Here is a 230,686-nt window from a genome sequence, read left to right as displayed (position 1 = left end):
TTCCTCGAAAATGACCTTATTTCCGAAGTTATTTTTATAGAGATTTCGCGTTTTCTTAAAAATGCCGGCATTGCGAATGGAAAAAGGTTCCCAGGTTTTCTTACCGTCTTCAGTGTCTACGATGAATACAGATTTACTACCCGTAACTTCAACAGATTCTGTGATCTTATCATCTGTATAATATGGAAAAAAGGCATACTCGCTATTTTTTCGACCGGCAGAGATACCGCCATTACTTGCAACAAATAACCAATGATTGGCATCACTCACAATGCTCATAAAAAATGGTCGTAATTGATCGCTATTAGTAATCTTGAAAAAGGATTCGTTATCAATGGTAACGCTTTTTAAATCTATTGACTTCTCACTTTGCATTGTCTAAATTGTTGTATTAATTGACCTTTCTTGTGTCTTTTTACAAAAAAAAATTTTGAAAAAAGGCCGAGCTATCTCGACCTTTTGAATAAATGAACTTGTAATATGTTAGTCTAATCTTAAATCATCTATATAATACACGCGCTCCTCGGTTGTAACATCGCCATCGGTACCATCTGGATTATCTGGCTTAATAACAAGTTGGTTATACACCGTAGGAGATCCAGATGGCGGCAGGTTTATAAAAGTAAACTCTAGTTCAACCCACTCATTAGCGCCTCCAGTTACTTGACGAAACTGTGGTGCTGGATTTCCTGTTACAGGAGTAGTCTGTGGATCTAATGCTATTTCAAACCTGTAAGTCACATCTGGAATGCTAGAATACACCTTAACCTTAAAGGTTTGCGTTGTAAAATCTATTGTACCTGCTGGAAAAGAGTTTTGGATACCTCCCCAACGATTGATACCGCTAGGCTTGATAATTTGCATTACGTAATCTGAAGTATTGATACCCGATTGTGAAGGGTTATCTACTAAGCTCGTAGTCACCGGTGTTGCATCACTACTAGAAAACGTACTTATAAACGACTCGCAGCCTTCAAAAGTAACTGGAAGTGATGTTGCAGCAACGGCATCACCGTCACATCCGCCGCCACCTCCACCAGTGCCACCACCTCCGCCGTCACCAAACAATGCGAGGTCATCGATGTAGTAGGTTTCTTGAGTACTAGTGCCTAATTCAAAGAACAATACAATCTTGTCATATTTATTAGAATCTTCTGGAACAAAATTAAAGGTTAATTCTTCCCACTGCATTCCACTTCCTGCCGATGTTGTAGCAAATACTTCCTTAAACGTTCCTGCTGCATTTTGATCTTCTAATTTTAGTAAAACTTCTGTTTCTCCTTGAGGAGCCCAAACCTTCATTTTAAAGCCAGAATTTGCATTAAAATCCAATTTAGCATCTAGTGTAATTTGATTATTTGCAAACATCGCGGCGCTAGTTCTATCGATCTGTCCTACTTTACAAGAGCTGTTTACTGAGTTGTCCACATCGGGATTATCGATCCAGGCAAATCCTGCACCATCAGATTCGATGCTTGCGGTTGGATCATTCTGGAACGTAAGGTTAAAATCTGCTGCGTTAAGTGATTGTGTGGTTTCTGGCACACAATTAGGGCCAACTACAACAAAAGCTTGTTCAATATCATCTAAGTAAAATGTTCCTGCTGTGGCTCCCGGACCGTCAACAAACAATGTTAATCTTGAATAACTAGATGAAGAAGTATAGGTAAAAATTAATTCTTCCCAACCTGTACCACCATGACTGGCTGTCGTTTCTGCGTCGGAACCCGTTCCTTCTTCAAGTTTTAAAAGCACATCTATTGGCGACTGAGACCAAAATTTCATTTTTACTGAGTTATCATCACTCAAATTAAGTGAGGTATCTAAATCAAAAAACAATCCTTCAAAGGCTGCGCCACTGTTAACAATCTCACCTACGTTTGATGCCACATCATTAACTCCAGAAAGATCTGGATTTTCAACTACACTAAATGAAACACCTCCAAAAGTCGTGGCATTGTAAGATACCTGCGGATTATCAAAAGTGATAGGCAACGTTATTGGCTCAGGAATTTGAATGGAGATCGTATCTTCATAACTATCTGAAGCTCCTGCAGCATTTTCTGCTGTCAATACTATGGTATAAGTCCCTGTTGAATACATTTTGACGGGATTGATTTGAGAAGACGTTGTACCATCTCCAAAATCCCAAGAATACGTATCGGCATTACTGGATGCATTGATAAATGTTACCACACCACTCTCTTGATCTATAGTGTGCGTAAATACCGCTTCTATTTGAGGAAGCAAGGCGTCATCATCCTCACACCCACAAAAAGCCAATGCAAAGATTAGCAAACCTATTATTCTAATTCCTTTAATCATTTTTTTATATTTTAATTTATAACTTATTAATTCCATCCTCTCTAATGTTCAAATATCTAAGGATTCCCTTTTAAGGGGTGTTTTTTTGATCTTGCTATTTTTGATAAACACGCACATAATCAATGAGCATGGTTTGTGGAAACTCTGTATCATCGGTTGGGTTTCCAACAAAATCACCGCCTATAGCCAAATTGAGGAGCATATAGAAAGGGCGATCGTTAAAGACCCATTCTCCAGAAACATCTTCTGGAGTAATTTGATTGTAAAGCACATCATCAACATAGTAGTTGATGTAATCTGGTCCCCACTCTATACCAAAAACATGAAAGCCCGTATCAAACCTGTCGCCATTAAGCGTGTATGATTTTGATTCTGCATTACCTGCCGAGTAGCCTGGACCATGAACACTTCCCGTGATCAAGGTTGGTTCTTGCCCACGATTTTCCATGATATCGATTTCTCCAATTTGCGGCCATTCTGCACCATCGCTATCATCACCCAACATCCAAAACGCTGGCCACATGCCTTGCCCATAAGGCAATCGAATTCGTGCTTCAAAACGCCCATATTTTTGCTGAAATTTACCCTTAGTCTTCAAACGTGCTGATGTGTAAGATGAATTCTCAAAAGCTTCTTGTCTAGCTGTAATTAATAAAAATCCGTTTTCAACTTTTACATTTTCAGTTCTGTCGGTGTAGTATTGCAGTTCATTATTGCCCCATCTGTCCAAACCTTGATCTTCTCCTGTTCCAATATCAAAGGCCCATAGATTAGAATCTGGAGCGCCATCAATATCAAAATTATCCTCAAGGACCAGATTATCAAAAGTGGTCACCGTCTGTGTGTCATCTGTATTGCAACTCACGATAATTAAGGACATTGAAAACATCCAAAAAAGAACAAAAGGATTAATTTTATCGTTATATCTAACTTTCATAAATTATCAATTTTTATAGCTTAAAATCAGTTATTATTCCCTGTAATAATAAATATTATCAACGAAAATATTTTGTAATGTTCCACCCGATTCAAAAAAGAGAAGTCCTATTTGAGAAGTATCAGAAAGATTGAAATCTTCGATTGGAATATCAAAACTTTGCCATACATCTTGTTCAAAATTACCTGAGTTAAATTGAACGAAGCCTGAAGTTTCATTATTAGTTTGAACGCCATTCAATAATCTTATCAAAATGAAGTCTCCACCTTGTACTGCTTCGTTTGGTTTAATATCTATATGCAAATGTGTCATTTCAGAAATATCAATTGGAGACACGTTGAGAAAAGTGCCTATACCAACAAAGTTCAAAGATGTATAATTGATGATATTATCTTCCGAAATATCTAAAGGCGGTTCTCCTCCTTCTGTAGTTTGACCGTCTCCATTAAAAAACCCATTATAATAATCCACAGGCACGTTATTATAGGCGTCGCTAAAGACGGATACAACATCTTCTGGATTTCTACTTGGAGGAATAGGAGCGAAATCAAAACCGCCTTCCACATTTAGCTGAATCGAACCTTCAGCTTCCACTCCATTAATCATTGCCGTTATTGTTGCTGAACCTATACCAATAATTGATATTACACCAGATTCATCAACTATTGCAACATCAGTATTTGAAGACTGAAAATTAAAAAAAACGGGTTGAGTGCTCACAGTGATATTTTCTCCACTAGCTGAATTATAAGTTTGGCTGAGCCCAGTAACTGAAGTAGAAATACCCAAAAATCCTGGCTGCTCTAAATCAATACCGCCAAATATTCTCGGTTGTGGCTGAGCTAAAGTCCCTAATCTCTCAAACTTTACTTCATCTAGCCAAAATACATATCCGCCCTCATCATCCGCGTTTGTTGCTCCCTCTGCAATCCAAAGTAAGCCAGAGACATTAATAAGCTTAGAGGGATCAGGTATTGGTATAATATATTTTTTCCAACTTGTACTTATTGCCACATTATTTAAAGTAGTTTGATATCTATCACTATTCTCACCATCAATACCAAATCCTATCTCGTTTATGGTTGCAGCCTGTGATGCTTTTGCATAAAAAGTAAGTGCATCAAAGCCCGAAAGGTTTCTTTTGACGGTTGTATTGAAAGTTGCACCAACAAATCCGTTACCAAACGAAGGCACATCAAAACGCATTGCGGCATCACCTTCGTAAACCTCATCGGTAACAACAGTAAAAGCCTCTGGATCGGCACCTTCCCCAACAAATGGGAAATAATCTAATCCTGCTGAAAATGAATCTGTAAACACATCTCCATTATTTGGAAATTCAGCAAAGACGGCTTCATCGGTTAAGTCTCTTTCGCAGCCAGTAATGATCAAAAACAGAAATAAGATTGACCAGTTATTTTTTGAGAATATATTTTTTATTTTATTCATGATATTTTTATTATTTGCCAATATTGATATGCACGTACGTTCTTATTTCCCACTCATCTCCGTTAGGAAAACCAACAGGACTAACAATTGGTACATTATCAAACCCGTTGGGGTCTAAAGCATTTGGTGCGTATCGTGGAGAAAATTGATTTAATGAACGCCAAGTTCCTCTAATACCAATCGTGGTACTCGGTAAAACGAACCAATCTGGCTTTCCTAAAGATGTTGAAAAATCTAACATGAGCTGAAGCGGAAACGTTAAGTTGAAATCACGATGGTAATCAAAAGGTCCCCAATCGTTTACTTTCACATGAGTTTCTACTTTCATTTTCTTATAGATCGCTCTAACGTTTCCTCCAAAGCGTTTTATTAATCGTTGACTATCTCCATTAGCCTGACCATTTCCGTAGTAGAAATTACCTATTAATCCTAAATCTGGAGTGAGCTTAGAGACCATTCTAGAATGAATTTCCCAAAGGTCTTCTGCCGGTGCAGAATTAGGAAAAGCAAAAAACGTACGATCTGCCTGAAAACCGATAGCACCATCTTGCGTGGTTGGCAGATGACGGAAAACAAAACCTAAATTCATGGCGAACTCTGCATCTTCTGATCGGTCATTATCCCATTGATACATCCATGTCCCAGGAGTAGGATCATATGTAAAAAGAATCTCTCCTGCAGTGGTTTCTCTATTACCACCTCTAACGGCGAATGGATCATCAATAACATTTCTCAATCTGCCCGGAGCATTGACCCCATTTGGCATTGGATCAACCAATGGTTTTTGCCACATAAAGTTTGGAGCAATTTGAAAGTTTGAAAACGAATACGTAAATCCTGCTAAGACATTATTGAGGTTTCCACTTCCAGAGTCCTTTAACTTCCAACCGGTGAAAGTTTGGGTGGCATCTGCTCCTCCATTTGCCACTAAACCCATAACAGCACCTTGGGCATAGGCATTAAATCGACCACCTTCATAGGTAACTTTAGCTTTTGCTCCCCAGTTATCATTACTTTCTACTTTATCTACATAAACGACCCCATCTTTAACATCTTGAAAAGAACTTCCGTTTAATGGGCTTCCACTCCAAATACCGCCAAGAGTTATTCCAAAATCACCAAGTTCACGCTCTACAGCAATGGTTGCTCTCTCTGTTGGATACGCTGGAATGATACCACTTCGCAGCTGGTTTTGATCTAGAACACGACGACCACTTTCGTCAAATCGCAGCTCCGTCTCAACGTCCCTATGATAAATCCCTGTAATATCATAATTACCAAGACTTTTTTGATATTTAAATAACATGGTTGGATTTGCACCCCACCATAATTGCGGACCAAAGGCCGCCTTTAAACCATCAAAAGCACCTTTCCCATCCATCTCTATACCTAGAATTTCTCCTCCGTATATGTCTAGATTAGGACCATAATTAGCCTCTGGATAAAGACCGAAAAAATCCCCTTCATATTGCCAATGGTAATGACTTGTTCTATAAAATCCACGAAGGTCAAAATCCTTTGCATTCCATTCAAATTCCGCTTGATAGAGGTTTACCTTATTGACATCTCCCAAAACAACGTCACCGTCATCTGAATTAACAGTTAATGGTCTTGATCTATTTTCGTAGAAAATTTCATCTATTGGGTTTTGAGCTACATTTCCAACTACGTTAAAATTAACTTCTGCCCTTACATTGGGAGCGGGGTTTCCTTCTACACCAATAAAGTAAGATTGCATATGATCAAAACCCAACTGGTTAGGAAATACATTACCATCGGGTTCTGGAGTTTCTGGGGTTGTAATGAGGCTTCCTCCCGTATTGAACGTTGTGAATTTTGCTGTCAATTGACTTAATCTTATTTTTTGGTCATTACCGCCTAAGGCCGCTTTATCTCCTCTAGCTCTCAAAACCGCATCGACCAATTGAATATTATTGAAATAATTAGTAACAAAATCCCCTGTCATATCCGTATCGTAAGGATTAAGCTGATGGGCTTCTTTTAAAGCATAATAAGCAGCACGTGGATAGAGCTCATAAAGACCACGCTCGTTCGTTGGGCCTTTGGCACAAATCCCAAACCACTCCTCATTCATGTTGTTACGTCCTGGGACATAGTCTTTAAGATAACCTCCGTTTGCCCAGGATGCATTATTATCATGAATATCTGCATTTTCCCTGTCGTCAAAACCATATTTCCACCAGCCATCGCTAAATTGAAATGTAAAGCCACCGATGGATACTCCTGTTTTTCCTAATCCTGAAGCATTTTGGTAAATTTCTTTCCAGTTTTCTACCATGTAATACGCTTGTGCTTTCTGATCTTCTCTATTTTCCTTAGCATTAAAAGCATCTGCACCAAACTCTGTAAACAAGACCGGCATATCTAATTTTTCTTTTACCACATCAAACATGTCTGTAAATGAGACACCTCGATACGTATTGGTTCCGTAGATATCTACGTCTTTACACTCTTCTGCTACAATATCTATAAAAAGAACATCGCCGTTACAAATGGCTACAGGATGCGAACCGTCTATAGCTTTCATTGCTTTTGCTGCATCATTCATTAAACGATACATGGGACGCCCGCGCTTTTCACCAATAAATTTCTTTTCTTCCTCATCATCTGGGAAATCTTCGGTTTCTGCCCCTTGCCAAAAAAGTCCGTAGTTATTTTCATTTCCCAATAAATACAACAACAATCCTGGCGTATCTTTATATTCATTAACCAAATTGTTGACTTCATCCATTAAATGTTCTTGGGTTGCGGCATCATCATAAATGGTAACAGGCGTCCAAACACCGTCTAGAGTAAGTCCGTATCTTCCAAACGGATGATTTAACATGGTGTAGATGCCATAATTTTTGTAGATGTACTCAATCCATCTTGCAGGCACACCCGTGTACTGTCTAATGACATTAACCCCCATATTCTTAAGCAAAGACATTTCAGAATCTAGGCCCGCCTTAATAATATCATCAGATTTTTTCCAAAAATTGGCGTCCACTGTATTGGTACCAATTGGAATATAATCCCAGTTCATACCATTGACCATAAACGCTTCTCCATTGACCATTAAAGTCATTCCATCTTGGTCATTTCTCACATAAACCTTTTCGTTTTGGGAAAAAGACATTGCAGAAAACAACAAGAACATGAAAAGGAAGCCTTGCTTTTTTATTATTCTATTCATTCAAATAAAAATTTAACATTAATTGAAAACTGATTGCTAACTCGATTGATATGCTTCTCTTTATCAAAATCTATGGTGAATCTGATTAAAAGGATCAAGCTGTAACTTGTAGGTATAATTTGGGAATGATAAATCTAGGCGAAATCTATTTCAATATAATAAATTTCACCCCAACAAATAGCATACATCTCAATAAAACCGTTTAAAAATTAGGAAATCGATAATTATTATCAGGTTTTACGGCGCTGTTAGCAATTAAAAATTATTGAACGAAAACGTTGTAATAGAGGATTTAAGCTATTTTGTATGGGTAATGTATAGGACTAAAAAGGAATTGTATGGTATTTACATCTCTAAAATATAGTTGGTAAGACTCGCTTCATGCGGTAAATTCATTTTTTTACGCAATCGATACCGTTTCACCTCTACACTTCTAGGAGAGATATTGAGAAGTGGGGCAATTTCTTTTGAAGTAAGGTTTAAGCGTAAATAGGCACATAACTTCAGATCGTTAGGCGTCAATTTAGGATGTATAGATTTCACCTTTTTCAGAAAGTCCTTATCGGCGTTATTGAAGGCCTCTTGAAAGAATTTCCAATCATCGGTATTGTTGATATTCTTATCAATAATTTTGACAACAGACTTTAAGCCTTTTTCTGTTTCCGAAGATTTCAGCTCATCTTTGATACTATTCAAAAATTCGTTTTTCTTAATTAAGCTCATTGTAGAGATCGCTAATTCCCTATTTTTATTCTCGATATCTTGTTGCAGACTCTCATTTTTTAACTGCATCAATTGTTGCTCTGTCTCAAGTTCCTTTAACTCTAGGTCTCGTTTATTCGCTAAAATTAATTTTTCTTTCTGTTTTTTATAATAGCTTTTATAGACATTATGCATAAAAACTGAAAACAACACCACAATAAGCAAGTACATTGCTATGGCAAGATTGGTGGCATACCAAGGTTTCTGGATATTAAATGTAAAGGATGCGATGTTCTTGGACTCTGTATTTCCAACTTTAGAACGTACTTGAAAATCGTACGCACCAGAAGGTAAATTTTCAAATAAAGTATTGGACTGTGTTGACCAATTGCTCCATTCATTGTAGATACCATCAAGTTTATATTTATACTTTGTTTGAACAAACTTTTTATACTCAGGCACACTGTATGAAAACTTTATATTATTATAGCCGTTCTCTAATTCAACAGATTCATTCTTACTGATAGTTCGCCGATTAGAATGAAGCGAATAATTTTCTATGGTATTTATGGAAACTTCATAATCATTAGTCTGTACCTTATTAAGGTCCATGATAATATACCCGGTAGAGGTTCCTAGCAAATAGCGCTCCCCTCCAAGGTTCAAGATGTTTTCATAACCGATCATCATCTTTCTTACTGAATTGGGAAACGGAATATGAGTCACTTTTGGCGTAATGGTCATTTGACCTTGTGACACATAAGACACATCATTCTCGGTAAATCCCCAGAGCCAATGCTTTAATGAATCTTTAATTAATTTCCCTGACAGATAGCTCTTACTATCATAAAATTGACTCAGAATGGAATCTTTCTTAAATCGATCTTCGGAAACATCATACTTAAAAACACCTTGTTTATAGGCATAAATGATATCTGCTCCATATTTTAAAAGCGATGAGTTCAAGCCCTTACCTAGTGAGGTATCCCTTTCAACTTCCAATACCTTTGTAAGCGCCTGATTTAATTGCAGTTTATAAACCCCCTTATATTCATGATTTACAAAAACACGGGCTTCTTTTGAAATGCCAAAATACTTAGATGAAATATTAAAACCGTCTACCTTGTTACGTAAAGTCCATTTATTATTATTTCTTTCCAAAACACTTAAACCATAGTAGTTCCCTTGCAACAAAAGATTTGGCTGACCTTCAATTTCTTGAATGTCCCAAGTACCTTGATCAAAACTGATTTGCTCTAGTTCCTTATTCTTCAGTACAAAAGTCCCAAGATTGTGACCTATAAATAATTGATTATCATAAGTTTTCAAAGTCCAAACCTGACCTCGGGTTCCGTCTACCAAAGCAAAGTCATCATTTGATTCAAAAGTTCTATAGAACAACCCTTGATTGGTACCAAGATATAACAGCCCGTCATGAACAATGGCAGCGTAAACCGTACCGAGGGATCCGTTATCATCTTGAAAAATTCTAAATGGCGAGTTTGTATTTAAACAATTAATACCATTGTCTAATCCCAACCAAATATTCTGTTCAACGTCTTCAAAAAGGGACAACACAGTATTATTACTCAATCCAGTAGATTGGTTTATGGTATAATCTATGCTGCCTGTTTCAGTTAAAACAATCACGCCATTAGATATGGTACCAAGTGCTAAGCGTTGATCTTGCAGTTTTATACTATTATATACACTTACCGTATTTAATTTTTTATTAGCGGGAATATCCCATTTTGAAGTTTCACCTTCTACATATGTGAAGAACCCTTGATCTTGAGTTTCAATCAAAAGGCCTTGATCCTTCTTAAAAATATTAACTAGTGTATTACGGCTTAAAACAGGATCATCGGTTAACAATCGTTCTTTACCATTGACAATTTGATAGATCCCATCATTTAGCTTCTGAAAATAAACAACGCCATCCACCTCTATCATTTTGGTCAACATTGTTTTAGAATCAATTGTTGAGAACTGTTGATCTCTTGAATTGTAGATGTAAATTCTATTGAAAGACTGAAATAACACCCACTCATTAAAGGATATGATATTCCAAAACTGCTCATCGGTAATCAAGCTTTCTGTAATATCCTTAGATAAGGAAGTGTAATGTAGTTTGTTGTAGTTATCATGTTGCCAGTAACCAAACTCCATGTAACACCCTGTGTAAATCTTATCACCCACCACGTGAACCGATCTAAGAATGGTTTCGTTTGGAGAGGGGTACAATTGCCAATTAGCGCCATTAAATTCAAGTAGGCCTTTATTATTAGCAACATAAATAAATTTATTGGGCGCTTGTGAAATCGCCCAATTTTGATTTTCTCCTCTATAATCCTCAGTAGAATATGAAGCAATAGGAGGGAGCTCCTGTGCCCAGATGAGACAGGAAATAAGTAAACATATGCTGGATAAAATCCTAAGTTTTAATTTCAATTAGCGAAATAAATATAAATTGCTATTACAATAATACAAATAATCAATCCAACAACCTTGGTGTGTTTCCATGGTGTAATATCCACTTGCTTTGTAAACTCGAGTACAAAAGGTTCTTTTCTAGGATAAAACTTACCAATAATCAACATGATAATAATATTTGCCACAAATAGTATGGCCATGATATGTAAAAAGTGCGGATAAGCATCTGCCTCAATAATTCTTAAGGCCTGCGGGTCTGTGATCCCTGCTGCCTTAGCTTCTTCAAGTGCTGCTGCAACTCGACTTGGACCAATCCAAAATTGACTTATAATGTATAAGATAGAACCTGAGATAATCCCTATTTTTGCAGCAATAGCAGGGACTCTCTTAGTGGTATAGCCCACAACAATAATGGTGAAAATAGGAATACTGTAAATACCATTGATCTGCTGTAAATAGTTAAATAAACTTCCCGCATTTGCTATCAGTGGCGCAATAAACATGGCTGCAATGGCCAAACAAACTCCAAATATTTTACCATACTTAACGATGACCTTTTCTGGTGCTTCTTTATTGATGTGTTGTTTGTAGATGTCAATCCCAAATAAGGTCACGGAACTGTTCAAAACACTATTGAATGAACTAAGAATCGCCCCGAATAGCACGGCTGCAAAGAAACCAACGAGCGGCTTAGGCAAAACGGCACGCACCAACTCAGGATAAGCCAAATCACTAGAAACCAATTCATTATTAAAATAATGGTAAGCAATTATACCTGGCAAAACTAAAATTACCGGTCCTAATATTTTTAAAAATGACGCCAACAACAATCCTTTTTGTCCTTCGGCCAAACTTTTAGCACCCAAAGCGCGCTGTATGATCTGTTGGTTGGTTCCCCAATAAAATAACTGCACCAACATCATACCCGTAAAAATAGTCGCGAAAGGCACTTCTTGCCAGCTTTCTCCTGTAGAATCAAAGCGTTCTGGATTGGCCTCATACAAGATACTTAGTCCGTCAAGCGCATTACCATCACCAATAGCCATTAAACCAAATACTGGGATCAATACCCCTCCAATTAATAATCCTATAGCATTTATAGAATCTGATACTGCAACTGCTTTTAATCCGCCAAAAACGGCATAGATAGATCCAATAATACCAATTCCCCAAATACAAATCACCAAGGCTGTGGTATTAGAGACCCCTAATAGAGTAGGCACATCAAACATTCCGCTTATGGCAACAGATCCTGAGTACAGAATAACAGGAAGCAAAACCACCACGTAGCCCGTTAAGAACAAACCTGAGGTTATGGTTTTTGTAGTGGTATCAAATCGTTTTGCCAAGAATTGCGGCACTGTTGTTAATCCTCCCTTTAGATATCTCGGCAACAGAAATACGGCGGTAACCACAATGGCAATTGCGGCCAATGTTTCCCATGCCATAACTGATAATCCGTCCCTGTAAGCACTTCCGTTAAGACCAACAATTTGTTCTGTAGACAAATTGGTAAGCAAGAGCGAACCGGCAATTACTCCTGCCGTTAGGCTTCTTCCGCCCAAAAAATAGCCGTCTGAGGACGTTTCATCGGTGGTTCGTGTAGCAAAATAAGATATGATTGCTACTAGAAGTGTAAAGCCTACAAAGGAAATAATACCTATCATAATTTATGAGATTTTTAAAATCTACGCCTAAAATAAAGTAAATCAATAAGAATTTTAGCGTTTTTTTCTAGTTAATAAATGTGTTGGGAATAAACTCCTATCTTTTAATTGTTTATTTTAAACTCAACATATACTGGCAAGTGGTCTGAAGGATATTTTAAATCCCAAGAGTCACTTAAAACCGCATATTTTTCTACGGAAATTTTCGACTTTGACACAAAGACATAATCAATCCGTCTGGTAACGGACTGATCAAAATTGAAGCCATTCCAAGTGCCTTCTGGTCCAAAACTTAAATCAGAAACCGCTTTGGAGTCGTCCAGTTCTTCTGTTATAAGGGCAATATTTTTGGTATTTGGCTCGAGATTGAAATCTCCTGTTAGCACTACCGGAAGGTTCTCGACATTCAACTCTTTAATTTTCCGAAGTATCAAATGAACGCTCTCCATTCTAGCAACTTCTCCAACATGATCAAAATGCGTATTGAATACCCAAAATTTCTGATTGGTCACATTGTTTTTAAAAAGACCGTAAGTACATACTCTATTGCAAACGGCATCCCAACCCATTCCAACCGTACTTGGTGTTTCAGACAACCAAAAAGTACCATTTTCAAGAACTTCAGAGGTTTCCGTATTATAAAAAATCGCGGAATATTCGCCTTCATCATCACCATCATCTCGACCAACACCAATAAAACTGTATTTTGGAAGCAAACGATCTATGTCTTTCATTTGATTTGGCAGGGCTTCTTGCACGCCCATGATATCAGGAGCATGAAATTTGATCTGGTTCATCATAAAATCCTGACGGTTATTCCAGCTGTTTTTACCCTCCTTAGGATAATCTAATTTAATGTTGTAAGTCATCACAGAAATGTTTTGACCGGATACCAAAGACACAAACATTAAGGCAACTATTGCTAATTTATTCATAGTAATTAATTTATTCTGTAAATAGAATCTCGCTCTTTTCTGAAATTCCATTTTCGTTAAACGCTTCAACTTGATAATAATAGCCTTGATCTGTATTTAAAGCTCTTAATGCATAGTTAGGCTTATCGTACATAAGGGCTGATAAGTTGAGCTTATCTTTAGAAATCCCCCAATAAATCACATAACCTGTAGCGCCTTCTACTTTATCCCAAGTTAAATCGGTATTTCTTCTATCTGCATATCTCGCCACCTTAAAATTAGCTGGTGTTTTTGGTTTGGCCTCTTGCCCTTTACCAAACACTCTAAACTCAGAAATGGATAGATAGTTATTTGTACAATACACGTGATTATACCTCACATATCTCGCCTCAATGGGTTTTTTAAATTCTATATAGCCGTGAGGCATGTCTCTTTTATTTTCTGAATAGTCGGCAATCACGTCCCATGATGTTCCATCCATAGAGCTCTCTATTACAAATTGCTGTCTTAAATCATCTGGTCTTCCGTAGATATCGCTATTAAAATCCTGAAAATTAATTTGAATCGCATTAAGGTTCATTGGTTTTTCCAAATCCATCTGCACGTAAATACTATCATTATTAGCTTCAGAAACCCAATACGAACGGATTTCCTCATCATTAATTTTCGCAATGTCAAACTCCCTAATTTGCCCTAACATATACCCGCTATTGCTTTCATCAACAACATTGATTTCTTTAGTGACTAACGGCGAATTGGTGGTTACAGGTTTATTATAAGATAGTAACATCCACCCTGTAAAGCGTTTTTTATGCGCGTCTACCTCTGTATCTGGCAGATAATGCGGATAATCACCATAGGCCGTATTCACGTACATTTGTCCATTATCTTCAAATCCTGCAGGGTACATGCCCAAGCGTCTTTCAAACTTATAATTTACAGAAATGGCCATGGTAGAAAAATGCCAATAGTTGCCATTATTATCTTTAACTGTACTGCCGTGACCAGACCCTTTGAGGAATCCGCCAGGTTTATATGAAATTGGATTGTACGGTGCATACTCAAATGGCCCTAACGGACTTTTACTCGTGTAAACGCCGTCTGCGTAGACATTCCACTGGGTTCCTGGAGCACCATATTCTAAGTAATAGGTATCACCATGTTTTACCATCCAAGGTCCCTCGATGTAAGGATCGATATCTGAATTATGATCTTGACCAAAACGTTCCCAACCATGCTTTTCAGGCTCTAAATTGAATAGGTCTTTTTCTTCACCAAGCGGCACATAATAGTTTTCTGGATCTAACTCTACAACCCGAATTGGCCATTTATTGGACGATTCTTCATAGAGGTAAACTTTTCCGTCGTCATCTACAAAAAGGTCAGGATCTTGAATACCATTTGGCATATTTAACACGGCGAAATTCGTGGTCCAATCCCCTAACTCGGGATTATCTGTTTCAATAATTGGTCCGCTCCCAGAAGGATCGCCATACACAATCACCTTGCCATCTCTTACTGCCGCTGCGGGAGCATTACTCCCTGTAAAGTACCAACTTTGCGGCCTTATAAAGGTCCAATTGCTCATATCATCACTCATCCAATACCCGTGGGAACGGGTGACAAACATGAAGTACTTACCCTTAAAATTAATGACGGCAGGATCTGCCCCAGAACGATAAGACACCTTGTTCTTAGCCCTGTAGTGGGACATATAAGAATAATCGATATCAATGGGGTTACAATAGGTTTGATAGTCTCTTTTTTTGACTTCGGAATTGTCCTTTTTTTCTGAAACTTCTGAAGTATCCTCCATTACTTTGGTTTCTTGGTCCTTACAAGACTGTAGCAGTGCTAAAGCTGCCAGTGCAATAATGGATCGTTTGATTTTGGACGTCATATATATTCTTAAGTTTAGTGTTCGTAAGATTTAATGGGTTTTCCCCTTAATTTGCTAAAGGTTTTATATGCTCTTTTTATAGATTCTGGATTGGCTTGCTGAAACTCCTGTTCTGTGACATTGTATGTACCTTGTAGTTCCGCCAAACGCGATCTCAAACCTGCTTCAATATTATCATAACTTTCATTATCTATAAGATTGTAAATCTCTTTGGGATCTTCTTTTAAATCGTAAAGTTCCCATTCGTCAATATCATCATAAACATGAACCAGCTTATAACGATCGGTGCGAACGCCATACATCTTTTTGACCATATGAAAAGCTGGAAAATCATAATAGTGATAATAAATGGCATCTCTAAAGTCTTCACTATCTACCTCATCAGTGACTAAGGGTTTTAAAGACTTTCCCTGCATATCTTTCGGAATCTCCACACCTGCAAAATCTAAAAAGGTCTCTGCAAAATCCAAGTTTTGGGTCAAGGCGTTAATTTCGGTACCTGGCTCTATAACCTTGGGGTACTTCATAAGCATGGGCATCGCCAAAGATTGCTCGTACATAAAACGTTTGTCAAACCATCCCTTTTCACCTAAATAAAAACCTTGATCTGTGGTGTAAATCACAATAGTATTATCAACCAAGTTGTGTTGCTCAAGATAATCTAATATGGCTCCTACACCCTCATCAACAGCAGCGATAGTGGCCATATAATCTTGCAAATAGCGTTGCAATTTCCATAAGGCCAAGGCCTCCCCTTTTAAATTCATCTCGTGAAAAGCATCATTTTTGGGTTGATAGGCTTGATCCCACGCGGCTCTTTGCTGAGGTGTCATACGCTCAAAGTCTGTTTTCCATGGATTATGCGCTAATTCTGAACTTCCTTTAGATGTTGTCATTTTTAGGTCATGTCCCTCATACATATCCACATAAATGGTTTGGGACTGCTCTTTAGATGCGGTTGAGCCTTCATGGTCCGTAAAATAAGTATCTGGTACGGGAAATTGAACCGAATCATACTTGTTTAAATGCCGTAAAGCCGGCATCCAGTTGCGATGAGGTGCTTTTTGCTGCACCATCAACATAAAAGGTTGCTCACTATCTTTTACGGAATTCAGGTAGCTTAATGCGTCTTTGGTAATGATGTCGGTAGCATACCCCTCAACTCTTGTAGTATCTGCAACCGTATTCCCTTCTTTAATGCTTATAAAGTCTGGATTATAGTAATTGCCTTGATCTGTTAAAATGTTCCAATAATCAAAGCCTTGAGGCAGACCATCTAAATGCCATTTTCCTAAAACAGCAGTACTGTAACCTGCTTCTTGTAACAACTTAGGAAAGGTTTGTTGGCTCCCGTCAAAACGATTGCCATTCATTCTAAAACCATTGACATGGCTGTGCTTACCTGTTAAGATTACCGCACGACTGGGACCACAAATAGAGTTGGTACAAAAGTTGTTTTTGAAAATGGCACCTTCGTCTGCAATACGATCAATATTAGGCGTTGGCGCCAACTTGCTTATGGGATGACCATAAGCGCTAATGGCCTGTGTCGCGTGATCATCTGCCATTATAAAGATAATGTTCGGGCGTTTTACAGGAGCTTCAACCATAGCCACTTTCTTTTCGTCTTTACAGGAAAAAAAAGCGATTAAAATATAAAGTATAATGATGTGTTTTTTCATGATAACGGGACTATGGTTTGGTCTTAAAAACCGTTTTCTTAGTTTGAATGATTTCGGAGTTCAGCATCGTTTTATCTATAAATGTGAAGATCACCTCCAACTGATCGAAGGGAATGGACGATAACTCATGGCGTCCACCAACCACTTTGTGAAAATAAAAAGCAGTCTCCAGCTTACTTAATTGATTGGCTATGGCCTCTGAGCCATGCAGTATAAGGTATCCGGGTTTTTCGGGACTACACAAATGATGCGGAGACACACTAAAAGGTACGAGATTATCATCAGTACCATGGAATAACACGGTAGGGATAGCGTTTAAATTATTGATATAATTGGCATCCACTACAGCGCCAGCGAGAGCGACTGTACCTGCAAATTTGACATTTTTATAACGACTAACATCTTCTATAAAGTATTCTTTCATATAAACTGCATTTAGCATGCCCTCTGCTCCCGCACTGCTCCCGCCTGCAATAATTTTTGTAGTATCTGCCTGAATTAAATTACTGTTTTCAAACACAAATTTGGCAGCATCTAAATAATCAATGGCTGCGTTTGCAAAGGTGTACAACTTGTCTTTTTTAGGACAGTCACAGCCAAAACCAGTTGCTGTGCCTTTCCTTAATAATCGGTAAGATATGGAAATGCCTATATAGCCTTTTTCTGATGCGTACTTCATTAGTTTCACCTCGTCTCCATTGGCTCTACTTCCTCCAGCAAAACCACCGCCATGCATCCATAAAATTACAGGTAAACTGTCGTTCTTTTTTATTTTTTTTGGAGTATACACATCCATCTTTAAGGTGTCTAATCCTTTGATGGCGTAGGTGTATGTTTTCATATCTTGAGCATACAAGATTGAAGACATGAGACTCAGAGCAATAATTATTTTTAATGTCATTGGTTTCTATTTTCTATGAGAATGCCACTTATTACGGGTTTCCCTTCAATGGGATTGAGAGAAATGGTAAGGCCTTCGTTGTTGTTTATTTCCACTTCGGTTGTTTGGGTGACACCGTACTTGTCTGGATATTCTTTTGCAAGATTGACATGTGATCGTATAAGATTGCCATTCACTAATATATCAAAAACACGCTTTTGAACTGAATCTTCAAGTGTAGCGCTTGTTGATTTTAAATTATAAATCAGATCAACATCACTTTTCAATTTCGGCTCTACGAAATAAAGCGTGACTTTATAATTTCCGTTAGGCAAATCCACCTTGTAACGCTCACAGCCGATGAGCATGTTTTGATAAACTGGCTCTAAGTCACTGTTTTTTATATTATTTGGAATCCACTTCTTCTCAATATCCCCCTCATCAGTCCCAAGGTTACCAACATAACCATAGAGGCCTTTGGAATATGCTCGATCTCTAAGAAACTGGGTATTGGTTTTTGTGTCTTGAAAATGAATTGTTGCTCCAATATTGATTGCCAGTTTTGAAATCTCACGATCTGTTAAATTGTTAATCTTTATGACACTAAGTCGCTTTTCTACTGAGGCCCCATTAGTTTTAAGCTCAAGTGTATTGTTTCCGTCCACAAAAGGAACATCCAAAGCGGCAACTCCCGTGTTGAACTCTAAGTCTTTTAACTTTTTCCCGTTTAAATAAGCAGTGCCTGTTTTTTGATTTGAAAAGAAATTGACCTTGTAGGTGTTGATGTCTATTAAGGTTAATTGGTCTTGATACGTTAATGCAATATGCGCTAAAGCTTCCTTTTGATTTAACATGACCTGGTACCAATAGTAAATATCCTTTGGCTCACGATTATATAGCACCAATCCTTTTTGGTTTACATGAGGAATGGCCTCTCCACGAAACTCAGAGCCAAAATCGGCAAAATTCCAAGCCGTCATACCTGCAACAAAATCGCGTTCCATCACTTGCTCATAATAGCGTTTATGAAGCTTTAATTGATACGCTTGCGAATAATCATACTTTATCGGCGGATCTGCCGAAATGCGAACATCTGCGCCAGGACCATATTCTGAAATCATGATGGGCCTATTTGGGTAACGCTGATGCTGCTCGTCTAAAAACTTACCTAAGTCGTCAATTTCTCCATTATACCAACCGAAATATAAATTCCACCCTACGAGCATCGCTAGATCGGCGATTTCGGTTTCGTTATAAAGTTCATTGAAATGCAAAGCCATTACAGTAACCCGATTAGGAGCCTCTTGTCTAGTTAAGTCCTCCAATTGCTTGGCTAAATCGTAGGTGAAGGTTTTTCGCAGCTCACGCTCTTGTTCTGTTTCTTTTTTATCAAATGCTAAACGTAAAAAGATCTCATTCATGTAGCCGAACATTATTACCGACGGATGATTATAGTATTGTTTGATGTGCTCTTCCTGCATTTTTAAAGCCGTTTCAAAAAATGCTATCGTATTGGTCACTTTATTAACAATGGGAATTTCGGTCCACACCAAAATACCAAGCTCATCGCAGAGTTTGTAAAGTTCTCTAGAATGGGGATAGTGCGCAAAACGAATGACGTTAGCGCCCATTTCCTTGATTAAGTAAATGTCTTTTTCTTGTAAAGCCATCGGCACGGCATTGCCGTATCCCTCAAAATCTTGATGTCTATTAACACCAATCATTTTGTAAGGTTTTCCGTTAAGGAGAAGTCCGTGATCAGCATTAACGCTCACCCACCTAAAACCAACTGAGTGGTGTTTTTTGTCTAGAAGACGCCCTTCATTATCCAAAAGCTTCAGTTCTAAATGATATAAATATGGCCGCTCTGGAGACCAAAGTTTGGGGTTTTTTAGGTCTGAAAATTGAATACTGATTTCCTTAGGCCGCAGATTGTCAAATTTTAGCGTTTTATTTTTAGTTGCAATCAACTGACCTTCTGCATCGGTCAAGGTTAAAACCAAGTTGTTTTTAATTTCGTTTTCAGAAAAATTATCCACTAAGATTTTGATGTCTAAACTCGCTTTTTTTTCGGAAACCTGCGGATAGTTGATGTAGAATCCTTCCGAAGCAACATCGGAAAGTGAAAAGTGTTGCTGCGCTTTTGAAATGAGTTGAACGTCTCGATAAATACCGCCCCAAAATGTGAAATCGGCATCCAAGGGTGGAATATCCTCGTTATGGGAGTTATCTACCATAACCTCTATAAGATTATAGTCATCATACTTTAAAAATGATGTGATATTAAAATTAAAGGCCGTATAACCACCGCGGTGGCTCCCTACCTTTTTACCATTCACAAAAACGTCGGTTTCTTGATTTACACCATTGAAATGGAGGTAATGTATTTGATCTTGTTGCTCTGTCGAAATAAAGATCTGTTTCTTATAAGTGCCTTTGCCCCGGAAATATCCTTTCTCGTCATCAAAAGCATCTTCTGCATTCCAAGTATGTGGGATATTTACAGTGTCCCAATCTGTGTTTTTATCTAGCCTAAATTGCCAGCCAGTGTTTAAATCTATGTTTTGTCCAAAAACAGGTATAATAAAAAGCACAGACAACACCCATAAAAACCAAAGCCTTTGAAGATGTGCTATCTGTGCCATTGTAATTGTAATCTATGGTTTACTTAACTAATAATTTTGATGTAGATACTTGGTCATTAGCCTTAATTTTCAAAATGTACAGTCCTGCTGCCAAATCATTTTCGGCTGATATGTCCCACGATAGGTTAACATCGCCAGCTGAAGCTTCTTCATTCATTAAAGTAGAAACCAAACGACCATTAATATCATAAACACTAACATTCAATGAGGCTTTCTTTTGCAGATTGAATTTAATATTACAGACATCTTTAACTGGATTTGGAGATACACTAAGACTGTTATTAAAATTAAAATTGAAATTATTTATAGACAAAGCGGTATCTGAAGTAATCATCTCTATTGCCCCCAAATAGTAAAAACCAGAGCCGTTGTCATTATTTGGTCCAGGCTCTGCCACAAAAGTAATTTCTCCCGATGCATTTGGTTGAATATTAAGAATATCAGCTGTATCTGCGACATTATTTGAGGTATTTAGAGCTTGGGCTGATGTCGTAGATCCAGTCACTGTGTAAAGTGTCTCACGATTATCAGATACATTATTTCTAGATGCAAAAACAATAAAAGAGTAAAATTTTGTTGGATCTAAATCTGTCAAAATAAAACCTCCTGATGGTTCTGTCAAACCCTGAAATAATGTAGTTGACCCAAAAAAGCTATCTCTTGTTGAAGTGTCAGGAAAAGGTAAAGCAGCGTCTGGAGTTTGCGTGCCGGCAGTATTAACTGTATTAAATTGATCATTGATTGTAAAAGTTACTCCTGTGCTAGTTCCTTCAGAATTAATGAGAACTGTAGTTAATCCAGCCGTACTAGCCGCGTTTTCAATTGAAACATTATTCCAGTTCCCTGCTGTTTCTTGATCATTTACACCGAAATCTATGTAAGTAGTCTCCTGTGAAAATCCGCTAAATGCAATAGCAGTTAAAAATAATAGTTGTGTAATTTTTTTCATGATTATAAAGTTTAATGGATTAATATTCTATGTGTACTTGATTGGTTCTGGTTGGTTACTGTCATTAAATAGACACCTGTTTCTAAAGTATCCCTTGACCATATAATTTCATTATTTTGAATTTGGTAAGTCCCCTTAGAGACCACCTTACCCATCATGTCTGTTACATTGATACTAACCGATTGCGAAACATTTTGGATGAATTTAATAGTCAAAACCGTTTTTACTGGATTAGGATATAGAGAAATATCTTGATACGCATAATCACCAACGCTTAAAGCATCTACAGCATCTTTAACACTGGTTTCTATAGCTTCTCCTATAACACGTTCATAAAGAATTTGATGAGCTGCGGCATTCATGTGAATACCATCTCCAGAATCATATTGTGGTAAAATGTCATTATTGTCTGCTACCGGAAAACCTGTCCAGAAATCTATCGCTTTCTCTCCGAACACATTATAGGTCTCTGTAATCATATCCAACTGAATATTGACTTTGGTCGTGTTTGAACCAAAATCCCTAGGCTGTGGTGTTGTTACCCATAGTAATACATCATCGGCAGCTGCAGCTGCACTTATCAAACTGTAATTATTCAATTGGTCTACAACGGGATAACCACTATTAGCATCATTTGAAGGCATGTTAATAATGATACCTGTGGGATCTAATTCTAAGGCCTTTGTAATATTTCGCTGTGTATCAATGGTTCTATTGACACCAGCAGGAATTGTAGTACCAGTTGGTAAAATATTATAAGTAGCAAAGCCACCTAAGGCTAAATTGATCAATTCGTAACGTGTATCCATTTCGGTGAGATACTTATTGTACTTAGGTACCCAAGCATCATTCTGATCTGAAGGCCCAGTACCAGCAGCTGTAGATGATCCTAAGACCACAATTCGGTAAACAACGCCCTCATTTAGGATGGTCTCAAAAGTAGCCTCACTCGTGTCACTTAGACCTTCTCCAGATATTCTTACCAAACAATTGGTAGAGACTACATCAGGAACCGTCATATCATAATATTGAACCGATGCTGGTGCGGTTGCAATAGTTGACCAAGTTGATCCGTTGTTTGAAGAAAATTCTATCAACATATCGTCAATAGCGATGCTCTGCCACTTCACACGCACCGTTTTATTAACTTCCCAAATATGTCCTCCATTTGGATAATTTAGGGTCAATTCTGGATCTGGTGCTGTTGTAGAAATTGGATCATCACTTATGATCAATTGAACAGCACCTAAATAGTAAAATCCAAATCCATTATTATTGTTTGGTCCAGGTTCTGCTTGAAACGAAATGCTACCACTACCATTAGGCTGGATGTTTAACAAATCCGCTGTATTTGAGGTATTGTTTGATACCGCCAAAGCCTCCGAATCAGTTGTTGACCCTGTCACTGTAAACAATGTTTCTCTATTATCATTTACGCCGCTTCTAGAGCTAAATACAGAAAAAGAATAATACTTTGTTACATCTAAACCTGTAAGTGTAAAACCTCCTGTAGCATTGATATTGCCATTAAAACCATCATCTGTAGCTCCAAAGAAACTATCTTGTGTTGCAGAGGCAACAAAAGGTAAGGCCGGATTTGGACTTGAAGTTCCATTGGAGTTAACAAAATCAAAAGAATCAGTAATTGTGAGCACAACTCCTGTATCATTGCCTTCAAAATTGACAAGATTTGTGGCAAGACCTGTTTCATTTTGAACAGATGGGATCACATTGTTCCAATTGCCTTCTGAAGCATTACCTGAGCCTCCAAAATCAATAAAAACGTTTTGTTGAGCATAACCGATGGAGGTTATCAATATTGCGAATGCAAGTAAAGTTTTTTTCATAAGTCTATCTGATTTAGTGATTACTATTTATTTTTTCAATTCAAACATATGTTCAAACTCAAAATCTGAACTTGGTGCTATAGCTATTTCAAATTCTCCAGGTTCAACACCGTAGAGCATTTCAGCATTATAAAATTTTAAGTCTTCCGTAGAAATCTCGAATGTCACGACTTTACGCTCTCCTTTTTTTAGAAAGATCTTTTCAAAACCTTTGAGTTCTTTTACAGGTCTTGTGACACTTCCTACTTTATCATGAAGGTAAAGCTGCACGATTTCTTGACCATCATAATTTCCAGTATTAGAAATTGTTGCAGACACTTTGAGTGTTTCATTAAAACCAATTGTTTTTGCAGAAATTTTAAAATCTGAATAGGTAAACGTGGTGTAACTCAACCCAAAACCAAAGGGATACAATGGCGTATTAGGGCTATCTATATAATTGGATTTATAGTCTTCTTTAGGGTTGTTTTTTGGAATGGGGCGTCCTGTGTTTTTCATGTTGTAATAGATAGGAACTTGCCCCACATTTCTAGGAAAGGTCGCAGTAAGCTTTGCGGACGGGTTTTCTTTCCCAAACAGTAAATCTGCCACTGCCAAACCGCCCATTGTCCCAGGATACCAAGCTTCTAAAATGGCATTAACTTCCTCTTTTTCTTCGGAAATGTTAAGCGGACGGCCATTCATCAATACCAAAATGATTTTTTTGTTTGGGATCGCTTCTCTAATAGCCTGAATTAATTCTGGCTGAACACCAGGAATTTTCAAATTGGTTCTAGATGCAGCTTCTCCACTCATATGGTAACTTTCGCCCATTACTAGCAGGACAACATCTGCCTTCTTTGCCGTTTCTATAGCAGCCTTAAAACCGCTTTGGTCCTCAGATTCAATGTCACAGCCTTTAGAGTAAAAAATAGCCTTATCACTTACGTACTCTAAAAGTCCCTCATAAATACTCACTGACTTGCCATCTCTATCTCCGGCTCCGCCCCAATTTCCATTAATGTGATATTCATCTTTTGCTAATGGTCCAATCAAAGCAAATGTTTGATCCTTAGATAAGGGCAAGGCCTCATTATCATTTTTAAGTAATACTGAAGATGCTGCGGCAATATGTCTTGCCGTTTCTAAAAATTCAGGTTTGTAAATGGTCTCTTTTTGGCGTGTCTCATCAGAATAACGGTAAGGATCATCAAAAAGTCCGAGTTTAAATTTAGTTAAAAGAATGCGGCGGCAAGCATCGTTAACCGCTGCTTCATCTACCTTACCTTCAGTAATGAGTTGCTTGAGATACTTTCGGTAAACCTCACCCATCATATCCATATCTACTCCAGCATTCATCCCAATTTTTGCAGATTCTAACGAATCTTTGGCGAAACCGTGCATGATCATTTCATTGATGGATGTATAATCAGATACGACAAAGCCCTTAAATTTCCACTCGTCTTTAAGAATATCACGAAGGGTAAATTTATTCCCCGAGGTTGGCACACCATTAAGTTCATTAAAAGCAGACATAAACGTTTGTACATTAGCGTCTATAGTTGCTTTAAATGGCGGCAAATAGACATTACGCAATTCGTTCTCACTCATGTTCACCGTGTGATAATCGCGCCCAGCTTGCGCAGCGCCATAAGCAACATAATGCTTCGCGCAGGCTAAAATTGTATTATTGGCAGACAAATCGTTACCTTGAAATCCTTTTACATAAGCTTTAGCAATTGCACTCCCCAAAAAAACATCTTCTCCCGCACCTTCAGAAATTCGTCCCCATCTCGGGTCTCTTGCCACGTCGACCATTGGGGCAAAGGTCCAATGAAGTCCTTCGGCACTCGCTTCTTCTGCAGCAATTCTCGAGCTTTGCTCAACCATGCCTAAGTCCCAACTGCAGGACAGCGCCAGATTGATAGGAAAAATGGTACGATGCCCGTGAATAACATCATAACCAAATAATAATGGAATGCCCAATCGCGTTTGTTCAACCGCTATCTTTTGTAAGGCTCTAGTGCCTTTTGCAGTATAGACGTTAAGCATTGCCCCAGTATTTCCATCGGCAATATGCTTCTCAAATTCAGTATTGATGGTTGGCCCCGTTTTATCCCAGCCACCGCCATACATCACGGTTTGACCAATACGCTCCTCTAAAGTCATGCGCTGCATGAGCGCATCAACTTGTGCTTCGTAATTTTGACCATGAACATGAGTAATGACCATGATTAGGGCTGCACATAAAGAGGGAATTTTAAACGTCATTTTTAGATCTATTTTTTTAGTTGAAAGGAAGTCATTAACTCAGCATCAGCATCGGTACCAACAAACACTTGAAATTCGCCAGGTTCTGCTACAAAATCCAAATCACTATTATAAAATTTAAGGTCGTTAACCGTCATGTCAAAGTTGACTGTTTTTGTTTCTCCTTTTTTTATTTCTATTTTTTGAAATCCTTTTAGTTCTCTAACAGGTCGCGTCACAGACCCCACGACATCTCTAACATAAAGTTGCACCACTTCTTTACCATCATAATCTCCAGTATTAGATACTTCTACCGAAACTTTAAAAGCGCTATCCATACTTATGGTATCTGTACTGACGGTAAGGTTCTTGTAATCAAATTTAGTATAGCTTAAGCCATAGCCAAATGGATACAATGGCTCGTTGCGAACATCTAAATAATTAGATTTAAATTTTTGAAACTTTCCTTCTTTGTTACCTAGAGGTCGCCCCGTATTTTTATGATTGTAAAATATTGGAACTTGACCTACATTTCTTGGAAAAGTAGCTGTCAATTTCCCTGAGGGGTTAACGTCTCCAAAAAGCACATCTGAAATGGCAAGGCCTGCCTCGCTTCCAGGAAACCAGACGTTAAGAATGGCCTGTACATTTTCGTTTTCAGCAGTAATAGCTAACGGTCGTCCTGTAAAAAGTACTAACACAACAGGCTTTCCTGTTTTCAGTAAAGCATTCAATAACTCTTGTTGTAATTTTGGGATTTGAAGATTGGTCACACTACTACTTTCACCGCTCATTTCCGCAGTTTCACCAATAGCAGCAATAATCACATCTGATTTTGCTGCAATTGATAAAGCTTCATCAAGCAATTGTTGATCACTTCTATCATCTCGAGGAATACTTTTACCAAACATGGTCACTCGATTCTCGTATTCTAGATCGTAATCCACGTTGCTGCCCTTAGCATACAATACGTTCACTTGGTCTCCTGCTACTGTTTTTAACCCCTCTAATAATGGAATGGATTTTTCCTGTTTGGTCGCTACACTCCAAGTACCAGCCATGTTCACTGCTGTGTTTGCCATAGGTCCCACCAAAGCAATGGTTCCCGATTTCTTTAATGGTAGTAAACTATCTGCATTTTTAAGTAAGACCAAGGACTCTGCACTCACTTGTCTTGCAAATGCGCGGTTCTCTTCTGTAAATACTTCATTTTTTGGGCGCTCAAGATCACAGTACTTGTAAGGATCATCAAAGAGCCCTATTTGATATTTTGCGGTCAGAATTCTTGATACGGCTTTATCAATATCTTCTATGGATACTAAACCGTCCTCAACAGACTGTTTTAAAGTCCCTAGAAACCCTTCGGCAACCATGTCCATATCTGAACCCGCTTTTAAGGCCTGAGCAGAAACCTGTTGTAAATTACCGACGCCATGATACATCATTTCTTCAATACCTGTGTAATCTGTAACTACAAAACCATTAAAGCCCCAATCCTCACGAAGTAAGTCGGTTAATAACCACTTGTTTCCTGTAGCAGGAACGCCATCAATTTCATTAAAAGATGCCATTACTGACCCAACACCTGCATCTATAGCCGCTTGGTAAGGTGGTAGATACTCGTTATACATCCTAATGCGGCTCATATCTACCGTATTATAATCTCTTCCGGCCTCTGGTGCGCCGTATAGGGCGAAATGTTTGACGCAGGCCAGCATGGTATTATTTTTTGTAAGGTCATCCCCTTGATACCCGTTGACCATGGCCTTTGCAATTTGGCTACCCAAAAACACATCCTCTCCAGAACCTTCTGAAACACGTCCCCAACGTGGGTCTCTTGAAATATCAACCATAGGCGAGAAGGTCCAGTTTATCCCATCTGCAGTAGCTTCTTGTGCGGCCATACGTGCTGTTTTTTCAATCATATCCATATTCCAGGTACAGGATAATCCCAGAGGAATAGGAAATGTAGTTTCGTAACCATGAATCACGTCCATACCAAAGATCAGTGGAATTTTCATTCGGCTCTTTTCCATCGCAATTTTCTGAACTTCACGAATTTTTTCAACCGTTTTAATATTAAACAGGCCTCCAACTTTGCCCTCTTCAATCTTTTTAGCGATATCAGAACTTTGCGATGCTCCTGTTGTGATATCCCCCGAAGATGGCAAATTGAGTTGTCCTAACTTTTCGTCTAAAGTCATTAACCCCAAAATGGAGTCGACTTGATATTGAAAAGGATTATCGTTGCTTGACGCAGTGCGCTTTTCTTTAGAATCACAAGCGACTAAGCTTAAACTGATAAAAATTAAAAGAAATGTGATTGGTCTCGTCATGTTTTATTGTTTTGAGTTTTTTGTGTTTGAAAACAACCAAGTTAATAATCCTGGTTCAGCAAATGCAGAGTCCCAGCTGTTATGATTGTCTTTAGCAAACAGTGTAAAATTAGGTTTCCCTCCGTTCTTTAAAATACCGCTAACCATATCTACCGAACCGAGCGGATTTACCACATCATCATTAGCGCCATGAAAAACCCAAAGCGGAGTTGTTTTTGCGTATGATGCGGTTGCTTCTGGATTTCCTGCACCACAAATGGTAATCGCTGCAGCAAATGTATTTGGTCTACGATATAAAATTTCAAACGTTCCCATACCGCCCATAGAGAGTCCTCCTACATAAATTCTAGTTGTATCTACATAAGCCTTATCTGATACTTCCTCTAGAAGCTCCATCACCAAACTCAAGGATTTGGTAGGTTCTATATTTAGTGGAAAATTTAAACTTATAGGTTTTGTGCTTCTATCAACCGTTGCGCTAGACCAATAATCTTCTTTAGGGCACTGCGGAAATATAACGATTGCCGGAAATGCTTCCCTATTGTCTTCGGAAGCAAAAAGAGCACTACCATGGGTCAATTGACTTTGATTATCGCTACCTCGCTCTCCTGCGCCATGAAGAAAAAGTACCAACGGATAGACTTTAGAGGCATCAAAATCTTTAGGGAGCATGATGCGATAGTTGAGCGTATCTGAATTGGTTATAAACTGCTCTTTAGCAAATACTTCGTTTTGGCCTAATGAAGCATACGCTGTTACTAAAGTTAAGAAACAGGTCAGCAGTAATTGAGGATTAAAAATAGTCTTCATAATAGAAAAGTTAAAAATCAATATTTTGAAAAGTAAAATGATGCTCAGGTGCATTTTGAAATTGGTGCAACCATGGTGAATATGTTTTTACCGCAATAGTATTTGTCGCTTTGTTGACTTCTATAATACGCAAGTAGCCTGAATTACCTTGCTCAACACCTTTGACGTTCTTTTGAAAATTTGCTAGCATTTGATATACTTTATTTCCAAAATCGTTTTTAGAAACTAAAGTACCTACACCCGAACCCAAGATATGCCCTGAGAAAACGAACATAGTGTTCTTATGAATTTTTATAAGCTTTTCCCATAGCAGCCCACCATCGTTAACTTTACCATCATCAGTATCTTTTCCTATTCCATATTTTTGAGGCAAATACCAATCGTCTCCATCATGTAATGTGTTGTCAGTGTAGAGATAAGCGTGTGTATTAAGAATGATTTTATGGTTTGGATGTTGCCTAATAATTTCATTTACCCATTCAATCGTTTTATTCTGAGGACCAAACTCTAATGAAAAGACTAACCATTTTTGACCGATTAGATGATACTCGGCACAAGAATTGTCAATGCTGTTTTCAGGAAATACAGCTATTGTATTTGAATTTTTTTTATAACTCTCAGATGGGAAATACATATTTGCTAAACTTGTATTCCTAATATCGGCGAATTTCCCCGGTGCACTTCCCATATCATGATTTCCCAAGGCAATGTTATATGGTAGTTTTCCATTTAATAATGAAAATCCATTTTTAGCAATTTGCCATTCAGCTTCAGAATTGTTCTGAGTGACATCTCCAACGTGAAGCACAAAAGAAAATCTTTCATTGTTTTCGGCTAACCATTTCATTTGACTCATATAGACTTCAGGAAATTCCTCCATATAAGTTTGAGTATCTGGAAGCACTACAAACTCGAAGCTGTCTTGCGCGATGCCATTCCATGAAAAAATGCTACTTAAAAAAAGTAGTAAATATAAAGCATGTATGTTATTACCGCTCTTTTCCATTTAGTATGAGAATCCTAATGAAGTTAAGCCGTTTTGCACATCAGTATTTTGCATGAATAAATCCCAAAGCAGCCCTGATCTATAATTTTCTATCATAATAATTTGTGGCCCTTGATCGATAGCTAAATAGGCCTCTGCAACCCAATACCCAAACTCTGGACTAAAAGCGTCATAAAATCCTGCTGGACCCAATAGTTCTTCGTTGTTTTGATAAAAATAATGCATAGCATCTAAAGATTCCATTGGCGTATAAGGTATAGAACTTATGGCTGCAGTTGGAGAAATCACCCCTTTATCATTATTGGGAGCGTGTGCTGAATACGTTAAAGATCCATCCTCAGGATCTCTCGAATAACTTGCCGTTAATCCCCAACAATCTGGGCCATAATCTTCAAAATTTAAAGGATTGGCGATGCAATATTGTCTATTGATCTTAGTATGATTTACGGCAACATCCCAGTAATTGCCATATTGATCTGATAGTGACGTTGGGTTCAACCCTAAGAAGGAATAATGGCTAAAAAATAGCGGACCACCTGATTGCTGTGCACCTGAATGATTTAAGATAAGCGGAAAACCATATTGCGAATTAGAAGACACAATAGCGCCATTACTAGCCCAACCTGCAGTATATGCTACCTGATCAATTGGATATTCTGGAGAAGCAGCTGCCAATACATAAGAGATCATGGTTTCATTATAACCCGTTAATTTAAGGTTGATTGCAAAATCGTTATTGGGGCTCCAATGCCAGTACAAGGCATTCTCCCCTTTTGTATACCAATCCCATTCTACCCCTTTCCAAAGTACATCTGCTTTATCAGCCAATGCTATTTCCTCTAAAGAACCTTCTTTAAAATATTCTTTAACACAAATTAATCCTTGGACTAAAAATGCGGTTTCAACTAAATCACCTCCATCATCAAGATCAGAAAAAGGAATCACATTTCCGTTAGTGCCATTGATCCAATGTGGCCAAGCGCCATGAAAACGATCTGCAGTTTCAAAAAACGTTAGAATCGTATTTAAACGTGCTACGGCTTCAGATCTACTTACATAACCACGCTCTATACCAACGAGAATAGCCATAAGTCCAAAACCAGAACCTCCTGTGGTCACCACATTTTGGTCTTGAGTAGGATTACTGGGAATATACCGTTCTTTTGCTGCTCCAGATTCGGATTGTGCAAAATCCCAAAAATATTTAAAAGTTTCTTCTTGAACGAGGTCCATCATTTCAATATCGGTAAGAGGTATTACTCCCGAAGGTCCATCATCTACAGTATCATCTACGGCATCATCCACAGTATCATCTACAACCACAGGATCTTCATTATTATCTGACGAAGAACATGCAGAAAACATGGATACAACGAGACAAAACATCATTAACTTTTTCATATTTCAATATTTTTATTCTTTATAATTTTCAAAGCCTAGTTTATCTAACCCATTTCTAACATCGGTATTTTTCATAAAAAGATTCCAAAGCAATCCAGTACGATAATTTTCAATCATTACAGGAATAGGTCCTTGATCTATGGCCAAGTAACGTGGGGTATACCAATCATATTCAAAACTAAATGCATCATAGGGACCATATTTACCAATTAACGAATCATGATCTTTATACAAATACTTTAGCATTTGCATACTTTCTTTGGGCGTATATGGAAATGAGCTCAACGCTGCAGTTGGAGAAATCACACCGAGATCCCTTCCCGGCCTGTGGCCAGCATAACCTTTTATGGAATAACTTGAGGTCATACCCCATATGCTATCTCCATACCCCTTAAAGTTTTTTGGATTATCAACAGCGTAATCATAATGTATTTTAGCATGATTCTGCACCAACTTCCAATAATCTGCATACTGGTCTTTTAATCCTTTTGGGTTTAAACCTAGATAAGAGTAATGTGCCCAAAACAAAGGTCCAATTGCTGCCTCATCATGTTCAAAATAATTAAGCACCAAATCATGACCATACATTTTTTCAGATGACTTAATACTGTCGTTACGTGCCCAGCCTTCAGTATAAACAGCCTTATCAATTGGATATGTAGGCGAGGACGCGGCCAAAACATACATGATTAAACACTCATTATAACCCCCTACAGGAAAATTCATCTCCCAATTATCGGTAGGTGACCAATGCCAGTATAATACATTTTCGCCTTTAGTATACCAATCCCACTCTACCTCTTGCCAAAGCTTATTTATTTTATTAGAAAGATTTTTCTCTGTCTCATTACCATCTTTAAAATATTCAGCAACGGTGAGCATTCCTTCTACCAAGAAAGCGGTTTCCACCAAATCTCCGCCAGTATCTTTTTTACTAAATGGTACAATTTTACCGGTTTCGCCATTGAGCCAATGAGGCCAAGCGCCATGAAAACGATCTGCTTTTTCTAAAAAATCAACCATTTTAAGATAGTGTTCCACTGCTTCTTGTCTTGTTATAAAACCTCTTTCGATGCCAACCAATAACGCCATGAAACCGAATCCCGAGCCACCAATTGTTACTGTGTTTTTAGGAGTAGTAGGATAATTATCGTCCATATGAAGTCGCTCTCTTGCTAAACCACTATTAGGTTCTGCACCATCCCAGAAATAATTAAACGTTTCTTTTTGAACACGATCCAAAAGATGCTCATCTTCACTGGAAGACTCAAATGCCGCAGTTTTTAATGCTATATGCTCGTCTGTATTTTTTAAATCAGACTTAGAATCTTTACAGCTGAGATTGCAGCATAACAATGTTATCACCATTAGTTTAATGATGTTGCTTATTGTGTTCATAATCATTTGAATGTTTTTTGATGTTGGCGATGAAAATAAGCATCTACCTCTCAAAATTAATTGTAAGGACCTCTATCAATAATTGTTTAGAGTAAAAAAATAGCTGCACTGCAAAGGTGCAATGCAGCTATTAATATAAAAGGACTAACTCAAAATTATTACCATCCCGGATTTTGTTCCATTTCTGGTGTATCAATCAATTGATCATTTGGTATCGGAAACAATTCATGCTTTCCTGTTTCAAAAGTCTTACCGTCTGCAGCTAGTGCGGAAGCAGCTTGACCTGTTCTTAGAAGATCAAACCAACGATCGTGCTCCATGGCAAGTTCCAAACGGCGTTCGTTCCAAATCTGTTGCACTGTAGGGTTTGCAATAGGAGCCAATCCTACTCTTGCTCTTACCAAGTTTAAAGGACCAGCAGCATCCTGACCTATATAAGTTGCCGCTTCTGCCTTAATCAATAGAACTTCTGCGTAACGAAATACACGTACATTTTTGTCACCATCAGCCGCTCCAGCATTCTGGCTTGAATAGGCTTTCTCATTATATCTTGGGTTTTCAGTCGCCGGACTAACCACTCGGCCGTCCCATAACGTTTCTCCTGCAAAGATGATGGTTGCATTTTTACGAACCTCATCTCCAGCTTGATCAAAAGCATCTACTAAGTTTTGACTAGGCGTATTAAAGCCCCAGCCCCAGCCACTAGTCCCTCTAGCACCTTGAGTAGATGAATATTGTTGTATCCCGTGATTAATGGTTTCTCCTCTTCCTTGCATTTCAAAAATAGATTCAATTCCATTTTCTGTTGAGGCTCTCCATAATTCTTCGTAGTTAGGATGTAATCCGTATTCACCAGAAGCAATCACCTCATTTGCCATATCATAAGCATTTTGATAGTCTTCTTGATATAAATACACTTTAGCTAATAGCGCTTGAGCGGCACCTCTGGTCGCACGGCCTAAATCGTTTGCTGCATATTCACTCTTTAAAGGCAAAGCTTCAATAGCATCTTGCAAGTCATTTATCATATAGGCATACACTTCACTTTTAGGAGCTCTATTTACCAAATCAATTTCTTGTATAGGAACATCTCCAAAAGACCTTACCAACCAGAAATAATTTAATGCTCTTAAATATTTAGCTTCTCCAATAAGTCGTGCCTTTAAACTTTCACTATACTCAAGTTCGTAGTTATTAGTAAACTCTATTGCAATTGAAGCTCTACCTATAGATTTGTACCAATGGGTCCACATGGCTCTAGACGAACCTGAAGATGGCGTGTGTGTCAATTCATCTAACAGGTTTTTATCAGAACCCGTATCGCCAGGAGAACTTCCTTTATCTGCATTATCTGAAATAATTTCTGTAATACCTAGATAGGAGAAGGCATAAGAAAAACTAGTGAATTTACCATAAATACCTGTTACCATATCCTCGGGAGTGACCTCTACACCAGAATCTGAGAACTCAATATCGGCTCTAGCATCTACATCTAAAAACTCTTCGTCACAAGCCGCAAAAAGTAGCATTGTACAACAAAGCACACTTATTTGTTTTATATTAATTTTCATAATTATTTTTTTTAAAATTATAGTTCAATGTTAATACCGAATAAAAAGGTTTTTGTGTTTGGATATGCTGACAGCTCTATACCAGACGTTTGGTTTGGATTACCATTCCCTAATAATTCTGGAGTAAATCCTGTATAATCCGTAAATAAAAACGGATTTTGAGCTGTAGCGTATATTCTAATTGAAGAAATTTCATCCACCACATTTTTTAGGGTATAACCAAGCGTAATATTATTGATTCTCAAATAATCACCATCTTCTAAATAGTAACTAGATGCTCTAGAATCTCTATTGGCACCAGGATTTACATTTGTAGAGCCTGGCCCCGTCCAACGCTCATTAAACACATCTGCGGTAATGTTCTCTCCAGCATCAACTCTTACTCCCTTCAAAGCATTATATACTTTATTGCCTCCAGCACCAAATGCTTCTACAACAAAATCAAACGCTTTATAGTTCAAACCTAGGTTGAGACCCAAGTTATAGGTTGGTAAATAAGAACCAAAAAATTTCTTATCGCGATCATCGATTATTCCATCTCCATTTTGATCTTTATATCTCAAATGACCAGGATTTGGACTACCGAACGCCGGATTGTTATCAATTTCTTCTTGGGTTTGCCATACACCATCTGCTTCAAACATCCACCATGCGTATAGTGGCTGACCTTCTTGTAATCTTTTGGTGATTTCTCCGTTATTTAAGCTACCTCCTGTTTGGCCATCATAAGCAGGCTTAACATTTTCAACATTATTTTTATTGTAAGAATATACAACCCCTATGTTATAAGATAAGTCTGAAGTAATATTATCTCTCCAAGTCAATTCTACCTCAACCCCTTTATTGGTAACATCTGCGCCGGTATCAAAGAAATTTTGATCGTTTGGAGAGTTAAGCAAGGGTTGAATATTTAAAATCGCATCATCTGTTGAACGATCATATACATCAATTGCACCAGAAAGTTTAGAGTTAAACATTCTAAAATCTAAACCAAAATTGATTTCTTTAGTAACCTCCCAAGAGATCGGTCTTACAGGAGCACCAAGGCCAGCTCCTAAAATCAAGTCTTGATTGGGACCAAAAACATAATTTACATCAGAGCTGCCTCCGCTTGTGTTAAATTGAAACACATTAAACGGCACTTGAGAATTCCCTACTTCTCCATAACCACCTCTTAATTTAAGAAAGTTTAAGAAATTGACATTTGATAAAAAATCTTCTTCTGTCAAGGTCCATCCTAAACTCACCGATGGAAAATTCCCGAAATATTTTTGATCAGTAAACACTCCTTCTTCTTCACTATTTCTAAATGTACTCACACCATCTCTTCTAAAATTCGCCTGAATAAAATATTTGCTATCGTAATTATACTGAATACGACCAAAATAAGATAATTGAGTTGTTGGGGTACTATAAAACTGATTTGATACATTTTCATAAGTTCCGCTTTCTGCAAATTCAATGCTCCAATATTGTTCCAGTTCTGGTACCTCATATCCAGTTATACTGCTTTCGAAAAAATCACCTCTTTTTCCTTTGGTAATACCTGCAACGGCACTAAAGTTGTGCTTTTCATTCCAAACCTTATCAAAAGTTAAAAAGGTATCCCAGTTATATCTAAAGTTTTCATTTTGAGTAAAATTCAAACTATTATTTGCATATTGCTCATTTTCTGGATTTTGTAATTTTAAATCCAAAAAGTCTTGCTCTACTCGTGTAGGGTCACCTGCATTTAAAAACCTGTCTTTAATGGCATTAAAACCACGTCCTCTAAAATAGCTTTTGGTTAGACCAACTCTACTAGTCACCTTTAGAAAATTAGTAACTTGTAATTCGGCCTCAATAACACCTTGCAGATCCGTTGATCTATTGACTTGATTAGTATAAAACACGTCGGCCAATGCATTTCCCGCTGTATTCAAATTACCAATGGTCTCTCCAGGGCCAGCCATAAAACCCTGAACACCTGTAGTTTGATTAACATCAGCTGTACCAAAGTGACCGTCTGGGTAAAACGTTGGCACAATAGGAGCTTGACGATAGGCACGGTTAAATGCACCTGAAGGTTTTGGAGTGGATTTTGTAAAGGCCGCACTTAACGATGATGTCACCCTTAATTTGTTATCAAAAAACTTAAACGTATTGTTAGAACGAAGCGTATTTCTGGCTAAATCTTGATCTTGGAGAATACCATCTTCTTGAAAATTATTATAACTGAAAAAATAATTGACATTTTCACTTCCTCCAGATAATGCTACATTATTAACACTCATAAAACCAATATCAGTCAACGCATCATACCAATCGGTGTCATAAGGTTGGTTTTGAGATAAGGTATAAGACGTATCTTCTGGCAAAAATGCCTGATTCTCATTAAAATAAGTAACAAACTGCTGCGCATTGGCCATTTCTACTTGATTCAGTATCGACTGAAACCCATATTGAGAACTTATAGACACTTTTGCCTGCCCTTGTTTGCCTTTTTTAGTTGTTATAATGACAACACCATTAGCTGCATCCATACCATAAATAGCAGATGATGCCGCATCTTTTAGTACGTCTATAGACTCAATATCTGCTGGATTAATGTTATTAATACCTGTAACTTGTATCCCATCTACTATATAAAGCACATCTTCACCTGCAGCAGCAGTACCGATACCCCTAATGATTACCTTAGGCGTTGCTCCAGGAGCATCACTATTAATAATATTAACACCAGGAAGCTTACCTTGTATGGATTGAGTCGCGTTAATAGCAGGTTGTCTTAAGATTTCCTCTGACTGTACACTTGTAACAGCTCCAGTAACATCTGATCGTTTTTGAGTACCATAACCAATAACGACAACCTCATCAAGAGATTCGGTATCTTCTTGCATAGCTACGTTTACAGATGTTTGATCGCCAATGGTAATGGTCTGAGTCTTCAGGCCTATGGAACTAAACTCCAAGACTTCTCCAGTATTAACCACTATACTATATTTTCCATCAAAATCTGTACTGGCTCCTCGAGAGGTTCCTTTCACAATAACATTAACACCCGGCAATGGTAAATCGTCCTGTGCTGAAGTCACGGTTCCTGTTACCGTCATTTCCTGTGCCGAAACAAAAGAAACTACCGATAATAGAAGTAATAATAAAAGAATTTTTGTTTTCATAAAAAATTTGTTTTTACCATGATTAGTTCCTAGCAAGATAAAAGGAATATGACATCCTATTAACAGTACGTTCACATAAAAAATACGTCAACGTTATAAAAACCTTAAAATTTCAGTAATGACGTAGCTTGAAGATACCAAAAAAGTAACGAAAACGATAGCGCAAAGAGTGATTGACGTAGTTTTGACGTAATAAAGAATGTTAAATATTGAATTTCCCGTATGTGTTATTTGAAATTTCGCACATAATCCACCACTGATTTATCAGATTCTAAATCTAACTTCTGTTTTAAGCGATATCGTTGGGTTTCTACACCTCTTACCGAGATGTTCATAAGTGGAGCAATTTCCTTAGTGCTTAAATCCATCTTAATATAAGCACATATCTTAAGATCTTTAGGTGTTAAGTTGGGATGTTTATCTTGAATCTGATTGAAGAATTCTTGGTGAACCTGATTGAAGTTATATTCAAAAATGGACCACTCATCATCATGCCCTATCGACCCATCAATTTTCTTTATCAATTTTTTATAGGCATAGTAATTTTCAAAAGCACTTTTATGAACCACAAGCTCATTTTTTAATTCTAGTAAGGTCTCGTTCTTCTTCACAAGTGCCATTGCTGTATTTGCCAATTGCTTACTTTTTAATTCCACTTCGCTTTCTAAAGACTCATTCTTTAACTCAACAATTCTTTTTTCGTTTTCAATAGTTTTTTCTTTCAGCATCTTCTTTTGTTCGTCCTCATACTTGCGCGTGATCAACGCTTGTTCTTTATTGATCTTCCTTTTGTGCAAATAATAAAATAAAACAATAATGAACGCACTTAATATAAAGTAAACCAAAAATCCAATTTTAGATTTATACCATGGCGGTAGAACGTTTAAGTTTAATGCTATACTTTTTGAAACATCATTGGCACCTTTCTTGGTTCTAATGTTTAGGTAATATTCTCCATAACCGAGGTTGGACAATTGTATTTCTCCATCCTCTACCTTGTACCAATGTGTGGAGTCAATGTTAACAATGGCATACTCAAAATGGTAATTTGTAGATTTTGGGGAGGACAGCTCTAAAGTGAGACTTTTGTATCGATTGGGAACTTCAAGGTCATTACCTTCTGCCAATTCTACAGAGTGGCCATCAATCTTTATCTCATCTAATTTGGGTTCAAATATTTTATATTCTGATTGGGGACCATTTTTGTCAATGATCATAAAACCATCATTTAGATTCAATGCCAACTGATTACTGCCAATACCAGATACATTTTCATAACCTAATATAATACGGTCTTTGATGTGTTTGCTCTCTAATGAAACATCACTACTGTTTCCATCTAAAGACTTGATACTGATAACATCTTGCCTTTTTAAGACTAAGGCATCAGTATCATCATCTGATATGATATACGAGTCCTCCCCAAATGTGTCATTTAAAACCTTATGGGGTACAATACTATCTAAGATGGCCTCATACTTTTGCCATCCATCATTTGTTTTGATACAGATGTCATTCTTAACCTTATGAACCCTGACATTGTATACAGAAGATAAGCCTTTATGTTCATAATTTTGAACACTAATTATAGTATTTAAATTTTCATTAAAACGTATTCTGTAGAGCCCTTTATAGGCGTGAGCAGCCCAAGCTGTATGTTCGTCATCAAAAACCAAAAAGCGTATCGGTATGGTGGTCTTTCCTAAATGTTTGGATTCCCAGTTTCCATTAATTTTTTTCAAGCTTACTAAACCAGCATAAGTACCCTGAATGTAGGTGCTTTCTTTCCCTGGAGCACGTGCAATAACCCAGCCACCTGTTTGAGCCGAAATCAACTCCAAACCTGCTTCCTTGACTAAAAACGTTCCGTTGTTATGTCCACAAACCAAATCTCCCTCGATAATTTTCAAATCCCAAACTTGACCCTGAGAACCTGGAATAAATTGAAGATCATTATTGTTATCTAAAAAATAAAGTCCCGTATTGCTGCCAATATAAATCCTCCCTTTATAATTGACCACATCGTAAACCGCTCCCAGCTTACCTGATACGTCATTGTAGAATGTTGATGCGCTCTTTAAATCTATAGAGGATATCCCATTATCCAATCCTACCCAAAGTTGCCCGTCATCGCTTAAATATTGAGACAAAATGGTATTGTTTATCAATCCGTTTGCTCTATTGATATGATATTTCACATCACCCGTACTATTGGTTACATATAATCCATTTTGAATCGTCCCGAAAATCATATCTCCAGAGGGCAGTGTAGAAAAAGAATTGGCTTGATACTTTTTGAGCTCTGTGGCGATCTCTTCATTCCAAGAATCAAGACGTTTTCCGTCGAATAGAAAAGCACCTTGTAAAGCTGTCGTAATTAAAAGATTTTGACCATTTTTTGATAAGGAGACCACCTTAGAGCCTACCAATTTTTCATCAAAAAGATAAGCTTGTAGTTGACCATTAACTAACTTAAATATCCCCTCATTTAATGTAGACACATAGAGCTCATCGTCAATAACAGTGCAAGACATTACTGTAGAGTTTGGTGTTATTTTTTTAATGGTTCCTTTCTCGTAGATATAAATATTCAAAAATGAACGAAAGACAATAGCCTCTTTTAAAGGTAAAATTTGCCAAAATTCTTGATTCAAAAAGTCATCGGTATGCAACCCTTTCGTGAGCGAATTGTATAACAATTTACCCGTTTTGTTTTTTTCAAAAAAACCGAACTCCTCATAAGACCCAATAAAAATCTTTTGGTCATGAGCTAGTACCGATCTTAGCGTGGTTTTATTCGGGATGGTATAGAGTTCCCAATTTAAGCCATCATATTCTAAAAGTCCGTTATTATTGGCAACGTAAAGTCGGCCGTCCTTAGCTTTAGAAATATCCCAATTTTGATTACCTGCATTATACTGGGATAAATCATAATTTTGAAAGTAGGGCGTGTATTGCGCCCAACACCAAGTGGATCCTACAACGAAGATACATAGGAACAGCGTCCAGCTTTTTAATGATATCTGCATTTTTCTAAACGTCTTGTTTTCTAAACCTAACATGCAAGCAATATAACCAATTCCTTTCCAAATTAAAACGTGATATCCGCTTACAAAAAAGAGGCCATTGTATATTAACAATGGCCTCTTTTGAATTTGGATTGTGAAAAATTAGGAAATTTTCTAAAATTACAATCTCAACTATTAGTTATTGATAGACTCTGACATAATCAACTTCCATCACATCTTCTGTAAATCCTGGATCTACAACGCCACCCAATGTGCCTCCCATAGCAACATTCATGATCATAAAGAAATCACTATCAAAAGGAAGATCTGGAGAATTGGGTACCGATCTAAATAACTCACCATCTATTAAAAATGTAATTTGCTCTGGCGTCCAGTCTACCGAATAATTATGAAACTCGGTTGTTGATGTAGGTAAAGCCATTGATCCAGTATCTCCAGAACCAGGAGAAACTGCTGGATGATGTACGGTTGCCAAGACCTCATTTTTATCTTGCCCTGTTTGCTCCATGATGTCTATTTCACCACATCCTGGCCAAGTATTGGTTTCGTAGTCTGCACCAAGCATCCATAATGCAGGCCAAGTCCCTGTAGCAGCCGGTAATTTTGCTCTTATCTCCACTCTGCCATAGGTGAATTCATAAAGATTTTCAGACTTCAAACGTGCTGAGGTATATGAGCTCCCATCTGCCTTAGCCATAATTTTTAGTAATCCATTTTCAACAATAACGTTTTCAGCATTGTTCGTGTAGGTCTGCAACTCCTGATTGCCCCAGCCACCTGCGCCAAGATCATAAGTCCATTTTGTAGCATCTGGTGCGCCATCAACATCAAACTCGTCACTCCACACTAAATCTTCATAGGTTGAGTTGAACTCATTATCTGCAGGAGTTGTCGTAAATTTATGATACCAGTATAAGGCAGGATTTAATGCATCAATCGTTCTTACATAAAGCGAACTATTGGTAAGGCTAATAATTTCATAAGTGGAAGACCCCACATAGTATCCCATAAAATTATCTCCGGAAAAACTCATGGTGGTACCTCTAGCCTCAAAATCGGGATCAGGTACTGTAGACCAATCAAAGGTTGTTGGTGATAAAGACACGATGCTTGTACCAGCAGTATCAAAATCAAGACAAACATCATCCCCAGATCCTGGGCCACCGCCTACTGCAGAATGTGCGCCATTAAAAAATGTCTGACCTTGATTATCTAACGTATAAGTTAGTTGCTCATTTGCAGCTAATGAAAATATTAGCTCGTCATTACAAAGACAACTTGAGATTGGATCTCCGCATTTCTCAAATGGTGCTGCTGCATAAAATCCAGGAAACCAAAAACCATCTGCAGCGCTTGCAGGAGTTCCACCAACACCTAAATGTGCTGGCTCAGAGGCATCGAGATACCAAGTCTTAGAATTTCCAATACCTCCACTCAATAACTGTTTAGCTTCTAAATCATCAAAAGAACTAAATACTTCAACCTCAGTAGATATTGTAGTAGATAAACCGCCTGTACCTAAAGCATTCACTACTATGGTATAGGTGTTTACTCCAACAACACTATACCGATGCGTGACTTCTCCTGAAGGCACCACACCATCTGTTCCATCGCCATAGCTAAAGGTATAGCCCGTTGCATTATCTGCTGAAGCTTTGAATACAACAAAACCGCTTCCATCTCCATTTGGATTATTGGCATCAGCACCAACTATCTCAGCTGTTATCATGACATTTGTTGGCGCTTGTATGGCTCCAAATTCTGCTTCATCGTCTTGACAACTCGCTATAAAGCCAAGCATTATCAATAGACTATAAATTTTAATATACTTTTTCATCTCGCTTTATTTTAAATTCTTATCAATTTATACTGCCAAAACACACCTCCACCAACATCTACATTAACGTTGATCGTATTTTCATTTACAAATGAGATATTATAGATAATTGAACTTGGTACTTCAACATTTGGCAACTCGCCTTGGTTATTTGCTTTTGCTAAACCAATATATGCTCCCGTTCCATTTAAGGTCACTGTTCCAGCTGTCTCGTCATAAGTATAAGTTGCAGGGTTTGAGCCATCGTGAGGTGCAACTGGTGTTCCACAGGCATCACCGCCACCTTGCCATCCTTCAATCCAGCTCTCTGCCCCTAAATTATTGGTGAAACTACCATCTGCTCCAAAAATATACTGATCATCGTAGTAACAATCTCTTAGAACAACGCAATCTGCATCGCACGAAAAATAACTAACATCACCAATTGCTGGACCAACACCTAAAGCTCCAGCTTCTGGAGCCATTTGCCAAGTCCCTGTAAGTGGGTTTGTTGGTGCAGCTTCTCTTATCAATTTATACTGCCAAAAAACACCGCCACCCACATCAACATTGACATTAATAGTATTAGCATCTACAAAACTCACGTTATAAGTAATTGAACTAGGGACGTCAACATTAGGAAGTTCTCCCTGATTATTAGCTTTCGCTAAACCTATATAGGCGCCTATTCCGTTTAAAGTAACAGTTCCTGCACCTTCATCAAACGTATAAGTAGCAGGATTTGAACCATCATGAGGTGCCACTGGAGTACCACAGGCATCTCCACCACCTTGCCATCCTTCAATCCAACTCTCTGCTCCTAAATCATTGGTAAAACTGCCGTCTGCACCAAACACATAAAGATCGTCGTAATAACAAGCTCTTAATGCCACACAATCGGCATCACAAGAGAAATAGCTGATATCTCCAACCGCAGGGCCAACACCGAGTGCACCAGCCTCTGGAGCCATTCTCCAGGTTCCCGCTATACTAGGCGCTGTAGAAGGCGCACGATAGAAATAAACATTATCAATGAAAAAATCAAAAGTCCCTGTTGGCAAACCTGAAAATATAAGCTGTTGGATCGAGTTTGTAGAAGTCATTCCACTATCTATAAAATCTGACATTGGTATCTCGAGAGAAACCCATTCATTTTGGGGTAAATCTTCAAATACAATCTCAGCCTCGGTAGCTTCTTCTCCTCCTAAGTCTACAAGTTTCACTCTAAAAGTCGTTGCATTGACAGACCAAAAATCTAAATGAAATATTTCCATTTGAGAGGCGTCTACGGCATCTTCGCCATAAAACTCAACGCCAACGAAATCTGCATCTGCGTAAAATTTCGTGTCATTCCCTGCAATTTGAAGATCTGTCAATGTACTTGTGCTCCAATCTGAACGCCAAGAACTCACATTTACATCAAGCTCATAGGTGTTACTGAACATAGAGATCACATCAGAACCTTCTCTAAAAGGAGGTGTTGGTGCTGCAGCCAAAGGCTGAAGAATCTCTGTTACTAAAAAGTCTTCACTATAAGTTGCCGTTTCAATTGCCGCACTAAAAGCGGTAACTGTAATGGTATAAGTTCCTGCTGTATCATAAATAAAGCTTATGGGCTCATCGCCATTACCTTCAACGGGTTCACTTCCTGCTTGACCAAAATCAACTTCGTAACTTAAAGCAAAATCCGCTTCTGCTGTCACATTTACTTTTCTAGAAACCGCAGCATCATTTTCGATAGTCACAACCAAGTTTTCAGGAGCTTGGAATGATACTATAACTTCTTTTGTAATACTTGTAGATTGGCTATTTAAACCAAAAGCTTCAATCGTGGCTTGATACGTACCCTCTTCATAAACATGTTCTGCTGAACCACCTTGGTTCACAGCTGTTGCAACGGTTGTACCGTCTCCAAAATCAATATTGAAAGAGGTTGCCCCTTCAGCTAATGGCGTAATGGTTACTAATCCCGTATTATCTTGAGTCACGGTAACTAAAGCAGACACATTAGTTGGTGCCTCGATAGCATCAACAAAATCGGTATTATCGTCGTCTTTTTCGCAGCTGACTACAGAAAACACTAGCAGAAAAACACAGAGTATAAATTTTAAAATTTTCATAGCGTTCATATTTTTTTAATATCCATCATTTTGTGTCCAGTTACCATTTGAAAACTGGATCTCTTCAAAAGGAATTGGAAATAATTCATTTTTATTTGGTGTAAAACCATCGATCTCAGTTCCTCGGCCAGTCCTTACAAGATCAAAAAAGTGATGTCCCTCTCCTACCAATTCAACGCGTCTTTCATGATATACGGCATCAATAAGTTCATTTCCTGATGTAGTAACATCTGGCAAACCTGCTCTCGTTCTAACTCTATTCAGAAATAGTTTTGCAGTATCGTCACTTAAATTTCCACGACTATAAGCCTCCGCAGCCATCAATAGCACATCGGCAAAACGGATTGCTCGATAATTATTAGGGTTGGTTAAGTTTAAATCCCCTTGTGCATTTTCACTTCTCTTTCTTGGAAGATATTTTCTATTGAAATAACCAGTATGCTCATATCCTACCCCAAAAGAAGCTTCTGTTTGCTCTGCCCAAGCATCGATATCTAGGATAGCCACTTCTAATCTATCATCTCCATCCTCAAACTCGTCTACAACATCTTGAACGGGTAAATTAAAACTAAATCCCGGTGAAAATAATGGTCCCGAATAATTACGCACACCACTAAAACCAACAGCTACATTACCCTCGCTACATTGAAGACAACCAAAACCAGCGCCCTCTACATCTGTATATTGTACCTCAAAAACAGATTCTATATTATTTTCTCCAGAATTCTCAAAAATGCTGTCATAATCCTCTACAAGATCGTAAGGACCGTTTGAAATTAAATTATTAAGAATATTTGCAGCTTCTGTAAACTTTTCTTGATACAAGTACGCCTTGCCCAGCAGTGCTTGAGCAGAACCCTTTGTAGCTCGGCCCGTTTGTGGCGCTGTATAAGACAAGGTATTTGAAGCAAAGAGAAGATCTTCTTCAATGAGCGCATAAACATCCTCTACAGGACTTCTGGGGATAGATGTTTCATCTCCTAATTGAAATCTCGTTTCTTTTAAGGGGACAGGTCCAAACCATTTTACCAATTCAAAATAATAATAGGCTCTTAAAAATCGTGCTTCAGCAATGATAATTTCCTTGCCCTCAAAATCTGTTTTATCTTGAAATTCTAAAATATAATTAGAGCGATTGACGCCGGCATACATCCAATTCCATACATTTCTCAAATCTGCGTTTACTGGAGTATGAATCATGTCATCCACTTGCTGCCAACCGATAACATCTGTTGCGCTCTCGCCCCCGCAAACGGTATTGTTTGACGCGATTTCACCCAAAATAACATTTAAATAAGTGGATTGGAGCAAGTCATATGACCCAATTAGAGCATTATAATAATCATCTTCAGAGTTGAAGAAATTTTCTGAGTCTATAGAATAAACTGGATCACGATCAACAAAATCGTCCGTACAAGCGTAGACTACGAATGCAAGAGAACCTATGACCAATATTTTATTAAGTATTCTTTTCATATTCAATAGTTATTAAAAATTTAAATTCAAACCAAAAAGATATGTTCTTGGTATTGGATAAAATCCAAAATCAATGCCTCCCCCAATAGGAGCACCACTAGAAGCTCCCGGATCGTAACCTTTATATTCTGTGAACGTATAAAGATTGTTTACCTGACCGTATAATCTGAATTTAGAAATTCCCAATTTTTCAGTGAATTTTACAGGAAGCGTATAACCTAATTGAACATTCTGAATTCTTATATAAGAGGCATCTTCTACAAAAAAGTCTGAAAACACATTATTTGAAGTTGCTGCAGTGGTTACTCTTGGCACAGAATTACTAGTTCCTGGACCTGTCCATCTATCCAATCGATAATTTAATCTATTAACATCAGTAAGCGTTCTTTCGTAATTACGAACCATATCATTACCAATTGAAGCAAAAGTATAAGCACTGAAGTCAAATCCTTTATAATCGAATTTGAAATTTAGCCCCATAGTAAAATCTGGGATTGGATCACCAATATTTGTTCTATCATTTGCATCTATATTACCATCACCATTGACGTCAACATATCTTATATCTCCAGGAGCTGCATTAGCGCCTAAATCTACTTGACTTGGATGTGCTTCAACTTCTGCTTGAGTTTGGAAAATACCGTTTGTTTGATATCCGTAGAAATAACCAATAGGTTGTCCTACTTCCATTCTAGATGGTGCCAATTGTCCTACTCCAAACGAACCTCCTTCTATAAAACCAGTGCTATTATTTACCTCAAGCACTTCATTTTTAAGGCCAGTAATGTTATAGCCAAGAGAAAAACTCAAGTTCTCAGAAAAATTTTCTTTATAATTAATTGCAAATTCAAAACCTTTGTTTTCTACTTTCCCAGCATTAACCGTTGGAGAGGAACCTCCTGGCGCTGCGAAACCTGTTATGCCTGAAACAGGAATATTTGCAATTAAGAGTTTATCTCTAGTGTTTATAAAATAATCTGCTGTGATATCAACCTTATTTCTTAACAATCTCAAATCTATACCAACATCAAACTTTTTAGACTCTTCCCACTGCAATTCTGAATTGGGAATAATACCTGTTGCCTGACCGTTAACCAAAGTATTGTTGAGAACATAAGTAGCCTCACCTCCTAAAAGACTCACATAAGCATTATTAGGAATTTGATCATTCCCTAAAACCCCATAACTTCCTCTAAGTTTAAAAAAATCAATAATATCCACGTCTTCAAAAAAGCCCTCATCGGAAACAACCCAACCAGTAGTAAACGATGGAAATAACCCGTTTCTTTTGTCTGGACCAAAACGTGTTGAAGAGTCTCTCCTGAGCATTGCAGAAAATAAATACTTCCCATTAAAATCATATTGAGCTCTAGCAAAAAACGACAAACGTCTTTCATCATAAGCATAAGAACTAACATCTGGTGCTTCACTAGTTCCTGTTGTTAATGAAATGTCGGCAAATTGCCATGAGTTATTAGGTACATCGTAACCAGTAGCAAATAATCCATTACCAAATTCTTGATAAACGGTAGTTCCTAAAGTAAAGGTAACTTTGTGCGCATCTAAAAATGTGTTTTCATAGTTTCCGAAGATATCTAAAGAGTAATTGTTATCATTTATAGCATTTTGATCTACTCTACTTCTTTGTATATCAAATACTTTTCCACCATAATCAATTTCCTTTAAAAACGTCTTCCCTTCACTATTACCCGTGTTAAAACCCAAACGTGCCGTTAATGATATATTCTTTACAACATCGTATTCTAACCCCACGGTACCATTTAATTTTCTTAAATCATAATCGTTATAAGTGTTTTCAATCTGAGCCAATGGATTGATAATTTCAATACCTAGACCAGGTGTGCTTGGAATTAAAGAATAGCTACCGTCATTGTTTCTAGGGGAGATTGTAGAAGGTGCATTTAAAGCATTAAATAAAACCGATCCTAATCCAAAATCATTAACAGCATCTCGATCTATGTAGGTGTAAATGATATTGGCATTTACTTTCATTTTATCTGATAACTCAGCTGTAAGGCCAAGTCTTGCCGTATTTCTTCTAAAATCTGTTTTTTTAGGCGCAATGATTCCCTGCTGATACAAATGTGAACCACTGATGGCGTAAGTAATTTTTTCTGAACCTCCTGTGACGCTAAAATCATGACTAATAATTGGCACATTTTCATTTAGTACCTCATCCTGCCAATCTGTTCCTTCTCCTAACTGAGTCACATTATTATATGGAATTTGTTGACCACCTGCAGCGTAACTTTCATTCAAGAGCAGCGCATATTCCGTAGCATTTAGTAAAGGTAATTTTCTCGAAGACTCTTGAAATCCGGTATACGTATTATAAGAAATTTTAGTTTTTTGATTTTTTCTACCACTTTTAGTCGTAATTAAAACCACTCCATTAGCTCCAATAGTTCCATAAATTGCCGCTTGAGCATCTTTTAATACAGTAATGGTTTCTATATCATTTGGATTCAATACACTCAAATCACCAACGTAACCGTCAATAATGACGGTAGGTCCATTTACCCCATTGCCTCCAATACCACGAATTCTAATATCCAAACCAGCTCCTGGAGATCCTGATTGACTAGTAACATTTACACCAGATACAGTTCCTTGAAGCGCTTGCTCCACTTTAACGGGCTTAAACTCTTCTAAAGTTTCAGAGCTCACTATAGAGACAGAACCTGTAATGTCTCGTTTCTTTTGAGTTCCATATCCAATTACCACAACCTCATCAAGAGCCTCAGCATCTTCTTTCATGGATACGTTGATGGCTGACTCATCAGAGACATAGGCTTCAAAATTTTGATATCCAATATAACTAAATACCAAAGTAGAACCTACGGGCACTTTAGACAACGTATAGATGCCATCAAAATTTGTAGATGCACCAATTGTAGTATTTTTTACTAATACATTTACGCCGGGAATCGGTTGTCCGGTCGCTTCATCTGTAACCACTCCTGTAATAGCAACTTCTTGTGAGAATACTAAAGTAGAAGTGAAAATGAATAAAATAAAAAAGAGTTTTTTTCCCATGTGCTTCATATTATGTTTCAAAACTATAACATAATCTTAACACAATGATAAAATAGACCACAACAAAAAACATACATCACAAAATAAGCTGCCAATATTTGCGATATTAGTAAATTTACCTAATTATAGTGCGAGATTGCTAATATTACAATTTCACATCTACAACGTTATAGTAAGCCTTTTAGTTGTGTCTGTATGGGTAATGTATAGGTAATTTAAAAAGTTGTATAGCTGTTTTTTTTAGGATGTATTTAAAAAGTTTAAGAAAATTTAAGAACTCAATCTTCTATTTTTTATTCAAGATCTTTCTGTTTTTAACACTTATAGTGATATGAAAGTTAATCCAAAAAGGCTTAGATACAAGTCTTATTTATGATATAAAATAGTGTAAATAAGTTTCGCCAAGCATGAGATCCTTGCGAAAACCATGCTTGGCGAATACCTTATAAACTTCATTATATAAAATTATGTATGTATCTAAAGTGTTTTAGCGCTATTTCAATTAACAGTTATTACCTGTATAATGTAAAGTTCCCCACGAACTCCCTGTCCGATGTGGTGCTGTTGGGGCTCACCACGTACCAATAGTCGCCCGTGGGCAGTTCATTGCCGTTGTACCTGCCGTCCCAGAGCTCTCCCTGTCTCAGCGAGGCCACCTTGCGACCGTACCTGTCAAAGATGTCGAACTCAAGGTTCGGGTAACCGTTCGAGCAGCCCGGTGCCCAGCCATCCTGGATACCGTCGCCGTTGGGCGTGAAATAGTTCGGGATACAGATGTCAACGAACTCATACTCCATCGCAGCGCTACGCTCACAGCTCGAGCCATCGGTAACCGTGATGTTATAGGTGCCCGTCTCGTAGATCGTGAACACGTTGTTATCGCCCTGGGACTCGCCGTTGAGCCAGAACTCATAATCGCCGGTGCCACCTGTGGCAACCGCCACGATCTCGTTGAGCTCCCCTTCCTCTAGCACGAGCGCCAATGGCTCGAACTCCGGGATCTCGAAGAACTTCGTCGTCACGATACATCCGTTGGTGTGCCTTACGTCAACATAGTGGTCCGTTCCCGTTGGAACGTCCGTGAAGACGTTGCTCATCTGGTAGGGACCGCCGTCCAATGAATAGTCCAGCTCCGCCGTATCGGTGAGCGTACCGTCCACCATTACCGTCACCGCGTTGACCGCATTGTTGTTGTCGCAGCTGAAGGACACCTCTACCTCCGCCTCGATGCGTACCGACTCGGGGAAGCTGATGTTCCACTCAGACTCGCAGCCGTTACTGTCACGTACAAAGACCACATGGTCACCGCCCACCAGATCGGTAAAGTCAAACTGTGCCTGTGTGGCACTCCCCTGGGTGTACACACCGTTGTAATCGTCAAGGCTCACGCTGTAGGGCTTCACACCGCCCGAGATCTCCACGCTGAACTCCCCGTTGGCCTCGCCGAAGCAGACCTCTGGGAAGAAAGAGTCCGCAACGATCCCAAGGATCACCGGTGCCGGCTCGGTAACCGTGAAATCGAAGGTCACATAGCAGCCCAGTTGGTCCTGCACGATCACATCGTAGGTGCCCGGTGAAAGGTCCACGAACGTGTTGGTCGAGAAGAACTGGTTGAGCTGGGGCGAGATCGCATATTGGACCGTGCCCGTGCCACCGGTGGCCGTGATCTCCACAGCACCGTTGTTGGTACCGGGACAGGAGATGTTCGACACCTCGAAGCTCACCTCCAGAGGCGCATCGGGCTCCGTGATGCTCACCGGTAGGGACCCATCGCTACAGTCACCGCTCTCCACCAATACGATGTAGTCACCGGCAACAAGCCCGGTAAACACCCCTGGGCTATTTTGAACTGCATCGGTGATCTCAACACCGGAACCGTCCTGGAGGATGTAGACATAGTCCCCAAGTCCTCCAGTGGCCGTGGCGATGATCGCTCCGGTATTGTCGCCGGCGCAGTTGATCGTCGCGTTGACCAGTTCAAGCTCGAGCTCCAGTGCAGGGATCTGCTCTATCGTGATCTCATTGGAGACCGTGGCCACACAGCCGTTGGCATCCCTTACGTAATAGGAATAGGTCCCCGGTGCAACGTCGAACGTCGCAGAGGCCGTGAAGGTCCCTAGTACCGTGGCAAAACCGCTGTCATCGCTGTATTGGTAGGCACCCGTACCCCCGCTAGCGCTAAGCGTAAGCTCGGCATCGATCAGACAGGTCTGGGCCGTTGCCGTAACAAGGCTCGCGGTGATCGGCGTCGGCGCACCGATGACGATATCCGCAGAGGTCCTGCTACAGCCGTAGCCATCGTTGATCACAACGCTATAGGTCCCCGCAGCTAGGTCCGTGAACACATTAAGGGTCTGTGGACCGGAGGTGCTCGCCGTTGGCAGCACCGTGTTCAATGTATAGGTGTAGTTGCTGCCCTGTCCGCCACTAACGTTGCTCACCGTGATGCTCGCATCCTGGTCGCCAAAGCAAAGGAGCGTACCCGTGCTCGCCGTGAAGGTCGCGTCAATGGGCAACGGCACCTCTAGGGTGATCGTCCCGGAGGCGATACAGCCACCCGAGTCCATCGCGTTGACCGTATAGGTCCCCGCGGAAAGGCCCGTGAAGGTCCCGTTGGAAGAATAGCCGACAGTACTTGCACCGGTAAGCTCGTACTCAACGCCCCCCCAGCCACCTGTGGCAACCGCGGTGATCGTGCCCTGGTCATCCGAACAGGTCACGTTTGAACTCTCCGTCAAGTCTAGAGCTAAGGTTTCCGAAGGGGAACCCACTGTAACCACATTAGTGGTCGTGGAACAAAATGGTGTATCCGTCTCGGTAAGTACAATTGTATAATTACCGGCAGACAACCCTGCAATAATCTGTGGATTAGTAGCTGTATTAGCTGCAACACTTCCTGTTACAGACGTACCGGCAGTATTGAATACTTCATAGTTATAATTTCCTGTAAATTCACTCACAGTCCATTCTAATTCTCCATTACTTTCACCAAAACAGGTGACTGATGCTGTGGCAATCAAAACAGCCTCAATGGTATTATATGGAGCGATTGTAATAGCAGCTGTTGAAATGTTACAACCCGTATCTGTATCATTAACTTGGAAATAATAATCTCCTGGGCCTGTAATATTAAATACATTAGAAGACTGAGGTGCTCCACTTGGCAGCATCTGATAGGTAAAATTACCCGATCCACCCGTTACAGATATAGATACTGAACCAGTATCATTACAGTCAATAGGAGTCGCAATAGTTGCAGTCGCTAATGATAAAGATGGCAATGGATTAATTATAAGGGTATCTGAATCTAGACATCCGTTGGCATCCTTAACATAAATCGTGATACTCTGAATGGATCCATCATCAATGACATCAAACGTATTTGTAGTAAAATAATTGGTTCCGTCAATACTATAAGTATATGGTGCAATACCTCCTATTTCTGTAATTGTAATTGTTGAAGTATTTACTGAATTATCTAAAGCACATGCAAAATCTGTTGCTGTTCCCGATACTTCCAATACTTGTGGCTCTCCAATAACAACAGCTTCCGTAGCGACACATCCTCTTCCTGAAGTTACCCGAACCGTATATGTTTCTGCAGACAAGCCTGTAAATACATTAGAATTTTGAGCAGGTAAAACTATTGGAGCAATAATCTCATAAGTATACACCGGATTATCATTGCTTGAAGGTAAATCTACTGTGATTGTACCGTTATTTCCACCATTACATGTAACGTCAGTGCTTGCAGCTGTAAAATCTACTGGAGTTGCAGCATCTAATGTTACTGAAACTGTTTCGGCACATGAGGTCACGGTATCTGTCATTGTCACGGTATAAACTCCCGAAGGTACCCCAGAAAACACATTGCCAGAAACTGATACTGAAGCTGGATTTGGACTTATGCTATAGGCATACGTGCCAGAACCACCTACACCAGTTACCGTAATAGTACCATCGTCATCAGAGCACGATGGCAAGGCCGTTATTGACGGAGTTAATCCTATTGGTGTCTCAATAATAACAGTCACTAAATTACCGCAACCATTGGCATCTTGTACTTCAACTGTATGACTTCCTGACGATACATTTGATATTGTAAATGGCGCTGTTTGCATTTGAAATGCCCCACCGTCGATACTATAACTATGAGGTGAGATTCCCGTTGTGGTTAACGTGACGTAGATTTCAAAATTACCTTCAACAGTATCACATTGATTATCTACATCTGCAGCTACTACTGGAATCGCATCCATTGGCAATAGTACTACTGGAGATGAGACAACACAGCCGTAAGCATCTACAACATGCACATAATAATTCCCTGCATCCAAATTAAATGTACTAGCAGAAGCCCATTGCGCATCGTTTGCAGAAGGTGCTGTTGCAGTGGTTGTTATTTGATATTGATATGGCGATGTGCCATCATGACCAATTGCACTAATAACGCCTGAATTAGAATTACAGTTGGCATTTTGATCAACTGAAACCGTTAAGCTTAATGGAATAGCAGATTCTGTAATATTGAACGGTACTGTTACCACACTACAGCCCGAATTAGATCCAGAGGTCTCGCTTATAAGCACATAATAATTACCATATGGTAACGCTCCTAAATCACTAACGGTTAATGATCCATTAGCGGGCACAACTCCCGTACCACTCACTCCTGAACTCATCATTGATAACGAATCAAAAACTTCATAACTAATCGTCGTCGCTGTCCCGTAAACACTGTTTACAGTAAAAGATACCGTACCATCTGCATTTCCTGTACAAGTAATATTATTTGCAGAAACTGCAGTTGCCGTCAATGATGAATTTGTTGGAACTGGAGCCGTTGCAGGCTCATAATAACTACAATTAGTTGAGGCATCATAAACAATAAAGGTATAAAGTACACCAGGTGTTAAACCTGTAAATGTAGCCGATTGACTTCCCGCTGCGTCTTCTGGAATCCAAGATCCGGCTGGATTTGGATACACAGAGATTGGTCCTTGATAAATACTGAAAAAGAATGGTCCAGCACTCGTTAGTGTAGATCCAATGCTCACCACAGCTTCCCCTCCTGAAAGACAGTCTACCGTTGTTGCTATATTAATATCTAAATCTGTTGGAGGTGATGCCACCAATACATCCTGAAATAATACCGAGCAGCCGCTGGCATCTACCACGTTAATTTGATAGAGTCCAAAATCAACAACATCAAAAGTTACAGATGTTGAACCTGAAGAGTTCAATTCAGAATTAGAATAGCCGTTAGTTCCTGTTACAAAATAATTATAGGGAGCCGTTCCGCCAGTAACACCATCAATAATGATAGAGCCCTGTGAAATACCGCTGCTGGTACAACTAATATCAACAGTGTGAAAATCCACAATTATGGGATCTGGCTGATCTATTGTTACCGTATCAGTTGCTGTACAAAGGTTGGCGTCTGTTAAAGTTACCGTGTACGTTCCCGCTGGTAGTCCTGAGGTTTGCGTTCCAAAATCTGTACCCGTTGTATCGTTATTCACATTGATCACAAATGGCGCTGTACCAACTGTATTATCAATAGTGATCTCAATAGCACCATTAGTATCCCCATTACATAAGATGGGCTGTGTTTGAGCGACCAAACTTAATGCTGGCGGCGAAATTGGGTTGATGGTGATAATTCCTGATTCCGCAGTACAACCTTGCGCTCCAGAGATCTGTAACTGGTAGGTTCCTGGAGTTGCTGTGGTATAAGTAAACGGAGAACCCGTTGCTCCTAAAGCCGAATAAGCGCCTCCATTAATAGAAACTTCATATGTAAAAGGAGCAGTTCCTCCTGTTACGGTTCCTGTGATGATGGCATCTGGAGCAACAGAACAGTCTAAATCTTTGGTCAATACGGTGTTTAGTGTTATTTGTTCAGAGATAGTCTGTGCAGATAAGGTAACGGTACATCCATTGGCATCTCTAACCGTAACCGTGTAAGTTGCCGGTACTAAATTTGAAAAAGTACTATTAGACTGATATGCGCCACCATTAACACTATATTCAAATGGGGCTTGACCAGAAGTAACCGTAACCTCAATTGTTGCGCCATTTATCCCATCATAACATAAATCTGAGGTAGTATCAACTACAGCAACTGGTAAATCTGATGTGTTTAATATAAATGTCTCTGTTACCGTACAGTTATTGGCATCAACAGCCGTTACCGTATATGTTCCTTCCTGAGTCAAATTCACAAAAGTATTTGAAGATTGAGCAGGGAGTACAGATCCATCAGGTAAAGTCAAGCTATATGTATTTCCTCCCCAACCCCCAGTGGCATTGACAATAACACTTCCGTTTTGCTCACAGGTAATTTGAGTGACATCAACAGTCATAGCCAATACCGATGCTGGTCCATTAACCGTTAATGATGCCGTAGCTTCACAGTTGGTATTCGCATCTGTAACGGTGATGGTGTAAGTTACTTCAGATAATCCTGTCAACACTATTGGAGATGATCCTGAAGTTGAAGCCCCACCATTGATTGTATAATTAAAATCAGTAGTACCAGAAACCGTAAATTGGACCGATCCATCTCCAGCTCCAAAACAGGTGACATCATTGATATTTTGACCCACTACCGTTATTGGTGCTAAAGGTGAAATTGTATAAGATTCACTATATGTACAATTGTTAGCATCTTTTACCTGAAACGTATAGGTTCCTGATTCCAATCCTGAAAACTCAGGTGAAGCTTGGTAGCCAGTAGATACTGAACTAGGTGCTATGATTTGATATTCTAATGGATCAGTACCCCCAATAGTCCCAGTAATTGTAATTGTTGATACATTAGTTGGACATGTTAGCGCAGAGCTACTAAATGTTAAGTCGGTTGGGGGATCTAATGGTAGTATGGTAATTTCATCTACCATCGAAGTACATCCATTAGAGTCCTGTACTATTACAGAATAGGTTCCATTTGTTAAGTCGGTAAAATTGTTACCTGACTGAAAGGTAGTACCATCAATACTATAAGTATAAGGTTCAGTTCCTCCAGAAACATCTGTAACGGTTATTTCACCATTAGCACTACAAGTATATGGTGCCGTAAGTGATACCGTGCCTTCAATAGCGACAGCCGCAGAAATGGTCACTGTTTGGGGTTCAGTTAAACATACCACACCTCCAACTGAATATTGAACTACGATAGAGTAGTCTCCGGCAGAGAGCCCTGTGAATACTGGTGAATTAGTAAATGTGACACCACCATCTATACTATAAAGTAACGTTGTTCCACTGGCATCGGGAATATCGACTATGATAGCTCCAGAATTAAGATTTCCATTACATTCTATATTTGTTGAAATGATATTATAGTTAGGTGCAGGAACATCAATTACAGTTACCGCAGCTGTAGCCGTACAGTTATTAGAATCAACAACCGTGATGTTATAAACTCCAGACTCTGTAATCACAATTTCCGGAACCGTTTGAAAATCAGTCCCACTGTTTACAAAATAAAAGTAAGGTGGCGTCCCTCCTGTTGGATACACTGTAATTTCACCATCATTACAGCTCAAAGGAACTGTTAAAGCTGCTGTTGCCAGTAGCAGCGGGGGATCAACAATCGTAAAGTCTTCAGTATGTGTACACCCATCTTCTGTTTCCACCGTGGCGGTATAAGTGCCAGGGTTTAAGTTTTCAAATGTATAACTATTTTGAGTGTTTGGACCAACACTATTTACTAAAGTGCCGCCATTATAAAGCTCAAAGAAATATTGGGGATCTGCATCATTTGCAGCCAAATGAACACTTCCTTTATCTCCATGGCAAAGTGGCTGATTGATAATTGCAGATACTGTAAAATCCCTTGAACGAACTTGTACATCAGGAACAGTAAAAACACATGGATTCGTCTCAACACCTTCCTGTTGTATATAAACCGTATAGTTTCCTGGAGTATCAACTGTGAATGAATTGCTTGATTGATAATTTACGCCATCTATACTATATTGATAACCTGATGGTACGCCACCAACGGTAATGTTTCCTGGTGTTGTACATATAATATCTGATGCAGACACTGTAGGACTTAACAGATTTTGATACACATTAAAATAAAATTGTAAGAAACAACCTCCTGAATAATTTATTGTAAGTCGATATTGACCAGCAGTATTAGCCAGATAATTTGGTCCTGTGCCAACCTCATTCCATGTACATCCAGTATCTTCATTTGCACAATCTTGATTTGGGACCGCAGAACAGCTTGACTCATCAAGAACTTCCCATATAATTGAAGAAGCACTTGAAATATTTGTTTCAATATTGACTGAATCATTTGCACCACACAAAAACAATAGAGGTAGCTCCTTACCGTCATTGGGACAAATCACAACTTCATCAGCATAAGGAATTACAGGATTTGATGTATTTGAGCCAAACAAGGTTACATCGTAACTTTGTACTATAGATTGACAGGGTGCAATAGCGGTATTATAAACGTAATAATTACCTGTTTCGGTTACTGTTATAGATTGGCCAGTGCCTATAACAGGAGTTCCAGTAATACTCGTAGACCAAGAATAAGAATCGTAACCATTGGCAGCTGTAAGTTCAACAGTATCTCCACATAAGGTTATGGTTTCTTCAAATGTACAGTCATCTAAATCAGCCAAAAAATTTGTTGCTTGAGGCGAAATCAAACACCCTGTATTGCTACTAAAACTAGGGTCATCAGTAATTTCAAAATTTGGATTTAATGACCCATTGTATCTCGCATAGGCCTGATTATTTATAATATTGGAACAGGCATCTGCCAACTGGCTACAGGTTTCTACGGTCATGACCTCAATACGAATTTCATAGGCAGGATCATTTTCTTCAACTAAATAATCCTCAATATCAAAAATAAGTTCTCGTGTAGCAGGATTATAACTAGAAACAGTAACACCAGCCGGCAGTATCAAATCGCTGGGATAATCAAACACAATGTTAATTGGAAGTATATCCCTTATCTGAAAATTTGTGGCATTATCATTACCCGTATTTTGAAAACCAATGACATAATTTAGTGATTGCGCTAGACCGATGGTCTGACCACCAATATTGTTTCCTAGATCATCTTCTACAATCTTTGTAAGTACAATATTGGGTTCTATAATTTCTACAGCAAAAGCGAAGAAATATTGAAAATAGACGTCTTGATTACTTTCTAACCTTACGGTAGCCGAGGTAGCATCATTCGCAATAACATTGTTACTAGGGTTTGGAACCACCATAACTCCAGTATCAAATCCTAAAGTATTTGTACTGTTTGGATTACGGTTATCTACAGGCAGAGCACTAAGCTGAGTAACAGAACTATTAAAGAAGTTATTTGCCGGTCTATCTGCAGCAGAAAGAGGCACACCATTAAGAACCAAGCGGTCATTTTCAATAGGCTTATCTCCCTCTAAAGCGGCAAATGCAAAATTAGCTCTTACTGGAGCTGGAGCTGGCACCGTTCTAAACCCTGAAATAGGAACATCAACATTTACTGAGCTGCTTATAGCACTAAAACCATCAAAACTCGTAATTGATTTTCCTGGTAATGTAGGATCTTCGTATACAACAAATAGAGACCATCCCGCAGAATAACCTGTACCGTTATATGGAGTCATAAAAGCTGTTGCACCCTCAGCACTTGATATGTTCCCTACAGTGTAGGTTCCCAAATCATTGGAGAGGCCTGTGACGATATCTGTAACATCAGCATAACAAGAATAAGGAAAACTGTCTCCTGTAGGTGTCCCATCAGCATTGTAAACAATAGTTCCTACGATGTCATTGTAACCCCCTGTGGGGCCTTTGAACTTAATATCTGTAATGGGCTGCTCTCCTTTTGTAACAGCTCCCCAGTAAAGACCAGCATATTTGATCTGATAACAATTAGGATTTGGGATATTTAAATCGGCGCTTGATGAACTAAAGGTAGAGGCATCTCCGTCAATATCAATATACCTCATATCAACCGTATGGTTATAAGAGGTATTGTTATTAAACGCGTCGTTGCTTGGTCCTAAAATATTATTACCAATCAATACAATGTCACCTTTTAAGTCTTGATTAAATCGGGGGGTAAATGGGACGTGATTTTGAGCGATTGATTGTAGTGCAAATAGTAGAAATGAACCAATGATGGCTATTCTAGAAAAAGTAGGTTTTTCCATAAATATCTATTTAATCTCATTTCAATTTTTCTACATTGGGGCTGGCAGAAAAAAAGAATTATGTGATGTTTTAATGTTCTAATTTAGCTATTCTCTTTTAATAAAGGCATTATTTCTTCATTTATTTAATGTCCTAGACTGGTTGTGCAAGGACAATCGCTAATACCTTGCAGAAAATCAAGACCAATAGTGATCATGTGCGTTCCCGAGTTAAAACTCATTAAATCATTAGTAGTAAGTTGATAAGAATAGGCGAAATAAAATTTCGATTTCATAAAACCTGCCATTGGTCCAATGTTTAAAGGTTGTAGCAATTGATCATTTAAGAAACGGTAGGAAATACCTGCCCAATAATAATCGCCATCTCTATTATACTGACGGAATTTAAAGTTTAAATCTGTTGTAGATCGACCATCACTTGCAAATAACTGATAGAAGATTGATGGTTCAAATTCCACTTTATTGTTCTCTCTAGCTTTAAATCTAATACCTGTATAGGCCTGAAGATTTAAAAGTAAGTTAGGTTCTATTCCGGTGAAATTATCAATATCCTTTGGTAAGAGGTTATTGGCATTCAAACTTAAAAAGTAGCCTTTATTTCTATAAAGTACACCAAAATCAAAGTTATTATTAGAGCGACCTCTATCATCAGTCACCGAAGGATCCAAAACAGGAGTTTCAAAAGTGGTATCAAAATTTTCGATATCTATTTTAAAGTTGTTGATATTATAAGACACCCCAAAACTCAAATATTGTTTTGACTTGTAATCTAGAATCAAGTGATGTGCAAATGAAAATTTAATACCCTTTTGACGTGTGTTACCATTTTTATCATTGTAAAGTGATAACCCAACTCCAGATCTGTTTGATATTCTGAAATCTGCGTACAACGATTGATTATCAGGAGCATTTTTAATTCCAACCCATTGGGTCAAACCGTTGGCTCTAATTCGGAAATTATCACCAATACCAGCATAAGTTGGAGAAACCACAAAGTCGTTATCGGCTAAATACTGTGTAAATACAGGTAAATTCAACTCTTGACCGTACCCGCTTGCTACAAGCAAAAAACAGATATATACTATTAATTTTTTCATTTGATTCATTTTTTATTTAACAACTTTTGTCAATTACCTGTATAATGTAAAGTTCCCCACGAACTCCCTGTCCGATGTGGTGCTGTTGGGGCTCACCACGTACCAATAGTCGCCCGTGGGCAGTTCATTGCCGTTGTACCTGCCGTCCCAGAGCTCTCCCTGTCTCAGCGAGGCCACCTTGCGACCGTACCTGTCAAAGATGTCGAACTCAAGGTTCGGGTAGCCGTTCGAGCAGCCCGGTGCCCAGCCATCCTGGATACCATCGCCGTTGGGCGTGAAATAGTTCGGGATACAGATGTCAACGAACTCATACTCCATCGACTCGCTCCTATCACAGCCCGAGCCATCGGTAACCGTGATGTTGTAGGTGCCCGTCTCGTAGATCGTGAACACGTTGTTATCGCCCTGGGACTCGCCGTTGAGCCAGAACTCGTAATCGCCGGTGCCGCCTGTGGCAACCGCAACGATCTCGTTGAGCTCCCCTTCCTCCAGCACGAGCGCCAATGGCTCGAACTCCGGGATCTCGAAGAACTTCGTCGTCACGATACATCCGTTGGTGTGCCTTACGTCAACATAGTGGTCCCCTCCCGTTGGAACGTCCGTGAAGACGTTGCTCATCTGGTAGGGACCGCCGTCCAATGAATAGTCCAGCTCCGCCGTATCGGTGAGCGTACCGTCCACCATTACCGTCACCGCGTTGACCGCATTGTTGTTGTCGCAGCTGAAGGACACCTCTACCTCCGCCTCGATGCGCACCGACCCGGGGAAGCTGATGTTCCACTCAGACTCGCAGCCGTTACTGTCACGTACAAAGACCACATGGTCACCGCCCACCAGATCGGTAAAGTCAAACTGTGCCTGCGTGGCACTCCCCTGGGTGTACACACCGTTGTAATCGTCAAGGCTCACGCTGTAGGGCTTCACACCGCCCGAGATCTCCACGCTGAACTCCCCGTTGGCCTCGCCGAAGCAGATCTCCGGGAAGAAAGAGTCCGCAACGATCCCAAGGATCACCGGTGCTGGCTCGGTAACCGTGAAATCGAAGGTCACGTAGCAGCCCAGTTGGTCCTGAACGATCACATCGTAGGTGCCCGGTGAAAGGTCCACGAACGTGTTGGTCGAGAAGAACTGGTTGAGCTGGGGCGAGATCGCATATTGGACCGTGCCCGTGCCACCGGTGGCCGTGATCTCCACAGCACCGTTGTTGGTACCGGGACAGGAGATGTTCGACACCTCGAAGCTCACCTCCAGAGGCGCATCGGGCTCCGTGATGCTCACCGGTAGGGACCCATCGCTACAGTCACCGCTCTCCACCAATACGATGTAGTCACCGGCAACAAGCCCGGTAAACACCCCTGGGCTATTTTGAACTGCATCGGTGATCTCAACACCGGAACCGTCCTGGAGGATGTAGACATAGTCCCCAAGTCCTCCAGTGGCCGTGGCGATGATCGCTCCGGTATTGTCGCCGGCGCAGTTGATCGTCGCGTTGACCAGTTCAAGCTCGAGCTCCAGTGCAGGGATCTGCTCTATCGTGATCTCATTGGAGACCGTGGCCACACAGCCGTTGGCATCCCTTACGTAATAGGAATAGGTCCCCGGTGCAACGTCGAACGTCGCAGAGGCCGTGAAGGTCCCTAGTACCGTGGCAAAACCGCTGTCATCGCTGTATTGGTAGGCACCCGTACCCCCGCTAGCGCTAAGCGTAAGCTCGGCATCGATCAGACAGGTCTGGGCCGTTGCCGTAACAAGGCTCGCGGTGATCGGCGTCGGCGCACCGATGACGATATCCGCAGAGGTCCTGCTACAGCCGTAGCCATCGTTGATCACAACGCTATAGGTCCCCGCAGCTAGGTCCGTGAACACATTAAGGGTCTGTGGACCGGAGGTGCTCGCCGTTGGCAGCACCGTGTTCAATGTATAGGTGTAGTTGCTGCCCTGTCCGCCACTAACGTTGCTCACCGTGATGCTCGCATCCTGGTCGCCAAAGCAAAGGAGCGTACCCGTGCTCGCCGTGAAGGTCGCGTCAATGGGCAACGGCACCTCTAGGGTGATCGTCCCGGAGGCGATACAGCCACCCGAGTCCATCGCGTTGACCGTATAGGTCCCCGCGGAAAGGCCCGTGAAGGTCCCGTTGGAAGAATAGCCGACAGTACTTGCACCGGTAAGCTCGTACTCAACATCACCCCAGCCACCTGTGGCAACCGCGGTGATCGTACCCTGGTCATCCGAACAGGTCACATTGGAGCTCTCCGTCAAGTCTAGAGCTAATGTTTCCGAAGGGGAATTGATGATCAAACTTGCAGTCGCCGAGCAAAATGGGGCATCGGTCTCAGTTAATTCTACTGTATACGTTCCTGCTGGTACTCCTGAAACGGTTAACGGATTGGTAGTTGTATTCGCAATAACGCTTCCTGTTACAGATGTACCGGCAGTATTGAATACTTCATAAGTATAAGCGCCTGTATACCCACTAACATTGATTTCAAAAGGTGCATCTTCACCAAAACAAATCACCGTAGTCGGCGTAAGCGTAAATGTTAATGGATTGGCACTTGGTATTGTTATGCTCACATCTTCAGTACAAGCCGTAAGATCATCTGTCATTGTCACCACATAATCTCCAGAAGGAACTCCTGTAAATGAGCTTCCAGAAAACGAAATTGATGTGGCACTAGGATTAATACTATACGTATATGATCCTGACCCGCCTGATCCTATTAGTGTGATTTCACCATCATTATCGTTACATGAAGGAAAAGCAGTTACTGCAGGAACCATATCTAATGGTGCGACAACATCTATAGAAACCAAATTACCACAACCGTTGGCATCTTGAACTTCGACCGTATGCGTACCAGAAACGAGATTTGAAATTGTGAATGGCGCGGTTTGCGTTTGAAATGCACCACCGTCTATACTATAACTGTATGGGGCAATCCCAGCAACATCTAAAGTAACATCAATAGCATATGCACCATCTTCTACCGTACATTGGTTATTAGTAACTGCGGAAATACTAGGTGCAGGATCCATAGGCAATACTTGAACAGGACTCGTTACGATACAACCATAAGCATCGATCACGTGAACGTAATAATTACCTGCGTTTAAGTTAAATGTACTTGCGTTGGCCCAGTTCGTATCTGAAGCCAAAGGCGCCGTTGCACTTGTAGTCACTTGATATTGATAAGGGGCTGTACCAAACTGTGCAACAGCACTAATAAGTCCTGAATTGTCAACACAATTTGCATTGTTATCCACAGAAGCTGTAAGCTCTAAAGGAAGTGCAGATTCGGTAATGTTAAAAGGAACACTTACCACACTACAGCCCGTATTTGGGCCTACGGTTTCAGTGATGAGTACATAGTAGTTTCCAAAAGGTAATGCTCCTAAATTGGTAACATTTAAAGCACCGTTTGAAGGTACCACGCCTGTACCGCTAATTCCTGTTGTTTCTAAAGAAAGCGATTCAAATATCTCATAAGATACCGTAGCAGGTGCAGCATAAACACTATTAACCGTGAACGATACATTACCGTCATCACTACCATTACATGTAATATTATTTGCGCTAACAGCAGTAGCCGTTAAGGTAGAATTGGTTGGTATTGGTGCTGTTGAAGGCTCATAATAACTACAATCTGTAGCTGCATCATAAACGATGAAGGTATATTGAACCCCAGGCGTTAAACCTGTAAAGGTAGCCGATTGACTCCCTGGTGCATCTTCTGCAATCCATGACCCTGCAGGATTTGGATACACAGAAACTGGTCCTTGATAGATACTGAAAAAGAATGGTCCAGCACTCGCTAAAGATGAGCCTACGCTAACTACTGCTTCCCCTCCAGTAAGACAGTCTACAGTAGTATCTATATTAATATCTAAATCTGTTGGAGGTGATGCCACCAATACATCCTGAAATAATACAGAACAACCATTGGCATCTACGACATTTATTTGATAAAGTCCGAAATCAACAACATCAAAACTCACAGATGTTGAACCCGTGGTATTAAGTTCTGAATTTTCATATCCATTAGTCCCTGTCACAAAATAGTTATAAGGCGATGTTCCCCCTGTAACCCCATCAATAATAATGGAGCCTTGAGAAATCCCTCCAGAAGCACATGAAATATCCACGGTAGAATAGTTGACCATGATTGGCTCTGGCTGATCGATTATTATGTTCTCCGTTGCGCTACATGATTTAGCATCGGTAACCGTAACCGTATAATTACCCGCAGCTAAACCAGAAGTCTGAGTTCCATAATCTACGCCTGTAGTATCATTGGTAACATTGATTGTAAATGGTGCAGTTCCTACTGTGTTATCAATAGTCACTGATATAGACCCATTACTATCTCCATTACATAAGATCGGTTGTGTTTGTGTTACAACACTTAAGTCTGGTAATGATATTTCTTGAACTGTTTGAACTCCAGAAGTCACGGTACATCCATTACTGTCTGTAATTTCAAATTGATAGGTGCCTTCATTTGGCGTAGAATAGCTAAATGTTGTACCTGTTGATCCAACAGAAGTATATGTTCCACCATCTACAGACACAGCATAGGTAAATGGTGCTGTACCACCAGAAATGGTTCCGTTAATTGTAGCATCTGGAGATGACGTACAGTCTAAATCTTTAGTCAATACGGTACTCACAGTCAATACTGGCAAAGGTGCTATGGTAAGTGTTTTACTGTAAGTACATCCGTTTTCATCTTGAATTCTGAACGTGTATGTGTTTGGAGCTAATCCTGCAAACACATTAGAGCTTTGATAAGCCGTTTGAGCAGACGCAGGTGCAGTAATTTGATAGTCAAAAGTGCCTGATCCACCAACAACATTAATGATTGAAACATCTGAAGTAAGCTCAGGACACGATAAAGCAGTGGCATCAAAATCCATATCTGTGATTGGATTTAAAGGATCAATGACCACTTGATTGCTTAACGAGGTACAGTCATTAGCATCTTTTATAGTGATGGTGTATGTTCCTGAAGTTAATCCAGTAAAATCTGGACTATTCTGAAAGTTAATACCATCAATGCTATACGTATAAGGTGCATCACCCCCAGTCACTGTGCTCACCGTGATGGTAGCCTCTGTGGCACAGGTAAAGGCTTGAGTTAATTCTGCAGTCCCTCCAATAGCTGTTGTTGACGTAATTGTAACGGTTTGGGCATCTGTTAAACATACCGAACCTCCTATGCTATATTGCACTACAACGTCATGATCACCTTCACCAAGACCCGTAAATACTGGGGAGTTGATGAACGTTGCGCCACCGTCTACACTATATTGTAAGCTACTGCCATTGGCATTGGTAACATTAATAGTAATTGTACCACCATTGCCAGCGTTTGCACACGTAATATCTGATGTGCTTACCGTAAATTCTGGAGCTAAAATTCGATCTACTAAAATCGTGGTGCTTGCCGTACAGTTGTTGGCATCAACAACCATAATTTCATAAGTACTAGGATCGGTCACGATCACAATGGGATCGGTCTGGAAATCCGTAGTACTGTTTACAAAATAAAAATAAGGTGGTGTTCCTCCTTGAGGATAAATAGTGATCTCACCATCCTCACAAGCCAAAGGCGCTGTTAAAGCAGCAGTAACTGTTAAAAGTGGCGGCTCAATAATCGTAATCTCTTCTGAATAAGTACAGCCATCTTCGGTTTCTAAAGTCGCTGTATAAGTTCCTGGATTTAAATTTTCGAATGTATAATTGTTATCTACAATTGGTCCAACACTATTCACTAACGTAGCACCATTGTAAAGTTCAAAGAAATATTGCGGAATGGCGTCATTTGCTGCAATTTGGATGCTACCCTTATCCCCATTACAAAATGGCTGAATCACCAAAGTAGAACCGGTAAAATTTCGGTCTCTTACCTGAACATCTTCAACAGTAAAAATACAAGGGTTGGTTTCAATACCTACTTGTCTAATATATACGGTATAAATACCTGCAGAAGTAATAGAGAATGTACTGTTGGATTGAAAATTTGTGCCATCCAAACTATATTCATAGCCACTTGGCACACCACCAACAGTTATTGATCCTGGCGTATCACAAACAATATCTGTAGTTGTTACTGAAGGATCTAGTAAGTTTTGATATACATTGAAGTAAAACTGAACAAAGCAACCTCCTTCAAAATTAACGGTCAATCGGTATTGTCCTGCTTCTTCTGCAGTAAAATCGGATCCTGTCTCTACTGAATTCCAAACACAGCTATCATTTTCATTGGCACAATCCGGATTAGATACGGAGGTGCAACTAGACTCATCCAACTTATCCCATATAATTGAAGCGGCACTAGCGATATTGGTTTCAATATCCCTAAAATCATTGGCACCACATAAATAGATATTCGGTAATGGCTTACCATCATTAGGACAGATAATTACCTCATCTGCATAAGGAATTACTGGGTTTTGAATATTTCCGCCGAAAAGTTCTACATTAAATATCTGATCAATAGATTGACATGGCGCAACAGCAGTATTTCTCACGTAGTATACACCAGGATCGTTTACGGTAATGGTTTGGGTAGTACCGATAACAGGTGTCCCAGAAGGGCTAGTTGACCAAGAATAAGAATCATAGCCATTGGCTGCAGTGATGTCTAAAGTAGAGCCACAAAGTGTTTCGTTTTGAGTAAAAATACAATCATTAAGATCTGCTAAAAAGTTAGTGGCTTGCGGTGATAATAAACAACCTGTATTTGCGCTATAACTTGGATCATCTGTAATTAAAAAATCTGGATTTAATACACTTCTATAAGTGGCATAAGCCTGATTGTTGATTAAATCTGAACACACATCTACCAAAAGACTACAAGACTCCACTACGGTTACCTTGAATCGAATTTCTGAAACTGGATCATTCTCTTCTACAACATAATCTTCTATTCTGAAGATAATTTCTCTGGTAGCCGCATCATAACTTTCTACACTAACTCCTGGAGGCAGAGAGATCACATCGTTTGGGTAATCAAAAACGATATTGATTGGAAGGATATCACGAATTATAAAATCTGTGGCATCATCATTTCCTAAATTCTGAAAGCCAATCACATAATTGAGCTCATCACCAAGATCAACCACTTGACCACCAATATTGTTTCCAAATTCATCTTCAACAATTTTAGTCAAGACAATATCTGGCTCAATGATTTCTACAGAAAATGACGTCACGAATGCTCCAAAACCATCACCGCTTGTGGTTAATTTTAAATCTCCCGCAGTTTCATCATTTGGGATCACCAAATTGGATGGATTAGGGATTTTTAAATTATTGATATCTAAACCTAGCGTATTTGTACTTGCTGGATTTCGATTGAGGTTGTGAACCCCGTTCATGGTAATGGTTGAATTGAAAAAGTTATTGGGTTGATTTATAGCATCACTTAAGGTTGTAAAATTGGTGGAACCACTTGCCTTGAACCGGAAAGAATCTCCATAAATACCAAAATCCCCTTCTAAAGCGCCTACGCCAATATTCGCATTTACAGGGTATGGTGCGGGTAATGTTTGAAATCCTGAAACAGGAATATCTAAATCTGTATTACCTTGAACGCCAGCGTAACCATCAAAAACGGCAATGTATTTGCTAGGTAAAATTGGGCTCTCATAAATAACGACCATCGTCCAACCTGCTGAACAACCTCCATTTCTTCTACCTCTGGTAGCTCGCAGGTTTGCTACTGTATATTTCCCGTCAGATTCAGTCAGATTCTGAACAAGATTAGTGACATTTTTATAACAAATAATTGGAGAATCTTTAAAGGAGTTTTGCACACCTGCGCCGTAATATTCATACCCATCAAAAATAATATCATCTTCCTCCCCTATTGGATCAGAATCATTATCTGCCACCAAATCAATGAAATCACCTGTTGGCAGCTTAAACTTGATCTGGTTCCAATCTTCAAATCTTGGTGTTCCTTGGAAATTGGCACTTTGATTATTCGCAACTTCTACAGGATAGACAGATGCCCAATAGAGACCGGCGTAAAGAATCTTTTTACAATCCGTATCAATTGTTAGATCGGCACTACTAGAACTAAAGATATCAGGATCGCCACCACTTTCTACGTTAACGTAAATACCCTCATTGGAGTTATTTTGCTGATTTCCATTATAGGGCAAACCTAATCCTGCTGCGGTTACAATATTGTTACCAATAAACACAACATCACCTTTAACCTTTATGCTCCCGCCATCCAGTCTAGGCGTAAATGGCACAGCCAGTTGGGCGAAAGCGCTCGTGCTTAAAAAAATGGTAAATAGGACTACCAATTTTTTTATGGTATTTCCTTTACCAATAACGAGGTTCTCGGAATAATATGTCAATGCGCTTACAATTGAGCCAATTGACTTAGGGTTAGTAGGTGTTTTCATGTTGTTGCGATTTGGGTATTCATTAATCAGCAATGGGCTTTGTTAACTAATGAATTGGTACTTTAAAAATGTTCTATATAATCTGCTTTGTTTTTAATTTTCTATTTTAACAATTGACATTTTTTCGTTGTATGGCAGACTACCTTTTGCTTCTAAAGCTTTATTGGCCTGATCTACCGAATTGAATTTTTGATAATAAATGTAATATTTACTGGTGTTGACATCGTAGAAGAAATCAACATCTGATTCTCCTGAAGCTACCATGTTTTTAATAAATTCATCTCTCTTGTTCACATCATTGTGCACGGCAACGGTCACATAGTAACCAGCTTCTACATTTTGTACATTCTTCAAGATTTGAATATTTCCACTTTGTTCTTCACCAAAGTCAAAATCTTCAGATGTAAGCGGCTCATTACTCAAAGCAGTAGTTTGCTTAATAACCTTCAACTTCGTTCTATCTTGGGCATATCTATCGGCATCACTGTCATACACTGCGCGCTTAATTCTTCTTTTACGCTCTATCTCGGTAGCTATTTTAATATCAGCCAAAGATGTCGTTAAGTTAGTTTGTGCTTCAATAGCCTTAGCCTGCTCTGCTTTGAGTCTTTCTATTTTATTTTTATAAAACAAGCTCACTTCATCATTTTTCAAACTTTTAATCTTAATACGCTCATTATAGATTTCTTCTAATTCTTCTATGGTTTTACTGCGCTCAGCTATGGTTTGATCAAGCTCAGACTTTAAGGCTTCAATAGCATTATTTTCAGCCGTAACGCTCTTAAATTCTTTAGGTGGCGTAACCACTCCCTGCTCGCTCAAATCATTTTCTTTCTTAAGATCCTTAAGATCTTGATCTTTAACAGCCACAGCATCACTTAATCGTTTTAATAGATCTTGTTGCTCTGCTTTTGCATTATCCGTTTGCTCCACCAATTCTACCATAGATTGACCTAAAGCATCTGATGGGTTCGGGTTTTGATCAGTTTGTTTTTGTGCTGCTGCAATAGCCTCAGCTTCTTCTCTCAACGCTCTATCAATTTCGTTCTGAATCTCGATTTCCGCCTGTCTTTGAGCTTCTAATTTTGCCTGTTCTTCAGCCTCTGCAATAGCTTGAGCTTTCTCTGCTTCCGCTCTTAATGCTTCTTCTGCTTTAAGCGCTCTATCGATTTCATTTTGAATTTCGATTTCAGCCTGTCTTTGAGCTTCTAATTTTGCCTGTTCTTCGGCAGCTGCAATCGCTTTGGCTTTTTCTGCTTCCGCTCTTAATGCTTCCTCTGCTTTAAGGGCTTTATCTATTTCGTTCTGAATTTCGATTTCCGCCTGTCTTTGAGCTTCTAGTTTCGCTTGTTCTTCAGCCGCTGCTTTGGCTTTAGCTTTTTCTGCTTCCGCTCTTAATGCTTCTTCTGCTTTAAGCGCTTTATCAATTTCGTTCTGAATTTCGATTTCCGCCTGTCTTTGAGCTTCTAATTTTGCTTGTTCTTCAGCTGCTGCCTTGGCTTTAGCTTTTTCTGCTTCCGCTCTTAATGCTTCTTCTGCTTTAAGCGCTTTATCTATTTCGTTTTGAATTTCGATTTCCGCCTGTTTTTGAGCTTCTAATTTTGCCTGTGCTTCTTCTGCTTCTAATTGCGCTGTATTTTCTGCTTGTGCCTCCGCCTCGGCATTTGTTATAGCTTTTGCTTCTGCATCTTTTTTAGCTTCAGCTCGACGTTCTTGCGCTGCCTGGCGATTAGCTTCTGCCTGCGCTTTGTCTATTTTGGATGTAGGTCTCTTCACTTTCTTTTTATTTGAAGAAAGTAGTCCTGCAACTTCTTCATCGCCATTATAGCGATAGCGTTCTTTAGATTGAAATCTAAAGGCCAAAGAGATCTCGTGAGAAGAACCAAAATCCATCAAATCTCCAATAGCTTGCTCATAATTATACTCTACAGCAATGCTCTGAGTGATATTAAGACCAACTCCTGCCGAAGCACCATATAACGTATTGTAACCCACTTGTGCCCAAATACCTTTTGGTACAGTTAACATTGCCAAACCTGAAATTATGGTTTGATCTTTACCGAATTCTGTTTTTGCTAATGCTGAAAATTTACTTTCGTCAAAAAAACCACTTGCATTGATCAATCCTGTATGCATGACATGAGCTTGAATGCTTTGTTGTGGATCATCTTGAATAAGTTCAGAAGTATTGACATTATACAATACAAGATTATTGATAGATACTCCAAAATCTAAAAAAGATAATCCATAATTGATCCCAGGATTTACCGTTAATACTAAATTAGAAGGCACATTTTCTAGAGAAGGATCCTGAAAATTAGTAACGACACGACCAGTATTAACGCCGCTATTGTAAACCCCTAAATTTAACCCGAAGGTTAAATTGTTATCTCTCTGAATTCTTGCGTTATAGGCAAAATTTAAGATACCACCAAACGTCGTAAGTACGCCATAGTTTTCTTGAAAGAGTCCAAGACCTACACCTATATTTTCTTTTAAACGCCCAGAGTAACTGCCCATGTAGGTCGTTGGAGCGTCTTCAAATTGGGTGTACTCCCTTTTATTGGTGATACTGATATATCTGTTTTGTTCTCTAACAAAGCTAAATGTCGGGTTGATTAAATAGCGATTAAATGTCAAGGAATTTCTTACCGGTAGGTCAAGGGAAACTACCCCATCATCTTCTTGGGAGAACATCTGTATAGAACAGAAAATTAGTGCTATGGTAAGTAAATAAATTTTCATATTATTTAATAACCGTTATTGACCCCTTTTTGATGTCACTGTCTGAGGTCTTGATGATGTAATAGAATACCTTATTGATACTCGTTAGGTCTAATTGGTCAATTGGCCAGTTGTTTTGATAGTCTGTTGTGTTAAATATCATTTCTCCTTGTCTAGAGAAAATCGTCACCTCAGTATTGGTCCCACTCACATATGGTGTTGGGATGATCCAAGTATCATTAATACCATCTCCATTAGGACTGATAATATTTGGAATGTTTTCCACATCTGGAAACAGATCCAATGCTTCGTTGATTTCAACTATAAATTCATTTGAAACCACACATCCATTTGTCTGTGTAATTACCAATGTATAGGTACCAAACTCAGTTGCGATGTAGGATTCTGTTTGTTCTCCAGAAATAAGTACATCGTTAAAATACCATTCAAAAATCGGATCTACTGCCGTGGTACTGGCAATGATTTCTATACTTTCTCCTGCCTCAATCTCATTGGTATCAGGAACGTTAAGTGTTGTGATGAAATTCTCGCTCACTAAATCAATCGACCCTAACGCTTGGCAATTTCCAAGATCAATTTGAACCGAAAATGTGCCAGACTCATCTGTTTGATACATTTGCTCTGTAGCTTCTGGTATCAATACACCATCCTGAAACCATTGGTAACCATTACCTGCAATAGTGCTTAGTGTGGTCATGCCCTCATCTGGACAAAATGGACTCCCAAGGCTAGAGCTGATGGTTGCATTAGCTTCTCCAGAGATAGCTTCTGAAATCGTGACTCGGTTTGAAAATGAGTTGGAAGTACAGGTTCCATAATTGGTTTTAACAAAATACGTACCTTCTTCTGTAACTTCTAAAGTGTTTCCTTGAGATATAAAGACCGAGGTCGTTGGACCGGTTTCTCTGAACCAATTAAAGGTAAGTGACGGATAATTTAAAGGAGAATCATTATCACCCGTACCTGGGTTATCAATGGTCAACAAATAACTCCCGCCTTGGCAAAAAGCGCCAGTTGGCACTAAGTTGTTTATGGTAAACGGACTGTCCTGTAATTTATAATATGCAGCAAACGTTGCAGAACCAGAGCTTGTAGCTGCTGGAGCCGTACTCTTTACACGAACTCTATAGCCCTCTCCAGAAGTTGTATTGGGCAATGAAAAATTTAAAGTTGCAGGTGATGTTGTGAACTCACCAACCTGAGATGTAAAAACAACAGTGGCACTAGAAAAGTCTCCACTGGCATCAGACATTTCTAGAATAAATTGATTAGAACTGGCTAATGCCGATTCTGGGGAAAATATAAAAGTAACGTTATAAGAATTAAAAGTTGAGCTTGCACATGCTTGACTAAATCCTAAACTTGGAGAGCCTATCACAATTTGAGCACATGCAACTTTACCGAAGGAGAAAAGTAGCAAGCACCAAATAAAACAACAATTTCTAATGATAATAGTGTTACCCATTTTGCTATTATTGACTTGGTCTATTACTTTTTAATGATTTGATTGAAAACATGAAAATACCTTGACCTTATTTAAAAGGACCACATTGTCACTGTAAATTGAATTGAAAGGCGATTTCTTTTTAATCTTCCACTTCTACGTCGTTAGAAGCCAAGATCTTATTAATCCTTAATCTGAAATCGGGTTTTTTGGGATTTTTAAGATCTATAAACGTTTCAGAATCAGACCCTTTCGAGTACACATTATAGAAAGCTCTGTTCCCATACCAGTTTTCTAGATCTTCATTATTACTAGAGTTTTCTGTAAAAAGATTACCGTCACAGTTGTTGAAATACATTTCACTAAATTTTAGCTTCTCTAGGTTTTCATTGTTGATTTTAGTAGCACTATCAAAGACAACTGCCGGCTTAAATCCAGAAATTACGCTTTTACTGATATCTATCGCAGCATCTTGATCTACAAAAATGCCTTCTTTTACCAAACCTACACTTATATCTGCATCAAGATCCTCACTCACATTTACCAACGTGAGATTTTCAGCGGTAACACTAGTCCCTTTTTTAGTGAAGTCTACCTCTTCTTTCTGGTTGTAAGAGGACACATACATGCATTTTGATCCATCAGCACCTGAGACATAAGGAGAACGAATAGCTAGAGAATTTGAAATGTTACACTGTGTGCCGTAGTTGAACTTATAGTCATTACTACTAGATCTGTAAGAAACCATTTTGCTCATATTGACAATGCCACCAAGAATGGTAAAAGAATTTCCTTGACTAAAACTTACCATTACATTTTCAATCACTGTTTTACTTCCCACCCCTGCTAAAGTAAGTGCGTTAAAGTAACCATGTTGGCGAGTTCTTTTACCGGCATATTCTATCCTAACATAACGTAAAATACCAGAATTACTGGCCGTATCATTTCCGCCGTAGCTAATATTCTCGTAAGCCGATGGTTTTAAGCCATAATCTACCGAGGAGGCATTACCATATTTATTAATGGGTGCATCCCCCAATATAAACAAGCCACCCCAATCTCCTTCTTTCTTAACACCTCTATTTGAGGTAAAGACAATGGGATCTGTTTCTGTTCCGTTGGCAATGATCTTACAACCTTTAGAAATAGTTAAAGAACCATTGGTTTTAAAATCACCAATGATTACAGTGCCTGGTTCTATGGTTAAGGTTGTACTATCTGTTACAAATACACTACCTAGCAAAAGGTAAGTATCTCTTTTGCTCAACTTGGTGTCTTTAGAAATATTACCCGTAAGGATTTGGGTAGGCTCTCCATAGTCTTTGGTGTTCGGCTTAAACTCTGTCCAAGCATTCAACCAGTTGTTGGTACCTATGATTCCTTTTTCTTGCTGGGCATCTACATGACCATATATTAAAAGAAATAAACATATGATTTGAGTAAAATTTTTCATAGTAGATTAATTAAGATTAAAATTTGACTTTTAAATGATAGATCAAACATACTAACAAATTCCATGAAATACAAATAATATCGATAAAATACTCACTTTAACACTAATTGTAGTTTTAATACTACATATTTAACATTTTTATCGGCTTAAAAAGTAATAATTTACAACACCCACCCAAATGATAGGACCTCATCCCAGAACTTTAGCCTTCTTTCATCATCAGTTTTTCAAGAAATCACAGAGCATAAAAAAACCCAATACTTAAATATTGGGTTTAAAAAAAACATTGAAAATATGAAAAAAAGATTGGTTGGTTTCTTTAGTTTAGAACTTGTTATACTCGTTATAGGTGTGCAATGATTTGAGTGTTTCTTCGTAAAACAAAATTGCCGAGATCAAGTTCGTTTTATCTGAGTATGGTAAAATTTTCTTTTGAAATTCTATAGTACTATCAAAATAGTCATTAGAAGCTTCAATATTGTCTTCTAAAGCTTTCCTGTGATCCTTAGTGTCTGGAATTCCCAATGACGTCATCGTCACCCCTGGCTTAGTTGCAAAAGCAATGTTTGGCAAAATTTTTACAATCACTTCGATACGTTCAACATACAACTCTAAGAGTCTTCCTTTTTGTAATTGATTAAGCTCATCGCGGTCATGATATTTTGATATGGACACTTTTCCACTGATGATGTCTTGAGGGTCTTTTTGAGCAAAGATGCTACTAGATGAGAGTGTTAAAGCGGCAATGAAGATTATAATTTTAGTTTTCATCGTTAAGGGATTTAGGGTTCAATAAGGCAAATTTATGTAATTAAACGAAAAAAACAAGCGTTTTGTCGATTTTTTTGACCGCTCACCCTAAAAAAATGAATAATCGCAATATACAATGTTGAGATTGGTATTGAGTAATCAACTCGCAATCCAATAAAACCGTACAAATAACTGCATGTAGCCTACTAAATTTGCACCAAACAAAAAGCCTCTTCAATAACTGAAGAGGCTTTAATTATAAATTCAAAATGTTTATTATCTCACTAATTGATGAGCTTTTTAGTGACTTTTACATCATTATCTAAAGTAATTACTGTAAGATAAACACCTTTAGAAAACTGGAATCCAGCTTTAAAATCGGTTGTATTCGTATCAGGAGTGTAGCTTGTTACATTTTTACCTGAAATATCATAAACCTGAATATCCTTAATACTCACATTCGATCTTACATGAAGTTCGTCTTTATTGAGGAACGCAAAAGTATCTGCTGCGGTATTATCATTTACAGAAAGATCTGGATCTACGTAGAACAGAATAAAACGATCTGCAGTAGTCCCTTCTTCCGCAGTAAAAGAATACGGTGCATTTCTTAAATCGTAATCAAGACCTAATAATGTATCTTCAAGATAAATACCTTGATTTTGACCTACAAATATATCGCCTTGTAACATATCAATACCAATAGTATAGATACCGTCTTCAGGAATATTGAAACCTAATGGCACAGTATCTTCGTTTGAAAATGGTAATGAACGCCCTTGGATATTCATCTTAGAAGTTCCTATTAAAGAAAACAAACTAAATTCTGAATTTTCTGAATACGTATCATATAATCTGTCTTTGTCATCAGTAGCATTAGGAACATAACCCACCAATGCACTAGAAGACACATTGTTTGCATCAACTAAACTTAACCACACCAATTCTTTATCTTCTTCATCCAAAGTATTGGCAACGTCTGCGTTTCTGTAGAAACTAGAGTTGTCATAAGCTTCTTCTTCGTCATCATAACGTAAGCTATTAGAAAATGTTACCGCTGATGTTTCTGGAGCAGTATCTAAAACTTGCACATAAAATCCTTGACCAGAAGCAATGTTACCTTCAAATGTATTTGGAGGTGTTGCACCTGTACCATTATATGTCACAAAATCATTACTGTAATTATGAACGACTCCTGTGTAGAATGGGTTATCAGCATTTGAAATATCTGTATCATGTGCCCATACTCTTACGTGACCTTCTATTTGTGTGTTTTCAGCAAACAACTCATCGGCACTAATTGCAGATGGATAAGGGTTACCCAATAAGTTCCAGTGACTATTTTCAACAGCCGGTTGGTTGTCACCTACAGACTTGAACACATCGACACCTATAGTTCCGTTTCTTGGCACACCTATAAAAGTAGCTGTAAATCCAGGAGCTACAAATTCAGTAGGCACTTGTACAACATAGCCTTCTCCAGCTGTCATAGTTCCAGAAGCAGCAATCCAATCGCCAGCAACGCCTTCGTCATTAGCAGCGTTAACATCCCATTGAAAGGTGTCTGTGGTATACGGATTAGTGATACCATTTACGTTAAATCCATTTACTGGAGAGGACCAGAATATAAAATCATCTTCATGCAAATCTGAAGCATCGCGCTTCACACGAACATTACCACTATTATTATTGCTAGTAACGTCTTTTGTTTGAATCAAGTTCGCATTATCTGCAATGGTTAACGTACCACCAGACTCCACTGTAACTGAGTTGTATAATTTTAAAGTAGATCCTGAAGGTATGGTCACTTGATTCCCTGCAGGAATAGTACAATCACATCCTTCTAAATCACCAGATTGGTTGTAATTTGATGAGAACACCAAACCTCTTTCTTCATCAGGTACAGATAAAATACCAGCTTCGGTATATACTGGTGGTAACTCCCATTCGGTTCCATTCCAAAATACAGGAGTTCCGCCTTGAGTTACTGTTGCAGGAACTATAACAGCTCCAAACTCATTGGTCACTTTTAATCTGTAAAGCGCTAAATCTTCTTGAGTAATACCACCTGTAAGCGTATAGCTGTTAGAAGTTGCACCTGGAATGAGCGTATTATATTTGTACCATTGATACTCTAATTCTTCATCAGGATCATCTGTTGGTCCTCCAGAAACATCTGCCGTAGCTACCAAGGTAATATCATTTGAGCTTGGTACTTGACATACATTTCTAGATACTGGAAATTGAGTAACTACTGGTGTTTTAATATCAAAAGAACCTCTATTGTAAGCTAAGAAGGCCAAATCTGCCGTTCCACCAGCTACCATATTTATGTTATTGATAGCATCTATATTATCTGGGCTAATTTCAAAATCTTCAAACTTGAAAGCTGCCATACGTAATGGACGTTCTTCACTATTTGAAAACGCTAAACTCTGAGGTGTAGCAACACCATAACTAGCACCTGATGACAAGTTATATAAATCCAATCTCCATTCTGCTAACAAAGCATCGCCATCGCTAGCGCCTTCTTGTAAAATAGTTAGTTTTAAAGGTCTTCCAACAACGTTTTCTTCAGAATCTGCATAATAGTAAATATCTGTACTTCCTGCATTTGCTATTTGTGATATCAAAAAATCTGGAATATCATCATCAATAGCTCCTAATTGTCCACCACTACTGTAGAACTGAACATCTGAAGTTTGGTTAAAGTTGGTGACACCTGTTCCTAAGTCTAAACCGTTAACACCATCAATTAATACATCATATATTGTAGCACCTGCTATTTCTGGAGATGTTACTGCAGTACCTTCGCCTACTTCTCCATCAATTAAATCGGCCATAGCGATATAATTTGCGCCTTGTGTAATACCATCAACACCATTGGTTGTATAAGCATAAAACAACTGCGTACTAAACTCAACTTCATTAGAAGTCAATAAAGCATCATCAACTCCAGTAGAATACGTAACCCCGTTATAAGTAAAGGCCAACAAATCATGTCTTGTGTTTGGCTTTAAACTTTGATTAGTAGGATCTGCCTTCCATTGTGACGATCTCCAAAAACCATTATAGGTTGTAAATATTTCGGTAATTTTAGTAACGTTACTTGTCTCACCATTCTTTAAAATCTTTGCGGTTGGAGCGATATACTCGATATCAATATCTGTATCTACGCCCGATACTAAAAGATTTGCAGTAATATCATCATTACCCGTAGTGCTAATATCAAATGACATTTCATTTGCACTTACAAACGTAAAGTTGTTCGTAGAAATACCACTAATACTCACTGAGGTCGAAGGCGTAAAGCCAGACCCTGTAACCGTTACAGTTGACTTTGTAGTGACCCTAGTTGGAAAAACGTTAGAGACTGTTTGTGCCATTAAGCTCGTTGTGGATAGCAACAGCATTACCGCAGACAACCTTTTAAGCATTAATAACTTTTGATAAGTAGTTTTTGCATTCATAATCATAAAATTTGTTCAATTAATTTCTCAGAATATCTAGTTTAATACAAGAATTTGCGCTAGTTTCAATGGGAGGGAGCACAATATTGCTAACTAAAACTTACTAAACGAAAAATTTTAGGTGTTCTGCTAGAAATTAATGTTGAAATGCATTTTTAGGACAGATCGGTCATCACGAATCCACTGAAACCTCTTCATCAAGAAGTGATTCCCAACAAAATAACTTCTCATTTTAAAAATGAAGCGACTCATGTTTCAAGTCGGAAAATCAACCGAAATACATGTCGCAGGTCTCTAATAAGAAATTGAAATGATCTCAAAAACCCTGTCCTCTTTGGCGAGTTTAAGCACAGGTTTATCCCCTACTCTTTTTCCTATAAGCAACTTTGCTATTGGCGAAATAAAGGAGAGTTTTTGCTTAGCAATATCCGCTTCATCTACTCCTACAATTTGATAATGCTGCACAGCTGAACTTTTGCCTATTTTTAGTGCCACCGTTGCGCCAAATCTAACCTCATCTTTGGGCTGATGGCTTAGCTCAATAATCTGAGCTGTAGCTATTCTATTGTTGAGGAGCTGTAATTTAGCAGTAATAAAATTAAAGCTAATGCGTTTATCCTTATCACCATCTTGAGCAATGTGTTCACGCTCGGCCATCAACTCTTCCCTTTCTAAAAGGAGTGCTTCTTTACCTTTTGCTGTTACATAATTGATCACGCCTTCAGGTAAATCTGCTCTTGGTGGCACCAATGGAATTTCCTCTTGATCATCTTCTTTTACAAATCCTCTGCTCATGTGTCTTAAATTTAAAGTTCGTTCGTTTTTCTCCCGTCATCACCATAGAACTCTATACCTTAACTGTAAACAATTTGTTAGATCAGCGCCATGACCTACATCTTAAATACGTTTGGCAATACCCGTGAAGGCATGACATGCTCTAAAGACTATTGCTTTTTGCGAAACACAAGATGCACTAGCATAATGACAATTGAAAGTAAAAGTCCAAGGGCTGATACTCCAGTCCAATCAAACCGTTCCCAAGCATATGCTCCAAGGGTTGTACCAATAGCGCCTCCTATAAAAAAGGATACCATGTAAATCGTATTCACACGGTTTCTGGCCTCAGGATTCTTAGAAAAGATCATATTTTGATTTGTGATGTGCAATGCTTGCAGACCCAAATCTACCAAAATCACGCCTATGGCTAGCCCTATTATGGAATGTCCGGAAAAAAGGAAAATTAACCAAGACACAATCAATATCATGACTGAAACGATGATAATCTTGTTCTTATCAAAACGATTGTTCAATTTACCCACAACAGTTGCTCCAATAGCTCCAAAGATTCCAAATAAACCAAAAGCTCCAGAGACACTACTGCCGTACCCAAAATTATCTTCCATCAAAAACACCAAAGTCGTCCAAAAGGCACTCAAACCGGCAAAGGCCAAAGCCCCTCGTAAGGCCGCCAATCTTAGTGATGCATCGGCTTTAAAATAATACCAAATGGACGTCATCAACTTCCCATAACTATCCTTATAATCGGGTACCAATCTTGGCAATTTCAGATGCAAAAAAACATATAAGACAAGCATCATCAACGCTGCGCCTTGATACATGATGCGCCATCCAAAATAATCGCCAACAAATCCGCTTATAATCCTACTACCAAGAATACCTATAAGCAAACCGCTCATAACAATACCTATTGCCCGACCTCTTCCTTTATCGGTGCTCAATTGGGCAGCCATAGGAACAAATAGTTGAGGAATAGCAGAGGTAAAACCAATAAAGAAACTACTAATAATCATAAGCAACAATGAACTGGAAAACGCTGTTGCGAGTAACGCCATGATCATCACTACAAAATCATATTTTAAAATCTTATGGTTAGAAATCTTATCTCCTAGCGGAATAATGAACAACAGACCAAAAGCATAGCCCAATTGCGTAGATAGGGCCACATTACTTACTGCAGCCTCTGTAACATCAAATGTTTCTGAAATGAGATGCAATAAGGGCTGATTATAGTAAAGGTTGGCGACCACCAAGCCTGCAGAAATACTCATCAGGTACAAGACCGAGTTTGATAATTGTTGTTTCAATTGTAATAGGTATGGGTTAACTATGTCTCTTCGCGTATTATTAGCCAAAGTTTATTTAAGGCCTTTGACCAACCGCAACATGTCAATTTTGCAAAATTAGTACATCCTTACTCTTTTCTATGCCCAACTTCGTTTAAATTATTGGATCCAACTTCATATGCGCTTTTATACCGAAGAATCATCTGCAGTTATTTAATTACTTTGAACTTAAATTGTTTAAATGTCAGAATTTCAAACGAATAGATCACACCTCTCGAATAGCCTTATTTGACAATAAAATCAATAAATTTACAGCAGGTTTACAATGTTACTTTTTAATTGAAATTAAAAGAACTTTTATCCCTTGCCTTTATAAAAACAATACCTGCTTCATTTAAAAATGAAGTATTAAACAGCAATCCATGTCAAAATTATTCACGCCCATCACCATAAAAGAGATCACTTTTAAAAATAGAATTGTACAATCCCCCATGTGTATGTATTCTGCAGAAGATGGTGTTGCCTCAGACTGGCATTTTGTACATTATGGCACCCGTGCCGTTGGTGGCGCAGGCACCATTATGACTGAAGCCGCAGCCGTGAGTCCAGAAGGCAGAATTAGTTTGGGTGATTTGGGCATTTGGGATAATAAGCACATTGCTGGCTTAACGCGTATCACAAAGTTCTTAAAAGATAATGACTGTGTTGCAGGCATTCAATTAGCACATTCGGGACGTAAAGGAAGTTACGAAGTACATGGCGCAGATAGCACCTTATTACCCACCAAAGCTGAAGGCGGCTGGGAGGTTATAGCACCGTCGGCAATTCCTTTTTCCGAAGATGCTTTGGTACCCAAAGCCATGACCCTAGAAGATATCAAAATGGTTAAAGAGCAGTTTGCTTCTGCCACGAAAAGAACTGTAGAAGCTGGCTTTCAATTGTTAGAGCTTCATAGTGCCCACGGCTATTTATTTCATTCATTTCTCTCACCAATTTCTAACAAAAGAACAGATGATTACGGTGGTTCCATCGAAAACAGATCGCGTTTATTATTTGAGGTCATTGAGACGGTACAAGAGATATGGCCTTCAAATTTACCATTGGCCGTTAGAATTTCAGCAACCGATTGGGATGCCCATGGATGGACTTCAAAATCCTCACAATGGTTGGCACAACAACTCGAAAAAGCAGGTGTAGATATTATTGACGTGTCTAGCGGAGGCAGCTTGCCGAATGCAGACATCCCTGTGGGGCCAGCCTATCAACTACCATTAGCAAAAGATATAAAAGCAGTCGTACAACAGATGAAGGTGGGAACCGTTGGCATGATTACCAATGCAGCACAAGCCGAAACCATTTTAGTCAATGACGATGCCGATTTTATCTACATAGGTCGAGAACTGTTAAGAAACCCCTACCTTCCAATCCAGGCAGCACAAGAGTTACGGGCCGAAAGCAACTTTCCTAAACAATATGAGCGGGCCTTTCCAAAAAGCAAATCATAAACAACAATTTCCTTGAGATCATGTCTCCATATTGAAGTGCAATTGGACTAAATATTTAAAGGTTTTAGGTCGCTTTGATGGATATCTCTGATTTCTGAACTCATGTGTTTTTCATAATCAACCCAACAAACCGATAGCGCTGCTTTAACACGATTATTAAGTTAATCTTAAAAAAAACAGCATTCACCCCCTGTTACTTTAAATATTTTACCTCCTAATGATCAATACTATGGTTTTAAGAGAAGTCTATTTTTAAAAAGAAAGTTCAATAAAATGAGATAAAAGTTTATTTTTAGCTTCATCAAGGTCTTAAAATCGCTAAACAGAACCCTAAGACATTAGCACTATAATTTCATCTGAAATGAGACCTTTGATGAGGATAAAATCTTAAGAATGCATAATGAAAATGTTGATTTATTCAAGGAAGTTTTTGAAACTTACAAAGAATACTCAGGGACTGTTGTAGAGACACATATCCAAAAACTAAGGGAGCTAGATAGATTTTTACCTCCAATGCAATCTTTCTTTATCGTTACCAATACCAGTAAACAGACCTACGAGTTTGTAAGTAAAAACTTTGAATACACCTTAGGTTTAAGTGCAGAACGCATGCTTAATGAAGGAGTAACGTATTGGTTTCAAAATTTCCATCCTGATGATCTGCCAATTTGGATGCAAGTTTTAGAAGATTTTATGAAATTCACCATGCTTGAAGTTCCATTTGAAGAACGGGATCGCTTGAGCTATACTTGGAACTTCAGGGTGCGTAAGTCAGACGGCATGTACCTCAACCTCATTGAGCACTTAAACCCTACTTATTTTGATGAATCAGGCAAACCTATTATTGGTATCGCACACATTAACGTTGTTGGAGGCTCAGAGCAACGGCCCATTATTGGAACCATTAAAAAATTAAATAGTCAAAACGAATACGAGACCTTATATCACAAAAACTACTCCCAAAAACTACTTTCCGATAGTTTGACCAACAGAGAACAGGACGTCACCAGACTCATAGCGCTTAACAATACGAGCAAACAAATAGGAGAAAAATTGTTTATCAGTCCGCGCACGGTGGACGTTCATCGCAGAAAAATATTAAAAAAATTAGATATGGATTCTACGCAAGAATTGGTTCAGTATTGCCTTATCAATCAGTTTTTTTAGTGACTTCTCTACAAAAAATCTTTGAATTTCGGGTTTTTTATAATTGAAGAACTAACCAAACTGCTCCTCTCATTTTCTTATAGCACGTATATGTCCCTATTCAAGTGCATTTATATCTTTTGACAAAGTCTTTTGAATGTTACTAAATTCTTGAGTGTTAACTTTGCCTTTAAATAAAACTACTTGAAACATATGTCAAATAAAAAACGCCCTCAAATACTTATAACTGGAGCCACTGGTCAAGTTGGAGGAAAAACTATAGAAAATCTAATTTCCAATACATCCATAGAAATAATAGCTGCCGTCCGTACTCAGGAAAAAGCAAAACCCTTTAGCGACAGAGGTATTAAAACAGTGCTACTTGATTTTGATGATGCCAGCACACATCTCCCCGCTTTCGAAGGAATTGATCGTATCTTCATGGTAACAGGATACACGGTTGACATGTTACAACAAAGCAAAGTGATGTTAGACAATGCTAAAAAGGCAGGAGTCCATCATATTGTGCATTTAGGGGCTTGTGGACCCGATGATGCCACAGTTGGTCATTGGGTATGGCATCAATTAGTGGAACGATATGTGGAGTGGCATGGCTTTTCTTTCACACATTTACGTCCTCAGGACTTCATGCAAAACCTCTTAAGTTATGGCAGCGAAAAAGGCACCAATCAAGGCGTGCTGAATGCCTATGTGGCTAACGCTCGTCTAAGTTGGGTAGATGTTGATGATGTGGCACAAGTGGCCGCATTGGCTTTAATCCATCCCGAATTACATGCAGGCAAAACCTATCGTCTGAGTTATGATGCTAAAACTTTTGACGAAATTGCCCAACTCATGACCGATATTGTTGGAAAGCCTTTCAAATATGAACCCCTTTCTCCTGAAATATTTCTTCAAAAAATGAAAGATGCAGGAGCCGAAATGGCTTACATGCATTGTGTCTATGAACATTGGAAAATGCACGCCAACGGAACTATTCCTCGGGCTAGTGAGACATTTGATAACTTTTATGATATTACGGGAAAACAACCCACAACATGGGTAGACTTTATTAAAAAACACAAGGCACAATTAGAGTACTAAGGCAATTACCACGCTTGTAATCTATTGTTACATGAAATGCTCTTCAAAAAAAAAGCCCTACAGATGCTCAATTGGTAGAAATTGATGACATCAACTAGGGCTTCTTAATGTGCGAAAAATCGAAAAAATGATTGTTTTATGATTGATATGGGTTCAACATAACCTCAAAATAGCGCAACATATTAAATTTTAATAAAAACATGATGTCTGAGCGGTTTCGTATTTAAATCTCACAAAAAAATCGCTTATATTGTAACATAAAACTACAACTAATGACCAAAGAACATACACATTTTACTAAATATAGGCGCATTGGCCAATATACAGTAGCCCTAGCCATAGTCCTTATGGTCGCTATAGCTTGCAAGGCAAAAGATTCTTCAGGGGAGTATGTACCACTAAAAGAATCTCAAAGAAAAGATAGTCTCGCATCAATCACCGCTTTCAAAAAAGTATATGCTGTATTGATGCATCCAAGGTGTATGAACTGCCATCCTTCAGGCGATATTCCGTTACAGGGCGATGAGAGTCGCATTCACACCATGCTACCGCAACGCGGACCTGATGGAAAAGGTGTGGCCACAATGAAATGTGCTACCTGCCACGCCAGTCAAGGTGTTCCCGGAGCACACACGCCTCCTGGAAACCCTAGTTGGCATTTACCTCCTGCCGATATGAAAATGGTATTTCAAGGCAAATCAACGCGTGAGCTCGCTTTGCAATTGGTCAATCCAGAAACAAATGGTCACAAAGACATGAAAGCACTTAGAGAACACGCCGAAGACACCTTAGTGAAAAGTGGCTGGAATATGGGCGGCAACCGTCAACCACCACCAATATCTTATGAGGAATTTAAAGAAGTTTGGTACGCTTGGATTGATAATGGAGCATATGCTCCATCCGAATAAATAGGGAAACACGTAATTAATAAAAAAACGACTAGTATGGCACTATATAATATCAATGTAAACGGAGAATCACACCAAGTAGATGTAGATCCAGACACGCCTATTTTATGGGTTTTAAGAGATAATTTAAGGTTATTGGGCACCAAATATGGATGTGGTATTGCCCACTGTGGCGTTTGCACTGTGCACTTAGATGGCGATGCCATTCGCTCTTGTGCTTATCCTATTAGTGCAATTGATAACAAAAAAATAGTCACCATTGAAGGACTTTCTGAAGCTGGTGACCATCCCGTACAAAAAGCTTGGATAGCGCACGATGTGCCTCAGTGTGGCTATTGCCAAGCAGGTCAAATCATGACAGCTGCATCGCTATTGGCGCAAAATTCAAATCCGTCAGATGATGAGATTAGACGTGCCATGAACGGCAACTTGTGCAGATGTGCCACCTATACCAGAATTAACCGTGCGATTAAAACCGCAGCAAAAGACATGTAACCATGACAAAAGTAAAAACACATTTAAATAGACGCTCATTTCTAAAAATTGGTGCCGCTGGAGGTGCAGGATTGATGCTACAATTTAGCTGGTTTTCTAGCCTTGCCATGGAACATCCAAAACTGGAAGGCGCCTATGATCTCAATGGCTATATAAAAATTGCCACAGATGGCACGGTGACCATAGCCTCACCTAACCCAGAAATTGGTCAAAACGTAAAGACCTCCATGCCCATGATTGTGGCTGAAGAGCTAGATGTCAATTGGGAAAATGTTGTAGTTGTTCAAGCACCCTTAAATACCGATATTTTTACACGCCAATTGGCAGGCGGGAGCCAATCTATAAGACAAAGTTGGGAGCCACTGCGCATGGCAGGTGCCACTGCAAGACACATGTTAGTGAAGGCTGCAGCCGATGCTTGGGGCGTTCCCGCATCTGAAATAAGTGTTAATTCTGGCGTTATTTCCCATAAAATCTCAGGTAAAACTGCAGGATTTGGAGAGATGGCTTCTGCGGCTTCCAAGGTAAAGGTGCCAAAAGAAGTAGAGGTCAAAAATATTAAAGATTTCAAAATCATTAGGCATGCTACCAAAAATGTAGATGGCCCAGCAATAGTTACTGGTAAAGCCGTTTTTGGATTGGATGTTTACGGCGAAAATATGGCCTTCGCCACCATAGTGCAACCGCCTGCTTTCGGACTGAAACTGGATTCTTTTGATGCTTCCGAAGCGCTTTCTATGCCCGGAATTGATGATGTGTTTACCATTAAGGTCTACCCAGATGATTTTGAACGAAATTCGTTTGATGTGAGTGCATTTCCAGAACTGATCGTCATTACTGGCGATTCCACTTGGAGAATTTTAAAAGCAAAAAAAACCATCAAAGCAAATTGGGTTCCTTTTGATAGCTACTCTTTTGACGTCAAAGGTTGGGATGGCAATAACAGTAAAGAAAAAGTACCTGCGGGTAAAGAAAATACAGCGGACCATTATGCGCAGATGATCCAAAAAAGTAAGGAAACTGCTAAAGTTGAACGCAAAGACGGTAATCCAGAAAAAGCATTTGCCAACGCAGCAAAAACGATTGAACGTACTTACACGGCGCCCTATTTAGCGCATAGTCCGTTAGAGCCTTTAAACTTTTATGCCAATGTTACGGCAGACAAAGCAGAACTTATTGGCCCAATTCAAACGCCCGAGTTCATGGAGAAATCAGTGTCTCAGCGATTAGGCTTGCCTTTAGACAAAATTGACATCCAGATGACGCGCATTGGTGGCGGATTTGGACGAAAATTATACGGCCACTATCTGGTAGAAGCAGCCATTATCTCTCAAAAAATAAACAGACCGGTAAAATTGATGTACACGCGTGAAGATGATATGACTTTTGGAGCATATCGCCCTACGTATCATGCGACCTATCGTGCTGCATTAGATGACAACAACAACCTCATTGCCTTTCATGTAAAAACAGGTGGTATTCCAGAAAGTCCGTTGTTCGCCAATCGTTTTCCTGCAGGTACTGTAGACCACTATTTAGCGGAATCTTGGTCTATTGAAAGCAACGTGACCACAGCAGCTTTCCGGGCACCGAGATCAAACTTTATGGGTGCCGTTGAACAAGCTTTTTTAGATGAAGTTGCAGAACTGGCCGGCAAAGATCCTATTGATTTTAGACTGGAGTTATTTGACAGAGCCATCAAAAAGCCTGTTGGTAAAAATAACGACTACGATGCAAAACGCTATGCTGGCGTGTTAGAGTTGGTTAGAGAAAAGTCTAACTGGGGTAATTCCACCTCTGGCTTAAGCCGTGGTGTCGCTGCCTATTATTGCCACAATAGTTATGTTGCCAATGTGGTAGATCTTAAAATGGTAGACGGTAAACCTATTATTGAAAAAGTATATTGTGGGGTAGATTGTGGGATCGTGGTCAACCCTATAGGCGCTGCCAATATGATTGAAGGTGGTAGTGTTGACGGGATCGGTCATGCCCTTTACAGCATCTTAACGCTGAAGGATGGCGTACCTGAACAGAATAATTTTAATGATTATCATTTAATTCGCCATAATGATGCGCCTCGTGATGTTGAAGTTCACTTTGTGGAAAGTGACGTGCACCCAACCGGATTGGGAGAACCGCCATTTGCTCCGGCGATTGGAGCTTTGACCAATGCCCTTTACAAAGAAACGGGCAAACGCTATTACCACCAGCCTTATATGGTGGATATTGAAAGTATGTATCTTCAAGAAAAAGAAAGTGTTCAAATTTGATATGAGAACGCTTGGCTTTTAGGCTTAAGACTTGAAACTTGAGATTACATCTTTAAAATGTTACCCTTTACATGACTCACGAATTTAAACAGCTTCTAGAAGTTGCCTATGCCTGGCAAAACACAGAAATCCCATCGGTGTTGGCAACTGTGGTGGCTTTAGAAGGTTCTTCGTACCGAAGACCAGGCGTGCGAATGCTCATTAGTGCATCGGGCGCTATGGAAGGTGCTGTAAGTGGCGGCTGTGTAGAAAAGGAAGTGCTCCGGCAATCGGAGTCTGTTTTTAAAACTGGCCACTCCAAAGTTATGACGTATGACGGCCGATTTCGTTTGGGTTGCGAAGGGATTTTATACATTTTGCTCGAACCTATTCAAATTTCTGAAACCTTATTTCAGAGCCTTCAAGATTGTTTTCAAAAGCGACAACGCTTTACGGCAACTTCTTATTTTGAGTCTGAATTTATAGAAAATAACGCCTTCGGTACATTGATCAACATTGATGGTAAGGTATTTACGCTGCATCCTTCAATGACTGTTCCTGAAGAACAATCAGGGCTTCAAACCTTTCATCAGGACTTTCAACCCATTTTTCAACTCTATATTTTTGGAGCTGAACACGATGCCGTACAGCTTTGCCAATTGGCATCCCATATTGGTTGGGAGGTACATATCATCGCAGCTCCTGATGAGCAAAAAACCATAGCCTATTTTAAGGGTGCTACCAGCCTATCCACGCCTATCATGGAGGCTATAGACGTCTCCAATATTGGGAAACATTCCGCAGTGGTATTAATGTCACACAGTTTCAATAAAGATGTACAATACCTCTTGGCGCTTAAAGATACCAAGCCCGCTTATTTAGGACTTCTAGGCCCCAGTAAACGCAGGGAACGCTTGTTTTCGGAACTTCTCAATTTTGCTCCTCATACGCCTTACGAGTTTTTCGAACGTATGCACGGCCCTACTGGTTTGAACATTGGTGCCGAAAGCGCTTCGGAAATCGCACTCTCAATTGTTGCTGAAATATTAAGCGTGATTAGAGATGCAGAATTGATGCCTTTACGAGAAAAATCAGGAAAGATTCATGACTAACATTCATGCGCTCTTAATTGCTGCTGGAAAATCCGAAAGAATGGGCGCCCCCAAACAGGTATTGCCTTGGGGAACCACAACCTTGATTGCACATCAAATCGACATCCTTCAACAGGCCCAATTATCGGTTTCTGTAGTGTTAGGTGCCCATGCTGAAAACATTAAAAATGCCATAGCCCATTTGAATGTGCAGCTCATTTTTAATGAGGATTGGGAACAGGGCATGGGCACATCAATCGCCTGCGGCGTAAAGGCGATTCATTTAAGTAACACGCTAATAAATGGCATTCTTGTTGCCTTGGTAGACCAACCTTTGATTTCAGTAGCACATTTCCGAAGCATCATCACACATTTTGAAACTGGAAAGCAACACATCATCGTGTCAAAATCTCATGCAGGCATAACGGGACCACCGGTTTTATTTGATTCTGAATATCTTGAGGAACTGAAAACGTTACAGGGTGATGAAGGCGCCAAGCCCATCATCAAAAAGCATAGCGCACATGTGGTTTTTATACCTGCTGAAAGTCCTTTGGAAGACATGGACACTCCAGAAGCCTACCAACGTATGTTGAAGCGTGCTAACCTCCAATCCTGATCATACTTCTATTTTCGGTGTGTTCTTTAGGGTCTTCAAATTGCTCTGGAGTTGATAGTCCACCACGCATCGCAAACTTTCCGAAGACCGCTTTTTGAATGATGGGTGTGATATCTTTACCCGCTCTCAATGGTGTAAGCAAATCGCTTTCGGTGGCCGAAAACAAACAGTTTTTCAATTGGCCATTGGCGGTTAACCGAATTCTGTTGCAAGTATCGCAAAAGGGGTTGGTAACGGTGCCGATAATGCCGAAAGTTCCCAAATGTCCCACGATTTTGAAATTTTTAGTGGTGTCATGTGGCGCATCTTGTAAACGTATGATGGCATCGTCATCAAAATGCTGATGCACCTTCGCCAACACGTCGTTATAGGAAACGGTTTTCTCTCGATTCCATTGGTTCCCATCAAAAGGCATGAATTCTATAAATCTCACGGTGACCGGATGCGTCTTGGTAAAGTTGATAAACTCTACAATTTCATCATCATTCACCCCTTTCATCAATACTACGTTGATCTTTACATGAAATCCTTCGGCTATCAACCTAAAGATATTGTCATACACCCGCTGAAAATAGTCACGGAAAGTGACCTTTTTAAATTTCTCAGCATCCAACGTATCCAAGCTCAAGTTGATGGTCTTCACCTGGTGTTTTTTAAGCAAATCAATATAGCGATCAATCGTAATACCGTTGGTGGTAATGGACATGCTTACTGGTAGCGTCCCTAACTGTTCTAAAATCTGCGGAAAATCCTTCCGAAGTAAAGGTTCTCCGCCTGTAAACCGGATTTTGTTGACCCCTGCTTCTACAAACAATTTTGAGATTTCAAAAATCTCCTTAGCATTCATCAAATGGTCTTTGGGCAATAAAGGCACACCTTCTTGGGGCATGCAATACGAACACCTCAAATTACAGCGTTCGGTAAGTGAGATGCGCAAATAGGTATGCTTTCTGCCAAAACTATCGGTTAATATATCGTGTTTGCTACTCATTTAATGTTTTGCGCCTTTTATAATGTCGAATACGTGCAATACTGCTGGAAAAATAGCCTGAATCGATTCTTTAGCTCCTTTGGTAGAACCTGGTACGGCAATGACCAAACTGTTGCCAATGAGCCCGGCCACACTTCGGGATAACATCGCAAATTGGGTTCTATTTTGTCCGTAACTGCGAATCGCCTCTTCAATACCAGGAATACGGGTATCCAACAGCGGTTCAATAGCTTCAGGCGTATGATCTCGGGGAGACAACCCCGTCCCGCCAGTAAATATAATTAAGGGAATCCCGTTTTTGACCAAGGCTTTGGTTTTGTTTTGAATGCCTTCTTTGTCATCTGGGATCACGTCGTAATCAGAAATAGACACCTTATAGGTTTCCAAAAGTGCTATAATGGCTTTGCCTGATTGGTCTGTATTGTTGCCTTCGGAAATGGAATCTGAACAGACCACCACGGCCGCTTGAATAGGGGTTTCGGGCGTTTTCTTATCCGACTTCCCTCCTGTTTTTGACAGCAATTTAATGTGGTGAATTTCTACGCCCTTGTCAATGGGTTTCAACATATCATACATATTCAACGCCACAATGCTGGCGCCGTGCATGGCCTCTACCTCAACACCCGTTTTATAAATGGTTTTTACCGTGACGTTTACCCGTATATCCAAACCGTTAATCTCATAAGCGATGTTGGCATATTCTATGGGCAACGGATGGCAGTCTGGAAGTAATTCTGGTGTTTTTTTAATACCCAACAACCCCGCAGCACGACTCATTTCAAATACATTTCCTTTTGGAACGAGTCCTTGTTCTATTGCAGCTATCGTGTTGTTGTGGCTCACGCGAACTATGGCTTGAGCCGTGGCGACACGAAGGGTATTGCTTTTATGTGTGATATCTACCATGGCTTATTTATTGATTGACTTTCCATTGGTGAGTATCGTCTTCAAACAGCTCTTTTCCGAAGATGGGAAGTTGCGCCTTAATGGCATCTACCAAATACGGAAGGGCCTCAAATACCGACTTGCGATGTGCGCCAGACACGAAAACAAACAAGCAGAGCTCCCCCGTTTTTACCGTGCCTATGCTGTGGTAAATGTGCATGCAGCTTAACTCAAATTTTTCAAAAACGGCTTCACGGATGTCGTTGCAAACGGCATTTGCCATCTCTTCTTGGGCTGTAAACTCTATAGCCGTAACCTTGCGCCCATCAATAACATCTGCTCGCACTTGCCCCAAGAAAATATCATGGGCACCAATTCCTGTTTTAGATTGATGTGCCGCAATGGAGTCTGCAATTTTGGATGGCGAAATAGCACCTTCTACAAAAATATGTTTTATGTTGTCTTTTTTCATCTGTGTTCATTTAACCACTGTTGCAGTTGGGGAGCGCCCTCCTTTAAACTGAAACAATTCTGTATGCCTTTTTCTATCGCCAATTGCGTCGCTTTTTGACTTCGCATGCCCGACTGACAGAAAAAAAGTTTTACTCTGTGGTCATTAGGGATCTCAAGCGAGCTTTCAATTCTGCTCAACGGGATGTTTAACAGGTTCTCGGCATGAATTACTGGCGTCTCTTCAAGTTCCCGAACATCTATCCAAAGTACGTTATGATCGTCTTCAATAGCCTCTAATGACCTACTGGCTGTAAAGATACAATCGTCTGTTGCAACCGCTTTGGGTTTAGCGCTATTTTTTATGGTTTTGGTAAGCGCCTCATTCTTTGAAAAGCTGAAAAGCCGTTGTTGGTAATTGAGTGTATTTATATACAAAACGGTCCCGCTTAAGACCTCCCCAATGCCCAAAACCATCTTAAGCACTTCATTGGCTTGCAGCATCCCAATGATACCGGGTACAATCCCTAACACCCCAATATCATTACAATTGGGGACTTCACCTGCAGCAGGAGGATTGGGATAAAGACAGCGGTAACTGGGTCCATCTTTATAATTGAATACAGACACTTGTCCTTCAAATTTATACAGGGCGCCAAACACCATGGGCTTGCCCAAAATCAAACAGGCATCATTGATCAAATAGCGGGTTACAAAATTATCGGTACCATCTACAACCACATCATAGGCTTTAATCAACTCCAAACAATTATCTGCTGTTAATGCTGTGGTAAGCGCCTTAACCGTTATCTCAGGATTTAAGGCGGTGAGTTTTTGTTGTGCCAAGAGCGCCTTAGGCATTCCAACATCTGCTTTTTGATAGAGGATTTGCCGATGCAAATTAGAAAGAGATACCACATCATGATCTACAATACCAAGCGTACCGATACCACAAGTGGTCAAATATTGTAAGATTGGGCATCCCAAACCGCCAGCACCAACCACCAATACCTTAGCGTTGCTCAATTTCTGTTGTCCAGAAAGGCCCACTTCGTCCAATTGTATCTGTCTTATATAACGCTTGTTCATTAGCCACCTGAAAATGGAGGAAAAATATCCAGTGTTCGTGTTTGAATGTGCGCCTCGTTTGCCAAGACGCTATTGTTTTCGGCAATTTGATAGGTGCTATTTTTCAACGATGGGTAGCGCTGTTCTAAAGCGGATTTCACGCCTTTTACAGACGCTTCTGCAATGGAAAGCTCTTCCGAAGTCATTCCTGTCAACTCCGTTAATTTACCAAAATAAGTTACTGTAATCTTCATTCTAAAAAAATAATAATTTAAGGGATGCTGTGGTCAATACAAAGGCTGAAAAATACTCTAAAAATGTGTTGTTCCACTTTCTGCTTCCCAGATAACTGCCACCCATACCGCCAATAACGGCAATAATCACCATGAGCCCAGACAGTGGTACCAACGTCACGCCACTACTAAACTGCCCCAATAACCCTGCCGCAGAATTGACCCAGATAAATAAGGCCGAAACGGCTGCCGCCTCTTTCATATTGCCCCAGTGCAACAGTAAGATGAGCGGGGTTAAGATGATGCCGCCACCAATACCAATAAGCCCTGAAAAAAAGCCGACGGCCAGCCCAAATAATAAGGCCTGAACGGTTTTAACTTCGGAAATTTTACGCTCATCGGTTGCGCCTTTCCATAGCATTCTTACAATGGCAAACAGCAATAAAACGCCCAATATTTTTTTGTACACCATGGGCTCTAGACTCATCGTGCCTCCTAAAAAAGCTGCAGGCACCGAGCCAATAGCAAAGGGAATAAACAGATTCTTTTTAAAATGTCCTGCCCTGTAATAGTGGTAAAAAGATATGCCCGCTACAAAGAGATTGAGCAGCAAGGCCGTTTGCTTCATAATCTCATTGGGAAAGCTAAACAGTGCCATCAATGCCAAATAACCACTCGCTCCGCCATGCCCCACACTCGCATAGAGAAAGGAAATGACGGGTAAAATCATTAAAAACAGAATCAACGCATTGGTATCTATCAGCATGCTTGTGATAACATTAGACGCCAGAAGGCATTAATACGGTGGTGACCAAATGGCCTTTTTTAACGCTCTTACAATCTGATGGGATATACACCAAAGCATCGGCACGGGCAAAACTCAATAACATGGCAGAATTCTGTTGGTTTAAAATTTCGACTTCGGCACCTTTTAATTTGGCCTTTAAAAACAAAGCCCTCCCAAAGGGGTTTTCAAAATCTTCGGAAATAGGAAATTGAATACGGGTCAATCCCACGGTTTGATTGCCCGTAATGCTATCGATGAGTGCATACACATACACATACAAACAGGTCAATGTGGCGGCAGGGTTGCCCGGTAAGGCAAATACGTATTTAGAATCGGTAGTACCAAAATACAAGGGTTTACCGGGTTTTTGGAGCACTTTATGAAACACTTGATGAACGCCAAGATTATGGAGCGCAGTGCCCACAAAATCATAATCCCCAACCGAAATACCGCCAGAAATCAACACAATGTCTGAAGTATCCAAGGCCTGTTTAATAGCGTCTTCAGTATCTTTCAAATTGTCTTTTACGGTGATCACGGCTTCTGTGGCAATGCCTTTTTGTTGTAAAGCAGACACCATTACTTGGCTGTTGCTCTCATAGATTTGCCCCGGTTGCAAGGGCGTGCCTACCGAAACCAATTCGTTGCCCGTAACAATCACCGACACCTTGGGTTGTTTGTAAACGCTTATGGTTTTTAAACCAAAACTTTTAAGAACGCCTACTGCGGAAGGATTAAGCGTTTCGCCTTTGGTTAAAGAACGGGTACCCTCTGCAATCTGTTCGCCAATGTTACGAATGTGCTGCCCTTCTTTTGGTGAATCTTTAAGATCGATCGTGTTGCCATTTGCGGTGACATGTTCTTGCATCACGACGGCATTGGCTGTGTCTGGAAGTTGTGCCCCAGTAAACACTCTAAGGGCTTCCCCAGGCTGCAAGACTTGAGTTGCGGTATCGCCAGTTTTGATTTCGCCAATGACCTTGTAGGTTTGGGACTGCCCAACACAAAGCGCATAGCCATCCATAATGGACTGCTTAAAGGGCGGCAATGATAAAGGCGCCATAATGTCTTGAGACAAGGTTCTGCCCAAAGCGTCATTGGTTGCTATCACCTCTGAGGCCTGCAAACGCGTTGCATGTTTATGGATGCACTCTAGTGCGGTTTCTACAGATATCATCATTGGTAAAGAGTTTCTTAAAGATCAAAAAGCGATCTCTACAAAAATACAAAGCCCTAGCTTAAAAACCTTAAATAGATGAGCAGATCGAATTCTTGCTTATGGAAAGCTTTTGGTCTACTAAATAAATCAAATGCTTCTAGCTTAGAGCACCTCGGTTTTAAAGAAATATCTTATTTTTATAGCAGACTATAACATTAACCCGACAAAATCTATCTAAAACAGTACGTTACTAAAAAACACTACTATGAAAAGCATCTACAGTATATTAATTGCCCTATTATTTATCAATGTCTCATTTGCACAAGAGATAACACTAGATAAAAATGTCTTTGGTTACAAATTTGAGCAGAACGGAGAACAGTTATCCTGGAAAGAACTCATCAATAAAACCGAGTCAAACGTTGAGGCGAATCTATTTCTTAAAGAAGCCAGAACCAACAATACCATTTCAAAAGTTTTAGCATTTGTTGGTGGCGGTTTAATAGGCATTCCAATCGGACAATCCATTGCAGGTGACGATGCCAATTGGACTTTAGCCTATGTAGGTGGCGGCATCGCTATCATGTCATTTCCCATTGCTTCTAAAGCTTCAAAAGACGCCAAACAAGGCATTGAACTATATAACGCTTCGTTGAATACCACTGCTGCATTTAGCCCTGAATTTAAAATCATAGCGAGCGGAAATGGCATTGGACTCTCCATGAATTTCTAAAAACCAGGTCTCACCAACCATTACAGCGATCACCACAGATGCTAGTTCAGTAAATCTGCTCTTCCCTGTGACCTCGCTTCAACCAAAACTCAGTGAGTTAACTTGTAGCAGAGGGCTCTAGCAGCACATGAGCCATAACTAAAAATCATAGCAACATGAATTATATAAGCACCATCAACATCACCGAAGCCCATCAAAAAGAATTATACGATGCACAACAGCTTTTAGAAAACCCGAGTATTGCGGCTAAAATCACCAATTTGATTGGAAAACCCTTTGAGTTCGGATTAGAGATGCTGCCTTCAGACTGGACAAGTAAGATTACAGATATCACCCAAATGGCATTATTAAAAGCTACCGATACGGCCATCTATACCATGAAAGATGTACCAGAAGAAGCCCCATCCAATTGGTGGCATAAAATAGGCGTTGCAGTGTCAGGTGGCGTGGGCGGTTTTTTTGGATTGCCCGCGTTGGCTTTAGAATTGCCGATTTCTACCACCATCATGCTGCGCTCTATAGCCGATATTGCAAGAGCCGAGGGCGAATCTATTAATGACATCAACACCAAATTGGCCTGTTTGGAAGTCTTTGCACTGGGAGGCGAAAGCAAAACCGACGATGCTACCGAAAGTGGATACTACGTTGTAAGAACCGCATTAGCAAGATCGGTTAGTGAAGCTGCCGAATATATTACTGCTAAAACCATTGCAGAAGAGAGCGCACCCATCTTAGCGCGACTTATTGCCAACATTGCCGAACGGTTTAGCATTCAAATTACCGAGAAAATGGCGGCCCAAGCCGTACCCGCTATTGGCGCCGCAGGAGGCGCCATCATTAACACCATTTTTATTGACCATTTTCAAGATATGGCCAAAGGTCATTTTGTGGTAAGAAAACTAGAGCGGCTCTATGGCAAAGACGAAATCAAACGCTTGTATGATGAGATGCGCAGTTAAAAGCGAGCAATGCCTTAAAGCCTTCACATAACAGCGACCCAATATTGATGCGATAGATGACCACGATGCAAAAAATAGAACTTGATGCTATAGATTTTCATTTTGAAGATGAAGCCAGTCAAACTGGATACCACAACGGAGAAAAGTTTACAGGCATTATATTCGAAAGCCGTGACGGAAACTATTCTGAATATACTTATAAAAAAGGCTTACCAAACGGAAGAAGTTATGTCATCAACGAATCGACCAACGCCATTATTGAAGACGGCATTTTTGTAAACGGACGTAAAGAAGGCAAACATGATCGGTTTTTGAGCGATAAACAGATCACTGTTGAAGAATATTTTCAGAAAAACATATTGCAAAAGCAACGCGTTTTTGATTCTCAAAACACATTACTGAAATATTATTCGCTTAAGGAACATATGGACAGAGAATTCTATCCCGATGGCTCCCTATTTTTTGAAAGAATCGCCCCAGGGGAGCACCATATTGAAGATGGAACGATTTCTTATATTTTAGCAGACCAATTACTTTGCAACCGGTTTGAATATATTAGTAAAACAAACCAATACCGGTTTGAGTTTAACGATGCCGTCTTCCTCGACCATGTAAAACAATTAAATGCTGGATATCATTGGTATCCTGTAAAATGGTTTATCGACCATTTGCTAAAGGACAATCCGTCATTAGCCTTTGAATTTTTAATAAAGCTATTGAATCAAAAGGACCAATACTTCATTGGCGAAGCGGCCTTCTATTTAGGCGAAATTGGAAAAAAAGATGCGATTCCTTATTTGAAAAAGATTGTTTCCAACACAGAAGTTGGCGCCGTACAACCAAGATTTCCAGAGGTACCATATGGTGCTTTGTCTATCACTTGCAAACATATGAATACCAACGGGGAACGTGCTAAAGACGCCATCTCTAAAATTAAGAAACAGCACTCCTTCTTAAGAAGACTATTTAACATAACAGAATAGTGAATTGTACAATTGGATTGTTTATGATCTAAAGAAAGGACTTTGCATATTGACCAAGACCTTAACTGAAAAGCTTATCAAAACTTTGATCAATAACCCACTGAGATATACGTAGATCTACGTATAGGATTTTTGCGGGATTTTGGTTTACTTGCAAGAGGAGGGCGCTCTGGCTTAAATACGTTGAGATTTTAGATAAAAAAAATTGATCAGTATACTCATATAAAAGCTGTATAAATGAGCTTTTGGGCTTATCCCGAGTTAGCCAATACTAAAAAAAAACTAATGTCATATAAACAAGATACAGAATTAGAGGTAAAAGTCAAGATTGATGATAAAGATGACATCAGTAGTTATATTGTTTCATCTCAACATCGAAAGAGCAAAGGGAACGCTAGAAAAAGTATTTGGAGCATTTCTCAAAAAGAGGAATTTGAGTGTTTCGTTTTTTCCAAAGTAAACAAATGGTGTAAAAATCATTATGGTTGGGGAATTCACCTTGTTAATAATAGTTTAGGAGTTTTAGGCCACAACACAATAAAAGATGAAACTAAAGAATTAAAGTTCGCCAAATTTATTGATGGTAATCAAAATAAAACTTGGCACGGATATCCTGCTGATTATATGACTAAAATACAAGATATACCTTCAACTAATGTTTTGTATGCTTGGGTACAAAATGGTTATATTACCAAGGCGAAAATGAGTAAAATTTTACAAGGACAAAGATGCAACCTTTAAAAATATCAATATTAGGAGATTATTTTGACTGCCAAATTTATAGAGGCAGACTTTATCTATGGACTTTTAATGGAGATTTAAAAGTTTATGACTGGAATAGTTTAGTTAAATCGTTAATCAGAAAAGACACGGACAAAATTGCTCTGACGTTCAGTTTTCTTGATGGAAACTATTTGTACAAATCTGCATTAATTGAACTTTTTAAAGATAAAGATTTTAAAACTTTGCTTTTAAAAAAATTCAAGAATTTAGAGAAACAAACGTTTGAACTCACAGAGAAGAAAATTAGAAAATTCCTAATTGGGGAACAAACAACACCAAAAGGAACAATCCCTACTGATACAGAAATCTATAGTAATAAATTATATTTTATAACTGACGAAGGTCTTTTTAGCGGTTCAGTACATAGAAATAAATCTGAAAAATATGCAGTAAGTTCAAGACCAAAAAAATTATGGGATTGCAATTTATTATCAATTAAGGCTAATAAATATCCTCAATTAGCTTTATCGGGCGGAGATGAAGGACTTTTTGAATTAAATATGGCTAATAACAGTCCTAATAATTTAAAATTAATTGAGACTCAAAAATCGATTTATCAAGTAAGTGATAATCACTCTTCATTTTGTAATTATTCATATATAAATATTTTCAACACATCTTTAATTGAAGATTCGTTTCTTGCAACTTTCAAATGGGATGAAAATAAAAACGATAATAGAAATTATCAAAAATGGCATAGAAATTTCGACCAAAATATAAGTACAAACCAACTGTTCAAAACAGACGAAGAAATAAATAACCGATTTAACATTAGTTGGGGAATTGAAGATAAAATTTATAGAGCTACACCTAACGGGTTTGAAATTATTAAATTCAATAACTACGCAAATGAAGAAGAAGGAGAAGAAAAATATAAACGTTTAGAATCTTTAAATCTTCAAGCTTGGAAAGGTCAGATTATAAATGGTGGTTCAGCATATTTTGGAAATATTATTGAGTGTGAAAATGCTCTAGTGGTAACATTAAGTAATGGGAAATATTTGACAATTCCTGGACCAATAACCAAATGGAGAGTCTATCCACGTTCTTTAAATTACGAAAATCATTTACACGTTATTAAAGATGATAAAATAGATATTTTTTCATTTAATCAAGATTATTTTCTTGAACAAGAAGATAAAAGAATTGGAATCGAATTTGACAAATTTAAAAGAGTAAGAAAGCCTACTAATTCGACAACAAGTTTTTTTGCTGACACGAATGAAAGTATTTTCAATAGAGGTCTCGATTTACCATTTTAGCGGATAATTACTGGTGCTAACACCGTATATAATTTATTGCTAATTCTAGCCTACTTACGAAAATCCTTGCGGATTTTCTATTCTGTTTTTATTTATTAAATTACGTGCTAAACCACGCAACAAAACATATACAATCACGTTACCCACAATTTAAAAAAATGAGTAGAATTAACATACAAGGAACAATTGACAACATCAAGAGTAAATCAAATGTGTATACGCCTGTCATTGAATCCATAGTTAATTCTATCCAATCAATAACGGATAGTGGAAAACAGAATGGTAAAATCGAAATCATTCTTCACAGAGAAAAAATTCTCGAATTTGAAAATCAAATACCTAATATAAAATCTATTTCAATTCGTGATAATGGAATAGGATTTGACCAAAAAAACAGAGATTTCTTTGATACTTTTTACAGTCAGCTAAAAAAAGATATTGGCGGTAAAGGATTTGGTAGATTCATGTTCGTAAAATACTTTGGAGAAGTAACTGTTTCAAGTGTTTTTGAAAGCGAAGATAGAAATTTGAAATCAAGAGAGTTTAGGTTTGGACGTCAATTTGAGATAATAGTTGATGAAAAAATTCAAGAAACTCAAGCTATAGATACTTATTCAATTTTAAATTTGAATAATTTAATTGACTCACATTCATTTGATAAAAACATCGAAACCATATCAAGAAAATTACTTGAAAAACTTCTTGTATACTTCATAAACGATTCATTTCATTGTCCTACAATTATTGTAAGGGAATCTGATGATAGCCATTCAGTAATACTTAACGATTATATAACTGGAAAGAATGAAATTCAACAAATTAATGAATTCAATTTCACTCTGACTTCAGAAAAAGACATTAAAAAAAAGTTTATAGGTAAGGTTTTCAAAATTTATTTTGCGGGTAATCAAAAGAGCAAAATAAGTCTTACAGGTCACAACAGAGAAGTTACTGAAACCAACCTTCATAAATATATTCCAGAATTTGAAGATGATTTCTTCGATTTGAATCCAAAGAATCAAAGCAAGAAAAACTACATTATTAAAACTTACATACTTGGTCAGTATCTGGATGAACACGTTTCATTAGAACGAGAAAATTTTGATTTTGATAAGGAAAAAGGAGATTCCTTATATCCATTTTCACAAGCAGATATAGAACGAGAATCTGCACAAAAAACTAAGGAAATTTTCAACAATGATGTTTCTTCAAGGTCTGAAAAAAAGATTTCCAAGATTAAGAATTATGTAAATAAAAATGCACCATGGCATAAATCTTATGTGAATGAATTAGACTTTTCAAAAATTGGCTACAATCTTTCTGACAATGAAATTGAGATGGCACTTCACAAAGTAAAGCACAATAAGGAAATAAATACAAGAAGTCGATTTAATGATTTTTTTGAAAACCCAGAAAATTTACAAAACGGTAGTTTAAACGAGATGATTTCCGAAATTTCCGAGATAGGGAAAAGTGATTTGGCACATTATGTTTATAACCGTAAGTGCATTTTAGAAGCATTTAGAGAAATGCTTAAGAGAAATGAAGAAGGCGATGGCTTTTTGGAAGAAGAAATACATAACATAATTTATCCAATGAGAAGAAACTCTGAAAACACAACATATGAAGACCATAATCTATGGTTGCTCGATGAAAGATTAGTGTTTTCGGAATTTATATCATCTGACGAAAAAATATCATCTAAAAAAATAAATGATGCACTTGACGAACCAGATTTGGTAATCTTCGACCAAAAGAAGTCTTTTAGAAATGGCGACAATGAATTCAGTAATCCTTTAACGATTTTTGAATTCAAAAGACCAAAGAGAAAAAATTATAGAGAAAAAGATGATCCTATCTTACAAATAGGAAAATATCTAAATAAAATACGTTTAGGCAAATATGAAATGCCCAACGGTTTAGAACCTATAAAAGTAAATGATTGTACGCCAATTTATGGATATGTAATAGCGGATATTACGCCAAAAATTATTGAGTTTGCACAAAACAATCAATTGACTGAAAGTCCAGACAAAGAAGGATATTTTGGTTTCCATCGAGGTTTTAAAATGTATATTGAGATTATAAGTTTTAGAAAATTATTAAAGGACGCAACTTTACGGAATAAAATCTTCTTTAAGAAATTACAACTGGAATAAAACTGTGGGCAACGAACGTATATAATTCAAACACAGATATTTGCTTAATCGATAGTCAGGCATATTTACGAAGACCGGCAAATTTTTTAATTTAGCTTATTGAAAAGAAAGATATTAAGTGAAATTCAGAAATTCGGCTTGTGCCTAAACGAAACTTCCTGTTTTCTGCACTAGTTTCATATACAAGACCGCCAGCACTAACTAACCAAAAACCCCAAACCAAACCATGAAACAAAGCATTTTACTCATTTTTCTAATTGGTTATTTTACCACAGCGTATTCACAAGACCAGAAAATTCAATTTCAATTCGCTCTCGGTCCAACATTGTCAATACCCAAAACGAGTGCATCGACTAATACAAATGTTGACGGAAGTCCAGAAATTAAATCTTCAATAAATATGGGCGCTTTTATATTACCAAGTGTCAACTATTCGCTTAGTGAAAGCTCATCTCTTGACTTTGGAATTGGTTTTTTTATAGACAGGTTTTCTATAGAAGATACCATGGGAGCTGTTACAAATAAAGGCAATCGAAACATTAGCCAAATTCAAACACCAATTAACTTTAACGTTCACTTTAGTCAAGATAAATCTTATCAACTCGGTATTGGCGCATTTGCTAGTTTTTTAGTTTCTGCAAAAGAGAAAGGCGATACCATAATCGATGTAAGCAATATTGACCTGATTGATCCAAACGATCCAAATTTCTCAAATGGCGCCACAGTGATTTATGACAATGATATTAAGGATAATTACAATTCAGTTAGCTTTGGGGCGTTTCTTCAATTAAAGAAAAGCATCTCCTTTTCATCAGATAAAAAAGGATTTATATTAGTTAGGGTTAACCAATATTTCAATGCCATAAAAAATAATGACTCTAATGCCGATATCAGCCAGTATATTGACTTTAAGAATGAAAAAGAGCCGACAACAGTAAATTTAGGCATTGGCATTTTATTATAATTTATGCCAATACCGTCTCAAATGTGTGGCTAGTACTCGCTTCATTATAAAAATTTGAGCTGATTTTATATTCGGTTTTTAATTGCTAAATTAGTACCACAACACAATACTTTGGAAATCAGCGAAACAAAACCAACGACTAAAATCCTTAATTAGTTGACTTCTATAGATTCAATAAGAATTTCAAAGGTTTCTTCTTTGTCGTTACCAATTAACAATTGCATTTCTACGACGTTCTCCCCTTTATAATTAGGGACGTCTACGGGTTCACCGTGAAAGGTAGCTTCCATCAAATGAAATGGAATGCTGATTTTTTCCCAATCGGAACCGCCTTCCGTAGAAAACGTAAAAGCATAGGAGTGGCGTCCTTTAGGTGTTCTTACCCTAAAATTATAATCCTTTCCATCGCCTTTTACAGTGAGTACAAAGTTTGAGTAATGTTCAGCAATCACATAAGGCTCTTTTTCGGTAGTTTGATGAATGGAGCAAAAACCGCCATCATTTTCAAGTGAAATACGACCAGAAAATCGTGCTCTGCTATCTTCCGTCATTTTAAGTTGACTATCAGAACGGCCTCCCATAACGACGTCGTCCTGAACGCGCCATTTGCCCTTACCTTGTTCTACAAAATTATAAATGGTTGTCTTGCTCATAGTATTGTGTTCGTTATTTAGATGTGTTTCAGAAGTATTCAACGTTTTATCGCTCTTGGATAGACAAGAGGTCATTAAGATGAAAGTAAACATTAAAATTCTCATATCATATAGGACTTCAGAAATCTATTCATTTATTAATCTCTCGGATGACTATTTTTAATCACTATTGGATGCGCTATTCAAAATGTATTGATAAAAAAACGGTTTAAACCTCAACCCCATCTTCCACCTCAGCCATCAATAATTTTTCTGGGGTAATCGGTAAATCGCGCACGCGTTTTCCTGTGGCATTAAAAATAGCGTTGGCAATAGATGCGGCTACACTGGTAATGCCTAGTTCGCCAATGCCCTTAATCCCCATTTTATTGGCAATTTTATCTTCTTCTGGCAAAAAGACCACATCAATATTGGCCAGATCCAAATTAACGGGCACGTGGTAATCGGCAAACGAGCGGGTAATAAAATTCCCAAAATTAGGTTCTACTCGGGTTTGTTCGGCAATGACCATGCCGGCACCCATGGTGAGACCTCCAATCACTTCTCCGTAAGTCAATTTAGAATCTAAGACCTTGCAAAATCTAATAAGGCTTGATATTCCTCTAAATCTGCTTTTTTTACAGCGTTAAGATAAGCAGATCGCGCATCACCTGCATTTGAAAGATCACTCATACCCCAAGAAAAAGCCTTCTTACCAAATAGTTTTTCAATAATCATATCAGCCATTATTCTACTATGTCTGCCATTACCATTTGCAAAACAATGAATGCTTACCAAACGGTGTTTAAATCGGATGGCGATTTCATCGGGCGGATATGTGTTATTTTCTACCCAAAATAGGGCGTCGTCACAAAGCACTTTAAGGTGCACAGAAATTTGATGTTTATCAATACCAATATTTTTATCGGTCTTTCTAAATTGTCCAGCCCAATCCCAAATATTGCCATACATACGTTGATGCAAATCGCATACAAATTTTTCTGAAAATATGTGTTTGGGTTTAAACTTTTTACTGAAAATCCATTGCAAAGCATCTTCAATATTGAGTTGCTCAAACTCATCCAATTCAGCTTTGGTAGAAATCGTTTCTATTTTTAGGCCCTCTTTTTCTTCTTCATCAATGGGCGTTTGCCCTTCAATATAGTCCAAATCCTCTAATCCCATAGCATTTTTGGAAATTCATCTTTAATGATGGCTGTGCGGTCTTCAATAGCCTTTTTGATACGTTGCTTAGAGTTTTCCTGATCTTCGAGTTTCATATTATTTGATGTTCTAGATACGATACGAACAGCAAGCTCCTTGGCTTTACGATCAATCAAATCTTCTAATGTGCCATCTTTGGGAACCAGACCATAAACCAATTGCATATCTAATGCATTAGCAGCTTCCTTAAGATTATTGAGGGTAATTTGACCTTCCTTTTCTCTTTTTTCTATTTCCTGAACACTTTGTCTTGTAATAGATAATTTATCCGCTAATTGCTGTAAAGACATTCCCAAAGAGGTTCGTACGGCTTTAAGCCATCCAGTAGGTGGCAGCGCAACGTTTACAGCAGCAGAAAAACCGTTCTGTTTTCGGCTTAATTGTTCTAGTTGTAATTTCTTTCGATTCATAATGTAAGGTTATAGCCTGACTAATAAACCACAAATGTAAGGCTATAGCCTTACAAAAACAAATAAAAAGTCAGGCTATACCCTGACTTTTTATTGTTATGCTTTACATTTTATCTACAATACAATTACAACCTATTCGCTTTTATCTTATTCACTTTTAATTTTAGTGACTAAAATCGAAAAGGTTTCTGTTAGCAATCCTTAAACCTCAACCCCATCTTCCACCTCGGCCATCAATAACTTTTCTGGGGTAATCGGTAAATCGCGCATGCGTTTTCCTGTGGCATTAAAAATAGCGTTGGCAATAGATGCGGCTACACTGGTAATGCCTAGTTCGCCAATGCCCTTAACCCCCATTTTATTGGCAATTTTATCTTCTTCTGGTAAAAAGACCACATCAATATTGGCCAGATCCAAATTAACGGGCACGTGGTAATCGGCAAAAGAGCGGGTAATAAAATTACCGAAATTAGGTTCTACTCGGGTTTGTTCGGCAATGACCATACCGGCACCCATGGTGAGACCTCCAATCACTTGTCCGTAAGCCGTTTTAGGGTTTAAGATTTTACCTGCTGCGCCCACGTTGAGCATGCGCTTAATTTTGTACATGCCAGTATCTTGATCTACCCAGACCTCTGTAAAATTGGCCCCAAATGAAAATACGGAATGCTTCTCAAATTCGGACGAGGGTTTTGCCAAGCCTTCCGCTTCAAAAGCCGTGAGCTGGTTTTTCTTTAATAATTCTGAAATTTCAATAGTTTCATCTTTGCCGATGTTGCGATTTTTCTTGAGGGTCTTTACCGCATTTTCACAGGCAGACCGTGCGCCATTGCAATAAGACGCAGCACCCCAAGAGCCTCCAGAGCCTGGCGTGATAGGATAATCTGAATCTCCTAGTTCTACCACCACTTGCGCTACTGGGATGTTGAGATATTCTGATACGGTTTGTGCTAATATGGTATAGCTGCCCGTCCCAATATCGGTGGCATCCATCTGTAAAGTGGCCGTTACGGTATTGTTCTCTAATTGCAATTTCACTTTGGCGTGGGTCTCTTTATAAGGAGCGGCTCTAGCAGCTGCACTCACCCCGTAGCCAATAAGCCAGTTGCCTTTTTTACGTGCTCTCGGTTTCATTTTGCGTTGGTCCCAACCAAATTTCTTAGCACCAATGTTCAGGCATTCTACCAACAATCGTGACGAGAAGGGTTTTTCTTGGCTCAGATCCTCCTGTGTATCGTTTTTGATCCGAAAGGTAATGGGGTCCATATCGAGTTTCCACGCCAATTCATCCATGGCAGATTCCAAAGCAAAACTGCCTGTCGCCTCCCCTGGGGCTCTCATAGAAAAGGGTTGCTGTAAATTCATAGGGATCAAGCGCTCTGAGATCTTGGCATTGGCAACCTTATACATCATTTTAGACATAGAGCCACACGGTTCTTGAAACTCCTGCGTGGTGGAGGTATGCGATAAAATATCATGAGACAATGCGGTGAGCTCTCCATTGGTTTTAGCACCCAGTTGTACGGTTTGCTTATTGGCTTGGCGCATACCTGTATTGGTAAACATTTGAGTACGCGTGACTGTTGCTTGTACAGGTCTGCCAACCATTTTTGAGGCCATGACCGCCATGATGACGTGACGCTCTAAATTCAATTTAGAACCAAAACCGCCACCCACATAATGAGCCACCACACGTACATCCTTTTTCGGGATCAAAAAAGTTCCTGAAATGGCAATGGCGGCATCTTCCACAATTTGCTGACTCGCGTAGGCCAGTACTTTGCCATTGTTCCAACTGGCGATGGTAGCATGAAGTTCCATCGGGTGGTGGTGTTCAATGGGCGTATGATAGGTGTGTTCTATCACAGTATCAGCTTGCGATAGGCCTTTTTTAAAATCGCCTCGTTTATAATCAGAGTCTTTGCCCGGTTTATAGGCTTTGGATTTCGATGTTTCAAAATTGATCACCGCCTTAGGATCTTCCTTATACTTAAATTTAACCAAAGAGGCCGCATATTGTGCTTGTTCAAAGGTTTCAGCAACCACAAAACCAACATATTCCCCATAGTAATGCACTTTGTTGCTTTGTAATACTGGCGCAATACTATCGGTGGCCAATGCGGGCCGTTCTTCATCAAACCCTTTTAATTTCTCGGCATTTTTATAGGTAATGATTTTGAGGACACCTTTCAACTGTTCTGCTTCGGAAGTATCTATCGCAATGATTTCGCCCTTAGCAATCGTGCTATTAATCCCTTGACCGTAAACTTTGTTTTCTATTTGAAATTCGGAAGCATAAGTCGCCTGGCCTGTTACTTTAAGCTGACCTTCTACTCTATTGATGGCGTTTCCTACTCCGGATGCGTTTTTTGTTTTCATAATGTTGGTTTAATTTGTGCCAATGGCTTTTTAAACGGCTTTTTCCTTAGCTTCATTAAGCGCTCTAACAATGGCATTTTTACCCATTTGTACCTTGTAGGCGTTGTCTTCAAAAGGCTTGGCATCTGCCATGGCGAGATCTGCGGCCTTTTTAAAATTGGCCTCGGTTGGTTGTTTTCCTAATAGGAAATCTTCTGCTTTGGTCAGTTTCCAAGGTTTGTGCGCCACACCGCCCATGGCCAATCCAATCTCTGAAATTTTATCGTTTTCTATTTGAAACCCTGCCGCCACCGAAATCAACGCAAAGGCATAGCTAGACCGTTCTCGTATTTTCACATAGGCATAGTGATTTGACAACACAGGTTTGGGAAGATGGATGGCAGTGATTAACTCCCCTGTTTCTAAATTGGTGTCTTTTTCGGGTTGGTCTCCAGGCAGACGATGAAACTCTGAAAAGTCAATGTGCCTAGAATTCCCGTCGCGTTGTTGCACCTCAACCGTTGCTCCAATGGCTGCAAGCGCCACGCACATGTCTGACGGATGGGTGGCAATACAAGCCTCACTATACCCAAAAATAGCGTGTTGGGCATTCATTCCTTTTAAAGCACCACAACCAGATCCTGGTTCTCGTTTGTTGCAGGGCATGGACGTTTCAAAAAAATAGGGACATCGGGTACGCTGTAACAAGTTGCCGCCGTTGGTGGCCATATTACGGATTTGTGCCGTTGCTGCAGAGAGCATTGCCATAGATAAGAGCGGATAGTGGCTACGAATGTCTTTATGATTGGCCGTGTCTGCATTGCTTAGCATGGCGCCTAAAGTATAGCCACCCTTTTTATTGGCACTAATGTTTTTAAATTTAAGGTTCTTCACTTGAATTAACTGTTCTGGTTGGGCCACGTGCTCTTTCATCAAATCAATTAAATTGGTACCGCCAGCTAAATAATGGGAGCTGTTGTGAAATGCCTGTAGTGCCTCGTCTTTGCTTTTGGCGCCTGTATATGTAAATGGTCTCATGGGTTACGTCTTTAAAATTGGTAAGGATTACTGCTGAAATAGGAAACGTTTAGTGGCTTTTGGCGTTTTTCATTTGGGATTCGGTAGCAAATTCCCAAGTCGGTTTTTCATCATCACCAGAATGCACTTCTTTAAATGCCTGAACGATATTATTGTAGGCACCGCAACGGCAGATATTTCCTGAAAGTCGTTCTCTAATGTCTTCTTCGGAAAGCTTTAAATCTTTTTGGATGGTTCTCACATCTTCTGTAACATAACTGGCCTCACCATTTTTAGCCTCTTCCAAAAGCGCTACAGAGGAACAGATTTGGCCCGGTGTGCAATAGCCACATTGAAATCCGTCATGTTTGACAAAAGCCGCTTGCAAGGGATGCAGCTCATTCTTTTTAGCCAATCCTTCCACAGTAGTCACTTCGGCACCGTCGCAAGTTGCCGCTAAGGTTAAACAAGACAACTGACGCTTTCCATCCATGATGACGGTGCAGGCACCACATTGCCCATGATCACAACCTTTTTTAGTGCCCGTGAGCGCAAGATGCTCTCGTAAGGCATCCAGCAAACTGGTTCTGGAATCTAAAGTGAGGGATTGCTTGGTACTATTGACTTTGAGCGTGACGTTGATCTCATTTAAAAGAAATGGATTCTTGGTGGGTTTGTTTTTCATGGGTTGCGCAAATAAATGGGTTGGTAAAAGCAAAATAGCCTATAGCACGTGATAAGCTCTAATGAATTGACACTTATAAATTTAAGTGAATTTTTTCAAAAATCAACAACTAGGCTTGAGCTTAAGATATGGCTTGACAAGTACTCCATTTTCTTGAAGATGTATTGCTTTAAAACGTGAAAAACTTGACTTTAATGATCTAAAAACTTTAAAAGATTCTAATGTTTTATAGATCTATGTAGACGCTTGACTAAAATAATCTCATTATTTGGGCGACTATAAAACTGGCATGTTAACACATCTCAAGACTCATGCTTTAGCTTTTGAGTCCATTTTAAATGCAATTGCCCTAAGCCATCTTCCAGAATGTTTTTAAATTATTTTTTGAACAAAAACATTGAAACCATGAGTGAAGAAAAAAACAAACAGACTAAGAATTCCGATGAGAATTCAAACCAAATAGACGTGAACAAAAATTCTCACAAGCGCAAAGATTCCAACGGTGGTTACGATCACCCTCCACAAGGCGATGAAGGATATAAAGAAAATTGACGTCTTATGACCGTCTTTAGCGAGAGGTTATATTTGCCTTTACGCCCCAATTCACCTGCCCCGCATTACGGAGCAGGTTTTTTTTATTACATTTCCGAAATAATTAATTGTAGACGCATCACAAACACGGTGCGGTACTATTTTAAGAATTAACTTGAGAACAACATATGACTAATGAACAGGCGTTGCGCCACATTGTAATTAAACATCTTGAGGGTGGAGCGGCATTTTCAAATATCTCAAAATTTCTGGAAGCCATTGATTTTGAAAAATTAGGTGAGCGATCTTACGGTTTACCCTATTCGTTTTACGAGCTTTTTTACCATATTAGATTTGCCCAGAAAGATATTTTGGATTATTGCGCTGCCGACGCATACACGAGCCATGATTGGCCAGATGATTATTGGCCTAGAGAACAATCACCAGAAAACAATGAAGCTTGGGAATCGCTCAAAAGTTCTTTTTTTACTGAGCGGAAAAAGCTAGCAGATTTTATTGGAGATGAACAAAATGACCTATTAAAACCGGTCAAGCATAGTGAAAATCATACTTTAATTCGGGAATTGCTGTTAGTGATAGAACACAATTCTTATCATATTGGTCAATTGGCCATGCTCCTACGCCTGCAAGGCTTACAATAAAAACCAATACCAATCGCTGAGAAATTAGCGTCCCTAAATTATGGGGTTTCTATTCTAAGCCTATCATTTTATAGTTGCGGCGAATACCACTTTGATCAATAATACAATCTAAAATCGAGCATTTTACACAAATTGTAATGCTTCCGAAACATAGTTTCCACCACTTCCCTTAAATCATCATTCTCATAAAACTGACTGAAAAACACCCGATCTATGGTAAAGGCACTGGACATGTTTTCAGAAGGAAACCCGTAGCCAGATATAGCTCGAGCACCAGTAACATCGAGAAAATATTGAGACTCCTCATCCGTGAGATCTAGGACCTTTTTATTGGCAAAGTGTATGATTTTACCACCCATTTTACCTTCAAAGAGTTCTGCAATCTCCTCTATGCTATAATAATAGTCATTGATTAAAATATTGTTTGCCTCTCCCGGTAATACCAGATAGATAATTTCGTAGCCATCAAAGTTATGGTCGTCATAAAGCAAATAGCTTAAACTTTCCTCTAAACCTTCAATGGTGTCGCATGCTTTGTAAATACTACTAATGTTTTGATTTAAGGCGATGTCTTCCAGAATTTTAACCACTTCGGTGCTTTCGGCAGTATCAATATCGGGAACGACCTCTAGACAGTAAATAAAATTTTCAATATCTGTATTGGGAACTTCTAGTGTATGCATTGTTGAATTGAATCACTTTTTAAAAGTTTTAAAAATAGAGAAAAAAGAGGTGCATGCTTTGATACTAAGCAACAATAGGTTTTGCTAGGGTAGTTAGATTGGTGGTATCATTTGGTGCTTTTAATTACTTTTTGATAAAATACTATGTAATTTTCCTTTGTTTATGGCTTGTAATTGGAAGAACATAAATTGTACCATTTTCTATCTGTATTTTATTTTAAGAACTTCCTCAAATCTCTACTTCCGTGTAATACTCTAACAATCCTTAAATGCTTTTTTACAATGCGATAAAAGATGATATGTGAAGCATATGGAAAACTGTAAAGTCCATCTTTAATTTCATCACGTTGTTTACCTATCTCAGGATTTTTTAAAAGAAGCTCAAAGTGATTACGCAGTTCTATTAAATAATTTAGAGCCTGATCTTGTCCAAACTTGTAAACTCCAAACTCATAAATCGCTTCAATATCTTCCTGAGTTTTTTTAGATAAGATATAATGATTCATCAAGATTTTTTCTTGGATTCAATAATTTGATCCATTGTCATCGAACTATCCGGGCCATCCCAGCCCAATTCAATTTCCTTTCGTAAATCTTGGATAACTTTTTCGCGATAGATTCCGTGAAGTCTTAATGCATCTCGTATGACCTCGCTATTATTTTGGTATTCTCCTGAAGCAACTTGCTTGGAGATATATTCTTCCTGTTTTTTCGTGAAACTAATATTCATAACAAAATATCTATATTTGATAAATATAGATAATTTAATTTAGAAGACTAAATACCGATGCAAAAGTTAGCAAAAATATTACCCAGCAAATCAACTAGCTTTTTAGCTCTAACGAGATGCCTTATCGAAACTTATTCACCTCACTATCAATATTTAAAAAAAAAAAAAAAAAAAACACCATAAACTTCTTTTTGGATAAGTCACCTTTAAGACAAGGAATTTAAATGAGATAATTTCTGCGAGGCTCAGGTAATCAATCTAAATAATAGAATTTTTTATTTTCTATTCCTTTTTGCGGCTTCTTCAAACCTTGTTTGAATGAATATTTCTCAAAAGAAACATCGTAAAAAATAAAGACGCAAAAAAAACCGTGTCAAACGTTAATTTGAAACGGTTTTCGAAAAACTAGATCAATAGACTAACTAATTTTATTTGATTAATTCTTTACAAGTTTTAAGGTTTCTGTCGCCCTACCATCACTAACTCTTGCAAAGTAAACACCTTTACTTAACGTTGCGGCATCAATTTTCACATTATTACTTTTAGGACTTAATCTCAATACCACTTTCCCCATAATATCTGTAATAGTAATAGTACTGATAGCCATACCTGACGTATTAATATGCCATGTCTTTGTTGTTGGGTTAGGATAAGCAACAAATTTTTGCTCAAAAAAACCAGAGGTATTTAAAGTTGTCACTGTCTGTGAAGCAGCACTCTGACGACTACAATTCGTTACGGTGAGCGTAACAGTATAAGGCCCTGAACCATCATAAATATGCTGTGGATTTTCCTCGGTAGATGTTGTACCGTCACCAAAGTCCCACAAATAGCTTATCCCGTTTGCAGAATTATTTGTGAATAAAACCGTATTTCCCGTAGTTTCATAGCTAAATATGGCCTGAGGGTCATAAACCCCTACATTCCAATCTTGAAAATTATCAAAAACAATTGATTTTACAACCGCTTTCACTTGGTCAGCAACCGTCTCATCCAATGTACTGTTATATGTAATCAACGTTGGGTCATTACGAAAAATAACTGTATTAAAAGTTACTGCAGATACGTATGAACCTACTAATGTTGGATGACTTTCATCATCTACATAAAGATCAATTTCTGGATATAATTCTCTTATTTCACGTCTAACTCTTCCTACAGGTGAAAGCATCGCATCATTATCATTTGCCATTTGGGTATAACGCTCCTGTAAACGTTCATCCATGCCTAAGTAAGTACATACTTCTGGTATGGTTGGACAATTTTGAGCATCACCGTTTTCTCGACCCCAAGTTTGATAGAAAAACAAATCTGCACAAGGGCTATAATCATGAACCATATCTACAAGCAGAGTTGCAAATGCAAATGTATGTGTTGCTACATATTCTTCTTCAAGAGCAGGACGTTGGCTTTGATCCTGAAGTACCACATAATCCCAATTACCTTCTTCGATTCTATCTGTAGTTCCAGAATTTTCGTAGTGTGACTCAAGACTTGTTCCTCCTATAGTATTGCTTTGCACTACTAACTCATCACCCATAGAAGCAGCGATATCTTGCAACATAAATGGCATTGCATTATAATATGTATAACTATTTCCAACAAATAGAATACGTTTAGAATTGTCTATTATTGATGTACCACAAACGTTAATCTCATAGATAGCATATCCATTTTGCGTATTAGGTGATACACCATCCACTTTAAGCCAGCGAAACTCTGCATTGACGTTAATAACATCAGTACGAGCACCGTAATTCATATTACTTTTTTCAGCAATTTCTGTCCAGTTAGTGCCATCAACAGATCCACTTAAAAAATAATTATTTGCACTTGCTATACCCCAATCTATAGTTACAGCATTTATAGTATTTGGCGATCCTAAATCTAACGTTAAACTTTGATCCTCTTCTAATGAACTTTCCCATTTTGTACTGCTATCACCATCTGTTGCGAGCAGCGCATTTCCCGAAGATGCTGTAGTTGAAATGACCGGTATAAGTGTACAGTTTGGAACAGAGGCATAACCAATTGGCCCATCAAAATTATAAGCTCCAGTTAATCTATTCAGCATAATGCTGTAATCTCCTGCGGCTACATTAATATCTTCTCCACTTAGTGATCCAGTTCCCGAAGGAAATCCTCCGTCTCCACCCCATTGCACTTCCCAACTATTATTTTGTCTAAACTTAACTGCACCTGTTGTCAAAGTCAGACTATTAATAATATAATGGATTCCGTCGATAGTAGTCATTACATGCTCGTCTATTTGAGGATCAGACGGCCAACCTTGAGGTGTACTAGATCCTACAATTGCAATGCTTAAATACTCAAAAGCATATTCTAAAGTATTCAGATTAAACGTAACTCTATAACTATTGCCAGGCACATTGAGTGCCCCAGAACCATTATAAATTGCAGTCCCTGAAGGGAACGTTAATGGTTCCCAGATACCTTCTGCTGAGTCATGGTTTTGACGAAATTTCACTTCACCATCAATAGTAATATTATTTCCGAAATATTGAATTCCATCGGTAGTTCCCAGATCAATATCTACCGTGTTACCACCAACACCTGGACCTGTAAGACTTATTACTGGATAGATGTTTGACACCGTAAAACTAAATTCTAGTGTATTACTATTAAAAGTCACATCATAAATGCCAACTGGTGTTGAAATATTAGTTCCATCGGCAACCGCAACCCCTTCGGGGAAGGCACCTCCCCAATTATTTGTCCACGAATTTTCTGCTCTAAACTTTACAGACCCGCTTGTGGTCTCTAAGTTATTAATACTCCAGTTGATACCATCAGTTGAGCTCATTTGATGAGTGTCTACTTCGCCTGCATCACCTGTTGGCCATCCGCCCACACCGTCACCAACAATTGCCATCGAATCAAATTGAGCGTTGGCTGAGAATAAGCTCAATAAACAGATAATTAAAAAGGTAATTTTTCTCATAATTTATTAGTTTAATTAGTATTAAATAGATGCACCTCAAAGCGCATAGCTTTTATAGTTTTTTCAAAGATTTTAATTCTAATGCATCAGCTTCTTTGATGCTTATTGCAAATCCGCCACCCGGTGCAATGAATTGGCTCCATTTGCTTTTATTGGTAACTATGCCTTTTTTGATGGTGTAAGCTTGTGGATTTTTATTCCAACTGGCATCTTTGGCATCAGCATAAATAGTGGCGATGTATTTTTTTCCTTTTGGTAAATATGAAAAATCAAGGGCTGCTGTTCTTGAGTTTTCATCTGTAATCCCACCGACATACCATTCATTTTTGCCTTTTGCCTTTCTGGCAATAGTGATGTAATCTCCAGGTTCAGCTTCTTGAAAATAAGACGCATCCCAATCTAGCGCTACATCTTTTATAAACTGAAACGCGTCAGGAAAACGCTCATAGTTATCAGGAATATCTGCTGCCATTTGCAAAGGGCTGTACATGGTGACATAATACGCCAATTGCTTGGTTAGCGTTGTGTTGACGCGCTGATTACCACCAGTGTTATAATACGTCAAATCTGTTTGGAAAATTCCTGGAGTATAATCCATTGGTCCTCCCATAAGCCTTGTAAAAGGCAAAATTGTGGTATGTTCTGGAGCTAGACCTCCCATAGCTTCAAATTCTGTTCCTCTTGCTGATTCTTGTGCAATCCAGTTTGGATAGGTTCTGTGCAGTCCGGTTGGTCTTACGGCTTCGTGGCTGTTGATCAAGATTTGGTAATCTGCAGCGCGTTTTGCCACATGAATGTAATGGTTAACCATCCATTGCCCATCATGATGTTCTCCTCTTGGGATGATTTGCCCTACATAACCTGTTTTTACAGCATTGTAATTGTTGTCTTCCATAAACTGAAATGCTCTATCCAAGCGGCGTTCATAATTTGTTGCAGAGGCAGACGTTTCATGATGCATCATGATTCTCACTCCTTTTGATACTGCATAATCTCGCATGGCTTCCACGTCAAAGTCAGGATATGGAGTTACAAAATCAAATACATTTTCTTTCCAATTGCCAATCCAATCTTCCCAGCCAATGTTCCATCCTTCTACCAAAACGGCATCAAAACCATGTTTAGATGCAAAATCAACATAAGATTTAACACGCTCGTTAGTGGCGCCATGTTTTCCATTAGGTGTAAGCTTGCTGAAATCCTGATCTAATTTTACATTGGTTTCTGTGCCGTATGCCCAAGTGCTTTTCCCTGCCACAAAATATTCCCACCAAACACCTATGTATTTCATGGGTTTAATCCATGAGACATCTTTGTAAGAGGTAGGTTCGTTAAGGTTCAATATCAGTTTTGAAGCCAAAACATCAGTTGCTTTATCACTAACTACAATTGTTCGCCATGGTGATTGGGCATTTGTTTGCATATAGCCTTTATTGCCCACGGCATCTGGAGTTAGATGGGAACTCATTTTATAATTTTCTGCATCCACACTTAAGGACATTGCAGGATAATTCACCAATGCAGCTTCATGGATATTAATGTATAATCCATCATCTGTTTTCATCATAGAAGGTGTTTGAACGGCCAACTCTTTGATGGGGTGTTGAGCGCTGATAAAGACCGTTGCTTTTTCCATCAATTTTGGGATTTCAGCTATTTTCGAAGTGGTATAGGCATATTCATTGGTATCATAATCTCCAGGAATCCAGAATATTTTATGGTTACCCGATAATTGAAACTCTGTGTGTTCTTCTTTTATGACGAAATAATTTAGGTTGGTTTGTTTTGGAAATTCATAGCGAAATCCAAGTCCATCGTTGAACAACCGAAATCTAATTTTCAACTTTCTGTTATTGTGTTGCGGCTGTTTTAGGGTTACCAACAGTTCTGTGTAATTGTTTCTAATGGTTTTTTCTTCGCCCATAACAGGTTCCCAATTGGTATCAACTGAAGTTTCTTCGGAGCTCTCAATTTCAAAACCTTCCATAAATGACGGTTGGTCTTTGACTTCAATTCCTAAAGTACTAGGTTTGATAACAGGCTTGCCTTTGTATTCAAAGTGATAAAATGGTACGCCATTAGAGTTTACTTCAAAGGAGAGGGATAGATTGTTATTGGGGGAGGTGATGGTTTGCGCATAGAATCCATGGTTAAAACTCACAATTAACAGTAAAGTGAAAGCACCTTGTGCCACGGATTTTAATGAAAATCTTGATAGGTAAGACATGTGTTGAATTAAGATTATTTTTTTAATACGATATATTCGTAAGGGCTTAAGGCAATTTGGGAGCTCAATGCCATGGACTGGTCTGTAAAAGCATTGATCCAAGAATCTCCAACTAACGATGGTGGTACAGTGTAATTGACATTGCCATTGGTTAAATTGGAAAGCACCAAAACGGTATCGGTATCGGTTTTCATGGTAAACGCAGAAATGGCATTGCTGCTGTAGCCATTATAAACACCGGTTTTTATAGCTTCACTATTTTTTCTGAAGTCAATGATTTGTTGGTATTGTGCAAAAATATCAGCATCAGCAGTACTCCAATCAATTGGGGTTTGGTTAAAAAATGGAATGCGTGGTGCGTAGCCAATTTCTTGACCATTGTAGATCATTGGGATAGATTTCATATACGCAGTAACTACAAATGTAGCCATAGAACCTGGTTTTCCACCAAAAAGCTCTATTGGGCTACCGTCTGTAATATTGACATCATGATTTGTGGTATAACGTACTATACGATCATCATTGTTATAATTATTGGCATACTCTTCGGCATTTGCATTTTGTAGTGATGATGCAGGTTCACCTTCAGAAAAGACGTTTTTAAGTGCATCAAAATACCTGAAACCAAAAGTATAATCAAAATCAGCATTAAAATGATTGTTTCGTGTTCCTTCAGCCAGCATTAGCATCTCTTGGTTTTTTATAGATCTTACTGTACTAACTGCATCTGCCCAAAAAGTTTGTGGAACCCCATCAGCATAATCACATCTAAATCCATCAATATTGGCATTGTATACCCAATAGCACATGGCATCAATCATGGCTTCCCTTACTTCGGTATTATCAAAGTCCAATTGGGCAACATCGTTCCAGCCAGTTCCTGGAGGCGGCGTTATATTTCCATCTTCATCTTTGAGATACCATTCTGGATGCTCAGTTATCCATGCATTATCCCATGAGGTGTGGTTGGCTACCCAATCTAAAATAACCGCCATATTCATACTGTGCGCTTCATCAACCAAAGCTCGTAAATCTTGTAAGGTTCCATATTCTGCGCCAACTGATTTATAGTCTCTAACAGAATATGGAGAGCCCAATTCTCCCACAGAATTCAAAACACCAACAGGATAAATGGGCATCAAATAAATAACATTGGCGCCAAGAGATTGGATATGCTCTAAACGTTCTCTTACACCATTGATAGTGCCTTCAGCACTGAAAGCTCTTAAATTAACTTGATAGATGATGGCATCTTTTGGTTGTGGCATGTTAGAGAATGGGGTACCATACTGATCATACTGGGATGAATCAGCGGTACCATCATCATTAGAACCACAAGATGTCAAAGCTGTGATTGAACACAGTGTAAATAGGATATTTAAGAATAGATTTTTCATTGAATTTTTTAGTTTTTAAATTATAGCTGTGTAACGGAATAGATTGCGGTGGCAGGACTATCTGGATCTGTACTAAAAGTAATTTCATAATTTCCTGCTTCAGTAATACTATGTGCTCCAGGATTATCTAAATACATGATGCCATCAACAATATTGCCGCTGTTGCCATCTTCTGTACCATAATTGGTTGTCCATTCATCATTGAGTCTGAATTTTAATGCTCCTGGAACTAGGTTGCCTGTAAAGGTCCATTTTGAAATTTCAAAATCGTAGGTCATATCTGTATCGGCATCCCATCCACTTGGAGTGGCATCACCAATAATTCCCCATGAATAAGAGATACTGCTTACAGAATAAATAGCAATTTCAGGGTCGTTTGGATTGACAGAAAAGCTTACTTTATAGAATCCACCCTCAACAATTGCATGGGCTCCAGGATTATCAAGATAAACTTCGCCATTTTCAATTTCGCCACTATTGCCGTTTTCAGTACCATAATTGACGGCCCATTCATTATTTAGCCTAAATTTTAGCGATCCTGCAGCCAATAAGCCTGTATACTCCCATTCTTGTGAGGTATAATTGTAGCTCATGTCTGTATCAGCATCCCAACCATTTGCAGTAGAAGGTCCAATAATGCCCCACGAATAAGGTAAAATGGTATAAGTTAAAGTGTTCAGGTTGACGGTAATTTGATAGGATCCAACGTCTGGAAGCAATAAATCACCATCTGCTCCTAAAGCAAAATTACCGTTGACGTCCAAACCATAAAATTCGTCCCAATCCTGTTCTGGAGTAACTTTAAAAGCTAAATTTTGAGGTGCGTTTACTGTCAAATAACCTTGGTAAACACCTGTCGCTATTGCCGATAGTTTTGCTGCTGTAGAAGCATCCCAAGCATTATAGGCTCCTGGTATGTAAAGTTCTCCAGACGCAATTTCTTCAACGTAAGGCGTCACTTCAACTGTAATAGGTTCTGAATAAACATAGCGGTCCATATAAGCTTCAACACGAAGCATTACTTCGCCTTCAACATCTGGCATCAAACCTAAAGTTGCCACATAATCATTTAAATCATTCCCTAATATTGAAGTGCTCAATACATCTTCTCCCACAGGGATTCTAATAGCGTTTGCCCAGCCATTTTCACCAAAAGTATCTGCAGCTACATCCATAGCCAAGGTATAGGTTACAGGTGCTTCAATAGGAAACTGAACCTCTGGCCAAGAAACGGTCATTACAGATTCTGAATTGTTTTCTGTAGACAGAACTATAGTGTTTGGTGTGGCCTCTATTGCTGCAGGAAAGCTGACAAACTCCAAGGTCGTTAATTCTGCATCATCATCACAAGAAGCAAAAGCAAATAGCACTAGGCTAATAGTAAATAGTTTGGTTATGAATGTTTTCATTTTTAGTGTTTTTTATCGGTCATATAATTAGCATACCTTTCTTTAGCGTTTAAGACTAAATCTTGGTGATGTTCTTTTCATGACATTTAGTTTTAGTAACCTGGATTTTGCTCTAACCCTGGGTTGGCATCCAAAGCTGAGGTTGGGATTGGGAATAGCTTTCTGAATTCACTTGAAGCACTTCTAAATTCATTTGGCTGTAAAAATGTTCCAAAACGGATCATATCTTGTCTTCTATGACCTTCCCAGTTGAGTTCAAAAGTTCTTTCATTATAAACATCAGTGATTGTAGGGTCTCCTTCCAAGGCATCAAGTCCTGCGCGTTGTCTCACCATATCAACAAATGGTTTGGCCGCAGAAGTATTTCCTAAACGCACATGGCATTCTGCTTGCATCAATAAAATATCGGCATATCTATACATTGGGAAATCGTTGGAAGCACCGCCACCATCCATAGTACCTGCTGGATAGAATTTTAGACCTCTAACTCCTGCTTGTGGTGCGGCTCCAGGGTCGTCAAGAGATGTGACATTCAAAGAATAATTGACACCTCCAGGTTGTGGACCGTAAATGAATTGCTTTCTTCTAATATCATTTTCATCATATTGAAGAAAGTATTGTGTTGGAACAATGGTGCCGTTCCATCCGCTATAGCCAAATACGGCTTGTGCATGAGGTCCAAAAAGGGATCTAATTCCATAGATGTTTCTAGATACAATGTTGACACTGGCGTACATGGCCAAAATAGTTTCGTCTTCTGGCAATACATCACCAAAAAGATCATAGTATTGAGATTCGAATGGACTTGAGGCATTTTCAGCTGAGGTATGCAATGAAAAACCACCTCCACTTATAATTTCACAAGCATCTAAACATGCTTGCCATTGTGGTGTACCAGTGTAAACTTCAGCATTGAGATACACTTTGGCCAATAAGGTGTAACCCGCCCATCTATTGAAGCGCCCATAATAATTGCCACCTTTTTCGGTGGAAAGCAAGTCAACGTTTTCAGTCAATTCTGTTACTATAAAATCATAAACTTCAGATCTGTTTGCTTGGGGAATTTGATCAACGGTAATATTGTTTTCTGTGTAAAAAGGCACATTGCCATAATCATCCATCAATAGATAATAGAAGAATGCCCTCAGCACTTTTGCTTCAGCAATTTTTGAAGGATCAGCATCTGCGTTTACCAATTGCTCTACGGCTAAATTGGCATTAAAGATGGATCTGTAAAGCCAATTCCAGGTGTTATTGACCATCAAATCAGAAGGTAGCCATTGGTGTTTAAACATGCGTGCAAAATCCAATTGCCAATCGCCAGTATTTCTATGTGGAATGACCTGCTCGTCAGAGCTCATGGTGTTCATGTCATACCAACCATTATCAGCTCCTGCATAGCCTACACCACCCCAATTGCCGGCAACTTGAGCGTAAACTGCTGCCAACGCCACATCAGAACCTTCTGGAGTTCCGTAAAATTCATTTGATTCGTACTTGTCATAAACATTCTCATCTACGTTGGTACAAGCAACCACTAATAGGACGCTTAAGAATCCTATTAATACTACGTTTTTTCTTTTCATTTTCATTTTAATTTAATTTCACATCTAAGCCGATAACAAAGCTTCTTGTACGTGGATAAATGCCATTATCTCCACCAAAGCCATTGCCGCCTGTAAAGTTAAGTTCGGGATCAATTCCTGAATAATCGGTGATTAATATGAGGTTGTTTCCTGTAATTGATAACCTTACAGAATCTAAATATTTTACATCTTTAAAGTCAAAAGTATATCCAGCGGTTAAGTTTTCGAGCCTTAAGAAATCTCCTTTTTCCAACCAAAGATCAGAACCGTATTGAGAGGTATAAATACCAAGATCAACCGCACTTTCTAAAACATTGGATCGCCCTATATTTTCTAAATAACTTAAGCTCGATTTTAAACTATTATAGATTTTATTTCCTCCAGAACCTCTCCACAACATAGAAACATCAAAGTTTTTATATCGAAATGTTGGGTTGAAGGCGTAGGTGTAAGTTGGTAGTGCTGAACCTTGCAGCATGCGGTCAGGACTTCGGTTGCCCTGATCAATAATGCCGTCGCCATTAACATCTTGAACAGTTTCAGCATTGGAATCATCTCTACCTGTATGATGTAAAATATTGAACGTACCAATAGGCTGTCCCTCTATCAAATAAGAACTTGGGCCCCAAGGCACGTAGTTTGTATTTAACGGCACACCGTTGATGCTGCCACTTAAACTTTTAACCTCATTTTTAAGAAACGACACATTTCCTGCCAAGGTTAGGGTCATGTCTTCCTTATCAATTAAGTCATAAGCAAGAGAAATTTCTAGACCTTGATTTAATATACTTCCTACATTGGCTTTAATAGAAGGATACGGATAAGGAGGTTGTGGTACGGTATAATCAAATAATAGATTGTCAGTTGTGGCGGTATAAACATCAATTGTTCCGCGCAGACGACTGTCAAGAAGTGAAAAATCCACCCCTATATTGGTCTGTTTTTTGGTTTCCCAGCGTAAATCGGCATTCGCATTTTGAACCACATTAAAGTTTGTGATTTGCTGTCCGCCAAAATAGGTTACTCCTGAACCACCCACTAGGGACAATGAATTTTGAGGATATAAACCTTGTTGGTTACCAGTCACACCATAGCCACCACGTAGTTTTAGCTGTTCAAAAACAGTTTGGTTTTCCATAAAAGGCTCTTGATCTATTTGCCAGGCTACAGATGCTGATGGAAAGTTGCCCCATTTATGATTCGCTCCAAAAACGGAAGAACCATCACGTCTCATACTTAGCGTCAGTAAGTAACGATCCATAAAAGAGTAATTGACACGGCCTAAAAAGGAAATTAGCGTACGGTCATTTTTGTATGAAGAAATATCTCCAGGTCTTACGTTTGATAAATCACCCAATTGGAGCGCATTGTAGGTGGCTATATTGTTTATAAACCCTCTTGCTTGCGCGTAATTACCTTGATAAGTTTGGTTTTGCCACTCATACAGAGCCAAAGCATTGAGATTATGCTCCCCAAATGTCTTTTTATAGCTCAGGCTGATGTTCATCAGTTTCTCATTTTGCTTGCTATTGTTTATGTTGGCAAATCCGTTTTGGTCAATGGCACTGGCACTTGTAGATTCTACTGGAAGAAAGAAGCCATTAGTGTTGTTGGTTTTACGCCAGCTTCCAAACCAGCCTAGGGTTAAATCCTCATAGATCTTTAAATCAGCCTTTAAACTGCCAAATAAGTTGTCTTGCTGGCCTTCGTTTACGACGGTTTGCGCTACGGCATAAGGGTTGAGGTATTGAAATACATTAGGGTCATTAAAATAACTACCATCAATATCAAATACAGGATCTGTAGGACGCATCAAATAAGCATTTGTAATTAAATTTGATGTAAAAGAAGCACGTCCAATACTTTGAACGGTTCCAGTGTTTTCAACAATACCGCTGTTCAGGTTGTAAGTCAAGGTCAAATTATCATCCAACGCTTTTTGAGTGGCCACAATTCTACCAATATATTTTTGGTTTTTTGAATTGATAACCACACCTTCTTGTAAGATTGCACTAACTGAAGCACGATAGTTAAACTTGTCTGCTCCGCCTCCAAAAGAAAGCGTATGAGTCTGGGTTGATCCGGTTTGTGTCAATAAATTGTACCAGTCCGTATTGGAGCCATGGTTGGCAGAAGCGGGAACCCCTGAAAGCTGAGCTTGTGCCCACCATTGGTCTGCACCTAGCATGTCCAACTTTTTAGGTATATAATCAATAGAAGAACTTCCCACATATTGTAATGTCGTCATTCCTGCTTTATTCTTTTTTGTGCTTACTATAATGACACCAGCTGCACCTCTGGATCCATAAATAGCAGTTGCTGACGCGTCTTTTAAAATGTCAATTGAAGCAATTTCACTTGGAGGAATTTGACTCAATAAATCCATATTCCCCTGAATACCGTCCACAACTACCAAAGGATCATTACCGCCAATTAAAGAAGAAATACCTCTAATTCTAACACTTGGTGAAGACCCAGGTTCACTCCCTGTTTGGTTAATGTTAACCCCTGCAGCTTTACCAGAAATCAATTGTAATGGACTGGTAATGGCGCCTTGGTTCATATCCTTTTCTGATACTGATGCTACAGCACCAGTCACATCTCTTCGTTTGGTAGATCCGTAACCTACTACTACAATTTCATCAAGAGCGCTGGCGTCAGCTTCCAATTGAATGGGTGCAAGTGTATTGGAAGAAATAATTTCTTTTGGTTGATAACCAACATAAGAGATGACAAGAATGGAAGAGCTATCAAGCACATTAATACTGAAATTTCCATCAATATCTGTGGCCACACCATTAGAAGTGCCCTTTTCTATAACATTGGCTCCGGGTAGTGGCATTCCGTATTCATCTATTACTTTTCCTGTAACAGTAATTTGTTGTATTGTTACTGTTTCAAACGATAAATCATTAGAATTTACAGCAAATAAAGGTGAGCCAATCATTGTTATAAATAGCAGTATCAACTTTGTTGAAACTAAAAAATGATTGCGATTGGTAAGTCGTCTTTTTTTCATGAATTACAGATAATATGGTGTTCATCTAGGTTTATTTTAGATAAACTGAATTATAGATAGTGAGTTAGTCTTTTATGACGTTAACGTTTTCGTAACATTTCAAAAATAGACACAACCTTGACTGAAATAAAAAGTAGTAATATAAAATCAAGAAAATATTTTGTTAAATTTTTTTTTAACTATTTGTTTTTCAATTTTTTATGAAATTTATGAAGAACTATCGATCAAGGTTATTTTTTCAAAAATCAAGATTTATTTTATGCTATATTTGTAAAATAACCTCGTGTAATTTGTTGGTTTCTTAAAAAAGAACAACTCTTTTTTTCTTATTACTATTTTTATGTTAAATAATTATTTGAAACATATTCTAGTTTTTGTTTGTCTTCTCGCTGTAATTCCATCTTTTGGTTTTCAGAAAGATGCGATTATGAATGAATTGGAATTAGCCATCAGTAAAAAAGATGTTTATATTCAGAAGAAAAACAATCGTATTGCCACTATTAAAAAACAATTGGGCAAACATGTTTATTATGAAGATCAAGTCAAGATATACCAAGACAATCTTTCTTTGTTTAAGGAATATCGGTCATTTGATTATGACTCTGCATATTACTATTTGGATCAGGCAAAATCAAAAGCATTACTTTTAAAGGATACATTAAAACTCTACAATGTTAAAATAAAAGAGGGCTTTGTACTCATGTCCTCAGGATTATTCAAAGAAGCTATTGATAGCTTGGAAAGTATTGACCCTATACGATTACCAGATTCCTCCAAGTTTGAATATTATGCTGTGAAAGCGCGAACATTTTATGATTTGTCAGATTATACTGCAGATTATCGTTTTAGCCAGAATTACATACAAAAGGGTAATGCGTTTTTAGATCAAGCCTTGATTTATGTGGAACCAAATTCTAATGAATACTGGAATACAGAAAGTCTTAAGCGTTTAAAACAAGAGGATTGGGAAGGAGCGAAAGAGGCCTTTATATATTGGATAGAACACTTCAATTTACCTTCGCACTACAAAGCCATTGCTACTTCATCCTTAGCGTATGTATATTCAGTATTGGGTGACAATGAAAAAAATATGGAGTATTTGGCACGCGCCGCTATAGCAGATATTGAAAGTGCTACCAAAGAAACGGTAGCCATCCGTAATTTGGCAAGTGAACTCTTTGAGTTGGGCGAATTAAAAAAAGCAAACCGCTACATTTCTATTGCCATGGAAGATGCTACATTCTACAATGCACGCCATCGTAAAACTGAAATTTCTGCAATACTTCCAATCATTGAAAAAGCACAAATTCAAAAAACGGAAGCTCAAAAAAATACGTTGACACAAATTGTTATTGTACTATCCATTTTGGCACTTTTGGTGGTCATTTTTCTGGTGATTATCTTTAAGCAATTGAAGGCTAGAAATGCATCAAGGCGCATTCTTGCGGCATCCAACCTTAAACTTCAGGAGCTTAACAACAATTTAAAGGAAGTAGATACCATAAAGCAAGAGTATATTACTTACTTTTTAAAGGTCACTTCAGGTTTTATTCATAAAATGGATCAACTTCAGAAAAACACCTTGCATAAAATCATGGCGAAACGTCCTGAAGAAGTCGTCCAAATACTTAAGAAGTATAGTGTAAAAAAGGAGAGAGCACATCTTTTTCAGCAGTTTGACCAAGTATTTTTGAAACTTTTCCCGTCCTTTAAAGAAGATTATGATAGTCTTTTTCCAGAAAAAGAACGTGTTTTATTGCGCACTCAAGTGTCTTTAAATAATGAAATGCGCATTTTTGCACTATATCGATTAGGTGTTCAGGATAGTACCCAAGTGGCAGATTTTCTGGAATTGTCAGTAGCCACTATATATTCCTATAAAACCCGCGTGAAAAGCAAATCCAACTTTAAAGATAATTTTGAAGACAAGATTATGGAGATTAGACAATTTGCCAATAATGAATCAATTGTTTAATGACGCAATTTTATTAGTTCTTACGGTATGAGAAATGGTGTATTTCGAAATTACTTCCCAATACAAAAATTAGCAAAAATATTACCCAGTAAATCGTCATTGGTAATCTCCCCTGTGATTTCACCAAAATGATATAAAGCCTGACGGATATCAATGGCCAATAAATCTCCCGAAAGCTCTGTTTCCAATCCTTCTTTTACTTTCTGAATTTCTTCAAAGGCCTTTAAAAGCGCATCATAGTGGCGAGAATTGGTCACAATGGTTTCATTGTTACGCAAGGCACCAGTATTGATCAGGTTGAGAAGCGAATCGGTAAGTTGTTCTACCCCATCGCCCGTTTTGGCGGAAATCATGATATGTTGCGAGCCCTCAATAGCGCTTAAGGCCACTTCTAAATTTTCGCGCTCAGTCTCAGACAACTTATCAATTTTATTGGCAAGCACCAATAAGGGTTTCAGCGGGTATTTATTCTTTATTTTCTCTAACTCTACTTTAAATCGTTCGCCTTTATCTGCAAATTCGGTAGCATCAAAAAGGTAAATCGCCACTTGCGATTGGGCTATTTTTTCGAAGGTCTTTTTAATCCCAATGGATTCTACAACATCTTCTGTTTCTCTTATGCCTGCGGTATCAATAAATCGAAAGCCCATCCCGCCTATCGAAATTTCATCTTCTATAGTATCTCTGGTGGTTCCGGCAATTTCAGAAACAATAGCACGTTCTTCATTGAGCAAGGCATTTAATAAAGTAGATTTGCCCACATTGGGCTCTCCAACAATGGCCACAGGGATACCGTTTTTAATCACGTTCCCAACGGCAAAAGAATCGATCAATCGTTTTAACACAAAGGTGATGCGGTCTACCAGCTGCTTAAATTGTGTACGATCGGCAAACTCAACGTCTTCTTCTGCAAAATCCAACTCCAACTCTATCAGAGAGGCAAAATTTAAGAGCTCTTCTCTAAGTTTTGCAATTTCCGAAGAGAAGCCGCCACGCATTTGCTGCATCGCCACTTGATGGGACGCCTCGTTATCACTGGCTATCAAATCGGCCACCGCCTCAGCTTGAGACAAATCTAATTTTCCGTTTAAAAATGCTCTTAAGGTAAATTCTCCTGCGTTGGCCATACGGCAGCCTTTCCGAAGAAATAATTGAAGAATTTCCTGTTGAATATAAGTACTCCCATGACAGGAAATTTCCACAACATCTTCACCTGTATACGAGTGTGGATTTTTAAACAACGTCACCAACACCTCATCAATGATTCTTTGGTCATCCAAAACATGCCCTAAATGAACCGTATGTGATTTTTGGGTTTTAAGTGATTTACCGCTATGAATCGATCTAAAATGAGCATTTGCCAAGTCAATAGCTTCTGCTCCAGAGAGTCTTAACACGGCAATAGCACCATTTCCAGACGCGGTTGCAAGGGCGATGATCGTATCGTTGTAAATCATGATTATAATTTGTACAAAAATATGGGAATTTTAGGACTCTCACTTCGGAAACCGTCACGGCTTCTTATTTTATAACCAACAGGCGGGCCTCTCATCACGAATAACTTTTTATCTTTGTATGACCTTAAACTTTTTATGATGAAAAAACTCTATTTATTCCTTGCTATTGGCATTTTATTATATGCGTGTAAAACTGATACTAAGCCCGCTATTGATGGCTATAGGGTTATTGGTGAAGCACCAGGAATTTATAATGGGATCAGGGTTTATCTAAATACCGTTGCCGCCAATGGACGAACGGTTACCAAAGACACCGCCATTGTGATGGATGAAAAATTTAAGTTTGAAGGCCAACTGAAATCTCCTGAAATGGTAATGCTATCAGTCAATAGCGTTAAAGGCAGTTTTCCGTTTATTTTAGAACAACAGGAAATTACATTTAAAATCAATAAAGAACAGATTGAGCAATCTGAAATCTCTGGAACAGAGGCCAATACTGCCATGATGGATTATAATGCGAAGATTGACAAAATCGCTTCGGAATTAGCAGACACACGTAAAAAATTCAAATTAGCGAAACAGAAATCTCCGGAAAAGGAAGCGCTCTCTTACAAAATCATAGAAAGTAACAAACAAAGGGATGACTATCCTTTTGAATTTTTGAAGACACATGACGACAATTATTTCTCACTCATCTTGGTCGATAAATTAATCAAAGAACGCAAAAAGGATATTGATAGAATTGCAGAAGGTTTTAATGGATTGAGCAAAGATCTTAAAACGTCAACACTTGGAAAGGAAGTGCAGTCAAAAATAGACGTCACAAAATTGGAAATGGCTGCGCTAACTGCTACGGAAATTGGTCAAAAAGCACCTAATTTTAAAGCACCTTCTACTGATGGCTCTACACTAGAATTGGAAGAAATTTTAGGTAAGGTGACCATCGTTGATTTTTGGGCATCTTGGTGCGGACCATGCCGACGCGAAAACCCTAATGTGGTAAGAGTTTATGAAAACTATCACGATAAAGGCTTAGAAATTATTAGTGTATCCTTAGATGGCAGTAACCGTCAAAAAGACCCTAAAGCCGCTTGGATTAAGGCGATTAAAGATGATAATTTGAATTGGCATCACGTCTCAAACCTTAACTACTTTAATGATCCTGTTGCTAAAGCTTATAATATTAGATCTATACCCGCCACTTATATTTTAGATGAAGATGGTAAAATAATAGCCAAGAATTTAAGAGGAAACGATCTTGAGAACAAAATAGCGCAGTTATTAAATTAAGATAGATTCTTACCATTTGGTACCTTATGAAATTAAGCTATAATTCTGATCGCAAGGTCTTAGGGATTGAAGATGATTTAAAAACACATCAACTGTTGATGAAGTTTTTGTTCGCGATTACGCTCATCAACTCTTGTATCAATCTTTATGGCTCTAATTGGTCGGCGTTAGGGGTTTTTAAGATCATCTGGCTTTTTGTGGGTGCAGTGTCTTTAATAGTTTTATACTTTCTCTTTTTTAAGGAGTCTGTTCAAAAGGAAATACCTATTGATGCCATTGATTATCTCAAGGAAAAAACAGTGTTTGGGAGAGCGCGTTTTACATTAAAGTTGAAGAATGGCAAATATCGAAAACTAGCTTCGCCCAGAACAGAAGAAGACCTCAACTACTTGCGTAATATTTTAAAAAAAGCCGGAGTCACTATCGTAAGATAGCAACCCATTCATATGGCATTATCAGCCAAAATTCTTTTTTTTCCATGATAGGCCCAGTCTTTAGTATAGCGCAAACATTAGGACTTATAACTTTCCTGTTTTGTGCATCACAAAAAGAATGAGGATTGGGATGGCCAGTAATATCACCATCAACAAATCTGTTTGAAATAAAGACGGCATCATAATCAGGGTAATTACAAAACCACCAATGGCACCACCAAAGTGCGCATCATGCCCAATATTACCTACGCGATTCTTCATCCCATAAATAGAATATAAGAGATATCCTATGCCAAAGATATAAGCAGGTATGGGAATTGGAATAAAAAATAGATATAGGCTCATGTTTGGATCCAACAAGATGGCCGAGTACAATATGCCTGTTACGGCTCCACTTGCACCAACGGCGCTGTAGTGGTATTCGTTTTTATGAAAATACAAAGACAATAAACTTCCCAACACAAGGCTGGCAATGTAAATCACAATAAAGTTAAAGTTGCCCACATAAAAAATCACACGATCTGCAAAGAAGAACAAGGTGAGCATGTTGAATAATAAATGCTGCATATCTGCATGCAAAAACCCTGAGCTAAACATTCTAAATTGCTCTCCTCTAGTGATACTGCCCACATTGAATTTATAGCGCTCAAAAAAAGTATAATCATTAAAACCTTTATAAGAAATCAATGCGTTTGCAGCGATTATAATGATGGTTACTAAACTTATATTACCCATAAATCAAAAGCTCTTATTTATAACTATATTTGCCATTGCAAATTTAACACTTATTCAAGCCCATGCAATTTCTGGTTTACATTTTAGTGTATCCATTTTTATGGTTGATTTCCATACTTCCGTTTCGGTTATTATATGCCTTTTCCGATGTTCTTTACCTACTCATTTTTCGAATTTTCGGCTATCGAAAAAAAACCGTTTACAGCAACTTGCGATTGGTATTTCCAGAAAAATCAGAGCAAGAGATCACATCCATTACCAAAAAATTCTATCACCATTTATGCGATATGATGGTAGAAGCTATAAAATCCTTGACCATTACAGAAACAGAGATGCGTAAGCATTTTACGTTCTCAAATGTAGAACTCATTCAAAACCTAGAAAACAAAGACCGTAGCGTTGCATTAATGTGCGCACATTACGGCAGTTGGGAGTGGATTTTTGTGTTACAAACCTATGTGAAATCTAGAGGAAATGCCGTTTACAAAAGATTGGGAAACAAGTATTTTGACCGCATGGTAAAAGGAATAAGGGCCAAATACAATAGCCACCTTATTAGTACCAAAGAGATTGCTGTAGAACTCATAAAGCTAAAGAAAAACAGCGTCAATAGTATTACCGGTTTTGTCTCTGATCAATCTCCAAAACCATGGAAAGCTTTTCACTGGCAAGAATTCATGAATATCAGGGTCCCCGTTCATACCGGAGCAGAGATGCTTTCTAAACGCCTAGATATGTCTGTAGTATTTTTTAAGGTGAAACGTCTTAAACGCGGCTATTACGAATGTACTTTTGAATTATTGGCAGAGCACCCTAAAGACTTTAAAGACTATGAGATTACCGATAAATTTTTAAAATTGGTAGAACAGCAAATCCATGAAGCGCCACAATATTATCTATGGACCCACAAACGTTGGAAACATAAAGATAAATCGCCAGAAGATTACGCAAAAGCATAATTGATCTTCAAATTTCAGGAATCACATCTACCTTTAAGACACCCTATCCTTAGACCAATTCTGTTTTAGAATTAGCTCAACTTTGCAATATTTTTAATTTCTGCAATAATGTGATCAGCTAAGTCATCAGCTTCTTTCTGGCTAGGTGCTTCGGTATAAATTCTAATAATAGGCTCGGTATTGCTCTTTCTGAGATGTACCCAAGTGTTTTTAAAATCAATTTTTACACCATCAATTGTGGTCAATTTTTCTACGGAAGCATCTTCAGTATAGCGTTTTTCCATAGCAACCAAAAGTGCATCAACATCTAAGTCTGGTGTAAGCTGTATTTTCTTTTTACTCATGAAGTAATTAGGATAGCTTGCCCTTAGAGCGCTAACACTCATTTTCTTTTCAGCCAATAAACTTAAAAACAAGGCCACACCCACTAAGGCATCCCTCCCGTAGTGCGATTCTGGATAAATGATGCCCCCATTACCTTCACCACCGATGACGGCGTTATTCTTTTTCATCAAATTCACGACGTTCACCTCTCCAACAGCACTCGCCTCATAACTTCCACCGTGTTTTTCGGTAACGTCGCGCAATGCTCTAGTAGAGCTCATGTTACTCACGGTGTTGCCGTTTGTTTTGCTCAACACATAATCGGCACAAGCCACTAATGTATATTCTTCGCCAAACATCTCGCCTTTCTCGTCCATAAAAGCCAAACGATCTACGTCTGGGTCTACAACAATACCAAAGTCGGCATGATGTTTCACAACCGCTTCAGACAAATCTGTCAAATGCTCTTTTAAGGGCTCTGGATTATGCGGAAAATGACCATTGGGTTCACAATACAACTTTACGGCCTCCACTCCCAATCGTTCTAATAACAACGGTATGGCAATACCTCCGGTAGAATTTACCCCATCAACAACCACTTTAAAGTTAGCCTTTTCAATTGCTTCTGTATTGACCAGCTCCATATCCAATACCTCATCGATATGAATATCAATATAGGCATCATTGACGTGTATTTGACCTAAGTCATCCACCTCAGCAAAAGGCATATCATTAGATTCTGCGATATCCAATATTTTGGCACCTTCGGCTGCATTTAAAAACTCACCTTTGTTATCTAATAATTTAAGCGCGTTCCATTGTTTTGGGTTATGGCTGGCTGTTAATATAATTCCGCCATCTGCATGCTCCATCGGCACCGCAATTTCTACTGTTGGGGTTGTAGACAGGCCTAAATCTATCACATCAATTCCCAAACCTATCAGTGTATTCATGACTAAATTCTGAATCATTTCTCCAGAGATACGTGCATCACGACCAACAACAACCCTGTAATTTTCCTTTTGACGTTGTTGTCTAATCCATGTGCCATAGGCCGATGCAAATTTTACAGCATCAATAGGAGTTAAGTTGTCGCCAACATTACCGCCAATAGTGCCTCTAATTCCTGATATTGATTTTATAAGTGTCATGTCTTCTTTTTAGATTAAAACACAAATATACAATTACAAAATTGTTATTCTTGAAGGGGAATTTGTAAATTCCACCTATGAATTTTCTGGCGCACATTTATCTATCTGCTGGTGATGATCAAGTTACTATTGGTAATTTTATCGCAGATGGCATTCGAGGAAAACGTTACACCAAGTATCCTGTTGGGATTCAAAAAGGCATCTTGTTGCACCGTCAAATAGATACTTACACCGATGCACATCCCACCGTAAGACTAAGTACCAAACGCTTACATCAAAATTACAGCCATTATAGCGGTGTAATTGTAGACATTCTTTATGATCATTTTTTGGCCAAAAACTGGAGCACCTATTCCAATATTCCCTTAGAGACCTACGTTGATAATTTTTATGATTTATTGGGCGAACATTTTGATACACTTCCTTCGCGTATTCAAAAAATGATGCCTCACATGATTGCCGATAATTGGCTATTGAGTTATGCCAAAATAGAAGGCATTCAAAAAGTGCTTAATGGGATGAATCGCCGAACCAAAAACAGATCTGGTATGAATACTGCAACGGTAGAACTGTTGCAATACTATACAGAGTTTGAGATGGAGTTTGAAAGCTTTTTTAAAGAGTTGATGCAGTTTTCAAAACATACGCTTTTAGAGATTGAAAACAGTTTTGACTAAATCTGCATTTCATTAACTTTAACCTAAACCAATCCAATCATGAATTCAACATTAAGACTCATTATTGCTGTTATATTGGGACTCATTATTGGCAGCATCGTCAATATGGGCATCATTATGATAAGCGGGAGTATCATACCGCCTCCTGAGGGCGCAGACACCACTACCATGGAAGGTTTAAAAGAAGCCTTACCCCTTTTTGATGCGAAACACTTTATCATGCCCTTTTTAGCGCATGCCCTCGGTACTTTGGTTGGTGCCATGATAGCAGCTATAATTGCAAAAAATCATGATATGAAAGCAGCGCTAGGTATTGGACTCTTTTTTTTAGTTGGTGGCATTGCCAATAGTGTCATGCTACCCTCACCTATTTGGTTTACCATCGTAGATGTTGTTTTTGCTTATATCCCCATGGCTTACCTTGGTGGTAAATTGGCCATGGCCTTAAAACCAAAAGGCTAATGTCTAGAGCTTCAAGTAAAACACTGTATGATGTGGTGATCTTAACCGACGTTCGTTATCTCAACGATTCTAAAATAGATCATTACAAACACAATGTCTATTACGAAGATCGATTGGTGTATCACGCTTTAGAGCAAATCGGGCTTAAAACTTTGCGGCTTCCCTGGGACGATATGTTTTTTGATTGGTCGTCTACCAAAGCCATTTTATTCCGAAGCACTTGGGATTATTTTGATCGTTTTGATGAATTTTCAGATTGGTTGGAACAGGTCTCAGACCAAACACTTTTATTGAATTCGGAAACGCTCATTCGCTGGAACATCGACAAACATTACCTATTGGATTTAGACCAAAAAGGAATTCATATTGCCGAAAGCCATTTTATTGAAAAAGGAGCAAAAACCACCTTGGCCCAAATACATGACATTTTAAATTGGAAACTCACCGTTTTAAAGCCCTGTATCTCTGGTGCAGCCAGACATACTTATAAATTAACTTCGGAAACATTAGAGGAGCATGAGGCTATCTTTCAAGAACTAATCAAAAAAGAGGCCATGCTGCTACAGCCCTTTCAGCATAATATTGTGAACAAGGGAGAAATCTCAATGATGGTTTTTAACGGTCATTTTTCTCATGCCGTATTAAAGACAGCCAAAGCAGGAGAATTTAGAGTCCAAGATGATTTTGGAGGAAGTGTCTCTCATTATACGCCTTCAGAAGAAGAAATTAAGTTTTCTGAACGTGCAGTGAGCGCATGCCCAGAAATACCAATTTATGCCAGAGTAGATATGTTTGAGGACAATAATGGTAAAACCACCCTTTCTGAGCTCGAGCTTATTGAGCCCGAATTATGGTTTAGACTTCATAAGGAAGCTGCCATGCTTCTTGCCCAAGGGGTTTTAGAGCGTATACGATCTTTAGGCGACATGAGCCATAACCCATAAAATAGTATCTTTGCAAGACGAAAGAACTACAAAACAACACACCACAAACTGCAGACCAAATGCTACACCTTAAATTAGAGACCGACCCGCGCTGGGTCAACATTGTAGAGAGTAATATAGAAGAAATCCTTACCGATCACGCTTGGTGTGAACAAAAGGCCGCCACAAATGCCATCACCATTATTACGCTTAATCCGCAATACCAAGATATGGTCACAGACTTGTTGGAGCTAGCTAAAGAAGAGCTTGAACATTTTCAAATGGTACATGAGATTATCAAAACACGCGGTTACACCTTAGGTAGAGAACGAAAAGACAGCTATGTCAATGAACTCTATAAATTTATGAATAAAGGCGGAAGTCATTTGCAAAGTATGGTAGACCGATTACTGTTCTCTGCCATGATTGAGGCACGTAGTTGCGAACGCTTTAAACTGCTCTCCCAACGTATTAAAGACACAGAACTGTCTCAATTTTATTATGATCTTATGGTAAGTGAGGCGGGACACTATACCACATTCATTAGTTTTGCCAGAAAATATGGAAAAGATATTGACGTAGATAAACGTTGGCAGGAATTGGTAGCGTTTGAAGGCGAACTGATCAAAAGCTACGGAAAGAATGAAACCATACATGGATAACTCAGTTTTTTGAAATTCAAATAGTTATTCACATAACTCATTACAAAAACACCCCTATGAAACAGATATTACTTGTCCTTATTTTAGCCATTACCACTTCCCTATTATCCGCCCAAAACTTTAATTCTTTTTATGGCAACACCGTTGCCAACACCTCTCAAACCAATTTGATAAACGATTTAACCACCTTTGAGAATTTTGGTGTTAAAGAGGTAGGATCTGCCGCGTTGACTTCCGCAGAAAATTGGATTACTGCGCGCTATAATGACCTTGGCTATACCGACGTCACGTTACAGCCTTTTAGTTATTCGGCAGGTACCAGTAACAACATTATCGTTACCAAAACAGGCTCTGTTTATCCCAATACCTTTTTGATTATAGATGCACATTATGACACTATAAATGGCACAGGCACTAATGACAATGGTTCTGGCACGGTACTTTTATTGGAATTAGCCCGACTGCTCAAAGATGTAGATACTGAATATTCTATTAAATTCATTCATTTTTCTGGTGAGGAAGATGGTCTAATTGGCAGTAATTATTATGTGAACAATACGGTAGTTCCTGAAAATTTAGACCTTCGTTTGGTGTTTAATATTGACGAAGTAGGCGGCGTTAGTGACATGACCAATGATACCATTATTTGCGAGCGCGATCTATCTAATCCCTCATCAAATAATGCCGCATCAAATAGTTTTACAAATAGTTTAGCCACTTGCATGCAACTCTATTCCAGTTTAGAAACAGAGATCTCTAATGCCTACGCTTCAGATTATGTCCCTTTTGAAAATAATGGTTACATCATAACAGGGCTTTTTGAACAGAACGAGTCGCCCTATGCCCATACCACAAATGATACTTTAGAACATATGGATACCGATTATTTTTTTGAAGTAACTAAGGGAGCCTTGGGTGCTGCAATGGAATTTGCTGTAGCTTATGAAACCCTAAGTACAGATGCCCAGAAACAATTAGAAAGCGCCGTAAGCATTTCTCCTAATCCGGCAGAAAGTTATATCAACGTGATCTTTGACGCTCCTCTAAACTCTTCCTACGCCTTTAAATTAGTAGACCTCTTGGGCAAAACTGTTTTAGAAACCACATTAGAGCATCAAGAACAAAACATCCGTGTTGACAACTTATCTTCTGCTCAATACCTGGCCGTTTTCAGCCGTGGCAACCAACGCTTTTTTAAGACAATTATCGTTAAGTAAGTACGTTGTTCTTTTCCGCTTTTATAATCAACATCAACTGTAATTAATCTCTAATTAACGGCAAAGTGCTACAACGCAAAAGGCCCTCTTGCTTAGAAATTTCGGCATAAGGTACTTCTTCTACCGTAAATCCTTTTTCCCTTAACCAGGTGTTGAGTCTGGTAAAGTTTTTTTCTGAAATGATAACCTCCTCCGAAATGGAAAACACATTGCTATTCATCTCATACATTTCTTGTTTTGATATGACAAAACAGTGCTCTTTTCCGAAGTAATTTAAAAGCCACTCAAATTCCTCAACATTTCTAAATCCTTCTTTGTGAAGGATGGCTTTATTGGTGCCGATAGGTTGAAAACAACAGTCGAGATGTAAAGCGTTATCTCTAGGATTTACTTGGGATTTGACCAAGTCAAAACTTTTTACTTTTTTATGCGGAAAATTTTCTTTGATAAAATTAACCCCAGCTGTATTTGTTCTTGCCACAATATAATCGGAATAATCGCTTCCTAAGTAGGTTCCAACAAAAACATAATCGTTCCAAACGATGACATCACCGCCCTCAATGTGGGCTTCTTCTGGTGGTCTTATCACCTTGTTCTTGTTTATCTGGTCAATAACGTATTGAATGGCATCCAGCTCTTCTTCTCTATTAGGAAGAATATTGGCTTTTACAAACACATCGTCAATCACGAAAGCAATGTCTCTTGAAAAGATTTGATTACAATTCTCGATAAGCTCTGGTCTGTACACCTTGACATCATATTTCTCAAAAATCGCTGCTACAGCTTCCATTTCCTCAACCATATCTGCTTCTACAGGATAAGTACCTGCTTTGATATGCTCTAATGATTTTGGATCGTACGCATCTTCTATTGATGGTGTTGGCCCGTTACTTTTAGCGGTACCTAATACTACGGCCCTAAGTCGAGACGTTTCGTTTGTTACGTGGAGTTGGATCATATGTAATCTATAAAAAACTGCCTAAAGTTAGTGTTGAACTTGACCACATAACGTGGTATTCTACTAACCTTAGGCAGTTCTAATATTTTAAATGTTGTAATTATCTTTTGCTAATTTCTTTAAACTCTCTGTGAGTCTCTCCAATGTAGATTTGTCTTGGACGACCAATAGGCTCCTTACGTAAACGCATTTCGCGCCACTGTGCTATCCAACCTGGTAAACGTCCCATAGCAAACATTACGGTAAACATTTCTGTTGGGATTCCCATGCCTCGGTATATGATTCCTGAATAGAAATCGACATTAGGATATAATTTTCTATCTACAAAGTAGCTGTCTTCCAAAGCTTCTTTTTCTAGGCCTTTAGCGATGTCTAGAATAGGATCTTCAATACCTAACTCTCCTAACACATCATCAGCTGCTTTTTTGATGATTTTTGCTCTAGGATCAAAGTTTTTATAAACTCTGTGACCAAAGCCCATTAATCTGAAAGCATCATCTTTATCCTTGGCCTTAGCCATGTATTTTTTAGTGTCGCCACCATCTGCTTTGATTCCTTCAAGCATTTCTAGAACCGCTTGATTAGCACCACCATGAAGTGGTCCCCATAATGCTGAAATACCAGCAGAAAGCGAAGCAAATAAACCGGCGTGAGATGAACCTACCATTCTTACTGTAGAGGTAGAACAATTTTGCTCATGATCTGCATGAAGAATTAATAATTTATCCAAAGCATTTACTAATACAGGATTTTGTTCGTAATCCTCATTAGGTTGCTTAAACATCATATGTAAAATGTTCTCTACATACCCTAAGCTGGATTTTCCGTAATCCAATGGCAATCCATTTTTCTTACGCATAGTCCAAGCTACCAAAATTGGGAATTTCCCTAAAATCTTAACAATGGCATTATACATATCCTCTTCTGAATCTATATTTACAGATGATGGATTAAATGCGGTTAATGCACTGGTTAAAGAGGCCAATACACCCATTGGATGTGCTGATTTAGGAAAAGCGTCTAATATTTTTTTAACGTCATCATCTAAAACAGAATTCTTTTTGATATCTGAATGGAATTTTGCCAAACGCTCTGCATCTGGTAACTCTCCAAAAATCAATAAATAAGCCACCTCTAGAAAATCTGCCTTCTCAGCTAAATCTTCAATCGAGTAGCCTCTATATCTCAAAATCCCTTTTTCCCCATCAAGAAAGGTAATGGCACTTTCACAAGATCCTGTATTTTTAAAACCTGGATCTATAGTAGTAACACCTCCCGTGACACTTCTAAGGGTTTTTATATCAATTGCAGTCTCATTTTCGGTTCCTGTAATTAAAGGAAATTCATGTTTTTGACCGTTGATTTCTAAAGTAGCTTTATCTGACATCTATACTGTAGTTTTATTAGTTTATGAGAACTGCTAAGGTACAAAATTCGTGAAGACTTCTAAAGTGAATTTATAAGGTATTTAACACTTATAGCCCACTTTGAGGCTTCTATTTGCTCTAAAACAACTGTTCACATTTCAATAAAGCAAATGGTCTTCAATATCGTTTTATTGAATAGATAGTATACTTTTGCAAAAAATTTCAGCATGCGTTTTATAGTTTTCTTTCTTTTACTTTCATCTAGCTCTTGCTTTTCTCAAGTGATCAATGTGGAATCGCTTCGGAAATCTGCAGATTCTTCAAAATGGTCTGGATCGGCAAGTTTGGATGTATCGCTTATTAAAAACACAAATGACATCTTTAGAATAGCCAATAAGGCGCACATTCAATACAATGACAAAACCAACCTCTGGTTGTTTATCAATGATCTCAATTTTCAGAAAATAGAAGGAAACTCTTTGGTCAACCGTGGAACCCAACATTTACGATATAATCGAAAATTAGGAGAACGCTTAAAATGGGAAGTTTTTGGACAAGCTCAGTACGATGCGATTTCTGAAATTGATTTTAGAGGGTTACTAGGAACCGGACCAAGATTTAAACTGAGTCAATCAGACAACTACAGGTTCTATTTAGGCACCTTATTTATGTACGAGTATGAGGAGGCCTCCAACATTATTGAAGACAGGATTAGAAGAGATTTTAGAGCAAGTACCTATTTGTCCTTTAGCCTATATCCCTCTCCAACCATAAGTATTGTGAGCACCAGTTACTATCAACCACGATTAGATAAGTTTGGAGACTATAGATTGTCTAGCAACACCTCTGTTCTATTCACTATTTTAGACAATCTTGCATTTAAGGTAAACTTCAACTTCAATTATGATGCTTATCCAGTGAGTACAAACATCCCTAATACACAATATGAGTTGACCAATGGGATTTTGTATTCGTTTTAAAACTGAAAAAAAACACCATAAAAAAAGCAGTCGAAAAAATTAATTTTCCGACTGCTTTTTCAACATATTCACATACATCGCTTCTACCTTAGATCTTGCCCAAGGCGTGCGTCTTAAAAACTTAAGACTGGACTTTACAGAAGGGTCTTGGGTGAAGCAACGTATGTTGATTTGATGTCCCATATACTCCCAACCGTAATGTGCTTCTAGCTCTGTAACTATAGATTCTAAAGTCTTACCGTGAAGTGGATTATTCTTTTGGGTTTCCATTTTAGAACGTTAATAAACTCGTATTAATTTCTATTGGCGTTAGATTTTCTAGCATTTCGGCGATTAGACTTTTGCCCACCAGACGATTTTGAACTCGGTTTAGCGTTTCCACCTCGACCTTGTCCTCTATTTCTTCCGCCTTGACCTTGTTTGATTGGTTCTGTAGAGGCATTGGGATCTGGCTCAAAACCTTCTACAATTTCGACGTCAATACGTTCTCCTATCAATTTTTCAATTCCCGTTAAATAAGAGGTTTCATCTGCACTTACTAAAGATAATGCTTGACCGTCTGCCCCTGCTCTACCTGTTCTACCAATTCTGTGCACATAATCTTCGGAAATATTAGGCAATTCAAAATTGATGACATGAGGTAATAATGGAATGTCTAATCCACGAGCCGCAATATCTGTGGCAACTAATACGGTAACGCGACCATTTTTAAATCCGGCCAAAGCTTTTGTTCTCGCGCCTTGACTTTTATTACCATGAATGGCCGCGGCAGTAATACCAGAGCTAATCATTGTTTTAGTCAATTTATTAGCACCGTGTTTTGTGCGGGTAAAAACCAATACCTGTTTCCAATTTCCTTCGGAAATGAGCTTAATAATAAGTCCGGTCTTTTTGGCTTTTGCAACACGATACACCTTTTGACTAATAGCCTCTACTGTGGTGTTTTCTGGAGTTGCCTCAACATGCACGGGATGATTAAGAATCCCCTGTGCTAATTTTTTAATATCTTTTGAAAACGTGGCCGAAAACATCAAATTTTGACGTTTGCTTGGTAACATTTTCATGATGCGTTCAATATCCCTAAGGAAGCCCATATCTAACATACGGTCTGCTTCATCTAAAACGAAAAAGTCGATCTTAGATAGCGATAACTCGCCTTGGTTGGCCAAATCGATAAGTCGTCCTGGCGTAGCTACCAAAATATCAACGCCTTGACGTAATTTTGTAACTTGTGGATTTTGATTTACACCACCAAAAATAACGGCACTTCTTAAATCTAAAAATTCAGAATACTCTTTGACATTGGCAAATACCTGAGCTGCCAATTCTCGAGTTGGTGTTAAAATAAGAGCACGAACTGGTCGGTGTCTTAGTGTTTCTTTTTCTGCCAATAAGTGCAACATTGGGAGTGTAAAACCAGCGGTTTTACCTGTTCCTGTTTGTGCTGATGCTAAAACATCGTTACCTTCTAAAATTGGTGGAATTGCCTTTGCCTGAATAGGACTTGGCGTAGTGTATCCCTTTTTGCTAATAGCTTTTAGCAAGGCTTGGGATAAGCCTAATGATTGAAATGACATATATTGTGTTTAGGAAGCAAACACTAGTTATTAGGTCACTTCTTTTAAGTTCGTGCAAAGGTACGGCTAATTTCTTCGATAGCCTTTAAATCCCTGACTTTGTGGAATAAACTTAAAATCAAGGCCAAATTGATCGTTGAAAATTTAAAAACCATAGCTCGAATAAGCATAAACCTCTAGCGTTCTTCGCACTAAAAAAAAGCCCTCGATAATTTCGAGAGCTTTAATATATTACGCCTGTCCTGTTGGCCCGAAATTTAACGGAATCGGTGGCTGTTCGACTAAAACAATTCGAACAGCCAATCTAAGCATTGTAATTTTATGGTTCTTATCGATTACGCCTGTCCTGTTGGTCCGAAATTGAGTGGGATTGGCGGCTGTTCGTAATCTTTAATTTCACCATGAGCCTTTTCAAATCGATTGACATTGTCTCCTAAAGCTTTTAATAATCGCTTCGCATGTTGTGGTGTCAATATAATTCTAGACTTAACCTTACTTTTTGGTGTACCGGGCATGATACTTACAAAGTCAACAACAAACTCAGAAACTGAGTGGTTAATGATTGCTAAGTTAGAATAAGTGCCTTCTGCTATCTTTTCATCTAGCTCTATGTTTATTCCCTTTTTATTAGGTTTTTTCTCTTCTGCCATGTTTCATTTGTTTTAGTTTCCGAAGACCTGTCTACCGACAATTAGTAACGAAAATCCAATTAATATAATTTTTAAATAAAAAGTCCTACTGTAAAAGTAGGACTTTTCTATTATTTAAAAGAAGTTTAAACTCATCTTAAATTAAATTTGACTTTAGGTCTTCATTAGGCCTTTGGCTTTTAAAACCCAAGTCTCATTTAGTTAAAGTTCATCTCTTCTTTAGCTTTCATCATCTCATTGAATTCCTCCTTAGAACCTACAATGATGTTATCAAATTTTCTAACACCGGTTCCTGCTGGAATTCTATGACCAACAATAACATTCTCTTTCAAGCCTTCAAGATCATCTACTTTTGCATTTACAGCTGCCTCATTCAATACTTTAGTGGTTTCTTGGAAAGAAGCCGCAGATATAAATGATTTGGTCTGTAAGGACGCTCTAGTAATTCCTTGTAAGATAGGAGTTGCTGTAGCAGGTTGTGCATCTCTAGCAGTCACCAATGCTTTGTCTTCTCTTCTCAATACAGAGTTTTCATCTCTCAATTCTCTTGAGCTCAAAATCTGTCCAGGTTTTAAAGTTGTAGAGTCACCAGCATCTTCAACAACCTTCATTCCGAAAATCTTATCATTTTCTTCAATAAAGTCTGCTTTGTGTGCTAATTGATCTTCTAAGAAAATGGTATCACCAGAATCAATGATTCTAACTTTACGCATCATTTGTCTTACAACAACCTCAAAGTGCTTATCATTAATCTTTACCCCTTGTAATCGGTAGACTTCTTGAACTTCATTAACCAAGTACTGTTGTACAGCAGCAGGGCCTTTAATGTTCAAGATGTCATTTGGTGTGATAGAACCATCAGATAATGGCATACCTGCTTTAACGTAATCATTCTCTTGTACTAAGATTTGATTAGACAATTTTACCAAATATTTCTTGACTTCACCAAGTTTAGATTCAATAATGATCTCACGGTTACCTCTCTTGATTTTTCCGAAGGATACCACACCATCAATTTCACTAACTACAGCTGGATTAGATGGATTACGCGCCTCGAACAACTCCGTTACACGTGGAAGACCCCCTGTAATATCACCTGCTTTGGCAGACTTACGAGGTATCTTAACTAAAATCTTACCGACTTTAATTTTCTCACCATCATCAATCATCAAGTGAGCTCCAACTGGTAGGTTGTAAGAACGTATGGTTTCACCTTTAGCATCTTCAATATGAAGTGTTGGGATGAGTTTCTTGTTTCTAGATTCAGAAATTACTTTCTCTTGGAAACCTGTTTGTTCATCAATTTCCACTTGATACGTAACCCCTTGATCAATATTTTCATACTTCACCTTACCGGCAAATTCTGAAATAATCACACCGTTATATGGATCCCAAGCACAAATCACTTGACCTTTCTTCACTTTATCACCTGGTTCAACGTAGATGAATGATCCGTAAGGAATGTTGTTTGTACTTAAGGTAATGCCTGTTTTAGCATCTACCAATTTCAATTCTGAAGTTCTAGAGATGACCACGTCAACATCCTTACCTTCATTATCTTTAGTTTTAACGGTTTTTAAATCTTCGATTTCTGCAACCCCGTCAAACTTAACGGTTAATTTATTTTCTTCGGAAATGTTACCGGCAATACCACCCACGTGGAAAGTACGCAAGGTTAACTGGGTTCCTGGCTCACCAATAGATTGTGCTGCCACAACACCAACGGCTTCACCACGTTGTACCATTTTACCTGTCGCTAAATTACGACCGTAACATTTAGAACAAATTCCTTTTTTAGCTTCACAAGTTAATGGAGAACGCACTTCGATGGAATCTAATGCAGATTGACCGATACGTTTCGCAATAGGATCATAAATGTGACCACCAGCTTCTACCAATAGTTCTTCGGTAATTGGATCATAAACATCATTAAGTGACGTACGACCAACAATTCTTGCTTCTAAGGTTTCGATAATCTCTTCGTTTTTCTTCAAAGGATTTACCTCAATACCTCTTAATGTACCACAATCTTCACTGTATACAATAACATCTTGAGATACATCTACCAAACGACGGGTTAAGTAACCAGCATCGGCTGTTTTAAGGGCGGTATCGGCAAGACCTTTACGAGCACCGTGAGTAGAGATAAAGTATTCTAAAATTGAAAGACCTTCCTTAAAGTTAGATAGAATCGGGTTTTCAATAATCTCACCTCCACCTGCATTAGATTTCTTAGGCTTGGCCATCAAACCACGCATACCTGTTAACTGACGAATCTGTTCTTTAGATCCACGAGCTCCAGAGTCAAGCATCATAAACACTGAGTTAAACCCTTGTTGATCCTCACGGATACGTTTCATGGAAAGCTCAGTTAATTCAGCATTTGTAGACGTCCAGATATCAATAACTTGGTTATAACGTTCGTTATTGGTAATTAATCCCATGTTATAGTTGCCCATGATCCCTTCTACCAATGTATTGGCTTTATCGATCATGCTTTGTTTTTCAGCAGGGATAATAATATCACCTAAACTAAAAGACAAACCACCTTGGAAGGCAAACTTATATCCTAATGTTTTAATCTCATCTAAGAATTCTGCAGTTTCAGGAACGCTTGTCGCTTTCAAGATACCGTGAATAATTTCTCTCAAAGATTTTTTGGTCAATACGTCATTAATATAACCAGCAGCAGCAGGAACGGTTTCGTTAAACAATACACGTCCTACAGTGGTTTCTATAATTTGAGTAGTTAATACGCCTTCTTCATTAAAATCTTGAGTTCTTACCTTGATACCAGCGTTCAAATCTACTTTCTTCTCGTTGTAAGCAATTGTTACTTCTTCTGGAGAATAAAAAGTTAAATTTTCACCTTTAACGGTGTAATTTTCATCTGTTTTACGCAATTTGGTCATATAATATAATCCAAGAACCATATCCTGAGAAGGTACAGTTACTGGAGATCCATTTGCAGGATTCAATATATTATGAGAAGCCAACATCAATAATTGCGCTTCTAAAATTGCTTCTGGTCCAAGTGGTAAGTGCACCGCCATTTGATCACCATCAAAATCGGCATTAAAGGCTGTACATACTAATGGGTGTAATTGGATCGCTTTACCTTCAATTAATTTAGGTTGAAAAGCTTGAATACCCAATCTGTGCAAAGTAGGCGCACGGTTTAGCAATACTGGATGTCCTTTAAGAACGTTCTCCAAGATATCCCAAACCACAGGCTCTTTACGATCTATAATTTTCTTAGCAGATTTTACCGTTTTTACAATTCCTCTCTCTATCAGTTTTCTAATGATGAAAGGTTTGTAAAGTTCGGCAGCCATGTTTTTAGGCAATCCACATTCAAATAATTTTAATTCTGGTCCAACAACAATTACAGAACGTGCAGAATAATCAACACGCTTACCAAGTAAGTTTTGACGGAAACGTCCTTGCTTACCTTTAAGTGAATCTGATAATGATTTTAATGGTCTGTTAGAATCTGTTTTTACTGCGGAAGATTTACGTGTATTATCAAACAATGAATCTACAGATTCTTGTAACATACGTTTCTCATTACGCAAAATCACCTCAGGTGCTTTAATCTCAACCAATCGCTTTAAACGATTATTACGAATAATCACACGACGATAAAGATCATTTAAATCTGAAGTTGCAAAACGACCACCATCTAAAGGCACTAAAGGTCTTAATTCTGGCGGAATGATTGGAATAGCCTTCATGATCATCCATTCTGGCTTATTCTCACGATTAGCGTTAGAATCTCTAAAGGCTTCAACAACCTGTAGACGTTTTAAAGCTTCCGTTTTACGTTGTTTAGAGGTTTCTGTGTTTGCTTTGTGACGTAATTCAAACGATAATTCGTTCAAATCAATTCGCGCTAACAAATCAATTAAACACTCTGCACCCATTTTTGCAATAAACTTGTTTGGATCACTATCATCCAAATGTCTGTTTTCTTGCGGAAGGGTCTCCATGATATTTAGATACTCCTCTTCTGTTAAGAAGTCCATTTTTTGTAATGGCTCTCCTTCAATGTTTTTAGCATCACCAGGTTGAATGACCACATAACGTTCGTAATATATAATCATATCTAAACGCTTAGATGGTAACCCTAATAAATATCCTATTTTATTTGGTAAAGAACGGAAATACCAAATGTGCGCCACTGGCACCACCAAATTGATGTGGCCAACACGATCACGACGTACTTTCTTCTCTGTTACCTCTACACCACAACGGTCACAAACAATACCTTTGTAGCGAATTCTTTTATATTTACCACAAGCACATTCAAAATCCTTAACAGGACCAAAAATACGCTCACAGAACAAACCGTCACGTTCTGGTTTGTGTGTTCGATAATTAATAGTTTCTGGTTTTAAAACCTCACCACGAGATGCTGCCAAAACAGATTCTGGAGATGCTAAACCAATAGAAATCTTGTTGAATTTCTGTACTGTATTCTTATCTTGTCTTCTTGCCATTTTTCTATAGTCTTCAGTCTTCAATCTTCAGTAAGCAATACATGCTGCTTACTGAAGACTGCCTACTATTTTTATTCCTCTAATCTAATATCTAATCCTAATCCTTTCAATTCGTGCATAAGTACGTTGAAAGATTCAGGTAGTCCTGGTTCTGGCATTGGTTCACCTTTTACGATTGCTTCGTAAGTTTTGGCTCTACCAATAACGTCATCAGATTTCACGGTTAAGATCTCACGCAAAGTACTCGATGCGCCATAGGCCTCAAGTGCCCAAACCTCCATCTCACCAAAACGCTGTCCACCAAACTGAGCTTTACCACCCAATGGTTGTTGCGTAATCAATGAGTATGGCCCGATAGAACGCGCGTGCATCTTATCATCAATCATGTGACCTAGTTTGATCATGTAAATGACACCAACAGTTGCCGGTTGGTCAAAACGATCACCAGTTCCACCATCATAAAGGTAGGTATGACCAAATCTTGGCACGCCAGCTTCATCAGTAAACTCGTTGATTTGATCAAGTGTAGCACCATCAAAAATTGGTGTTGCATACGTACGACCTAGTTTTTGACCAGCCCAACCTAGAACAGTTTCATAGATTTGACCAATATTCATACGAGAAGGTACACCAAGAGGGTTCAATACAATATCAACAGGAGTTCCATCTTCTAAGAATGGCATGTCCTCTTGACGAACAATACGAGCAACAATACCTTTGTTACCGTGACGACCCGCCATTTTATCACCAACTTTAAGTTTACGTTTCTTAGCAACATAAACCTTAGCTAGTTTGATGATTCCCGCTGGTAACTCATCACCAACAGAAATTGTAAACTTCTCACGACGTAAAGAACCTTGAAGATCATTTTCTTTGATCTTGTAGTTGTGAATTAAATCTGCAACTAAAGAGTTTAAGTGATCATCTGTAGTCCAAGTACCAGAAGTTAAATGCGTATAATCATCAACTGCATTTAACATCTTAAGCGTGTACTTCTTCCCTTTAGGAATGATTTCCTCGCTAAGATCATTATAGATACCTTGAGCAGTTTTACCATTAACAAGTGCAAATAATTTATCGACTAAGACGTCTTTTAAATCATCAAACTTCTTGTAATAGATATTCTCTAATGCTTCAATATCCTCTTTATCTTTAGCTCTCTTACGTTTGTCTTTGATTGCTCTTGAGAATAATTTCTTCTCAATAACAACACCATGTAATGAAGGAGATGCTTTTAAAGATGCATCCTTAACATCACCAGCTTTATCACCAAAGATGGCACGTAATAATTTTTCTTCTGGAGTTGGATCAGATTCTCCTTTTGGAGTAATCTTACCAATAAGAATATCGCCTGGCTTAATTTCTGCACCAATACGAATCATACCGTTTTCATCTAAGTCTTTAGTAGCCTCTTCTGAAACGTTAGGAATATCATTAGTCAATTCTTCGTTACCTAATTTGGTATCTCTAACTTCTAATGAATATTCATCAATATGAATGGACGTGAAAATATCATCACGAACTACTTTTTCTGAAATTACAATCGCATCCTCAAAGTTGTAACCTTTCCATGGCATAAAGGCCACTTTCATGTTACGACCTAAAGCTAGCTCTCCTTTTTCAGTAGCATAACCTTCACAAAGTACTTGACCTCTTCTAACCTTGTCGCCTCTTGTAACAATTGGCTTTAAGTTAATAGACGTCCCTTGGTTGGTCTTTCTAAACTTAACTAAAGGATATGTTTTGGTATCACTTTCAAAGCTAACCATAGCAGCCTCTTCAGAACGCTCGTATTTTATAGTGATTTCATTAGCATCAACATATTCTACAACACCATCACCTTCTGCATTAATCAATACTCTAGAGTCTGAAGCAACTTGACGCTCTAAACCTGTACCTACAATTGGTGCTTGCGGACGTAACAATGGTACGGCCTGACGCATCATGTTTGAGCCCATCAAAGCACGGTTGGCATCATCATGTTCCAAGAATGGAATTAAGGATGCTGAGATTGAAGCAATTTGATTAGGCGCTACATCTGTATAATGTACATTAACAGGATCAATAACTGGGAAATCACCTTCTTGACGTGCAATAATTTTTTCCTCAAGAATTTTACCGTCATCGTCAACCTTAATGTTTGCTTGCGCAATCAACATGTCTTCCTCTTCCTCTGCACTTAAATAAACTGGCGCGTTCTTGATATCAACAACACCATTTTCTGCTTTTCTATAAGGTGTTTCAATGAAGCCCATTGGGTTTACCTTAGCAAAAACAGATAAAGATGAAATTAAACCAATGTTTGGACCCTCTGGAGTTTCAATAGGGCAAAGTCTTCCGTAGTGCGTATAGTGAACGTCACGTACCTCAAACCCTGCTCTTTCTCTTGACAAACCACCTGGTCCAAGAGCTGAAAGACGACGCTTGTGCGTGATCTCTGCCAAAGGATTGGTTTGGTCCATAAATTGAGATAATTGGTTGGTTCCAAAGAATGAGTTGATTACTGAAGACAAAGTCTTCGCGTTAATCAAATCGATTGGAGTAAAGACCTCGTTATCACGAACGTTCATACGCTCACGAATGGTACGGGCCATACGTGCCAAACCAACACCAAATTGAGATGATAATTGTTCTCCAACAGTTCTAACACGACGGTTAGACAAGTGATCGATATCATCAATCTCTGCCTTAGAGTTAATCAACTCAATTAAATATTTTATAATCGTTATGATATCTTCTTTGGTAAGCACTTGCTTATCCATACCGATATCCAACTGTAATTTCTTGTTCATTCTATAACGACCTACTTCACCTAAAGAGTAACGTTGGTCTGAAAAGAATAATTTGTCAATAATACCACGTGCAGTCTCCTCATCTGGCGGCTCAGCGTTACGTAATTGACGGTAAATATGTTCAACAGCCTCTTTTTCTGAGTTTGTTGGATCTTTTTGTAACGTATTGTGAATGATAGCATAATCACCCTGTTGTGCAGTTTCCTTATGCAACAGAATTGTTTTTACGCCAGCTTCAAGAATTTCTTCAATATTATCTTTGTCGATAACAGTATCACGATCTAAAACAATTTCATTACGCTCGATAGATACCACTTCTCCAGTATCTTCATCTACGAAATCCTCGTGCCATGTATTTAATACACGTGCAGCAAGCTTACGATCGATTACTTTTTTCAATCCAGATTTTGAAACCTTCACTTCTTCTGCAAGGTCAAAAATCTCTAGAATGTCTTTATCACGTTCAAAACCAATAGCTCTGAACAATGTAGTAACTGGTAATTTTTTCTTTCTATCAATGTAAGCATACATCACTTGGTTGATATCGGTAGCGAATTCTATCCAAGACCCTTTAAACGGGATAACTCTGGCAGAATATAATTTAGTACCGTTAGCATGAAATGATTGGCTAAAGAATACACCAGGCGAACGGTGTAACTGAGATACCACAACACGCTCTGCACCATTGATACAAAAAGTACCACTTGGTGTCATGTAAGGAATCGTTCCTAAATAGACATCTTGAACGATAGTTTCAAAATCCTCATGCTCAGGATCTGTACAATACAACTTTAATCTAGCCTTAAGAGGCACGCTGTAAGTAAGACCTCTTTCGATACACTCCTCTATAGAGTAGCGTGGAGGATCAATAAAATAATCCAAGAATTCCAATACAAATTGATTACGCGTATCTGTAATTGGGAAGTTTTCCATGAAGGTATTGTAGAGCCCTTCGTTTCCTCTTTCTTCTGATTTTGTCTCTAACTGGAAAAAATCCTGAAAGGATTTTATTTGGATATCCAAGAAGTCTGGATAATCCGTTTTGTTTATAATGGAAGAGAAATTTAATCTTTCAGCTGTATTTGCTAACATCGATGAACGAGATTTTGATTAAAAAATAATGAATTTATTTATGTACTTTTTATATACACAAAAGGGTTTAGGTCGTTCCGAGTAATTCGGAAGACCTAAACCATAATTTGTAGGTTAGTTAAGCTTATTTAAGCTCAACCTCTGCTCCAGCCTCTTCTAATTGAGCTTTAAGAGCTTCTGCTTCATCCTTAGCAATACCTTCCTTGATTGGAGATGGTGCGTCGTCAACTAAACCTTTTGCTTCTTTTAATCCTAAACCAGTTAATTCTTTAACTAATTTCACAACTGCAAGTTTAGAACCACCTGCTGCCTTAAGGATTACGTCAAATTCTGTTTGCTCTTCAGCAGCTTCGCCACCACCTTGAGCTGGACCCGCCATAGCTACTGCTGCAGCTGCTGGTTCAATTCCGTATTCGTCTTTTAAAATTGTAGCTAATTCGTTTACTTCTTTTACTGTTAAGTTAACTAATTGCTCTGCAAAGTCTTTTAAATCTGCCATTTTCTACCGTTTTAATAATTTGTAAATATAATTGTTTTAAGTGCGTACTTAATTGACTTATCCTTCTTTCTCGGATAAGGTTTTAATAATTCCAGCAAGTTTCCCACCACTTGATTTAAGTGCTGATATAACATTTTTAGCTGGTGATTGTAATAAGCCGATGATATCTCCAATAACTTCTTCTTTAGATTTGATATCAACCAACATATCTAATTGCTCATCACCAATGTAAATTGCCTCTTCAATAAAAGCTCCTTTAAGCAAAGGCTTATCAGATTTTTTACGAAAGTTTTTAATTACTTTAGCTGGAGCATTTCCAGTTTCAGAATACATTACTGAGGTATTACCCTTAAGTACTGATGGTAAGTTCCCGAAATCTTTTTCAGAAGCTTCCATAGCTTTAGACAATAATGTATTTTTAACTACGCTTAATTGCACATTTGCTTTGTAGCATGCGCGACGTAGGTCTGAAGTGTTTCCTGCATTTAATCCTGAAATATCCGCTAGATATATGTTTGGATTATCTGCTAATTGCGCAGTCAACTCTTCAATTACTTGTGATTTTTCTTCTCTTGTCATAATAATAAAGATTTAACTACTTAACTAAATTTTGGGTCTACTGCGATACTAGGGCTCATTGTACTAGACATGAAGATACTTTTCATATAAACACCCTTAGCCGCTGTAGGTTTCAATTTGTTTAAGGTGGTTAATAATTCCATCGCATTTTCCTGCAACTTGTCAGCACTAAAAGATGCTTTACCAATTGGAGCATGAACAATACCGGTTTTATCCACTTTAAAGTCAATTTTACCTGCTTTTACTTCTGCAACTGCTTTAGCCACATCCATAGTAACAGTACCTGTTTTTGGGTTAGGCATTAAACCTCTAGGGCCTAAAATTCTACCCAAAGGTCCCAATTTACCCATAATAGCTGGCATGGTAACGATAACGTCAACATCTGTCCAACCACCTTTAATTTTATCAAGATACTCGTCTAGTCCAACGTAATCAGCACCAGCTGCTTTAGCTTCCTCCTCTTTATCTGGAGTCACCAAAGCCAACACTTTCATGTCTTTACCTGTACCATGTGGAAGAGATACAACACCTCTTACCATTTGATTTGCTTTACGAGGATCTACACCTAATCTTACTGCTAAATCAACAGAAGCGTCAAACTTAGTGTAAGTGATATCCTTTAATAACGCTGAAGCCTCTTCAAGAGAATATAATTTATTCTTCTCTACTTTGGCTCTTGCCTCTTTTTGTTTTTTTGTAATTGCCATTTCAAAAATTTTTTAGTTAGGAGCTTCTCCGCCTCTAACTGTTATTCCCATTGATCTTGCAGTACCCGCTACCATTTTCATGGCTGCGTTAATGTTAAATGCATTTAAATCTTGCATTTTGTCCTCTGCGATAGCTTTCACTTGATCCCAAGTTACTTTTGCTATTTTCTTTCTGTTCGGTTCTCCAGATCCTTTTTTTACTTTGGCCGCTTCTAATAATTGTACTGCAGCCGGAGGTGTTTTAATAACGAAATCAAAGGATTTATCTTTGTAAACAGAAATAACAACAGGAAGTACCTTACCGGCCTTGTCCTGAGTTCTTGCGTTAAATTGCTTACAAAACTCCATGATATTAACTCCAGCAGCACCTAAAGCGGGTCCAACCGGTGGCGACGGATTCGCAGCACCTCCCCGAACTTGTAACTTAACTACTTTACCTAATTCTTTTGCCATTTTGAAAATTTTAGTTGTGCATGTCTTTTTAATGGAAGCAAAAAGACATACGCTCTATGTATGTAACAATTATTATACTTTATCTACTTGCATATAACTTAATTCCAATGGTGTTTTTCTTCCAAAAATCTTAACCATTACTTCAAGTTTACGCTTGTCTTCATTGATTTTTTCTACCGTACCGTCAAATCCGTTAAACGGTCCATCAATAACTTTTATAGTCTCACCAATGGTGTAAGGAATTGCAACATTAGCATCTGCATCTACAGTTAACTCATCTACCTTACCTAACATTCTATTGACCTCAGACTGTCTCAATGGCACAGGATCTCCACCTTTGGTTTCTCCTAAAAATCCGATAACATTTGTGATCGACTTAATTATGTGAGGAATTTCACCACTTAAATTAGCCTGAATCATAATGTAACCAGGAAAATAAACACGTTCTTTATTTATTTTCTTTCCATTTCTAATTTGGATGACCTTTTCAGTAGGCACTAGAACCTGATCAATAAAATCTTCTAAACTTAACCTAGTGATTTCATTCTCTATATAAGCTTTGATCTTATTCTCTTGACCGCTAACTGCTCTAACGACGTACCACTTCTTATTTACATTTGTCTCAGACATTGTCTAAAAATCTTTTTTGATTAATTACATCAAGTTGAAATACGCTTTTATCACTCTACTGAACACTGTATCAATTCCCCAAATAGCCAAGGAGAATATTATTGAAAACACAGCTACCAGAATTGTGAGGCGTTGTGCTTCTGGCCACGTTGGCCATGACACGTTATTCTTCAATTCATTAAAAGATTCCTTAACGTAATTTGCTAATCCAGCCATTTTATAACTATTTAAATAGATGTTTAAACTGAACCTAATGCTTTAGCTTAAACAATAATATCTTTTTTTTGTCGCACGGGTTGAGAGACTCGAACTCACGACACCTGGTTTTGGAGACCAGTGCTCTACCAACTGAGCTAAACCCGTATAATTGAGGTTTTCTAAAAAAAATCTCAACCATTTAATTTACATACTTCAGTATAAGTTATTCATAACAAATGAAGCAAGCAAACCCATAAATATAAATCAAGGCGTCACGCTTAGAAGCATGACACCTTAACTATATTATATTCTAAATACTTAGTCTAAAATCTCAGTAACCTGACCAGCACCTACAGTTCTACCACCTTCACGGATAGCGAAACGTAGACCAATGTTCATTGCAATTGGCTGAATCAATTCTACAGTAATAGTAAGGTTATCACCTGGCATTACCATTTCAACACCATCAGGAAGCATAATGTTTCCAGTTACGTCAGTTGTACGTACGTAAAACTGTGGACGGTAGTTATTATGGAATGGCGTGTGACGTCCACCTTCTTCTTTCTTAAGTACGTAAACCTCAGCTTTAAATTTAGAGTGTGGTGTTACTGAACCTGGTTTAGTAATAACCATACCTCTAGAGATTTGAGATTTCTCAATACCTCTTAAAAGAATACCTGCGTTATCTCCAGCTTCTCCTCTATCTAGGATTTGACGGAACATTTCAATACCAGTAATAGTAGAGTTTAATTTCTCTGCACCCATACCAATGATTTCAACAGGATCTCCTGTTTTAGCAACACCAGTTTCGATACGTCCTGTCGCAACAGTACCACGACCAGTAATAGAGAAAACATCTTCAATAGGCATCAAGAATGGCTTATCCATATCTCTCACTGGCTCTTCAATCCAGTTATCAACAGCTTCCATCAACTCCATAACAGTATCCACCCATTTTTGCTCACCGTTCAAAGCACCAAGTGCAGAACCAGCAATTACAGGGCCATTATCACCATCATATTCATAGAAAGACAATAAGTCTCTAATTTCCATTTCAACAAGCTCTAAAAGCTCTTCGTCATCAACCATATCCACTTTATTCATGAATACAACGATACGAGGAATACCAACCTGACGTCCTAAAAGGATGTGCTCACGAGTTTGTGGCATTGGACCATCAGTAGCAGCAACAACAAGAATAGCACCATCCATTTGAGCAGCACCAGTAACCATGTTTTTTACGTAATCCGCGTGACCAGGACAGTCAACGTGAGCGTAGTGACGGTTAGCAGTTGCATATTCAACGTGCGATGTATTAATTGTGATACCTCTTTCTTTTTCTTCCGGAGCGTTATCAATTTGATCAAATGATCTTGCTTCAGATAAACCTGCATCAGCTAATACTTTAGTAATAGCAGCAGTTAAAGTTGTTTTACCGTGATCTACGTGTCCAATAGTACCTATGTTAAGGTGCGGTTTTGAACGATCGAAAGTTGCCTTTGCCATGTTTTATTTATTTAATCTTAATTTATATTAGTGTTCAATTTCAATTCTAAGCGAAAAAAAAGAGCCAATGACGAGATTTGAACTCGTGACCTCTTCCTTACCAAGGAAACGCTCTACCCCTGAGCTACACCGGCTTATTGGTTACAGGTTTAGAGTTTAATTCTCAAGCGTCTAGATTGAAGGCATTAAACTCATTATTCTGAGCGGACAGCATCACTAGATGCTTAAATCCAGAGCTAAAGTGAGATTTAATGTAAATGCTTCACTTTTTGTTGAGCGAAAGACCGGGTTCGAACCGGCGACATTCAGCTTGGAAGGCTGACGCTCTACCAACTGAGCTACTTTCGCATTAATAAAGAATCAAGGATTCTTTGTTGGTTATTGTGGGGAGAGCAGGATTCGAACCTGCGAAGACGTAGTCAGCAGATTTACAGTCTGCCCTCGTTGGCCGCTTGAGTATCTCCCCAAAACTTATTTTCAATATTTCAAATTCAAACCTCAAAATCCTTCATTTGATTTTGATGTTTTAAAGAGCCGATGGAGGGACTCGAACCCACGACCTGCTGATTACAAATCAGCTGCTCTAGCCAGCTGAGCTACATCGGCTTTTAAACTTAATTTGTGAGCAAAAAAAGTCCGCTATTTCTAACGGACTGCAAATGTATAGATTTATTTAATTATTCAAAAGAAAATTTAAATTATTTTTCTTTAAATTTTATCTAAATGTGTGCTCTGAGCTTTTCTTTTCTTTTTTTCAATTGTCGCTCTAAAGAGGAAACCGCCATATCTGCGCCCTCTTCAAAGGTTTTGCACTGTTTTTTTACTACAAAACTATCACCAGGAACTTTTACTCTGGCCTCAAAAATTTTGTTCTCTTTGTCGCTAGTGTTTTCTACTTTTAAATAAACATCAGACTGTATGATCTTATCGTAAAACAAATCCAACTTGTCCATGCGCTTCTGCACGAAATCGATTAGCTTTTTATCTGCATTAAAATTCACAGATTGTGTGTTTACCTTCATAATCATTATTTTATTGGTTAGACAATATTAATTTTCACTTCTTGGATGCGCTTTAGCATAAACATTTTTAAGCTCGGCTATACTATTATGGGTATAGACTTGCGTTGCTGCCAAACTCGAATGGCCAAGAAGTTCTTTAACAGCATTTAAATTTGCGCCTTGATTAAGTAAGTGAGTCGCGAATGAGTGCCTCAATATATGCGGACTCTTCTTTACCTTAGAAGACACCTTACTAAAGTAATCATTTATAATTCTGTAAACAAGATTTTCATAAATTTTAACCCCCTTTTTTGTTAAAAGCAAATAGGTATGATCTTCCAAATGTTCTAAGTTCTTCCTGACGTTGATATAGTCCTTAACTGTATTTTGAACTGAAGGTATGAGCGGAATGATACGCTCTTTATTGCGCTTTCCTAATACTTTTAATGTTCCGTTGCTTTGATCTACATCATTGATTTTAAGATTTACCATTTCAATGCGCCTGATTCCTGTGGCGTAAAATAACTCAATCATTAATCGATTTCTTACACCTTCAAAATCGTTATCTACTTTAAGAAGTTCAAGTACTGTTTTCATTTCCTTTTCTGAAAATGGCACTTGTATTTTTTTATTGGTCTTAAGAACTTTATGCTTGCTTAACGGATTTATTTTAACGTCCCCGACCTTGAGCAAAAATTTATAATACGTATTCAACGAGGAAACTTTACGGTTGATGCTTCTATTAGAAATCCCAGCTTCTACCATACTCACAATCCATGACCTAATTTGAGAATAATTAGCCGTTTTGCAATCGTCTGTTTCATATTCCGAAGCAATAAATGCCGAAAACCCCTTAAGATCGTTGAGATAGGCTTTAAGAGTGAGCTCAGAATAGTTTTTTTCGAGTAGAAGATAATCTGAAAATGCTGCGATAGACATGTTGTTCAAGTATTGAACTTCCAAATTACAAACTTTTACCTATCTACGATACTTTAATCTTGAAAATAGAGAATGCTGTCAAGAAGAACACTACAGATAGTTTTTAGAAAATTGGACTGCTATAAACAAAAAATCCCGCTATTTCTAGCGGGATTTCTTTATCGATCTGTAAAGCTTAGATAGCTTCTTGGTCTCTTAAACCTTGAACATACTGTGCTTTTTGAACTTGTGCTCTCTTAACGATTGAAGGTTTAGTAAATTCCTTACGTGAATTTAAAGAACGCTTCACTCCCGTTTTATCAAACTTACGTTTGTAACGCTTTAGTGCTCGGTCTATATTTTCTCCTTCTTTAATTGGAATTATTAACATAGTGTCTTAACCTCCTCTCTTTTAGAATTTTTAAGGCTGCAAATATAAAAAGGAATTTAAATTTTCAAAACAAAAAATTAATATTTCGCTTTTAAATAAATTAATGCAAGTTGCACTGCGTTCCTTGAGACTGATTTTATTGCTTAAAAAGGGAAGCTCGTTTACTCAAATCCCTAATGAGCTGCTCATCTTCCTCACTTTCAAGAAGTACATTGTAGCTTTTCCAGAAGGCTTCGTCATAAGGCTTTGGTGAAAAAATATCAGCATCCCATGTTTTCTCCAATGCTGCGCTAATCTCCTCCTTATCCAATACAATTTCAGAAAATAATATTTCCTGAACTGTATAATAATAACGCTCTTCTTTATTGTAACGTTCCTTTTCTTCGTCGCTCACTTTTTGATCTGTCTTAAAACCTACATTGACCAGTTTTGGTGTTTCATAATAGATATAGTTGGGGTACATTTTATCATCATATTCTATATACGTGATCACTAACTTATGATTGACCGTAGTATCAAATAAGCGTTTACTTCTTACTTTTTGCGCGGGAGAGGCGGCTTCAAGCTCATATTCTATTTTTTTTATGGCATAATTATCATAATAAATATAGAGCCAGCCTTTAGCTTGATAGCCTTCATTAAAAATTCCTTTGGTGTCTAGACCTACGTAGTCTTCACCTTCGGAAATTTTAATTTTATAGAGCTTTCGGTCGTTATCCACCAAAATGGTATCGAGCTCAAAGTGATGTTTCTCTAGTACGTTTTCCCCAAATAATGCTTTAGAGTCCTGCGCATTTCTCACGAGATTCAATTTTCCTTGAAATAAATTTTGAAGACCATTGACCCGCTCATCGTTCCATTTTATAGACTTGATCAATTGGTCTTTGCTGAGTTGCCTTCTGTTGACATCTTTAGGCTTTAAGTTACTTCTTCTAGAGGTTTGATTGGTGTAAGACACGTAAGAAAAAATACTATCCACATCACGCAAATCGTAACTCTTACGATTTTGATCTACATTGATTTTTAAATAGTCGGCACTTTTTGAACCGTAACCAGAATCATAAACCGTAATTGCACTTTCGATAAGCCATTTAAACTCTAACTTATTACGCTCTTTATGTCTCAAGAACCCTTTTTGAATGTAAGCCGAATCTGGGAGATTTTCTGGCAGCCGCTCAATGGCCTTTAATACAATGTCATTTCCTGTTTTTGGGCGGGTTTCTGCCACAAGTACAATTTCATCTAAAGATGCAACGTCTTCTTCCAAATACACCTCAAAAGAATTGTCGAACTCATTAACGGGCACTTTATAACTTTTATACCCAATGGATGATACCACCAAAGTATCTTTCTCATAAGTCTCTGGTACCTGAAGCACAAATTTACCATCGGCATTACTGACTGTACCAATGGTGGTTTCTTGAACATAAATACTTGCACTTTCAATAGGCACAAGCGTTGAAAAGTCAACAATCTTATTTTTGATTTCAATTTGAGAAAAGGCAATGCTACTAAATAAAAATAAGGCAATACCGAAAATTCGTTTTATAAACAGATAAGTAGGGGTCATAGATTAGTGGTTTAATTGTAGGTTAATGATGTATTCTGGTCCAGATTACAGGGTTTAAATTTAAAAAACATCGAACTCAATATATGCAAAATACCCGAAACATAATGTTACGGGTATTTTATTTTGAATTATCAACGCTATCGTCAAGAACTATTTTAGAAAATTCTATGCGATTTTATCTAAAACGCTTACTGACTATCTATTCCGCTGGTTTGTAATCTTTATTATCAATCACCATTTTGGCGATAATTTTGTGGAATTTTCGCCAAAACGGCTACAGACTGCCTATGTCGCTGGTTTGTAGTCTTTGTTGTCAATCACCATTTTGGCGATAATTTCTCTCAAAATTTCAGAAGTGCCGCCACCAATAGGTCCTAATCTGCTATCTCTAGAGAGTCTAGCCAGCGGATATTCTTCCATATAACCATAACCTCCTAAAAATTGTAAACACTGATAGATAACTTCATCGGCCATTTTAGTACACTGCAACTTAGACATTGTAGCTTCTTTAACCACATACTCACCTTTATTCAATCTGTATGCTACAGAATAATTGAACTCCTTGCATATTTCCATTTCGGTATACAAATCAGCAACCTTATGGCGTAATGCCTGAAATTTATCAATTGTTCTTCCAAAAGCCTCTCTGGTTTTCATATAATCTAAGGCATACTCTAAAGCAAATTCTGCTCTAGCATGTGCATTAATTCCCATAATCAAACGTTCAAGTGCAAAATGCTGCATGATGTAAGGAAAGCCCATATTCTCTTCTCCCATCAAATTAGAAGCGGGAATAGTGACGTTATCAAATGCAATTTCACCAGTATCTGAAGCACGCCAACCCAATTTATCAAGCTTGGTAGCCGAGATCCCAGCGGTATCACGATCCATAATAAAAATGCTGATGCCTTTGTTCCCTAGTTCTGGAGATGTTTTAGCCGCAACTACTAAGTAATCGCTATAAACACCATTAGTAATAAAGGTTTTTGAACCATTTAAAACATAAGTATCTCCTTTTTTAACAGCAGTTGTTCTCATCCCTGCTACATCACTACCGCCAAAAGGCTCTGTGATACAAAGACAACCTATTTTCTCTCCTGCAATACTCGGCGTTAGATATTTTTCTTTAATGTCATGATCTCCTTCTTTATTAACATGCGTCATGGCTAAATAAGCGTGCGCCCAAATGGCTGCCGCAAATCCGCCAGAATTCACTTTTTGAAGTTCTTCTAAAAAAATAACGGTGTAAAAAAGGTCAAGTCCCAATCCGCCGTATTCTTCTGGATAAGCTAGGCCAAAAAAGCCCATTTCTCCAAATTTTTCCCAGATGAAGCGATCAATCTGTCCTGTTTTTTCCCATTTATCAATATGAGGAACGACCTCTTTCTGTAAGAAATCTTTTAAACTCTGTCTAAATAATTGATGTTCTTCGGTGAAGTACATACTGTTCATACCTTGCAATTTTTTGTTTTTAATCTATGGTCAAATATAACCTAATTATCTCTATTTTATCGAGAGGAAAGTCCTTAACTTTCTTTAAATCATCTATCGAAGAAAACCCTTCTCGCAAAATCCTGGCTTCTACAATATGATGCGCTATTTCATAATCAATGTACTTAATCGTCACCAACTGGTCAATGGTTGCGGTATTTAGATTAATCGTTTTTATAGGCGCACCGCTTTTAACCGTGAACTGCTCGAGAACACGCGCTATCACTTCTGGAGATAAGCCATATACTTCTTTAAGCTGAACGTCGGCAACAAAGCTGCCACCATTCTTTCTTCTATAATCTACAATGCGTTGGGATAGTTTTGCTCCAATACCATTTACAGCTCTCAGCTCATCTGCCGTTGCGGTATTTAAGTCTGTTTTTTGCTCAAATGTTTTCTGAATAGTGGGTTTTGAAAAGACGTTCTTATCGGTTGATTTGGGATTGGTCACCCACTCAGGAAACTTAAAATAAGGAGAAATTACATTTAATAAAGAATCTGACACCTGAGTTACACTTTGGAAGTCTTCGGCGGAGTTGACCCATTGATTTGTACTTCGGAATTGATGAAGTCTATCAATTTCAATCATGGTCATCCCTAACACATAACCTTTATAATCTGTAATATAATTGGGGTTAAATGGATAAAGTTTGGGTTGGGATGCTTCTTGCTTAATCAATTTCAAAGAATCGATTTCCGCTTGAAATTGATCTAACTGCTTTTGATCTACAGAGACGTTTTCCGAGGAAAAATCAATAAGCACATATCCCAATTGAAACAGAACGATGAGCAATAGCAATAAAAAAATCCCACTTCGTTGTTTTCTAGTAAACTGGAAGTGGGATTTCATTTATAATCATTTTTATTAAAGATGCTTGTTCAAATCTTCAGCACCTTCGTCCATAGCTTCTTTCTTAACATTGATTGCCTTATAGTATTTTTTCAACTCTCTGTTAATTATTGGGGATAACAAAACAACACCTATAATATTAGGAACGACCATTGCAAAAATCATCGCATCTGAGAAATTAATTACTGCTCCCAAACTAATTGAAGCACCAATTACTACAAAGATTAAGAATAATAATTTATAGACCAAATCGGTAATTTTTCCTTTTCCGAAAAGATAAATCCATCCTTGCATACCATAGTAAGACCAAGAAATCATGGTTGAGAAGGCAAATAAGATGACCGCAATGGTTAAAACAATTGAAAAGTGTGGTATGACCGAATCAAATGCTTGAGCGGTGATTTCCACCCCTTCTGTAATTTCTACACCATACTCCATGAAACCACCATCAAAATTTGTGATTACTATCACTAAAGCTGTCATTGTACAAATAACCACAGTATCCACAAAAGGTTCAAGTAAAGCTACAATACCTTCACTTGCTGGATATTTGGTTCTTACTGCCGAGTGTGCAATAGCTGCAGACCCTACCCCGGCCTCATTAGAAAACGCACCACGACGAATCCCTTGAATCATCACACCAACAAGTCCACCTGCAATGCCCAAACCAGAGAATGCTCCATGATAGATAAGTGCAAAGGCATCATCAATTAAGGAGAAATTAGCCCCTAGGATGATCAACGCTGCCAAGACATAGATTCCTGCCATAAAAGGCACTACTTTTTCTGTGACTTTAGCAATTCTCTTAATACCTCCAATGATAACGATAGCTACTAAAACAGCCATCACAAGTCCAAAGTACAAGCCTGCATTACCACCTTCTAGATCAAAAAGCTTTACAAACTGTGCAGCTGCTTGATTGGCCTGAAACATGTTTCCTCCACCGAAAGATCCACCGATTACAAAAATCGCAAATAATACGGCTAGGACTTTACCAAAGCCTCCCATGCCTTTATCTTTAAGCCCTTTGGTTAAATAATACATTGGCCCACCGTAAACGGTACCATCTTCTCCTACATCCCTATATTTAACACCAAGCGTACACTCTGCAAATTTTGAGGCCATCCCAAGAAGACCGGCAACAATCATCCAAAAGGTAGCACCAGGGCCACCAATAGATAAAGCTACGGCTACACCTGCAATGTTTCCTAAACCAACCGTTGCAGATAGCGCAGCAGTTAGTGCTTGAAAATGCGATACCTCACCGTCGGCACCATCATCTTTTATAGTCTCTATAATATTTTCTCCTTCGTTTGGTGTTGAATCCCCATATAATGTATCTGCACCGTGCTTCTCAATATCTTCATATTGCCCCCTCACCACTTTAATGGCGGTTCTAAAGCCAGTGATGTTAATAAATCTAAAATAGATGGTAAAAAATAAGGCGCCTCCAATCAATACGATGAGTACCCAAGGAATCTGGTAGGTCTCTGAAAATGGAATTTCGTAGAAAATAAGATCCACGAACCAGCCTGTATAATCTTTAAAGACTTGGTCTATTTTTTCTGATGTGGTCTCTTGAGCAAAGGTTAGTATTGGTAATAAAGCAGCAAACAATGAGAAAATATATTTCTTCATGTGAATTCTTAGTTTAGATAAGTTAGTTATGTTAATTTTTGATAAAGTTTACAAGATGCTAAAAAAAAATGAATTTATAAAAAATTCAATTGTTAAAAAGAAACCTTAAGACTAGATGTCATATATAGAATTAAGCTTTTGTATTTGTTCTGGCCTTCCTAAAACAATGATTTTAGAATTTGGTACTAGTCGTTGATCAGCTTCGGGATTAACGACATATTCACCATGTCCATCCTTAAATCCTATCACCGTACAGCCTGTTTTTCTTCGAAGATCCAAATCTTTGATCGTTTTGATTTCCGAAGCATTATAGAGTTTCTCGATTGAAATCTCTTCGATATTAATATTAGATTTTCCAACTATAGAAAGATTATCTATAAACTCAATTAAATCTGGAACCACCACTAAAGAGGCCATGTGATCTCCACCAATACGGTCTGGCAGGATGACGTTATTGGCTCCGGCAAGTTTTAATTTTTGATAAGAGGTTTCCTGGGATGCACGACTTATGATGCACAACTTAGCATTGATCTGTCTCGCAGAGAGCACCACAAAAAGGTTATCTGCATCATTTGGGAGCGCACAAATAAGTGTCGTGGCACGAGCAATCCCAGCCTGCACCAATATCTCGTCTTCGTTAGCATTGCCAAATACAAAAGGCACCTCATCTGTTTGAAACTTATCGATGACATCACGGTCTCTTTCAATCACCACAAAAGGCTTGTTATAAGCCAATAGCTTTTTTGCAGCCTGTTTGCCGTTTCTCCCATAACCGCATATAATAATGTGTCCTGAAAAAGCATCTATTTTCTTTTGCATTTTTTTCTGTTTTAATTCCTCTAAATCATTCTTGCTTAAAATATATTCTGTGATGACGGTAATGGCGTAACCCAAAATGACGACACTCGCTAGAATCAAAAATATCGTGAATATTTTGGACTGGTCATCTAATGGTTGTACTTCACCAAAACCTACGGTGGTAATGGTGATGACCGTCATATAAATGGCATCTACCCAACTATAATCTGACATGATTTTAAAACCTAAAACCCCTATAAATAAGAGCATGCACAGTAAAAATACTGCGGTATAGATTCTAACCCTAAAAAATTTTATTAACGGATTCATAGTTTAAAGGTCAAACACAGAGGTTCTCTTAGTGTAAACAATGTCTTTGATGCGCATCCAGAATGCGAAAAACAAATAGAGTGCAAAACCAAATCCTAAAGTCGCAAAGGTGAGGTACATAAAAGATGTACGTACCACTTTTGCTCGTATCCCGAGTCGATCTGCAATACGTTGACAAACGTAATACCCACGCTTTTGGAAGTAATATAAGATGCGATAAAAAAAATTCATCCCGCAATTTAGCGTTTAGATTAATGCTTTAAAAACTTATTTGCCCAAAAGTGAATTGCCTATAGCACATTGCAAACAGCGATTTTTATCACAATATTCTGATTTTAATTGAATAAGCGCCTGACTATCCAAGGCACTATCAGTCTTTACTTTTAGACGCTCAAAGCCTTTAGTGATTCCATTCACCTCGGGCTTAATTTGGCCCATAAGCTCTGAAATCTCATCTCCTAAGCCCATACCTTGATGTTTAGCGTAACAAAACTTAAGCGGTAAGATGGTGTTGATGAGTATCAAATCTACAAAAGCTGTTGTCAATCTTTTTTCGGAAGTTTTGGAGATTTTATCAAAAGTATAATGTGACTTCCAAAAATTAGAAGTCCCTACCCGAAACACCTTATAGAACTCTTCTACCGAATTAATTTCAATCACTTTTGAGAACAAATTTGGCTCTTGAGCATAGAGAGTTGCCAATTGCGACAACCTAATGGTTGGAAAATTTGGAGGTCTTAGTCTAAAAAACTGCAGTGGGGTGAGATGGGTATTCTCTAACTGAAATTTCTGGCTTAAAAACTCATAATTACTTTTAAGCATGTGATAGTAAGGCTCACTATTTGGAGTATCTAATAATCCTGATTGACCGAAGAGCAAACTTTCCAACTGCTCTTGGTTAGATTGTACTTTTCTAATTACTGAAAAATCAATGGAATTAGCGATGCTCAAAAAGGCCTCTCCATTTACTTTAAGCCCAAAACTTTTAGTCAGCATTTTAAACAAAACCGCCTCCCAGTCATTTTTTGATTGCTTCAATAGCTCCTCTATTAATTTTGACTTTCGCTCAAGACGTTCAATAAACAAGCGTTGCAACCAATTAGAAACAACAAAATTATCAATGTCCTGAATATCGGCTTCACAATTAATCCACTTATGACCTTTAGAAAATAGACGATCATAATTAGCAAGAACTTGGGGATTAATCACGTTTTTCAGCTCAAGAGTAGGAATCACCGTATTATTTTTTCTGAAAACATCGGTATCATGCTCATGTACCACGTGTAAGATAACATTATCATATGCCACGTCCTGCTCATGATTGTGTACATACCAATCACTGGACTTGATATGAATTTCTACGTTTCCCGCCCATAACTGATTTCCGATTTTGAGTTGCGCATTGAAAAAATCTGGACCAGAATTAAAATTATGTCGCCCCACTGAAATGATTTCAACCACCTCGTCTTGGGTGGTCCTTAAACTTAATACATCAAGTTTTTTATGTTTCCAGATATAGTGCAGCACATCTTCTTGCATATCTAAATGTACTGAAAAGTTTAAAGCGAAGATACTTAAAGCTTTAACTTATATTTTAGAATCTAATTAACGTGGCATTTGTATCTTATAAGAAAAACAAATGAAGACTATAATTACAGTGATTCTTATGTCTATGAGCACTACCCTTACTATTTTTGATTTCAATAACAACAGTGACATCTCTAATTGGAAAATTGTTGACGATGTGGTCATGGGAGGTCGCTCTAACGGAAATTTTAAAATTAATAAAGAGGGTTATGGCGAATTTAGCGGTAAGATCTCTTTAGAAAACAATGGCGGTTTCTCTTCGTTACAACACCAAATGAAGACACTCCAAGTTGCCGCCTACTCCAAAGCTGTTTTGAGGATTAAGGGAGATGGAAAGACATATCAGTTTCGAGTAAAAAATAGCGTGAATGACAATGCTTCTTATGTTTATGAATTTAAAACAACAGAAGACTGGATGACTATAGAAGTCCCTTTTAAAGACATGGCTCCACAATTTAGAGGCAGAAAATTAGACCAACCTCACTATCAAGGTAAAACCATGCAACAGATTACGTTTTTGGTTGGTAATAAAAAAGAAGAAACCTTTAAATTACTCATAGACCATATTGAGCTAAAGTAGTAAGCTTTGCTTAATCAATGTATCCTTTTTCTCGCATCCAATCATTATTGAACATCTTACCTACATAACGGCTGCCATGATCATGGAACAATACGACCACAACGTCATCTTTTGTAAAATGCTCTTTTAATTGCAACACCCCTTTAATAGCTGCACCTGCGCTATTACCTAAAAACATGCCTTCTTCCCTAGCCAATAACTGCGTATATACAGCCGCGTCTTTATCGGTTACTTTTGTAAACCCATCAATCAAATCAAAATTGACATTTAGAGGCAAAATATCTTCACCAATCCCTTCGGTTACATATGGGTAGATTTCCTTTTCATCAAAAATGCCGGTTTCGTGATACTTCTTAAATACCGAACCATAAGTATCTACTCCCCAAATCTTCACGTTGGGGTTTTTCATTTTAAGATAACTCGCAACTCCAGAAATCGTACCACCAGTACCAACACCTACCACAAAATGGGTAATCTTACCGTCGGTCTGTTCCCAAATCTCTGGACCTGTACTTTCAAAATGTGCCTTGCAGTTACTAGGATTATCGTATTGGTTGACGTACCAAGAGTTTGGCGTTTCATCTCCCAAACGTTTGGATACAGAGTAATAACTTCTTGGGTCTGTTGGCTCTACATCTGTAGGGCAAACGACAACCTCAGCTCCAACGGCACGTAGAATGTCCATCTTCTCTTTAGATTGTTTATCGCTCATCACAAAAATACATTTGTAGCCTTTTACAATAGCTGCTAGTGCTAAACCCATTCCCGTGTTTCCTGAGGTGCCTTCAATAATGGTTCCGCCAGGTTGTAAACGCCCGTCGGCCTCTGCATCCTCTACCATTTTGAGCGCCATACGGTCTTTTACAGAGTTACCAGGATTAAAGGTCTCATATTTTGAAAGTACCAAGCATGGTAGATCCTTAGTTAATTTATTGAGCTTTACCAAGGGTGTGTTACCAATGGTTTCTAATATATTTTCGGCGTAGGTCATCTTACAAATCGCGTTAGTTTAAACTAAACAGTTTTAGTTGAAATTACTCTTGCAAAAATACTTAAAACCTAAAGTTTGGACTATAAAATGTGAAAATTTTCGAGTTGTTGCGTTAGGGATGGCAGCGGCATCCTTTTTTATGGCAAATGGAACGTAGCGACATTTGCCATAAAAAAGATAAAGCGAACAGCCCGACCTTTCAGCACAGGGAAGTGATGAAGGGTAACGCCCAAAACGCAATACTAAATCTACTTAAAGCGCATGGCCTTTACTGGAGAAATTTTGGTAATGATGTATGACGGAATCAACATCATTAACATACACGCTACAAACGTGCCAACATTGAGCAGCAGAATATAGTCTAAGCCAATATGAACAGGAATCACGGAGACGTAGTATTGTTCTGGGTCTGGGAACTTGAGCAATTCAAAAACCTGTTGGGCCAATAGCAGGGAGAGGCCAATGAGATTACCCCAAAACATCCCTAGACCAATCAAATACGTAGCGTTGTATAAAAACATTTTACGAATGCTCCAATTATTACTTCCCAAGGCTTTTAAGATGCCTATCATTTGAGTACGTTCTAAAATAAGCACCAATAATGCCGTAATCATGTTGATGCCTGCCACAATAATCATGATCGCGATAATGCCGTAGGTATTGTTGTCAAAAATCTTGATCCACTCGAAGGTGGTATAAAATTTTTCTTCGATATTTTGAGTGTTCAGTAAGGAAGGTATCGCGTTTCTAATTTCGGTTTCCTTTTCTCTTAATTTGCTGAAATCATCAAGAAAGATTTCAAAATTACCAATTTGATCAGCTTCCCAACGGTTCATTCGCTTGATGTGGGCAATATCGCCCACCATAAAGGTCTTGTCTATTTCTTGAAAACCTGAATTAAAAATACCTACGATCTTAAACTGTCTTTGAAAAGGAATTTCTTCAATACTCTCTTTACCAAAAACCGTTTGAAACGTATCCCCTAACTTAAACTGAAGACGGTTGGCTAAGTAACTTGAGATCACAACCTCATTGCTGGTATTGTCTTTAGAAAACTTGGGAACAGTACCTTCCACTAAAAAATCTTTAACGTAGCTCCAATCATAATGTGCACCAACGCCTTTAAGAACTATGCCCTCAAAATCGGTTTCGGTTCTAATCACGCCAAACTTTGTGGCTACTGACTGAATATGCTTAACACCTTCTACCGAGTTAAACTGCGGATAAAAATCTTGATTGGTCGAAATGGGCACCAGAGATTCATTGGACACATTCCCATCGTAATTAGAAATTGTAATGTGCCCGTTAAACGCCACGACTTTTTCCCTAACCTTTTTTTGAAGACCGAGTCCCGTTGCTATGGCAATAAGCATCACGATCATACCAATAGCAATTGCTGTAATCCCGATTTTTATAATCGGTGCCGAAACACTACTTTTATACGTTTTGCTGCCAATAATACGTTTGGCTATAAAAAACTCGTAATTCAAAATTTAAATATGCGTTTATTGATGTTCAAAAATAGGCTTTTCCCCGTAATTTCAACTTTTGTAATCCTATTGATTTCCTGCGGTAACAATACAGCATCCAAGAGCGGTCTTTCTGAAGATCATCTAGCAGTCATATCAAAAGACAAGCCTCCTTTAAAAAAGGACATTGTTGTTGGTGCCAATAGAACCGAAATGTACCTGCCAATTTTAAAAGGCCAGCGCGTTGGTATTGTAGCCAACCAAACTACGGTGATTTTTCATGATAAAATCAAAGAAAAATCTCATGACAATGGAAGTCAAGACAAGACACAAGAGTTTACGCATTTAGTAGACTCTTTATTGGCATTAGATATCGATATTAAAGCGGTATTTGCTCCTGAGCATGGCTTTAGAGGTACTGCAGACGCTGGAGAAAGCATTAAAGACGGAGTAGACGTCAAAACTAATTTACCCATTATTTCTCTCTACGGAAATAATAAAAAACCAAAACCCGAGCAATTAAAAAACATTGATATCATGATTTTTGATATTCAAGATGTTGGTGCCCGATTTTACACCTATATCTCCAGCTTGCATTATGTGATGGAAGCTTGTGCCGAAGCCAACATTCCCCTACTTATTTTAGACAGACCAAATCCAAACGGACATTTTGTGGATGGTCCCATATTGGAAAAAGAACACAAGAGTTTTGTAGGCATGCACCCTATACCTATTGTTCACGGTATGACCATTGCTGAATATGCACAAATGATCAATGGAGAACAATGGCTGCTTAACGGTGTGAGCTGTAAACTTTCAATTATTGATATGCAACATTACAACCACAATTTATCGTATAGTTTACCAATTAACCCCTCTCCTAACTTGCCTAATGACCAGGCCATAAACCTTTATCCTAGTCTTTGTTTCTTTGAAGGTACAAATGTGAGTGCGGGAAGAGGAACCCCTACACAGTTTCAAGTTTATGGAAGTCCTTATTTGAATAAAAACGTTTATAACTTCAAATTTACCCCTACGCCTAACTTAGGCGCTAAACATCCAAAATATAATGGACAACTCTGTTTTGGAGAAAATTTGACAAAGACGGATCGGTTAGAATCTTTAAGATTAAGTTACCTCATTAAAGCTTACAACAACAGTGTTGATCAAGCATCGTTTTTTAATGATTTCTTCACCAAATTGGCAGGAACCAAAAAATTGAGGCAACAAATTGAGCAAGGACTTTCTGAAAAAGATATTAAGGCTTCTTGGCAGGCTGGTCTAACAGATTTTAAGCAGAAAAGAGCCGCTTATTTACTTTACGATTAATGTGCTAATCGTAAGGTTTTCCGTTAGGTCTTAGGTGCGTACTACGATATTCTTCTCTAGTTTGCACATGATCTCTCTTCAAGTTTGAAAGGTTGTAGGAATATATGCCCTCTTCTTCTAAGTACGTGCTTTTCGCTTTACTGTTGAAACGCACATTGCTTTTAGAATAGTCACTCTCTACGTTTCCATTACGCTTCACCGAGTGGTCCTTATTACCTTCTGAATCATCAATGATACTAGGACCATTAGAGGCAAAGGCCATATCTACATTGTTAGGAATATCAGATTTTAAACTCACCTCGTTAGATAGCTCATCTGCAGATTCAGCGTCCATACTTGAGGCTAAGGCCTGTATGGTATTTTCAAACTTAGATTTTCGGTTTATTCTAAAAACAATGATCTTATCGGTTTGATAAAACATGACACTATAGCTCCCCAAAGGTAATTCTTGCAAAGAAATCTTTCCTTCGGTAACCGCGGGTTTGAAATAAAACGTTTTTTGAAAATTTTCGTTGAAAAAGTCAATTTTACTAAACAACTTATCGTTTTTGAGAACTAAAGAATCTCTTGAAACTGATAAATCCTGTTTTAGCCCTTCTGCCAAGGTGTTGACATTTTTCTCAAGTTCATTATAGGTCACCTCTCTCTGTGCAATGCCTTTGGCACTACAGCAACATAAAACAACAAGTAAGACTAGAAGTCGCATGGGGTTTAGGTTAAAAGGAGAACTATAAAACATGATTTGGGGGCATTTTAAAGTCTACTATACGCTAAAATACGAGTGTAATGCGTAGAAAACAAATATTTTAGCTTAAATCATGACTATCACCGATGAAGCAACAAAGCAGAACTATTACAAAACCCATTGATATTCAACATATAAGATGGCAATGCTCTTTTTAAAGTGAGGTCATACCTTTATAATGCTCTAAAACTCGATCTGGATAATCTGAAATAATACCATCAACCTTCCACTCTATCATTAGGTTAATATCTTCTGTAGCATTGACCGTCCAAGGAATTACCTTAAATCCCTGCTTCTGCAAGTCTGATACCTGAATTGCATCAATGAGTTCAAAATACGGACTTATGATCTCTGGTTTAAAGGACAATTCTTTAAGTTTTGATGTAATCGATTCATTTTCATCAACCAATAAAGCCGTTTTAATGCCGGTATTTTGATGGTGAATTGCTTCTAGGGCACGAAGGTCAAAAGATTGAAGCGTCGTTCTATTCACAATCGCTTTTTTTGAAATAAGAGCAATCACCAATCTTACATATTCTGAAACTTCTGGGGTATAAACCTTGTCGTATTCTTGTGAACTTTTAATTTCGATATTGTAATGGATCTGATGTTCTGAAGCGCTTTCAGCCATGTCGATGACTTCAGATAATAAGGGCTTCGCCACCTTTATTTTTTTCTGATCCAGAAATCGAGGATGTGGCTTACTTCCACAGTCGTATAATTTGATGCTATCATAAGGCATGCTGTACAAATTATATGACATTTCATCAGCTTCTGAAATCTTATTTCCGAAGAGATCTAGAGCAATCTCATGATTCATAAATGGTTCGTGAGACACAGCAATCTCCATATCCTTTGAGACCACAACATCAAGTTCTAAGGTTGTGACTCCAAGATCTATGGCTTTTTGAAAGGCTGGTATCGAGTTTTCGGGTAATAGGCCTCTGCAGCCGCGGTGTCCTTGAATATCCATATTATTGTTAGTGTTACATGCCATACAAAACAGAAGGCTTATCATGAGTAGACATTTCATGAATCTAGATGGTTAAAAGTGGTTGGCTTCCGGTACTTATGAAAAGGCTGCTTCAATAAATCTCCTATTTTTCCATTAGCCACTTCATCTGGAAATGTATCTACGCCATACACAATGGTCTCTCGGTCCAGGGACATGAATGTCCCAAAGAGCCGATCCCAAATAGAAAAGATATTTCCGTAGTTAGAATCTGTATAAGGCAAAACATAATGGTGGTGGACTTTGTGCATGTCTGGTGACACTAAAACATAACTCAGGGCTTGATCTAATTTTTTAGGCAATTTAATATTGGCATGCGTAAATTGAGTGGCAACTAAAGACAAAGATTGATATAAAAACACAATGGCAATTGGCGTACCAACTATAAAAACACCTGCTAATGTAAATGCAAACCGAATGATGCTCTCTAAAGGATGGTGACGGTTAGCGGTTGTAGTATCTACGTTATGATCGGTATGGTGCACCAAATGCACCATCCAAAGTGGTTTGACTTTATGCTCTACATAATGAGCCAAATAGGCCCCAAAGAAATCCAATAATAGAACGCCCAACAGCACATAGGCCCAAAGCGGTAAATTAGGAATCCAGTTAATAATTCCAAATTCGGAAGCCTTTACCCAATCCGCAGTTTTCACCAGTAAGAAGGCTAAAGAAAAGTTGACAACAATGGTGGTTAGGGTAAAAAAGATATTTGGTAAAGCATGTTGCCATTTCTTATAAGTAAAGTTGAATAATGGTAATGTGCCTTCCAATACCCAAAAAAAAGTAAGCCCTCCAACCAGAATGAGACTTCTGTGAAGCGATGGGATGGTTTCAAAGTAATTGATGAGCGTTTCCAAAGTATTTTTTTATAAATATAAGCAAAGTTGATGGCTTTCTTAAACACCACACCTCAATAGGTTATAAGCTAAAATACCTAATTTTGATTGATATTGACTATCATTTGTGCCTTTTGGATGTTAAGAGACCCTACCTTTTCTTTCCACTCGGCCATCCCCTCTTGATCATCTAATAATTGATAAGCCGCGTAGTATAAGAATGCTATCATAGAAACATTGGTCTCCTCAATTTCTGTCTCTTCAAGTCTATTCAATTTTCGAAGCACCTTTCTTGGCCGATTAGAAATTAGAAATGATTTCAGTTCCAATAAATCAGTACGCTGTGCTAAGATTGGCTCATTCTCAAGCGAATTATTAACGAGATAAACTCTGGCGTTTTTCAAATAAATTTTAGAGAGATTGAGTATATCATCTCTAACTGGCTGATTATTAAAAATAGCAAAATCCATATATCTAGATGCCAAAAAATAGGCACTGTAAAAATCTTTCTCTTTACTGTAGTTCGTGAGTTCCTGTTTTAAATATGAGGTGTTCAAAGCATATCTTTCAATAATATCATTAAGATAGAGATAGGACCCAAAATTTCCATTTTTATTGATAATGGTCCCGGCGGGATCCAAAATCTTCACAAAATCATCATTAAAGCGCTCAATATAACTTATGTTCCTCTTTCCTTTAATGTCTTTATATAACTCCAAATATTGATTTTCACTGACCACCACAGGCACAAAATACTCCCACAAAATGGTATTAATCGTTTCATTTCCAAAGAGATTATCAGAAGCAAAACTTTTACCGGTTTCATCTTTAAAAATTACAGGTAATGGATAGTACGTGGCTTCCTCCCACATCATAAACACCATCTTATTTTGAGTTAAGGCCAAGCGTTTGGCAATATCTAGACTTGTCATCCACTCTTGAGCCATTGAGCTCGAGAAGGGCATACAGATCAACAAAACTATTATAAGATATCTCTTCATTTTCTGTTGGGTTTATAAATTTATTCTACGCTTCATCTCTTCAACAATATTGTAAGCGGCAGGACAAATGGCCACATTCTTGATGGTTAGATTTGAAATCTGCTGAAACTTTTTTCTATCGGTATGTGGAAATTCTCTACATGCCTTTGGTCGCACCTCATAGATGGAGCAATAATTATCTGCTCCCAAAAAGGCACAAGGGACCTCCTGAAGCACATAATCCTTATCCTCATCAACTCTTAAATAAGTATCTATAAATTGTTGCGGTCTTAATTTAAAAAACTTCGCTATTCGTTCAATATCCTTATCGGTAAATAGAGGTCCGGTGGTTTTACAGCAATTGGCACATTCTAAACAATCGGTACGTTCAAATTCGGCTTCATGTAGTTCCTGCATGGTATAATCCAAATGCTTGGGTGGCTTCTTTTTTAGTTTTGCAAAAAAAGCTTTATTTTCCTTGTGCTTGTCTTTAGCAAGCTGCGGCAATTGTTCTAAATTAGGGTCGACACTCACAATCTATGTTTTGTTTTACAAAAATAACGAAAGAACAAGTACTTAAGAACGCGATATAAATCTGAAATTATTTTATTTTCGCTATCGCGGAAACGTAAGGCCTTAAAATTTCAAGGCATTAACAGCTCATATTCTCTTATGAAAGATCTTTTTGGAACTGCTTTGCTCGATTATTTCAACAATAATTATACCGAAGATTTGGTGACTTCTACCAATATTTCTGGCGAAGATGATTTGCCCTTACCTTATCTTTTCCGAAGTTATTCTGAAATGCCTAAACTCGAACAGCGAGCGCTCAATATGGCAAAAGGTGATGTACTAGATGTTGGTTGCGGTGCCGGAAGCCATAGCCTGTACCTACAAAACCAAGGCCTCTCAGTAAAAGCCATTGATATCTCAAAAGGTGCTGTTGAAGTTTCTAAACAACGTGGTGTAAAGCATGTGGAGCACAAAGACCTTTTAGAAGAAACTAAGACCTTTGACACCATACTACTGCTTATGAATGGTACGGGCATATTTCAAGAACTGTCTGAAGTCTCAAAATATCTCAAACATTTAAAATCGCTTTTAAAATCTCACGGTCAACTTTTGATTGATTCCTCAGATATTGAGTACATGTATGAGGATGATGACGGCGGACTCTGGATAGACACCAATGCTAATTATTATGGTGAGCTCGACTATTTTCTAAGTTATAAAGATCAAGAGGAAGACCCTATGAAATGGCTCTATCTTGATTTTGAAAAATTACAACTAGCCTGTGAAACCTTAGGATTAACCTGCGAGAAAGTAATGGATGGCGAGCATTTTGATTACTTGGCAAGAATCACTGTCAATAATTAAGCTATTTTACGTAAAGGCACAGATTGGTCCTGTCTCATCCTAATTAAGACTATTGCGGTTCACCTCCAACGTAAGTTCCTTGTACTTTGGTAGATGGCACTTGATGGATATCAACGGACATGATATCCTTATCTAAAATCACAAAATCAGCAAACTTACCAACCTCAATACTTCCTTTTTCCTGTTCTTCAAAATTGGAATAGGCTGCCCAGATCGTCATCCCTTTTAAAGCTTCTTCTCTACTTAAACTGTTGTCCTTTTGAAATCCATCTTTAGGAAATTGTTTTAAATCTTGTCGTGCCACGGCGGCATAAAAGGTTAAAAACGGATTGACCTGCTCCACAGGAAAATCGGTACCCAAGGCTACTTTTCCATAAACATCCAAAAGCTGTTTATAGGCATAAGCACTTTCAATTCGCTCTTCGCCCAAACGATCTTCGGCCCAATACATATCACTTGTAGCGTGTGTAGGCTGGATGGATGGCAACACATTTTTAAATAGCTCAAAATCATTTGGAGAAACCACTTGTGCGTGCTCAATACGCCAACGTCTATCTGTCTTGCCGTTTAGCACCTTCTCATAGGTCTTAAGCACTTGGTGGTTTGAAGAATCACCAATAGCATGTGTATTCATCTGAAACTCTGAATTGGCGATACGCTTAGCGCCTTCTTCTAATGTTTTTAGAGACATTACAGGAATGCCGTGCGCGTTTGGTTGATCAGTATACGGCTCTCTAAGCAATGCGCCACGAGAACCTAACGCTCCATCTGCGTAAAACTTAAAAGAACGCACGTTCAATCGGTCTGTTTTATAGGTGCCCTTGTTAAGGTAGTAATCTAAATTTGAGGCAATCCCTGGCACCATCATATACAATCTTATTTTTAGGTCTCCAGATTGCTGTAAACTATCGATAAGCTCAATAGTTTCTATCCATGGCGATGTAAAGATGTCTGGTCCCGCATCAGAAAGGGATGTGAGCCCATTATCAAAACATATGCTTTGCGCTTTTAGCAATGCATCTATAGTTTGTGCTTTACTCGGTTTTGGCCAATGGTCCATCACGAGCTGCTCAGCATTATCTACTAAAATACCGGTGAGCTTTCCATCTTTCACTTCAACCTCTCCGCCATCTATTTTAGTATCTACCGTGACATTTCCTAGATCAAGCGCAGCTTGATTGCAATAGGATGCATGACCATCAATTCTTGTTAAGGCAACGGGCGTATCGGGAAAAAGTTTATCCAAAAGGATCTTAGAGGGCATTGTTTTATCTTCCCAATCATTTTGATCCCAGCCACGGCCTTTGATCTCTGGTAAATTATGTTTATTCTGAAAATCCAACACACGTTTGATCATATCATCAAAGCTTGTGGTGCCCACTAGATTGACCTGTTGTTGCAGTTGGCCCAAGGTTAAAAAATGACAGTGTGCATCAATAAGTCCAGGCAAAATGGTTTGTCCGTTCGCATCAATAAGTGTATCTGCTTGGTATTTCTTTTTTAAGGCTTCGGAAGTTCCAATTTCTAGAAACTTTCCGTCTTTAACTGCGAAAGCTTCGGCCTTATCAAAAGTGTTGTTTACAGTATAAATATTAGCATTAAAGACAATGCTATCTACAGCAGGTTTTTCTTCGGTACAAGAAACCGTAAGCACCAATAAGAATAGGATGGTTAGTTTATTCATAATGTAAAAGTATGCAAAGCGACTCAAACTTCTAAATTTAGTTTTTTGTCACAACCCGAAACATCACACTATTGATCAAATAAGATCACGAACAATTAAAACTTAAAATTCAATTTTTAATCGGCTATATACTTCAGATATGTTCTAAAAATCAAATTGGTAAGTCGCTCCAGCTAGAAACTGAATGCCTTGAACAGGATAATTCAACCAACGGTTGTAATTTTTACCGGCTAAATTATTCCCTTTGATGTAAGCAGAGAGCCTATCGTTTATTTTGTAGCCTACATGAGCATTCGCATCAAAATAGCTATCTAAAGTAACCGTTTCAAAAGTAAAAGTTTGAGGAGTTACCAGGCCAGAACCTACAGTTAGTTGATCTTTACGCTCACCCATATAGAACACGGTTGCACCAGCAAACCAATGTTGGTCAATTTGATAATCAACAAATGCCGAGGCTTCAATATCAGGTAAGTTCCATGCTTCGGCTTCTACGTCAGAATTGTAAGTAAAATAATCAGCTTTTAGGCCCACCTTAAGATTGCGATTCAAATCCACATTTAGAGCACCACCAATAGAAAAGGTTTTTAAATCGTCATAAACCACACCAAAGGAGTTTCCAAATTGATAGGACTCTGGTGCTGTACTAAAACTTGGATTAGACTTAAAGAGGGCGCGGTTATTATCTGATTGATATTTACCGCTAATACTATAACTCATTGCATTAGATAGTTTCCCTTTAATACCTGCGGAAACGTTATAAGCTTGATCTGTAGGTGTTATATACAGGGTTGGTGACACAAATGGGTTGGCCTGAGCAAAATCGTAATAAGAATTCTGAATCAACTCGCCTTGAATTCCACCGAAAGCGATCATGACATCATCCACCAAACGATAACTCGCTGTAATATTGGGATAAATAAAGAATTTGCTATCACTAGCTTCGGTATCATTAAAATACACCAAATTAACACCTAGGTTTAAGGTTAAATCATCTTGAATAAACTGATAGGTTGGTGCTAGGCCTACATTAAAATTTCCGTAGTTAAGGGCCTCATCAATAATTATGGATCGATCAAAATTACCTCCAAGATAATCTATGGTAAGCTTGGTGTCAATTTCTTGACCATTTACAGGAACATCAAAACCACTCTTTAACAAGAATCGGTTCTCACCAGAATCTTGATTGTCTCCAAAACGTCGATAAAGCACGCTAGCTTTCTTAAATATAGCATCTTCAAAATTGATATTACCGCCAATATTAGCCGTGTAAAACGAATGATCTACGTCAAATGTTTCTACGTCTTGATCTGGTAAACCATACCAATTATAAGCTTGGAGTTGAAACCCACCTTCTACCTTCCAGTTGAAATCACGTTCATTTTTGATGTAATGGGCATTGAGGCCTGTTTCAGAAAAATTATTATCAAAATTAACATCTTCAATTTCGCCTTGAGAAGAGTGGTGGCTAAAATAACCACCTACACGCTCATCTCTGCTTAATTCATGATTGAGATAGACCTCTCCTAAAACGGTGGTATAAGATCCTACGCCCAAAGACGCGTAATTATCATATAATTTAACTGGCTTCTCTTTATTAACCGTAGCCGCTCGTCCTTTAGCGGGTGCAAACGTAGATGCTACTGGGATAGAAAAGATATTGTATTTAATCTCCTTTTTTTGAAGATTTGTAGAATCGTTTAAGTTAGGTGTTTCTTTGATTTTAAAGGCATCGGCAATAGTAGGCGTATACGCTTTTACAACGTTTACAACGTCTGTACCAATAGTGTCCTTATCCCGTTCTTGGGCCATAATTGCGCTAGCGCTTAAGGTAAACACAGTGATGAGTATATAATTGAATATTTTTTGCATGTACGTTTAATTCTAAGTTTTAAATTTTAAAATTACAATCTTAAAGGCCAGTAATAATAGGGTCAAATCCATCGTCTAATGGATCACATTCACTAAAATTCTGCTCTTCAAGAACAGGGTTATTGGTAAACAAACAAAACGTTCCTGACTTTAAAAACGTCTGCTCATTTTCTACTATAATTTTATACTTATAGGTTCCATCAGGATATGGCAGGGATTGATTTTGAGCTTCTATAGGAAAAAGTTCTCCATCAGTTCCATATGCGGCATTCTCAAAAATCAAATTATCTTCAAAATCAAAAATCGAGACGGTATGATTATCGTATAATTCGATATTTTCGATACCCAGATAATCCTGATAGCCATCACCATTCGGAGTAAATAAATTATCAACAGCGATCTCCCCGGCAGATTGATCTAAATTATCTACATTAGGACCATAAACAGGGTCTGGAGAACAACAGTCTTCGAACACATCTTGAACTTCATCTAATTGATCACGATCATCGTCGCCACAAGAGCTCAGGGTTATAAAACAGAAGATAATTCCTAAATATTTTATTTGCTTTAGCATTGATTTTAATCCTTTATAATTCTATTGAGTGCTAAGAGGTCTTGACTTGCGCTTAATCTTCGGTTTGTATCGATGCGTTGGTTTTGGCCTCTTCTGCTTTAATTGTGTTGAGTTCTTGCTGAGCTTCTTCCACCACATCTATGAAATCAGGGAAATTAGAAATCACACTTTCTAAAATATAAGTGGCCTGAAAGGCATCATTAAGCGCATAAAAGTTTTTCGCCATAATAACGAGCCCTTTGGCGCTGAACAATTTGTAACTGCTGTAATCTTTAGCCAATTTTTGCACAACGGTATTTGATGGCTCATACTGTCCTGCCTGATTTTTAAAATAAGCGTCATAATATAAAGCCTCTGCAGCCAGAGAACCCGTTGCTATTTTTTGAACTTTGGCATAAGCCTCTTTTGCCTTAGACTCATCTCCAGTTTTTATAGCAGATCGTGCGATAATGATGTGCGCATCACTTTCCACTTTTTTATCTATTTTAGAATTTTGGAGTGTCTTTTCAGCATAACGTTCTGCTTCTTTATAATTCTGCTTCTGATAATAAGCATTCATTAAATTAGATTGGGCATAAACCTTGTTCTGAGGGTAATCTGCCTCTACTTCTAAACGTTTGAGTAATGGAATGGACGCTTCCCAATCAGAATTATTCAAATAAATTTCAGAGAGCTTAACCAATGATTGTTCTGTAAATTCTCCCTTTTGTTTATCTACGACAAATTCATAGTGCGGCTTAGCATTTTCTGGCAACTGCTTTTTAGCATACAGCTCAGCCAAATAGAAGTGCGATTTCAAGGCATGAATCCCATTAGGAAACGTCGCTAAATATTTATTGAATTGTTTAATTGCAGCATCTGTATTGGTCTCTAAATATTGCTTTTCGGCTGCGAGATAGGCGGTATTATCCAACTCCACATCAGTAACCTCCATATAGTCTAATGTTCTTACCCAAGTTGCATAATCATCTACACGACCTAAATCAATATAAATAAGACGAGCAGTCGCCACGGCCTGTGAAGCCTCTTCTGTATTGGGAAAATCACCAGCTACTTTTTTAAACTTAGTTAAGGCACGCTCATTATCGTTTTTACTGTAATACGCTAACCCTTGTCTCAATAAAGCTTTAGGCACAAAAATGCTGGTGTTATATTCTGAGGCCAGTTGGTCATACATCGCCATGGCCTTCTCAGATTGGTTTGATTTAACGTAAGAGTTTGCTAATTCATACATCGCATCATCACGTAAAGCCGACTTTGGAAAATTATTGATAAATGCATTGAGCTCTTTCATTTTTGTATCACCTTGCCCAATATAGCCGTAGCTCATGGCTTTTTGAAATGTGGGATAATCGGTCTCTACCTCACCCAACGCTATCGCCTTTTTATAGGCAGCAATGGCATCGTCATAATTACTAGATACAAAATAGCCATCCCCTAATCTTAAGTAAGCATCATTAAGACGGAGCTTACCAGCTTTAGATTGATCTATAAAAGTCTTAAAGTGCTCTGTGGCCTTACCGTAGTTTTTCAGTTTAAAATAGGTATAGCCTAAATTATAGTGGATGTTGCTATATTCTTCTAATTTAGAAATCTCACTTTGTTGTAAAAATTGCTTGTATCCTATAAGGGCTTCATCAAAATCACTTAAGATGTAATCTGTTTCTGCATTCCAAAAAATAGCCTTCGCTGTAAATCTTGGCGTTTTACCTTCTTTAATCGATTTCTCAAACAAATCTCTTGCCTCTTGGTAAGCATTTTCATTATAAAGTTCTACGCCTCTGTAAAATGCAACCTTTTGATAGGCTACCCTATTCTCAAAACTACTCTTGCCGTCCAATAGTTTAAGGGCCTCTTTGTAGTTTTTAGAGGTAATGTAAGAATCAATTAATAAGGTCTCCACCTCATTTTGATAAGAAGACTTAGAATACTTCTCTAGGTAACTTGTCAAAACTTGCGGCACAGATTGATACGGGTTTCCAATTTCGTAACTGATCTTCGCATAATTTAACCATGCATCTTCTTGGATCTTCAGGTCAAAATCCATTTGAGAAGCATTTCGGAAGGCATTAAGCGCTTCTTGTTTTTTATCTAAGTTGATATAACTCTCGCCCAAGTGGTAATACGCATTTTGGGCTACACTATTATCACCACCAATAATTTTATTGAATTCGGAAACGGCTTTTTCAAAATCATTTTGTTTGTAATAAGCATAACCCAGCTGATAATAGTCGGTGTTGTTCCATTTCCCTTTTTTACCCTTGTACGCTTTCAAATAAGGAATGGCCTCATTATAATTTTCTAAGTTGAAATAACTTTCTCCAATAATCTTAGATAACTCTGAAGTTTCTTGTGCATTACTTTTAGGCAATTGCGCTTTTGCTAATTTGATAGCTTCTTCAAATTTTCCTAATTTAAAATTGAGGTCTGCCTGATAATACGAGAGCTTTTCTTTGTATTTTTCTTGGTCACTTACTTGATCAAAATAAGTATTGGCGGTATCATAATCATCACCTTCATAGGCCATGAAACCAATATAGTATTTGGCCTGAGAGCCATATTCTTTAGAGGTCAATACTCTATTGAGATGCTTTTGTGCTCCGGCTTCATCCTTAGTTTCGTATAAACTGTAACCATAGTTAAAGTTAAATTTATCACGCTCTGATCTAGCAACACTATTTTCATCTACCTTATCATACCACTTTCTGGCATAGGCATATTTGCCGTTAGAGAAATAGTAATTAGCCACATCTAAAAAAGCAGAATTTCGTTTGGTACTTGTTGGATACTCTTCTACAAACTCCTCGATAAGTTGGTCTGCATTGGGCTGGTTCAAACGCACCGCACAGTTAGCGATGTAATATGCACAATCTGATTCTAAAGTTTCGGCGGGCGCATCTTCTTTAAGTGTTTCAAAACGGGATTGCGCGGCTTGGTATTGCTTATTATTATAAAGCGTGAGCGCTTTTTGATAGTCAACCAAGTCATTGGTATATGTCGCCGATTGTTGGGCTTCGCCGAAAAAATTCAGCATAAAGAAACACCATACAATGAGGATTTGTTTACTAGCCATTAAGAGGAATATTTAATTGGAGCCAAAGATAATTTATCTCTAAGCATAACGAAAAAATTAGGAATTAATTATGAGGTCAATTATTGAAGTTTCCGCAAAAACCTACATCCCAGTTCTTATGGCTTCTACAGGGTCTAATTTTGATGCAGAAATTGCAGGAATAACGCCCGAAATAAGGCCTATGCCTGAAGAAAGCGCAAAGCCTAAAAAGATATTGAAAAAGGATAGCACAAAGGTAAAATCCTCTACCAACGCGTTAGCAGCCAAAGACACAAACCAAACCAATAACACGCCAACAATGCCTCCCAATACTGCTAAAATAACAGCCTCAAACAAGAATTGAAACAAGATGAATTTATTCTTGGCACCCAGAGATTTTTGAATCCCAATAAGCGCAGTACGTTCCTTTACACTAACAAACATAATATTCGCTATACCAAATCCGCCGACCAAAAGCGAAAATCCGCTGATGACCCAGCCTATTCCATTTAGCGTTGAGATAATGCCGTCAATGGCATCTTGCAATCCAGAAATGATGCTTATAAAAAAAGAATCCATATCATCTGGCTTTAATCCTCGTTGATTTCTCATCAACTGCGTTACCTCTGCCTTGAGCTCATCTACATCGGCATCTTCGGCAGGTTTAATGATGACAATGTTATTCATATTCTTATTATTGTCCCCAAAGCGATTTCTAACATAATTGGCTGGTAAAAACACAGATATGTCGTTACTATCACCAAATAACCCTGAGCCCTCTTTTTTAACCACGCCAATCACCGAAAATTTCTGACCATATAATCGCACTTTTTTACCTAGCGGATTTAAAGCCCCGAACAATTGATTGGCAATTTCAGAGCCAATTACCACTACCGGTTTGCCTGAAACCGACTCTGATTCATTATAAAATCGACCTTCGGAAAATTTAAGCGCTTGGATATCTTCAAATTCCTGACTAACCACCACCGTATTCACGCTGTTGACTGATTTAGACTCAAAAGTGATGTTTTCACGTCTGGCAAAAATTTGAAATGCCACATGCTCTACATCATTGAGATTAGACTTGAGGTATTTGTATTCATTATAAGAGACTTCAGGAAATTGTAAGCGTTTCCAGCGTGGCACCTCTGTAGGTCCAAAAGAAAACTTGGCCAAGTACATCGTATTTGAATCTAAGCCGCTCAGTTGCCCCTTGATGCTTTTATCTAAGGAATCAACAGCGGCCAAAACCGCAATAATTGAAAAAATCCCGATGGTAATGCCTAAAAGCGATAAAAACGTACGCAACTTATTAGTGCGTAACGCATTGATTGCAAACGAAAAGCTTTCAGAAAATAACCGTAGATAAACAAGCATGGAAATTTTTAAGATTTAACAGAATAAAGATAGGACGTTTTCAACACTTTATTGTTACAAAAAAAGACAAATAAACTGCATTTCATGCTCCCTCAAACTCTATGATAATATGTATTTTTGCAATTCACTAAAGCACACAACTACAAAACAACACCATGAGCAACAACAAAACTATTAAATCTGCATTAATTTCGGTATTCAGTAAAGATGGACTTGAACCAACTGTCAAGGCCCTTCACGATCAAAACGTCACCATATATTCCACCGGTGGCACCGAGAAATTTATTAAAGACTTAGGAATTGATGTTGTTGCTGTAGAAGATATCACATCTTATCCTTCTATCTTAGGAGGTCGTGTTAAAACCTTACACCCAAAAGTTTTTGGCGGTATTTTAAACCGAGGCAACAATGCAAGTGACGCGAAAGAATTGGAGGAGTTTGACATTCCACAAATTGATTTGGTCATTGTAGACTTATACCCGTTTGAAAAAACGGTAGCATCTGGTGCATCCAATCAAGATATTATTGAAAAAATTGATATTGGAGGTATTTCTCTTATTAGAGCAGCCGCTAAAAATTATGCCGATGTAGTTTGTGTGTCATCAGTTGAAGACTACAGCGCGTTTTTAGAATTGCTTACCAGTAAAAACGGTGAAACTTCAGAAGAAGATCGCAAGCAATTTGCTGCAAAATCGTTCAATGTGTCTTCTCATTATGATGCTGCAATATTCAATTATTTTAATGCCAACCATGAGATCGCTTCACTAAAAATAAGTGAACATAATGGTAAGACCTTGCGCTATGGTGAAAACCCTCACCAAAAAGGATTCTTCTTCGGAAATTTTGATGAGATCTTCACCAAACTTCACGGTAAAGAACTTAGCTACAATAACTTGTTAGATGTAGATGCTGCTGTTAACCTCATCAATGAATTTAAAGGCGAAGATCCAACTTTTGCTATCTTAAAACACAATAACGCCTGTGGCTTCGCCCAACGTACAACCATACACCAAGCTTATGTAGACGCTTTAGCAGGTGATCCTGTATCTGCCTTTGGGGGTATTCTTATTGCGAATACCGAAATTGATGAAGCTACCGCTACTGAAATTCATAGCTTGTTTTGCGAGGTGGTGATTGCCCCTAAATTTTCAGAAGCAGCTTTAGAGGTTTTAAAAGGAAAGAAAAACAGAATTCTTTTAATATTGAAAGACACGCCGCTGGCAGAAACAACGGTAAGAACTTGTCTAAACGGTATCCTCGTTCAGGACAAAGATCATAAAACAGATCGTGTAGAGGATTTAACTTATGCTACGACTGGAAAACCGAGCGAGCGAGAATTAGAAGACCTGCTTTTTGCCTCTAAAATTTGCAAGCATACCAAATCAAACACGATTGTTTTGGCAAAAAATAAACAATTATGCGCTAGTGGCACAGGGCAAACCAGCCGAGTAGATGCTTTGAACCAAGCCATCCATAAAGCAGAATCTTTTAAATTTGATTTAAAAGGAGCTGTTATGGCGAGTGATGCCTTTTTTCCGTTTCCTGATTGTGTTGAAATCGCTAAAAATGCGGGAATTTCTTCTGTTATTCAACCAGGAGGCTCTATCAAAGATCAATTAAGTATTGACTATTGTAATGCTAACAATGTGTCTATGGTGATGACCGGTACACGTCATTTCAAACACTAAAAGACTAAAAGCACAAATAGAGATTGAATTGCTTCTTATTTTACAAGAATTAACGCAAAATTTTGAATTTAAAACATCCAAATTCGAGATGTAAACGTTTAAGTCTTGAGCGCTAATTGATGTGGTTTTTTATATTTCTGTTTTAGAAATTTTAATCCTATTATTAAATTAGAGTTTAAATAATAATTCAATAAATATTTATTTAGTTTTACTACATTTACAACTAGCCAAATAACAACCTCACAATACTCGCATAACATATGGGATTTTTTGATTTCTTAACTGAAGAAATAGCCATAGATTTAGGAACAGCAAATACACTTATTATTCATAATGACAAGGTGGTCGTTGATAGTCCATCTATAGTTGCAAGAGATAGAATTTCAGGTAAAATTATAGCCGTCGGGAAGGAGGCAAACATGATGCAGGGTAAAACCCACGAAAACATCAAAACCATCCGCCCTTTAAAAGATGGTGTTATTGCAGACTTTGATGCTTCTGAGCAAATGATCAGTATGTTTATCAAGAATATTCCTGCTTTAAAAAAGAAATTATTTACCCCTGCATTACGAATGGTTGTTTGTATTCCTTCAGGAATTACAGAGGTTGAAATGCGCGCAGTAAAAGAATCTTGTGAGCGTGTTAATGGCAAAGAGGTTTACTTGATACATGAGCCAATGGCTGCGGCAATTGGTATTGGTATTGACATTATGCAACCAAAGGGAAACATGATTGTTGATATAGGTGGTGGTACTACTGAAATTGCAGTAATTGCCTTAGGAGGTATTGTCTGCGACAAGTCTGTAAAAGTTGCTGGAGACGTCTTTACCAATGATATTATTTACTACATGCGTACCCAACATAATTTGTATGTAGGAGATCGCACTGCTGAAAAAATAAAAATTCAAATTGGTGCTGCTACCGAAGATTTAGATCTTCCTCCAGAAGATATGAGTGTTCAAGGGCGTGACCTTTTAACAGGTAAGCCAAAACAAGTACAAATCTCCTACCGTGAGATTGCCAAGGCCTTAGATAAATCTATTTTAAGAATTGAGGACTCTGTGATGGAAACCCTATCCCAGACGCCCCCAGAACTTGCTGCCGATATCTATAATACAGGTATTTATCTTGCAGGTGGAGGGTCTATGCTAAGAGGTCTTGATAAGCGTTTATCCCAAAAAACTGATCTCCCGGTCTATATTGCCGAAGATCCATTAAGAGCCGTAGTTAGAGGTACTGGTATTACACTTAAAAACCTTCCTAAATTTAAGAGTGTATTGATTAAATAAACTCAAGAAAGAAGACCCGCATAAAACATGCAACAAATCATCAATTTTGTAATTAGAAACAAAGTATTCCTTCTGTTTCTGCTGTTGTTTGGGATTTCTCTAGGTTTGACAATCCAGTCACACTCCTATCATAAAAGCAAATTTATTAACTCCGCTAACTTTTTAACTGGCGGTGTTTATGAAAGTGCAGATGACATTACAGGCTATTTTAATCTAAGAGAACAAAATGACATCTTAGTTGAAGAAAACAGTCGGTTACGCCAGCAACTTTATAACAATAACGATTCTCTAGAAGAGAACACCGCCTTTTTAGACAGCACCTCTTATAGTGGCGTATATGAGTTTAGAAGCGCCCGTGTCATCAACAACAACTATAGTAATACCAAAAATTATTTGACTATAAATGTTGGCAAAAACGATAGCGTTACCGAAGATCTTGGGGTGATTACCTCAAAAGGCATTGTGGGAATTATTGACAATACCTCCAAAAACTATGCGCGAGTACTGTCTGTTCTCAATACCAAAAGCAAGATCAATGCCCAACTAAAATCAACCGATCATATTGGTTCCCTGACTTGGAACGGTAAGTCGCCACAAGTGGTTCAAATGATTGACGTTTCAAAATTTGCACCTGTAAAACAAGGAGATACCATTACTACAGGCGGACAATCTGCCATTTTTCCAAAAGGAATTCCCATAGGAAAAATTGATAGTTTTGTTTTAGATCCTGGAGGAGACACCTACACAATTACCGTAAGTCTTTTTAACGACATGACGAGTCTAGCACATGCGTATGTGATTAAGAACATAGACGCTGCGGAAATTAGACAACTTGAAAACCCGATAGATGAATAGCCTAAATCTCAATAGCATCTTCAGGTTTGTTGTGTTGATCTTAGCACAGGCCATCGTATTTAATCACGTTAACTTTATGGGAAGCGTGAATCCCTATCCTTACGTGCTGTTTATTCTTCTCTATCCTGTTAAAAACGATAGAACACTTTTTGTGTTCTTAAGCTTTATGTTAGGTCTTATGGTTGATCTGTTTTCAGATTCTGGAGGTGTACATGCAGCCGCAAGTGTTGCCATGGCTTTTATTAGGCCGCCCATGCTTAAATTTTCCTTCGGAACCGTTTACGAATATCAAAATATAAAGTTCAGCAATACTGATCTTAGTAACCGATTAGTCTACTTTTCGGCCCTTATAATCGTACATCATTTCCTGATGTTTTTCTTAGAAATATTTAACGTTTCTGATATAATTTTAATTCTCCAAAAAACGTTATTCTCAAGTATTTTTACTATCATACTTTGTGTATTGATTTCAATACTATTTAGTAGCAAACAACGATGAGAAAACTTTTACTCTTAATTACCGTTCTTACTGTAGGCATCGTGTTTATAGCAAGATTGTTCTACCTTCAGGTCTATATAGAGCCAGTAAACAGTCTTTACGAGGATAATGCCATTAGAAAGGTTTATGACTATCCTAAGCGAGGGTATGTCTATGACAGAAACGGAGAGCTGTTAGTCGCCAATCAGCCCTCTTACGATGTCATGGTGATACCGCAAGAAGTACAACCTTTAGATACCTTAGAATTCTGCAGATTATTAAAAATCACAAAAGCCGATTTTAAACGTATCTATGAACGAGCTTACCACTACTCTCCATGGTTGCCCTCTCCTTTTGTACCTCAACTTTCTAAAAAAGATTATGCGGCGCTTCAAGAAAAAATGCGAAAATTCGAAGGATTTTACATCCAAAAGCGTTCGCTTAGAGATTACCAGACCTCTATTGGCGCCAACGTGCTTGGTGATTTAGGGGAGGTCAATCAACGTACCATCCAAGAGCAACCTTATTATAACTTAGGTGACCTCATAGGCAAACAAGGTGTTGAAACGTCTTATGAGACCATCTTACGCGGTGTTAAAGGCGTCAAATTTATTCAAAAAGACCGTTTTAATAAGAACATTGGCCCTTATAAAGAAGGCATTTATGATACGTTACCCCAGCCAGGAAAGGACATTACCATTACTATTGATGCCAAGTTGCAAGAATATGGTGAGTTACTCATGACTAATAAAAGAGGCGGAATCATTGCTATAGATCCGAGCTCAGGAGAGATTTTAGCCATGGTCTCTGGGCCTAGTTATGATCCTAACTTATTAGTGGGTAGAAGCCGTTCTAAAAACTACACCAAATTACATTTTGACACCATTGCCAAACCGTTATATGATAGAACTTTATTAGCGCAGTATCCTCCAGGATCACCATTTAAAGTCATGAATGCTCTTATTGGGTTACAAGAAGGTGTTGTAGACACAGAGGAGCGTTTTGTTTGCAGACAAGGTTATTATTATAATGGCAGACGCCTTACAGGTTGTCACCATCACCCAAGTCCGGTTAACATGAATGCCGGTATTGCCCAATCATGTAATGCGTACTTTGTAAACGTCTACCGAAGAATCATTGATAAATATGATGACGCCGGTAAAGGCATGAACGTATGGAGCGACCATGCCAAGAGTTTTGGACTTGGTAATTATTTAGGCTATGATTTAAAGATTGGTAGAAAGGGTCGTATTCCCGACGGTGATTATTATGACCGTGCTTACGGTGATAATCGGTGGGGCTCCACCTACATTGTATCTAATGCCATTGGGCAGGGTGAAGTTGAAACAACACCTATTCAACTAGCAAATATGGCGGCGGCCATAGGTAATAGAGGTTATTTTTATACGCCACATATCATAAAATCCATAGAGGGAGACACTATTGATAGTAAATATACTAAACCGAGATATACCACTATAGAGAAACGTCATTTTGAACCTGTTGTTCAAGGCATGTTTGATGTTTACAATAAAGGAACCGCTACATTTCTACAAATTCCAGGAATAGACATTTGCGGAAAAACAGGAACGGCAGAGAACTTTGTTAAAATTGATAGCGTAAAAACACAATTGACAGATCATTCTATTTTTGTGGCCTTTGCCCCTAAAGATAATCCAAAAATAGCCATTGCCGTTTTTGTTGAAAACGGTTATTGGGGCAGTCGATTTGCCGGGCGTATGGCGAGTTTAATGATTGAAAAATACATCAAGGGCTACATCACCAGAACCGATATGGAAGATTGGATTTTAACCCACAGTCTAGAAAATGAGTACGCCAAACCTTACTCTGGTCAACCGTTTAACATTAATGGTCAAACCCAATTACAGGTGGTCCCTAATGTTAAAAGCAACCTTGACCCGAATACATCCATACCTTTAGGTTCAAATACCCCAGATAGCTAATTATGCTAAGAGAAACAGATAGAGGATTTCGATTTGATTGGCTGACCATTATTTTATTCTTATTGCTCGTTGGCTTTGGGTATGTTAACATATTGTCGGCTTCGCACGTTGGAGAGGTTACGAGTTACTTTGACCTCAATCAACTCTATGGCAAACACCTCATGTTTATAGGTCTCACGGTTATTTTGATTGTTTTAATTCTATCTGTAGAAGCTAAATTTTATGAACGCTTTGCCAGTATTATCTACATCGTAGCCATGTTGTCTTTAGTGGGGCTATTTATCTTTGGAAAAGATGTGAACGGCGCCCGCTCTTGGTATGGCATAGGCAGCATGACCATTCAACCTAGCGAGTTTGCCAAATTTGCTACGGCCTTGGCTGTAGCTAAATATATGAGCGATCTACAGACCAATATGTCCACCATGAAAGATCAGCTTAAAGCCGTGGGTCTTATCATACTACCTGCCGCATTGATTTTACTTCAAAATGATGCTGGCTCAACATTGGTTTACGCCGCCTTCTTTTTTGTATTCTACAGAGAAGGCCTTCAGCAAATCTATTTGAGCATTGCGATATCTATAATTATTTTAGCTATTGTAGCGTTAAAATTTGGAATTTTAGTGACCGCCGCAATGGCCTTTATTGTACTCTTTTGCATCTACTTATATAGAAGAAAAAAAAGACAAGCATTATTACACAGCATTTTGCTCCTCATCGTTTCCGTCAGTTTTGCTTATAGTGTAAAATTATTTTACGAAAATGGACTTAAACCTCATCAACAAAACCGAATTAGCCTATGGTTGCGTTTAGAGAAAGATCCGTTGAAATTAGAGCTAATGAAAAAGGAAGAGGCTTATAACCTCATTCAATCTGAAAAGGCCATCAGCTCCGGTGGATTTTCTGGCAAAGGGTTTTTAGAAGGCACACGAACCACTGGAAAGTTTGTACCAGAACAGCACACCGATTATATATTTAGTACCGTTGGAGAAGAATGGGGCTTTTTAGGTAGCGCCTTGGTAGTGGTATTATTTATGACCTTGATTATAAGAGTCCTTTTTCTTGCTGAAAGTCAAAAATCGCAATTTAGCCGAGTGTATGGCTACGCCGTGGCTTCTATATTATTTATACATTTTACGATCAATACTGGAATGGTCATGGGATTAATCCCAACGGTTGGTATCCCTCTTCCCTTTTTTAGTTATGGCGGCTCAGGACTCTGGGGCTTTACCATTTTACTGTTTATTTTTGTAAAGTTGGATAGCAATAAGATTAATGAGTGGTAACTTTTAAATCAATAGGAATGCTTTGTTACTTGAAATAGAGATCAAGTTTGAGAAGCAACACCTCTCAAACTTGATTTTTCCATCTATTTTAAACTATTTAAACTAGCCTGTAATGTTTCAATCTTAGCCTTTGCATCGGCTTCCTTTTTACGCTCTGCTTCTACCACTTGATCTGGTGCGTTATTGACAAAACGTTCATTTTTGAGTTTTCCTTGAACCGATTTTAAAAATCCTTGGGTATATTTTAATTCTTCAGATAGCTTCTCTATTTCAGCCTCAACATCAATGGCTCCAGAAATGGGTATAAAATATTCATTAGACATTACCCTGAAGGTTAAAGCGCCATCAACAGGCTCTGAAACTACAGTCAAATTTGATATGTTACCTAGTTTAGAAATTACCGAATTGTACTTATCATCGAGGTTTTCATTGTTTAACACCATCAATTCAATGGCATCCTTAAACGCAATATTCTTTTCTTTTCTAACGGTCCTAATTCCTGAAACAATAGCTTTAACTGTTTCAAAATCTGAAATAAGTGCCGCATCAAAAGTCGTTAGTTTTGGATATTGAGAAACAATCAATGCATTTTCAGGGGTACGCTCTTTGATAAAATGCCAAATTTCTTCAGTTAAGAACGGCATGAACGGATGCAATATCTTTAAGTTGTTCTCAAAGATGGCAATGATACTTTCAAATGATTTTTTATCAATAGGTTGTTGATAAGCGGGCTTGATCATTTCTAACAACCACGAACAGAAATCATCCCAAACCAATTTATAAGCGGTCATCAGCACATCTGAGAGTCGGTATTTACTATAATGATCTTCAATTTCGGCTAAGGCGCTTTGAAACTTATGCTCATACCATTCTAGAGCAATTTGAGACGATTCTGGTTGCTCAATATCAGCAACTTCCCAACCCTGAACAAGTCTGAAAGCATTCCATATTTTATTGGCAAAACCTTTACCTTGATTACATAAATCTTCATCAAACATCAGGTCATTACCTGCTGCCGAACTTAATAATAGACCAACTCGCACACCATCTGCACCATAATTCTCAATTAATTCTAAGGCGTCTGGCGAATTCCCTAGTGATTTGGACATTTTTCGACGTTGCTTGTCGCGAACCAACCCGGTTAAATAGACATTCTCAAACGGTTTTTCGTCTCTGTACTCGTAACCAGCTACAATCATACGTGCTACCCAGAAAAATAAAATATCTGGCCCAGTCACTAAATCATTGGTAGGGTAATAATAGTTGATTTCTTCATTGTCTGGATGTCTTATACCATCAAAAACACTCATTGGCCAAAGCCATGATGAGAACCAAGTATCTAGGGCATCTTTATCTTGGGTCAAATCTTCAGCAGTCAAAAGCCTATTTTGATTCCCTATTTTCGCTGATTGTTTTTGGTTGGCCAATGTCACTGCTTCCTCGATAGTTTCAGCTACCACAACATCATCTTTACCATCACCATAATAATAAGCCGGGATTTGTTGCCCCCAGAGTAACTGTCTGGAGATGTTCCAATCGCGAATATTTTCCATCCAATGTCTATAGGTGTTATTAAATCGTTTTGGAAATAATTTCACCTCTTCATCTTCTAAAACAGCCTTAATAGCAGGTTCTGCGAGTTCCTTCATTTTAAGAAACCACTGATCAGACAATCTTGGCTCAATAACTGCCTTTGTACGTTCTGAGGTTCCCACCTTATGGGTGATGTCTTCAGTTTTAACCAAAATAGACATCTCCTCTAATTCTTTGGCAATTGCCATGCGGGCTGCAACTCTATCTTTTCCTTCATGATGCATTCCGAAGCTATTTAAAGTGGCATCATCATTTAGAATATCAATAACCTCCAAATTATGGCGATCTCCGATTTCTTTATCATTAACATCGTGAGCTGGTGTAATTTTTAAACAGCCAGTACCAAACTCAATATCCACATAATCATCTTGAATAATTGGTACAACTCTATTACAAATAGGTACAATAACATGTTTTCCTTTGAGATGTGCATAACGCTCATCTTCGGGATTTACGCAAATAGCAGTATCCCCCAGAATGGTTTCTGGCCGTGTTGTTGCTATAGTAACATAACCATCATCATCCTGAATTTTATACTTTACATAGTATAATTTATCCGTACGCTCCACGTGGATCACCTCTTCATCAGATAATGTGGTCTTAGCCTCAGGGTCCCAGTTTACCATACGGAAACCTCTATAAATAAGTCCTTTATTGTATAGATCTATAAATACTTTGATAACGGCTTCGCTCATGTCATCATCCATCGTAAACTTAGTGCGCTCCCAGTCACAAGAACAGCCCAATTTTTTAAGCTGCTCTAAAATCACGCCACCGTATTCTTCGGTCCAATCCCAAGCATGTTTTAAAAATTCTTCTCGAGACAAATCGTTTTTATCGATACCTTCTGCTCTTAGTTTTGCTACAACTTTTGCTTCTGTAGCAATGGACGCATGATCTGTACCTGGTACCCAACACGCATTTTTTCCTTGTAAACGCGCCCGACGTATTAACACATCTTGTATGGTATTATTGAGCATATGCCCCATATGCAGAACACCTGTGACATTTGGCGGTGGGATTACAATGGTATAAGGCTCTCTTTCATCTGGTTCAGAATGAAAGAAATTATGCTCCATCCAGTAGTCATACCATTTGTTTTCTACTGTTGATGCTGAATATTTTGAAGGAATTTCCATGCTTTGGTAAGGTTATTGCTATATTGTACAAAAGTACTTATAATTCTTTTTTACTGAAATTATAGACTAACATTATATCGCAGATATCATTATTGATGTTAATGTTAACCCATATATCTAAATAATTTTGGAAAATCGCAAAAAGTAAGTAATTTTGATAATCAATTTAAATCTAGAATGATGAAAAAATTAGCCCTAATTTTATGTGTAGCGCTCTTTAGTTTAAGTACTTACGCACAAGAAAAAGTTGCAAAAATTGAATTTAAAACCGATGTCATTGACTACGGAACAATTGAAAAAGGAGCAGATGGCGTTCGAGTTTTCGAATTTACAAATACTGGCAATGCGCCTTTAATTATATCTAATGTGAAATCAACTTGCGGATGTACCGTGCCTCAAAAGCCAAAAGATCCGATTATGCCTGGAAAAACTGGCGAGATTTCTGTAAAGTATGACACAAATCGTGTTAATCCTATAAGAAAGACAATTACGGTAACATCAAATGCTGAAACTCCAACCGTTGCTTTAAAAATTAAAGGTTTGGTAGTAGATTCAAACAAAACCAGCGTTCTTGAAAAAAAGGATAAAAGTGTTATGGAACAATAGTCGTTCTAAAGCACATCTATATAAAACTCCCTATTATGGGAGTTTTTTTTGTTTAAAAGGGTCTTCTAATTTGAATTGAATTTTCAAGAACGTCTGCTCTCTTTCGATGTTCAAATTAATGGTCTTTCCAATGTCTCTTTGAAAATATTCCATGGCTTCTTGCAAAGACATGGTGTGCGTAGACTTTCCATTAATAGCCAAGACGATATCATTGACAATTAAACCCGCTCGTTCTGCAGGTGATCCTGATCGTAACTCAACAATTTTATAAGCTGGCTCTAACTTAAAACGATATGATTCTGAAGTTGACACCGTAAGATTATCATCATTTTTCCTTCCGTAACTGTCAAAAGTCTGCTTTTCATACTTCTCTCTCACAACGCGCATTCCTCTTTGCTCCAAAACAATCCCACTACGATCATACCGGAACTCAGACTTAAAATTGCCATTTTTCCTTAATGTAATTTTAGCATTGGGATAATCCATAACGACATGGAATCGTTTTAAAATTTCTGCAGAAAGACTGCCACTACGTTCCTCAAATTTTCTAGCAAAACTAATTGACGTCGAATCTGGAAAAGCAGCGTTTACATTCTCTAGTCGAAAGCCACCCAAGCTAAACGCATCAACCTTTGAGCGCTTACCGTAGACATTACCACTAAGGCCTCTTCCCAGAAAATCATCAAACTGTAGTGTTTTAACAGGCATTAACCCTAAGCTGTCGTTTTCAAATAACCACAGAGCATCTGTACTGCCAGAATCTATTAGCAACTTTACCGATTGTGTTTTTCCTTCAATTTCAACTTGACCATCAATATAAGGCTTATCGTTATAAAAGGTCAAATTAAAGGTTTCACATCTTCTGCAGTTACGATACGTATACAACTCTGGCTTGTGCAGTTTTAAAAATTTTGATTTGTAGTTAATCTCTACAATAAAATTTTTAAAAAGATCAAAACCAATAATACCGTGAACAGGGACTCCCAATCTGGGTGTAAAATTGATACCTTGATCAAAAATCACAAAAATATCTTGGTTGACATTAACAGCATCTCCAATTTTAAAGAAATTGTTCCTAGATTTTAATGCTCTTACTGACTCACCTCCCCCGAGACCTCGTAAGAACATTGTCTCTACTTCATTTATTTGAAGAGAGTCGGTATTGGTAATGTTAAAAAGAATAGGTTTACTCACACCAGAATCTAAGATAAAAGATAACTCTACGCCATTGAGTGAGACTGGCAAAACAATCAAGTTATTGATAAGCTCAAACCTTATCTTATCGGAATCTTTTCTTGGAAGATTAAAGTCCTTTTGAGAGAAACAATGTGTCATCCCAAAAATGAGCAAGAAAAAGGAAATACAGTATGTTGTAGTGAGTTTCAAAAGCGTCTCTAACAAGATACGAAATTGATCTTAAAATATACGTTATTATTTAGGCGTTTGATATAAATTTCTGAACTTTACAGTCTAAAATGACGTTATGCCAAAAATTTCTCAAAAAGGGCAATTAATGCCCGAATCACCAATTCGTAAATTAGTGCCCTTTGCCGAGCAGGCATATAAAAATGGTAAAACCGTTTACCATTTAAATATTGGTCAACCAGATATTAAAACTCCAGAATTGGCATTAGATGCCATACGTGTGCACTCCCTAGACATCTTAGCCTATACACGATCTGAAGGATCTGAGGGATATAGAAAAAAAATAGCAGCCTATTATGCGAAAAATGACATCCATGTTGATCATGATGACATTATTGTAACTACTGGAGGAAGCGAGGCCTTGCTTTTTACGTTTGGAAGCATCATGGACACTGACGATGAAATCATAATTCCTGAACCTTTTTACGCAAATTACAATGGGTTTTCAACGGCTTCTAACATAAACGTTGTTCCTGTAATTTCTAAGATTGAAGATAATTTTGCTTTACCGGCAATAGAAGAGTTCGAAAAACTGATCACGCCAAAAACAAAAGCAATTCTTATTTGTAACCCAGGGAATCCTACAGGTTATTTATATTCAAAAGAAGAAATTCAAAAACTGGCCAAAATCGTAATCAAACATGATCTTTTCTTGATTGCTGATGAAGTGTATAGAGAATTTGTCTACGATGGAAATGCCTTTTACTCCATAATGCAAGAAGAGAGTTTAAAGAATCATGCTATCATGATTGATTCTGTATCTAAGCGTTACAGTATGTGTGGTGCAAGAATTGGATATATGGTGTCAAGAAATAAAGAGGTGATTAAAACAGCCATGAAATTTGCCCAAGCAAGATTGAGCCCTCCTACGCTTGCACAGATTGCTAGCGAAGCAGCTCTTGATACACCTCAATCTTACTTTGATGATGTGATTGCAGAATATACCGAACGACGTAATCTACTTATACAAGAACTTGAAAAAATTGAAGGCGTTAAAGTAGCTAAGCCCAAAGGTGCTTTTTACTGTATTGCAGAGCTTCCTATAAAAAATGCCGATGCTTTTGCGCAATGGCTCCTAGAATCATTTGATATTAATGATGAAACAGTCATGGTAGCTCCAGCTGGTGGTTTTTACTCTACAAAGGGAGTTGGCAACAATCAAATTAGAATCGCCTATGTTCTTAAAAAAGAAAGCTTAATAAAAGCGGTAGGGATTTTAAAAGAGGCCTTGAAGGTTTATAAAGACTAATGGATATAAGAAAAGACGTTTCTCTAAAACCTTACAATACCTTTGGCATAGATGCTAAAGCATCTTATTTTGTTGCTGTGTCATCCGTAGCGGAGTTAAAATCTGTTTTGGAACAGAAAGGCTATCCACAAAAGTTTATCCTTGGAGGAGGCAGTAATATGCTACTCACAAAAGATATAGATGCACTGGTAATCCACGTCGATATAAAGGGAATTGAAATTATAGAGGTTTCAGAAGACAAATGTCTAATCAAGTCTAATGCAGGAGAAAACTGGCACGAATTTGTTCTATTCTGTATTGAAAATAACCTTGGAGGACTCGAAAATCTTTCATTAATCCCAGGGAATGTAGGTACGGCTCCAATACAAAATATTGGGGCTTACGGGATAGAACTTAAAGACACATTTAAGTCTTGCGATGCGGTAAGCATCAAAACAGGCGCATTAAGAACGTTCAATAAAGACGAGTGCGATTTTGAGTATCGCGACTCCATATTTAAATCAAAATTAAAAGGAGCATACATTATCACCAGTGTTGTTTTTGAACTCTCTAAAACCAATCACCAGCTAAAAACAGGTTACGGTGCCATTGCAACAGAACTTGAAAAGAAAAACATCAGTGCCCCTTCTATAAAAGATATTTCAAATGCTGTAATTGCGATAAGACAGAGCAAATTGCCCGATCCTAAAAAAATTGGTAATAGCGGTAGTTTTTTCAAGAACCCTATTGTGAATATTAAACAATTTGAACGCCTAAAACTTAGTTTTGATGATGTGCCTAGCTTCCCAATATCACAAGATAAAGTTAAAGTTCCAGCGGGATGGCTTATAGAAAAGGCCGGTTTTAAAGGTAAAACCTTTGGCAATTATGGCGTTCATAAACATCAAGCTTTAGTTTTAGTAAATTACGGTGGAGCAACAGGAGAAGAGATCTTAAATTTATCTAAGCTTATACAACTCTCAGTTTCAAGACTTTTTGATATTGATATTGAAGCAGAAGTCAATATCATTTAAAATAACAAAAAGCCTCATTAGTTTGAGGCTTTTGTTATGCAAAATATAATTCGAATAAGCTATTAATCAATCTTCCTGAGGGACGGAATCACTTATATTTTACAAAAAATTTTATAAAAATCGGTGTCGTTTTAGTGTCGTATTTATTTACTAATTTTACCAACTTTATATAGATACGAGCAAAAAATAGTTTTGGACGTTTTGTCCCTTAATTTTTTTAAAAAATAAATTCTAGTGTCTTGAGCACCCCAATCGAAAAAAAAATAGTCGGATTACTGGAGAACGGTGATCAAAAAGCCTTAGACCTGCTCTATGAATATTATGGAGACAGTTTATACGGTGTAATTCTTCAAGTCACTTCTAATGAAGCATTGGCTCAAGACGCCTTGCAGGAAACCTTTGTTAAAGTCTGGAAAAACGCTAAAAAGTACGACTCCAAAAAAGCAAAATTATTCACTTGGCTTTACCGTATTGCCAAGAATACCGCTATCGATAAATTAAGAAGTTTTAATAATAGATTTGAAAAAGAAGTCCAAATCGACAAATCAGACGTATATATCCTACCAACAGCAAGTTTAAACCAAGATGTCATGGATTTAAAAGAGCATGTTGCAAGATTGGATCAGAAATACCAAATCGTCTTGAAAGCCTTATTTTTTGAAGGCATGACCCAGCAGGAAGCGAGTGATGAATTGGATATACCTTTGGGAACAATCAAATCAAGATTGAAAATTGGACTTAGAGAACTGAAGAAGGTCTATGTCCCAAAACATTGAAATAAAATGGAAGAAAAAGTACGTAAATTTTTAGAAACAGATCTCTTAGAGCGCTACGTTAAGGGAGACACTTCTAGTGTTGAGGATTTGAAAATCGAATCCTACATTGAACTTTATACTGAGGTTGACTCGGCTTACCAAGACTTACAAAATAACTTGGAGATTATTGCAAAATCTAACGCTGCTGAAGCGCCTCTTTTTATTCTAGACAATATAAAAGCTGCGATTAATAGTGAAGAAACTCCTGTGATTAACCTTGCTGAAAAGACAAGCAACAGAAGAACACCTTGGTTTGCTATTGCTGCTAGCTTAGTAGCAATGTTATTTGCTGGATCATCTTATATGTTATATGAAAGAAATAAGAGCTTACTTGAAGAAAACCAAGTTGTGGTTGATGAGATTTTTGATTTAAGAAATGACATTGATCAAAACAATAAAATATTGAATGAAGTGATGCGTCAGTTTGACGATCTTAACGATCCAGAAACTGAGAAATATGTCATGAGAGGTAATGGCCGTGCTAAAGATCTTAAAACGGTTGCTTACATTAATCCAGTAGAAAGAACTTCTATGATTGATGTGGTGACCTTACCTCAAATTTCAGATAATGAAGATTATCACATTTGGGCAGAAATGGAAGATCATTTTGTGAGCTTGGGAATTTTAGATCCCTCAGAAAAAAAGATGCAATCCCTTCCTTATATGGAAGATGCTCTGGGATTGAGTATCACTATAGAACCAAAAAATGCTAAAAACAGCAGTGGTGATAGTGCGGTAGCAGAAATAGAATTGAAAAGCAAAAACAACTAATCGTTTTTTGTATCACATTAAAAGCCATTTTTGAAAATTCAAAAATGGCTTTTTTTTGTTCAAAACCTTTATCTTTGTACAAAATTAGCTACTATGAAACTCGTTTTAATCACCTTAATCCTTTTAGGTTTAGGAGTTGCCGGAATTGCTATAAAAATTTGGGCAAAAAAAGATGGCAAATTTGCCGGTACTTGTGCAAGCCAGAACCCAATGCTCAATAAAAATGGTGATGCTTGTGGCTTCTGCGGCAAAAGTCCTGAACAATTCGAAAACTGTAACGAACCTCAACACTCATAGGCGTTGTCCACTTTTCTTGACGTATTATTTTACGTTTTTACGTCTATTCTAGTCATTCAGCTTACTTATTATATATTTATCTTCGGAAGATTCGCCTGGTTTAAACCAAAATCACAGCGGCCATCAAACCAGCCCGTTTCAATAATTATCTGTGCAAAAAATGAAGCAGATAATCTAACCAAAAATCTTCCTGCAATATTATCTCAATCTTACAGCAATTTTGAAGTTGTTCTTATAAATGACAGCTCCTCAGACCGCACACTTAAGGTGATGAAAGCATTTCAAAAAATGCATGACAACATCAAGATTGTTGATGTTAAAGCCGTTGAGGCTTTTTGGGGTAATAAAAAATATGCCTTAACCTTGGGGATTAAAGCAGCAACCCATGACCATCTATTATTCACAGATGCCGACTGTAAACCTAGTTCAAATCATTGGATAAGTAGTATCTGCTCCAAATTTGAGCAGGACAAAACATTAGTTATTGGATATAGTCCTTATGACAAAATAAAAGGTTCTTTTCTAAATATCCTGATAAGGTTTGAAACCTTCATGACGGCTATGCAGTATTTTTCATATGCAAAAATAGGCCAACCCTATATGGCCGTAGGAAGAAATCTTGCCTATAAGAAATCCTTGTTTTTTGAGGCTAATGGGTTTATAAACCATATTAAAATTAAGTCTGGAGATGATGACCTGTTTGTGAATCAAATGGCCACAAAAACCAACACCGCGATTTGCATAGAGAAAGAGAGTTTCATTTACTCTTCTCCAAAAAAAAGCTTTAAATCATGGCGCATCCAAAAAAGAAGACATATTAGTACCGCCGCTTTTTACAAAACCAAACATAAAGTAATGCTGGTCTTATTTTATATCTCCCAATTTTTGTTTTGGCTCTTGGCTATTTCGTTACTCGCACTGGCTTTTAAATGGGAAATTGTTTTAACCCTATGCCTGTTAAGGTTCATTGTTCAATACAGCGTTCTATATCCGGCGACAAAAACATTAGAGGAAAAAGACCTCTTATGGTATCTTCCAATAGTAGAATTCTTTCTCATTGTGTTTCAATTTTCTATCTTTATACAGAATCTTATTTCAAAACCTCAGCATTGGAAGTAAACGAAGCTATTGAACTCGCCAAAAACAAAGAACAAATTGCCTTTAAATTTTTGCTCGATCATTTTTGGAACGATGTTTACGGGTTTCAATTAAAGCGAACCCAAAATGAAAATGATGCTGAAGATATTACCATCCAAACTTTTGCCAAAGCATTTGATAAGATTCATACCTATAATTCAAAATATGAGTTCAAGACCTGGCTCATCACCATTTCAAAAAACTTACATATAGATTTAATACGAAAGAAGAAATCTATAATTGTAAGCACTTCGGCTGCCAATGATGATGACGATTATCATGGCATTATAGATGACTCTCCGTCTCCTGAAGATAAGATTATTACAGAACAAAATCTTGCAAAACTTAAGCGAGATATTAAAAAGCTAAAACCACATTACCAAGACGTCATCAACCTGCGGTATTTTCATGAGTTGAGCTATAGTGAAATTGCAGATCAAATTAATGAACCGGTCAATAATGTTAAAGTAAAGTTACTGAGAGCCAAAAAATTATTGGCCCATATTATTGACGCTTCCCGATGAAAATCGACTTAAAGAAACTGGGACCAGGACTCCTATTTGCTGGAGCTGCTATAGGGGTTTCTCATTTGGTTCAATCTACAAGGGCAGGTGCCGATTTTGGTTTTGGCTTACTTTGGGCCTTAGCATTAGCGCATCTCTTAAAATATCCTTTTTTTCAATTTGGGCCCAGATATGCACTCGCTACAGGAGAAACACTTTTGGACGGCTATCGCAAATTAGGTAAGGGTGTCCTAATAGCTTATTTCATTATCACTTTTGCCACGATGTTTACCATTCAAACAGCCGTTACAATAGTTACTGCAGGCTTAGCGACCTCTATTTTTGGAGGCTTTATTTCCATAGAAATTTGGACCGTAATCATATTGGCCATTTGCCTGATTATTCTTCTAAAAGGCCGCTATCAATTTCTTGATAAGTTGATGAAAATCATAATCATTACACTTACCATAAGTACTATTATTGCTGTAGTTGTTGCCTTTCAGAATCAAACTAAAAGTATTGTTTTTACTCAAGTTTTACCTGAGGTCGCACAAGTTGGTTTTCTTATTGCTTTTATGGGTTGGATGCCAGCGCCTCTTGATATCTCGATCTGGCACTCTATTTGGGCTATTGAAAAACAAAAAGGGAACAACGATTTTACTACAAAATCAAGCCTCTTCGATTTTAATATTGGTTACCTCTTTACCGTCATTATTGGTCTGGGCTTTATTTCACTTGGGGCACTCGTCATGTTTCAAACAGGCGCAGATTTTAGTTCAAAAGCAAGTGAGTTTTCTGATCAACTCTTAAACATGTATACCAAAAATCTTGGGGATTGGGCCTACATCATTATTGGTATTGCCGCGTTTACAACAATGTTCAGCACCACCTTGACCACATTAGACGCCTCACCAAGAGCCATGCACAAAACCACAGATTTACTCTTTAGCAACCTGATTAAAACGTCTTATGTGTTTTGGATCATGGTCCTTATTATGGGCACGATTTTGATTTATTTCTTTTTTGCTTCGGAAATGGGATTGCTCATAGAAATTGCAACGATATTATCCTTTCTTACAGCACCATTCTACGCCATCATCAATTACAAACTTATTTGCAGCAAGCATACACCTTTAGAGTGGAGACCGTCTCAATTAATGCACATTTGGAGTTGGCTTGGCATCCTTTTTCTCATTGGTTTTAGCCTTTGGTATCTCATGACCATTATATAGAGAATTGTGATATACTTCGTATCTTTGTAATCTATAGATTTATTGCATGAATACAGAAACGATATCTAAGCCGATTGTAGAACGCCAGCCGAAACCCAAATGGCTTCGCGTAAAACTTCCTACCGGAAAAAAATACACGGAATTACGGAGTTTGGTTGACAAATACAAACTCAATACCATTTGCACCTCAGGTAGTTGCCCTAATATGGGCGAATGCTGGGGAGAAGGCACCGCAACCTTTATGATTTTAGGTAATGTTTGTACAAGATCTTGCGGATTCTGTGGCGTTAAAACAGGACGTCCAGAAACTGTAGATTGGGATGAACCTGAAAAAGTAGGCCGTTCAATTAAAATCATGGGGATTAAACACGCTGTTCTTACCAGTGTAGATAGAGATGATCTTAAGGATATGGGCAGTATCATGTGGAGTGAAACCGTTAAAGCGGTAAGACGTATGAATCCCGAAACAACACTGGAAACACTTATTCCCGATTTTCAAGGTATTGAAGATCATATAGACAGAATTATTGATGTTGCTCCCGAAGTTGTCTCCCATAATATTGAAACCGTAAGACGTCTCACGCGTGAAGTAAGAATTCAGGCAAAATACGATCGCAGCATGGGGGTTTTAAAATACTTAAAAGCGCAAGGCCAGAGACGAACTAAATCTGGAATCATGCTAGGCTTAGGTGAAACTCGAGAAGAAGTGATAGAAACCTTACACGATCTAAGGGCCAATGACGTCGATGTTGTGACTATTGGACAATACCTTCAGCCTAGTAAAAAACACCTTCCAGTGAAGCATTTTATTCAGCCAGATCAATTTGATGAATATAAAGCGATTGGTTTAGATTTAGGATTTCGTCATGTAGAAAGTAGCGCTCTAGTAAGATCTAGCTATAAAGCACAAAAGCACATCAACTAATGATTACTATTGCCATTAATGGCTTTGGACGCATTGGAAGAAGAGTTTTTAGACTCATCCAAGAGCGAAGCGACATGCAAGTGGTAGCCATCAATGATTTGGCCGATGCTAGAACCTTAAGTCATCTTTTAAAATATGACAGTATCCATGGTGTATCTCGGCATCAAGTCTCTTTTTCTGAAGACACACTCATTGTCAATAGTATTTCTATACCTCTGAGCCACGGGAGACATCCTAGTGCTATTGATTGGTCGCCTTACCAACCCGACTTTGTTATTGAAGCTACAGGAAAATTTAAAATTTCCGAAGATCTTAAACACCATATTAAAAATGGAGCCAAAAGGGTCATTCTATCTGTACCGCCTTTAGAAGATGATATTGAAACCGTAGTGCTAGGTGTCAATGATAAAGACATTGATAGCAATGCAATGATATTATCTAATGCCTCATGTACTACAAATAATGCGGCACCCATGATAAAAGTACTAGACGAGCTTTGTGGCGTCAAACAGGCTTATATTACCACCGTACATTCTTATACAACTGATCAAAGTTTGCATGATCAACCACATTCAGACTTACGCAGAGCCAGAGCCGCAGGCCAATCTATTGTTCCTACCACGACTGGAGCAGCCAAGGCCTTAACAAAAATTTTTCCTCAACTCTCTGATGTTATAGGGGGTTGTGGTATTAGAGTACCCGTAGCCAATGGATCTTTGACCGATATCACACTTAACGTTGAGAAGACCGTAACTATAGAAGAAATTAATGCGGCTTTCAAAAAAGCTTCAGAAACAAATCTTAAGGGCATTCTCGAATACACTGAAGATCCCATTGTTTCCATTGATATTGTAGGAAACACACATTCGTGCATTTTTGATGCCTTAATGACATCGGTCATTGGAAATATGGTCAAAATTGTGGGATGGTATGATAATGAAACCGGATATTCCAGTCGGATACTGGATTTAATTTGCAATATATCGATAAAATAACTACGTTTGTCGGATAAATAATTATATTTACCATTACCTAATGGTACTTATGTCCAACGCTAAACTTTACATATTCGCTATTTTCTTAGGGGTTTCCTTTATACTTTCAGCTCAAAACGAGTCGGATGATTCAGAATCCCTTCTCCTCAGCATGGAAAATGCCATTGTATTTGCGCAATTTGATGCAGATCGTGGAGACTACTATAATGCCAGAGCCAAACTAGAAAAAGCATTAACGATTTCAGAAAAACTTGAAGACCGCGAGAGTCAAGGCATCATCCATTCTAAAATTGGCCGATTACACCACACAGTAAGAGAATACGATCAAGCACTTTCATCGCTCACAAAAGCATCTCAAATACAACGTGAGATTGGAGATTATAGCAACTTAGCCATCACATACAGTATTAAGGGAAATCTTCATTTGACCCTAAAAGAATATCAGGCTGCTCTCGATTACTATAACTCTGCTAAAAACCTTTTTCAAGAAAACAATCTTGAACCCATGTCCTCTGGAGTAAGTCTTAACGAAGCTAAGATTCAATATGAACTTAAGGATTACGAGAAATCAAAGGCCTACTTAGATGAAACCATTCAACTTGCAAAATCTTACGACCAACCTCTAATATTATCAAGCGCACTCATCTATATAGGTAAAATCTTGATAGAGACAGGAGATAACGCTCTGGCACTAGAAAAGGTAACTGAAGGGATTGAAATTGCTGAGACAAATGATATTATAGAAAATTTGAACGAGGGTTATTTAACCTTAAGTCTTATTTATCAAAACAAAAAGGATTTCAAATCTGCCCATGATTATCTTTTAAAGCATGTTGAAATCTCTGATTCTATTCTTAATATCGAAAGAGAAAATTTATCTCCAGATCAAAAGACCGAATATATCGACGCTTATAATCAAGCAGACTACCAAGAACTCAAAACCAAGTTAGAGGAACAAGAATCTGAAAGTAGCTTAGCCAAAATCACCACCATATTGAGTATTGCTCTCATCAGTATTCTCTCATTACTCACCTTAGCACTTTATAAAAACAATAATATTAGGCTTAAGTCCAATAACATGCTTCATGAAAAAAATGATGATCTTATTGAAGCCATGAAACGTGCAGAACAAGCATCTAAAACAAAGGCAAATTTCTTATCTACCGTAACGCATGAACTGAGAACACCGCTCTACGCAGTGACAGGTTTAACAAATATGTTACTTGATGAAGAACCAAGCGAAAAACAAATTCCGCATTTAAAATCCTTGAAATTTTCAGGAGATTATCTTTTACAGTTCATAAATGACATTCTTCAAATCAATAAAATTGAGGCAAACAAAGTAGAATTAGATCCTGTCTTATTCAACCTTAAAACGAAGGTCGAGAGCGTTTGCTCAGCCTTAAATAATTCAGCACTTGACAATCAGGTCAAAGTACATTTTGAATATCAAAAAGGTCTAGAGCACACCTTCGTGGGTGATAATCTTAAAATATCCCAAATATTAATTAACCTCATCGGTAACTCCATCAAATTCACAAAAGATGGGGATATCTGGGTAAGAGTATATAGCATCTCAAAAAACAATAACGACCATATTATTCGGTTTGAAATTGAAGATAACGGGATTGGTATTTCAAAAGAAAAACAAGAACACATGTTCGAGAGTTTTTCCCAGGGCTCAATTCAAATCAATAGAAAATACGGCGGCACGGGCTTAGGACTATCTATTGTTAAGGGCTTGATTGAAATATTAAATGGTAAAATTTTCCTCAAAAGTGAATTGGGCAAAGGGACAACTTTCTTTTTTGAAATCCCTCTAACCTACGCTCCTGAGACTGCTAAAATTGAAAAAGAAGATTATTCTAAAAATATTAAAGCGTTGGACATCTCAAATATTAAAATACTGATTGTTGAGGATAACAAGATCAACCAAATGATCACGAAGAAAATCCTCTCTAAAATGAACTTACAATGTGAAGTTGTAGATAACGGAGAAGATGCTGTAGAAAAAGTACGAAATCACAATTATGATGTGGTACTTATGGACATACACATGCCTGGCATTAGCGGTCTTGAAGCCACGAAGCAGATTAGAGCTTTTAATAAAGATCTTACCATATTTGCACTTACTGCTGTTACTCTCGAAGATAAAATGCAAGAATTTGACGAGGCTGGTTTTAATGATATTATTTCAAAACCTTTTAAACAAGAAGATTTTGAGAAAAAATTATTTGATGAGCTCTCTTCTAACAAAAAGACCACTGCCTCTACTCAATAAGATTTTACATAGCGTTTAACCTCTAAACTAAATGCTTGCTCTTTATCAAGAGCAAATTCAATAGGCAAATACCACAATTTAGAAGCGTCTTCTTTAGAGGTGAAGTGTGGTTTCAATCTCCCAAAATCTTTTTCTGTAGTTAATATAAACGGCTTTTTTTTGATAAGGTTGATTTCTTCTACAGAGAATTCATGATGATCCTTATAATTCAGGTGGTCAAAAACAATGGCTTTACCGTCTAGATAGTCTAAAAAAGGTTTAGGATTAGCGATACCTGTTACCACAGTAATTGGTTCTTTTTTTAAACTTTCCAAAGCTTTCGTTTCAATCATTCCATAAATAAAATCACTGTAGGTAATCCAACTAAAGTATACCTGCTGTTCTTTATTGGGTCTTAATTGATGAACGATGTGTAATTTCTCTGCTTCTGAAATACCACTTGGGCATTTGGTCACAACAATTAGATCTGCACGCTTAGCACCAGATCTTGCTTCTCTCAAATTTCCCGTTGGCAAAAGCATATCCTCACTGTACAAATTATGGTGAGGCGTCAATAGAATATTGAGCCCTGCTTTTACCTTTCTATGCTGAAAAGCGTCATCTAATAAAATTACTTCAGGATGATGACGAGACCTCAATATAGAAATACCCGCTCTTCTATTAGCATCTACGCTAACCAGAACGTCCTCAAATTTTTTATAGAACTGAAACGGTTCATCCCCTATGGTTAACGCTGTTGCCTTTTCATCTGCCAAAACAAATCCGCTGGTCTTACGTCCATACCCACGGCTCAAGGTCGCTATTTTATGATCAGACTTTAAGAGTCTAATCAAATATTCAATCATCGGTGTTTTCCCTGTACCACCAACACTTAAATTTCCCACACAAATTAAAGGAAAGTCATAAGATCTTGAGCGCTTTATGCCATGATCATAAAGTGTATTACGTATCCAAGTCACGAGAAAATAAAAGGGTACGAAAGGAAATAGGATTTTGCGCAGTAGCTTCATCTTAACGAATGTAAATATTTTATCTTTGTTTTTAAACTCAATACATTAAATATTATGATTGTTCAAGAGGTTATAACCTGTTTAGAAGCGCTAGCACCTTTAGACTATGCCGAAGATTTTGATAATGTTGGGTTGCTTGTTGGTAACCGAAAAAACGAGGTCTCCGGCATATTAGTCAGCTTAGACACTCTAGAAGAGGTTATTGACGAGGCCATTTCCAAAAACTGCAACCTGATTGTTAGTTTTCATCCTATTATTTTTAAAGGGCTGAAAAGCTTAACCGGAAAGACCTACGTTGAACGTACTGTCCTAAAGGCCATCAAACACGATATTGCGATATATGCCATTCATACTGCTTTAGATAATGCTTTAAAAGGTGTCAACAATATTATTTGTGACCAGCTTGGTTTAGTTAACCGCCGCATTTTAATTCCGCAACAAGGAACTATCAAAAAATTAACCACCTATGTGCCAAATGACCATGCGGAACAATTAAGAGCATCTCTCTTTAAAGCAGGCGCAGGCAACATTGGTAATTATGATCACTGTAGCTTCAACTCACAAGGATGGGGAACCTTCAAAGGCAATGAAGGCTCCAATCCAAAAATTGGAAAAAAAGGAGAACTGCATCAAGAAGCAGAAACTCAAATCTCCGTAACTTTTAATAAACATCTTGAATCAACAGTATTGAAAACCCTGTTTGAGCATCATCCTTACGAAGAGGTTGCCTTTGAAATCATTACACTTAACAATTTAGACCAACATATTGGTATTGGGATGTTAGGCGAACTTAAAGAAGCAGAGGACGTTCATACGTTTTTAAAAGATTTAAAAATAAAAATGAAAGTCCCCGCTATTAGACATTCACAGATTTTAAACCCAAAAGTTAAAAAAATTGCGGTACTCGGTGGATCTGGAAGTTTCGCTATTGATGCAGCCAAACGCCTTGGAGCAGATATGCTAATCACAGCAGATCTTAAATATCACGATTTCTTTTCTGCTGATGGTGATCTTATTTTAGTAGATATTGGCCACTATGAAAGCGAACAATACACAAAAAACTTTTTAGTAGACCATCTCTCGAAAAAAATCACTAATTTTGCACCTGCCTTTCCGCTAGGTCAGGTAATTTTATCAACTACAAATACAAATCCGGTAAAGTATTTATAATTATGGCAAAAAAAGCTGAAGCCTCTGTTGAAGATCGATTGAGAGCATTATACGATCTGCAATTAATTGATTCAAGAATAGACGAAATTAGAAACCTACGAGGGGAGTTACCCTTGGAAGTAGAAGATTTAGAAGATGAAGTAGAAGGCCTTAACAAAAGACTGGAAAAGCTTGGTAGTAATTTAGATTTAATTGATGACGACATCAAATCCAAAAAAAATCTAATTGAAGAGGCCAACGCACTTATCAAAAAGTACACTGAGCAACAAAAAAACGTTAGAAACAATAGAGAATACAATTCTTTGACTAAAGAAGTTGAATTTCAAGAATTAGAAATTCAATTAGCTGATAAGCATATTAAAGAATTTAAAGCTCAGATTGAACAGAAAAAAGAGGTCATTGATGAAACCAAAGACCGCTTAAAAGATCGTAAAGCGCACCTTAAACATAAGCGTAGCGAGTTAGATGCTATTTTGGCTGAAACTCAAAAAGAAGAAGATGCGCTTTTGAAAAAGTCTGAAGAATATCAGAAAAAATTAAATGAGCGTTTAGCGAATGCCTATTTGCGTATTAGAAACAATGTTAAAAATGGATTAGCGGTTGTGGCCATCGAGAGAGGCGCTTCTGGCGGATCGTTTTTCACAATTCCACCTCAAATACAGGTTGAAATTGCTTCTCGTAAAAAAGTAATCACCGATGAGCATAGTGGTAGAATCTTAGTTGACGCAGAATTAGCAGAACAAGAAAAAGAAAAAATGCACAAAATGTTTGCTAAACTTTAATTAGCAACTCTCTTATATTTAAAAAGCCTCAATGTAAATTGAGGCTTTTTTTGTTTCAATTTTAATATGCTTTGGGAACCATACATAGCATATTTCAAATTTTAATAAAACTTTCACATATTCAAACTTAAAGTTTTTGATAATTACACGACTACTGTAAAAAAGCATTTGTTATGAAAACCAGCATTACTACATTTTTATTGATTATCCTGATGAGCTGTCAAAATACCGCACAGCAAACTAAAATGACCGAAGCCCAGCAAAAAGTGGTTAACGCTACTCCTGTTGAAGTTCCTATGGAAAATGGCTTGGCCAAGGCATACTTTGCCAGTGGCTGCTTTTGGTGTGTAGAGGCCGTTTTTGAAAGTGTAGAAGGTGTTAAGGAGTCCATCTCTGGATATGCTGGAGGTCATACTAAAAACCCAACTTATGAGGCGAGCAACACAGGAAGAACAGGTCATGCCGAGTCTGTAGAAATCATTTACGATCCAGAAGTGGTGAGTTTTTCAACATTGGTTGACGTTTATTTTGCATCTCAAGACCCAACGCAAGTTAATGGACAAGGTCCTGATCGTGGATCTCAGTACCGTTCTATCATTTTTTATCAAAATGAAATGCAAAAAGACATTATAGAAACTAAAAAAGAGGCTTTATCAAAAGAACTCGATACCAATATTGCCGCCGAAGTTTATCCTTTTCAAAAATTTTGGAAGGCAGAAGATTATCATCAAAATTATGAGCGTTTAAATCCGGGTAATCCATACATTCAAAATATATCCATCCCAAGATTAAAACGATTTCAAGCTAAAATGCCTTCAGTATTAAAGGCAAATCACTAAAAAAAATAAGCCTTTCAGAATCTTACACAAAGATTTCCTGAAAGGCTTTTGTTTTTTTACCTACTATAATTTTGTAGCTCCTATCTCAAAAATCAATGGGTATAAACCGTCTTTGGTCACAAACATTCCTTGGTTTGTTTTGCTCAAATTAGGCAAGACATCATAGGGACTTTCATTGTGTTCATTAAGATATTCTATTGTTAACCCTGCCTCTATTAAGGCATTGACAATCTCACTCAATCCGTGATTCCAGCCGTACTCTTGTGAAATCATTTTTGAGTTCACATCAGCGTAAGTTCCGTCATACTCTTCATAGATTGCCTCATCTTGCATATAACCATAGCGCATTTCTACTGTTGGTTTTGTATAATCAAACATCCAAACAATGGGATGAAATTCTACCATATAAAAACGGCCACCTGGTTTCAACTTTTCTGCAATCATCTGCCCCCAAGGCTTTAAATCTGGCAACCAACCTATCACACCGTAACTTGTAAACACAATGTCAAATTCACCCTCAACATGCTTAGAGGTGTCTAAAACATTACAGCGCACAAAAGACGCATCTTGGTTGAGCTCATCATTGAGTGCCCTCGCTAATGATATTCCATCATCACTAATATCCACTCCAACGCAGGTTGCGCCCATTCTACTCCAACTCAAAGTATCTTGACCAAAATGACATTGTAAATGCAACAAAGATTGTCCTTTGACATCCCCTAAGGCTTTAAGCTCATAGGGCATTAACGAAGATGCTCCGTTTTTAAACCCTTCCAAATTATACATTTTACTTTGGGAATGCGCCTTGACCTTCTCATTCCAAGTATTTCTATTGGTTTCAAAATGATGTTTTGCCATAATTAATCTTAAAGCTCTAAAATAATAATTACTGCGGAAATGTTAAGACTTTATTACCTTTACAAAAAAAACCAATCATGAGACTACTTTACATTTTGGCCTTAGCTACAGCATTAACAGCCTGTAAATCTGAAACAAAAGAAAAACAGAATGATACGGAATCCGTTTCCGAAGAACACATAGAACTTACCACAGCAGAAAAAATCGCAAATGCCCATGGCATTGAGCAATGGCAAAATGTGGAGAAAATTGAATTTACCTTTAACGTAGATATGAACGGTTCTCATAATGAACGGTCATGGGTTTGGATGCCAAAATCAAATGATGTTGTCATGATGACGCCTAAAGATACCGTTAGCTATAATCGTACAACTGTTGATAGCCTGTCTATGGATGCCGATAAAGCCTTCGTAAATGACAAGTTCTGGCTATTGGCACCATTTCAGCTGGTTTGGGATTCTGGCACTACCATTTCAGAAGTAAAAACAGCTAAAGCTCCTATGAGTGAGACCGAGCTTAATACCATAACCACAACCTATAGCAATGATGGTGGCTATACGCCTGGAGACGCGTATGATTTCTATTTCAATGAAGCGTATATGATAGAAGAATGGGTTTATAGAAAGGGCAATAGCGAAGCGCCTTCTATGGTGACCTCCTTCGAAAATTACGAGGATTTTAATGGCATCAAGATTGCCAAAGACCATGTGCGATCTGATGGTGATTTTAAACTCTATTTTACCAATATCGCTATTGATTTCAAAAAATAGACATTCAAATCTTAAGATTCAATTCATAAAAAAATCCTAAAAAATGCAATTTTGAGATCAATCAAAGATCTTAAAACCGTGGTGCGGACGTATATAATGATATAAAATCCCGCCAACGGCGTCTATATATTCAAAGCGCAGCAACTAGATAGTTGCTGCGCTTTTTCTTTAATTCCTCTTAAACTATCCTTCAAAACCACTTCTTACGTGCGTGCCATCGCAAAAGGGCTTTTTGCTAGACGCACCGCACCTACAAAAAGCCGTAGTTTGGTTTTTGACTTCTTGTTTGTTGCCATGAGTTAAATGCACCGTTCCGTGAACTAATAAGGGCCCATTTTTCTGGACTTCAATTTTAGTTTCTACAGGAGTTTGTTTGTTTGATTTTTCATCATTCATATAATAACTTAGCGCTCCAGAAGGACAAGCTTTGACCTGCTTTATCAATTGGTCTGTGCTAGCTGCTTCAATTTTAATCCAAGGTTTTTCCTTGGGCTGAAAAACTTCACCAAGACCTTTAACGCAAATACCAGAATGGATGCAGGTCTCTGGCTTCCAAATAATCGTCATTTCACCATTGCTATACTCTTTTGTTTTTTCCATAGGTCTATTTGCCGGCTTAGGCTCTTTTAATTCATAGCTACTGCTTTAAAGATATAAAAAAAACCATTGCAAGATTCGTCCGTTTTCTTTGGAATAAACCCCTATCATACCCTTCCGTTCTAGCATAATTATTCCTATTTTTGTTGGGATACCAAAAACAAAAACACCTTGACCAACTATCAACTGGGTCTCGATTTTGCTAAAAAGCAAGACCAAAACGACCAACTCGCCGGCTTTAGAAGCCAGTTTCATATTCCGAAGGATCACCAAGGAAATGATCTCATTTACATGACGGGGAACTCCTTAGGCCTACAACCTAAAATAAGTAAAGCCTATGTAAACCAAGAGCTAGATGATTGGGCAAAACTAGGCGTTGAAGGCCATACCGAAGCTAAAAACCCGTGGTTGCATTACCATGAGTATCTAACAGAGACCATGGCCAATATTGTTGGTGCAAAACCTATAGAAGTTGTAGTGATGAACTCTCTTACGGTCAACTTACACCTCATGATGGTGAGTTTTTACAAACCCACGTCCAAACGCTATAAAATTTTAATAGAAGCCGATGCCTTCCCCAGTGATAAATATGCTATGGAGTCGCAATTGCGTCATCATGGTTTTGATCAAAAAGATGGACTCGTTTTATGGAAATCTAGAGCGCATGAAGTTTTAGCCAATTATGATGATCTAGAGACCATATTAAAAGAACAAGGGGATACCATTGCTCTCATTATGATTGGTGGCGTTAATTATTATACTGGACAGTTTTTTGACCTCAAACGCATTACAGAATTAGGGAGACAACATGGCTGCTTGGTAGGTTTCGATTGTGCGCACGGTGCGGGTAATGTACAACTCAACCTTCATGAATCTGGAGCAGATTTTGCAGTGTGGTGTACTTACAAGTATTTAAACTCAGGACCTGGAAGCCTTTCAGGTGCTTTCGTGCACGAGCGACATGCTCACAAAAAAGATCTTAACCGCTTTACAGGATGGTGGTCTCACAACAAAGAAACCCGTTTTAGAATGCGAGATGAATTTGACCAACTCCCTGGTGCAGAAGGCTGGCAGCTGAGCAACCCTCCCATTTTATCAATGGCTGCTATTCGTGCTTCTTTAGATGTTTTTGAAGAGGCTGGTTTTGATAACCTCTGTAAAAAATCGAAAGCATTGACAGGGTATTTTGAGTTTCTAATACAAGACCTCAACAATCCTGACATTAACATCATTACACCATCTCATCCCGATGAGCGTGGATGCCAATTATCCATTCAAGTCAAGAATGCCGATAAAAGTCTTCATCAAAAATTAATGGATGCTGGTGTCATTACAGATTGGAGAGAACCAGACGTGATTAGGTGTGCGCCAATCCCTCTGTACAACTCTTTTGAGGATGTTTATAAATTAGTAGCACGATTAAAGACGATTTTAAATTAAAATATTTGGAGTAAGTTGAAAGAGCTTTAAATCTCATTTTGACTGATTAGACCAACATTATATGAAACAACAAAACATACTCATTATTGGCGCAGGTCTCTGCGGAAGCCTTCTTGCATTGCGTCTAGGCCAACGTGGTTACCATGTTACCGTCTATGAAATGCGACCAGATTTGCGTAAGACAGATATTTCTGCCGGGCGCTCTATCAACCTTTCTTTTTCAGATAGAGGGAATAAAGCCATGAAGTTAGTAGGCTTAGAAGATCAAGTTAAGGCCCTATGTATTCCCATGAACGGGAGAATGCTGCATGATAGAGAAGGAAATACATTTTTATCTAACTATAGCGGTCGCGATTATGAATACATTAATTCCATTTCTAGAGGAGAATTAAATGCTCTATTGTTAAACGAAGCCGAAAAACATGAAAATGTCACCATTCATTTCAATAAAAAATGCAAATCGGTTGACTTCGAAAAAACAACGGCACTCTTTCAAGATTACACGAGTAAAGAAGAATTTGTAGAAGATGCTGATTGTATCATCGCTACAGATGGTGCGGGTTCTGCTTTGAGAAAAAGCTACTACCTCGCTAAAAAATTCCTTTTTAGTTTTTCACAAGATTATCTTACGCATGGTTATAAAGAGCTCTCTATACTTCCTTCGGAAAATGGAGACTATAAAACCTATAAAAACGCATTACACATTTGGCCTAGAGGTGACTTTATGGTCATTGCTTTACCAAATCTTGATGGAAGTTTTACGGTAACGCTCTTTTTAAGCTATAATGAAGGTGAGTACAACTTTAATAACCTCACCACACCAGAAATGGTCACGGCATTCTTTAAAAAAGAATTTCCAGATGCTTTAACGCTCATGCCTAACCTTGTTGAAGATTTCTTCGAAAACCCAACAGCGCCTTTGGGTACCGTAAAATGCTCCCCTTGGCATTATAAAGGCAATACCTTACTAATGGGAGATTCGGCACATGCCATTGTCCCTTTTTATGGTCAAGGTATGAATGCTTCTTTTGAGGACGTTGTAGAATTTGATCAGGTATTAGACCTCAATTTAGAAAGTTGGGAATCTGTTTTTGAAACCTATGAAAAGCGACGTAAAAAAGATACGGATGCTATTGCAGATTTAGCCATTGATAATTTTTACGAGATGAAAGATCATGTAGCAAATCCTATCTTTCAAGAAAAAAGAAAAATAGAAATGGCTTTAGAGAAAACCTTTCCGAAAGCGTATTCTTCTAAATATTCCTTAGTTACCTTTAATGAAGATATTGGGTATAGAGAAGCCATGCTTAAAGGTCGCGCTCAGGATAAGGCAATTTTAAATATGTTATCAGACGGCGATATCAAACCTGATGATGATTTGAAAATCATATTAGAAAAAGTACAATTAGAAACTACAGCGATTCTAGAGGATGATAAAATTGCTGGATTAGCCTAATCAACCATACGCAACTGGCTGTAAAAAAAAAAAAAAGATTGTAATGCATTTTAATAAAATTCTTGCCAACCCATGCAAGAACCGCTTCCCTTCTGGAAGCGTAATAATAGGGTGAAAGTTATGAATACAGATACAACCCATAATTCTGAAACAAAGGGAACTAATGTTTCTCCTAGAGGCGCTTACCCTCACGTAAAGCGTATTGGTGACTTTATTTTTGTTTCAGGAACGAGTTCTCGCTTACCCGATAATTCCATTGCGGGAGTAGATATTATTGATGACATGGGTACAAAGCGCTTAAATGCAGAAGTTCAAACCCGTGAAGTCCTTAAAAATATTGATAAAAACCTCAATACTGTTGGAGCAAGCCTAAAGGACGTAGTTGATGTCACTTCATTTCTAGTAAACATGAACGATTTTGCAGGCTACAATAAAGCTTATGCCGAATTTTTTGAAAAAGAAACAGGCCCAACCCGAACCACGGTTGCTGTGCATCAATTGCCCCATCCAGATTTAGTGGTTGAGATCAAAGTAATGGCTTATAAAAAAGAGCAATGAAATATTTTCCATTAGTAATTCTATTACTCGTCTTTAAATTATCCTTTGGTGACGCAGGAAATTCGTACCGCTTTAATTTGAGGCTCATCTCTAATGCCGGTGACACCATACAAGGGTACTTATATCATAATAGTTATGATAATTTCAATAAATTCTATCACCAAGACGATGCGTTCAAATCCTTTTTAAAAAAAGACCAAGTCACCATTTTTGAATTCATCATGCCGATAAGAATAGGTGACGTCACTAAAGATGCGACCTCAAAAGCATACATCAAAACGGTGAATCTTGATGAAATTAAAAAGATTACCATCATTGACTTTCTAGAGTTTAATACTAGTGATCGACTTCTTGAATTGTCACCAGAAGCATTTAATATCATCAAACCAGGCAATCCTGAGTGTAAGTTTATCAGTAATCAAAAGGTCTCTACAAATTGCCAATATGTGTTGTTAAGCTGGAAAAAAAGAGCAGATTTAGATAGAAACAAAAAAGAGTTTACCGAAAAATTGATGACCGACAGCAAAGATATGGACAACAATAAAGGTGAGTTTAATAGCTACCTAGAGGCTAAGAAAAAACGATTGCTTTATGACGGTATTCTATTAATTTACATGTGTGAGAGCCTATAATATGAACATCAAAAATTATATAAACGGAAGTTTTCAAAATCCTATTGACAACCAATGGTTAGATAATTTTAATCCTTCAAATGGTGAGGTGTATGGTCAAATACCAAACTCGTCAAAGCTTGATGTTGAGAGCGCTTATCAGGCCGCAGCCTCTGCTTTTCCTTCTTGGTCAAAAACAACATTGGAAGAAAGAAGTAGAATTCTTATTAAAATTTCCGAAGCATTAGAAGCCAATCTGCAACGTTTTGCAGAAGCTGAAAGTAAAGACAATGGAAAGCCGGTTTCATTGGCAAAAACCGTCGATATTCCTAGAGCTGCCAGTAACTTTCGTTTCTTCGGAAATGCCATCACCCAGTTCTCTAGTGAAAGCCATGACAGTGTTGGTCAAGATGCCATAAATTATACCTTACGCCAGCCTATTGGCGTCGTTGGTTGTATTTCACCGTGGAACCTCCCACTCTATCTCTTTACTTGGAAGATCGCTCCAGCACTAGCAGCAGGAAATTGTGTAGTAGCAAAACCTAGCGAAATTACGCCAATGACGGCGTATTTGTTGGGAGAGATTTGTAATGATGCTGGTTTACCTAAAGGGGTTCTAAATATCGTACATGGTTTAGGAACATCCACTGGCCAAGCCATTATTGAACACCCAAGCATTAAAGCCATAAGCTTTACCGGAGGCACTTCTACAGGTGCACATATTGCAAGAGTAGCCGCCCCAATGTTTAAAAAACTGTCTTTAGAGTTAGGCGGAAAAAACCCAAACATCATTTTTGCAGATTGTGATTATGACGATATGCTTGACACAACCGTACGCTCCTCTTTTGCCAATCAAGGTCAAATTTGCCTCTGCGGAAGTCGCATTTTTGTTGAGAACTCAATTTATGAAAGGTTTAAAACAGACTTCGTTCATAAAGTAAAAGCTCTAAAAGTTGGGCATCCATCACATCAAAGTACAAACATAGGTGCATTGGTTTCAAAACCGCATTTAAAAAAAGTAAAGAAGTACATTGAGATTGCCAAAGAAGAAGGCGGATCCATACTTTGTGGTGGCCATCAAGTGCAACTAAAAGGTTATGAGAACGGCTATTATTTGGAGCCAACAGTTATTGAAGTCAAAAGTGATGAGTGCAGAGTAAACCAAGAGGAAATTTTTGGTCCCGTAGTAACACTCATGCCATTTCAAACTGAAGACCAGGTATTGGATATGGCAAACAAAGTAAAATACGGGCTTTCGGCAACACTATGGACCAATGATTTAAAACGAACCATGCGAATGAGCAATCAATTACAAGCCGGCATTGTTTGGGTAAACACCTGGATGATGCGCGATTTGCGCACACCCTTTGGCGGCGTAAAAGCTTCAGGTGTTGGGCGTGAAGGTGGTTTTGAAGCCCTACGCTTTTTTACAGAGGCAAAAAATGTCTGTATAAAATATTAGTCTAGTTTCTGTCAAATGATGTTGAATAAGACAACGTTAATGCAACTAAACAGCATTCTTTAATTATAAATTTAAATACAATTGCTTCGGCAAAAAAAATATGAATTTAGAACTCAATAATAGATACGCTCTCGTCTGCGGAAGCACCGCAGGTATTGGTAAAGCTACAGCAATGGCTCTAGCGGCAGAAGGCGCACAAATAACCTTAATTGCCAGAAATGAAGATAAGTTAAAGGCAACACTTGCAGAACTACCTCAACATAGAGATCATGATTATATTGTTGCCGATTTCTCAAACCCTATGGAATTAAAGGACAAAGTAGAGGCTTATGTCAATACAAACCATGGCTTCCACATCTTGGTCAATAATACTGGCGGACCAGCAGGCGGACCAGTTTTTTCTGCGGAAATTTCCGAATTTGAAAGTGCCTTCACACAGCATTTAAAATGCAACCACGTTTTGGTTCAGGCGCTTGTCCCTTTTATGAAATCGGAAAACTATGGACGTATTGTAAACGTTATTTCCACCTCGGTAAAACAACCACTAGATGGTTTAGGAGTAAGCAATACCATTAGAGGTGCAGTTGCCAATTGGAGCAAGACCTTAGCCAATGAGCTTGGTCAATTTGGGATTACCGTAAACAACGTTCTTCCTGGAGCAACTGGCACAGAACGCTTAACAGAGATTATAAAGAATAAATCGGCAAAAACAGGAACATCAGTAGATGAAGCCGCAGAAGGTATGAAGAATGCCGTTCCTGCCAAACGCTTTGCAGAACCAGAGGAATTGGCAGACGCTATTACCTTTTTGGCAAGTGCAAGAGCAGGCTATATTAGCGGTATCAATTTACCGGTTGATGGTGGCCGTACCAAAAGCCTTTAATTAATAAGCAACACCCTAATGCTTTCAGGAGTCCTGAATGTTTTGGGAGTGTATGCTTTTTGTATATTAGTACAGCAATTACTGTAAAACTCAAAACACAAATCACGATGAGCAATTTAGTATCTCCTATAAATTTTAAAGCTTGGATTGAAGAAAACCGACACCTTTTAAAACCACCCGTTGGCAATAAAGTAGTTTGGAAAGATGGTGACTTTATTGTGATGGTTGTAGGCGGACCTAACAGTCGAAAAGACTATCACTACAACGAAACACCTGAGTTTTTCTACCAAGTTGAAGGTGATATGGTTCTAAAAATTATTGATAATGGCACACCAAAAGATGTGCATATTAAAGAAGGTGACATCTATCTTCTGCCACCAAAAGTGCCACATTCTCCACAACGTGGCGCTAATACAGTGGGTTTAGTTATCGAGTACAAGAGACCAGGCGGTATGCGTGACGCGTTACTTTGGTTCTGTGAAAATTGCACTACGAAATTGTATGAGGAAGATTTTACTGTTGAAAACATAGAGACCGATATGCCTAAAATTTTCGACAAATACTATAATGACAAAGACAAGCGCAAATGCCCTAATTGCGGAGAGGTCATGCAACCACCAAAAAAAGTACAACTAGAACAATAGCAAATTATTAATGCTTTTCTGAAACATACAGGAACACACAGCATCACACATGGAAAAACGAAAACTACGAATAAACGGCCATTCCCATTTGCTTCCCTATCCTGAGGAAATTCCTCAGTTTATGAAAGACAAAGGCATTTTTTGGGTAGATAAAGACCGAAAATTCATGCTACAGAAAGACTGGAATCGTCCTATTACCGATTCTAGTTTCTTTTTAGATGAAAAATTAGCTTGGATGGAGCGTTTTCATCTTGATCATGCCGTAGTTTTAAATTTATCTCAACTCTACGGAAATGGTCTGAGAGTTGAAGAGATGAAACAAGCGCTTCGATTTCAGAATGATTTTAACGCTAAAATTCAGCGTGAGAATCCGAGTAAGTTTACTTGTGGCTTTGTGGTACATCCTGGCTTTGTGAGAGGTGCGTGTTGGGAAATAGAACGCTGTGTTGAAGAATTAGGCCTTCAATTGCTGTGCTTACCAACCCATTATATGGATACCATAGGAACGTGGCGTTGTATTTTTGACGAAGAGAACGAACCTATATTTGAATTGGCCGATAAATATAACCTTGCCGTAGAAGTTCATCCTTATGATGGTGAGAAATTTATCAAATTAGAAAATACTGCTTGGCGTTTTCATTTAATTTGGATGTTGGCACAATGTGCAGATGCCTATCACTTCTTAACTTTAAATGGGTATCAAGATAAATATCCTAACATGCGTACGTGCTTTGCCCACGGCGGACAGTTGGCACAAATTAACTTAGGCAGACGAATTCAAGGATTTGATGGTAGACCAGACTTGTTTGAAGGTAAAAGCCACCCCAGAAAAGCGGTAGGACATCCTAACATCTTTTTTGATACGCTTGTACACGATACTGGAGGTCTACAGCTATTAATTAAAAACCAAGGCTCTAAACAAGTCTTAATGGGCTTAGACGATCCTTATCCTCTCGGGGAAATGGAAAGCATCAAGCAATCTTCTTATCCTGGTAAAATTTTAGATTTGGCTATGGAACGTGACATCATTACTGAAGACGAAAAGAATGCCATTTGGGAAGATAACGTGATTAGGTGGCTTTGCGGTAAGGATGAAAAGGCCAAGACATCTTTAGTAAATAGAATTTTGGGAAACTAAGATGAATTTTTTACCAGATCAACTAGACCAGTACATTGTTTCCCATTCTCAAGATGAGCCAGACTTATTACAGCAGCTCACAAGAGAAACCCATTTGAAAATTCTTCAACCCATCATGCTAAGCGGTGCTTATCAAGGTAGGGTTTTGAGCATGATTTCAAAATTAATAAAGCCTAAGACCATTTTAGAAATAGGCACCTTTACAGGTTACGCCACCTTATGTTTAGCTGAAGGATTGCAACCAGATGGTGAAATTCACACCATTGACATCAATGAAGAGCTTTTTGATTTTCAACGGAAATACTTTGACAAATCTGCTTATGGTGCTCAAATACATCAGCACTTGGGCAGTGCCTTAGATGTGATTCCGCAACTCACACAAAACTTTGATCTTATTTTTATTGATGCCGATAAGCCCAATTACAGCAACTATTTTCATCTCATCATCGATAAATTAAATCCAGGAGGAATTATTTTATCAGATAATGTGCTTTGGCATGGCAAAGTCGTTGAACCTTTAGATGAAAAGGACATCTCAACGAAAGCTGTGGTAGACTATAACAGCCTACTTAAAAATGACAGTAGAATTGAAACGGTTGTTTTACCCATAAGAGATGGATTAACCATTAGTCGGAAAAAGGAAAATTGATAGGAATTTGTATTAATTGCAGATTGTCTGACTTCTAAAGTCCATTTTTTGGACCTCTACTTACTGAGCCAGTAAATTTTTCTAAATCGTCCTTCACTTTGTTGATCTCGTCCGTAACATCTTTGGTGATGTTGGTATTGATCCCTTGCTTATCGACGGTTTTTGTGATTTCAGATTTAATATCTGTTGAAGCATCTCTCAGCATTCGCATTCCCTTACCCATACCCCGTGCAATCTCTGGTAGCTTATCTGCACCAAAGACCATGACCACAATTAGAAGTATAAATATAACTTCTGTAGTGCCGATAAATAAGAATGTTGTTAACTGTATCACATTGCAAATATACTGAGTTGCTTATGAAATAAAATAAAACTATTCTTAAATTAATTACCGCAGGCTTTAATTTTTCTAAAGCATTAAATTTTTACTCCAAAATCTTAGTTATATCACATGTGATCCGCTTTAACTTGATCCATAAAAAAAGCCAACTCTGAAAGTTGGCTTTTTCTTATTGATTAAGTTTTATAATTAGTCTTTAGTCTTTTCTTTAAACTTATCAAAATCACTTTGTTCAGTTTCTTTTGGCCAAGAGTTATTTGAGGTATCTATATCTGCCGTCTCTTCATTAGGATCTAATTTAATAGATACTATTTCTTTTTCAGACGCGATTGCTTTACTCACTTCACTATCGTTATATCTCCAAATTTGTGCTGGATAGGTTTCCGTTTTTGAAGTACCATCAGCATAGGTATACTCAACAATAATTGGCATTACGAGTCCGCCTGGTTTTTCAAAAGTAATATCATAAAAATACTTTGGTTTCTTGATATTGGCACGTTCTTCTTCGGTGAAATTATCCATCATATATTCTTTCAAGGTTGCTGAATTATCAACAGGATCACCTTGCTTCAGTTTCTCGTCAAAATCTTCGCTACCTTCTTCAGCTAAATATACCAACTCTAAATCATCTAAGTTTAGGTTTCTACTTTCAGCATAATTTTTAGCATACTGATTTGGTTCTGAAGAGACGTAATATTTTTTAACCTCCTTAAGGCCCATATCTACCCAATCGGTAGTATAAAACCAACCTCTCCAATACCAGTCTAAGTCAAATGCGGAGGCATCTTCCATAGTACGGAAAAAATCTTCGGGAGTAGGATGCTTAAACATCCAACGGTGTGCATATTCTTTAAAAGCATAGTCAAACAATTCACGACCCATTACAGTCTCTCTAAGGATATTTAATGCTGTAGCGGGTTTTCCGTAGGCATTATTACCAAATTGATACACGTTTAATCCTTTGGTCATTATTGGTGAAATGTAATCTTGATTACCACCCATATAGTAAGTAATATTTTTAGCTGGACCACGACGTGATGGGTATTTCTCATCACCTTCTGAAAGTGCATCTGGATACCACTCGCCAAAATCCTGCTCTGCTACATATTGCGTAAATGTGTTTAAACCTTCGTCCATCCAAGTCCATTGACGCTCATCACTATTCACAATCATTGGAAAAAAGTTATGGCCCACCTCATGGATGATCACACTCATCATTCCGTATTTTGTTCTATCGTCATAATTACCGTCTTCATCTGGACGACCATAATTCCAGCAGATCATTGGATATTCCATCCCTTGACGCTTAGCGTGCACCGATATGGCTTTATGGTAAGGATAATCAAAGGTCATACGAGAATAAGATTTCAAGGTACTTGCAACAGCTTTGGTTGACCATTGCTCCCACAAAGGATTTCCTTCTTTAGAATATAATGACACCGCCATCACATCCTTTCCGCCAATTTTTACAGCCATCATGTCCCAGATGTACTTTCTAGAGGTGGCGAAACCAAAATCTCTCACATTTTCTGCATAAAGCTTCCATGTATTTTTCTTTTTAGAACGTCCTTTTTCACGCTTTTCAGCTTCGTCTTGGGTTGCAATCACAACAGGCTCATCATAAGATTTTTTAGCCTTTTCGTAGCGTTTCATCATATATGAAGAGAACAGGTCTTTTCTATTGGTCAATTTACCAGTACCATCTAATAAATGGTCTGCAGGAACGGTGATGTTTACTTCAAAGTTTCCGAAGGGCAAAGCGAATTCATCACGACCCCAAAATTGAGAATTTTGCCATCCTTCAACATCGTTATAAACTGCCATTCTTGGGTAAAATTGGGCAATTACATAATTTCTGTTTCCATCTTCGAACAATTCATAACCTGAACGTCCACCATCTGCAACGTGATCATTAATTTGGTACCACCATTTGATATCAAATGAAAAATCATCTCCAGTTTTCAAAACCTCTGGCAATTCAACACGCATCATGGTCTGATTGATGGTATGTGGCAATGCCTTACCATCTGTAGTGGTCACTTTTTCGATATTAAAACCGCCGTTAAAATCTTCTTCTAAATACGTTGATGCATATCTAGATGCTGAAAGCGCAGGCGTTATTCTACTTCCATCAATAGCTTTTGAAGGAGAATTTTTTTCTCTAACATTTTGATCTAATTGTACCCAAAGGTATTTTAGCTCGTCAGGAGAGTTATTGGTATAAGTAATGGTTTCGTAACCGCTCAATACGGCTGTATCATCATTGATTTCGATGTCCATTTTATAATCTGCTTGCTGCTGATAGTAAGCAGGTCCAGGAGCACCAGACCCCGTTCTAAACATGTTAGGTGTTGCGAACTCATCATAAAGTTGTTTAAACTTATTTTGATTAGTGTGTCCTGGTTTTTTGTTGGTCTGCTCCTCTTCCTGTGCAAAAGCACTTACGGAAACAAATAATAGAGATAGACAGAAATACTTGAATAGGTTCATAGCGTCGTTAGTATTAATTGGTAATTTAGATTAAAAGTTGAGATATTCTGTGTCGTCTGACCTTGTGCAAACGAGATTAAAACGTTTTGAATACATACTCACTTTGAGAACATTTTTTTGATCCTCAAATTTATCAAAAAGTACAGTATTAGTAACTTCAATAGTGTTTATGTGATTGATATTTGACACCTCGAGATAACAAACCAGTTGATCATTGTCATATTCCTTACCTACAAAAACATAGCTTACAGTTTTAGTGTTTACTTTAATCTGTAGCTTGGTTCTAAGGTATCTTTCAATGTAGGTGTCTACAGATTCTTTTTCATCAAGACTTGTTAAATCTATAGATTGATCATAACGTTCTTGAAGTGTAAGTTCTAGATCGTCAACATCAATTCTGGTTATAATTTGTAGGCTTTGTTTCTCTTCAATGTAATCGATTTGAGTAACGCTCACATAATATTTGTGCGCAAAAGACGTCATTAATAAGAAGAGGGCTGAGAAAACAGCGACTTTAATAAGCTTCATAAATTTCAATAGTTGGTAAAAATAACGAAATTTATATCAAATTTTAGATAATGAAATGTTAAGAGTGTTTGTGAATAAAAAATGATGAACAGCTAGGTGTTTACGATCAATCCTTTAAGGCGAGATCATCATCATGAAAAGCCACTAGCTTGCCTACAAGAAATTGATACATGGCCATACTGTTTTGTTGATTGCAGATTTGGTCAAAGCTAGGATCTTCAGCAGCATAAAGAAAAAAAACATCTTTGAGATGGTCCTCCACCTGCTCGTTTCCGAAGAGTAAAGCTGAAAATTCAGATTGCGCCCTCTTCATGCAGGTTTTTTGAGCATCTAAAAGCGCATTTGCTTTCAGTTTTTTCGTTCGTCCGTTAATGCGATTTAATATTTTATGAAGGTTGATTGCTATACCTGGACCAATAGGCGTTGCATACAATGTTACAAAATCACCGTTATCTGCTTCATATAATTTGCGTTCACTTTGGGTTTTAGGCTTACCAGTATAACCAGGGATGCCTACATCGTAAAAATTAATATCGCGTTTGGCATCGCTATTTTCTACATCTGATAATAAGTCTCCCGTTAAAATTTTTCCAACAACAACTTCGTCGAGTTGGTTTATTCTATCATTAAGGACGACGGTGATTTTCTTAGAACTCCAAACGAAACGGATCTATAATGAGCTGCAGCGGCTCATATTGAACACTTCTAAACTCAAGGGTATCATTAATACGAACTGGCACTTCAAAACGACCAAAATTATCAGAAACCGTATATTCTTTAGCCGAAATATTAAGCACATGAATGCCTACCAAATCTTCGTTAGCTTTAATTTGCCCTTTTAAATCAATAGACTGTGCTACGGACTGCCAACAAACCATACATAAAAGAACAACACATAAAATGTACTTACTTCTCTTCAATTTGAATTTTGAATGCTTTTAATTTTTGGGTCAAAAACTCCAACATGCCGAGGTCATTATCGGTTTTCATCAATGCCATAAACTCAGGATCATCTGCTACGTAATTAAAAAAAACGACACGCTTTTGTTCATCTATTTCTTCAATTTCAAAGAGGACTTCTGATAATTGCGATTCAACTTTACGTACTGCTATATCTGTTCTCTCAAGAGCAACTTGCTTTTTTATTTTTTTTGTTCTTCCAGAAATCCAGTTCAGAATAGGATTCAAAGGTACAATCCCTCCTCCTGATTGTGCTTCATAAAGTCGCCTTTCACTTTGGGTTTTACGAGGTCCTGTATAACCAGGAATGCCGAGATCGTAAAAATTGATATCCCGTTTTGCATCGCTGTTTTCAATGTCTGTCATAAGATTTCCAGTTAGAATCTTTCCAACGACAACCTCATCCAACAAATTGACATTATCCTCTAAATAGACGGTCATCGACTCGGTTTGAAGTATAATTTGATCGATGATGATCTCCTTAGGTTCATATTGAATTCCGGAAACCAATACCGTATCATTGAGTTTGGCAGGAATTAAAAAAACGCCCTCATCATTAGTTATTGTAAATCTACTCGAGGTTTTATTGATGATATGAATACCAACGACATCATTAGAAGCAATGATTTTCCCCTTGATATCTGTGGTTTGTCCTTGAGAAACAAGTCCACCAAATAAAACAATAAAAAGTAATAGAAATTTAATTCTTTCCACCTTTAGCTTTTAAAAACTGCTTGCTTTTGGTATTAAGAAACTCTAAAAACTCCATTTCATTACCGTAGTTCAATAAATCATAATTAAAATTATCATCATAAACATAAGCGATAAATTCATTCACCTCACCTTTCGGAATTCCGAAGTTATCTACCAAATACTCAGATCCCATATAGGTTCTTACATGTGTTTCAGGGACTTCAGGCACCCCAGAATCTTTAATGTCCTTGGCTCCAGATCTAAACAATGGCAGTAATAATTGATCAACAACATTTACAATGTTTAGTCCATTGACCATGGTCGGCATTTGAGAATGCATGGCTTCATTGTCTACTTCGGTACGGGGATCTGCTGAAAATTCATATTCATCACTCTTTTTAATTCCAAAATACAGCGCATCTAATTTAGGATTAAATGTCTTAACCATTTCCACATCGCTTTGAAGCTCCCCTGTAAGTCCAGAAGTCATTACCAATATTTCATCGAGTTTATTGATCTGTTCAATTAGAAATATTCGTAAGCGTTTAGATTCTAGAATGGCTTCATTAACCTGCACATTGAAATTTTGATATTGTAGGGCTCTTACTTCAATCAGATCATTTAATTTCACATCAATGTCAAATTCTCCTTTCTCATCAGTAACCACTCCTTTATCTGAAGACGTATTAAAAATCGTAATCCCCTCAACGTCGCTGTTTTCGACAATAATTTTTCCATGAATCTGAGTCCGCACCATACTTTGGGAGAATGCTGTTAATGTTGAAATTGTAAGTACAAATAGTAGTAAAGCTCGTTTCATAGTCAAGGGTTTTGGTAATTTGTTTATAAAGTAATAGATTTCGTCTGGTAAAGCTGGTGTTGGCATATTTAAACTTTTGTTAAAAGAATAAAGCCGAAGCCTCTTACTAAAATAGCACAAAATTAAAAGAATGAAAAATATTATAATTGCAAGCACCTCGACGCTACACGGCAGTGGCACTTTAGAATATTTATTAGAAGATTTATCCCAAATTTTTAAAGACACCTCAGAAATTCTTTTCATTCCCTATGCAAGACCTAGCGGGATTTCTCATGACGATTATACTGAGCGTGTTACAAAACCATTTCATACCATAGACAAAACAGTTAAGGGCATTCATGAGTTTGAAAATGCCATTGCAGCAGTAAAAGATGCCAAGGCTATTTTTGTTGGTGGTGGAAATACGTTTTTATTAGTAAGCCAACTCTACAAACATCAACTTTTAGAGCCGATAACCACAGTTGTTAAAGCAGGAACACCTTATCTGGGCACTAGTGCAGGTAGTAATATTTGCGGTTTAACCATGAACACTACTAACGATATGCCCATTGTGTACCCGCCTAGTTTTAAAACTTTTGGTTTTGTTCCATTTAATATCAATCCGCACTATTTAGATCCTGATCTTAACAGCACCCATAAAGGCGAAACCAGAGAAACGCGCATCAAAGAATTTCATCAATTCAACACCCAACCTGTTGTAGGATTGCGTGAAGGGAGCTGGCTAAGAGTGCAAGACAAGTCTATTTTATTAAAAGGCGATTTACCCGCACGAGTATTTGAGCATGCAAAAGCACCTTATGAAATCTCTCCCGAAACCGATTTGAAAGATTTGAAATAAATAGCTATCCCCAACTAAGCTTAATGAATTTACAATAACTCGGAAAGTGACGGGCTTAAAATCGTTTCAAAAAGTGATACGCCAACGCTTGAAACCCTTCATTATGATAAAACTTATGAGAGGCATGGTTTTGCACATAAGTGTTGAGTTCAACCGCTTCACATCCCTTAAGTTTTCCATACTCATAGATCCAAGCCATAAATTCTTTCCCTAAACCTATATTTCGATACGCCTCTTCAATATAAACGTGATCCACCTCTACCGATTTACCAGAGTAATGTCTTGTGCTAAACCAAAGTCCAGAAACGCCAATAAGGGCTTCCTCGTCATACACTACAGCGCATTCGTAATGCTGGTCAACCATATCTGCAAAACGGGCTTTTAAAACAGCTTCGGAAACTTTAAAGCCAGAAAGCTTCTGCACCATAGGAATAATACTATTAATCTCTGATGGATTTAGGATCTCAAAACGAAAATTCATGATTCAAAATTTAGGTGAAGATAGAAGATTTCAGTCAACTTTTATATAGCTTTACAACACCTAAAGGTGATCCATTTTGACTAAAACAGCTTTTCATATTATCGAAATTTCCGCAAAAGAAACCTACAGCGTGAGACAGCCGGTGCTTAGAGCTGGAAGACCATTGGCAGATTGTGCTTTTGTAAATGATGATCTCGAATCTACATTGCATTTTGGCTTATATAAAGGCGACCTCCTTATTGGCGTGGCTACGTTTCTTCTTCAAAATAGCAAGCTCTTTCCTGAGCGTATCCAATATCAATTGAGGGGTATGGCCATTCTTGAGCCCTATCAAGGTCAAAAACTGGGAGACCTACTATTACGCCACGGAGAACACATACTACAACAACAAAAGGCACAACGCATTTGGTGCAATGCGCGAGAGAAGGCTAGCCGGTTTTATAAAAAACACGATTACGCTAGTATTGGTGAGCCTTTCGAAATTCCCGATGTTGGCACACATTATGTAATGAGTAAACCAATTGCTGCTGATACACTTTAAGTGTTCTAGTAGTAACCCAATGTATTGCAACTTTAAATCTTGAGCATCATGAACAGAACGCATTTTATAAAATCTACAGTACTAGGTGGTCTGGCATTGGGAATACTTCCACAGCTGTCCTTTGCTGATTTTTCCAATGGTATTAGTAACGAAGAACTCATTGGTAAGGGTAAACCTCATCTTTTTGGTAAAAATTATAAACTCCGCGAAGAAGCTCACGAGGCTTTTATGAGGATGGCTTCCGAAGCAAAAAAAAGCAATATCCATATTCAAGTGGTTTCTAGCTACCGTAGTTATGAACATCAAAACAGAATTTGGGAGCGAAAATATAAGAGCAACGCCAATAATGGCATGACACCAGAAAACAACATCAAAAAAATAATTGAATACTCTACAATCCCAGGCACCTCGAGACATCATTGGGGTACCGATTTAGATATCATAGATGCCAATGTTGCACAACCATCGTCGGTTTTACAACCGCGCCATTTTGAAGAAAACGGTTGTTACAGAACTCTAAAAGTATGGATGGATCAGCACGCCAATAGTTTTGGATTCTATTTGGTGTATACCGATGTAGATAGCAGAAAAGGATTTAAGTACGAACCTTGGCATTACAGTTACAAACCATTAGCTCAATCTTACCTCAAAGCTTACCTCGACCTTGATCTTTTAAACACTATCCAAAGTGAAGCATTAATGGGAAGCACACATTTCTCTAAAACCTTTATCAATGCCTATG

General features: G+C 38.1%; 176 protein-coding genes and 5 tRNA genes (2 of these 181 only partly in view). 64 read left to right on the top strand and 117 right to left on the bottom strand.

Translation table 11 applies throughout. The annotated features are described in order from the left end of the window. The 37 genes from P176_RS0114225 to P176_RS0114045 all read right to left on the bottom strand — a co-directional run. Window positions 1-375 carry the 5' end (the start) of a hypothetical protein gene (locus P176_RS0114225; protein WP_026755330.1) on the bottom strand. 3,060 nt of this gene lie to the left of the window's left edge, so 375 of the gene's 3,435 nt are visible here — the first part of the coding sequence; the start codon lies at window positions 373-375; its stop codon lies beyond the left edge, outside the window. Window positions 376-483: 108 nt separating this feature from the next. Beyond that, window positions 484-2,325 (bottom strand): PKD domain-containing protein, encoded by a 1,842-nt coding sequence (locus tag P176_RS20080; protein ID WP_197022172.1) that lies wholly within the window; start codon window positions 2,323-2,325, stop codon window positions 484-486. Window positions 2,326-2,419: 94 nt separating this feature from the next. Beyond that, window positions 2,420-3,262, bottom strand: coding sequence for a family 16 glycosylhydrolase (locus tag P176_RS0114215; protein WP_026755329.1), 843 nt, complete (start codon window positions 3,260-3,262; stop codon window positions 2,420-2,422). A gap of 33 nt (window positions 3,263-3,295) precedes the next feature. After that, window positions 3,296-4,711: a carbohydrate binding domain-containing protein gene (locus tag P176_RS0114210; RefSeq protein ID WP_051605511.1), complete on the bottom strand. Its 1,416-nt coding sequence runs from the start codon at window positions 4,709-4,711 to the stop codon at window positions 3,296-3,298. A 10-nt stretch (window positions 4,712-4,721) separates the two neighbouring features. Further along, window positions 4,722-7,907 (bottom strand): glycoside hydrolase family 2 TIM barrel-domain containing protein, encoded by a 3,186-nt coding sequence (locus P176_RS0114205; RefSeq protein WP_231481260.1) that lies wholly within the window; start codon window positions 7,905-7,907, stop codon window positions 4,722-4,724. Between the two features lie 345 nt (window positions 7,908-8,252). Beyond that, window positions 8,253-11,060 (bottom strand): triple tyrosine motif-containing protein, encoded by a 2,808-nt coding sequence (locus tag P176_RS0114200; protein ID WP_037348956.1) that lies wholly within the window; start codon window positions 11,058-11,060, stop codon window positions 8,253-8,255. After that, on the bottom strand, window positions 11,057-12,709 hold the full coding sequence (locus tag P176_RS0114195) for a solute:sodium symporter family transporter (protein WP_026755325.1): 1,653 nt from the start codon (window positions 12,707-12,709) through the stop codon (window positions 11,057-11,059). Before P176_RS0114195 ends, P176_RS0114200 begins: the two co-directional genes overlap by 4 nt. Window positions 12,710-12,813: 104 nt before the next feature. Next, window positions 12,814-13,644, bottom strand: coding sequence for an endonuclease/exonuclease/phosphatase family protein (locus P176_RS0114190; RefSeq protein ID WP_026755324.1), 831 nt, complete (start codon window positions 13,642-13,644; stop codon window positions 12,814-12,816). A gap of 10 nt (window positions 13,645-13,654) precedes the next feature. Beyond that, window positions 13,655-15,523, bottom strand: coding sequence for a family 43 glycosylhydrolase (locus P176_RS0114185; protein WP_081820725.1), 1,869 nt, complete (start codon window positions 15,521-15,523; stop codon window positions 13,655-13,657). Window positions 15,524-15,537: 14 nt separating this feature from the next. Continuing rightward, the gene (locus tag P176_RS0114180; protein ID WP_026755322.1) at window positions 15,538-17,205 is read right to left on the bottom strand and encodes a sulfatase; all 1,668 of its coding nucleotides are present in this window, start codon (window positions 17,203-17,205) and stop codon (window positions 15,538-15,540) included. Window positions 17,206-17,215: 10 nt separating this feature from the next. Next, window positions 17,216-18,106, bottom strand: a complete 891-nt coding sequence (locus tag P176_RS0114175) for an alpha/beta hydrolase (protein ID WP_026755321.1) — start codon at window positions 18,104-18,106, stop codon at window positions 17,216-17,218. After that, window positions 18,103-20,730, bottom strand: a complete 2,628-nt coding sequence (locus tag P176_RS0114170) for a glycoside hydrolase family 2 (RefSeq protein WP_026755320.1) — start codon at window positions 20,728-20,730, stop codon at window positions 18,103-18,105. The genes P176_RS0114175 and P176_RS0114170 overlap by 4 nt, the downstream gene beginning before the upstream one ends. 19 nt (window positions 20,731-20,749) lie before the next feature. Continuing rightward, window positions 20,750-21,679 carry a T9SS type A sorting domain-containing protein gene (locus P176_RS0114165; RefSeq protein WP_026755319.1) on the bottom strand — a complete coding sequence of 310 codons (930 nt, stop codon included), beginning with the start codon at window positions 21,677-21,679 and terminating at the stop codon, window positions 20,750-20,752. A gap of 11 nt (window positions 21,680-21,690) precedes the next feature. Next, window positions 21,691-23,526, bottom strand: a complete 1,836-nt coding sequence (locus P176_RS0114160) for a T9SS type A sorting domain-containing protein (protein WP_037348954.1) — start codon at window positions 23,524-23,526, stop codon at window positions 21,691-21,693. Between the two features lie 27 nt (window positions 23,527-23,553). Continuing rightward, window positions 23,554-25,776, bottom strand: coding sequence for a glycoside hydrolase family 3 N-terminal domain-containing protein (locus P176_RS0114155; protein ID WP_026755317.1), 2,223 nt, complete (start codon window positions 25,774-25,776; stop codon window positions 23,554-23,556). 8 nt (window positions 25,777-25,784) lie between these two features. Next, complete coding sequence (gene bglX / locus P176_RS0114150; protein ID WP_026755316.1) at window positions 25,785-28,091, bottom strand: beta-glucosidase BglX; 2,307 nt, start codon at window positions 28,089-28,091, stop codon at window positions 25,785-25,787. A 3-nt stretch (window positions 28,092-28,094) separates the two neighbouring features. Further along, window positions 28,095-28,901, bottom strand: coding sequence for a prolyl oligopeptidase family serine peptidase (locus tag P176_RS0114145; protein WP_026755315.1), 807 nt, complete (start codon window positions 28,899-28,901; stop codon window positions 28,095-28,097). Between the two features lie 10 nt (window positions 28,902-28,911). Next, entirely contained in the window at window positions 28,912-29,907 is a 996-nt protein-coding gene (locus P176_RS0114140; protein WP_026755314.1) for a metallophosphoesterase, read from the bottom strand. Then, entirely contained in the window at window positions 29,908-31,308 is a 1,401-nt protein-coding gene (locus P176_RS0114135; protein WP_026755313.1) for a glucoamylase family protein, read from the bottom strand. Window positions 31,309-31,320: 12 nt separating this feature from the next. Further along, window positions 31,321-32,706 (bottom strand): glucoamylase family protein, encoded by a 1,386-nt coding sequence (locus P176_RS0114130; protein ID WP_037348953.1) that lies wholly within the window; start codon window positions 32,704-32,706, stop codon window positions 31,321-31,323. Window positions 32,707-32,864: 158 nt separating this feature from the next. Then, the gene (locus tag P176_RS0114125; RefSeq protein ID WP_026755311.1) at window positions 32,865-34,277 is read right to left on the bottom strand and encodes a RagB/SusD family nutrient uptake outer membrane protein; all 1,413 of its coding nucleotides are present in this window, start codon (window positions 34,275-34,277) and stop codon (window positions 32,865-32,867) included. A gap of 17 nt (window positions 34,278-34,294) precedes the next feature. Then, complete coding sequence (locus P176_RS0114120) at window positions 34,295-37,435, bottom strand: TonB-dependent receptor (RefSeq protein ID WP_026755310.1); 3,141 nt, start codon at window positions 37,433-37,435, stop codon at window positions 34,295-34,297. Between the two features lie 227 nt (window positions 37,436-37,662). Next, window positions 37,663-40,464, bottom strand: coding sequence for a LuxR C-terminal-related transcriptional regulator (locus P176_RS0114115; RefSeq protein ID WP_051605607.1), 2,802 nt, complete (start codon window positions 40,462-40,464; stop codon window positions 37,663-37,665). 178 nt (window positions 40,465-40,642) lie between these two features. After that, entirely contained in the window at window positions 40,643-42,301 is a 1,659-nt protein-coding gene (locus P176_RS0114110) for a family 16 glycosylhydrolase (RefSeq protein WP_026755308.1), read from the bottom strand. A gap of 11 nt (window positions 42,302-42,312) precedes the next feature. Then, window positions 42,313-44,400, bottom strand: coding sequence for a hypothetical protein (locus P176_RS20075; RefSeq protein ID WP_156033097.1), 2,088 nt, complete (start codon window positions 44,398-44,400; stop codon window positions 42,313-42,315). A gap of 15 nt (window positions 44,401-44,415) precedes the next feature. After that, entirely contained in the window at window positions 44,416-45,876 is a 1,461-nt protein-coding gene (locus P176_RS0114100; RefSeq protein WP_026755307.1) for a RagB/SusD family nutrient uptake outer membrane protein, read from the bottom strand. Between the two features lie 12 nt (window positions 45,877-45,888). Beyond that, complete coding sequence (locus P176_RS0114095) at window positions 45,889-48,933, bottom strand: SusC/RagA family TonB-linked outer membrane protein (RefSeq protein WP_369793773.1); 3,045 nt, start codon at window positions 48,931-48,933, stop codon at window positions 45,889-45,891. 512 nt (window positions 48,934-49,445) lie between these two features. Next, on the bottom strand, window positions 49,446-59,114 hold the full coding sequence (locus tag P176_RS19530) for a T9SS type B sorting domain-containing protein (protein WP_051605508.1): 9,669 nt from the start codon (window positions 59,112-59,114) through the stop codon (window positions 49,446-49,448). Window positions 59,115-59,239: 125 nt separating this feature from the next. Beyond that, complete coding sequence (locus P176_RS0114085; RefSeq protein ID WP_026755305.1) at window positions 59,240-60,211, bottom strand: type IX secretion system membrane protein PorP/SprF; 972 nt, start codon at window positions 60,209-60,211, stop codon at window positions 59,240-59,242. A gap of 33 nt (window positions 60,212-60,244) precedes the next feature. Further along, on the bottom strand, window positions 60,245-68,632 hold the full coding sequence (locus P176_RS0114080) for a T9SS type B sorting domain-containing protein (RefSeq protein ID WP_081820766.1): 8,388 nt from the start codon (window positions 68,630-68,632) through the stop codon (window positions 60,245-60,247). Window positions 68,633-68,725: 93 nt separating this feature from the next. Next, window positions 68,726-71,377, bottom strand: coding sequence for a PorP/SprF family type IX secretion system membrane protein (locus P176_RS0114075; protein ID WP_026755303.1), 2,652 nt, complete (start codon window positions 71,375-71,377; stop codon window positions 68,726-68,728). Between the two features lies 1 nt (window position 71,378). Then, the gene (locus P176_RS0114070) at window positions 71,379-72,842 is read right to left on the bottom strand and encodes a gliding motility-associated C-terminal domain-containing protein (protein WP_051605507.1); all 1,464 of its coding nucleotides are present in this window, start codon (window positions 72,840-72,842) and stop codon (window positions 71,379-71,381) included. A gap of 121 nt (window positions 72,843-72,963) precedes the next feature. Next, complete coding sequence (locus P176_RS0114065) at window positions 72,964-74,274, bottom strand: hypothetical protein (protein ID WP_026755301.1); 1,311 nt, start codon at window positions 74,272-74,274, stop codon at window positions 72,964-72,966. A 324-nt stretch (window positions 74,275-74,598) separates the two neighbouring features. Further along, window positions 74,599-75,045, bottom strand: coding sequence for a hypothetical protein (locus P176_RS0114060; protein ID WP_026755300.1), 447 nt, complete (start codon window positions 75,043-75,045; stop codon window positions 74,599-74,601). Window positions 75,046-75,308: 263 nt separating this feature from the next. Further along, window positions 75,309-78,494 carry a T9SS type A sorting domain-containing protein gene (locus tag P176_RS0114055; RefSeq protein ID WP_026755299.1) on the bottom strand — a complete coding sequence of 1,062 codons (3,186 nt, stop codon included), beginning with the start codon at window positions 78,492-78,494 and terminating at the stop codon, window positions 75,309-75,311. 294 nt (window positions 78,495-78,788) lie between these two features. After that, window positions 78,789-79,289 (bottom strand): GreA/GreB family elongation factor, encoded by a 501-nt coding sequence (locus P176_RS0114050; protein WP_026755298.1) that lies wholly within the window; start codon window positions 79,287-79,289, stop codon window positions 78,789-78,791. A 149-nt stretch (window positions 79,290-79,438) separates the two neighbouring features. Then, window positions 79,439-80,599, bottom strand: coding sequence for an MFS transporter (locus tag P176_RS0114045; protein WP_026755297.1), 1,161 nt, complete (start codon window positions 80,597-80,599; stop codon window positions 79,439-79,441). A 401-nt stretch (window positions 80,600-81,000) separates the two neighbouring features. Here P176_RS0114045 and P176_RS0114040 point away from each other — a divergent pair, with 401 nt between their 5' ends. The 8 genes from P176_RS0114040 (at window position 81,001) to P176_RS0114000 (ending at window position 89,695) form a co-directional block, all read left to right on the top strand. Then, entirely contained in the window at window positions 81,001-82,083 is a 1,083-nt protein-coding gene (locus tag P176_RS0114040; RefSeq protein WP_026755296.1) for an NADH:flavin oxidoreductase/NADH oxidase, read from the top strand. 393 nt (window positions 82,084-82,476) lie between these two features. Then, window positions 82,477-83,250: a LuxR C-terminal-related transcriptional regulator gene (locus P176_RS0114035; RefSeq protein ID WP_026755295.1), complete on the top strand. Its 774-nt coding sequence runs from the start codon at window positions 82,477-82,479 to the stop codon at window positions 83,248-83,250. A gap of 192 nt (window positions 83,251-83,442) precedes the next feature. After that, window positions 83,443-84,333 carry an SDR family oxidoreductase gene (locus P176_RS0114025; RefSeq protein WP_026755294.1) on the top strand — a complete coding sequence of 297 codons (891 nt, stop codon included), beginning with the start codon at window positions 83,443-83,445 and terminating at the stop codon, window positions 84,331-84,333. A gap of 272 nt (window positions 84,334-84,605) precedes the next feature. Further along, window positions 84,606-85,241, top strand: a complete 636-nt coding sequence (locus P176_RS0114020) for a hypothetical protein (protein WP_026755293.1) — start codon at window positions 84,606-84,608, stop codon at window positions 85,239-85,241. A 36-nt stretch (window positions 85,242-85,277) separates the two neighbouring features. Further along, window positions 85,278-85,736 (top strand): (2Fe-2S)-binding protein, encoded by a 459-nt coding sequence (locus P176_RS0114015; protein WP_026755292.1) that lies wholly within the window; start codon window positions 85,278-85,280, stop codon window positions 85,734-85,736. Window positions 85,737-85,738: 2 nt separating this feature from the next. After that, complete coding sequence (locus tag P176_RS0114010; RefSeq protein WP_026755291.1) at window positions 85,739-88,006, top strand: molybdopterin cofactor-binding domain-containing protein; 2,268 nt, start codon at window positions 85,739-85,741, stop codon at window positions 88,004-88,006. Window positions 88,007-88,077: 71 nt separating this feature from the next. Continuing rightward, window positions 88,078-89,097: an XdhC family protein gene (locus P176_RS0114005; RefSeq protein WP_026755290.1), complete on the top strand. Its 1,020-nt coding sequence runs from the start codon at window positions 88,078-88,080 to the stop codon at window positions 89,095-89,097. Next, complete coding sequence (locus P176_RS0114000) at window positions 89,090-89,695, top strand: NTP transferase domain-containing protein (protein ID WP_026755289.1); 606 nt, start codon at window positions 89,090-89,092, stop codon at window positions 89,693-89,695. Before P176_RS0114005 ends, P176_RS0114000 begins: the two co-directional genes overlap by 8 nt. Here P176_RS0114000 and moaA read toward each other — a convergent pair. From moaA to glp, 7 genes are read right to left on the bottom strand one after another with little or no spacing between them, the layout of a single operon-like run. Beyond that, window positions 89,679-90,686, bottom strand: a complete 1,008-nt coding sequence (gene moaA, locus P176_RS0113995) for a GTP 3',8-cyclase MoaA (protein ID WP_026755288.1) — start codon at window positions 90,684-90,686, stop codon at window positions 89,679-89,681. The two genes, P176_RS0114000 and moaA, sit on opposite strands and share 17 nt — an antisense overlap. Further along, the gene (gene moaCB, locus P176_RS0113990; protein WP_026755287.1) at window positions 90,687-91,592 is read right to left on the bottom strand and encodes a bifunctional molybdenum cofactor biosynthesis protein MoaC/MoaB; all 906 of its coding nucleotides are present in this window, start codon (window positions 91,590-91,592) and stop codon (window positions 90,687-90,689) included. A 7-nt stretch (window positions 91,593-91,599) separates the two neighbouring features. Beyond that, window positions 91,600-92,043 (bottom strand): molybdenum cofactor biosynthesis protein MoaE, encoded by a 444-nt coding sequence (locus P176_RS0113985; RefSeq protein ID WP_026755286.1) that lies wholly within the window; start codon window positions 92,041-92,043, stop codon window positions 91,600-91,602. Then, window positions 92,040-93,110 (bottom strand): HesA/MoeB/ThiF family protein, encoded by a 1,071-nt coding sequence (locus tag P176_RS19525; RefSeq protein WP_037348952.1) that lies wholly within the window; start codon window positions 93,108-93,110, stop codon window positions 92,040-92,042. Before P176_RS19525 ends, P176_RS0113985 begins: the two co-directional genes overlap by 4 nt. Continuing rightward, window positions 93,110-93,343, bottom strand: a complete 234-nt coding sequence (locus P176_RS0113975; RefSeq protein ID WP_026755285.1) for a MoaD/ThiS family protein — start codon at window positions 93,341-93,343, stop codon at window positions 93,110-93,112. The genes P176_RS19525 and P176_RS0113975 overlap by 1 nt, the downstream gene beginning before the upstream one ends. A gap of 1 nt (window position 93,344) precedes the next feature. Next, window positions 93,345-94,088 carry a sulfite exporter TauE/SafE family protein gene (locus P176_RS0113970; RefSeq protein WP_026755284.1) on the bottom strand — a complete coding sequence of 248 codons (744 nt, stop codon included), beginning with the start codon at window positions 94,086-94,088 and terminating at the stop codon, window positions 93,345-93,347. Window positions 94,089-94,101: 13 nt separating this feature from the next. Beyond that, window positions 94,102-95,289: a gephyrin-like molybdotransferase Glp gene (glp, locus tag P176_RS0113965; RefSeq protein WP_197022171.1), complete on the bottom strand. Its 1,188-nt coding sequence runs from the start codon at window positions 95,287-95,289 to the stop codon at window positions 94,102-94,104. 244 nt (window positions 95,290-95,533) lie between these two features. On the opposite strand from glp, the gene P176_RS0113960 reads away from it, so the two are divergent. The 7 genes from P176_RS0113960 (at window position 95,534) to P176_RS0113930 (ending at window position 103,111) form a co-directional block, all read left to right on the top strand. Continuing rightward, window positions 95,534-96,001: a hypothetical protein gene (locus tag P176_RS0113960; RefSeq protein ID WP_026755282.1), complete on the top strand. Its 468-nt coding sequence runs from the start codon at window positions 95,534-95,536 to the stop codon at window positions 95,999-96,001. Between the two features lie 155 nt (window positions 96,002-96,156). Further along, window positions 96,157-96,960: an EcsC family protein gene (locus tag P176_RS0113955; protein WP_051605505.1), complete on the top strand. Its 804-nt coding sequence runs from the start codon at window positions 96,157-96,159 to the stop codon at window positions 96,958-96,960. Between the two features lie 65 nt (window positions 96,961-97,025). Continuing rightward, a complete protein-coding gene (locus P176_RS0113950; RefSeq protein ID WP_156033093.1) occupies window positions 97,026-97,943 on the top strand; it encodes a HEAT repeat domain-containing protein in 918 nt (305 codons plus the stop codon). A 237-nt stretch (window positions 97,944-98,180) separates the two neighbouring features. Continuing rightward, entirely contained in the window at window positions 98,181-98,684 is a 504-nt protein-coding gene (locus tag P176_RS0113945; RefSeq protein ID WP_026755279.1) for a hypothetical protein, read from the top strand. Further along, window positions 98,672-99,988, top strand: coding sequence for a hypothetical protein (locus P176_RS0113940; protein ID WP_026755278.1), 1,317 nt, complete (start codon window positions 98,672-98,674; stop codon window positions 99,986-99,988). Before P176_RS0113945 ends, P176_RS0113940 begins: the two co-directional genes overlap by 13 nt. Window positions 99,989-100,146: 158 nt before the next feature. After that, window positions 100,147-102,147, top strand: coding sequence for an ATP-binding protein (locus P176_RS0113935; RefSeq protein ID WP_026755277.1), 2,001 nt, complete (start codon window positions 100,147-100,149; stop codon window positions 102,145-102,147). Window positions 102,148-102,373: 226 nt separating this feature from the next. After that, window positions 102,374-103,111, top strand: coding sequence for an outer membrane beta-barrel protein (locus tag P176_RS0113930; RefSeq protein WP_026755276.1), 738 nt, complete (start codon window positions 102,374-102,376; stop codon window positions 103,109-103,111). A gap of 152 nt (window positions 103,112-103,263) precedes the next feature. Here P176_RS0113930 and P176_RS0113925 read toward each other — a convergent pair whose 3' ends face one another. From P176_RS0113925 to P176_RS19520, 7 genes are all read right to left on the bottom strand, one after another. Beyond that, window positions 103,264-103,764, bottom strand: a complete 501-nt coding sequence (locus P176_RS0113925; protein WP_026755275.1) for a CIA30 family protein — start codon at window positions 103,762-103,764, stop codon at window positions 103,264-103,266. A 208-nt stretch (window positions 103,765-103,972) separates the two neighbouring features. Further along, window positions 103,973-104,320, bottom strand: a complete 348-nt coding sequence (locus tag P176_RS0113920; protein WP_026755274.1) for a molybdopterin cofactor-binding domain-containing protein — start codon at window positions 104,318-104,320, stop codon at window positions 103,973-103,975. Between the two features lie 8 nt (window positions 104,321-104,328). Next, the gene (locus P176_RS0113915; protein WP_026755273.1) at window positions 104,329-104,928 is read right to left on the bottom strand and encodes a mobile mystery protein B; all 600 of its coding nucleotides are present in this window, start codon (window positions 104,926-104,928) and stop codon (window positions 104,329-104,331) included. Next, window positions 104,919-105,377: a mobile mystery protein A gene (locus P176_RS0113910; protein WP_026755272.1), complete on the bottom strand. Its 459-nt coding sequence runs from the start codon at window positions 105,375-105,377 to the stop codon at window positions 104,919-104,921. Before P176_RS0113910 ends, P176_RS0113915 begins: the two co-directional genes overlap by 10 nt. A gap of 201 nt (window positions 105,378-105,578) precedes the next feature. Then, the gene (locus P176_RS0113905; protein ID WP_037348949.1) at window positions 105,579-107,756 is read right to left on the bottom strand and encodes a xanthine dehydrogenase family protein molybdopterin-binding subunit; all 2,178 of its coding nucleotides are present in this window, start codon (window positions 107,754-107,756) and stop codon (window positions 105,579-105,581) included. Window positions 107,757-107,786: 30 nt separating this feature from the next. Continuing rightward, entirely contained in the window at window positions 107,787-108,773 is a 987-nt protein-coding gene (locus P176_RS0113900) for a xanthine dehydrogenase family protein subunit M (RefSeq protein ID WP_026755270.1), read from the bottom strand. Window positions 108,774-108,822: 49 nt separating this feature from the next. Then, the gene (locus P176_RS19520) at window positions 108,823-109,437 is read right to left on the bottom strand and encodes a 2Fe-2S iron-sulfur cluster-binding protein (protein ID WP_081820723.1); all 615 of its coding nucleotides are present in this window, start codon (window positions 109,435-109,437) and stop codon (window positions 108,823-108,825) included. A 384-nt stretch (window positions 109,438-109,821) separates the two neighbouring features. Here P176_RS19520 and P176_RS0113890 point away from each other — a divergent pair, with 384 nt between their 5' ends. Beyond that, window positions 109,822-109,989 (top strand): hypothetical protein, encoded by a 168-nt coding sequence (locus P176_RS0113890; RefSeq protein ID WP_156033091.1) that lies wholly within the window; start codon window positions 109,822-109,824, stop codon window positions 109,987-109,989. A gap of 167 nt (window positions 109,990-110,156) precedes the next feature. Beyond that, entirely contained in the window at window positions 110,157-110,630 is a 474-nt protein-coding gene (locus P176_RS0113885) for a DinB family protein (RefSeq protein ID WP_026755268.1), read from the top strand. A gap of 95 nt (window positions 110,631-110,725) precedes the next feature. Here the strand turns inward: P176_RS0113885 and P176_RS0113880 are convergent, their stop codons facing one another. The 9 genes from P176_RS0113880 to P176_RS19505 form a co-directional block, all read right to left on the bottom strand. Further along, window positions 110,726-111,313: a DUF6642 family protein gene (locus tag P176_RS0113880; RefSeq protein ID WP_026755267.1), complete on the bottom strand. Its 588-nt coding sequence runs from the start codon at window positions 111,311-111,313 to the stop codon at window positions 110,726-110,728. 212 nt (window positions 111,314-111,525) lie between these two features. After that, complete coding sequence (locus P176_RS0113875; RefSeq protein ID WP_026755266.1) at window positions 111,526-111,819, bottom strand: type II toxin-antitoxin system RelE/ParE family toxin; 294 nt, start codon at window positions 111,817-111,819, stop codon at window positions 111,526-111,528. Continuing rightward, window positions 111,819-112,043: a type II toxin-antitoxin system ParD family antitoxin gene (locus tag P176_RS0113870; protein ID WP_026755265.1), complete on the bottom strand. Its 225-nt coding sequence runs from the start codon at window positions 112,041-112,043 to the stop codon at window positions 111,819-111,821. Before P176_RS0113870 ends, P176_RS0113875 begins: the two co-directional genes overlap by 1 nt. Before the next feature lie 436 nt (window positions 112,044-112,479). Then, the gene (locus tag P176_RS20800; RefSeq protein WP_051605503.1) at window positions 112,480-115,005 is read right to left on the bottom strand and encodes a discoidin domain-containing protein; all 2,526 of its coding nucleotides are present in this window, start codon (window positions 115,003-115,005) and stop codon (window positions 112,480-112,482) included. A 52-nt stretch (window positions 115,006-115,057) separates the two neighbouring features. After that, the gene (locus tag P176_RS0113860) at window positions 115,058-117,232 is read right to left on the bottom strand and encodes a glycoside hydrolase family 97 protein (RefSeq protein WP_081820722.1); all 2,175 of its coding nucleotides are present in this window, start codon (window positions 117,230-117,232) and stop codon (window positions 115,058-115,060) included. A gap of 14 nt (window positions 117,233-117,246) precedes the next feature. Further along, the gene (locus P176_RS0113855) at window positions 117,247-118,629 is read right to left on the bottom strand and encodes an alpha-amylase family glycosyl hydrolase (protein WP_026755263.1); all 1,383 of its coding nucleotides are present in this window, start codon (window positions 118,627-118,629) and stop codon (window positions 117,247-117,249) included. 20 nt (window positions 118,630-118,649) lie between these two features. Further along, the gene (locus P176_RS20065; protein WP_051605501.1) at window positions 118,650-120,038 is read right to left on the bottom strand and encodes a SusF/SusE family outer membrane protein; all 1,389 of its coding nucleotides are present in this window, start codon (window positions 120,036-120,038) and stop codon (window positions 118,650-118,652) included. A 92-nt stretch (window positions 120,039-120,130) separates the two neighbouring features. Beyond that, window positions 120,131-121,624 (bottom strand): RagB/SusD family nutrient uptake outer membrane protein, encoded by a 1,494-nt coding sequence (locus tag P176_RS0113845; RefSeq protein WP_026755262.1) that lies wholly within the window; start codon window positions 121,622-121,624, stop codon window positions 120,131-120,133. A 7-nt stretch (window positions 121,625-121,631) separates the two neighbouring features. Beyond that, window positions 121,632-124,571, bottom strand: a complete 2,940-nt coding sequence (locus P176_RS19505) for a TonB-dependent receptor (protein ID WP_231481258.1) — start codon at window positions 124,569-124,571, stop codon at window positions 121,632-121,634. A gap of 427 nt (window positions 124,572-124,998) precedes the next feature. Here P176_RS19505 and P176_RS19500 point away from each other — a divergent pair, with 427 nt between their 5' ends. Further along, on the top strand, window positions 124,999-126,618 hold the full coding sequence (locus tag P176_RS19500; RefSeq protein WP_051605605.1) for a DUF6377 domain-containing protein: 1,620 nt from the start codon (window positions 124,999-125,001) through the stop codon (window positions 126,616-126,618). A gap of 50 nt (window positions 126,619-126,668) precedes the next feature. Here the strand turns inward: P176_RS19500 and mnmE are convergent, their stop codons facing one another. Further along, window positions 126,669-128,075 (bottom strand): tRNA uridine-5-carboxymethylaminomethyl(34) synthesis GTPase MnmE, encoded by a 1,407-nt coding sequence (gene mnmE / locus P176_RS0113830; protein WP_026755261.1) that lies wholly within the window; start codon window positions 128,073-128,075, stop codon window positions 126,669-126,671. A 135-nt stretch (window positions 128,076-128,210) separates the two neighbouring features. Between mnmE and P176_RS0113825 the strand changes: the two genes are divergently transcribed. Further along, entirely contained in the window at window positions 128,211-129,365 is a 1,155-nt protein-coding gene (locus tag P176_RS0113825; protein WP_081820720.1) for a TlpA disulfide reductase family protein, read from the top strand. Window positions 129,366-129,391: 26 nt separating this feature from the next. Then, window positions 129,392-129,799 (top strand): hypothetical protein, encoded by a 408-nt coding sequence (locus tag P176_RS0113820; protein WP_026755259.1) that lies wholly within the window; start codon window positions 129,392-129,394, stop codon window positions 129,797-129,799. A gap of 84 nt (window positions 129,800-129,883) precedes the next feature. Here P176_RS0113820 and P176_RS0113815 read toward each other — a convergent pair whose 3' ends face one another. After that, window positions 129,884-130,534 (bottom strand): rhomboid family intramembrane serine protease, encoded by a 651-nt coding sequence (locus P176_RS0113815; RefSeq protein WP_026755258.1) that lies wholly within the window; start codon window positions 130,532-130,534, stop codon window positions 129,884-129,886. A 62-nt stretch (window positions 130,535-130,596) separates the two neighbouring features. Here P176_RS0113815 and P176_RS0113810 point away from each other — a divergent pair, with 62 nt between their 5' ends. Beyond that, window positions 130,597-131,493, top strand: a complete 897-nt coding sequence (locus P176_RS0113810; protein ID WP_026755257.1) for a lysophospholipid acyltransferase family protein — start codon at window positions 130,597-130,599, stop codon at window positions 131,491-131,493. Window positions 131,494-131,564: 71 nt separating this feature from the next. On the opposite strand, the gene glmM is transcribed toward P176_RS0113810, so the two are convergent. Further along, window positions 131,565-132,968, bottom strand: a complete 1,404-nt coding sequence (gene glmM, locus P176_RS0113805) for a phosphoglucosamine mutase (RefSeq protein WP_026755256.1) — start codon at window positions 132,966-132,968, stop codon at window positions 131,565-131,567. A 77-nt stretch (window positions 132,969-133,045) separates the two neighbouring features. Here glmM and P176_RS0113800 point away from each other — a divergent pair, with 77 nt between their 5' ends. The 5 genes from P176_RS0113800 to P176_RS0113780 are packed head-to-tail and all read left to right on the top strand — an operon-like array spanning window position 133,046 to window position 136,909. Beyond that, window positions 133,046-133,645 (top strand): ACP phosphodiesterase, encoded by a 600-nt coding sequence (locus tag P176_RS0113800; RefSeq protein WP_026755255.1) that lies wholly within the window; start codon window positions 133,046-133,048, stop codon window positions 133,643-133,645. Between the two features lie 39 nt (window positions 133,646-133,684). Next, a complete protein-coding gene (locus tag P176_RS0113795) occupies window positions 133,685-134,107 on the top strand; it encodes a hypothetical protein (protein ID WP_026755254.1) in 423 nt (140 codons plus the stop codon). Continuing rightward, window positions 134,107-135,051 carry a RimK family alpha-L-glutamate ligase gene (locus tag P176_RS0113790; protein ID WP_026755253.1) on the top strand — a complete coding sequence of 315 codons (945 nt, stop codon included), beginning with the start codon at window positions 134,107-134,109 and terminating at the stop codon, window positions 135,049-135,051. Before P176_RS0113795 ends, P176_RS0113790 begins: the two co-directional genes overlap by 1 nt. A gap of 59 nt (window positions 135,052-135,110) precedes the next feature. Next, window positions 135,111-135,692 (top strand): tRNA-(ms[2]io[6]A)-hydroxylase, encoded by a 582-nt coding sequence (locus P176_RS0113785; RefSeq protein WP_026755252.1) that lies wholly within the window; start codon window positions 135,111-135,113, stop codon window positions 135,690-135,692. A 56-nt stretch (window positions 135,693-135,748) separates the two neighbouring features. Further along, window positions 135,749-136,909, top strand: a complete 1,161-nt coding sequence (locus P176_RS0113780; RefSeq protein ID WP_026755251.1) for a M28 family peptidase — start codon at window positions 135,749-135,751, stop codon at window positions 136,907-136,909. Window positions 136,910-136,952: 43 nt separating this feature from the next. Here P176_RS0113780 and P176_RS0113775 read toward each other — a convergent pair whose 3' ends face one another. Both P176_RS0113775 and P176_RS0113770 read right to left on the bottom strand, forming a co-directional pair. Beyond that, window positions 136,953-137,867: a dimethylarginine dimethylaminohydrolase family protein gene (locus P176_RS0113775; RefSeq protein ID WP_026755250.1), complete on the bottom strand. Its 915-nt coding sequence runs from the start codon at window positions 137,865-137,867 to the stop codon at window positions 136,953-136,955. A 100-nt stretch (window positions 137,868-137,967) separates the two neighbouring features. Further along, window positions 137,968-139,254 (bottom strand): citrate synthase, encoded by a 1,287-nt coding sequence (locus P176_RS0113770; RefSeq protein ID WP_026755249.1) that lies wholly within the window; start codon window positions 139,252-139,254, stop codon window positions 137,968-137,970. Between the two features lie 207 nt (window positions 139,255-139,461). Between P176_RS0113770 and P176_RS0113765 the strand changes: the two genes are divergently transcribed. Next, a complete protein-coding gene (locus P176_RS0113765; RefSeq protein WP_026755248.1) occupies window positions 139,462-140,214 on the top strand; it encodes a DUF481 domain-containing protein in 753 nt (250 codons plus the stop codon). A 39-nt stretch (window positions 140,215-140,253) separates the two neighbouring features. On the opposite strand, the gene P176_RS0113760 is transcribed toward P176_RS0113765, so the two are convergent. The 27 genes from P176_RS0113760 to P176_RS0113630 form a co-directional block, all read right to left on the bottom strand. Continuing rightward, window positions 140,254-140,484: a VF530 family DNA-binding protein gene (locus P176_RS0113760; protein ID WP_026755247.1), complete on the bottom strand. Its 231-nt coding sequence runs from the start codon at window positions 140,482-140,484 to the stop codon at window positions 140,254-140,256. A gap of 23 nt (window positions 140,485-140,507) precedes the next feature. Beyond that, window positions 140,508-141,791 (bottom strand): DEAD/DEAH box helicase, encoded by a 1,284-nt coding sequence (locus tag P176_RS0113755; RefSeq protein WP_026755246.1) that lies wholly within the window; start codon window positions 141,789-141,791, stop codon window positions 140,508-140,510. A gap of 335 nt (window positions 141,792-142,126) precedes the next feature. After that, window positions 142,127-142,441 (bottom strand): DUF3467 domain-containing protein, encoded by a 315-nt coding sequence (locus P176_RS0113750; protein WP_026755245.1) that lies wholly within the window; start codon window positions 142,439-142,441, stop codon window positions 142,127-142,129. Window positions 142,442-142,638: 197 nt separating this feature from the next. Next, window positions 142,639-146,940, bottom strand: a complete 4,302-nt coding sequence (rpoC, locus tag P176_RS0113745; protein WP_026755244.1) for a DNA-directed RNA polymerase subunit beta' — start codon at window positions 146,938-146,940, stop codon at window positions 142,639-142,641. 71 nt (window positions 146,941-147,011) lie between these two features. Beyond that, window positions 147,012-150,824, bottom strand: coding sequence for a DNA-directed RNA polymerase subunit beta (gene rpoB / locus P176_RS0113740; RefSeq protein WP_026755243.1), 3,813 nt, complete (start codon window positions 150,822-150,824; stop codon window positions 147,012-147,014). 124 nt (window positions 150,825-150,948) lie between these two features. Next, entirely contained in the window at window positions 150,949-151,323 is a 375-nt protein-coding gene (gene rplL, locus P176_RS0113735) for a 50S ribosomal protein L7/L12 (protein ID WP_026755242.1), read from the bottom strand. A gap of 57 nt (window positions 151,324-151,380) precedes the next feature. Further along, window positions 151,381-151,902 carry a 50S ribosomal protein L10 gene (rplJ, locus tag P176_RS0113730; RefSeq protein WP_026755241.1) on the bottom strand — a complete coding sequence of 174 codons (522 nt, stop codon included), beginning with the start codon at window positions 151,900-151,902 and terminating at the stop codon, window positions 151,381-151,383. Window positions 151,903-151,922: 20 nt separating this feature from the next. After that, window positions 151,923-152,609: a 50S ribosomal protein L1 gene (rplA, locus tag P176_RS0113725; protein ID WP_026755240.1), complete on the bottom strand. Its 687-nt coding sequence runs from the start codon at window positions 152,607-152,609 to the stop codon at window positions 151,923-151,925. A 12-nt stretch (window positions 152,610-152,621) separates the two neighbouring features. Next, window positions 152,622-153,062 carry a 50S ribosomal protein L11 gene (gene rplK / locus P176_RS0113720; RefSeq protein ID WP_026755239.1) on the bottom strand — a complete coding sequence of 147 codons (441 nt, stop codon included), beginning with the start codon at window positions 153,060-153,062 and terminating at the stop codon, window positions 152,622-152,624. A 72-nt stretch (window positions 153,063-153,134) separates the two neighbouring features. Continuing rightward, on the bottom strand, window positions 153,135-153,692 hold the full coding sequence (gene nusG / locus P176_RS0113715; protein WP_026755238.1) for a transcription termination/antitermination protein NusG: 558 nt from the start codon (window positions 153,690-153,692) through the stop codon (window positions 153,135-153,137). 24 nt (window positions 153,693-153,716) lie between these two features. Continuing rightward, a complete protein-coding gene (secE, locus tag P176_RS0113710; RefSeq protein WP_026755237.1) occupies window positions 153,717-153,908 on the bottom strand; it encodes a preprotein translocase subunit SecE in 192 nt (63 codons plus the stop codon). A 74-nt stretch (window positions 153,909-153,982) separates the two neighbouring features. Then, a tRNA-Trp gene (locus P176_RS0113705) sits at window positions 153,983-154,055 on the bottom strand. Window positions 154,056-154,208: 153 nt separating this feature from the next. Beyond that, the gene (gene tuf / locus P176_RS0113700) at window positions 154,209-155,396 is read right to left on the bottom strand and encodes an elongation factor Tu (protein ID WP_026755236.1); all 1,188 of its coding nucleotides are present in this window, start codon (window positions 155,394-155,396) and stop codon (window positions 154,209-154,211) included. 62 nt (window positions 155,397-155,458) lie between these two features. After that, window positions 155,459-155,530, bottom strand: a tRNA-Thr gene (locus P176_RS0113695). 141 nt (window positions 155,531-155,671) lie between these two features. Continuing rightward, window positions 155,672-155,744: transfer RNA gene (locus tag P176_RS0113690), tRNA-Gly, on the bottom strand. Between the two features lie 36 nt (window positions 155,745-155,780). Further along, window positions 155,781-155,862, bottom strand: a tRNA-Tyr gene (locus P176_RS0113685). Window positions 155,863-155,928: 66 nt separating this feature from the next. Further along, window positions 155,929-156,002 (bottom strand) — tRNA-Thr (locus P176_RS0113680). A gap of 113 nt (window positions 156,003-156,115) precedes the next feature. Then, on the bottom strand, window positions 156,116-156,418 hold the full coding sequence (gene hpf, locus P176_RS0113675) for a ribosome hibernation-promoting factor, HPF/YfiA family (RefSeq protein WP_026755235.1): 303 nt from the start codon (window positions 156,416-156,418) through the stop codon (window positions 156,116-156,118). 27 nt (window positions 156,419-156,445) lie between these two features. After that, window positions 156,446-157,336, bottom strand: a complete 891-nt coding sequence (locus P176_RS0113670) for a tyrosine-type recombinase/integrase (protein WP_026755234.1) — start codon at window positions 157,334-157,336, stop codon at window positions 156,446-156,448. A gap of 175 nt (window positions 157,337-157,511) precedes the next feature. Next, window positions 157,512-157,706 carry a 30S ribosomal protein S21 gene (rpsU, locus tag P176_RS0113665; protein WP_026755233.1) on the bottom strand — a complete coding sequence of 65 codons (195 nt, stop codon included), beginning with the start codon at window positions 157,704-157,706 and terminating at the stop codon, window positions 157,512-157,514. A gap of 136 nt (window positions 157,707-157,842) precedes the next feature. After that, complete coding sequence (locus P176_RS0113660) at window positions 157,843-159,276, bottom strand: carboxypeptidase-like regulatory domain-containing protein (protein ID WP_051605500.1); 1,434 nt, start codon at window positions 159,274-159,276, stop codon at window positions 157,843-157,845. Window positions 159,277-159,561: 285 nt separating this feature from the next. Further along, on the bottom strand, window positions 159,562-160,728 hold the full coding sequence (locus P176_RS0113655; RefSeq protein WP_026755231.1) for an acyl-CoA dehydrogenase family protein: 1,167 nt from the start codon (window positions 160,726-160,728) through the stop codon (window positions 159,562-159,564). Window positions 160,729-160,747: 19 nt separating this feature from the next. Then, entirely contained in the window at window positions 160,748-161,617 is an 870-nt protein-coding gene (locus tag P176_RS0113650; RefSeq protein ID WP_026755230.1) for a helix-hairpin-helix domain-containing protein, read from the bottom strand. A gap of 15 nt (window positions 161,618-161,632) precedes the next feature. After that, window positions 161,633-163,255, bottom strand: coding sequence for a sodium:alanine symporter family protein (locus P176_RS0113645; RefSeq protein WP_026755229.1), 1,623 nt, complete (start codon window positions 163,253-163,255; stop codon window positions 161,633-161,635). A gap of 111 nt (window positions 163,256-163,366) precedes the next feature. Beyond that, the gene (locus P176_RS0113640; protein WP_026755228.1) at window positions 163,367-164,383 is read right to left on the bottom strand and encodes a TrkA family potassium uptake protein; all 1,017 of its coding nucleotides are present in this window, start codon (window positions 164,381-164,383) and stop codon (window positions 163,367-163,369) included. 3 nt (window positions 164,384-164,386) lie between these two features. After that, window positions 164,387-164,614: a PspC domain-containing protein gene (locus P176_RS0113635; protein ID WP_026755227.1), complete on the bottom strand. Its 228-nt coding sequence runs from the start codon at window positions 164,612-164,614 to the stop codon at window positions 164,387-164,389. Between the two features lie 36 nt (window positions 164,615-164,650). Further along, window positions 164,651-165,922 (bottom strand): DUF2851 family protein, encoded by a 1,272-nt coding sequence (locus P176_RS0113630; RefSeq protein WP_026755226.1) that lies wholly within the window; start codon window positions 165,920-165,922, stop codon window positions 164,651-164,653. 100 nt (window positions 165,923-166,022) lie between these two features. Here P176_RS0113630 and P176_RS0113625 point away from each other — a divergent pair, with 100 nt between their 5' ends. Then, on the top strand, window positions 166,023-166,550 hold the full coding sequence (locus tag P176_RS0113625) for a CIA30 family protein (RefSeq protein WP_037348947.1): 528 nt from the start codon (window positions 166,023-166,025) through the stop codon (window positions 166,548-166,550). Between the two features lie 10 nt (window positions 166,551-166,560). Here P176_RS0113625 and P176_RS0113620 read toward each other — a convergent pair whose 3' ends face one another. Together P176_RS0113620 and P176_RS0113615 are read right to left on the bottom strand one after the other, a co-directional pair. Beyond that, window positions 166,561-167,541 (bottom strand): PLP-dependent cysteine synthase family protein, encoded by a 981-nt coding sequence (locus P176_RS0113620; RefSeq protein WP_026755224.1) that lies wholly within the window; start codon window positions 167,539-167,541, stop codon window positions 166,561-166,563. Window positions 167,542-167,789: 248 nt separating this feature from the next. Beyond that, window positions 167,790-169,031 carry an FtsX-like permease family protein gene (locus tag P176_RS0113615; RefSeq protein WP_026755223.1) on the bottom strand — a complete coding sequence of 414 codons (1,242 nt, stop codon included), beginning with the start codon at window positions 169,029-169,031 and terminating at the stop codon, window positions 167,790-167,792. Between the two features lie 21 nt (window positions 169,032-169,052). Between P176_RS0113615 and P176_RS0113610 the strand changes: the two genes are divergently transcribed. Beyond that, a complete protein-coding gene (locus tag P176_RS0113610; RefSeq protein WP_231481256.1) occupies window positions 169,053-170,339 on the top strand; it encodes an exo-beta-N-acetylmuramidase NamZ domain-containing protein in 1,287 nt (428 codons plus the stop codon). A gap of 4 nt (window positions 170,340-170,343) precedes the next feature. Here the strand turns inward: P176_RS0113610 and P176_RS0113605 are convergent, their stop codons facing one another. The 5 genes from P176_RS0113605 to P176_RS0113585 all read right to left on the bottom strand — a co-directional run bounded on the left by P176_RS0113605 (window position 170,344) and on the right by P176_RS0113585 (window position 174,449). Continuing rightward, window positions 170,344-171,045 (bottom strand): hypothetical protein, encoded by a 702-nt coding sequence (locus P176_RS0113605; protein ID WP_156033089.1) that lies wholly within the window; start codon window positions 171,043-171,045, stop codon window positions 170,344-170,346. Between the two features lie 193 nt (window positions 171,046-171,238). Then, window positions 171,239-172,081, bottom strand: coding sequence for a glycerophosphodiester phosphodiesterase family protein (locus P176_RS0113600; protein ID WP_051605499.1), 843 nt, complete (start codon window positions 172,079-172,081; stop codon window positions 171,239-171,241). A 32-nt stretch (window positions 172,082-172,113) separates the two neighbouring features. Continuing rightward, entirely contained in the window at window positions 172,114-172,956 is an 843-nt protein-coding gene (locus P176_RS0113595; protein WP_026755219.1) for a sterol desaturase family protein, read from the bottom strand. A 77-nt stretch (window positions 172,957-173,033) separates the two neighbouring features. Continuing rightward, window positions 173,034-173,936: a hypothetical protein gene (locus P176_RS0113590; RefSeq protein WP_156033088.1), complete on the bottom strand. Its 903-nt coding sequence runs from the start codon at window positions 173,934-173,936 to the stop codon at window positions 173,034-173,036. A gap of 12 nt (window positions 173,937-173,948) precedes the next feature. Further along, complete coding sequence (locus P176_RS0113585; protein ID WP_026755217.1) at window positions 173,949-174,449, bottom strand: YkgJ family cysteine cluster protein; 501 nt, start codon at window positions 174,447-174,449, stop codon at window positions 173,949-173,951. 138 nt (window positions 174,450-174,587) lie between these two features. On the opposite strand from P176_RS0113585, the gene P176_RS0113580 reads away from it, so the two are divergent. Continuing rightward, the gene (locus tag P176_RS0113580) at window positions 174,588-175,292 is read left to right on the top strand and encodes a bifunctional 2-polyprenyl-6-hydroxyphenol methylase/3-demethylubiquinol 3-O-methyltransferase UbiG (protein ID WP_026755216.1); all 705 of its coding nucleotides are present in this window, start codon (window positions 174,588-174,590) and stop codon (window positions 175,290-175,292) included. Window positions 175,293-175,341: 49 nt separating this feature from the next. Here the strand turns inward: P176_RS0113580 and P176_RS0113575 are convergent, their stop codons facing one another. The 5 genes from P176_RS0113575 to P176_RS0113555 all read right to left on the bottom strand — a co-directional run bounded on the left by P176_RS0113575 (window position 175,342) and on the right by P176_RS0113555 (window position 183,848). Continuing rightward, a complete protein-coding gene (locus P176_RS0113575; protein WP_026755215.1) occupies window positions 175,342-176,976 on the bottom strand; it encodes an amidohydrolase in 1,635 nt (544 codons plus the stop codon). A 144-nt stretch (window positions 176,977-177,120) separates the two neighbouring features. Further along, window positions 177,121-178,845: a TonB-dependent receptor gene (locus P176_RS0113570; RefSeq protein ID WP_026755214.1), complete on the bottom strand. Its 1,725-nt coding sequence runs from the start codon at window positions 178,843-178,845 to the stop codon at window positions 177,121-177,123. Between the two features lie 40 nt (window positions 178,846-178,885). After that, window positions 178,886-179,419, bottom strand: coding sequence for a gliding motility-associated C-terminal domain-containing protein (locus P176_RS0113565; RefSeq protein WP_026755213.1), 534 nt, complete (start codon window positions 179,417-179,419; stop codon window positions 178,886-178,888). 52 nt (window positions 179,420-179,471) lie between these two features. After that, window positions 179,472-182,492 (bottom strand): tetratricopeptide repeat protein, encoded by a 3,021-nt coding sequence (locus P176_RS0113560; protein WP_037348946.1) that lies wholly within the window; start codon window positions 182,490-182,492, stop codon window positions 179,472-179,474. A gap of 102 nt (window positions 182,493-182,594) precedes the next feature. Next, the gene (locus P176_RS0113555; protein ID WP_026755211.1) at window positions 182,595-183,848 is read right to left on the bottom strand and encodes an ABC transporter permease; all 1,254 of its coding nucleotides are present in this window, start codon (window positions 183,846-183,848) and stop codon (window positions 182,595-182,597) included. Window positions 183,849-184,003: 155 nt separating this feature from the next. On the opposite strand from P176_RS0113555, the gene purH reads away from it, so the two are divergent. The 6 genes from purH (at window position 184,004) to rodA (ending at window position 191,405) form a co-directional block, all read left to right on the top strand. Then, window positions 184,004-185,536, top strand: a complete 1,533-nt coding sequence (gene purH / locus P176_RS0113550; protein WP_026755210.1) for a bifunctional phosphoribosylaminoimidazolecarboxamide formyltransferase/IMP cyclohydrolase — start codon at window positions 184,004-184,006, stop codon at window positions 185,534-185,536. 260 nt (window positions 185,537-185,796) lie between these two features. Continuing rightward, window positions 185,797-186,825: a rod shape-determining protein gene (locus P176_RS0113545; protein ID WP_026755209.1), complete on the top strand. Its 1,029-nt coding sequence runs from the start codon at window positions 185,797-185,799 to the stop codon at window positions 186,823-186,825. A gap of 27 nt (window positions 186,826-186,852) precedes the next feature. Further along, complete coding sequence (gene mreC / locus P176_RS0113540; protein ID WP_026755208.1) at window positions 186,853-187,680, top strand: rod shape-determining protein MreC; 828 nt, start codon at window positions 186,853-186,855, stop codon at window positions 187,678-187,680. Beyond that, a complete protein-coding gene (locus P176_RS0113535) occupies window positions 187,673-188,179 on the top strand; it encodes a hypothetical protein (protein WP_026755207.1) in 507 nt (168 codons plus the stop codon). The genes mreC and P176_RS0113535 overlap by 8 nt, the downstream gene beginning before the upstream one ends. After that, entirely contained in the window at window positions 188,176-190,122 is a 1,947-nt protein-coding gene (gene mrdA, locus P176_RS19495; RefSeq protein ID WP_051605498.1) for a penicillin-binding protein 2, read from the top strand. The genes P176_RS0113535 and mrdA overlap by 4 nt, the downstream gene beginning before the upstream one ends. 2 nt (window positions 190,123-190,124) lie before the next feature. After that, complete coding sequence (gene rodA / locus P176_RS0113525; protein WP_026755206.1) at window positions 190,125-191,405, top strand: rod shape-determining protein RodA; 1,281 nt, start codon at window positions 190,125-190,127, stop codon at window positions 191,403-191,405. An 83-nt stretch (window positions 191,406-191,488) separates the two neighbouring features. Here rodA and P176_RS0113520 read toward each other — a convergent pair whose 3' ends face one another. Beyond that, on the bottom strand, window positions 191,489-194,137 hold the full coding sequence (locus tag P176_RS0113520; protein WP_026755205.1) for a valine--tRNA ligase: 2,649 nt from the start codon (window positions 194,135-194,137) through the stop codon (window positions 191,489-191,491). Window positions 194,138-194,317: 180 nt separating this feature from the next. Between P176_RS0113520 and P176_RS0113515 the strand changes: the two genes are divergently transcribed. Beyond that, window positions 194,318-194,743: a DUF1573 domain-containing protein gene (locus tag P176_RS0113515; RefSeq protein WP_026755204.1), complete on the top strand. Its 426-nt coding sequence runs from the start codon at window positions 194,318-194,320 to the stop codon at window positions 194,741-194,743. A gap of 33 nt (window positions 194,744-194,776) precedes the next feature. Here P176_RS0113515 and P176_RS0113510 read toward each other — a convergent pair whose 3' ends face one another. Beyond that, window positions 194,777-196,078, bottom strand: a complete 1,302-nt coding sequence (locus P176_RS0113510) for an aspartyl protease family protein (protein ID WP_051605497.1) — start codon at window positions 196,076-196,078, stop codon at window positions 194,777-194,779. Window positions 196,079-196,226: 148 nt separating this feature from the next. Here P176_RS0113510 and P176_RS0113505 point away from each other — a divergent pair, with 148 nt between their 5' ends. The 11 genes from P176_RS0113505 to P176_RS0113455 all read left to right on the top strand — a co-directional run bounded on the left by P176_RS0113505 (window position 196,227) and on the right by P176_RS0113455 (window position 207,386). Next, window positions 196,227-197,417: a pyridoxal phosphate-dependent aminotransferase gene (locus P176_RS0113505; protein ID WP_026755202.1), complete on the top strand. Its 1,191-nt coding sequence runs from the start codon at window positions 196,227-196,229 to the stop codon at window positions 197,415-197,417. Further along, window positions 197,417-198,430: a UDP-N-acetylmuramate dehydrogenase gene (murB, locus tag P176_RS0113500; RefSeq protein ID WP_026755201.1), complete on the top strand. Its 1,014-nt coding sequence runs from the start codon at window positions 197,417-197,419 to the stop codon at window positions 198,428-198,430. The genes P176_RS0113505 and murB overlap by 1 nt, the downstream gene beginning before the upstream one ends. A gap of 239 nt (window positions 198,431-198,669) precedes the next feature. After that, a complete protein-coding gene (locus P176_RS0113495; protein WP_026755200.1) occupies window positions 198,670-199,206 on the top strand; it encodes an RNA polymerase sigma factor in 537 nt (178 codons plus the stop codon). A 6-nt stretch (window positions 199,207-199,212) separates the two neighbouring features. Continuing rightward, window positions 199,213-200,016, top strand: a complete 804-nt coding sequence (locus P176_RS0113490) for an anti-sigma factor (protein WP_026755199.1) — start codon at window positions 199,213-199,215, stop codon at window positions 200,014-200,016. A gap of 93 nt (window positions 200,017-200,109) precedes the next feature. Next, entirely contained in the window at window positions 200,110-200,313 is a 204-nt protein-coding gene (locus P176_RS0113485) for a hypothetical protein (RefSeq protein WP_026755198.1), read from the top strand. Window positions 200,314-200,316: 3 nt separating this feature from the next. After that, window positions 200,317-201,432 (top strand): glycosyltransferase, encoded by a 1,116-nt coding sequence (locus tag P176_RS0113480; protein WP_026755197.1) that lies wholly within the window; start codon window positions 200,317-200,319, stop codon window positions 201,430-201,432. Continuing rightward, entirely contained in the window at window positions 201,423-201,974 is a 552-nt protein-coding gene (locus P176_RS0113475) for an RNA polymerase sigma factor (protein WP_026755196.1), read from the top strand. The genes P176_RS0113480 and P176_RS0113475 overlap by 10 nt, the downstream gene beginning before the upstream one ends. Beyond that, window positions 201,971-203,185, top strand: coding sequence for an Nramp family divalent metal transporter (locus P176_RS0113470; protein ID WP_026755195.1), 1,215 nt, complete (start codon window positions 201,971-201,973; stop codon window positions 203,183-203,185). The genes P176_RS0113475 and P176_RS0113470 overlap by 4 nt, the downstream gene beginning before the upstream one ends. A gap of 46 nt (window positions 203,186-203,231) precedes the next feature. Continuing rightward, window positions 203,232-204,110 carry a lipoyl synthase gene (lipA, locus tag P176_RS0113465; RefSeq protein ID WP_026755194.1) on the top strand — a complete coding sequence of 293 codons (879 nt, stop codon included), beginning with the start codon at window positions 203,232-203,234 and terminating at the stop codon, window positions 204,108-204,110. After that, window positions 204,110-205,105: a type I glyceraldehyde-3-phosphate dehydrogenase gene (gene gap / locus P176_RS0113460; RefSeq protein ID WP_026755193.1), complete on the top strand. Its 996-nt coding sequence runs from the start codon at window positions 204,110-204,112 to the stop codon at window positions 205,103-205,105. Before lipA ends, gap begins: the two co-directional genes overlap by 1 nt. Window positions 205,106-205,154: 49 nt before the next feature. Further along, window positions 205,155-207,386: an ATP-binding protein gene (locus tag P176_RS0113455; protein WP_026755192.1), complete on the top strand. Its 2,232-nt coding sequence runs from the start codon at window positions 205,155-205,157 to the stop codon at window positions 207,384-207,386. Here P176_RS0113455 and lpxK read toward each other — a convergent pair. Beyond that, a complete protein-coding gene (gene lpxK, locus P176_RS0113450; RefSeq protein ID WP_026755191.1) occupies window positions 207,380-208,396 on the bottom strand; it encodes a tetraacyldisaccharide 4'-kinase in 1,017 nt (338 codons plus the stop codon). The genes P176_RS0113455 and lpxK overlap by 7 nt on opposite strands. Window positions 208,397-208,450: 54 nt before the next feature. On the opposite strand from lpxK, the gene P176_RS0113445 reads away from it, so the two are divergent. The 3 genes from P176_RS0113445 to msrA all read left to right on the top strand — a co-directional run bounded on the left by P176_RS0113445 (window position 208,451) and on the right by msrA (window position 211,187). Then, complete coding sequence (locus P176_RS0113445; protein WP_026755190.1) at window positions 208,451-209,566, top strand: Nif3-like dinuclear metal center hexameric protein; 1,116 nt, start codon at window positions 208,451-208,453, stop codon at window positions 209,564-209,566. 2 nt (window positions 209,567-209,568) lie between these two features. Next, window positions 209,569-210,348 carry a zinc ribbon domain-containing protein gene (locus tag P176_RS0113440; protein ID WP_026755189.1) on the top strand — a complete coding sequence of 260 codons (780 nt, stop codon included), beginning with the start codon at window positions 209,569-209,571 and terminating at the stop codon, window positions 210,346-210,348. 173 nt (window positions 210,349-210,521) lie between these two features. Next, window positions 210,522-211,187: a peptide-methionine (S)-S-oxide reductase MsrA gene (gene msrA, locus P176_RS0113435; RefSeq protein ID WP_026755188.1), complete on the top strand. Its 666-nt coding sequence runs from the start codon at window positions 210,522-210,524 to the stop codon at window positions 211,185-211,187. Between the two features lie 63 nt (window positions 211,188-211,250). Here the strand turns inward: msrA and P176_RS0113430 are convergent, their stop codons facing one another. Continuing rightward, window positions 211,251-212,045, bottom strand: coding sequence for a class I SAM-dependent methyltransferase (locus P176_RS0113430; protein ID WP_026755187.1), 795 nt, complete (start codon window positions 212,043-212,045; stop codon window positions 211,251-211,253). 77 nt (window positions 212,046-212,122) lie between these two features. On the opposite strand from P176_RS0113430, the gene P176_RS0113425 reads away from it, so the two are divergent. After that, window positions 212,123-212,815 (top strand): hypothetical protein, encoded by a 693-nt coding sequence (locus P176_RS0113425; RefSeq protein WP_037348945.1) that lies wholly within the window; start codon window positions 212,123-212,125, stop codon window positions 212,813-212,815. A 183-nt stretch (window positions 212,816-212,998) separates the two neighbouring features. On the opposite strand, the gene P176_RS0113420 is transcribed toward P176_RS0113425, so the two are convergent. Next, a complete protein-coding gene (locus P176_RS0113420) occupies window positions 212,999-213,415 on the bottom strand; it encodes a (4Fe-4S)-binding protein (RefSeq protein WP_026755185.1) in 417 nt (138 codons plus the stop codon). A 168-nt stretch (window positions 213,416-213,583) separates the two neighbouring features. On the opposite strand from P176_RS0113420, the gene kynU reads away from it, so the two are divergent. From kynU to P176_RS0113370, 9 genes are all read left to right on the top strand, one after another. Further along, a complete protein-coding gene (gene kynU, locus P176_RS0113410) occupies window positions 213,584-214,852 on the top strand; it encodes a kynureninase (protein WP_026755184.1) in 1,269 nt (422 codons plus the stop codon). A 61-nt stretch (window positions 214,853-214,913) separates the two neighbouring features. Further along, window positions 214,914-216,308 carry an NAD(P)/FAD-dependent oxidoreductase gene (locus P176_RS0113405; RefSeq protein WP_026755183.1) on the top strand — a complete coding sequence of 465 codons (1,395 nt, stop codon included), beginning with the start codon at window positions 214,914-214,916 and terminating at the stop codon, window positions 216,306-216,308. Window positions 216,309-216,428: 120 nt separating this feature from the next. Further along, window positions 216,429-216,866 (top strand): RidA family protein, encoded by a 438-nt coding sequence (locus P176_RS0113400; protein WP_026755182.1) that lies wholly within the window; start codon window positions 216,429-216,431, stop codon window positions 216,864-216,866. Beyond that, on the top strand, window positions 216,863-217,498 hold the full coding sequence (locus P176_RS0113395; RefSeq protein ID WP_026755181.1) for a hypothetical protein: 636 nt from the start codon (window positions 216,863-216,865) through the stop codon (window positions 217,496-217,498). The genes P176_RS0113400 and P176_RS0113395 overlap by 4 nt, the downstream gene beginning before the upstream one ends. 1 nt (window position 217,499) lies before the next feature. Next, a complete protein-coding gene (locus P176_RS0113390) occupies window positions 217,500-218,939 on the top strand; it encodes an aldehyde dehydrogenase (protein ID WP_026755180.1) in 1,440 nt (479 codons plus the stop codon). Window positions 218,940-219,039: 100 nt separating this feature from the next. Next, window positions 219,040-219,822: an SDR family oxidoreductase gene (locus tag P176_RS0113385; RefSeq protein WP_026755179.1), complete on the top strand. Its 783-nt coding sequence runs from the start codon at window positions 219,040-219,042 to the stop codon at window positions 219,820-219,822. Window positions 219,823-219,929: 107 nt separating this feature from the next. Beyond that, on the top strand, window positions 219,930-220,466 hold the full coding sequence (locus P176_RS0113380) for a 3-hydroxyanthranilate 3,4-dioxygenase (protein WP_026755178.1): 537 nt from the start codon (window positions 219,930-219,932) through the stop codon (window positions 220,464-220,466). 49 nt (window positions 220,467-220,515) lie between these two features. Next, on the top strand, window positions 220,516-221,604 hold the full coding sequence (locus P176_RS0113375) for an amidohydrolase family protein (RefSeq protein WP_026755177.1): 1,089 nt from the start codon (window positions 220,516-220,518) through the stop codon (window positions 221,602-221,604). Between the two features lies 1 nt (window position 221,605). Continuing rightward, complete coding sequence (locus P176_RS0113370) at window positions 221,606-222,253, top strand: O-methyltransferase (protein WP_026755176.1); 648 nt, start codon at window positions 221,606-221,608, stop codon at window positions 222,251-222,253. Between the two features lie 34 nt (window positions 222,254-222,287). On the opposite strand, the gene P176_RS0113365 is transcribed toward P176_RS0113370, so the two are convergent. From P176_RS0113365 to P176_RS0113335, 7 genes are all read right to left on the bottom strand, one after another. Then, on the bottom strand, window positions 222,288-222,587 hold the full coding sequence (locus P176_RS0113365) for a twin-arginine translocase TatA/TatE family subunit (RefSeq protein WP_026755175.1): 300 nt from the start codon (window positions 222,585-222,587) through the stop codon (window positions 222,288-222,290). A gap of 195 nt (window positions 222,588-222,782) precedes the next feature. Then, complete coding sequence (locus P176_RS0113360) at window positions 222,783-225,083, bottom strand: M1 family metallopeptidase (protein WP_026755174.1); 2,301 nt, start codon at window positions 225,081-225,083, stop codon at window positions 222,783-222,785. 30 nt (window positions 225,084-225,113) lie between these two features. Beyond that, window positions 225,114-225,611: a DUF6702 family protein gene (locus P176_RS0113355; RefSeq protein ID WP_037348944.1), complete on the bottom strand. Its 498-nt coding sequence runs from the start codon at window positions 225,609-225,611 to the stop codon at window positions 225,114-225,116. Window positions 225,612-225,717: 106 nt separating this feature from the next. After that, entirely contained in the window at window positions 225,718-225,924 is a 207-nt protein-coding gene (locus tag P176_RS20440) for a hypothetical protein (protein ID WP_156033086.1), read from the bottom strand. A 334-nt stretch (window positions 225,925-226,258) separates the two neighbouring features. Next, window positions 226,259-226,531 (bottom strand): hypothetical protein, encoded by a 273-nt coding sequence (locus tag P176_RS0113345; RefSeq protein WP_156033084.1) that lies wholly within the window; start codon window positions 226,529-226,531, stop codon window positions 226,259-226,261. After that, window positions 226,518-227,285 (bottom strand): hypothetical protein, encoded by a 768-nt coding sequence (locus P176_RS0113340; protein WP_026755170.1) that lies wholly within the window; start codon window positions 227,283-227,285, stop codon window positions 226,518-226,520. The genes P176_RS0113345 and P176_RS0113340 overlap by 14 nt, the downstream gene beginning before the upstream one ends. Next, complete coding sequence (locus P176_RS0113335) at window positions 227,272-228,084, bottom strand: carboxypeptidase-like regulatory domain-containing protein (RefSeq protein WP_026755169.1); 813 nt, start codon at window positions 228,082-228,084, stop codon at window positions 227,272-227,274. Before P176_RS0113335 ends, P176_RS0113340 begins: the two co-directional genes overlap by 14 nt. 130 nt (window positions 228,085-228,214) lie before the next feature. Between P176_RS0113335 and pepE the strand changes: the two genes are divergently transcribed. Next, window positions 228,215-228,922, top strand: a complete 708-nt coding sequence (pepE, locus tag P176_RS0113330) for a dipeptidase PepE (RefSeq protein ID WP_026755168.1) — start codon at window positions 228,215-228,217, stop codon at window positions 228,920-228,922. A 55-nt stretch (window positions 228,923-228,977) separates the two neighbouring features. Here pepE and P176_RS0113325 read toward each other — a convergent pair whose 3' ends face one another. Beyond that, window positions 228,978-229,403, bottom strand: a complete 426-nt coding sequence (locus tag P176_RS0113325; protein WP_026755167.1) for a GNAT family N-acetyltransferase — start codon at window positions 229,401-229,403, stop codon at window positions 228,978-228,980. Between the two features lie 76 nt (window positions 229,404-229,479). Between P176_RS0113325 and P176_RS0113320 the strand changes: the two genes are divergently transcribed. Both P176_RS0113320 and P176_RS0113315 read left to right on the top strand, forming a co-directional pair. Continuing rightward, window positions 229,480-229,944 carry a GNAT family N-acetyltransferase gene (locus P176_RS0113320; protein WP_026755166.1) on the top strand — a complete coding sequence of 155 codons (465 nt, stop codon included), beginning with the start codon at window positions 229,480-229,482 and terminating at the stop codon, window positions 229,942-229,944. 48 nt (window positions 229,945-229,992) lie between these two features. After that, a protein-coding gene (locus P176_RS0113315; RefSeq protein ID WP_026755165.1) for a M15 family metallopeptidase crosses the window boundary here: on the top strand, window positions 229,993-230,686 show its 5' portion. It continues 41 nt past the right edge of the window; only the first 694 of its 735 coding nucleotides appear in the window; the start codon lies at window positions 229,993-229,995; its stop codon lies beyond the right edge, outside the window.

Source organism: Sediminibacter sp. Hel_I_10, assembly GCF_000688335.1.
Taxonomy (GTDB): Bacteria; Bacteroidota; Bacteroidia; order Flavobacteriales; family Flavobacteriaceae; genus Psychroserpens.
The sequence above is the reverse complement of the archived record's forward strand: the minus strand, read 5'-3'. Positions and strand labels throughout refer to the sequence as shown.

Excerpts from the sequence above, each read along its gene's own strand:
- rplL (WP_026755242.1), bottom strand. The coding sequence starts at position 151,323 with ATGGCAGATTTAAAAGACTTTGCAGAGCAATTAGTTAACTTAACAGTA.
- P176_RS0114135 (WP_026755313.1), bottom strand. The coding sequence starts at position 31,308 with ATGAAAAAGTTAATGATGTTTTGTCTCGTTGTATCCATGTTTTCTGCA.
- P176_RS0113400 (WP_026755182.1), top strand. The coding sequence starts at position 216,429 with ATGAATACAGATACAACCCATAATTCTGAAACAAAGGGAACTAATGTT.
- P176_RS0113520 (WP_026755205.1), bottom strand. The coding sequence starts at position 194,137 with ATGGAAATTCCTTCAAAATATTCAGCATCAACAGTAGAAAACAAATGG.
- P176_RS0113925 (WP_026755275.1), bottom strand. The coding sequence starts at position 103,764 with ATGAGCAAGACAACCATTTATAATTTTGTAGAACAAGGTAAGGGCAAA.
- P176_RS0114155 (WP_026755317.1), bottom strand. The coding sequence starts at position 25,776 with ATGACGTTTAAAATTCCCTCTTTATGTGCAGCCCTAATCATGGTCATT.
- P176_RS0114175 (WP_026755321.1), bottom strand. The coding sequence starts at position 18,106 with ATGACATTAAAAATAATTATTGCTCTGAGTCTCATGTCTTCAATCTTG.
- P176_RS20800 (WP_051605503.1), bottom strand. The coding sequence starts at position 115,005 with ATGAGAAAAATTACCTTTTTAATTATCTGTTTATTGAGCTTATTCTCA.
- P176_RS0113580 (WP_026755216.1), top strand. The coding sequence starts at position 174,588 with ATGAAAGATCTTTTTGGAACTGCTTTGCTCGATTATTTCAACAATAAT.
- pepE (WP_026755168.1), top strand. The coding sequence starts at position 228,215 with ATGAAAAATATTATAATTGCAAGCACCTCGACGCTACACGGCAGTGGC.
- P176_RS0114060 (WP_026755300.1), bottom strand. The coding sequence starts at position 75,045 with ATGAAAACTAAAATTATAATCTTCATTGCCGCTTTAACACTCTCATCT.
- P176_RS0113825 (WP_081820720.1), top strand. The coding sequence starts at position 128,211 with ATGATGAAAAAACTCTATTTATTCCTTGCTATTGGCATTTTATTATAT.
- P176_RS0114055 (WP_026755299.1), bottom strand. The coding sequence starts at position 78,494 with ATGAATGCAAAAACTACTTATCAAAAGTTATTAATGCTTAAAAGGTTG.
- P176_RS0113445 (WP_026755190.1), top strand. The coding sequence starts at position 208,451 with ATGATTGTTCAAGAGGTTATAACCTGTTTAGAAGCGCTAGCACCTTTA.
- P176_RS0113885 (WP_026755268.1), top strand. The coding sequence starts at position 110,157 with ATGACTAATGAACAGGCGTTGCGCCACATTGTAATTAAACATCTTGAG.
- moaCB (WP_026755287.1), bottom strand. The coding sequence starts at position 91,592 with ATGGTAGATATCACACATAAAAGCAATACCCTTCGTGTCGCCACGGCT.
- P176_RS0113975 (WP_026755285.1), bottom strand. The coding sequence starts at position 93,343 with ATGAAGATTACAGTAACTTATTTTGGTAAATTAACGGAGTTGACAGGA.
- glmM (WP_026755256.1), bottom strand. The coding sequence starts at position 132,968 with ATGACACTTATAAAATCAATATCAGGAATTAGAGGCACTATTGGCGGT.
- P176_RS0113780 (WP_026755251.1), top strand. The coding sequence starts at position 135,749 with ATGAAACAGATATTACTTGTCCTTATTTTAGCCATTACCACTTCCCTA.
- P176_RS0114125 (WP_026755311.1), bottom strand. The coding sequence starts at position 34,277 with ATGAAAATTAATATAAAACAAATAAGTGTGCTTTGTTGTACAATGCTA.
- P176_RS0113325 (WP_026755167.1), bottom strand. The coding sequence starts at position 229,403 with ATGAATTTTCGTTTTGAGATCCTAAATCCATCAGAGATTAATAGTATT.
- P176_RS0114160 (WP_037348954.1), bottom strand. The coding sequence starts at position 23,526 with ATGAAAAAAACTTTACTTGCATTCGCAATATTGATAACCTCCATCGGT.
- P176_RS0113915 (WP_026755273.1), bottom strand. The coding sequence starts at position 104,928 with ATGGGATTAGAGGATTTGGACTATATTGAAGGGCAAACGCCCATTGAT.
- P176_RS0114165 (WP_026755319.1), bottom strand. The coding sequence starts at position 21,679 with ATGAAAAAAATTACACAACTATTATTTTTAACTGCTATTGCATTTAGC.
- P176_RS0114070 (WP_051605507.1), bottom strand. The coding sequence starts at position 72,842 with ATGGGTAACACTATTATCATTAGAAATTGTTGTTTTATTTGGTGCTTG.
- P176_RS0113575 (WP_026755215.1), bottom strand. The coding sequence starts at position 176,976 with ATGAATAAACTAACCATCCTATTCTTATTGGTGCTTACGGTTTCTTGT.
- rpsU (WP_026755233.1), bottom strand. The coding sequence starts at position 157,706 with ATGTTAATAATTCCAATTAAAGAAGGAGAAAATATAGACCGAGCACTA.
- rpoC (WP_026755244.1), bottom strand. The coding sequence starts at position 146,940 with ATGGCAAGAAGACAAGATAAGAATACAGTACAGAAATTCAACAAGATT.
- moaA (WP_026755288.1), bottom strand. The coding sequence starts at position 90,686 with ATGAGTAGCAAACACGATATATTAACCGATAGTTTTGGCAGAAAGCAT.
- P176_RS0113870 (WP_026755265.1), bottom strand. The coding sequence starts at position 112,043 with ATGAATATTAGTTTCACGAAAAAACAGGAAGAATATATCTCCAAGCAA.
- P176_RS0113985 (WP_026755286.1), bottom strand. The coding sequence starts at position 92,043 with ATGAAAAAAGACAACATAAAACATATTTTTGTAGAAGGTGCTATTTCG.
- P176_RS0113910 (WP_026755272.1), bottom strand. The coding sequence starts at position 105,377 with ATGAATCGAAAGAAATTACAACTAGAACAATTAAGCCGAAAACAGAAC.
- hpf (WP_026755235.1), bottom strand. The coding sequence starts at position 156,418 with ATGAAGGTAAACACACAATCTGTGAATTTTAATGCAGATAAAAAGCTA.
- P176_RS0113760 (WP_026755247.1), bottom strand. The coding sequence starts at position 140,484 with ATGGAAACCCAAAAGAATAATCCACTTCACGGTAAGACTTTAGAATCT.
- P176_RS0113820 (WP_026755259.1), top strand. The coding sequence starts at position 129,392 with ATGAAATTAAGCTATAATTCTGATCGCAAGGTCTTAGGGATTGAAGAT.
- rplK (WP_026755239.1), bottom strand. The coding sequence starts at position 153,062 with ATGGCAAAAGAATTAGGTAAAGTAGTTAAGTTACAAGTTCGGGGAGGT.
- P176_RS0113795 (WP_026755254.1), top strand. The coding sequence starts at position 133,685 with ATGAATTCAACATTAAGACTCATTATTGCTGTTATATTGGGACTCATT.
- P176_RS0114080 (WP_081820766.1), bottom strand. The coding sequence starts at position 68,632 with ATGAAAACACCTACTAACCCTAAGTCAATTGGCTCAATTGTAAGCGCA.
- P176_RS0114185 (WP_081820725.1), bottom strand. The coding sequence starts at position 15,523 with ATGACGTCCAAAATCAAACGATCCATTATTGCACTGGCAGCTTTAGCA.
- P176_RS0114010 (WP_026755291.1), top strand. The coding sequence starts at position 85,739 with ATGACAAAAGTAAAAACACATTTAAATAGACGCTCATTTCTAAAAATT.
- P176_RS0113570 (WP_026755214.1), bottom strand. The coding sequence starts at position 178,845 with ATGCAAAAAATATTCAATTATATACTCATCACTGTGTTTACCTTAAGC.
- P176_RS0113930 (WP_026755276.1), top strand. The coding sequence starts at position 102,374 with ATGAAACAAAGCATTTTACTCATTTTTCTAATTGGTTATTTTACCACA.
- P176_RS20065 (WP_051605501.1), bottom strand. The coding sequence starts at position 120,038 with ATGAAAACATTCATAACCAAACTATTTACTATTAGCCTAGTGCTATTT.
- P176_RS20075 (WP_156033097.1), bottom strand. The coding sequence starts at position 44,400 with ATGAAAATTTTAAAATTTATACTCTGTGTTTTTCTGCTAGTGTTTTCT.
- P176_RS0114000 (WP_026755289.1), top strand. The coding sequence starts at position 89,090 with ATGACTAACATTCATGCGCTCTTAATTGCTGCTGGAAAATCCGAAAGA.
- P176_RS0113370 (WP_026755176.1), top strand. The coding sequence starts at position 221,606 with ATGAATTTTTTACCAGATCAACTAGACCAGTACATTGTTTCCCATTCT.
- P176_RS0113785 (WP_026755252.1), top strand. The coding sequence starts at position 135,111 with ATGCTACACCTTAAATTAGAGACCGACCCGCGCTGGGTCAACATTGTA.
- gap (WP_026755193.1), top strand. The coding sequence starts at position 204,110 with ATGATTACTATTGCCATTAATGGCTTTGGACGCATTGGAAGAAGAGTT.
- P176_RS0113440 (WP_026755189.1), top strand. The coding sequence starts at position 209,569 with ATGGCAAAAAAAGCTGAAGCCTCTGTTGAAGATCGATTGAGAGCATTA.
- P176_RS0113650 (WP_026755230.1), bottom strand. The coding sequence starts at position 161,617 with ATGAAATCCCACTTCCAGTTTACTAGAAAACAACGAAGTGGGATTTTT.
- P176_RS0114140 (WP_026755314.1), bottom strand. The coding sequence starts at position 29,907 with ATGGAAAAGAGCGGTAATAACATACATGCTTTATATTTACTACTTTTT.
- P176_RS0113535 (WP_026755207.1), top strand. The coding sequence starts at position 187,673 with ATGAATAGCCTAAATCTCAATAGCATCTTCAGGTTTGTTGTGTTGATC.
- P176_RS0114050 (WP_026755298.1), bottom strand. The coding sequence starts at position 79,289 with ATGAGCAGAGGATTTGTAAAAGAAGATGATCAAGAGGAAATTCCATTG.
- P176_RS0114110 (WP_026755308.1), bottom strand. The coding sequence starts at position 42,301 with ATGAAAAAGTATATTAAAATTTATAGTCTATTGATAATGCTTGGCTTT.
- P176_RS0113855 (WP_026755263.1), bottom strand. The coding sequence starts at position 118,629 with ATGAAAAATCTATTCTTAAATATCCTATTTACACTGTGTTCAATCACA.
- rodA (WP_026755206.1), top strand. The coding sequence starts at position 190,125 with ATGCTAAGAGAAACAGATAGAGGATTTCGATTTGATTGGCTGACCATT.
- mrdA (WP_051605498.1), top strand. The coding sequence starts at position 188,176 with ATGAGAAAACTTTTACTCTTAATTACCGTTCTTACTGTAGGCATCGTG.
- P176_RS0113405 (WP_026755183.1), top strand. The coding sequence starts at position 214,914 with ATGAAACAACAAAACATACTCATTATTGGCGCAGGTCTCTGCGGAAGC.
- tuf (WP_026755236.1), bottom strand. The coding sequence starts at position 155,396 with ATGGCAAAGGCAACTTTCGATCGTTCAAAACCGCACCTTAACATAGGT.
- P176_RS0113485 (WP_026755198.1), top strand. The coding sequence starts at position 200,110 with ATGAAACTCGTTTTAATCACCTTAATCCTTTTAGGTTTAGGAGTTGCC.
- P176_RS0114145 (WP_026755315.1), bottom strand. The coding sequence starts at position 28,901 with ATGAAGACTATTTTTAATCCTCAATTACTGCTGACCTGTTTCTTAACT.
- P176_RS0113860 (WP_081820722.1), bottom strand. The coding sequence starts at position 117,232 with ATGTCTTACCTATCAAGATTTTCATTAAAATCCGTGGCACAAGGTGCT.
- P176_RS0113385 (WP_026755179.1), top strand. The coding sequence starts at position 219,040 with ATGAATTTAGAACTCAATAATAGATACGCTCTCGTCTGCGGAAGCACC.
- P176_RS0113630 (WP_026755226.1), bottom strand. The coding sequence starts at position 165,922 with ATGCAAGAAGATGTGCTGCACTATATCTGGAAACATAAAAAACTTGAT.
- P176_RS0113655 (WP_026755231.1), bottom strand. The coding sequence starts at position 160,728 with ATGAACAGTATGTACTTCACCGAAGAACATCAATTATTTAGACAGAGT.
- P176_RS20080 (WP_197022172.1), bottom strand. The coding sequence starts at position 2,325 with ATGATTAAAGGAATTAGAATAATAGGTTTGCTAATCTTTGCATTGGCT.
- P176_RS0114170 (WP_026755320.1), bottom strand. The coding sequence starts at position 20,730 with ATGGCACAGATAGCACATCTTCAAAGGCTTTGGTTTTTATGGGTGTTG.
- nusG (WP_026755238.1), bottom strand. The coding sequence starts at position 153,692 with ATGTCTGAGACAAATGTAAATAAGAAGTGGTACGTCGTTAGAGCAGTT.
- P176_RS0114065 (WP_026755301.1), bottom strand. The coding sequence starts at position 74,274 with ATGAAAAATTTTACTCAAATCATATGTTTATTTCTTTTAATATATGGT.
- rplA (WP_026755240.1), bottom strand. The coding sequence starts at position 152,609 with ATGGCAATTACAAAAAAACAAAAAGAGGCAAGAGCCAAAGTAGAGAAG.
- P176_RS19530 (WP_051605508.1), bottom strand. The coding sequence starts at position 59,114 with ATGGAAAAACCTACTTTTTCTAGAATAGCCATCATTGGTTCATTTCTA.
- P176_RS0113970 (WP_026755284.1), bottom strand. The coding sequence starts at position 94,088 with ATGCTGATAGATACCAATGCGTTGATTCTGTTTTTAATGATTTTACCC.
- P176_RS0114130 (WP_037348953.1), bottom strand. The coding sequence starts at position 32,706 with ATGAACACAATAAGCAACATCATTAAACTAATGGTGATAACATTGTTA.
- P176_RS0113960 (WP_026755282.1), top strand. The coding sequence starts at position 95,534 with ATGAAAAGCATCTACAGTATATTAATTGCCCTATTATTTATCAATGTC.
- secE (WP_026755237.1), bottom strand. The coding sequence starts at position 153,908 with ATGGCTGGATTAGCAAATTACGTTAAGGAATCTTTTAATGAATTGAAG.
- P176_RS0114190 (WP_026755324.1), bottom strand. The coding sequence starts at position 13,644 with ATGAATAAATTAGCAATAGTTGCCTTAATGTTTGTGTCTTTGGTATCC.
- P176_RS0114195 (WP_026755325.1), bottom strand. The coding sequence starts at position 12,709 with ATGATAGGTATTATTTCCTTTGTAGGCTTTACACTTCTAGTAGCAATC.
- P176_RS20440 (WP_156033086.1), bottom strand. The coding sequence starts at position 225,924 with ATGAAGAGGGCGCAATCTGAATTTTCAGCTTTACTCTTCGGAAACGAG.
- P176_RS0113640 (WP_026755228.1), bottom strand. The coding sequence starts at position 164,383 with ATGAATCCGTTAATAAAATTTTTTAGGGTTAGAATCTATACCGCAGTA.
- P176_RS0113380 (WP_026755178.1), top strand. The coding sequence starts at position 219,930 with ATGAGCAATTTAGTATCTCCTATAAATTTTAAAGCTTGGATTGAAGAA.
- P176_RS0114025 (WP_026755294.1), top strand. The coding sequence starts at position 83,443 with ATGTCAAATAAAAAACGCCCTCAAATACTTATAACTGGAGCCACTGGT.
- P176_RS0113560 (WP_037348946.1), bottom strand. The coding sequence starts at position 182,492 with ATGGCTAGTAAACAAATCCTCATTGTATGGTGTTTCTTTATGCTGAAT.
- P176_RS0113905 (WP_037348949.1), bottom strand. The coding sequence starts at position 107,756 with ATGAAAACAAAAAACGCATCCGGAGTAGGAAACGCCATCAATAGAGTA.
- P176_RS0114040 (WP_026755296.1), top strand. The coding sequence starts at position 81,001 with ATGTCAAAATTATTCACGCCCATCACCATAAAAGAGATCACTTTTAAA.
- purH (WP_026755210.1), top strand. The coding sequence starts at position 184,004 with ATGAGCAACAACAAAACTATTAAATCTGCATTAATTTCGGTATTCAGT.
- P176_RS0113395 (WP_026755181.1), top strand. The coding sequence starts at position 216,863 with ATGAAATATTTTCCATTAGTAATTCTATTACTCGTCTTTAAATTATCC.
- P176_RS0113955 (WP_051605505.1), top strand. The coding sequence starts at position 96,157 with ATGAATTATATAAGCACCATCAACATCACCGAAGCCCATCAAAAAGAA.
- P176_RS0113510 (WP_051605497.1), bottom strand. The coding sequence starts at position 196,078 with ATGACACATTGTTTCTCTCAAAAGGACTTTAATCTTCCAAGAAAAGAT.
- P176_RS0113945 (WP_026755279.1), top strand. The coding sequence starts at position 98,181 with ATGAGCTTTTGGGCTTATCCCGAGTTAGCCAATACTAAAAAAAAACTA.
- P176_RS0114120 (WP_026755310.1), bottom strand. The coding sequence starts at position 37,435 with ATGAAAACAAAAATTCTTTTATTATTACTTCTATTATCGGTAGTTTCT.
- mreC (WP_026755208.1), top strand. The coding sequence starts at position 186,853 with ATGCAACAAATCATCAATTTTGTAATTAGAAACAAAGTATTCCTTCTG.
- lpxK (WP_026755191.1), bottom strand. The coding sequence starts at position 208,396 with ATGAAGCTACTGCGCAAAATCCTATTTCCTTTCGTACCCTTTTATTTT.
- P176_RS0114100 (WP_026755307.1), bottom strand. The coding sequence starts at position 45,876 with ATGAAAAGAATACTTAATAAAATATTGGTCATAGGTTCTCTTGCATTC.
- P176_RS19525 (WP_037348952.1), bottom strand. The coding sequence starts at position 93,110 with ATGAACAAGCGTTATATAAGACAGATACAATTGGACGAAGTGGGCCTT.
- rpoB (WP_026755243.1), bottom strand. The coding sequence starts at position 150,824 with ATGTTAGCAAATACAGCTGAAAGATTAAATTTCTCTTCCATTATAAAC.
- P176_RS0114085 (WP_026755305.1), bottom strand. The coding sequence starts at position 60,211 with ATGAAAAAATTAATAGTATATATCTGTTTTTTGCTTGTAGCAAGCGGG.
- lipA (WP_026755194.1), top strand. The coding sequence starts at position 203,232 with ATGAATACAGAAACGATATCTAAGCCGATTGTAGAACGCCAGCCGAAA.
- bglX (WP_026755316.1), bottom strand. The coding sequence starts at position 28,091 with ATGACGAGACCAATCACATTTCTTTTAATTTTTATCAGTTTAAGCTTA.
- murB (WP_026755201.1), top strand. The coding sequence starts at position 197,417 with ATGGATATAAGAAAAGACGTTTCTCTAAAACCTTACAATACCTTTGGC.
- P176_RS0113610 (WP_231481256.1), top strand. The coding sequence starts at position 169,053 with ATGTTCAAAAATAGGCTTTTCCCCGTAATTTCAACTTTTGTAATCCTA.
- P176_RS0113355 (WP_037348944.1), bottom strand. The coding sequence starts at position 225,611 with ATGAAGCTTATTAAAGTCGCTGTTTTCTCAGCCCTCTTCTTATTAATG.
- P176_RS0113940 (WP_026755278.1), top strand. The coding sequence starts at position 98,672 with ATGCAACCTTTAAAAATATCAATATTAGGAGATTATTTTGACTGCCAA.
- P176_RS0113800 (WP_026755255.1), top strand. The coding sequence starts at position 133,046 with ATGAATTTTCTGGCGCACATTTATCTATCTGCTGGTGATGATCAAGTT.
- P176_RS0113505 (WP_026755202.1), top strand. The coding sequence starts at position 196,227 with ATGCCAAAAATTTCTCAAAAAGGGCAATTAATGCCCGAATCACCAATT.
- P176_RS0114075 (WP_026755303.1), bottom strand. The coding sequence starts at position 71,377 with ATGAAAATTTATTTACTTACCATAGCACTAATTTTCTGTTCTATACAG.
- P176_RS0113790 (WP_026755253.1), top strand. The coding sequence starts at position 134,107 with ATGTCTAGAGCTTCAAGTAAAACACTGTATGATGTGGTGATCTTAACC.
- P176_RS0113545 (WP_026755209.1), top strand. The coding sequence starts at position 185,797 with ATGGGATTTTTTGATTTCTTAACTGAAGAAATAGCCATAGATTTAGGA.
- P176_RS0113425 (WP_037348945.1), top strand. The coding sequence starts at position 212,123 with ATGAGACTACTTTACATTTTGGCCTTAGCTACAGCATTAACAGCCTGT.
- P176_RS0114180 (WP_026755322.1), bottom strand. The coding sequence starts at position 17,205 with ATGAAAAAACACATCATTATACTTTATATTTTAATCGCTTTTTTTTCC.
- P176_RS0113360 (WP_026755174.1), bottom strand. The coding sequence starts at position 225,083 with ATGAACCTATTCAAGTATTTCTGTCTATCTCTATTATTTGTTTCCGTA.
- P176_RS0113625 (WP_037348947.1), top strand. The coding sequence starts at position 166,023 with ATGAAGACTATAATTACAGTGATTCTTATGTCTATGAGCACTACCCTT.
- P176_RS0113455 (WP_026755192.1), top strand. The coding sequence starts at position 205,155 with ATGTCCAACGCTAAACTTTACATATTCGCTATTTTCTTAGGGGTTTCC.
- P176_RS0113900 (WP_026755270.1), bottom strand. The coding sequence starts at position 108,773 with ATGAGACCATTTACATATACAGGCGCCAAAAGCAAAGACGAGGCACTA.
- P176_RS19505 (WP_231481258.1), bottom strand. The coding sequence starts at position 124,571 with ATGATTGGCTCACCTTTATTTGCTGTAAATTCTAATGATTTATCGTTT.
- P176_RS0113775 (WP_026755250.1), bottom strand. The coding sequence starts at position 137,867 with ATGATCCAACTCCACGTAACAAACGAAACGTCTCGACTTAGGGCCGTA.
- P176_RS0113565 (WP_026755213.1), bottom strand. The coding sequence starts at position 179,419 with ATGCTAAAGCAAATAAAATATTTAGGAATTATCTTCTGTTTTATAACC.
- P176_RS0113605 (WP_156033089.1), bottom strand. The coding sequence starts at position 171,045 with ATGCGACTTCTAGTCTTACTTGTTGTTTTATGTTGCTGTAGTGCCAAA.
- glp (WP_197022171.1), bottom strand. The coding sequence starts at position 95,289 with ATGATGATATCTGTAGAAACCGCACTAGAGTGCATCCATAAACATGCA.
- P176_RS0113810 (WP_026755257.1), top strand. The coding sequence starts at position 130,597 with ATGCAATTTCTGGTTTACATTTTAGTGTATCCATTTTTATGGTTGATT.
- P176_RS0114020 (WP_026755293.1), top strand. The coding sequence starts at position 84,606 with ATGACCAAAGAACATACACATTTTACTAAATATAGGCGCATTGGCCAA.
- P176_RS0114215 (WP_026755329.1), bottom strand. The coding sequence starts at position 3,262 with ATGAAAGTTAGATATAACGATAAAATTAATCCTTTTGTTCTTTTTTGG.
- P176_RS0113390 (WP_026755180.1), top strand. The coding sequence starts at position 217,500 with ATGAACATCAAAAATTATATAAACGGAAGTTTTCAAAATCCTATTGAC.
- P176_RS0113950 (WP_156033093.1), top strand. The coding sequence starts at position 97,026 with ATGCAAAAAATAGAACTTGATGCTATAGATTTTCATTTTGAAGATGAA.
- P176_RS0113590 (WP_156033088.1), bottom strand. The coding sequence starts at position 173,936 with ATGAAGAGATATCTTATAATAGTTTTGTTGATCTGTATGCCCTTCTCG.
- P176_RS0114035 (WP_026755295.1), top strand. The coding sequence starts at position 82,477 with ATGCATAATGAAAATGTTGATTTATTCAAGGAAGTTTTTGAAACTTAC.
- P176_RS0113600 (WP_051605499.1), bottom strand. The coding sequence starts at position 172,081 with ATGGCATGTAACACTAACAATAATATGGATATTCAAGGACACCGCGGC.
- P176_RS0113420 (WP_026755185.1), bottom strand. The coding sequence starts at position 213,415 with ATGGAAAAAACAAAAGAGTATAGCAATGGTGAAATGACGATTATTTGG.
- P176_RS0113645 (WP_026755229.1), bottom strand. The coding sequence starts at position 163,255 with ATGAAGAAATATATTTTCTCATTGTTTGCTGCTTTATTACCAATACTA.
- P176_RS0113875 (WP_026755266.1), bottom strand. The coding sequence starts at position 111,819 with ATGAATCATTATATCTTATCTAAAAAAACTCAGGAAGATATTGAAGCG.
- P176_RS0113555 (WP_026755211.1), bottom strand. The coding sequence starts at position 183,848 with ATGCTTGTTTATCTACGGTTATTTTCTGAAAGCTTTTCGTTTGCAATC.
- P176_RS0113470 (WP_026755195.1), top strand. The coding sequence starts at position 201,971 with ATGAAAATCGACTTAAAGAAACTGGGACCAGGACTCCTATTTGCTGGA.
- P176_RS0113750 (WP_026755245.1), bottom strand. The coding sequence starts at position 142,441 with ATGGCAGAAGAGAAAAAACCTAATAAAAAGGGAATAAACATAGAGCTA.
- P176_RS0113430 (WP_026755187.1), bottom strand. The coding sequence starts at position 212,045 with ATGGCAAAACATCATTTTGAAACCAATAGAAATACTTGGAATGAGAAG.
- P176_RS0113845 (WP_026755262.1), bottom strand. The coding sequence starts at position 121,624 with ATGAAAAGAAAAAACGTAGTATTAATAGGATTCTTAAGCGTCCTATTA.
- rplJ (WP_026755241.1), bottom strand. The coding sequence starts at position 151,902 with ATGACAAGAGAAGAAAAATCACAAGTAATTGAAGAGTTGACTGCGCAA.
- P176_RS0114210 (WP_051605511.1), bottom strand. The coding sequence starts at position 4,711 with ATGAATAAAATAAAAAATATATTCTCAAAAAATAACTGGTCAATCTTA.
- P176_RS0114205 (WP_231481260.1), bottom strand. The coding sequence starts at position 7,907 with ATGAATAGAATAATAAAAAAGCAAGGCTTCCTTTTCATGTTCTTGTTG.
- P176_RS0113335 (WP_026755169.1), bottom strand. The coding sequence starts at position 228,084 with ATGAAACGAGCTTTACTACTATTTGTACTTACAATTTCAACATTAACA.
- P176_RS19520 (WP_081820723.1), bottom strand. The coding sequence starts at position 109,437 with ATGAAAAACAAACCCACCAAGAATCCATTTCTTTTAAATGAGATCAAC.
- P176_RS0113765 (WP_026755248.1), top strand. The coding sequence starts at position 139,462 with ATGCGTTTTATAGTTTTCTTTCTTTTACTTTCATCTAGCTCTTGCTTT.
- P176_RS0113815 (WP_026755258.1), bottom strand. The coding sequence starts at position 130,534 with ATGGGTAATATAAGTTTAGTAACCATCATTATAATCGCTGCAAACGCA.
- P176_RS0113755 (WP_026755246.1), bottom strand. The coding sequence starts at position 141,791 with ATGTCATTTCAATCATTAGGCTTATCCCAAGCCTTGCTAAAAGCTATT.
- P176_RS0114015 (WP_026755292.1), top strand. The coding sequence starts at position 85,278 with ATGGCACTATATAATATCAATGTAAACGGAGAATCACACCAAGTAGAT.
- P176_RS0113620 (WP_026755224.1), bottom strand. The coding sequence starts at position 167,541 with ATGACCTACGCCGAAAATATATTAGAAACCATTGGTAACACACCCTTG.
- P176_RS0113770 (WP_026755249.1), bottom strand. The coding sequence starts at position 139,254 with ATGTCAGATAAAGCTACTTTAGAAATCAACGGTCAAAAACATGAATTT.
- P176_RS0113935 (WP_026755277.1), top strand. The coding sequence starts at position 100,147 with ATGAGTAGAATTAACATACAAGGAACAATTGACAACATCAAGAGTAAA.
- P176_RS0114005 (WP_026755290.1), top strand. The coding sequence starts at position 88,078 with ATGACTCACGAATTTAAACAGCTTCTAGAAGTTGCCTATGCCTGGCAA.
- mnmE (WP_026755261.1), bottom strand. The coding sequence starts at position 128,075 with ATGATTTACAACGATACGATCATCGCCCTTGCAACCGCGTCTGGAAAT.
- P176_RS0113515 (WP_026755204.1), top strand. The coding sequence starts at position 194,318 with ATGAAAAAATTAGCCCTAATTTTATGTGTAGCGCTCTTTAGTTTAAGT.
- P176_RS0114115 (WP_051605607.1), bottom strand. The coding sequence starts at position 40,464 with ATGCAGATATCATTAAAAAGCTGGACGCTGTTCCTATGTATCTTCGTT.
- P176_RS0114095 (WP_369793773.1), bottom strand. The coding sequence starts at position 48,933 with ATGGGAAAAAAACTCTTTTTTATTTTATTCATTTTCACTTCTACTTTA.
- P176_RS0113490 (WP_026755199.1), top strand. The coding sequence starts at position 199,213 with ATGGAAGAAAAAGTACGTAAATTTTTAGAAACAGATCTCTTAGAGCGC.
- P176_RS0113375 (WP_026755177.1), top strand. The coding sequence starts at position 220,516 with ATGGAAAAACGAAAACTACGAATAAACGGCCATTCCCATTTGCTTCCC.
- P176_RS0113660 (WP_051605500.1), bottom strand. The coding sequence starts at position 159,276 with ATGACCCCTACTTATCTGTTTATAAAACGAATTTTCGGTATTGCCTTA.
- P176_RS0113880 (WP_026755267.1), bottom strand. The coding sequence starts at position 111,313 with ATGCATACACTAGAAGTTCCCAATACAGATATTGAAAATTTTATTTAC.
- P176_RS0113670 (WP_026755234.1), bottom strand. The coding sequence starts at position 157,336 with ATGTCTATCGCAGCATTTTCAGATTATCTTCTACTCGAAAAAAACTAT.
- msrA (WP_026755188.1), top strand. The coding sequence starts at position 210,522 with ATGAAAACCAGCATTACTACATTTTTATTGATTATCCTGATGAGCTGT.
- P176_RS0113635 (WP_026755227.1), bottom strand. The coding sequence starts at position 164,614 with ATGAATTTTTTTTATCGCATCTTATATTACTTCCAAAAGCGTGGGTAT.